Below are 230,686 nucleotides of genomic sequence, written 5' to 3' on the forward strand. Positions count from 1 at the left end.
GCGTCAGGCTTTTGAGGAACGTCTCAATACCATTTATCCTCTCTTGTGCCAAGTCCCTGGCTTTGAAGTAGTCAAACCGCAAGGAGCTTTCTACCTCTTCCCAAATGTTAAAAAAGCTATGGAGATGAAAGGCTATACAGATGTAACAGCATTTACAACTGCTATTCTTGAGGAAGTTGGTCTGGCCCTGATTACAGGAGCAGGATTTGGAGCACCAGAGAATGTCCGTCTCAGCTATGCGACAGACCTAGATACACTCAAAGAAGCTATTCGTCGCTTGCACCAATTTATGGAAAAATAAAAATAAGATCTTCGTCGTCTTGACGGAGATTTTTTTGGATAAAACCTGAGTTTTTTCTCTGATAGAATCTAGCTATCAGGTATTATTTGTGGTACAATAGTGGGTAATAATGTCTTTAGACAAGTTAAACAAAAAAGGAAGATAAAACATGACAAAACGTGTAACAATTATCGAAGTAAAAGACTACGTTGGTCAAGAAGTCACTATTGGTGCTTGGGTTGCTAACAAATCAGGAAAAGGGAAAATTGCCTTCTTGCAATTGCGTGACGGAACTGCCTTCTTCCAAGGCGTGGCTTTCAAACCAAACTTTATCGAGAAATTTGGTGAAGAAGTAGGTCTTGAAAAATTTGAAACTATCAAACACTTGAGCCAAGAAACGTCTGTCTTTGTAACTGGGATTGTCAAAGAAGATGAGCGCTCAAAATTTGGTTATGAGTTGGATATTACAGACATCGAAGTTATCGGTGAATCTCAAGATTACCCAATTACTCCAAAAGAACACGGAACAGACTTCTTGATGGATAACCGCCACTTGTGGTTGCGTTCACGCAAACAAGTAGCAGTGATGCAAATCCGTAACGCTATTATCTATGCAACTTATGAGTTCTTTGATAAGAATGGCTTCATGAAATTTGACAGCCCAATCCTTTCAGGAAATGCTGCAGAAGATTCTACAGAACTTTTCGAAACAGACTACTTTGGAACACCAGCTTACTTGAGTCAATCTGGTCAGCTTTATCTTGAAGCAGGTGCTATGGCTTTAGGTCGCGTCTTTGACTTTGGTCCAGTATTCCGTGCAGAGAAATCTAAGACTCGTCGTCACTTGACGGAGTTCTGGATGATGGATGCTGAGTACTCATACTTAACACACGATGAATCACTTGACTTGCAAGAAGCTTATGTTAAAGCGTTGCTTCAAGGTGTTCTTGACCGTGCTCCTCAAGCCTTGGAAACATTGGAACGTGATACAGAGCTCTTGAAACGCTACATTGCTGAGCCATTCAAACGCATTACTTACGATGAAGCCATTGATCTTTTGCAAGAGCATGAGAATGACGAAGATGCTGACTACGAACATCTTGAGCATGGAGATGATTTCGGTTCACCACACGAAACGTGGATTTCAAACCACTTTGGTGTACCAACCTTTGTGATCAACTATCCAGCAGACATCAAGGCTTTCTACATGAAACCAGTTCCTGGGAATCCAGATCGCGTGCTTTGTGCAGACTTGCTTGCACCAGAAGGTTACGGAGAAATCATCGGTGGCTCCATGCGTGAGGAAGACTACGATGCCCTTGTCGCTAAGATGGAATCACTTGGAATGGATCTTACAGAGTACGAATTCTACCTTGACCTTCGTAAATATGGTACAGTACCACACGGTGGATTTGGTATCGGTATCGAGCGTATGGTAACCTTCGCAGCAGGTACAAAACACATCCGTGAAGCTATTCCATTCCCACGTATGTTGCACCGTATCAAACCTTAATAACTATAAAAACGCCAGCTGGCGTTTTTACTTTAAATGAAAGAGGTGGAGAAAATGTAGGCAAATCTAAGTAAGTCTTTTAGAAATAATCATATTACATATTGAAAGAGAGAAAACAATGTTTAAAAGAACTTACAAACGCAATATTCCACTCCTAGCAGGTCTGGAATTTACATCTTATTTTGGAATTACCAGTTTTTGGATTCTATTTTTCATTCAGAATGGTCTTTCCTTACTTCAAATCGGTCTCTTAGAAAGTATCTTTCATGGGACAAGTCTCTTGTGTGAGATCCCTTCTGGTATGTTGGCTGATCGATTTAGCTACAAGACCAATCTCTATTTGGCTCGTTTGGCCAGTATTGTATCCTCTATCTTGATTTTGTTTGGTCAGGGGAATTTTTGGATTTATGCTCTTGCCATGATGGTCAGTGCTTGGTCCTATAATTTTGACTCGGGAACCAGCACCGCTTTCTTATATGATTCTGCGGTAGAAGCGGGTCAAAAGGACCGATATCTTCAGATTTCTAGCTTTTTGTCTGGTGTGGCAGAAGTCACCCGAACCTTAGGTACAGTTGTCGCAGGCTTCTTTATTCACGGAGCATTGGCTTGGACCTATCTAATTGCTATTGGGTTATCATTTCTTTCTATAATCCTGATTTATTTTATGAAAGAACCAATGGCTAAGAGAGAAAGAAATGAAGTCTTAACCTTTAAAAAGATTGTCCTGCAAGTCCGAAAGGAATGGCAGGAAAAACCAGTTTTGTTTTACTGGATGCTCACCTATCAGTTGGTAGGAACCATCATGTGCATGTTTTATTACTACTACCAACAGAAAATAAGTGACTTATCAGGCTGGCAGGTTTCACTGGTCATGCTGATTGGTAGTGGTTTAAATCTATTGGCAGTTTATGTGGCTAGCCAAATCGGTAAAAACTGGAATAGCAATCGAGTTTTTCCGACTCTTGTTGCACTAACGGGCTTGTCCCTACTATTGGTGTTTTCTGGAACACCCTTTGCTTTTCTTCTTGTATATCTTTTAACCAATACACTTTATGCAGTTTATCAGCCTATCTATTTCAATGACTTACAAGGTTATTTACCTTCCAGTGTAAGAGCAACTATGCTTAGTATCAATTCCATGCTCTTTAGTCTTTCCATGATTGTCATTTTCCCATTGATAGGTTGGTTGATTGATCGTTGGGGTCTTGTTGCTGTCTTTTTAGTTCTAGGCCTTATCTTACTTTTAATTTATCCTATATTAATAATCAGCCTAAAAAGGATGGGTAAGCTATTAAATCAGGACTTGAAAACTGAATAAAGCACGAAACCCTATTTGCTCAAAGTAGTATCCTGTGGTACAATAACAAGAAGAAAAGGAGAAGAGCATGATTGATGTAGAAGAAATTCTAAGCAAGATGAATCCCAATCAAAAGATCAACTATGACCGTGTCATGCAAAAGATGGTCCAAGTTTGGGAAAAAAATGAAGAAAGACCAACTATTCTCATGCACGTCTGTTGTGCTCCCTGCAGTACCTACACTTTAGAGTACTTGACTAAGTATGCCGATGTGACCATTTATTTTGCTAATTCCAATATCCATCCCAAGGCAGAATATCATAAGCGTGCTTATGTGACCCAAAAGTTTGTCAGTGATTTTAATGAGCGAACTGGCAATAACGTCCAATACCTAGAAGCACCATACGAACCCAATGAATACCGTAAACTGGTTCGAGGTTTGGAAGAAGAACCTGAAGGTGGCGATCGTTGCAAGGTCTGTTTTGACTATCGTTTGGATAAGACAGCGCAGGTGGCTATGGACTTGGGCTTTGACTACTTTGGCTCAGCCCTAACGATCAGTCCTCACAAAAATTCACAAACCATCAATAGTATCGGGATCGATGTGCAGAAAATCTATACCACCCATTATCTTCCGAGTGACTTTAAGAAAAATCAAGGTTACAAACGTTCTGTAGAGATGTGTGAAGAGTACGATATCTATCGTCAATGTTACTGTGGCTGTGTCTATGCTGCTCAAGCCCAGAATATCGACTTGGTGCAGGTCAAGAAGGATGCAACAGCCTTTATGGTAGATAAGGATATCGAGAAAGATTACTCCCATATCAAGTTCACTGTTACAAAATTAGACATTTAAACGAAAACCTGCCACATTAGGCAGGTTTTTTGCTAAAATGTACTGGGATAGAAATAGATGGATTAATTTTTAAATTTTTAGTCCGTGTCTTGCGAGAATTCAATAAATCAGTTGAGACTTAAGATTTGTGGATAAAAATGAAGTTTAGGTTAAAAGTGTTTTTTGGAGTCTAGAAGACCAAAAATAGTTCAATACTGTGGTAAAATTATTCCTTTTTGCATTTATACAACTTATTTTACACTACCTTTATTCTTGTGATATAATGTCAAATTATAGAGTGGAGGTCATTCAGAATGATTGATAAGGTAATTGAACAATATAAAAATCATGATAATCTTGATATTCGAGTAGAATTGCATAAGAAGTATTCAAAAAATAAACTGGGATTTAATAATTGGATATTTTCTAACTACCAAATCACTGATGAAGTAAAGGTTCTAGAATTAGGATGTGGTACAGGAGAACTGTGGAAAAGTAATAGTGATTCTATAGATAAAATGAAGCAGTTGGTTGTTACAGATTTTTCTAAAGATATGGTAAAAACAACGAAATTAGTGATTGGAAATAGAGACAATGTCAACTATGAAATAATGGATATTCAAAAGATTTCTTTTGAGAATGAAACCTTTGATATTGTTATTGCTAATATGCTTCTACATCATGTGAATGATATTCCTAAAGCTCTATCTGAGGTGAATAGAGTCTTAAAAACAGGAGGCATTTTTTACTGTGCTACATTTGGTGAAAATGGGGTTGTAGATTATTTGGCAAGTTTATTTAGAGATGAAGTTGATCAAGACTTAGAAAATAAAACGTTTACTTTACAAAATGGTAAAAGGTACCTGAGTAGGTATTTTAACTCTGTCGATACATTACTCTATGATGATGAGTTACAGGTAACTAGAATAGATGACCTAGTTAAATACATCCAATCGTTTAAAGGAATTTCAGAAATAGGTTCACTAGAAGAGGAAATAATACGTAAAAGATTGGAAAGTGAGTTTAATAATGGTATGTTGATCATTCCTAAAGAATATGGTATGTTTATCGCTCGAAAAGAAAGTTAAGGGAACGAAAGTGTGAAAAATTACGGAGAAGCTTTTCGATATTTTAGAAAATTAAACGGATATTCTTTAGAGTATGCTGCAGCTGATTCTATATCAAAATCTCAACTCTCTAGATTTGAAAGGGGAGAAAATGAAATTTCTCTCTCAACATTTTTTGAATTATTATCAAATATCAATGTTTCGATAGAGAATTTTTGTAATTACTTAGAACATTATAAAAGATCGGAGCTTGATGATTTTTTGGTTAATTTATCTCCAAACTTTTATAGTTTGAATACTAAAGGGTTGGAGGAAATAAAAAATGAGCAACAAAAACTTTTTGAAAAGAGTGGGGAGAAAACTCATAGAATAAATACAATTATGGTTCAGGGATTATTAAATCAGATAGATTGTAATCATATAGTTAGTAGAGACGATCTAAATTTAGTATATGACTATTTATTCCAGAAGGAACGATGGGAGTCCTATGAGATAACGCTGATTGGTAATTTATATCATCTTTTTGAAATAGATTATATTTACAGGGTCGGAAAAGAAATACTAGAGCGTACACATTATTATGAAAAAATCGGCAAGAATAGAAATTTAGTTGTGTCAGCTTGTTTAAATTTTTGGTTCTGTTGCCTTGAAAATTTACATCTAGTATATGCAGACTACTTTGAAATGAAATTAAAAAAATTATTAAAAGATGACACAAAAGTTTTTGAAAAATCTACATTCAAATTTATAGAAGGATATAAAATATACCTGACAGAATCTAAAGAATCTGGAATTAAGCAAATGCAAAATGTCATTAAATATTTTGAGTTTATTGAATCTAAAAATATTGCTTTATATTTTCAAAGACGATTAAATCAGTTAGTAGATTAAATAACATTTTCTTCGTTAAGTGATTTTTTCCAAAGATTGTTCTAAAGGATTGATGCTATGTAGAAAGACAATACTAAATATTTTGATACGAAGGTGATTTGTATTTTTTATACCGATTATCTTCGTATTTTTTGTAATAAACGATAGAAGATTGTTCTTAACTTACAAGGAACAAAGAAATTAAAAAATATCAGTATATCTATTTGTTTTGTATATCACGTGAATTCTGCATAAATCTCTTTCTAGTAATGTATTGCAACTCTACTATAGCGGTTTTATTCCTTTTTTGTGTTTACACAACATATTTTACACAACCAAAAAAACAAGGTCAGGATTTTGTTCCTGACCTTTGACAACTTTACCGATTCTTTAGTTCTACGTAGCGTTTGTACCAAATGTTGACATAGGCTTCTGAGAAGGGGCCTCGTTCATTGTTAATCCAATCAACAAGAATCTTGACATGCTCTTTCAAAATATAGTCTAAGTCAGAAGAATACTTCATTTTTCGCTTATGTCGTTCATATTCCTCAACGTCCAAGAGGCGTTTCTCACCATCTGTAAAAACTTTAACATCCAAATCATAGTCAATGTATTTTAAAGCTTCTTCGTCTAGATAGTAAGGACTTGCCATATTGCAGTAGTAGGAAATACCATTATCACGAATCATAGCGATAATATTAAACCAATATTTCTTGTGAAAGTAAACAATAGCCGGTTCTCTAGTCACCCAACGACGACCATCACTCTCGGTAACGAGTGTATGGTCATTGACGCCGATAATAGCGTTCTCTGTTGTTTTTAGTACCATGGTGTCTCGCCAAGTGCGGTGAAGACTCCCATCATGCTTATAACTTTGAATTGTAATAAAGTCGCCTTCTTTTGGAAGTTTCATAACTAACCAACTTTCTACAATTTATAAGTTTATCGTTTACTATTGTATCACATTTTTGTTTAAAGTTCTTAGTTTTTTTATGAAAAAATTAAAGATATTCTCTGAGAGCGCTGGCTATATCTGAAAAATCATAACCTTTTCGTGCTAAAACTTGGGTCAAACGCTGTTTGAGTTCGTATCCTTCATACTTACGCGAATATTTTCGATATTGCTTATCCAACTCTTTAAAGATTAGCTCCTGAACGGTTTCCTCTTCTATCTGGTTATCCAGTTGGTCAAAGGCTGTTTTAGCTTCCGAGTAGGAAAAACCTCTGTTGGTAAGATTTTGGATTATCTTATCTTGTAGAGCGCGAGCAGGCAATTTACCCTGATATTTTTTCAGTAGTTTTTCGGCTGTACGCTCTGCGACTTCCGTCATATCAAATTCTTGTAAGACGTCTTGGATAACAGCCTTAGCAACTCCTTTTTGAGAAATCTTTTGTATGAGCATGTAGCTTCCCTTGTCACCAGATAGCTGATTGGAATTGATGATAGCATAGGCATACTGACGGTCATTGATCCAGTTATCATCCTTGAGGGCTTGGATGACTTGTGGTATGATTTTCTCATCAATCTCATGTTTAACTAAATAGTCTCTGACTTCCTTTTCAGTACGAGCCTTGAAGGATAAGTGGTAGAGGGCCAGATTTTTTCCGTAGGAAAATTGTGCAAAGGTCTGAATTTCTGCAAACTCTTGAGGACTAATTTCCTTATCCTTGGTCAACATAAAACGAACAATGGTATCCTCGGTAATGTAGCAAGTTTTGTCACTATCAAGTTCTAGCAGATAGAGACGTTTTTTCTTTTCTAGTTTTGTGATTTTCATGGTTTTCCTTTTATCCAAACGCTTCAAAGGCAGCAACGAGTCGAAGTTTATTCACATCGACCTGTTCTCTCCCATAATAGTCAAGAAATAGTTCAGCGTATTTAGGGTCATGTAGGTTATAGTTGAGGGACCAAATTGCCCAAAAGAGATCGATATGTCGATCACTGAAATCAGCTAAGCCAAGGTCAATAAAGCAAGAGAAGTGGTCAGCATTCTTTAGAATAAAATTCGGTAGACAGGCATCCCCGTGAATAAAGGCATCTGTCTTTAAAAGGTGTCCTTCTTCTCGAATGAGCTGGAAGGCCTCTTCGCGGCTACTAATCCGGAATTGGGGTAGGAGCGCCTTGGCATAGAACTCCCCTTTTTCATACTTTTTAAAGGCTCTGTCTTTATAGGCCTGTATATGATTTTCTGATGGAAAATTTTGCGGATAAAAGCTGTGAAGTTTTTTAAGAGCTTCGGCCATGGTACGGCAAATTTTTTCTGGTTGATCTAAAAAAGCGAGAGCATCATGGCCAATAGCCTCTTTAGTCAGGAGGTAGTCTTTATCTGTAGATAGATAGTGGATGACTGGCGTTCCTATTTCCTCTTGTTCAAACCAACTCGCAATTCTAGCTTCTCGCTCTAATCTTCCCTTTTGATCTATTTTCAAGTAGTAACCTGAATCAAGATAGAGAACCCTTGCGCCTGAATGAGAAGAGCTGTCAGAAAGAGTTGCTCCCTCTATATAAGTTCGTAATTGCTCAGGAAAATCCAATGGGGAGAAATGAGATGTCTTTGTATTCATGGTTTTATTGTAACATATTCTTAACCATTGAGAAACTACGTGGTATAATAGACTTATGAGTCTTAAAGTCAAACAAAAAATTCCATTAAAAATTAAGCGTATGGGGATAAACGGGGAAGGTATCGGATTTTTCCAGAAAACCCTTGTTTTTGTTCCTGGAGCCCTCAAGGGAGAAGATATCTATTGTCAGGTGACTTCCGTTAAGCGTAACTACGTTGAGGCCAAACTGCTTGAGGTCAATAAAAAATCTAAGTTTCGAGTGGTACCAGACTGCACCATTTATAATGAGTGTGGAGGATGTCAAATCATGCATCTACATTATGATAAGCAGCTGGAGTTTAAAACGGACCTTCTCAATCAAGCTCTGAAGAAATTTGCACCCGCTGGTTACGAAAACTATGAAATCAGACCAACCATTGGCATGCAGGAACCCAAGTATTATCGAGCTAAACTACAATTCCAAACTCGAAAGTTTAAAGGCCAAGTTAAGGCGGGATTATATGCTCAAAATTCCCATTATTTGGTCGAGTTAAAAGACTGCCTAGTCCAAGACAAGGAAACGCAAGCTATTGCCAACCGCATTGCTGAGCTCTTGACCTATCATCAAATTCCGATTACAGATGAACGAAAAATCCTTGGAGTTCGAACCATCATGGTTCGTCGCGCACGGAAAACTGGGCAAGTTCAGATTATCATTGTGACCAATCGTCAATTAAATCTGACTCAATTTGTGAGAGATTTAGTCAAGGATTATCCTGAAGTAGTGACTGTCGCAGTCAATACCAATACTGCTAAAACTAGTGAGATTTATGGGGACAAGACTGAGATTATTTGGGGCCAAGATAGTATAGGCGAAGGTGTTCTTGATTATGAATTTTCTCTTTCACCTCGAGCTTTTTACCAACTCAATCCTGAACAGACAGAAATTCTCTATAGTGAAGCCGTTAAGGCCTTGGACGTAAATGAGAATGACCATCTGATTGATGCCTATTGTGGTGTTGGTACTATTGGCTTTGCCTTTGCTAGGAAGGTTAAGAGCCTGAGAGGGATGGATATTATCCCTGAAGCTATCGAGGATGCTAAGGCAAATGCCCAGCGTATGGGGTATAGTAATACCCACTATGAGGCAGGTACAGCAGAAGAGATTATCCCTAGATGGTACAAGGAAGGCTATCGTGCGGATGCCTTGATTGTGGACCCGCCACGTACTGGTTTAAATGACAAGCTATTGGATACCATCGTCAAATACGCTCCTGAAAAGATGGTCTATGTTTCCTGCAATGTATCTACCTTGGCACGTGATTTAGTCAGATTGATGGAGGTATATGACCTGCATTATATCCAGTCAGTTGATATGTTTCCACACACTGCGCGGACGGAAGCAGTGGTTAAATTGACCAAGCGCAAATCATCTTCTAAATAGAAATAAGAGCACGAAAATTTTTGAAAATCAGCTTTCTGGTTACAGAGTAAGATTTGCAAGCTCCCTATAATTATGATAAAATAAATAGAAAATATAATGAAAAACGAGGTAAGTGAAATGTCACGTAAACCATTTATCGCTGGTAACTGGAAAATGAACAAAAACCCAGAAGAAGCAAAAGCATTTGTTGAAGCAGTTGCATCAAAACTTCCTTCATCAGACCTTGTTGAAGCTGGTATCGCAGTTCCTGCACTTGACTTGACAACTGTATTAGCCGCAGCTAAAGGAACTAACCTTAAAGTTGCAGCTCAAAACTGCTACTTTGAAAACGCTGGTGCTTTCACTGGTGAAACTAGCCCACAAGTTTTGAAAGAAATCGGTACTGACTACGTTGTTATCGGTCACTCAGAGCGTCGTGACTACTTCCATGAAACTGACGAAGATATCAACAAAAAAGCAAAAGCAATTTTTGCAAACGGTATGCTTCCAATTATCTGTTGTGGTGAGTCTCTTGAAACTTACGAAGCAGGAAAAGCTGCTGAATTCGTAGGTGCTCAAGTATCTGCTGCATTGGCTGGATTGACTGCAGAACAAGTAGCTTCATCAGTTATCGCTTATGAGCCAATCTGGGCTATCGGTACTGGTAAATCAGCTTCACAAGATGATGCACAAAAAATGTGTAAAGTTGTTCGTGACGTTGTAGCAGCTGACTTTGGTCAAGAAGTAGCTGATAAAGTACGTGTTCAATACGGTGGTTCAGTTAAACCTGAAAACGTTGTAGAATACATGGCTTGTCCAGACGTTGACGGAGCTCTTGTTGGTGGTGCATCACTTGAGCCTGCAAGCTTCTTGGCATTGCTTGACTTTGTAAAATAAGCTTCAAATATCTGAGACAGACAGTTCCCTCCCTCGAGGTTAAGACTGCCTGTCTTCTTTTTAGTAAAAAGGCGTGCGTAAGCACGCTCTTTTCTGCATTTTGAATGAAAAAGAAAGGAGAATTATGCTTTATATTTGGTCTTATCTCAAACGTTATCCCAAGTGGTTGATTTTAGACTTTCTCGGAGCAGTTTTCTTTGTCATTGTCAATCTAGGTCTACCGACTGTTCTGGCTCGTATGATTGACCAGGGGATTAATCAAGGTAATGAAGAAAAGCTCTATTTTTGGGCTGTTATTATGTTGGTCATTATCGTCTTGGGGACATTTGGACGGATTGTCCTGTCCTATGCTGCTAGTAAATTGACTACCAACATGGTTAAAGACATGCGCAATGATGTATATGCTAAGCTACAAGAGTATTCTCATCACGAATATGAACAGATTGGTGTATCTTCACTGGTTACTCGTATTACTAGTGATGCCTTTGTTCTTATGCAGTTTGCGGAACAAACCCTTAAATTAGGTGTCATCACTCCCATGATGATGCTCTCTAGTGTTCTCATGATTTTCTTGACTAGTCCTTCACTAGCTTGGATTGTAGCTTTTTCAGTACCTTTCTTAGCAGTCGTTGTTGTCTATGTAGCTGTAAAAACTCGACCTCTATCAGAAAAACAACAGAAAACACTGGATAAGATTAATCAATATGTCCGAGAGAATTTGATGGGCTTACGAGTGATTCGAGCCTTTGCGCGAGAAGAATTCCAAGAAGAACGCTTCGCAGAGCAAAATGCAATCTATGCTGATAATTCGAGCCGCTTGTTTAAATTGACAGGCTTGACCGAACCTCTTTTTGTACAAATCATTATCGCTATGATTGTGGCAATCGTTTGGTTTGCTCTAGATCCTCTCCAACAAGGAAGTTTGCAAATTGGGGATTTGGTAGCCTTTATTGAGTACAGCTTCCATGCCCTCTTGTCCTTCTTATTCTTGTCTAGCCTCTTTACCATGTACCCACGTACTGCCGTATCCAGTGAACGCTTGAAGGAAATTATGGATATGCCCATTTCCATTGATCCAAATGAAAATGGTATTAGAGAGACAGAAACACATGGTTACCTAGAATTTGAAAATGTGACCTTTGCCTATCCTGGAGAGACAGAGAACCCGGTTCTACACAATATTTCCTTTACTGCTAAACCAGGAGAAACCATTGCCTTTATTGGTTCGACTGGTTCTGGGAAGTCTTCATTGGTTCAGTTGATTCCACGTTTTTATGATGTTACCTTAGGGAAAATCAAGGTTGATGGAGTTGATGTGCGGGAATACCGACTCAAGTCCCTTCGTCAAAAGATTGGTTTTATTCCTCAAAAAGCTTTGCTCTTTACTGGAACGATTGCTGAAAATCTGCGTTACGGGAAAGAGGATGCTAGTCGTGAAGAGTTGAATCAAGCAGCCGATGTTGCCCAAGCCAAAGATTTTATCGAAAGTCGTGAAGAAGGTTTTGGAACCCATCTAGCTGAAGGTGGAAGTAACCTGTCTGGTGGACAAAAGCAACGTTTATCGATTGCCAGAGCAGTTATCAAAGAGCCGGATATCTATATCTTTGACGATTCTTTCTCAGCCTTGGACTATCGTACGGATGCTATTTTACGTCGTCGTCTTAAGGAGGTCACTCAAAATGCAACGGTTTTAATTGTTGCCCAGCGGGTTGGAACCATTATGGATGCTGATCAGATTATCGTCCTTGATAAGGGAGAAATCGTTGGTCGTGGACGCCATGAGGAATTGATGGCAACCAATGACATCTATAGAGAAATTGCAGAGTCGCAACTAAAAAATGCGTCTCTAACAGAAGAATAGGAGGTAAAGGATGAAAAAACAATCTAGTTTAGCTCGTCTATGGAGTTATTTAAAAGCCTACCGTTTCTCTATTTTTCTCGCAGTATTTCTTAAGATTCTGAGTGCGGTTATGAGTGTTATTGAGCCTTTTGTCTTAGGACTTGCCATTACAGAATTAACCTCTAATCTCCTTGACATGGCTAAAGGAGTTGCAGGCGCTGGGCTTAATACTAGCTATATTGCAATCATTTTGGTCATCTACCTCTTACGAGGGGTCCTCTACGAATTAGGTTCATATTATTCTAATTATTTTATGACCAATGCTGTGCAGTCCATGATACAGGATTTGCGTAGAGAAATGAATAAAAAAATCAATCGTATTCCTGTATCTTACTTTGATAAGCATCAGTTTGGAGATTTACTGGGACGTTTTACCAGTGATGTAGAGACTGTGTCCAATGCTCTTCAGCAATCCTTCTTACAGATTGTCAATGCTGTATTTACGATCCTTCTAGTAATGGGAATGGTATTATACTTAAATCTTCAGTTAGCTATGATCGTTATTTTATCAATTCCAGTGACCTATTTTGGAGCTAAGACCATCATGAATCGTTCCCAGCCTTATTTTAAACAACAGGCGGCTATCTTGGGACGCATGAATGGTTTTGTGCAAGAAAACTTGACAGGTTTTAATGTTTTGAAGCTCTATGGACGTGAAGAAAATACGCAGCAGGAATTTGCAGATATTACCGATGAATTGCAACAGGTTGGCTTTAAGGCTAGCTTTATCTCAGGTTTGATGATGCCTGCTCTACATATCGTATCAGATTTGACTTATCTGATTGTTGCAGTTTTAGGAGGTATACAGGTTATTGCGGGGCGTTTGACGATTGGTAATATGCAGGCCTTTGTCCAATACGTCTGGCAAGTTAGCCAGCCTATCCAAAACATCACCCAGTTAGCAGGGCAAATGCAGAGCGCCAAGTCTTCCCTTGATCGTATTTTTGAAGTTTTGGATGAAACGGAGGAAGTTCAAGATCTTGAAGTGAAAGAACTACCACCTTTGACTGGGCAAGTTAGTTTTAAGAATGTTGATTTCCAATATGTAGAAAACAAACCGTTGATTCGCAATTTCAATCTGGATGTTGAACCAGGAGAGATGGTAGCCATTGTTGGTCCTACTGGAGCAGGAAAAACAACCTTGATTAACCTTCTCATGCGTTTTTATGATGTAACTGCTGGAGCTATTTTAGTGGACGGTCAAGATATTCGAGACTTATCTCGTCAGGACTATCGTCGCCAGTTTGGTATGGTCTTACAGGATGCTTGGCTCTATGAAGGTAGCATCAAGGAAAATCTTCGCTTTGGGAATCTTGAAGCAACAGATGAGGAAATCGTTGAAGCAGCTAAGGCTGCCAATGTAGACCACTTTATCCGCACTCTTCCTGGCGGTTATAACATGGAAATGAACCAAGAATCAAGTAATATTTCTCTTGGTCAGAAACAGCTTTTAACCATTGCGCGTGCCCTCTTGGCAGATCCAAAAATTCTAATCCTTGATGAAGCGACATCATCAGTTGACACCCGTTTAGAACTCTTGATTCAAAAAGCTATGAAGCGTTTGATGAAGGGAAGAACAAGCTTTGTCATTGCACATCGACTTTCTACGATACAAGAAGCTGATAAGATTTTGGTACTTAAAGATGGACAGATAATCGAACAGGGAAATCATGAAAGTCTTTTGGCTGCGAAAGGTTTCTATTATGATCTTTATCAAAGTCAATTTTCTAGTAAAAACAGAGAAAATAGCTAGGGTAAATAGCCACTCATTTTCTTAAATTATCAGTCAATTACAACTTTTTTAATATGGGTTAATTTTCTTGCTTTTGTCTACTAGGTGTAGTATACTGAGGTAGTAATCAATAAATATGGTTACAAAAATAAAATTATGAGGTGAGAAAAATGGTAGAATTGAAAAAAGATGCATTAAAAGACGTAACAACATTATCTAAGACAGCTCCTGAAACGCTAGTAAAAACGAAAGAAGTCTTGAATCAAGCCGTAGCAGACTTGTATGTAGCGCATATCGCTCTTCATCAAGTACACTGGTACATGCGTGGACGTGGTTTTATGGTATGGCATCCTAAGATGGATGAATACATGGATAGCCTTGATGGTTACCTTGATGAAATCAGCGAACGCTTGATTACTCTTGGTGGCAAACCATACTCTACTTTGACAGAATTCCTTCAACACAGTGAAATCGAAGAAGAAGTTGGAGAGTTCCGTAACGTAGAAGAAAGCTTGGAACGTGTCCTTGAAATTTATCGTTACTTCATCACTCTTTTCCAAAAAGCTTTGGATGTAACAGATGAAGAAGGTGATGATGTTACTAATGATATCTTCGTTGGTGCTAAGGCTGACCTTGAAAAAACAGTCTGGATGCTTGCAGCAGAATTAGGACAAGCACCTGGTTTGTAAAAAGCATTAGGTAAATAAAAAATCCGTAGATCATTTGCTACGGATTTTTTCTTTCTCTGAAGGCATTCCAAAACAGTCTTTTTTAGAGATTTTTGATAAAATAGAACTATCAATGAAAAGGATGAAAGCATGACAAAGAAAATCGTAGCGATTTGGGCCCAAGACCAAAAGGGCGTAATCGGAAAAGAAGATCGTCTACCATGGCATTTGCCCGCCGAGTTAAAGCATTTCAAAGAGACAACATTGAATCACGCTATTTTAATGGGGCGTGTAACTTTTGATGGAATGGGACGACGTTTATTACCAGGCCGTGAAACCCTAATTTTAACACGAAATACACAGGAGTCTATTGAGGGTGCTTTGGTTTTCCAAAATGTTGAGGATGTTTTAGACTGGTATCATCATCAGGCTAAGAATCTCTATATCATTGGTGGCAAGCAGATTTTTCAGCTTTTTGAATCTTATCTGGATGAGATTATTGTGACACAAGTTCATGCTCAAGTTGAAGGTGATACCTATTTCCCAGAGGATTTTGACTTGACTACATTTGAAACGGTTGCTAGTAAGAGATATGCTAAAGATGATAAGAATGATTATGATTTCACCATAGAATATAGAGAAAGAAAGGGAGTCTAATGGAGCGCAGTGTTTTTGGTTTTTTTACAGCTCTTTTGTGTGCTATCTGCCTTATAGCTGGGGGACAAGCTTTTCGTAAAAAGAGATTTGGGCTTGCTGTTCTGCTATGGCTAAATGCTTTTACCAACTTGGTAAATAGTATTCATGCTTTTTATATGACCTTATTTTAGAGAGAATGAATGATTAGGACGGAAGGAAATCATGCCGACAAATAGAAAAAATGATATGATGGTTTATTGCTCGTTTTGTGGCAAGAGCCAAGATGAAGTACAAAAAATTATAGCAGGTAATAATGCTTTTATCTGTAATGAATGTGTGGAGCTAGCTCAGGAGATTATCCGTGAAGAGTTGGCAGAGGAAGTTTTAACAGATCTTTCAGAAGTTCCAAAACCAATTGAACTTCTCAATATCTTAAATAATTATGTCATCGGTCAAGATCGTGCTAAACGTGCCTTGGCTGTTGCGGTTTATAACCACTATAAACGAATCAACTTCCACGACAATCGTGAAGAATCAGAAGACGTGGACCTACAAAAGTCTAATATTTTGATGATTGGCCCAACTGGTTCAGGAAAGACTTTCTTAGCTCAAACCTTAGCTAAAAGCTTGAATGTACCTTTTGCTATCGCTGATGCAACAGCTTTAACGGAAGCTGGCTATGTAGGTGAAGACGTAGAGAATATACTTCTCAAACTCTTGCAGGCAGCTGACTTCAACATCGAGCGAGCTGAGCGTGGAATTATCTACGTTGATGAAATAGACAAGATTGCTAAGAAAGGTGAGAATGTTTCCATCACACGTGATGTTTCTGGTGAAGGTGTTCAACAAGCCCTTCTTAAGATTATCGAAGGTACAGTAGCAAGTGTACCTCCTCAAGGTGGACGCAAGCATCCGCAACAAGAGATGATCCAAGTAGATACCAAAAATATTCTCTTCATTGTAGGTGGTGCCTTTGATGGGATCGAGGAAATTGTCAAACAGCGTTTGGGTGAAAAAGTCATTGGTTTCGGACAAAACAACAAGGCCATTGACGAAAATAGTTCTTATATGCAAGAAATCATTGCAGAAGATATTCAGAAATTCGGTATTATTCCTGAATTAATTGGACGCTTGCCTGTCTTTGCAGCCTTGGAGCAGTTGACAGTGGATGATTTGGTTCGTATCTTGAAAGAGCCGAAGAATGCCTTGGTTAAACAGTATCAAACCTTGCTTTCTTATGATGATGTTGAGCTTGAATTTGATGATGAAGCACTCCAAGAGATTGCTAACAAAGCTATTGAACGTAAGACAGGTGCCCGTGGTCTTCGTTCTATCATCGAAGAAACTATGTTAGACATCATGTTTGAAGTACCAAGTCAAGAAGATGTGAAAACAGTACGTATCACAAAAGAAGCAGTCGATGGAACGGATAAGCCGATCCTCGAAACAGCCTAGAGGTGATTATGGAAATCAATATACACAATGCAGAGATTTTACTGAGTGCGGCAAATAAGTCACACTATCCTCAAGATGAACTTCCAGAGATTGCCCTAGCAGGTCGTTCAAATGTTGGTAAGTCTAGTTTTATCAATACTATGCTGAACCGTAAGAATTTAGCTCGGACATCAGGGAAACCTGGTAAAACTCAGTTGCTTAACTTCTTTAATATTGACGACAAAATGCGATTTGTAGACGTTCCTGGCTATGGTTATGCACGAGTTTCTAAAAAAGAACGTGAAAAATGGGGTCGCATGATTGAGGAATACTTGACTACTCGAGAAAATCTTCGTGCGGTAGTTAGTCTAGTAGACCTCCGACACGATCCTTCTGCTGATGATGTACAAATGTACGAGTTTCTCAAATATTATGAGATTCCAGTTATCATTGTGGCTACCAAAGCTGATAAGATTCCACGTGGCAAGTGGAATAAGCACGAATCAGCTATTAAAAAGAAATTGAACTTTGATCCTAGTGATGACTTTATCCTATTCTCTTCTGTAAGTAAGGAAGGAATGGAAAAAGCTTGGGATGCTATTTTAGAGAAAATATGAGGAAAATGAATGGCTAGAACAATCCATACAGATAAGGCTCCAAAGGCTATCGGGCCGTATGTCCAAGGAAAAATTGTAGGTAATCTATTATTTGCAAGTGGTCAAGTTCCTCTCTCTCCTGAAACTGGGGAGATTGTAGGAGAAACGATTCAAGAACAAACAGAGCAGGTCTTGAAAAATATTGCTGCGATTTTGGCAGAAGCAGGAACTGATTTTGACCATGTTGTAAAAACAACCTGTTTCTTAAGTAATATGAATGACTTTGTCCCTTTTAATGAGGTCTACCAAACTGCTTTTAAAGAGGAGTTTCCGGCTCGCTCAGCTGTGGAAGTAGCGCGTCTGCCTCGCGATGTTAAGATTGAAATTGAAGTAATCGCAGAGATTGGATAAGCTATTTGAAGTTTGGTTCTTCCAAACTTCTTTTGATATAAGGAGATTATGATGACAAAGAAACAACTTCACCTTGTAATTGTGACAGGGATGAGTGGTGCAGGGAAAACTGTAGCTATTCAATCCTTTGAAGATTTAGGGTATTTTACAATTGATAATATGCCGCCTGCTCTCTTACCAAAATTTATTCAGTTGGTAGAGACAAAAAATGACGACCACAAGTTAGCTTTGGTAGTGGATATGAGAAGTCGTTCTTTCTTTTCAGAGATTCAGTTGGTTCTTGATGAGATAGAAAAACAAGAAGGTTTAGACTTTAAGATTCTCTTTTTAGATGCTGCTGATAAGGAATTGGTTGCACGCTATAAGGAAACAAGAAGAAGTCATCCTCTTGCGGCAGACGGTCGTATCTTAGATGGGATTAAGTTAGAGCGTGAATTATTGGCTCCACTAAAAAATATGAGCCAGAATGTTGTTGATACTACAGAATTGACTCCTCGTGAACTTCGTAAGACCATTGCGGAACAGTTTTCAGATCAGGAGCAAAGTCAGTCTTTTCGTATCGAGGTTATGTCCTTTGGATTTAAGTACGGAATTCCAATTGATGCCGATTTAGTATTTGATGTTCGCTTTTTACCAAATCCATACTATCTACCGGAACTCCGTAATCAAACAGGTGTAGATCAAGCTGTTTATGACTTTGTTATGAAACACGAAGAATCGAAATCCTTTTATAGCCACCTGTTAGCCCTGATTGAACCAATCCTACCAGGTTATAAAAAAGAAGGGAAGTCTGTTTTGACGATTGCTATTGGTTGTACTGGTGGTCAACACCGAAGTGTTGCCTTTACGAAACGATTAGCCAATGATTTAGCTAAAAAGTGGCCTGTAAACGAAAGCCATCGTGATAAAGATCGAAGAAAGGAAACGGTAAACCGTTCATGAGAAAACCAAAAATTACGGTGATTGGTGGGGGGACTGGTATTCCTGTTATCCTGAAAAGTTTACGGGAAAAAGATGTTGAGATCGCTGCAATTGTAACAGTAGCAGATGATGGAGGCTCTTCAGGGGAACTTAGAAAAAATATCCAACAATTGACACCTCCTGGAGATCTTCGCAATGTCCTCGTAGCCATGTCTGATATGCCTAAGTTTTATGAGAAAGTATTTCAGTATCGCTTTTCTGATGAAGCAGGTGCTTTTGCAGGTCACCCACTGGGGAACATTATTATTGCAGGCTTATCAGAGATGCAAGGTTCAACCTATAATGCTATGCAATTACTGAGTAAGTTTTTCCATACGACAGGAAAGATTTATCCCTCTAGTGACCATCCTTTGACACTTCATGCTGTCTTTAAAGATGGGACAGAAGTAGCTGGTGAAAGTCATATAGCAGATCATCCTGGAATGATTGACTATGTCTATGTGTCAAATACATTTGATGATGAAAAACCTCAAGCTAGTCGACGGGTAGTCAATACGATTCTTGAAAGTGATATGATTGTTTTAGGACCGGGATCGCTTTTTACATCCATCTTACCAAATATTGTTATTGAAGAAATTGGACAGGCTCTTCTAGAGACTAAGGCAGAGGTTGCCTATGTCTGCAATATTATGACTCAACGTGGAGAAACAGAACGTTTTACAGATAGTGACCACGTTGAGGTCTTGCAGAGACATCTTGGTAGACCTTTTATAGATACTGTCTTGGTTAATATTGAAAAAGTTCCAAGAGACTATATGGATACCAATCTTTTTGATGAATATTTAGTGCAGGTTGAACATGACTTTGCTGGTCTATGCAAGCAGGTGCCACGTGTGATTTCGTCTAATTTTCTTCGCTTAGAAAACGGTGGTGCTTTCCACGATGGTGACTTGATTGTAGACGAATTGATGCGAATTATACAGGTAAGAAAATGAGTTTTACAGTTGCAGTAAAAGAAGAAATTCTCCGTCGACACCATTTGAGTCGACACGAACTTTCAGCCATTATCAAGATGTCTGGGAGCATAGGTTTGTCTTCTTCAGGGTTAACTTTATCGGTTATAACAGAGAATCCTAAATTAGCTCGCCATCTCTATGAATCTTTTTTACACTTTTATGAAATTAAGTCGGAGATTCGTCACCATCAAAGAAATAATCTCCGTAAGAATCGTGTTTATACTGTTTATACAGATGAGCGAGTGCAAGAGATATTGAGTGATTTGCATTTAGCTGATTCTTTCTTTGGACTTGAAACAGGGATTGCACCTGAAATCCTAGCTGATGAGGAAGCAGGCCGTGCCTATCTCCGTGGTGCTTTTTTGGCAAACGGGAGTATTCGAGACCCAGAATCAGGAAAGTATCAGCTTGAAATTAGTTCTGTTTACTTAGATCATGCTCAAGGGATTGCTTCGCTACTCCAGCATTTTTTGCTAGATGCCAAGGTAATTGAACGAAAAAAAGGGGCAGTGACCTATCTTCAGCGTGCGGAGGATATTATGGACTTTCTCATAGTCATTGGAGCTATGGAAGCGCGTGATACTTTTGAAGGTGTCAAAATCTTACGAGAAACTCGGAATGACCTTAATCGTGCCAATAATGCAGAGACAGCAAATATTGCTCGAACTATATCCGCCAGCATGAAGACTATTAACAACATTAGTAAAATCATCGATAGGCTAGGCTTGGATAACATCCCAGCTGATTTGCAGGAAGTTGCACGTTTGCGTATTCAACATCCAGACTACTCTATCCAGCAGTTAGCAGATAGTCTAAGCAATCCAATGACTAAGAGTGGGGTCAATCATCGACTCAGAAAAATTAACAAGATTGCAGAGGAATTATGAATAGAGCACATAAGATAAGCGGATTTTAAGCTTCTATATGTGTTTACGGGTATGAATTTGATAAAGAAGGGTGTACTCATGCTTTGAATTCTAGGGATATGAAAATAGTTGTAAAAACTCTTAATTCTTGGTACAATAGAAATAAATAAGTAGGGTAGTAGTTTACGAGTGAAAACATGGTATAGCACCTTTGAAAGAAGATGGATTTAGCGAGGGTACACTGAGTTTAGTAGTATCTAGCTATTGAAGCTTGTGCTATTATCAAGACGACGGTTGAAATCCGTCCACCTATAATGATTAGCCTCAACTTAATGTTGGGGCTTTTGTCTTAATTCAGTCTTTTTTTCTACAATCAAAGTAGCCTTTATAATATTTCTAGAGGATTTACATGTTGAGAATAATATAATTCCATTATAAAACCACGAATCGTATGATCCGTGGTTTTTTTCTTATAAACTTGTTGAGTGTTTTGGTTGTACTTTTTGTTCTGGGTCGATGTAGTTAATGGCATTGTTAACAGCAGTTGGTGCTTCACCGAGACCTGTTGCAATCAAGTCAATCTTACCATCGTAGTAGCAGCAATCTCCAATTGCGTAAATTCCAGCTTGGCTTGACTCCTGCTTGCTATTGACGATAATCTTGTGACGGTTAAGGTCAAGTCCCCAGTTTTTAAGATTACCAACTGATGATTTGAAGCCATAGTTGACAAAGAGGTGGTCGAGTTCAATAGTTTCGGTCTCATCGGATTTGACTTTTGTGATTTCAAGCTTGTCAAGAGTTTTTCCATCTCCAAGAAGTTGACTTGGCACAAATGGTGTTTTGATACTAACAGATGATTCTTGAAGGGCTTGGACACTATGTTCGAGGGCCCGGAAGTTATCTCGACGGTGAACAAGTGTAGTTGGAGCAATCTTTTCAAAAGCTAAGGCCCAGTCCACAGCAGAGTCTCCTCCACCCAGAATGGTTACTTTCTTGCCAGCATATTGTTGAATATTAGACACATGGTAGTGGATGTTCTCACAATTTTCAACACCTTCTAATTCCAGTGGACGTGGCTTAAAGGCTCCTCCACCCATGGCGATAATGATAGTTTTTGTGAGGTGACTTCCTTTGTTGGTCTCGATGCTAAAATGGTCATCTTCTTTTTTGATATCCATAACAGTTTCGTTTAGATGAATAGCTGTTTCAAAGGTATTGAGCTGTTCAATCAAACGACGTGTCAATTCTTCTCCAGTTAGATTTGGAAAACCAGGAACATCGAGGATTTGTTTTTCAGGGTAGAGAATAGCAGGTTGGCCACCTAGTTGTGGAAGAGAGTCGATAATTTGGACTTTAGCTTGGCGTAGGTGAGCATAGAATGCGGCAAACAGGCCTACAGGACCACCTCCGACGATGGTAATGTCATAGAGTTGAGACATGGTTTCTCCTTTGTGTTTTCTATTTTCTTATTCTATCATATTTTGTGACAATGTAAAATAATGTAGGATGAAGAAAAATTTTACAGAAAATGATATAATGAAGAGAAGCTTTTTTAACGCGGAGGAGACCTTGGATGAATTTCCAGCAATTATCTAATTCCCAATACTGGTCTAGTTTATTTTCCAGTCCCTGGAGTATAGTAATCAATCTGATAGATATTCTGATTGTTACTTACATCTTATATCAATTTACAAAATCAATCGCAGGAACTAAAATCATGATTCTAGTTCGTGGGGTATTAGTCTTTATTTTAGCTCAAATATTAGCTAATTTTTTGGGTTTGACGACTATTTCTTGGTTGATTAACCAATTGATTACCTATGGGGTTATTGCAGCAGTTGTTATCTTTTCTCCTGAAATTCGAACTGGTCTGGAGCGATTGGGTCGTGCAACAGAATTCTTTTCTAGTACTCCAATTAGTTCAGAAGAACAAATGATCCGTGCTTTCGTTAAATCAGTTGAATATATGAGCCCTCGTAAAATAGGAGCCTTGGTAGCTGTTCAACGTGTCAGAACCTTACAAGAATATATTTCGACTGGGATTCCTTTAGATGCAAAAATTTCAGCAGAACTTTTGATCAATATTTTTATTCCTAATACTCCTTTGCATGATGGTGCAGTAATTGTTAAAGGGGAACGTATAGCTGTAACCTCGGCCTATCTTCCTTTGACCGAAAATATGGGAATTTCAAAGGAATTTGGTACTCGTCACCGTGCGGCGATTGGTTTATCAGAAGCTTCTGATGCTCTCACTTTTGTTGTTTCAGAAGAAACTGGTGGCATTTCTATTACTCATAACGGTGTCTTTAAACACGATCTGACCATTGAAGAGTTTGAAGCAGAATTGCGAAAAATTCTTGTCCCAGTAACCACACAAGAAGCAAGCCTGATAGAACGTGTACTAGGAGGTTGGAAACATGAAAAGGAATAGTCTTTACATTATCACTTCTTTCCTATTTGCATGTATTTTATTTGTATATGCGACATCTATCAATTATCAAAATAATAGTAATGCCAGAACTACGAAGACAGAAACTTATACAAATACAGTTTTAAATGTACCTATTGATATTCAATATGATAGTGATCAGTATTTTATCAGTGGCTTTAGTTCAGAGGTTACCGTCTTCTTAACAGGATCAAATCGTGTTACGTTGGCCAGTGAAATGAAAGAAAGCACTCGTAAATTTAAAGTAACAGCCGACTTGACTCAAGCGACAGAAGGAATTATTGAAGTTCCCTTAACTATTGAGAATCTTCCGAGTGGATTAACAGCAGTTGCAACTCCTCAGAAAATAACAGTCAAGATTGGGAAAAAAGTCACACGGGATAATGTCCCAGTCATTCCACAAATTGATTATAGTCAAATTGACGACAGCATCGTCGTTGATGGTGTCTTTATTTCAAATGAACGGGTTTCAGTAACAAGTGATGAAGATACCTTATCTAAAATCGATAAAATTGTTGCTATGTTACAGACCAGCGAGAGACTAACTGGGAACTATTCAGGTTCCGTTCCTTTGCAAGCTATAGATAAAAATGGGACAGTTCTCCCTGTTGTAATTACTCCGTATGAAACAACAATGAAAGTTGTAACAAGACCAGTTCGAAATACAAGTAGTTCGACCACTACAACAACTCATTCATCTACAACAAATTCGGATGCAAATACAGATGCTGCAAAAAAAGAACAATAAAAATTTCTTAGAAAAGGATAATAATCATGGGTAAATATTTTGGAACGGACGGTGTCCGTGGAGAAGCTAATGTAGAATTAACGCCAGAATTGGCTTTTAAACTAGGTCGCTTTGGAGGTTATGTCCTCAGTCAACACGCGACAGAGGCACCAAAAGTTTTTGTAGGGCGTGATACACGTATTTCAGGTGAAATGCTTGAATCAGCTTTAATTGCGGGTCTCCTCTCAGTAGGAATCCATGTATACAAACTTGGGGTTCTTGCAACTCCAGCAGTTGCCTACCTAGTTAAAACTGAAGGAGCTAGTGCAGGTGTTATGATTTCAGCCAGCCACAACCCAGCTCTTGATAACGGTATTAAATTCTTTGGTGGTGATGGCTTTAAGTTAGATGATGATAAGGAAACAGAAATCGAAGCTTTGTTGGATGCGAGTGAAGATACTCTTCCACGTCCAAGTGCAGAAGGTTTAGGTTCTGTTGTGGATTATCCAGAAGGACTACGCAAGTATGAAGGATATCTAGTTTCAACAGGAACTCCACTTGAAGGAATGAAAGTGGCCTTGGATACTGCTAATGGTGCAGCTTCAACTAGTGCTCGTCAGATTTTTGCAGATTTGGGAGCTCAATTGACTATTATTGGGGAAACTCCAGATGGTCTTAATATCAACTTGAATGTTGGTTCTACACATCCTGAGGCTTTGCAAGAGCTCGTGAAAGAAAGTCAGTCTGCTATTGGTTTAGCTTTTGATGGGGATAGTGATCGTCTCATTGCGGTTGATGAAAATGGAGAGATTGTCGATGGTGATAAAATTATGTATATCATCGGGAAGTATCTTTCTGAAAAAGGTCAGTTGGCCCAAAACACAATCGTGACAACAGTCATGTCTAACCTTGGTTTCCATAAGGCCTTGGATCGAGAAGGGATTAACAAAACTGTTACTGCAGTTGGAGATCGTTACGTAGTTGAAGAAATGAGAAAGTCTGGCTATAACCTTGGAGGTGAGCAGTCTGGTCACGTCATCCTGATGGATTATAACACAACGGGAGATGGTCAATTATCAGCTGTTCAATTAACTAAAATCATGAAGGAAACTGGTAAGAGCTTATCTCAATTGGCTTCAGAAGTGACTATCTATCCTCAAAAGCTAGTTAATATTCGTGTAGAGAATGCCATGAAGGAAAAAGCCATGGAAGTACCGGCTATCAAGGCTATTATCGATAAGATGGAAGAAGAAATGGCAGGAAATGGCCGTATTCTTGTACGTCCAAGTGGAACAGAGCCACTTTTACGTGTGATGGCAGAAGCACCTACAACTGAAGCTGTAGATTACTATGTGGACACTATAGCTGCGGTCGTTAAAGAAGAGATTGGAATTTAGATAATTCAGCAGAAAATTTGGAAATATGATACAATGTCAAAGTAAATTGTATCAATGGAGATAAATATGAATTTAAAACGTGAACAAGAATTTGTCAGTCAGTATCATTTTGATGCTCGTAATTTCGAATGGGAAAATGAAAATGGTGTCCCTGAAACCAAGGTTGATGTCAATTTCCAATTACTTCAACATGATCAAGAAAATCAAGTGACTTCTCTTATTGTTATTTTGAGCTTTATGATTGTTTTTGATAAATTGGTTATTAGTGGTACTATTTCTCAAGTTAACCATGTGGAAGATCGTATTGTGGATCAACCAAGTGACTTTAGTCAAGAAGAAGTTGAGATGCTTGCTCGTCCTTCTTTGGATATGCTAAACCGTTTGACTTATGAAGTAACGGAAATTGCACTAGATTTACCAGGAATTAATTTGGAGTTTTAAAAAAATGAAATTAGCGGTCATAACAGACTCATCTGCTTTTCTACAAGCGGAAACCTTGCGGAAAGAAGATTTATTTGTGCTTGACATTCCTGTCAATATCGACGGACAGGAGTATGTTGAAGGTGTAAATCTAACCGCTCAAGAATTTTATGAAAAAATGGCTCGTTCATCTGAACTACCTAAAACCAGTCAACCAAGTATTGCCAAATTGGATGAGATTTTAAGTTCCTTGAAAGAACAAGGTTACACTCATGCTTTAGGACTTTTCTTGTCGTCTGGTATTTCAGGCTTTCATCAAAATATCCAGTATATGAAGGATGAATTTGAAGGTTTAACAATTGCTTTTCCTGATACTCGCATTACAAGTGATCCCTTAGGATTTATGGTGGAAAGTGTTTTTCAATGGGTAGAAAATGGTGACGATTTTAATACTATCTTAGAGAAACTAGATAAACAAATCACTAAAACATCTGCTTTTATCATGGTTGACGATCTTGACCATCTGGTGAAGGGGGGAAGATTATCCAATGGAGCAGCTATTTTAGGAAATCTTCTTAGTATCAAGCCTATTCTTTACTTTAATGAACAAGGTGTCATTGAAGTTTATGAAAAAGTTCGTACGGAAAAGAAGGCAACTAAACGTTTGGTAGAAATTATCAAAGAGTTGACAAAAGATGGAGACTACCGTATTACGGTTATTCATGGAAATGCTCCTGAAAAAGCAGAGGAATTGCGTCAGCAGTTACTTGAAAGTGGAGTAACAAGTAATATTGAAATAGCGACCATCGGTAGTGTGATTGGAACCCACCTTGGTGAAGGTAGTATTGCTCTGAGCTACACTCCAATTGTATAGTGTCGTAATGTGGACAGATATCGCCCTTTGTATCTTAGAATTTGAACACGCCTGGAACTCTCTGTGAAAAATCGCTCTTCCAAGGGGGAGAAACTCCTTGATTAGAACTCTTAGTTTCACTTTGTATTCATACGGGCTTGATATCTTAGATAGGAGTTGAGATAGAAATGAGTATTCGTGTAATTATTGCAGGATTTAAGGGTAAGATGGGACAAGCTGCTTGTCAAATGGTGCTAGCAGATCCGGCCTTAGATTTAGTTGCAGTTATAGACCCTTCTGAGAAAGTAGATTCTTGGCAAGGTGTTCCTGTATACAATGATAAGGAAACCCTAATTGGTATTAGTGCTGATGTTTGGGTGGATTTTACAACTCCAGCAGTTGCTTATGAGAATACACGCTTTGCTCTTGAAAATGGCTTTGCTCCAGTAGTAGGAACGACAGGTTTCACCAGTCAAGAAATCGAAGAATTAAAAGAATTGTCTCGTTCCAAAGGCTTGGGTGGCTTGATTGCTCCTAACTTTGCCTTGGGTGCTGTCTTACTTATGCAATTTGCAGCACAGGCAGCTAAATACTTTCCAAATGTGGAGATTATTGAACTTCACCATGATAAGAAAAAAGATGCTCCGAGCGGGACAGCAATCAAAACAGCTGAGTTGATGGCTGAAGTTCGTGAGTCTATTCAACAAGGTGCTAGTGATGAGGAGGAACTCATTGCTGGAGCCCGTGGAGCCGACTTTGATGGTATGAGAATTCACTCAGTTCGCTTGCCAGGTCTTGTGGCCCATCAGGAAGTTATTTTTGGAAATCAGGGAGAAGGATTGACTCTGCGTCATGACTCCTATGATCGTAGCTCCTTCATGACAGGGGTGAATTTGGGAATCAAAGAAGTTGTCAAGCGTCATGAGCTTGTCTATGGATTAGAACACTTACTATGAAATTAACAAAAATGCCTTCTGAATTTCAGAAGGCTTTACCAGTATTAGAAAAAATTAAAGAAGCAGGATTTGAGGCTTATTTTGTGGGTGGCTCTGTTAGGGATGCCCTACTCAATCGTCCCATCCATGATGTGGATATTGCGACTTCATCTTATCCTGAAGAGACTAAGCAGATTTTTCCACGCACAGCTGATATCGGCATTGAGCATGGGACCGTTTTGGTTTTAGATGGAGATGAAGAGTACGAGGTCACCACTTTTCGGACGGAAGATGTCTATGTAGACTATCGGAGACCAAGTTCTGTTTCTTTTGTTCGTTCACTTGAAGAAGATCTCAAACGCCGAGATTTCACAGTCAATGCCTTTGCCTTGGATGAGACAGGGGAAATCGTCGATTTATTTGATGGTCTCAAAGATTTAGAAAATCAGGTCCTGCGTGCAGTTGGTGTAGCTAGTGAACGTTTCAATGAAGACGCGCTACGCATCATGCGTGGCTTTCGTTTCCAAGCTAGTCTTGGTTTTGAACTCGAGCAAGAAACGTTTGAAGCGATGAAGGCCTTAACGCCACTCTTAGATAGAATCTCTGTGGAACGCACCTTTGTCGAGTTTGATAAGCTTTTACTGGCTCCCTATTGGCGAGTAGGTTTATCTTCTATGATTGAGAGTCAAGCTTATGATTATCTTCCAGATATGGTAGGCAGTCAGGAGAAACTCCAGTCTTTGTTTGATTTAGAAAAAGATTTTACTTTTGAATCTTCTGAGCAAGCTTGGGCAGCACTTTTATGGGTTTTAGAAGTGGAAGATACTCAACAATTTTTGAAACATTGGAAGACTTCACGCCAATTTGCCAAGCAGGTACAGGATTTGCTATCTATTTTGGCTCTCCGAGAAGAAGGGGAACTAGGTAACCGTGATTGTTACCGTTTTGATTTGGACTTTCTTCTACAGGCTGAAAATCTTCGCAGAGCTCAAGGAAAGGAAGTCAACCCACAAGCAATCACAGAAACCTACGAGAGCTTGACTATTCATGATAAGAAAGAGATGCAAATTAATGGTGGCATTCTCATCAAGGAATATGGCTATCATCCAGGTCCAGAATTAGGAGATGTTTTAGAGGAAATTGAGTACGCTATTGTGGATGGTAATCTAGATAATGAAGTGGAAGCCATTCATGCATACTTAAGGGAGAGAAAATGAGTGATTTTATCGTTGAAAAACTAAGCAAATCAGTTGGTGATAAGACTGTTTTTAAGGATATTTCTTTTATCATCCACGACTTAGATCGCATAGGACTCATTGGTGTCAATGGAACAGGAAAGACAACCCTTCTAGATGTGCTTTCAGGTGTTTCAGGTTTTGATGGCGATATTAGCCCTTTTTCAGCAAAGAGTGATTACAAGATTGGTTATTTGACCCAGAATCCGGAATTTGATGATAGCAAGACTGTCTTGGATACTGTTTTATCCAGTAACCTCAAGGAAATCCAGTTGATTCGGGAGTATGAACTGCTTATGCTCAGCTACAGTGAGGACAAGCAGTCGCATCTAGAACGGGTCATGGCGGAGATGGATTCTCTCCAAGCATGGGAAATCGAAAGTCAGGTCAAGACTGTTCTCAGTAAACTAGGCATTCAAGAATTATCAACTCCTGTTGGAGCTTTGTCGGGTGGTCTTCGTAGACGGGTTCAATTGGCACAAGTGCTTTTGGGTAACCATGATCTCTTGCTTCTTGATGAGCCAACCAATCACTTGGATATTGCGACCATCGAGTGGCTGACACTTTTCTTGAAGAATTCCAAGAAGACCGTCCTCTTCATCACCCACGATCGTTATTTCCTAGATGCTCTATCTACGCGAATTTTTGAATTGGATAGAGGTGGATTAACAGAGTATCAGGGGAATTACCAAGATTATGTCCGTCTCAAGGCTGAACAGGATGAGCGTGATGCAGCTCTTCTTCACAAAAAGGAACAACTTTACAAACAAGAATTAGCTTGGATGAGACGGCAACCTCAAGCTCGTGCGACCAAGCAACAAGCTCGTATCAATCGATTCCATGACTTGAAAAAGGAAGTTTCAGATACTAGCCTTGAGACAGACTTGAGCATGAATTTTGAAACTAGCCGTATCGGTAAAAAAGTTATCGAGTTTAAGGATGTTTCCTTTGCCTATGACGATAAACCGATTCTGAAACATTTTAATCTTTTGGTCCAAGCCAAAGACCGTATCGGAATCGTCGGGGACAATGGTGTTGGGAAGTCAACCCTTCTTAACCTTATTGCAGGAAGACTTGAAGCGACTGAAGGACAAGTTATCATCGGTGAAACAGTACGCATTGCCTATTTCTCGCAACAAATCGAAGGATTGGATGAAAGCAAGCGAGTTATCAATTACTTGCAAGAAGTGGCAGAAGAAGTTAAGACGAGCGGTGGCCCTACGACATCCATTGCAGAATTACTAGAACAATTTCTTTTCCCTCGTTCAACGCACGGTACCTTGATTGAGAAGCTGTCAGGTGGAGAGAAGAAGCGTCTGTACCTCCTCAAATTACTCCTTGAAAAACCCAATGTGCTTCTCTTGGATGAACCAACAAATGACCTAGACATTTCGACCTTAACAGTTCTAGAAAATTTCTTAGAAGGTTTTGCAGGACCAGTCTTGACAGTTAGTCACGACCGCTATTTCCTTGATAAGGTAGCAACTAAGATTCTTGCTTTTGAAGACGGGACCATCCGTCCTTTCTTTGGCCATTATACAGATTATCTAGATGAAAAGGCTTTTGAAGCAGAAGCAAAAAGCCAAGTTCAAAAGGCTGAAAAGGAGAAAGTGGTCAAAGTCCGTGAAGAGAAGAAACGCATGACCTACCAGGAAAAGCAGGAGTGGGCAAGTATTGAAGGTGATATCGAAGCCTTAGAAAACCGCATCTCTTCTATAGAGAAAGAAATGCTAGCAAATGGTTCTGACTTTGGGAAACTAGCTACCCTTCAAAAAGAGTTAGACGAGAAAAATGAAGACTTGCTGGAAAAATATGAACGCTATGAATATTTAAGTGAGTTAGTATAATGGAAGAAACAATTATTAAATGGAGTAGTAAGAAAATCGTTTTGAGCCTTATTCTTTATCTACTAGAATTGGCTCTTCTACTTTGGATCTTTTCGTTTTTGCTGAGCTATCCCGAAGAAGCACCTGCGGGATTGGTGCCCTTAATCCTCTTTATTGGTTTCTTGATCCTCATCGTTGGCTTCATTTTGTATCAACATTTGCGACGGCTTTTTTCTGATAAAGAGTATTTGAAATGTACGGCTCAAGGATTTTCCTATAAACCATATCCAAAGAAAGACTGGCAGTTTTATTCCTGGGGACAGGTAGAAAAGTTTGCTCTCACGAGAATTAAGGGTAGTAGAAATGCAAGGGATTTTTATATGATTGAGGTTCAGTTTTATGACAAGGAAGTTTTAAAATCCAACTTTTTCTGGTATCGTCTTCGAAGTAGATTTACAAGTTCAAAACATTCTAACGTTTTGAAAATCCCAATCTATTTGCTGGATGTTGGCTTACCAAAGAGAGTATTTGAAGTCATGTCCTACTTTGAGCGAGAGTGGCGTATCCAACAGAATCGTCAACGGAATCAAACTTCTAAAAGCAAAAAGAAGTAAAGATTTCATTGATCGAGCGAATCTCCGAATTTTATGAAGGTCTGAGGGGCTTTGGAACGATATTCCAAGGCTTCTTTCTATTTCGCTTTTCTAGGAAATATGGTATAATAGGGAGTAAAAACTTTAAAAGAAAGAAACGCTATGAACTTAAAAGATTACATTGCAAGTATTGAAAATTATCCACAAGAAGGAATTACATTCCGTGATATCAGCCCTTTGATGGCAGATGGAAATGCCTACAGTTACGCTGTTCGCGAAATTGTTCAATATGCTACTGACAAAAAAATTGATATGATCGTAGGACCAGAAGCACGTGGATTTATTGTTGGATGTCCAGTTGCTTTTGAGTTGGGAATTGGTTTTGCACCTGTTCGTAAACCAGGGAAATTGCCACGCGAAGTCATTTCAGCTGACTACGAAAAAGAATATGGTGTTGATACTTTGACCATGCACGCAGATGCTATCAAACCAGGTCAACGTGTTCTTATTGTAGATGACCTCTTGGCAACAGGTGGTACTGTTAAAGCGACAATCGAAATGATTGAGAAATTAGGTGGTGTCGTAGCTGGTTGTGCCTTTTTGATTGAGCTCGATGAGCTAAAAGGTCGTGAGGCAATCGGAGATTACGATTATAAAGTTTTGATGCATTATTAATGAAAAACAGTCCTTGGGGCTGTTTTCTCGTCATTTGATATAAAATAAGGCTATATCTAGTTAGAGAAAAACTATAATTGAAAACTATACCTTCTTACAGTATAATAAAGGGAAAGAAAGTTGCCAATTGGAAAGTCTAATTGGTGATAACAGTTTAACACGTACCCAGTATTGATATTGTAAGGAGATTTCCATGCCGATTCGAATTGAAAAAAAATTACCAGCAGTCGATATTTTACGAACGGAAAATATTTTCGTCATGGATGACCAAAGGGCGGCTCACCAAGATATCCGACCCTTAAAAATTCTTATCTTAAATTTGATGCCCCAAAAAATTGTGACAGAGACACAACTTTTACGGCATTTGGCAAATACTCCACTCCAGTTGGATATTGACTTTTTATATATGGAGAGTCACCAATCAAAAACAACTCGCTCAGAGCATATGGAGACTTTTTATAAGACCTTCTCGGAAGTCAAAGACGATTATTTCGATGGCTTGATTATCACAGGAGCTCCAGTTGAGCACCTTCCATTTGAAGAGGTTGACTATTGGCAAGAGTTTACCCAAGTTATCGATTGGTCTAAGACTCATGTCTTTTCAACCTTGCATATTTGTTGGGGAGCACAGGCAGGTCTATACTATCGCTATGGTGTAGATAAATACCAGATGGACCAGAAGCTTTCTGGGATTTATCCTCAAGATGTTTTAAAAGAAGGTCATCTCCTATTGAGAGGTTTTGATGATTTATATGTCTCTCCGCATTCTAGACATACCGAGGTCTTAAAAGAAGATATTTTGAATCATACCAATTTAGAGATTTTAGCATCTGGTGATGAGGTTGGAGTGTCAATCCTCGCTAGTAGAGATTTAAGAGAAGTTTATAGTTTTGGACATTTAGAGTATGATCGTGATACTCTTGCTAAAGAATACTTTAGAGATTTAGATGCTGGTTTAAACCCCCATATACCGGAAAATTATTTTAAAAATGATGATATCCATACTCGTCCATGTATGCTGTGGAGTTCTTCAGCAGCTCTCTTTTTTAGTAATTGGGTGAATTACGCAGTATACCAGGAGACACCTTTTGACTGGAAGAGGGTGGAAGACGATGTTTCTCATTTTGGATATTTATAAGAGGAATTATGACATATTTAGATGCTTTTAAATCTGGAAATTTAGTTTTACCAAGTGCACTCTTATTGCACTATAATCAACTCTTTTCATCTAGCGAGGACTTTCTTGTTTGGCAATTCTTTTACCTACAGAATACAACGGCTTTAGGTGAATTGTCTCCAAGTCAGATTGCTGAAAAAATCGGCAAAAATGTCACTGAAGTCAATCAGGCTATTTCACGATTGACTGAGAAAGGATTGCTTCAATACCGAACCATTGAACTTAATGGCGAAATAGAAGTAATCTTCGATGCAACTCTTGCCTTGGAGCGCCTAGACCAACTTTTTGAAAAACAAGCTCCAAACCAGGTGCAATCTGCTCCAAATGATTTAAAGAGCTTGGTAGATATTTTCCAACAGGAACTAGGCCGTCTTTTGAGTCCTTTTGAAATTGAAGATTTAGAGAAAAGTTTAAAGGAAGATGGAACTAGTGCAGACTTGATAAAGGAAGCCTTGCGTGAAGCTGTTTTGAATGGGAAACCAAATTGGAAATACATCCAAGCAATTCTCCGCAACTGGCGTCATGAAGGGATTAAGAGTGTAGCTCAAGTAGAAGCTAAGCGCTTGGAAAGAGAAGCAAGCAATCCTCAAAATGTACAAGTCTCATCAGATTTCAAAAACGCTATGGATCTATGGAAAGACTAATAATGAATAATAAAAAAACTTGCCAATCAGGCAAGTTTTTTTGTTTTTAATTAGCAAGTCCCCAAACGCTGAGAGAACGTTCAACTACTGGGAAATCTCCGTACCCATCCGAATTGATAGTTACTTGATCAGAATGATTACCGAGTAAATCAACAAAGGTTTGGTCAGCCCATTCTTGGCCTACAAACATGGTTTTATCATTTTCTTGGGCATTAGAGATTAGAACAGCTAAAGGTGATTGATTGTCAGTTCCTGAACGGACCCAACCGATACAATTAGGGTCATCAAAGTAGTCCGTCTGCTCTCCATAAGCCAAATCTTTTCGGATAGCTAGCAGATGGTCAAGAACTTCTTTAAAATCTTGCTGAGCATATTGACCAGAGATACCGTAGTAGTCTCCGTAAAAGACACAAGGGAGACCCTGCTCGCGCAAAAGAATAAGAGCATAGGCTGCTGGTTTAAACCATTCTTCTACAGTAGATTCTAAAGCTTGTCCTCGTTGAGTATCATGATTTTCGACAAAGGTTACAGCCTTATCTGGTTTGACTTGAATCAGACTATCATTAAAGATGGTACGCAAATCGTAGTCTGCACCAGCTTGGCTTGCCTCAAAGAGATTCATATGGAGTCGGACATCGACAAGGTCAAAGCGTTCTTCAATCTTTTCAAGGTAGTCCAAGTTAGCTTCCTTGTCTGGATTCCAGAATTCTCCAAAGACATAGAAGTCTTGTCCATATTTCTCTTTGATGTCACGAATGAAATTACGCATAAAGAAGGAGTCGATATGTTTGACTGCATCTAAACGAAAACCAGCTACTCCAGTCGTTTCCATGAACCAATCAGCCCAATCGTAGATATTTTGTATGACTTCTGGATGCTTAAAATCTAAGTCCGCATACATGAGGTAGTCATAGTTACCATTTTCATTATCGACTAATTCTTCGTGGGCCCACCCCTTATTATCTCCCTGGATAAGGTAAATACCAGACTTCCGTCTTTTGGCATCATAGTCAGTTCCAGTGAAATGGTACCAGTGCCAGTGGAAATCATTGTAGGTGTTTTGTCTTCCATCAAAAGTAAAGTTTGTCCAACCATTGATGGTAAAAGGTTCTCCAAGTTCAATTGTGCGATCTCCTGGGTCGACTTCAATAACCTGGAAAGATTCCAAACGGTCTGCAGCTGCCTTGTGGTTTAAGACGACGTCAGCCATAGGTTGAATCCCATGTGATTTAAGTGTTTGAATGGCTTGAAGATAGTCTTCTTTGAAACCGTACTTGGTACGCACAGTTCCTTTTTGGTCAAATTCACCGAGGTCAAAAAGGTCATAGACACCATAACCGACATCTTTTTCGTTGGTAGCTTTAAAGGCAGGTGGCATCCAGACGTGGCTAATTCCTAGATTTGCAAGGTGCTCAGCATCATCGGTAAGTCGCGTCCAGTGTTGTCCATCGTGGGGAAGGTACCACTCAAAATATTGCATTAGGGTTTGATTTTTCATAGATAGTCCTCATACTTAACAATTTGAGAATCATTTTACCACAAAGCAAGCAAATGCGCAAACGTTTGCGCTACAAAAATAGACCTCAGGATGTGAATGTCTATTTTTACGGTAATAGAATGAAATTTCTCAACACAAATGACCCTTCTTATTTAGAAATCAATCAAGCAGAAACAAAAAGCTTGTATAGTTCCTATGACATCAATGGAGAAATCATTTTCTATTTTGTGAATTGTCACAAAATTTGGTATAATAGTATCTATGAAAAAATTGTTGGTCAGCCGAAGTGTTGAAAAAAAAATACAAAAGGGGCAGGTTGTTTTGGAGAAAGAAGATTTTCCAGAACTATCTGAAACGAATATAGAAGTTGAGCTGTATAACCAAGGAAAGCAATTTTTAGGAAAGGCTTATCTATCACCCCAAAATAAAGGAATTGGTTGGTTTGTAACAGATCAAAATATTTCCTTTGATCAATCTTTTTTTGAAACACTCTTTAAAAAAGCCAAAGATAAACGTGCATCTTATTATCAGAATGATTTGACGACTGCTTTTCGTTTATTTAACCAAGAAGGTGATGGCTTCGGTGGTTTGACATTGGATCTTTATGGGGATTACCTTGTTTTTTCATGGTATAACTCATATGTTTTTCAACTCCGTCAGCAGATAGTTGCTGCATTCTCTCAGGTTTTTCCAGAAGTTTTGGGTGCTTATGAGAAGATTCGATTTAAGGGATTAAACTATGAGTCGGATCATATTTATGGGAAAGAAGCACCGGAGAATTTTACAGTTCTTGAAAATGGAGTCCTTTACCAGGTCTTTATGAATGATGGATTGATGACAGGTATTTTCTTAGACCAACATGATGTTCGTGGAAGTTTGGTTGATGGTTTAGCTATGGGGAAATCCTTGCTCAATATGTTTTCCTATACAGCTGCTTTTTCAGTTGCTGCAGCCATGGGAGGCGCGAGTGAAACAACCTCGGTTGACCTAGCCAAACGGTCGAAAGAGTTGTCAGTAGCTCATTTTGAAGCTAATGGCATTAGTCTTGAAAACCATCATTTTATCGTTATGGATGTCTTTGAATATTTTAAATATGCTAAACGTAAAGGTTTGAGCTATGATGTGATCGTGCTAGACCCACCAAGCTTTGCTCGCAATAAAAAACAAACCTTTTCAGTAGTAAAGGATTATCACAAGTTGATTTCCCAAAGTCTCGATATTTTAAATCCGGGAGGCATCATCATTGCTAGTACCAATGCTGCCAATGTTTCCCGCAAGAAATTTACAGAACAAATTGATAAAGGATTTGTAGGAAGAACCTATCAGGTACTAAATAAATATGGACTTCCAGCAGACTTTGTTTTTAACAAAAAAGATGAAAGTAGTAATTACCTCAAGGTGATTAGTATGAAGGTAACTAAATGAAATTAGTCGTTTCTGTTATGCCAAAGAGTTTAGAAGAAGCGCAAGCAATTGATGCAAATCGTTATGTAGATGCAGATATCATCGAGTGGCGAGCTGATTTTCTACCAAAAGATGAAATCTTACAAGTTGCACCAGCAATTTTCGAGAAATTTGCTGGACGAGAATTACTTTTTACCTTGCGTACTCGTGCTGAGGGGGGTGAGATTGACTTGTCAGCTCAAGAGTATGTTCAAGTCATTAAGGATGTCACCCAACTCTATCAACCTGAATATGTGGATTTTGAGTATTTTGGGAATAAGGATGTTTTTGATCAGATGTTAGATTTTCCAAATTTAGTTTTGAGTTATCATAACTTTCAAGAAACACCTGAAAATATGATGGAAATTTTATCAGAACTAACTAGCCTGAATCCAAAAGTAGTGAAAGTATCAGTTATGGCCCATACCGAACAAGATGTATTAGACCTGATGAACTTTACTAGAGGTTTTAAAACCCTTAATCCTGAACAAGAATATGTGACTATCTCTATGGGGAAAGTAGGTAAAGTTTCTCGTATTACTTCTGATGTTACGGGTTCCAGCTGGTCATTTGCAAGCTTAGATGTAGCTAGTGCTCCAGGACAGATTTCTCTGTCAAATATGAAAAAAATTCGGGAGATTTTGAATGAAGATTGATGGCTACACGCGTCTAGCTGCTGTCGTTGCAAATCCTATCAAACATTCTATTTCTCCTTTCATTCATAATAGTGCTTTTCAGGCAACAGAGACCAACGGTGTCTATCTAGCATGGGAAGTTAAAGCGACTGATTTATCAGAAACAGTTGCCAATATTCGCCGCTACCGGATGTTTGGAATCAATCTGTCCATGCCCTACAAGGAGCAAGTGATTCCTTATTTGGATCAGTTGAGTGAGGAAGCCCGTCTGATTGGTGCTGTGAATACAGTAGTGAATCAAGAAGGAACTTTAATTGGATATAATACAGATGGCAAGGGATTCTTTAAGAGCTTGCCTTCTTTTGAAATTTCCGGAAAAAGAATGACCTTGTTGGGAGCTGGTGGAGCTGCTAAATCTATTTTAACTCAGGCAATTTTAGACGGTGCTGATCAAATTTCTGTTTTTGTTCGCTCGTCTTCTATGGAAAAAACAAGAATATATCTTGAAAAATTACGGGTGGAAACAGATTTTAAAGTTGACTTATATGATTTAGAAAATGTTCAAATCTTACAAGAAATAATCCACCAGTCTGACTTACTGGTGAATGCTACTAGTTTAGGAATGGACGGAAAATCATCACCAGTTCCTACAAACCTGAATTTGCCTCCACAAGTCTTGGTGGCAGATATTATTTATCAGCCTTTCGAAACAGTATTTCTACAATGGGCTAAAAGCCAAGGGAATGTAGCTGTTAACGGACTCGGTATGCTTTTATATCAAGCAGCAGAGGCTTTTAAACTATGGACAGGTAAGGATATGCCAACAGATGAAATTTGGCAGTCCTTAACAGAAAAATATCACTAAAGAAAAGGAGCCACTAGAATGAAAATCAGAATTGACATTCCGCATCACCCTTATGAAATTCAGATTGAAAAAGGATGCCTATCTCAAGCAGGAAAATGGTTGAGAGAACTTTGGCAACCACAAAAAGTTGTTATCGTAACGGATAACCGTGTGGCTTCTCTCTATGCAGAAAAAGTAAAACTCAGTATTGAGGCTGCTGGTTTTCAAGTGGCGATTTTTGACTTTTTAGAAGGTGAAGAAAGAAAGAACCTAACAACTGTTCAGAAAGTCTACGAATTTTTAGTTAAACAAGGCTTAACTCGTAGTGATGGTATCGTTGCCCTCGGTGGTGGAGTTGTTGGAGATTTAGCTGGCTTCGTAGCCTCCACCTATATGAGAGGGATTCATTTCGCTCAAATTCCGACTAGTTTAACAGCCCAGGTTGATTCTTCTATTGGTGGTAAGACAGGAGTTAACACTTCCTTTGCAAAAAATATGGTGGGGACATTTGCCCAGCCAGATGGAGTCTTGATTGATCCACTTGTCCTTGAGACTTTGGGGAAAAGAGAATTGATTGAGGGAATGGGTGAGGTCATCAAGTATGGCTTAATCGAGGATATAGAACTATGGAATCTTCTGATAGAAATGGATGGTTCTGTGGAAAGCATTTTGGAACATTCAGAGAGATTGATTGAGCATTCTTGCAAAGTGAAGCGCAAGATGGTAGTTGAAGATGAATTGGACAATGGCATTCGTCTCTATCTAAACTTTGGTCACACAATCGGCCATGCTATTGAGGCAACTGCTGGCTATGGACATGTCATGCACGGTGAGGCAGTAGCTATGGGAATGGTTCAGGTCTCTAAGGTAGCAGAAGAAAAAGGACTTATGCCAGCTGGAATAACTCAGTCTATCCGAGAAATGTGTCTGAAGTTTGGATTGCCGGTCGAGTACGAAAATTGGGAACTTGACAAGCTTTATCAGGCTTTGACTCATGACAAAAAAGCGCGTGGGAATACCATGAAGTTAGTCTTGGTACCTGAGCTTGGTTCAGCGACGATTCACCCAGTTTCTCTCGAAGAAATGAAAGAATACTTGGTAAAATAAGGAGAAGGTATGAGATATTTAACTGCAGGAGAATCACACGGACCGCGTCTGACAGCTATTATAGAAGGAGTTCCTGCTGGTCTTCCTTTGACTGCAGAGGACATCAATGAGGATCTTAAGCGACGTCAAGGTGGCTACGGCCGCGGTGGACGCATGAAGATTGAGAGTGATCAGGTTGTCTTTACTTCTGGAGTTCGCCATGGTAAGACGACAGGTGCTCCTATTACCATGGATGTCATTAATAAAGACCACCAAAAATGGCTGGATATCATGTCTGCTGAGGATATCGAAGACCGGCTTAAAAGCAAACGAAAAATCACTCATCCTCGCCCAGGTCACGCAGATTTGGTCGGGGGGATCAAATACCGTTTTGATGACCTGCGAAATTCTTTGGAACGCTCATCTGCCCGTGAAACGACTATGCGGGTAGCAGTTGGAGCAGTAGCCAAGCGGCTTTTAGCTGAGCTTGATATCGAAATTGCTAACCATGTTGTTATCTTTGGTGGTAAAGAAATTGATGTTCCAGAAAACTTAACAGTCGCAGAGATTAAGAAACTAGCTGCCCAGTCAGAAGTTTCTATCGTTAATCAAGAACGTGAGCAAGAAATCAAGGATTATATTGACCAAATCAAGCGTGATGGAGATACCATTGGTGGAGTTGTAGAAACAGTTGTTGGTGGTGTTCTGGTTGGTCTTGGTTCCTATGTTCAATGGGATCGAAAGCTAGATGCTAGACTAGCTCAAGCAGTTGTATCTATCAATGCCTTTAAAGGTGTGGAGTTTGGTCTTGGTTTTGAGGCTGGTTACCGTAAAGGAAGCCAAGTTATGGATGAAATTATCTGGTCTAAAGAAGATGGGTATACCCGTCGGACTAATAACCTTGGTGGTTTCGAAGGTGGTATGACCAATGGTCAGCCCATTGTCGTTCGAGGTGTCATGAAACCCATTCCAACCCTATATAAACCATTGATGAGTGTGGATATCGAAACCCACGAGCCTTATAAGGCAACCGTGGAGAGAAGTGATCCAACTGCTCTTCCTGCAGCTGGGGTAGTTATGGAAGCAGTAGTTGCAACTGTCTTAGCTCAGGAAATTCTAGAAAAATTCTCATCTGATAATCTAGAAGAGTTAAAAGAGGCAGTGGTTAAACACCGTGAATACACGAAGAACTTTTAAGGAGTTCCTATGTCAAAAACCATCTATATTGTAGGTCTTGGCTTGATAGGGGCCTCAATGGCTTTGGGAATTAAACGAGATCATCCCGATTATGAAATTTTAGGATACAATCGAAGCAAGCCTTCAAGAGATATTGCATTGGAGCGAGGAATGATTGACCGTGCGACTGATGACTTTGCCAGTTTCGCTCCCTTAGCGGATATCATCATTCTGACATTACCTATCAAACAAACCATTGCTTTTATCCAGGAGTTGGCAAGTTTGGGCTTGAAAGAAGGCGTTCTTATCTCGGACGCAGGCTCGACCAAGTCAGCTATTGTGAACGCAGCGGAGGAGAATTTTGTAGGGAAGTCTGTTCGATTTATAGGTGGGCATCCCATGGCAGGGAGCCATAAGACAGGTGCTGCCTCAGCCGATGTCAATCTCTTTGAAAATGCCTACTATATCTTTACTCCATCTAGTCTGACAACTTCAGATACGCTCGAAGAAATGAAGAGTCTGCTTTCAGGTCTACATGCTTGTTTTATCGAGATTGACGCTGAGGAGCATGACAAGGTAACCTCTCAAGTAAGCCATTTTCCTCACATATTGGCCTCTGGTTTAATGGAGCAGACGGCCCTTTATGCTCGAGAACATGAGCTGGCTGGACGTTTTGCTGCGGGTGGTTTTAGAGATATGACTCGAATTGCTGAGAGTGAACCAGGTATGTGGACCTCTATTCTTTTGTCCAATAGAGAGACAATAATAGAGCGGATAGAGGATTTTAAGGGACGTTTGGATGAGATAAGTCAGGCAATCAGAGACGAAGACGAGAGTCAGATTTGGAATTTTTTCAATCAAGCGCGTGAACAACGACAGGCTATGGAAATTCATAAACGTGGAGGAGTTGATAGTTCTTATGATCTTTTTGTAGATATTCCTGATGAGGAAGATGTGATTTTGCGCATCTTAGAATTACTTAGAGGAACTTCACTAGTTAATATCCACATCAATGAAGAAAATCGTGAAGATATTCATGGGATTCTACAAATTTCATTTAAAAATGCTCAGGACTTGGAAAGAGCTGAGCATGTGATTACAGAAAATACTGACTACACAGTAGTCATCAAATAAGGAGAAAATCATGTCAAATATTTATGATAGTGCAAACGAACTAAGTCGCGGATTGCGCGAATTACCTGAATACAAGGCTGTTAAGGAAGCAAAAGATGCTATCCAAGCAGATGCAGAAGCTAATAAAATTTTCGAGGATTATATTGCCTTCCAACAAGAAATTCAATTCATGGCACAAACTGGACAAATGCCAGATGCATCTTTCCAAGGGAAAATGGATTCTATTAGCAAGCAGATTGAAGGGAACGATCTAGTCTCAAGTTTCTTTAACAAACAACAACAACTGTCTATTTATCTATCAGATATTGAACGAATTGTTTTTGAACCGATTTCAGAATTGCTAAAATAACAAACTTATTTTGTTTATGATTTATCGGTATTTTCTCAATCGTATTTTTATTATCGATAACTACTGTATAAGCTAGAATTATTAGCCTGGTCTGTTTAATAATGACTGTGGGAATGATTGTCTTTACTAATAATCAAAATGCAAAACAAATTTGAAGGTTTCTAACTATAGAGCTGAGTTAATTGGAACAGAGAAAGATGCAAAGTTTGTCCCTGAAATCAATTTAACTGGTTAGTCTTGTGGGGGATCTCCTATGAAAAAGTTAATTTTACTCTTAATTATCCCTTTATTCTTTTTTATGCCGCTAGTGGCGGCTAATATGGTTATTCCCGATCGGCCTTTAAATGGTATATACGATCCTAATGGTTATTTAACCACTAGTGTTGCAGAAACGTTAGAGAGTATGAATGCTGGAAGTGAAACCCAAGTAGGTATTTACATTGTAGATACCCTAGACGGTTCCAGTATCGAAGAGGTAGCCAATGAGGTTGCACGCAAATGGAAAATTGGGAAACAAGATTCCAACAGTGGAATTTTAATCGCTATTGCTATAAAGGATAGGAAGTTTCGTATTGAAACATCCAACGAAGCAGCAATTTGGCTACCTGACTCGAAGGCCAGTTCTTTACTAAATGATTCGAAGCCTTACATGAAAGAAGGGAAATATACTGATGCTCTTAACAGAATTCTAGTAGGCATTTCTAAAGCAGAGTCTAGAAAAGCTGAAATCATAAACAAGAAGGAGAATAAGAATACTCGGCTTCCAAAAAGCTTAAAATACATAGCAATAATTTTGGGAATCCTTAAGATAGGCCTTAAGTACATGCCGTTAATTTTCTTGGTTTATGCACTTTTAGCAATTTGGTTCCATTACTTAAATAGATGCCGCTTTTCTAAGTATGAGTATGAGGGAAAGGGTAAGCTGTATCCAGATTTTCCTGACTTTGTACCTAACGATACGTGGACTGAAGAACGTAAATCTGACTATAAAAAAAATAAGCGTTTAATTAGGTCTCAGTATAACTACGCAGGATATAACAAACTATATCCAGACTCAAAAGGTTTTCTACCTAATGATACTTGGACTGCATTACTGATAGAAGCATACTACGCAGAAGTTGAAAGAAAGCAACTAGATAGGCTGAACCGCTCTCAATACTCTTATAATGGGAAGGGAAAACTCTATCCAAACGATAAAGATTTTGTGAAGAATGCTTCTTGGACTTCCGAGCTCAAAAAAAGCTACTATGCTTCACAAAGGGTACAGTCAAGTTCTTATGGTAGATTAGATTCTTCTACATCTAGATATGATACTGGTAGTTCTAGTTCATCTTGGTCTTCTGATGATTGGGATGGCGGAGGATTTGATGGTGGTGGATCTTCAGATAGCTGGTAAATTGAAAGTGAAAAAGAATTGCTATTAAAAAGCTTCAGGTTGAAATACATCAAAAAGGTAAAAGTGTATTGAAAAAATATTATTAACTATCATAAAGTCAGGAATTTTTAAGAAATTTCTGACTTTTTATGATAAAATAAAAAAAGTATTGTCAGTATGAGGTCTAGTATGAAGTTAAAAACAACTATTAGCCACTTGAACGGCTCTATTCGAGTACCAGGTGATAAGTCAATTAGTCATCGATCTATTATTTTTGGAAGTTTGGCTGAGGGTCAGACCAAGGTTTATGATATTTTGCGAGGAGAAGATGTCCTTTCGACCATTCAAGTTTTCCGTGACCTTGGTGTTGAGATTGAGGATAAAGATGGTGTCATTACCATTCAAGGTGTTGGAATGGAGGGATTAAAAGCTCCTAAAAATGCTTTAGATATGGGGAATTCTGGCACCTCTATTCGTCTGATTTCGGGTGTTCTTGCTGGTGCAGAATTTGAAGTGGAGATGTTTGGAGATGACAGTCTTTCAAAACGTCCTATGGACCGTGTGACCCTTCCCTTGAAAAAAATGGGAGTCAGCATTTCTGGTCAAACAGAGCGAGAATTGCCACCGTTGCAGTTGAAAGGAACGAAAAACTTAAGATCTATTCAATACAAATTGCCTATCGCCTCTGCTCAAGTCAAATCGGCCTTGATTTTTGCAGCTTTGCAGGCTCAAGGTCAATCAGTCATTCTTGAGAAAGAATGCACACGTAATCACACAGAAGATATGCTGCGTCAATTTGGTGGGGACTTGACTGTAGATGGCAAGAGAATAACAATCAATGGACCACAAAAATTGACAGGTCAAAATGTGATAGTTCCAGGAGATATTTCTAGTGCAGCCTTTTGGCTGGTCGCTGGTTTAATTGTACCAAATTCTCGAGTGGAACTTAAGAACGTTGGTATCAACGAAACACGCACAGGGATTCTTGATGTTATTCGAGCTATGGGTGGAAGGTTGGAGATTACTGAAATCGATCCAATAGCTAAATCAGCAACCCTATCTGTTGAAACTTCAGACCTAAGAGGAACAGAGATTGGTGGGTCATTGATTCCACGCCTGATAGATGAATTACCTATTATCGCCCTCCTTGCAACGCAAGCAGAGGGAGTGACGATTATCAAAGATGCTGAAGAACTCAAAGTCAAAGAGACAGACCGTATTCAGGTTGTTGCAGACGCCTTAAATAGCATGGGTGCTGACATCACTCCTACAGAGGATGGAATGATTATCAAGGGGCAGTCTACTCTTCACGGAGCTAGAGTCAATACCTTTGGTGACCATCGTATCGGGATGATGACGGCTATTGCAGCTCTTTTAGTCCCAGATGGAGAAGTAGAACTTGACCGCGCAGAAGCTATCAATACTAGCTACCCAGGCTTTTTCAATGATTTGGAGACTCTGATTCATGGCTAAAGTATTGCTAGGATTTATGGGAGCAGGGAAGTCAACCATTGCTAGAGGGCTAGATCCTGATTTTGTGGATATGGATGTTGTGATTGAGCAAGGTATTGGAATGCCCATAGCCGATTTTTTTAAAGTAAAAGGGGAAGCAGCCTTACGTAAGGTGGAGTCAGAAATTTTAGATGATTTGCTAAAAACAGATTTAGTCATTTCAACTGGTGGAGGAGTGGTTGTTTCTTCGAGAAATCGAGAATTGCTGAAGAAAAATGCCGATAATATCTACCTAAAAGCTGATTTTGAAACTCTTTATCAACGGATCGCGAGTGATAAGGAAAATCAACGCCCACTATTTTTAAATAATAGCAAGGAGGCTTTGGCTGCGATTTTTAAAGAAAGACAAGCTTGGTATGAAGAAGTGGCTAGTCAGGTTGTAGATGTAGCAACATTAAGTCCAGAAGAAATTATAGAGGAACTGAGATGAAAATTGCCTATCTAGGTCCCAAGGGATCTTTTTCGCACCATGTTGTGCAAACGGCTTTTCCCCACGAGGAACTAGAGCCATTTTCAAATATCACAGATGTCATCAAGGCTTACGAACAGGGCTTGGTTGATTATTCTGTTGTCCCAGTTGAAAATTCCATTGAAGGAAGTGTCCATGAGACCTTAGACTATCTCTATCATCAAGCGAAAATTCAGGCTGTTGCAGAGATAGTACAACCGATTCAACAACAGTTAATGGCTGTTTCTGGGCATTCAACCATCAAAAAAATATTTTCTCATCCGCAGGCACTTGCACAAGGAAAAAAATATATCGACCAGCACTTTCCAAATGCTGAATTAGAAGTAACAGCAAGTACAGCTTATGCAGCTAGATTTGTCTCAGAACATCCAGATCAACCTTTTGCAGCTATTGCTCCGAGAAATTCTGCTGATGAATATGGTTTAGAATTGATTGCTGAAGATATCCAAGAGATGGAAGCTAATTTTACTCGTTTTTGGGTCTTAGGTGCACAATTACCGGAGATAGCTTTGCAGTTCTCAACAGAAAAAATGAGTCTGGCAGTTACCTTACCAGACAATTTACCTGGCGCTCTTTATAAGGCGCTCTCTACCTTTGCTTGGCGAGGAATAGACTTGACAAAGATTGAGAGTCGCCCCCTTAAAACTGCTCTTGGTGAATACTTCTTTATTATTGATGTTGATTATAGAGATAAAGATTTAGTTCATTTTGCAAGAGAAGAATTAGAAACTATTGGAATCCAATATAAAATTTTGGGAGCTTACCCTATTTATACTATACAGGATAAAGGAAAGGAGAATCTATGACTAGAGAAAATCCTCTATCTCATCATGAAAATCTACGCTATGATTATCTCTTGAAAAATATTCATTATTTAAATGAAAAGGAACGGATAGAATTTGATTTTTTGCATAGTAAACTAGAAGGTCAGCAGAAAGTTTCTGAGATTAAACCCTACGAAGAGTTAGAGGAGCTACTTCAGCAAACCAATAATATTGGCCTTCCAAGTTATGGAAATCGTAGTCGTAGTTCTCGCCATAAAGTTCCCAAGCAAAAAATTAAGAAAGTAAAAGAAAAGAAAGAAAAAGTCAAGAAACCTAAGAAACAACGTCGTTTCTCTTTTAAGCGTTTGCTCGCTTGGATTTTTACAATTTTACTTTTTGTAGCAATAGGGATGACTCTTATGTTTTTAAAAGGTTTTCAGTCAAGGGAAGATAATAAGCTAAAAGATGCCAAAGCTGCTCAGGTTGAAGTCTTCAATGGACAAGATACGCGTGATGGGGTTAATATTCTGATTTTGGGTACGGATGGCCGAATTGGACAGAATAGTGCAGAAACACGGACAGACTCGATTATGGTTTTGAATGTCAGTGGTAAGGATAAAAAAATTAAACTTGTTAGTTTTATGCGAGATAACTTAGTCTATATCGATGGTTATAGCCAAGTTATTGATGGTCAGAGACAAGCCGATCATAAATTGAATCTGGCATATGAATTGGGAGAGCAGGAAGGAAAACAAGGAGCTGAGAGAGTACGTAAAGTTCTCAAGGATAATTTTGACTTGGATATCAAATATTACGCTCTTGTAGATTTCCAAGCCTTCGCTACTGCAATTGATACTCTTTTCCCAGATGGAGTTACCATCGATGCGCAATTCTCAACCTTAAATGGTGTCCCAGTCACAGAAGCTACTGTAGGTGATGATCTACATGCGACTGCAACTGAATCTCCAACCCAAACTATTCGAGCTGGTAAGCAACAAATGAATGGTTCTACATTACTTAACTATGCTCGTTTCCGTGATGATGATGAAGGTGATTACGGTAGAACACGGAGACAGCAACAGGTTATGTCAGCAATCTTGCAACAAATTAAGGACCCAACAAAACTATTCACTGGTTCAGAAGCTCTTGGGAAAGTATTTTCTATGACGTCAACAAACATTCCGTATACTTTCTTACTAACTAATGGCTTGTCTATTTTAGATGGAGCTCAAAATGGTATTGAGAGAGTAACAGTACCAGAACTTGGTGATTGGCAAGACGAATTTGATGTTTACGGTGGTCAAGCCCTTCGTGTAGATCAAAACGCTTATAAGAATAAGCTTGCCCAAATGGGATTGAGATAAAAAATATAGTAAAATCAAAGCTAATGCATCTATTATGATAGGTGATTGGGCTTTGATTTTTCTTATGAACGGATAAGATAATAGGCACTTTTTATGGTATAATAGAATGATACAATTCTACAGAAGAGGATATGAAATAGATGAGTGATTTAAAGGCAATTCAGGCTCGTAGTCTGGAAATGGCTGAATATTTTGTCGAATTTTGTAAAGAACATGATTTACTCTGCTATTTGTGTGGCGGAGGAGCCATTGGCGCCCTTCGTAATAAGGGCTTCATCCCTTGGGATGATGATTTAGATTTTTTTATGCCACGAAAGGACTATGAAAAACTAGCAGAGTTATGGCCTCAATATGCGGATGAGCGTTACTTCCTATTAAAGAGTTCTAAAGACTATGTAGACCGTAACCTCTTTATTACCATTCGCGATAAGGAGACGACTTGTATCAAGCCTTATCAACAAGATTTGGATCTTCCACACGGATTGGCTTTGGATGTTCTTCCCTTGGACTACTACCCTAAACATCCAGCAGAGCGCAAGAAACAGGTCCGCTGGGCCTTGATTTATTCTCTATTTTGTGCGCAAACTATTCCAGAAAAACACGGAGCAGTCATGAAATGGGGAAGTACAATTCTACTTGGTATGACACCCAAATCTCTACGATACCAAATCTGGAAAAAAGCTGAGAAAGAAATGACTAAGTATGGACTTTTTGAAAGTGATGGCATTACAGAATTATGTTCAGGCCCTGGTTATATGAAAAATAAATATCCAATTCAGGCTTTTGAAGACAACATTTTCCTACCATTCGAAGGAACAGAAATGCCTATTCCGGTTGGTTATGATGCTTATCTTAGCATTGCCTTTGGTGATTATATGACACCACCTCCGGCTGAAAAGCAAGTCCCTCATCACGATGCCGTCATAGCTGATATGGATAAGAGTTATAGAGAATATATGGGAGAATATGGTGGATAAGAAGAAAATTCTATTTTTTATGTGGTCTTTCTCTCTAGGTGGAGGTGCGGAAAAAATCTTATCAACGATTGTTTCAAACTTAGATCCGGAAAAGTATGATATTGATATCCTCGAAATAGAACATTTTGGCAAAGGATATGAACCTGTACCTGACAATGTGAGAATTTTAAAAGCCTTTCAAGATTATCGCCAACCAAGATGGTTAAGAGCGATTTTGTGGAGATTGAGAATTTATTTCCCAAGATTGACAAGACGATTACTTGTAAAAGATCAATATGATGTAGAAGTCTCCTTTACCATTATGAATCCTCCTCTTTTATTTTCTAAACGCCAAGAAGTGAAGAAGATTTCTTGGATTCATGGAAGTATTGAGGAATTTTTAAAAGATAGGTCGAAGCGAGATTCTCATAGACGACAATTGGATGCTGCTCATACTATAGTAGGAATTTCAAAGAAGACCAACAATTCTATTAAGGAAGTTTATCCAGATTACTCACAGAAATTAACAACAGTCTATAATGGTTACGATTTTGAAAGTATTGTCAAAAAATCAAAAGAGAAGCTAGCTATTGAGATTGCTCCTAAGAGTATCTGCACCATTGGGCGTATTGAAGAAAATAAGGGTTCTGATCGTGTTGTGGAAGTCATACGACTTTTGCACAAGCAAGGAAAGAAATACCACCTCTACTTTATAGGAGTCGGAGATATGGAAGTGGAACTGAAAAAAAGGATTCAAGAATACCAACTTGAAGACTATATTCACTTTTTGGGGTATCAAAAGAATCCGTACAAGTATCTTTCTAAGATGCAAGTTCTTTTATCCATGTCAAAACAGGAAGGTTTTCCTGGGGTCTATGTTGAAGCCTTGAGTCTTGGAGTTCCCTTTGTATCTACTGAAGTAGGCGGTGCAGAGGAATTATCTCAGGAAGGACGATTTGGTAAAATCATTGATAGCAATCAAGAAGCCGCTCAAGCGATTGATAACTACATGACAGCTGTATCAACCTTTGATGCCAATGAGGCCAACCAATTTATTCAGCAATTTACAATTGCTAAACAAATTGAACAAGTAGAAAAACTACTAGAGGAGTAGCATGGAAACTACATTAATTAGTGTCATTGTTCCTGTTTATAATGTGGCGCAATATCTTGAAAAATCAATAGCATCCATTCAGCAACAAACCTATCAAAATCTCGAAATCATTCTCGTTGATGATGGTTCTACAGATGAAAGCGGTCGCTTATGCGAACAAATTGCTGAGCAAGATGAAAGAGTTTTGGTCTATCACAAGGAAAACGAAGGTTTATCACAAGCTCGGAATGATGGATTGAAGCAAGCCCAAGGAGACTTTGTTATTTTTATAGACTCGGATGATTACATTCATCCTGAAATGATTACTAGCTTATATCAACAAATAGTGAAAGAAGATGCGGATGTTTCCAGTTGTGGTGTTATGAATGTATATGCCAATAGCGAGAGTCCACAGTCTGAAAACCAGGATGATTATTTTGTATGTGATACCGAAACATTCCTTAAAGAGTATTTAATTGGTGAGAAAATACCAGGAACTATTTGTAATAAACTTATCAAAAAGGAAATTGCGGCACAGTTAACTTTCCCAAAAGGCTTGATTTATGAAGATGCCTATTATCATTTTGATCTAGTTAAAGTAACTAAAAAGTATGTTGTTAATACTAAGCCATACTATTACTATTTCCATCGAGGAGATAGTATTACCACCAAACCATATGCGGAAAAAGACTTAGCTTACATTGATATTTATCAAAAATTTTATACTGAAGTTATTAAGGAATATCCAAACTTAACAGAAGTAGCTTTCTTTAGATTAGCATATGCTCATTTCTTCATACTTGATAAGATGCTTCTAGATGAGAATTTCAAAGAGTTTAAAGACTATCCAAGGATTTATAGATATTTGAAACAACATACCTTAGCTATTTTTAAGAATGACATTTTTAGAAAAGGGAGACGTATTAGTGCTTTAGCACTTTTTGTAAATGTAAGATTGTATAGAATATTGTTGCTAAAAAATATTGAGCAATCGAAAAAAATTAATTAGAAAAGGAGGGCAGAGATGATTGATGGCAAACGAATGTTGCTAACGGTTACGATTCTAAGCTATATCGTAACCATAATAAGCGGAATCAGTTATTTGTTCACCAGCAACAATGTAGGACTTTTGACAACTTTGCTTTTGCTCTTAATTAGCAGTCTGCTACTTTGCTGGAATAACATCAAATATTATTTGATTCACTTTATATTTTTTATCACGATTTTTATATTTTTGGTATCCAGACCCACCATCGATTATTTCAGAGATGGAGCACTTGATACTTACCAACCAATTGCTTATCAATTTGCTTTCCTAGTTGTTATTGTATCTATTTTAGGATTGACTTTAGGGGGATTGATAGCGAATTATTATCTTTCTCGAAAAAGCAAAGCTCCTGTAAGAGTGGAAAAACAATCGAATGTCAATTATGTAAAAAAACTACGCTTCGTTTCATTGAGTGTATTTCTACTCACCTATCCATTTTATTTCCTTAGACTATTTGAGCGCTTGCTATACCGTTTGCAAACTTCTTATTACAATTATTATGCAAATTTTGAAAGTCAATTGCCCTACTTTACCTATATCTTATCGACTTTCATGGTTTATGCCATGTGTGTTTACTTAGCAACCAAACCTAAAAAGTCACATGCGACAATGGTTTTAGTTGCCTATATCGCGGCTAACTTGATTCACTTAGTAATTGGTACCAGAAATCCCTTTATTCTAAGTTTGATTTTTGCCTTTGTTTACTACTTTATGCGTGAACAAACGGAGAAAGGTAAATGGATCGGTTTCAAAGAAAAAATGGCTATTTATCTTGGAACACCTATTCTCATGCTTGCGATGGGAGCATTAAACTATGTTCGTGATAACGCTCAAGTATCCCATAGTGGAGTTTTTGATTTATTACTCGATTTCATTTATAAACAAGGAACTAGTTTTGGAGTTTTAGCGAGAGGATTCTTGTACAATAGTAGTCTTCCTTATAGAGACTTCCGAAATTTCACTTTTGGTCCGATTGTTGACTATTTTGCAAGAGGAAGTATCGGAATCATATTTGGTGCCAAACCATTTGAACATACGACAAATAGTATTGAACTAGCGATTGACAGTAATAGTTATGCCCACAATCTGTCTTATCTTGTTCTAAATAAAGAATATTTAAGAGGCCATGGTATTGGAAGTAGTTATATCATGGAATTGTATACTGATTATGGTATGTTGGGACTATTTCTACTAAGTATCTTACTTGGTATGCTCTTTATAGCTATGTTGCAAGTGGCATATCGCTCAAGAACAATCTTATTTGCATTATCTTTGCTAATCTTGAATAATTTATTCTTTATGCCTAGAAGTAGTTTTTCAGAGAGTTTCTTTAATCTTTTTACAATGCAATTCTGGGGAATTGTTCTTATTATCATTTTCGTTGCAAAAATGCTTACAAAAGAAAATCATCACTTAATAAAAAAAGGGGAAATACATGTTTGAACATTATTCTGTAGCTGATTTGTTCGCAAATCTTTATAAAAAACGTAAAGTGAATTTGCTAGCTTTACTAGCCTTATTTGCTCTCATAGCTGTACCATTTACTTTAAAAGCTGTTAAAAATAAAAATACAGTCAAAGATTCTACTAGTTATTCTACTTATATCACCTATAAGATAACTGCTCCAGAAACATCATCAAAAACAATTTTGAATCATCAAGTTGGTGGCTATAGTGACTTCTATGCAAAACTAATTGATGGTAATCTCAATGGTGCCTTTCTTTTCAATGATGTTGATTCTGATAAGATGAAAGAAATTGCAAAAGATTTAGATACCACAGAAACAGCATTAAAAAATTCTTCAAGTGACTATTGGACAAAAAAATTAACAATCAACCCATTAATTGATGATGCAGGTGTAACTGTTAAAATTTTAACTCCAAGCAAGGAAGTAAATGATTTCCTCGAAAGTAAGTTCGATTCATTGATTGACAAATTCAAGTCCACCTATACAGACGTTAAAATCGAAAAACTTGAAACAGTTAACTCAAAAGAATTAACTCCAAATGAAGAAGTTGCTCTCGGTTTTAACTTGAAAAATCTAATTTTACGCTTAGTGATTATCGGCATTCTATGCGTCATCTTGGTTATCTTAGCAAATGTTCTAGTATATCTTTTCAATCCAACTATTAATCGTGCAGGTGATTTTTCAGCTTATCAAGTAGACTTCGTTTCAACTATTACCACTGTTGAAAATCTTTCTGAACTATTGAGTTACAAGTGTAAAGGTCAACCACTAGCAATCGTAAGTTCAGATAATCGTATTTTGAAAAAACTACAGGCAGACTACAATTTGGATATTGAAGGAGTCCAGTTTGTTGATTTGCAGAATATAAAAAGTATATTAGGGATAGATAATATCTTATTTGTAGAAGAATACGGTGTCACTCGTTATAAGAAATTTGAAGAAAGTATGCAAGAAGTGAGAAATCTAAATCGTTCTGTTTTGGGAGTTATAGCTTTTGCACTTTAATATTATATAAAGTCGATCCGATAATAAAAATAGGACTCAAAGAGTCCTCTTTTTATTTTATAATTATATAAGTTTTAGAAATGGTTTCCCCAGTCAAAAAGGCTTTTTAATGTAGTTTATGATATAATAAATCAACGAGGTAAATTGAATGAAAAGTATAAAATTAAATGCCCTGGCTTTTATGGGAATTCGTGTTTTAAATATTATTTTCCCAATTTTGACAGGTACATATGTTGCTCGTGTTTTGGATCGAACTGACTATGGTTATTTCAACTCTGTTGATACCATTCTTTCTTTTTTCTTGCCCTTTGCAACCTATGGAGTCTATAACTACGGACTTCGAGCTATTAGTAATGTAAAAGATAATAAGAAGGAATTAAATAAAGTCTTTTCAAGTCTTTTTTATTTATGTGTAGCTTGTACAATTATTACAAGTGTTGTCTATCTTTTATCGTATCCTTTATTCTTTAATAGTAATCCGGTTATTAAAAAAATATTTTTGGTAATGGGAGTTCAACTCATAGCTCAGATTTTCTCAATAGAATGGGTTAATGAAGCTCTTGAAAATTACAGTTTTTTATTTTATAAAACAGCCTTCATCCGCATTCTCATGCTAGTATCCATCTTTTTGTTTGTGAAAAATGAGCATGATATTGTTATCTATACACTGATTATGAGTCTTTCAACTCTAATCAATTATCTCATTAGTTATTTTTGGATTAAAAGGGATATCAAGTTCGTAAAGGTTTCATTGGAAGAATTTAAACCTCTCTTCTTACCTCTGACAGCCATGCTAATCTTTGCTAATGCCAATATGCTATTTACCTTTCTTGATCGTCTCTTTTTGGTAAAAACTGGAGTTGATGTAAATGTCAGTTATTATACGATGGCACAACGGATTGTAACGGTTATCGCAGGTGTTATTACCGGGGCAATTGGAGTTAGTGTTCCTCGCTTGAGTTATTACATCGGAATAGGAAAAAAAGAAGAATATATAAATTTAGTGAATCGTGGAAGTCGTATTTTCAATTTCTTTATCATTCCTCTTAGTTTTGGTTTAATGATTTTAGGACCTCAAGCTATACTTTTATATGGGAGTGAAAAGTATATTGGTGGGGCAAATCTAACCTCTATATTTGCAGTTCGTACGATTATTCTTGCCCTAGATACTATTTTAGGATCACAAATCCTTTTTACAAATGGATTTGAAAAAAGAATCACAGTTTATACAGTTTTTGCGGGTATTTTGAACCTAATTATGGATAGTTTACTTTATTTTAATAATATTATTACACCGGAGTATTATTTGATTACTACTATGTTATCGGAAAGCTTTCTACTAATACTTTATGCTATCTTTATTCATAAGAGACAACTAATTAGTTTAAGACACATCTTCAAATATACTGTACGTTATTCTCTTTTCGCATTGACCTTTGTTCCAATCTACTTTTTAGTTAATTTCATCTATCCGGTTAAAATGGTCATTAATCTACCTTTCTTAATCAATATGTTGATTATCATGGTCTTATCAGCTCTTAGTTATATTGGCCTGCTGGTGTGGACAAAAGATAGTATCTTTTATGAATTTTTAGGCCATTTTATTTCACTAAAGAGACGGATAAAAAAATCTTAGGAGGTATAAATGAGACTGCTTAGCATTGACGAAGCAAAACAGATTGAACTTGAGATTTTAGCTTTCATCGACTCGTTTTGTAAAAAAAATAATATTGACTACTTTATTAATTATGGAACATTGATTGGAGCTATTCGTCACAAAGGTTTTATTCCTTGGGACGATGATATAGATATCTCTATGACACGTGAAAACTACGAACGCTTTATTCAGTTATTTAAAAGAGAACAATCTAAATATAAGATTTTAACGTTGGAAACTGATGAGAGATACTATAATAACTTTATTAAGGTTGTAGATTCGACAACGAGAATAGTGGATAATCGAAATACAAAAACATATGATTCTGGAATTTTCATTGATATTTTTCCAATAGATTCTTTCAACGACACTAAAGTTATCGATGTTTGTTATAAGCTGGAAAGCTTTAAATTATTGTCCTTCAGTAAGCACAAGAATATTGTTTATGGAGATAGCAAGTTAAAAGACTTGATTCGTACTTTCTTCTGGTTTATGCTTCGTCCAATATCTCCACGTTATTTTGCAAATCAAATTGAAAAGCAAATTCAAAAGTATAGTGTGAAAGATGGTAAATATATTGCCTTTATTCCTTCCAAGTTTAAGGAAAAAGAAGTCTTTTCAAAAGAAGTTTTTGAAGATTTGTTTGAAGTTCCTTTTGAACATCTGACGCTTCCGGCACCGAAACAATACGACGCTGTTTTAAAACAGTATTATGGTGATTATATGACTCTTCCACCAAAAGAAAAACAGTTTTATAGTCACGAATTTGAAGCCTATAAATTGGAGGATTAAATGCAGTACTTAGAAAAAAATGAAATTAAAGAAATTCAACTAGGTATTTTGGACTATGTTGATGAAATTTGCAAAAAAAATAATATTTCTTATTTCCTCAGCTATGGAACTATGTTGGGAGCTGTTCGCCATAAAGGAATGATTCCTTGGGATGATGATATCGATATTTCGCTGTATAGAAAAGACTATGAGCGTCTATTAAAAGCAATTGAGGAAGACCAACATCCTGTTTATCGAGTCCTTTCCTACGATACCTCTTCATGGTACTTTCACAATTTTGCTGCTGTTCTAGATACATCAACAGTGATTGAAGACAACGTAAAGTATAAGCGCCATGATACTAGTTTGTTTATTGATGTCTTTCCAATCGATCAATTCTCAGATTTAAGTATCGTTGATAAGAGTTATAAATATGTTGCCTTGCGTCAACTTGCCTATATTAAAAAAGAGCGTGCTGTTCATGGAGATAGCAAATTAAAAGATTTTCTTCGCTTGTGTACCTGGTATCCTCTTAGACTTGTTAATCCGAGATATTTCTATAAGAAAATTGATCAATTGGTTAAAAAAAGTGTGACAGAAAATCCTGCTTATGAAGGAGCTATTGGAGTTGGAAAAGAAAAAATGAAAGAAGTCTTTCCGGCGGGAACTTTTAAAGAGCTAATTTTGACAGAGTTTGAAGGAAGGATGTTGCCAATTCCTAAAAACTTTGATGACTTTCTAACACAAATGTATGGTGATTACATGACTCCGCCATCAACAGAAATGCAGGAGTGGTATAGCCATAGTATAAAGGCTTATAGAAAATAATCGTTCAAACTTTTACAAATAGAAATTTTAACAGAATATTTAATTAAATAAAGGGAAGTATAATTTATATGAAAAATTTAAAGATAAAAAATCTAATATTATACAGTTCTCTTCTATATACCTTAGTGATACTATCTTTTTCAAAACCAGTTTTTGCTGATACTATTTCTACTGGTGGAGGTAATAAGATTCATTTTATTAATTTGAAATCAAAGTCAGGAAGTGATGCTATTCTCTTAGAAAGCAATGGACATTTTGGTTTAATTGATATGGGTGAAGACTATGATTTTCCAGATGGAAGTAATCCACTCTATCCAGATCGTTGGGGAATTAGTAGGGCGAATGAAGATACAATAGAGGACAGACTTTTCCGACATTTAAAACAAGTTGGTGTTAAAAAATTAGATTTTATTTTAGGAACCCATGTTCATAGCGATCATATTGGTACTGCAGATGAAGTTTTAAAACGTTACCCTGTTGACAGATTTTATCTCAAAAAATATTCAGACGAACGTATTACAACACAGTGGAGATTGTGGGATAATCTCTATAACTATGATAATGCAGTGAGAACAGCTCTAGAACGTGGTGTAACTCTTATTCAAGATATCTCTGATCAGGATAGTCATTTTAAATTGGGTAATATGGATATCCAACTATACAATTATAAAAATGAGTATGGTCCTGATGGGAAATTAAAAAGAGTCTATGATGATAACTCTAACTCAATTGTTGCAGTAGTGAATGTAGCTGGTAAGAAAATCTATCTAGGTGGAGACTTAGATAATGATCAGGGCGCTGAAGATAGATTAGGTCCTGTAATTGGTAAAGTAGATATGATGAAATGGAATCATCATTATGATGCCACAATTTCAAACACAGTTAACTTTATTGAAAATTTGTCACCTAGCATAGTTGTTCAAACAAGTGGGGCAGATATCAATCGTCAATCAACTACTAATTTGCTCCGAGAAAAAAATATACAAACTATTAAGGCTTATAGTAAAACCAAGGATGCGACTGTATTTGAAATCAGCGATAGTGGTTTTTCAAATGTATCAGACTCTTTCCCTGATATTCCTACAGTATCTGAAAAGTGGTATAAGGAAGATGGCTACTGGAAATATCGTCTATCTGATGATCAAATGGCTATCGGATGGAAAAAAATTAATGGAGTCTACTATTTCTTTAATGGACAAGGTCAAATGCAAGCTGATATGTGGCTTCATCTGAAAGATTCTAAAGAAAAAATAGATGGAAACTGGTACTACCTCAACAAAGATGGAAGTATGCAGGAATCAGGTTGGTTTAAACATGATGGGACTTGGTACTATATCACATGGTCTGGTGCAAGAACATACAATGAACTAGTTGAAATAGGCGGTAAAAAATACCTATTTGATAAAGATGGGAAAATGCTTACTGGCTCACAAGTCTTTTATGGTAAGAAAATGTTTTTTGCAAGTAGCGGAGCTTTAGAGACAGATGGGACAGGCTCTGGTTGGAAAAAGATTGAATCAAACTGGTACTACTTTGATGAAGAAGGAAAACAAATAGTTGGTAAAAAGGAAATCAATGGATTAACCTACTACTTTGATAATAAGGGAGTTATGCAAACAGGTTGGGCCTTGATTGAAGGGCATTGGAATTATTTTGCAAGTTCTGGTGCGATGAAAACAGGCTGGATCAAGGATAAAGATACTTGGTATTACTTAGATAAAGAAGGTATCATGCAAACCGGTCTAAAAGAAATCGAAGGTACTCGCTATTATCTAAATGCAAGTGGAGCTATGCAAATAGGCTGGGCTTTTATTGAAGGACACTGGAAGTATTTTGCAACTTCTGGCGCCATGCAAACAGGTTGGCTAAAAGAACAGGGTCTTTGGTACTATCTAGATAAAGAAGGTATCATGCAAACAGGCCCCCAAGAAATCGAAGGTACTCGCTATTATCTAAATGCAAGTGGAGTTATGCAAACGGGTTGGAAATGGTTTGATAATCATTATAGTTACTTCACAAGCAGTGGAGCGATGAAGACAGGTTGGCTTAAAGAAAATAGACTTTGGTACTACCTTGATACTGAAACTGGTCAGATGGTTACAGGAATCCATAAAGTAAATGATGAAACTTACTATTTTGATGCTAATGGGGCGATGCAGACTGACTGGAAACAACTTGACGGTAAATGGTATTACTTCCAAGCAGATGGTTCACTTCTAAGAAATGGCACAACACCTGATGGCTACAAGGTTAATGCAGAAGGAGTTTGGACAACAAGTAAATCTGATGAAACGACTAAAGAGACGAAACTTGAACACAAACAGGGCAAAGTCACTGAAACAACTCAGGTTGTTACAAAAGAGACCAATACCGAGACAAACTCTTCTGTCGTAATTGAAAAAAATCAGGCTCCAGAGCCAGTATTAGAAACAACTGAAGAAAAGAATTAGTTAATCCTTAGGTGTTATCTGATATTTAAAATAAAGAAAAACACCTCTAAAATATGGCTAGACCAGCTTAATTTTAAAGGTGTCTCTTTATTTTTTGAAAAAATCTTTAAAATCTAGTATAATAGATAGAACTGAAAGTATGAGGTTACTAGATATGAAAATGAAACAAATCAGTGATACCACACTAAAAATTACCATGTCTTTAGAAGATTTGATGGATAGGGGAATGGAAATTGCGGATTTTCTTGTTCCACAAGAAAAAACGGAAGAATTCTTTTATGCTATCTTGGATGAGTTAGAGATGCCAGACAGTTTCTTGGATACAGGGATGCTCAGTTTTCGAGTGACTCCTAAACCTGACAAAGTCGATGTCTTTGTGACCAAGTCTAAGATTGACCAAAATTTGGATTTTGAGGATTTGTCAGATCTTCCGGATATGGAAGAATTATCAAAAATGTCTCCAGATGAGTTTTTGAAAACTTTAGAAAAAACTTTAGCAGAGAAAACAAAAGATGACATTGAAGCTATTCAGTCTTTGGAACAGGTTGAAAAAGAAGAGGAAGAAAGCGAAGAAGATGTAGAGGAGGCTTCGGATATCCATGAAGAGTCTACTAAAGAACCCTACATCTACTATATCCTCCAATTTGACAATTTAACAAGCTTAGTCTCTTTCTCAAAGACAGTAAATTTTGAGATGGAAACATCAGAACTCTATAAGATGAATAATCAGTATTACTTAACGATCTTAGTAGATATTGAAAATCATCCTAAACCATACCCTGCCTGGCTATTAGCTCGAATGAGAGAGTATGCTGATGACAGTGATTTAAGTCGTTCAGTATTGCAGGAGTATGGCCAAGTCTTAATTAACCATGATGCCGTGCAAGGACTACAAAAAATATAATAAGAATAAAGAAGCAGAGAATGACTGATCTCTGCTTTTTAATTTTCTCATATATTTTAGATATAATTAGAGCTGAAAAGTTTTTAAGAATTAAGGTGAAATGAGATAAAAATTGTCGTCAAAATACGCATACATTATAGGCTTTAGAAAGTTATCTTATTTGCATCACATATCTTGCTATAATGCTGAAAAAACGGTATGATAGAATGATGTAAGTGAGGTGAACTATGGACCAAGTAAGGATACAAAGAGAGGTAGAGGAAATCCTTGAGGATGTACTAGCTAAAGCTTGTCTGCATGAAGGCTCTATCTTCGTTTTAGGACTTTCTTCTAGTGAAGTGTTAGGAGGACATATTGGAAAAGCCTCCAGTCAAGAAATTGGGGAACTAATTGTCGAAAAGATTTTAAACATCCTATCATCTAAAGGGATCCATCTAGCAGTTCAGGGATGTGAACATGTCAATCGAGCCTTGGTTGTGGAACGAGAGGTTGCTATCAAACACAATCTCGAAATTGTGAGTGTACTACCTACATTACATGCCGGAGGTTCTGGACAATTGGCGGCCTTTCGGTATATGAAAGATCCAGTTGAAGTCGAATTTATAAAAGCAGATGCGGGTCTAGATATTGGTGACACTTCTATAGGCATGCATGTCAAACATGTTCAGGTGCCTATTCGACCAATTTTGAAAGAGATTGGTCAAGCTCATGTAACTGCACTTGCTAGTCGTCCCAAGCTTATTGGAGGAGCGCGTGCTCAATACCCACAAGATTATATTAGGAAATTGTAAAATGGAAAAGAAACATATTGAAAAGGTTATAAAATATTCTATTAGAAAGTTCTCTGTTGGAGTCGGTTCTGCTGTCATCGGAGCCGTACTTTTCGGTGCTAACAACCTCTTGCTTGATCAAGTAGCAGCTAATGAAGTTTGTGAGCCAAATCAGGTACACTATCGTTATTTAGCAGAGCAAGAGCTGACAGAAGCTGAAAAAGGCCTTATTCATAAGGAACTTCCTTCTGATTTAAAACAAGATGATGTTGTTTATCTTGTCTATAGAAAAAAAGAAGTTCATACACAATATCTACCAAATACTGGAAGTAAAGAGCTAGGTCTCGTTGGTCTTGGCTTTGCAACAGCTTCATTAGCTGTACTAGTAATCTCTAAGAAGCGACCTAACAAGATAGCAGGTATTCTTTTTATTGGTGCACTTGGAGGTAGCTACTTCATTCCTCAGACTATTCAAGCCTTTGAAAATCAAATTCTTTTATCTTATAACCAAACAATCTCTGCTTGTAGTCAAGAAGATTTAGCCAACGGAGTTATTCAAATTGATGGATATGACTACATTGGTTACTTCAAAGAAGCTGATTTGAAGGTTTCAATGCCTGAAAATAATCAAGACAATAACTTGATTACAGATAAAGTGACACAAGAAGCTCGTGAAGGAGAATCACTTGTTCAACCAGAGCTTCCAACCTACAGAGAAGAGACTACAACTCCAGCAACACAGGGAGAAACTCAAGGAAGCGAATCTCTCGTTCAACCAGAACCACCTGTTCATACTAGTGAAGAAACAACAGAGAGCACCCAAGAAGAAGCTCCTATTGGTGAATCCCCTGTCAAACCCGAGTCTCCAGCCCAACCAGAGAATAGTACAGCCAAGGGTACTCAAGAAGAAGGTCATGTAGGCGAATCTCCAATCCAACCTGAACTCCCAGTCTATACAGGAGAAGTAACAGCCAAGGGTACTCAAGAAGAAGGCCATGTAGGGGAATCTCCAATCCAACCGGAATTACCAGCCTATACAGGAGAAGTAACAGCCAAGGGTACTCAAGAAGAAGGTCATGTAGGCGAATCTCCAATCCAACCTGAACTCCCAGCCTATACAGATGAAGTAACAGCTAAAGGTACTCAGGAAGAGGGACACGAAGGTGAGCCTCTCATTCAACCGAGCTTGCCAGAATACACTGTGACAGAGTCAACTGTGACAGAAACAGAAACTGTTACAATTCCATATTCTACAGAATACCTATCGGATTCTAATCACTATACAGACGAAGAAAGTGTTGTTCAAAAGGGTGAAGCTGGTAGTCAACTCATACATCGTGTCTATAAAACTGTAGATGGGGAGAAAGTTGGTGAAGCTATCACCACTAGTACGGAAGTTGTTAAGGCTCCTGTAGCTGAAAAAATCAGTCGTGGAACCAAACCAATTGAAGGCCAAACCGAAGAAGTTTCTGTTGAAGAAGTTCCTTTTAAAACGATAATGGAACAAGATTCTAGTCTACTCAAGGGAACTGAAACAGTTGCTCAGGTAGGTAAGAATGGTAAGAAGAAAATTACCAAAGTCTACAAAACTATCAAGGGTGTGAAAACTGCAGATGCACCTACTGTTTCAGAAGAAGTTCTTGAACAGGCACAAGACCACATTATCAAAAATGGTACTAAGGAATTAGAAAAACCTACTCTAACATTAACTAAAGTTGATACAGAAGAATTGAATCGAAGTGCAAAAGCAACTTATAGCCTTAAAAAACCAGATGGAGTGACTATCAAGTCTATTCAAGCAGTGTTGAAAAAAGGCGATCAAGTTATTAAGACATTTGCTATTTCAGAGTCTAATCTTGCAACAGCTTTAGCTGATCTAGATTATTACAAGGATTATACACTTGCGACGACTATGGTGTATGATCGTGGTAATGGTGACGAGGAAGAGGTTCTTAAGGAAGAACCATTGAGAATCGACCTTAAAAAAGTTGAAGTCAAAAATATTAAGGAAACAAGCTTAATCAGTGTGGATGATCAAGGTAATGAGACCGATAGTAGTCTCTTGTCCGAGAAACCATCGAATGTTAAGCCTTACTACTTAAAAGTTACGACTTACGATAACAAGGTTACGAAACTAGCTGTTGATAAAATCGAAGAAGTTACTGTAGATGGAAATAAACTATATAAAGTAACTGCTAAGGCACCTGATTTGATTCAACGTACTGCAGAAAATCGTTTCACTGAAGAGTATGTACACTATTTGCCTAAACCAAAAGCTCATGAAGGTGATGTGTACTACGACTTTAATGAACTTGTAAAAGCTATGCAAGCAAATCCTACTGGTACCTTTAAGCTTGGTAGCAATATGAATGCTAATAATGTACAACCGGCTGGCAAATCTTATGTAACCAATGCCTTTAAAGGTTCATTAGGAAGTACTGATGGTAATAAATTTGCTATTCATAATATCACTAGACCATTATTTGGAAACATTGAAGGTGGTTCTGTTAAGGATCTCTTACTGGAAAATGTCAATATTGATATGCCTGGAGTTGATCGAGTAGCTCCAATCGCTAATGTTATCAAAAACAATGCAACTATCGAAAATGTCAAAGTAACCGGAAGTGTTGTTGGTAACAATGATGTAGCTGGTATTATCAATAAAATTGATGGTAGTGGAAAAGTAAGTAATGTTGCCTTTATCGGTAAACTTCACGCTGCTGGCAATAGAGGAGGCTATTTAGCTGGTATTCTTGGTGAAAACTGGAAGGGTGTTGTTGAGAAAGCATACGTTGATGCTGAAATTACTGGTAATAAAGCAAAAGCTGCAGGACTAGTCTATTCATCTCAAAATGGTGCTAATAACAACACGGTCGGTAAAGAAGGAGTCCTAAGAAATTCAGTTGCTAAAGGTTCTATCGAACTGAAAGAAGCTGTTCAGTCTGGTGGATTGCTAGGAACCAACTGGGCTTTAGGTGCTATTGAAGACAACATCACCATGATGAAAGTCAAAACAGGTGAGATGGTGTTTGGTCACTCAGATATTGATGCTGACGACTACTTCACCTATTCAAGAACCAAACGTAATTATAGTGTTGATGATGTGAGTGAAGGTAAAAAATCCTTTAACAATTCACGTAAAATTCCAAGTATCTCACTGGCTGAAGCCGAGAAGAAAATTGAAGCAATGGGAATCACTGCTGATAAATTTACCAGCAGCAAACCTATTGAAGACAAGCTTAATAACAGTCTAAACAAAGACGATCAGTACAAAGCAATTGATAGTTATGATGCGACTCGTGAGCTAGCTTACCGTAATATTGCAAAACTTCAACCTTTCTATAATAAAGAGTGGATTGTAGACCAAGGTAATAAATTAGCTACAGGAAGTCCTCTCTTGACTAAAGAAGTATTGTCTGTAACTGCTATGAAAGGCAATACCTTTGTGACGGAATTGGCTGATGCTGATCATATTATGATCCACTATGCAGATAAGACAAAAGATATCTTTACCATTTCACCTAAAGATTCAAAAGTGAGACAAGTGAAAGAGTACGGTATTACTGAACTTGGTGAAGTTGTTTATACTCCGAATATGGTTGACAAGGACCGTAGTAATCTCATCAATGCTATTGTTGAAAAATTAAGTCCTGTGGAATTACAATCTGACCCAATCTACACGCACCTTGGTAGAACTGGTCCAAACAAAGTTAATGCTATTAAGAACCTTTATCTTGAAGAAACCTTTAAAGAAGTTAAGGATAATCTTACTAAATTTGTGAAACAGTTGGTTGAAAATGAGGATCATCAATTAAACACAGATGAGGCTGCTAAACGTGCTTTGATCAAGAAAATTGATGATAACAAGGTAGCGATTCTCCTTGGTCTATCTTACCTTAACCGTTATTACGGAGTAAAGTTTGATGATTTCAATATCAAGCAACTCATGTTGTTCAAGCCAGATTTCTATGGTAAGAATGTAAGTGTATTAGACCGTTTGATTGAAATTGGTTCAAAAGAAGATTATGTCAAAGGAACTCGTACACACGATGCCTTCCGTGAAGTAGTTGCTAAAAATACTCTTTCTGGTAACCTAAATGACTTCCTGAAATATAACATGGAACTCTTCACAAAAGATACAGACTTGAATGATTGGTTTATAAAAGCAACTAAAGATAATGTCTATATCGTGGAACCAAAAACAACAAATCCTGATTTTGCTGATAAGAAACATAGAGCTTACGAAGGCTTAAATAACGATATGCATGGCAAGATGATTTTACCACTCTTGAACTTAAAAGATGCCCATATGTTCTTGATTTCAACATATAATACCATGGCCTACAGTTCATTTGAAAAGTATGGTAAGAACACTGAAGCAGAGCGTAATGCCTTCAAAGCTGAAATTGATAAGGTTGCTAAAGGACAACAGAATTACCTAGATTTCTGGTCACGTCTATCTCTAGATAAAGTACGTAATCAGCTTTTGAAGAGCAATAATATGGTTCCAACACCTGTACTGGACAACCAGAATTATAAAGGCATTAGTACTGATCGTTATGGCCATACAAACAGTGGTAAAGATGTGGCGCCTATCCGTGAATTGTATGGACCTACAGACCGTTACCATGCGACTGATTGGCGTATGGGAGCTGTTGCTCGCGTTTATGCGAATCCATATAAGGATGATTCTGTCTTCTTTATGGTGACGGACATGATTAGTGATTTTGGGGTATCTGCCTTTACCCATGAAACAACTCACGTAAATGACCGAATGGTTTATCTAGGTGGCTCAAGACACCGTGAAGGAACAGATCTTGAAGCATTTGCTCAAGGAATGTTACAAACTCCGTCAGTATCAAATCCAAATGGTGAGTACAAAGCCCTAGGTCTCAACATGGCTTATGAACGTCCAAACGATGGAAATCAATGGTATAATACTAATCCAAATGACCTTAAATCACGTGACGAAATTGATCGTTACATGAAGGGCTATAATGACACTCTCATGCTTCTAGATTATCTTGAAGGAGAAGCTGTCCTCAATAAAGCAAATCAAGATTTAAACAATGCTTGGTTCAAGAAAGTAGACAAACAGTACCGCGGAAACAATACAAAGAATCAATTCGATAAAGTTCGACCTTTAAGTGATGATGAAAAGTCTATTCCTTTACATACAGTAAATGACCTCATTACCAACAACTTTATGACCAATCGTGGACCTGGAAATGGAGTCTATAATCCATCCGACTTTGGTTCAGCCTATGTTACTGTACCGATGATGACGGGTATCTATGGTGGAAATACCAGTGAAGGTGCTCCTGGAGCTATGTCATTCAAACATAATACTTTTAGAATCTGGGGTTACTATGGCTACGAAAAAGGCTTCCTAAACTATGCTTCTAACATGCTAAAAGCTGAATCTAAAAAAGCTGGTAAAGATACTCTAGGTGATGACTTCATCATTAAAAAGATTTCTGAAGGGAAATTCAACAATCTCGAAGATTGGAAGAAAGCTTACTTCGAAGAAATAGTGAATAACGCTAAAAAAGGAATTCAGTCTATTGAAATCGATGGTAAAACATACAATAGTTATGAAGACTTGAAACGAGCATTTGCTGAAGCAGTTGATAAAGATAAGGCTACTCTAAGTAACGGATCTGTCAAATTTGATAACACCGTATCACTTAAAGAAAAACTCTTTAAGAAACTTCTTCAACAAACAGGTAGCTTTAAAACTTCTATCTTTAAATAATCAATTGACTCTCACCTGCATAGCAGGTGGGAGTTTTTTGTGCAAGAAAAGATGCCTAATTTTCCAAGCAGATTTCAAGTATTTTTAGTCCGCTAGTTATATAATATAGATATAATACAATATCTATATTCATATGATGAACGAGAAAGGTGATGAAGATGAAAAAATGGCAAACATCTGTATTGGTCTGTGCTAGTTTGCTTTGTCTATCGGCTTGTAAAAATCAGTCAGCAAACCAGGCTGATAATCAGAGTGGAGACAAACAAGGGCAAGTTAGCTCTCAAACTGCAAAACAAGGAGAAGAAGTTCCAGACTTTGAGCTTATGGGAGTTGATGGTAAAACGTATCGCCTATCAGATTATAAAGGCAAAAAGGTCTATATAAAATTTTGGGCTTCTTGGTGTTCTGTCTGTCTAGCTAGTTTACCTGATACCGATGAACTTGCAAAGGAAGCTGGCGATGACTTTGTAATTTTGACAGTTGTTTCTCCTGGTCAAAAAGGAGAGCAAGCAGAAGAAGCCTTCAAAAAATGGTATCAGGGCTTGGACTATAAAAATCTCCCTGTCCTTTTAGACCCTTCGGGAAAACTCTTAGCAAGTTACGGAGTCCGTTCTTATCCGACTCAGGCCTTTATTGATAAAGAAGGAAAACTAGTCAAGACTCAACCAGGCTTTATGGATAAGGCAAGTATTGTAGAAACTCTGAAAAGCATAGATTAGAGGCTACTCATGAATGATAAATTAAAAACAATACTCTTAATTGGAGTGATCATTTGCATCATCATCGGAATTTTGTTTCTTTTGGAAAAAAGAAGCTCTAGCTACACCGATACCTCTCAAATTGAGAAGGCAGCAGTTAGCCAGGGTCAAGGTGCTAAGAAAAAAACGGAGCCAGATAAAAATGCTGACCTACATGAAATCTATCTAGCTGGAGGCTGTTTCTGGGGAGTCGAAGAATATTTTTCTCGAGTGGCAGGTGTGACAGATGCTGTTTCTGGCTATGCGAATGGTAGAGGAGAAACTACCCAGTATGAATTAATCGGCCAAACAGGGCATGCTGAGACTGTTCATGTGACCTACGATGCCAATCAAATTACTTTAAAAGAAATCTTGCTCCATTATTTCCGCATTATCAATCCAATCAGTAAGAATAAGCAAGGAAATGATGTGGGGACTCAGTACAGAACGGGAGTCTACTATAAGGACGAGCAGGACCTAGAAGTTATCAATCAAGTCTTTGAGCAAGTTGCTCAAAAGTATGACCAGCCTCTAGCGGTTGAAAAGGAAGCTTTATCTAATTTTATCGTGGCTGAGGACTACCACCAGGACTATCTCCAGAAAAATCCAAATGGATATTGCCATATCAATGTCAATCAAGCAGCCTATCCGGTCATTGATGCGAGTAAATATCCAAAACCGAGTGACGATGAATTGAAAAAACTCCTCTCTCCTGAAGAGTATGCAGTGACTCAAAATAGTCAAACAGAACGGGCCTTTTCAAATCGTTACTGGGATAAATTTGAAGCAGGTATTTATGTGGATGTAGCAACTGGTGAACCACTCTTTTCTTCGAAAGATAAATTTGAATCGGGTTGTGGTTGGCCAAGTTTTACCCAGCCTATCAGTCCAGATGTTGCGACCTACAAGGAAGACAAGTCTTATAATATGGTCAGAACAGAAGTCAGAAGCCGAACTGGTGATTCCCACTTAGGACATGTTTTTACAGATGGACCTAAGGACAAGGGAGGGCTTCGCTATTGTATTAACAGCCTGTCTATCCGTTTTATTCCAAAGGATCAAATGGAAGAAAAGGGTTATGGTTATTTGTTAGATTATGTTGAGTAAGTTTTCTCAACCATATTAGTTAAAAAGCCAGATCTCCTGTTTGGGGTCTGGCTTTTATGGTATACTTAGAATATGCATAGAAAAACAGTGATTGATTTTAGGGCTTTGGGCGAGAGATATACCTTTACCCAGCCTATTAAAGAGTTAAAAACCAGAGATTTAGCAGAAGTGACGGACTTGTTAGCACAAGTTGAAAGCTTTCAAGAGCAAGGCTATTATGTGGTAGGTTACGTTAGTTATGAAGCAGCACCTGCTTTTGAGGAGAAGTTAGCGGTTCACGAGGGTCCCTTGTTAGGTGAGTATTTGCTTTACTTCACTGTTCATAACAGTGTTGAAACATCCAGCATTCCTCTAGCTTATGAGGAGGTGGAGTTGCCATCAAACTGGCTGGAAGTAACATCTGCTGAGGACTATGAAAAGGCTATTACCCAAATTAACTATCATTTAAGACAAGGGGATACTTATCAGGTCAATTATACTGTCCAACTCAAGCAGGAGTTGTCTGCCAATCCTTTTGCTATCTATAATCGTATGGTGGTGGAACAGGAAGCGGGATATAATGCTTACGTAGAGCATGATGATATGGCAGTGATTTCCATGAGTCCAGAACTCTTTTTTGAACAAAATGATCGTGAATTGATGACTCGTCCTATGAAGGGCACAACTAAACGTGGTTTGAATAACGTTGACGACTTGAAAGAGGCAGCTTGGTTGGAACAGGATCCCAAAAATCGTTCAGAAAACATGATGATAGTGGACCTCTTGCGAAATGACATGAATCGTATTTCTGAGGTTGGTAGTGAGCATGTGGAGCGTTTATGCCAAGTGGAGCAGTATTCTACAGTGTGGCAGATGACTTCAACTATCAAGAGTCAGTTACGACCAGATGTTGACCTAGTTGAAATCTTCCGTTCGCTCTTTCCATGTGGTTCCATCACAGGAGCTCCCAAGATAGCGACCATGGAAATTATCAAGAACTTGGAACCACAAGCTAGAGGAGTTTACTGTGGAACTGTTGGCCTCCTACTTCCCAATGGACGACGGATTTTCAATGTGGCTATTCGAACTATTCAACTGCATGGAGGGCAAGCCATCTATGGTGTCGGAGGTGGCATCACTTGGGATAGTACTTGGGAGTCAGAATACAGTGAAGTCCAGCAAAAAGCAGCGGTTCTTTATCGAAAACAGCCTTGTTTTCAGCTGATTACGACAGGGAAAATCAGCCAGAAAAAATTGCTCTTTGAAAAGCAACATCTAGAAAGATTGCAAAAGGCTAGTCGTTATTTTGCCTTTCCATTTGACCAAGAAGTTTTGAGACAAAAAATAGAGAAGGAGTACCAGTCTTGTGACATCCGTCAAGATTATCGGATACGAATCAGTCTCAGCAAATCTGGAGAGATTGAAATTGAACGACAAGTATTGACACCACTTAGCTCTAGTTTTTGTCAGGCCAAGCTTTGTCTACAGGAAGCTGATTTGGAGCAGGTCTTTACTTACTTTAAGACGACACATCGACCACATTTTACAGTAGGAGAGCAGGAAATTATCTATCACACTGCTGATGGAAAATTGCTTGAAACCTCTATTGGGAATCTTGTCTTGAAAATGGATGGCAAGTTCTATACCCCACCTAGTACTCTTGGCATTTTACCAGGGATTTATCGCCAGTATTTACTTGAAAGCGGGCAGGTAGAAGAGAAGATCTTGACCGTAGAAGATTTGAAAGAATCAGAAGTTATTTATGGCTGTAATGCAGTTAGGGAATTGTATGAGTTGAGTTTGAGGAAGAAGTAAACGAAACTAATATTTTTACATGGATAAGCCTAATCTCAGTTCAATGAAAGCTATTCAAGAACTGATGCCAAATTCCCAGTTCCAGATTATCCCTGACGGCCCTCATATCTTGAATAGGGCAAAACCAAAAGAGTTTGCAGAAATGACTAGAAGTTTTCTTGAATTGCTGAAATAAGTTTGATAAAATAATATGGAAGTTGATATTATAATTTTAGGAGAAAATCATGAACAAACGTCATTTATTAAAACTAGGCCTAGCTTCTTTACCTGCTCTAGTTTTGTTTTTACATCCAGTTGTGGCAGATGAAAGTGTTCATTTTTCAAGCTGTAAGGAAGCTTGGGAGAATGGTTATGCAGATATTCATAAGGGAGAACCAGGGTATTCTGCTACTCTAGATAAGGATCATGATGGGATTGCCTGTGAATCTAAGAATGCGCCTAAGGGTGTTTTAAAAGAGAAAAAGTCGAGTACATCTCAAGCTAACACCAATGTAGCACCTGATAGTGTAGCAGCTGAAAGTGGCTGGGTTCGTCAGAATGGATCTTGGTACTATTTTTCTGAAAATGGGAAACCAGTAACAAATACTTGGCAGGGTGCATACTATCTCAAGTCAGATGGAAGAATGGCTGAGAACGAGTGGGTATACGATAACTATTACCAAGCCTGGTATTACCTCAAATCAGATGGTTCATATGCGCGCAATACTTGGCAAGGAAGTTACTATCTCAAATCAGATGGTAAGATGGCTCAGGGTGAATGGATTTATGATTCTTACTACAAAGCCTGGTATTACCTCAAATCAGATGGTTCATATGCGCATAATACTTGGCAAGGTGTATACTACCTTAAATCAAATGGTAAAATGGCTCAGAGTGAATGGGTTTATGACTATGCTTATCAATCTTGGTACTACTTAAAATCAGATGGTTCTTATGCTCGTAATGCTTGGCAAGGAAACTACTATCTCAAATCAGATGGTAAAATGGCAAAAAGTGAGCGAGTGGATGGCGGACGCTATTATGTAGATGCTTCTGGTTTGTGGAAACCATAGAACATAAAAAATTCTGGAAAGTCAATGCAAACCTTTGCACTGATTGGCAGTTTTTGTTATACTAGAACTGTAAGCATTTTCAATTAAAGATAAGGAGAAAAAAATGAGTCAAAAGATTATTGGGATTGACCTTGGTGGAACTTCTGTCAAGTTTGCAATTTTAACTCAAGAAGGAGAAATTCAAGAAAAATGGTCTATTAAGACTAACATTTTGGATGAAGGAAGCCATATCGTAGACGATATGATTGAATCTATTCAACATCGTTTTGAATTGCTTGGACTGTCTGCAGCAGATTTCCAAGGGATTGGTATGGGTTCACCTGGTGTGGTTGATCGTGAAAAGGGAACTGTTATCGGTGCCTATAACCTCAACTGGAAAACTCTTCAACCAATCAAAGAAAAGATGGAAAAAGCCTTGGGTATTCCATTCTTTATCGACAATGACGCTAACGTAGCTGCTCTTGGTGAGCGTTGGATGGGTGCTGGTGAAAACCAACCAGACGTTGTCTTTATGACTCTGGGTACAGGTGTTGGTGGCGGTATCGTGGCAGAAGGCAAATTGCTTCACGGTGTTGCAGGTGCTGCAGGTGAACTTGGACATATCACAGTTGACTTTGACCAACCAATCCCATGTACTTGTGGTAAAAAAGGCTGTCTTGAGACAGTGGCTTCTGCAACAGGGATTGTCAACTTGACTCGCCGTTACGCGGATGAATATGAAGGCGATGCGGCCTTGAAACGCTTGATCGACGACGGTGAAGAAGTAACTGCTAAAACTGTTTTTGATTTGGCAAAAGAAGGGGACGACCTCGCTTTGATCGTTTACCGTAACTTCTCACGCTACTTGGGTATTGCATGTGCTAACATTGGTTCCATCCTAAACCCATCAACGATTGTTATCGGTGGTGGTGTATCAGCTGCAGGAGACTTCCTTCTCCAAGGCGTGCAAAAAGTTTATGATGAAAATACCTTCCCACAAGTTCGCACAACAACTAAGCTGGCTCTTGCGACTCTAGGAAATGATGCTGGAGTTATCGGAGCAGCATCACTTGTATTGCAATAAGAAGCAAAAGAAGGAGAAAATCACTATCTTGAAGCGAGTGATTTTCCTCCTTTCTTTTTTTATGCTATACTAGTTAAGACAATAATTGAGGTGAGAGTAAATGACAAAAGCAGATAAGATTTTTAAAGAAAATATTGAGCGAATTCTCAATGAAGGAGTCTTTTCAGAACAAGCTCGTCCCAAGTATAAGGACGGAACAGTGGCTAACTCCAAGTACATCACAGGTGCTTTTGCGGAGTATGATTTGTCCAAGGGTGAATTTCCCATCACAACCCTACGTCCAATTGCTATCAAATCAGCTATCAAGGAAGTTCTTTGGATCTACCAAGACCAGTCCAATAGCCTAGAGGTTCTAAATGATAAGTACAATGTTCACTACTGGAATGACTGGGAAGTAGGAGATACAGGAACAATTGGTGAGCGTTACGGGGCTGTTGTTAAGAAGCATGACATCATTAACAAGATTCTCAAACAGTTGGAAACTAATCCTTGGAATCGTCGCAATATCATCTCTCTCTGGGATTACCAAGCTTTTGAGGAAACAGACGGCCTTCTTCCATGTGCCTTCCAGACCATGTTTGATGTCCGTCGAGTAGATGGGGAAATTTACCTGGATGCAACCTTGACCCAGCGTTCTAATGATATGCTGGTGGCCCACCATATCAATGCCATGCAGTATGTAGCTCTTCAAATGATGATTGCCAAACATTTTGGTTGGAAAGTTGGAAAATTCTTCTATTTTATCAATAACCTTCACATCTATGATAATCAATTTGAACAAGCTCAGGAATTGCTCCGTCGTCAACCTTCAAATTGCCAACCACGTTTAGTCTTGAATGTACCAGATAAGACAAACTTTTTTGATATTAAAGCAGAGGATTTTGAGTTGGTTGACTATGATCCTGTGAAACCGCAATTGAAGTTTGATTTGGCTATTTAATAACATAAAAAGAAGTTGGAATTTCCAACTTCTTTTTTATTAATTAGCGTGATACACGACGGCGAGCTGCTTTTTTACGATTTTCTTCGATGAAAGCTGCTTTTTGTTCTTCTGGTTCAATCACTTTCTTTTTAACTGCATAAACTGCACCTGCAACAGCAGCAACAGTTCCTGCGACACCTGTTACGAGACCTTTAGCAAAACCTTTAGCCATTAGTCTTCCTCCTTTAATTTATATATCAGGCAGAATTAGCTAGAAATATAGCATTTTTCTGACTGTGCTTTTTGTGATATAATAATAGTAACGAAAAAATGGGAATTTTTCAAGGAAAAACGATGAAAAGCAAAATAATTGTGATTGTTGGCCCAACAGCTGTTGGAAAGACTGCCCTAGCCATTGAAGTTGCTAAGCGTTTCAATGGTGAAGTAGTCAGTGGGGATAGCCAACAAGTATACCGAGGCCTGGATATTGGAACAGCTAAGGCAAGTCCGGAGGAGCAGGCAACTATTCCTCATCACTTGATTGATGTGAGAGATGTAACCGAGTCATACTCGGCTTTTGATTTTGTTTCAGAAGCAAAGGAAGCCATCGAGGATATTCAAAATCGTGGTAAGCTTGCTATTATCGCTGGTGGAACAGGACTTTATATTCAGAGCCTACTAGAGGGATATCATCTAGGTGGAGAGACACCACACGAGGATATTTTAGCCTACCGAGCTAGCTTAGAACCTGTTTCAGATGAGGAGTTAGCCCATCTGGTGGAACAAGCAGGTCTTGAAATTCCCCAGTTTAATCGTCGTCGTGCTATGCGTGCCTTGGAAATTGCCCATTTTGGTCAAGATTTGGAAAATCAAGAAAGTTTATATGATCCGCTGATTATTTGCTTGGATGATGAGCGTAGTCAGCTTTATGAGCGTATCAATCACAGAGTGGACCTGATGTTTGAAGCTGGACTTCTAGACGAAGCCAAGTGGTTGTTTGACCATTATCCAGATGTGCAGGCTGCTAAAGGGATAGGTTACAAGGAACTTTTCCCCTATTTTCGATTAGAGCAGAGTTTGGAGGAGGCTAGGGATAGTCTCAAGCAAGCGACTCGCCGATTTGCCAAGCGCCAGCTAACCTGGTTCCGCAATCGCATGCAGGTGACCTTTTATCAGATAGGAGAATCTGGTGTGAAAGAGCGTATTTTAAGCCAGATTGAGGAGTTTTTAAATGATTGAAACGGAGAAAAAAGAGGAGCGAGTCCTGCTCATTGGTGTTGAACTCCAGGGCATGGATAATTTTGACCTCTCTATGGAAGAGCTAGCTAGTCTGGCTAAGACAGCTGGAGCAGTTGTGGTAGATAGCTACAGACAAAAACGAGAAAAATACGACTCTAAGACCTTTGTCGGCTCTGGTAAGTTGGAAGAAATTGCTCAAATGGTGGACGCAGAAGAAATCACGACTGTCATCGTCAATAACCGTCTGACACCTCGACAAAATGTCAATTTAGAGGAAGTCTTAGGTGTCAAGGTCATTGACCGTATGCAGTTGATTTTGGATATCTTTGCCATGCGAGCTCGAAGCCATGAAGGCAAACTCCAAGTGCATCTAGCTCAGCTCAAATACCTCTTGCCTCGTTTGGTTGGTCAGGGTATTATGCTCAGTCGTCAGGCAGGGGGAATTGGTTCCCGTGGTCCAGGTGAAAGTCAGCTGGAGCTTAACCGTCGTAGTGTTCGCAACCAGATTACAGATATCGAACGTCAACTCAAGGTGGTTGAGAAAAACCGAGCGACAGTTCGGGAAAAACGTTTGGAGTCAAGTACCTTTAAGATTGGTTTGATTGGTTACACAAATGCTGGGAAGTCAACTATTATGAATACTTTGACCAGCAAGACCCAGTATGAAGCAGATGAGCTTTTTGCAACTCTAGATGCAACAACTAAAAGCATCCATCTGGGGGGCAATCTACAGGTAACTTTGACAGATACCGTTGGATTTATCCAAGACCTACCGACAGAGTTGGTGTTGAGTTTTAAATCAACCTTGGAAGAAAGCAAGCATGTAGATCTCCTGGTCCATGTCATCGATGCCAGCAATCCTTATCATGAGGAACATGAAAAAACAGTCCTCTCTATCATGAAAGACTTGGACATGGAGGATATTCCTCGCTTAACCCTTTATAATAAAGCAGATTTGGTGGAGAACTTTACGCCTACTCAAACGCCATATGCATTGATTTCTGCTAAGTCTAAGGATAGTCGCGAACAGTTGCAGGCTTTATTGCTGGATAAGATTAAGGAAATTTTTGGACCCTTTACTCTGCGCGTGCCGTTTTCTAAATCTTACAAGATTCATGATTTAGAAAGTGTTGCGATTCTAGAAGAACGTGACTACCAAGATGATGGAGAAGTCATCAGAGGCTACATTTCTGAGAAAAATAAATGGAGATTAGAAGAATTTTATGACTGATATCAAAACGTTAGCTCTCAAATATGGTGGCTATACAAGTCTAGACAAGGTATATCTGGACCAATTTTTAGCTGGTAGGTCTGAAGAGGAGCAACTAGCTCTCATTACACCTCCACCCAGCGTAGTGAATGCCTACTTTGCCGAGCTCTACCAAAAAAAGAGCCCAGAGGCTGCGACCGATTATTTTGCAGAAGTCAGCCAAGAACTAAATCTTTACAATGTTGAACCAAGTTTCACGGAAGAAAGCAAGCCCTTTATTCGCCTCAATCTATCTGGTAAATCCTTTGGATTTTGCTACGAAAAAGAAGGACTAGGTCGAATTTTCTCAGAGAACGAGGAAACAATTACGGATGAATTACTTTTTGAGATTGCGCAAATTTTTCCCCATCAGCTAGTTTTTGTGGAGTCTGGTAAGATTTACATGAAGGCGATTGGAGAAGAGGATGTTGTTAACGTGGAAAATCTCACAGCCTTGACAGATCTGGAAAGTTTGGCAGATGGTCGTAAGCGTCTCAAAGGTTATAGCCAAGAGGATTTACTGCAAGAAGCTAGAGCTTTTTCTGGCAAGTTTTATTATCGCTCAGAAAATCGCACTGCTATGTTATATATTGATTAATTAGAAAGTATCGAATGGATATTCAATTTTTAGGAACGGGGGCTGGTCAGCCCTCTAAAGCCCGCAACGTTTCAAGTCTCGCCCTGAAACTCTTGGACGAGATTAACGAAGTCTGGCTCTTTGACTGTGGAGAAGGGACGCAAAATCGCATTCTGGAAACCACGATTCGACCACGAAAGATCAGCAAAATCTTTATCACCCACTTACATGGAGACCATATCTTTGGATTGCCTGGTTTTCTCTCTAGTCGTGCCTTTCAAGCCAATGAAGAACAGACAGATTTGGAAATCTATGGTCCCCAAGGCATCAAATCTTTTGTCTTGACCAGTCTACGAGTGTCAGGTTCACGCCTGCCCTATAAGATTCATTTCCATGAATTTGACCAAGCTTCTCTAGGGAAAATTCTTGAAACCGATAAATTCACGGTGTATGCGGAAGAGTTGGATCACACTATTTTCTGTGTCGGCTACCGTGTCATGCAAAAGGACCTAGAAGGCACTCTGGATGCTCAAAAACTCAAGGCTGCCGGCGTACCATTTGGACCGCTTTTTGGTAAAATCAAAAACGGGCAGGATGTAGTCCTAGAAGACGGCACCGAGATTAAGGCAGCAGACTATATCTCAGCCCCACGCCCTGGTAAGATTATCACTATCTTAGGTGACACTCGAAAAACCAATGCCAGTGTGCGTCTGGCTGTTAATGCAGATGTCCTTGTCCATGAATCCACTTATGGTAAAGGTGATGAGAAAATTGCCCGCAATCATGGCCACTCAACCAATATGCAGGCTGCTCAAATTGCAGTAGAAGCGGGAGCTAAGCGACTCTTGCTTAACCATATTAGCGCCCGTTTCCTTTCAAAAGATATCAGCCAGCTTAAGAAAGATGCTGCAACGATTTTTGAAAATGTCCATGTGGTTAAAGACCTTGAAGAAGTGGAAATCTAGTTTCTAGAGAAAGGAGAATCATGCAAACCATTCTCATTACAGGTGCTAGCGGTGGTCTAGCCCAAGAAATGGTCAAACTCTTGCCAAATGACCAACTCATCTTACTCGGCAGAGATAAGGAAAAACTAGTTCAGCTATACGGAAATCATCCTCAGGCAGAATTGATTGAAATTAATATTACCGACGCTCAAGCCTTAGAAGAACTAGTTGCTGAACTCTATCAGCGTTATGGCAAGATTGATGTTTTAATTAACAACGCTGGTTACGGAATTTTTGAAGATTTTAACAAGATTTCTAATCAAGACATTCATCAAATGTTTGAGGTTAACACCTTTGCTCTTATGAATCTATCACGTTTGGTTGCTTCTCGTATGAAGGAGATTCGAAAAGGCCATATCATCAATATCGTTAGTATGGCAGGTTTGATTGCGACTGCTAAGTCTAGTCTATACTCTGCGACCAAGTTTGCGACCATTGGTTTTTCAAATGCTCTTCGCCTTGAGCTCATGCCCTATGGTGTCTATGTGACAACTGTTAATCCAGGACCTATCCGTACAGGATTTTTTGACCAGGCAGACCCAGATGGGACCTACCTCAAATCGGTCGACCGTTTTCTATTGGAACCAGATGCTGTCGCGCAAAAGATTGTTAAGACTATCGGAAAAAACAAACGCGATCTCAATCTCCCAGCCTTGCTAAATTTAGCTCATAAATTTTATACCCTCTTTCCCAAGTTAGCAGATAAGTTGGCAGGAGAAACTTTTAATTATAAGTAAAAAAGCTATTCCTTTAAGGAATAGCTTTTTGATTTAATTTCATGAAAGAAGAGTGTTTTAAAATTAAAAATCAAGCTTATTAGTGCCTATTCATAGCTTTTAGGGTATAATACAAATAAAAGAAATCAAGAAGATACTTAGAGTACAATCTAGGTACAAAAAGATAGAATGATGGATACAGGAGAAAAAATGGCAAAAAAGAAAAGAGTTACCTTACCCAAGGACTTTAATGAACTACTAACTGATGGCAATATTGACCAATTAAAGGCCGTATATGATAAGTGTGAGTTAACTGCCCATGATGGTAGATATAGCTTAAGTACGGCTCTCCATTTCGGTGGTGTACCTGATGAACTGGTTATTTGGCTTGTAGAAGAGGGCTTGGATATCAATATCCCTGATTATTATGGAGCGACTCCTTTGTATCGTCAGGCAACCATGGGAAGAGATACTGTAAAACTCTTGCTCGAATTGGGTGCAGACATTGAAAAAACCAATACTTATGGCAATACACCCTTGCATATGGCAGCAGAGTTTTTTCATCCTAAGACCGTTGCACTTCTCATAGAAAAGGAAGCAAATGTCAACCATAAAAATGATAGGGGACAGACCCCACTAGATTCTGTACTCACTGTCTGTCGAGGAATCTATATTGCCCAAACAGCTGAAATTGCCTCTATGTTGCTGGATGCAGGTGCTAAGAAAACATCTGCTATGAAAGAAAAGGTCGAAAATATCGGTAAAGATTTTGAATTTCATAGAGAAGGGATCAATCCCGACTATCTAGAAGCAGCAGATCAGGGTCTAGAAAAACTTTATGCTTTGTTTGATGTCAAGCCGGTAGCAAAACGAATAACCCACGATGGAGTTTCTCCGATTCTCGTAAAAGAAGGTAGCTGGGAGGAGCAATATGAGGAACTATGGTCTTTCTTGATTCCTTCAAGTGGAGCAGCCAAAACTGTTCAGGGAGAAGTTATCCGTATACCAGGTCGAGTTCGAGATGAACTGGATCGCAATGGTGGGGTCAACTGGGACAGGGACTATAGAAAAATGCTTCAGGCTCTCCCTCAATACTTGTCTCTAGGAATCCCTATTTCAGATCAAGAATTAGAAGAGACTAAAGAGCTTATTGCTCAGGTTCATGGTAAAGATTTTGATGACGAGCCTCGCCTAGACCGCCTGTGTCAGTTAGCTCTTGCTTGGATTAAGCAAAATCCTGAACCCCTTCTCCTAGAAAAAACAAGTTATAAGCGTTAAAAAGAATTGGAAGACAGATAAAATAAAGAAATCATGGTGGGATTATGCAACTAATTGACCAAGTTAAGAAATTAGAAACTTATATTTGTGAGTATTTTGAAGACTGGGATTTGGATGATCCTGTGGAAGAGGAATACCTAGATGATTATCAGAATATTTCTGGTGCTTCTGAGGAAGAGCTTCAAGGCTTTGAGGAAAGACTTGGTATTCATCTACCTAGTGACTTCAAAGAGCTTTATAGCTATAAAAATGGGAGTAAATTCCTCTCTATTTTACCTTGTGTGATTGACCAGAGAAATCTGACTTTTTCTCTCATGAGTCTGCAGGAAATTGAGACTTGTAAAAAGTACTTTCAAAATAGAGATGCTCTGTTAACCGAATTTCCCGACTATTTTTCTAGTCAAGACCTGGAAAATATGAGTGATAGTAGAATTAAGCCCTATCTTTTTAATAAAAAATGGCTTCCTTTTGCTCAGTATTGTGACTCTTGTTATCTTATGCTGGATTTTGATCCAGACCAGGAGGGGCAGGAAGGGCAGATTATTTGCTATATCCATGATCCTGACCAGGTGATCTATGCGGCTAAAAGCCTTACAAATCTGATTGAAGGGATAATGGATGAGATCGTATAAACGGACAAATGTACCAAGTTCAAAATATAACAGATAACATTTGTTTAATCTTCCTGTACGACAGAGGATTAAAAGAACTTGCCCTTTGTCAGATTGACTAGGCTGTGAGGCTGAATTTGGGAGCTTTTTATTGATAGGTGCTATTCTACAGTATCTATTTTGAGCTGTTTTCTTGTCAAATTTGACCAAGTATTGCAAATCGAATCTTAAAATAGTATACTAGTTCTATCGTTTATAAAAACGTTTGCGTTTTATTAATTTTAGGAGACAAATGATGGAATTAACAGCCATTTATCATAGACCAGAATCAGAGTATGCTTATCTTTACAAAGAAGGTCAGCTACATATCCGAATTAGAACGAAGAAAAATGATGTCCAGAAGGTTATCTTACACTATGGAGATCCCTTTATTTTCATTGAGGATAAGTATGAAGCCAAGAAAGAAATGACCAAAGTAACCTCAGATGCCCTATTTGACTATTGGCAGGTTACGGTATCGGTTGATTTTGCACGGATTCAGTATATCTTTGAGCTCCTTGATGAGGAAGGTCAGGGTGTTTTTTACGGTGATAAGGGTTGCGTAGAACATACTCAAGAAAACTTGGATGCTGATGGAAACGGCTTTAAACTTCCATACATTCACGAAATCGATGGTTGTCATGTTCCAAGTTGGGTTTCAAATACCGTTTGGTACCAGATTTTCCCAGAACGCTTCGCTAATGGAAATCCTAAATTGACTCCTGATGGAGCTCGAGAGTGGAATGCTGCCATTGCACCTAATAGGGATGATTTTTTTGGTGGAGATTTACAAGGGATTATCGACCATTTAGACTATCTTAAAGATTTGGGAATCACTGGACTTTATCTATGTCCGATTTTTGAAGCTACAACCAATCACAAGTATGATACGACGGATTATTTTGAAATTGACCGTCACTTTGGGGATAAGGAAGTTTTTGCTAATCTAGTCGAGGAAGCTCATAAACGTGGCATTAAGATTATGCTAGATGCTGTTTTCAATCATATCGGCTACCAGTCTGCCCAATGGCAGGATGTTCTAAAGAACGGAGAAAAGTCACCATATAAAGATTGGTTCCATATCCAAGAATTTCCAGTTACTGAGGATAAACTTCAGAATCCAAGACAACTCCCTTATCATACCTTTGCCTTTGCTAGCTATATGCCTAAGTTAAATACAGCTAATCCGGAGGTTAGGGACTATCTCCTCAGCGTTGCAACTTACTGGATTGAAAATTTTGATATTGATGCTTGGCGCTTGGACGTTGCCAATGAAATCGACCACCAGTTTTGGAGAGATTTTAGAAAGGCAGTTCTCGCTAAAAAGCCTGATTTGTATATCTTAGGTGAAATCTGGCATACCTCACAACCTTGGCTACAAGGGGACGAGTTCCATGCTGTCATGAATTACCCGCTCTCTGAAAGTATCAAGGATTATTTCTTGCGTCAGCGTAAAAAGACAGAGCAGTTTATTTCAGAAATTAATAGCCAGTCTATGTACTACAAGCAACAAATCTCAGAGGTAATATTTAACCTTTTAGATTCTCATGATACAGAGCGTATCCTCACGACTGCCAAAGGAAATGTGCAACATGTCAAGGCTGCTTTAACTTTCCTCTACCTTCAAAGAGGGACTACTTGTATCTATTACGGAACAGAGCTAGCACTAATTGGTGGACCAGATCCTGACTGCCGTCGTGTCATGCCTTGGGACCGTGTTTCTGAAGACAATGACATGCTGAATTTCATGAAGAAATTAATCAAGGTTCGTAAGGAAGTTGCAAACATTATTCAGCATGGAAATTATCGCTTGGAAGAATTGAAACCAGATGTCCTATCCTTGAAGTGGAACTACCAAGGAAAAGAAGTTCAAGCCATCTTCAATCAGTCTTCTGAGAAATATACTTTAGACAGAGATTCAGTTGACTTAGCGAGCCATTGCCAGTTTGAAGATGGTCAGCAAGTCATCTTGCCAGATGGTTTTGTAGTTTATATGATAGACTAGCATGGTTCATTGGGGTATTAGCCATATCAGTGAAAAATAATTTAGAAGGTTGTTTCTATAAAGGAGCGACCTTTTATTTTGTATATGATTTAGTAATTCTACATAATGCCTCAATACAGTTTTTTATATCCAATATTTTCTACTAATTTTAGTAATCATAGTCTGAAGTATGCTTTTTTCGAGAAACTATTGATGTATCTATTGTAATTGTATAAAATATGAATGAAGATGATGACTCATGAAAATAAAGAGCAAGGATGGGCGAACATATTGATTGATAATCGAGTAAGAGAATTCAACCAAAACTGGCATTTCAAGCTCAACGCCAATGCTAAAGATGCAGTCAAGCCAGATGCCGATGTTTCTAGTTGGAAGAAATTAGACCTTCCTCATGACTGGAGTATCTACAATGACTTTGACCATGACTCACCTGCCCAAAACGAAGGTGGGCAACTTAATGGTGGTGATGCTTGGTATCGTAAGACCTTTAAACTCGATGAAGAAGACCTCAATAAGAATGTTCGTATCACATTTGATGGGGTTTACATGGATTCTCAGGTTTATGTAAATGGACAGCTAGTTGGTCACTATCCAAATGGTTACAACCAATTCTCATATGACATCACTGACTATCTCCATAAAGACGGTCGCGAGAATGTCGTAGCAGTGCATGCAATCAACAAACAACCAAGTAGCCGTTGGTACTCAGGAAGCGGGATTTACCGTGATGTTACCCTTCAAGTCACAGATAAGGTTCATACTGAGAAAAATGGAACAACTATCTTAACACCAGACCTTGAAAAACAACAAAATGGCAAGGTTGATACTCATGTAACAAGTAAGATTGTCAATACTGATGATAAAGATCATGAAATTCTTGCTGAGTATCAAATCATTGAACGTAATGGTCAAGCTGTAACGGATCTAGTTCGTACAGCTAGTCAAGTCTTGAAAGCTCATCAATCAGCCAGCTTGAATGCTATTTTACAAGTTGATAAACCAAAACTTTGGACAGTTAATAGCGACAAGCCTGCCCTTTACGAATTGGTGACACGTGTTTATCGTGATGGTCAATTGGTCGATGCTAAGAAGGACTTGTTTGGTTACCGTTACTACAACTGGACACCAAATGAAGGCTTCTCTTTGAATGGTGAACGTATTAAATTCCATGGAGTTTCTCTTCACCATGACCATGGTGCTCTTGGAGCTGAAGAAAACTATAAGGCAGAATACCGTCGTCTGAAACAAATGAAGGATATGGGTGTAAACTCTATCCGTACAACTCACAACCCAGCTAGTGAGCAGACTTTGCAGATTGCTGCTGAGCTTGGTTTGTTGGTCCAAGAAGAAGCCTTCGATACTTGGTATGGTGGTAAGAAACCATATGACTACGGTCGCTTCTTTGATAAAGATGCCACTCACCCAGATGCTAAAAAAGGTGAAAAATGGTCTGATTTTGACCTTCGTACCATGGTTGAACGAGGAAAGAACAACCCTGCTATCGTTATGTGGTCTATCGGTAATGAAATCGGTGAAGCAGACGGAAAACCTCGTTCTTTAGCAACAGTTAAACGCTTGGTTCAAGTTATTAAGGCTGTTGATAAGACACGCTATGTCACTATGGGAGCAGATAAGTTCCGCTTTGGTGATGGTAGTGGTGACCATGAAAATATTGCCAATGAACTTGATGCCGTTGGTTTTAACTACTCAGAAGATAACTACAAGAAACTTCGTGCGGAACATCCAAATTGGTTGATTTACGGATCTGAAACTTCCTCAGCTACTCGTACACGTGGAAGTTATTTCCGCCCAGAACGTGAATTGGTCCACAGCAATCAGGCTTACCGTCATTACGAGCAATCAGACTACGGTAATGACCGTGTTGGTTGGGGTAAAACAGCTACAGCATCTTGGACTTTTGACCGTGACAATGCTGGTTATGCAGGTCAGTTCATCTGGACAGGTACGGACTATATCGGTGAACCGACTCCATGGCACAACCAAAACCACACACCGGTTAAAAGCTCTTACTTTGGTATCGTAGATACAGCTGGTATTCCAAAGAATGATTACTACTTGTACCAAAGCCAATGGGTTTCTGCTGAGAAGAAACCAATGGTTCACTTGCTTCCTCACTGGAACTGGGAAAATCCTACCCTAAAAGAGAATGTAGCTGATGCAGATGGTAAGATTCCTGTTCGTGCATTTTCAAATGCTGCAAGTGTGGAACTGTTCTTAAATGGTGAGTCACTAGGTAAGAAAAACTTTAACAAGAAACAAACAAGTGATGGACGCACTTACCAAGAAGGTGCCAACGCTAATGAACTTTACCTTGAATGGAAGGTCGCTTTTGAAGCAGGTACTTTAGAAGCAGTAGCTCGTGACGAAGCTGGTAATATCGTTGCTCGTGATAAGATTGTGACTGCTGGAGAACCTGCAGGGGTTCGTTTGGTCAAAGAAGAAAATGCTATCGCAGCTGACGGAAAAGACCTCACTTATATCTATTACGAAATTGTTGACAGTAAAGGTAACGTAGTTCCTACAGCCAATAATCTTGTTCGCTTCCAGTTGCATGGACAAGGTCAAATTGTCGGTGTGGATAACGGGGAACAAGCCAGCCGTGAACATTACAAAGAACAAGCAGATGGTTCATGGATTCGCAAAGCCTTTAATGGTAAGGGTGTTGTGATTGTTAAGTCAACTGAGCAAACAGGTAAATTCACCTTGACTGCTCACTCTGATTTCTTGAAATCTGGTCAAACAACTATCTTTACAGGTAAGAAAGACCAAGAGGAAAAAACTGTTTTTGGTACAGAGGTTCCTAAAGTTCGTACAGTAATCTGTCAAGCAGCGAAAATGCCTTCAAAAGTAGGATTTATCTACAGTGATGGCAGCCGTGCAAAACTTCCAGTAGAATGGTCCGCAGTTGATGTCAACCAACCTGGTATTTTTACTGTTAAAGGTGTGGCTGACGGAAGAGATGTGGAAGCGCGTGTTGAAGTCTTGGCACTCGAAGCAGAATTACCTGTAGTTAAGAGAATTGCACCAAGTACAGATCTGAGTACGGTTGATCCATCTGTTAGCTATGTATTGTCAGATGGTACTGTAGGAAGCTATGATGTTGATAAGTGGGAAGTTGCAGCTGAAGATCAAGCTAAATTAACTATTCCAGGCTCTCGTATCCAAGCCAAAGGAATTTCAGGTGATGATGAAATCGCTGCAACCTTTGTAGTTGCCGAAGGTCAAGCGGCTTCACCAGTAGTACCGACTGTAACTGTTGCAGACCAGCCTGTAGAAGGACTCTCAACTGATCAACAGGTTCTATACCATAAACTTGCTTATGGAGCTACTTTGCCTGAAGTCAAAGCTTTAGCTGAAAATGCGCAAGTTACTGTTATTCAAGCTAACGAAGCAAATGGTATGCGTGCTAGTATTTATGTTCAACCAAATGATGGTGGAGCACTTCAGACTTATGCTATCCAATTCTTACAAGAAGCTCCTCAGATTGAACGTTTAAGCCTAGAAGTTGAAAATGCAGACGCACTGAAAGAAGACCAAACAGTTGGTATCAAAATCTTGGCTCATTATCAAGATGGAACTCAGGCCGTATTAAAAGCTGACAAGGTAACCTTCTCAACATCAGGTGAAGGAGACGTAACTGTTCGTAAAGGTATGCTTGAATTGCATAAACCTGGTCAAGTAACTTTGAAAGCTCAATTTGAAGGAGCTGAAGGTCAGATTGACTTGAACATTCAGGCAAATACTGAAAATAAAGTTGTCCAGGCCATTCGTCCAGTAAGTGTCGTGACAGGTTTGAACCAAGAACCAAGTCTACCTGATACAGTAACTGTAGAGTACGATAAAGGTTTTCCAAAAGTTCACAAGGTAACTTGGCAAGCAGTTGCTAAGGAAGACCTTGCTAAATACAATAGCTTTGATGTTCTAGGTAAAGTAGAAGGAATTGAAAACGAAGCTCATGCTAAAGTTTCTGTAGAAGGTATCATTGCAGTCGAAGAAGTGACTACAACAACTCCAGTTTCAGAAGCTCCTCAATTACCAGAAAGTATTCGTACTTACCACTCAAACGGCCAAGTATCTTCAGCTAAAGTGACTTGGGATGCTATTGACCCAAGCCAATATGCAACTGAAGGTAGCTATACAGTGACAGGGCATGTCGAAGGTACTCAGTTACCAACGAAACTTCATGTGCGTGTTTCTGCTCAGACAGAAACTGGTGCTAACATTTCTGACCAGTGGACAGGTTCAGAGTTGCCACTTGCCTTTGCATCAGACTCAAATCCAAGTGACTCGGTAGCAAATGTTAATGATAAACTAATCTCATACAACAACCAACCAGCTAACCGTTGGACAAACTGGAACCGTACAAGTGAAGCATCGGTCGGAATCCTATTTGGTGACTCTGGAATTATGTCTAAACGTTCAGTTGACAATCTCAATGTTGCCTTCCACGAAGACCACGGTGTTGGTGCACCTAAGTCTTATGTCATCGAATACTATGTAGGAACAGATGTTCCAACAGTTCCTAAGAACCCAAGCTTTGTAGCTAGTGAAGACCACGTCTTTAACGATGACAATAACTGGAAACAAGTGACAAATCTTAAAGCTCCAGATCAAGTGAAAGCTGGAGAAATGACCCACTTTAGCTTTGATAAAGTCAACACATACGCGGTTCGCATCCGTATGGTTAGAGAAGATGGGAAAAAAGGTATCTCTATTACAGAAATTCAAATCTTTTCTAAACAAGTAGCTGCAGCTAAGAAAGCTTATGCTCAAATCCAAGTAGATGGAAAAGATTTGCCAGACTTTAACCCAGGCTTGACTGACTATTATATAGAAGCTAAAGAAGACCAAGCAGTAACTGTAATGGCAAGTGTATCAGATAATGGTATTGCAACAATTGTACCAAGCGTACGTGAAGGTGATCCAGTTCGTGTTGTTGTCAAGGCTGAGAATGGAGATATTCTAGGAAAATACCGTCTACACTTCTGTTGAGCACACACGTGGAAGTAATGAGAAAAACTGAAGCAGAGAGGACCAAAGTGTCCTCTCTTTTCTATCTTATATTTGCTTTAATTCTCACTGCAAAAGAGTTATAATATAGGTGAAAATAAGGGGAGAAAGGGGAGTGAAAAGATGGCTTATATTGAGATGAAAAACAGCTATAAGAGGTATCATACTGGTGATACAGAAATTGTAGCTAATCGGGATGTGAGTTTCGAGATTGAAAAGGGAGAACTAGTCATTATCCTTGGTTCGTCTGGAGCAGGAAAGTCAACCGTTTTAAATATTCTAGGTGGAATGGATACCAATGATGAAGGACAAGTCTGGATTGACGGAATCAATATCTCGGATTTTACTTCTCATCAGAGAACCAACTATCGTAGAAATGACGTTGGATTTGTCTTTCAATTTTACAACTTGGTTTCTAACTTGACTGCCAAAGAAAATGTCGAGTTGGCATCAGAAATTGTCTCAGATGCCTTAGATCCTGAGCAAGTTCTAAAGGACGTAGGTTTAGGCAATCGTCTCAATAATTTTCCAGCTCAGTTATCAGGTGGGGAACAACAAAGGGTATCTATTGCTCGAGCTGTGGCTAAAAATCCCAAAATTCTCCTCTGTGATGAGCCAACGGGAGCTTTGGACTACCAGACTGGTAAGCAGGTTTTAAAGATTCTTCAAGAAATGTCATGTAAGAAGGGCGCTACCGTTGTCATCGTGACCCATAACGCTTCCCTAGCTCCTATAGCTGATCGCGTGATTCAGATGCATGATGCTGGTGTCAAGAGTGTTGTTATCAATCCTCAACCACAGGATATTGATGATTTGGAGTACTGAGATGAAAAGAAAGACTTATTGGAAAGACCTGCTCCAGTCTTTCACAGGTTCAAAAGGGAGATTTCTATCCATTCTAACTTTAATGATGTTAGGTTCTTTGGCCCTAGTCGGTCTCAAGGTGGCCAGTCCCAATATGGAGCGAACAGCTTGGACTTTTCTGAAAAATACCAATGCAGCAGATACTATTGTTATAGCAGATTACGGTCTAGATCAGGCAGATCAGACAGAATTGCAAACTCTATCAGGAGTAGATGTCGAATTTGGTTATATGACGGATTTGACATTAGAGGATAGTGAAGATGCCATACGGATTTTTTCTAAAACCGAAAATATTTCAAAATTTGAGGTGATCCTAGGTAGATTGCCTGAAAAAGAAGATGAATTGGCTCTAGCTGATTTTTGGAAAGATCGCTATCAAATTGGGCAAGTCATTCATTTGAGTCCAAAAAATGGCAGTAATTCACAGTTGAAGCGAGATAGCTATACTATTACAGGCTTTATCCACTCTCCAGATATTTTTTCAAAATCAGATATGGGGAGTTCAGCCAGTGGTAATGGGAACTTATCAGCCTATGGAGTTGTAACAAAAGATAACTTTAAGAGCTCTGTTTACACGATTGCCCGCCTGCGTTTTAACAGTCTGACAGATGTCAATCCTTTTTCCGTTGATTATGAGAAAAAGCTGGAGGAAGAAGAAGCGACTCTCAAGGAACTAGTTGCTGATAATGGTCAAGCTCGACTTGAGAAAATGAAGAAAGAGGCTCAAAAATCACTTGACGACGGGAAGAAAAAACTGGATGAGGCGGAGAGTAACTTAACAGCTGGCAAGAAACGTTTACAAGAAATCGAAAGTAGGCTTAAAGGTCAAGATGCCCAGTTAAGCCAACTACCAGAACCCTACAAAAGTCAAATATCTAGTCAGGTAGAAGAAGCCAGGAAACAACTGAAACAAGAAAAGGAAAAACTAAGCCAAGCTGAAAAGGATTTTACTAAGGAAAAGGCTAAATGGCAGACCAGTCAGGATGAGGTAAATGCTCTTACAGAGCCAACCTATCATGTCTACAATCGAAAAAGCTCTCCTACCGGCCAAGGTTATCTCATGTATAGTAACTCAGCCATGAGTATTCGTGCCGTGGGAAATATCTTTCCAGTCGTTCTCTATGCCGTCGCAGCTATGGTTACCTTTACCACCATGACTCGATTTGTAGATGAGGAAAGAACAAATGCTGGGATTTTCAAAGCTCTAGGCTACCATAGCAAAGACATCATCGCTAAGTTTGTAATTTATGGTCTGTTTGCTGGCACTCTTGGAACTCTTCTAGGGATTCTGATTGGCCATTATGTCCTAGCACCCACAATCTCACATATCATCACCGAGCGAATGATTGTTGGTGAGAATCAACAGTATTTTTACTGGACCTATAGTTGCTTAGCTCTGGGGCTTAGCTTAGTAGCTAGTGTCCTACCTGCCTACCTTGTATTTCGCAGAGACTTGCATGAAGAAGCGGCTCAATTATTACTACCCAAACCACCAGTCAAGGGTTCTAAAATTCTCTTGGAGCGCATCACATTTATCTGGTCACATTTGAGCTTTACCCAAAAAGTTACAGCTCGCAACATTTTCCGTTATAAGCAACGGATGCTGATGACCATTTTTGGAGTTGCAGGTTCAGTAGCCCTCCTCTTTGCAGGACTTGGTATTCAATCCTCTGTTGTTGGTGTGGCAGATAGGCAGTTTAAGGACCTGCAACAATACCAGATGATTCTCTCTGTCAATACTAGGACCTCAGATTCTGATAAGTCTAAGCTAGAAGAAAAACTGAAGAGTAATGAAGTTGAAGACTACCGTTTGATTTCTTCCAAGCAAATTGAAGAAAAGTATTCCGGCAAGGCAGGTATTCAAACCGTGACTATCATGGTAACGGATAAGGATGACCTGGCTCCCTTTGTTCAATTAGAAAAAAATGGTGAAAAACTGGACTTATCAGATGGAGTTATCCTGACAGAAAAATTAGCTCAGTTGGCTGGAGTTTCTGTTGGTGACAACTTTACAATCGATGGGAAAACCTTTAAAGTTGGCGCTATTACCGAGCACTATGTAGGTCACTTTGTCTATATGAATCAAAAGACCTATGAAGCCATTTATGGGCAAGCAGCCAAGATGAATACTTATCTTGTCCAACTCAAGGATAAAAGTGAAGGGAATACCGAAAGAGTTGCGGGTGAATTTATGGAGCTAGCTACTGTCAGTGGTCTCGTTCAAAATGCTTCTACTATCCAACTCTTTGAAAGTTTTGCCGATTCCCTTAACCAAACAATGGCAATTTTGGTACTGGTATCGGTGCTTTTAGCTATTGTGATTCTCTATAATCTGACAAATATCAATGTTGCTGAACGAATTCGTGAACTTTCCACCATCAAGGTCCTTGGTTTTCACAATCAAGAAGTGACTCTTTATATTTATCGGGAAACTATCTTATTGTCACTAGTCGGAACGATTTTAGGCTTAGGATCAGGTTATTATCTCCATCAATTTTTAATCCAGATGATTGCTCCTGGCAGCTTCCGCTTTCAACCAAAAGTAGGTTGGGAAGTGTATCTAATCCCAGTTTTAGCAGTTAGTGTTATACTGACAATTCTTGGATTTTTTGTAAATCATTATCTGAGAAAGCTTGATATGCTAGAAGCCCTCAAGTCGGTAGAATAGGTTTTTCATCACAAAAAACAAATAAGAAAGCCCTTTGTGGCTTTTTTATTTTCATAAAAATGGTAAAATAGTAAGAGTAGAAATGGAGTTCTAGATATGAAACGAATTGATCAATTTGAGAATAAGAAAGTATTAGTCCTCGGCTTGGCTAAATCTGGTGAGTCAGCAGCTCGTCTCTTGGACAAGCTTGGTGCCATTGTAACGGTTAATGATGGAAAGCCTTTTGAGGAAAATCCAGCAGCACAAAGTCTCTTGGAAGATGGTATCAAGGTTGTAACTGGTGGTCATCCCTTGGAATTGTTGGATGAAGATTTTGCCCTCATGGTGAAAAATCCTGGTATTCCTTATAGCAATCCTATGATTGAAAAAGCTCTAGAAAAAGGTATCCCAGTTTTGACTGAGGTTGAGTTAGCCTACTTGATTTCTGATGCACCAATCGTCGGTATTACTGGTTCAAATGGTAAGACTACGACTACAACTATGATTGGGGAAGTTCTAACTGCTGCAGGACAAAATGGACTCTTATCAGGTAACATCGGTTATCCTGCTAGTCAGGTTGCTCAAACTGCGACAGATAAGGACACCCTTGTCATGGAACTTTCTTCTTTCCAATTAATGGGAATCCAGGAATTCCATCCTGAAATTGCTGTTATTACCAACCTGATGCCAACGCATATTGACTATCACGGTTCTTTTGAAGACTATGTGGCAGCCAAGTGGAATATCCAAAGCAATATGACAGCAGCTGATTACCTAGTATTGAACTTCAACCAGGAATTAGCTAAAGAACTTGCGACAAAGACAAATGCGACTGTAGTACCATTCTCAACCCTTGAAAAGGTTGACGGAGCCTATCTAGAAGATGGTCTTCTTTACTTCCGTGGTGAAAAGGTTATGGCAGCTGATGAGATTGGTGTGCCAGGTAGCCATAATGTGGAAAATGCCCTTGCAACCATTGCCGTTGCTAAACTTCGTGGAGTAGACAATGAAACTATCAAGGAAACCTTGTCAGCCTTTGGTGGTGTCAAGCACCGTCTCCAGTATGTTGATGAAATCAAGGATGTAAAATTCTACAACGATAGCAAGTCAACCAATATCTTGGCGACTCAAAAAGCCTTGTCTGGATTTGACAATAGCAAGGTTATCTTGATTGCGGGTGGTTTGGACCGTGGTAATGAGTTTGACGAGTTGGTTCCGGATATTACTGGCCTTAAGAAAATGGTCATCCTCGGTCAGTCTGCAAAGCGTGTCAAACGTGCAGCTGATAAGGCTGGTGTGGCTTATGTCGACGCGACAGATATTGCTGATGCAACCCGCAAGGCTTATGAACTTGCAGAAGCAGGAGATACAGTTCTACTAAGTCCTGCTAATGCAAGCTGGGATATGTATGCCAACTTTGAAGTTCGTGGGGATTTGTTCCTTGCTACAGTCGCGGAGTTAAAAGGATAATATGAAAAAAATAGTCTTTACAGGCGGGGGGACGGTAGGACATGTTACCCTCAACCTATTATTGATGCCCAAGTTCATCGAAGATGGCTGGGAAGTCCACTATATTGGCGATAAACATGGAATCGAACACCAAGAAATCCTCAAGTCAGGTCTTGATGTGACCTTTCACTCTATTGCGACTGGGAAATTACGTCGCTATTTCTCTTGGCAGAACATGTGGGATGTTTTTAAAGTTGCTTGGGGAATCGTCCAATCCTTCTTTATCATGCTTATGATTCGTCCCCAGGCCCTCTTTTCAAAGGGAGGATTTGTATCCGTACCTCCTGTTATTGCCGCCCGTTTATCTAGAGTTCCTGTCTTTATTCATGAGTCAGATTTATCAATGGGCTTGGCCAATAAAATAGCCTATAAGTTTGCAACCAAGATGTATTCTACTTTTGAACAACCTGCAAGTCTTACTAAGGTGGAACATGTAGGAGCAGTAACCAAGGTTTCTGGACCAGTTATAGAAGAGCCGGAGATTATGGTCGATATCCGAACTTGTTTTGACAGCAATCTACCAACACTTCTATTTGTGGGGGGGTCTGCTGGAGCACGTGTCTTTAATCAGTTGGTAACAGACCATAAAAATGAGCTGACTAGTCGCTATAATATTATTAACCTTACTGGAGATTCTAGCTTGAATGAACTGAGCAAAAATCTCTATCGAGTTGATTATGTCACTAAACTCTATCAACCACTCATGAATATGGCTGATGTTGTCATTACTCGTGGTGGTGCCAATACGATTTTTGAGCTGTTAGCTATGGCTAAATTGCATGTTATTGTGCCACTTGGTCGCGAAGCCAGTCGTGGCGACCAGATTGAAAATGCAGCTTACTTTGTGAAAAAAGGATATGCAGAAGAGTTACAAGAAAGTGACTTGAATTTATCTAACTTGGAAGAAAAAGTAACTCTACTTCTAAATAACAAAGAAATCTATCAAAATACGATGAGGGATTCTCATGAATTAAAATCTGTGGCGGATTTTTATGAGCTGCTTAAAAAAGATTTATCATAAGGAAAATTGATGTCAAAGGAAAAAAAGAAAAAACAAACTCCTGACAAGGAATTGTCAGAGTGGCAAAAACGAAATCAAGAGTATCTTCAAAAGAAAGCTGAAGAAGAGGCTAAACAAAAAGAAGTTGAAGCAAGCGCAGAGGAAAAAAAAGCGCCATCTTCTTCTGAGGAGAGCGATCAAGAATTATCAGAATGGCAAAAGCAACATCAAGAGTATCTTCAAAAAAAGGCTGAAGAGGAAGCAAAAAACGCTGAAAATACAGCTGACACAGATTCGGATGAAGAAGCCGATGTTGATTCTGGACCAGAAAGCGATACGGAATCTGAAAAGGAAGAAGCTTCTGATACCAGTGATGTTCAAGAAAAACAAGAGGAACAGACTGATACAGAAAAGACATCTTCAATAGATTCAAGTAGTAAAGATAAGGATAAAGAAAAAAGATCTAAAGTTAAGAAAGAAAAGAAGCCCAAAACTCCTAAACCTCCAATTCGGTCTGTTCATATTTGGCGTGCAGTTTCTATTTTAGTTCCGAGCTTTTTGATCTTGTTCTTATCAATTTACCTTCTGACTCCTTTTGCTACCCTTAAACAAATTGAGGTAACAGGTACAGTCCAAACGAATGCTGAACAGATAAAAGAGGCTTCAGGAATTCGTGACAGTGACTATACTATTAGTTTGATTCTAAATAAAGATAAGCATGCTGAAATGGTCAAATCAAATCACTGGATTGAATCTGCTAAGATAACTTATCAATTTCCAGTTCACTTCACCATTGAAGTGAAGGAATTTGAGATTGTAGCCTACTCTGTTTCTGGAGATAGCTATTACCCAATCTTATCTAGTGGAAGCATCGAATCAACTGCCGTTAGTTCTGACAACTTACCTGAGAAATATATATCTGTTTTATTTAACGATGAGGAACAGATTAAAACCTTAATTTCTCAGCTAAATGAAGTTAGTCCAGAAATTAAGCAAGAGATTGAGAAGATTGAACTTGCACCAAGTAAGGTAACAAGTGACCTTCTAAAGATTACCATGTATGATACAGACGAGATTTTGGTGCCATTATCAGAACTAGGGAAGAAATTACCTTACTATAGTAAGATAAAACCACAGTTGACAGTTCCTAGCGGTATTGACATGGAGGTCGGTATCTATAGCTATAGTCTAGTGGATAAGGCTCTGGATGACGAAAGAGTCAAAGCCAAAGAAGAGGAAAAGAAGAAGCAGGAAGAAGAGAAGAAAAAACAAGCTGAGCAAGGAAATCAAGATCAAACAACACAGACGACTCGAACAACACAGAGTCGCTAAGTTTCAGATGATTCGTTCAGTTACTGGTTTTTACTTGACAAGTACCGCTTTAAATAATAGAATAGTAAAAAACCTTTAAAGCAGTCCAGAGAGGCAGCTAAGGTTAGACGGTGAAAGGGTGGAGACTACCCAATTTTCGTGGAACCTTGCTGTAGGCAGGTTCCTTTTTTGTATTATTTACCAAAGGAATTAACTGGATTTGAAATAAAGCAAAAGGAGAAAGATATGCGAGAAAGTCGCCCAGTCATTGCTCTGGATTTTCCAACTTTTAAAGAAGTTAAAGATTTTTTGGAACTCTTTCCTAGTGAGGAAAAACTGTATTTGAAAGTTGGAATGGAACTTTACTACTCAGCTGGTCCTGAGGTTGTACGATATCTGAAGAAATTGGGGCATAGTGTCTTTTTAGATTTAAAACTTCATGATATTCCTAACACAGTAAAATCGGCTATGAGAGTTTTATCTGATTTAGGAGTTGATATGACCAATGTCCACGCAGCTGGTGGTGTTGAAATGATGAAGGCTGCGCGTGAAGGCCTTGGGAAAGAAGCCAAATTGATTGCTGTTACACAGTTGACTTCAACTTCTGAAGAGCAAATGAGAGACTTTCAAAATATCCAAACCAGTCTTCAAGAATCTGTCATTCATTATGCCAAAAAGACTGCTGAAGCAGGCTTGGATGGAGTTGTTTGTTCAGCTCAGGAAGTCAAACTCATCAAGGAAGCTACCAGTCAAGACTTTATCTGTTTGACACCTGGCATCCGTCCATCAGGAGCTGCTCTTGGGGACCAAAAACGAGTCATGACACCAGCAGATGCTTATCAAATAGGCAGTGACTATATCGTTGTCGGACGCCCAATCACTCAAACCGATGATCCAGTAGCAGCTTATCAAGCTATCAAGGATGAGTGGACACGAGACTGGAAATAAGAATAAAGTTTAAAATACAAAGGAGAAACCCATGACACTTGCAAAAGACATTGCTAGCCATCTATTGAAAATTCAAGCCGTATACCTCAAACCAGAAGAGCCCTTCACTTGGGCATCGGGCATTAAATCACCGATTTATACAGACAATCGTGTGACGCTTGCTTATCCAGAAACACGTACCTTGATTGAGAATGGTTTTGTGGAGGTCATCAAGGCAGAATTCCCTGAGGTAGAAGTGATTGCAGGAACAGCGACTGCAGGTATTCCTCATGGTGCCATTATAGCTGACAAGATGAACCTGCCATTTGCTTACATCCGTAGCAAACCAAAAGACCATGGAGCTGGAAACCAAATCGAAGGCCGTGTAGCCCAAGGCCAAAAAATGGTTGTTGTTGAAGATTTGATTTCAACTGGGGGCTCTGTGCTTGAAGCTGTTGCAGCTGCCAAACGCGAAGGAGCAGATGTTCTTGGTGTTGTTGCCATTTTCAGCTATCAATTACCAAAAGCAGATAAAAACTTTGCAGATGCTGGTGTCAAACTGGTGACACTTTCAAACTACAGTGAGCTTATCCACCTAGCCCAAGAAGAAGGTTACATCACACCAGAAGGACTTGACCTCCTAAAACGCTTTAAAGAAGACCAAGAAAATTGGCAAAATGTATAAATAGATAAACACTCAGGTATTCTTAGAACTACCTGAGTTTTTTATTTAATGGAAGGTTTATAACCATAGCCTCTGTTTAGGGTAGGATAGGGGAGTGAATCTGTATCATCTTTAACTTCTAGTTCTTAATCTGTTTACCTTTATGATGAAAAGTACAGACAAATTTTTTGAAAACATCATGAAAAAGTTTTAAACTATTCTAGTAAACAAAAGTAAACGTTTACGTTTAAGGAGGACTATTGATGTCATATAAAACAAGCAATGCAGAAGGACCTGTAGATTTTATAAATACCTATGATTTGGAGCCTATGGCCCAACAAGTTATTCCCAAAGCTTCTTTTGGGTATATTGCAAGTGGTGCAGAGGACACTTTTACTTTGAGAGAGAATATCCGAGCTTTTAACCACAAACTCATTGTTCCTCGGACTTTATGTGATGTGGAAAATCCAAGCACAGAGATTGAATTTGATGGTGAAAAACTATCTTCACCAATCATTATGGCACCTGTTGCAGCCCATAAACTAGCTAATGAGCAAGGAGAAGTTGCGACTGCGCGTGGAGTACACGAGTTCGGTTCACTCTATACAACTAGTTCCTACTCAACAGTTGACCTGCCAGAAATTTCTCAAGCCCTTCAAGGTACACCTCATTGGTTCCAATTCTACTTTAGTAAAGATAATGGCATTAACCGTCACATTATGGATCGCGTCAAGGCAGAAGGTTATAAGGCTATTGTCTTGACTGCCGATGCGACAGTAGGAGGTAACCGTGAGGTAGACAAACGCAACGGTTTTGTGTTCCCAGTTGGCATGCCTATCGTAGAAGAATACCTACCTCAAGGTGCTGGTAAGTCAATGGACTATGTCTATAAATCAGCCAAACAACGCCTATCTCCACGAGATGTAGAGTTTATCGTAGAATACTCAGGACTTCCTGTTTATGTCAAAGGTCCACAATGCCGAGAAGACGTTGAGCGCTCACTGGATGCAGGGGCTTCAGGTATTTGGGTAACCAACCACGGTGGTCGACAGATTGATGGTGGACCGGCTGCTTTTGACTCGCTACAAGAAGTGGCTGAAGCAGTAAATAAACGTGTGCCAATCGTTTTTGACTCTGGTATTCGTCGTGGTCAGCACGTCTTTAAAGCCTTGGCTTCTGGAGCTGACTTAGTAGCCATTGGACGACCTGTTATTTATGGTTTAGCCCTTGGTGGTAGTGTTGGTGTACGCCAAGTCTTTGAACATTTGAATGATGAATTGAAGACAGTTATGCAGTTATCTGGAACACAGACAATTGAAGATGTGAAACGATTCAAGCTTCGTCACAATCCCTATGATCCAAGTTTCCCAGCTGATTCACATGATTTAAAATTGTATTAGTAGTAAAACAAACCTCCACTTCAAGTGGAGGTTTTTGAGTACTGTCTTTGTAAACGTGAAAGAGAGTTTAAAAAGTGAACTTAACGAGTATATAAGAAAAAATTTTAATACATTTTAAACTATTTAAAAAATTTTTAGGAAATTTAGTTGACAAATGTAGATTTTGAGAGTATACTTATAATTGACAAATGTAGACTTTGGAGGGATAGCAATGCAGATTTCGGATGCAGAATGGCAGGTCATGAAGATTATCTGGATGCAGGGGGAGCAGACTAGTACTGATCTCATAAAAGTATTAGAGAAAAGGTTTAGCTGGTCTAAGTCCACGATTCAGACACTCTTAGCCCGCTTGGTGGAAAAAGAATGTTTGACTCGGGAAAAGCAGGGCAAGTCCTTTATCTATTCAGCCCTGTTGACACAGGAAGATAGCAAGAAGTTACTTGTCAAGGATATCAAAGACAAGGTTTGTTCCCGCAGGATGAAGCAGTTACTTGCTAATTTGATCAAAGAATGTGACTTTACCCTAGCTGACCTGGAAGGCTTGGAGGAAGTGATTTCAAAGAAAAAAGCAAGTGCTGTAACAGAAGTAAGATGTAATTGTATGTAAAGGAGACGCGATGTTAAATCTATTTGTATCTATTGTTATTTTAGGAATGATTGCTTTTATCCTCTTTTGGTTTTTCAAAAAACCGCAAGAAGATGCTAAAAAAGCTCAACAAAAGAATGGCTATCAAGAAATTCGAGTGGAAGTCATGGGGGGATACACTCCAGAAACTATTATCCTCAAAAAATCGCAACCAGCTCGTATTATTTTCGATAGAAAAGACCCTTCACCTTGCTTAGACCAAATCGTTTTCCCAGACTTTGGTGTGCATGCAGATCTGCCTATGGGAGACCAATATGTGGTTGAAATCACTCCTGAAGAAGCAGGAGAATATGGTTTCTCTTGTGGCATGAACATGATGCACGGTAAGATGATTGTAGAATAGGAGAATGATATGACAGAAATTGTGAAATCAAGTATTGAAAATGGTGTTCAAAAAATCCGTATCACAGCAGAAAAAGGCTACCATCCAGCCCATATTCAACTCCAAAAAGGAATTCCTGCTGAGATTACCTTTCATCGTGTGACACCATCAAACTGTTATAAAGAAATTCTTTTCGAAGAAGAAGGGATTTTAGAACCAATTGCTCAAGATGAGGAAAAAGTCATTCGCTTTACTCCTCAAGACTTGGGTGAGCATGAATTTTCATGTGGCATGAAGATGCAAAAGGGGACCTACATCGTTGTTGAAAAAACCAAAAAGTCTCTCAGTCTTTTACAACGTTTTTGGATTACCAGCATTTTTACCCTACCATTAGTCCTCCTCATGCTTGGTATGCTGACTGGCAGTATCAGTCACCCAGTCATGCACTGGGGAACCTTCTTAGCTACGACACCCATTATGCTGGTAGCTGGAGTTCCATATATCAGAAGCGCCTGGGCTAGCTTTAAAAAACATAATGCCAACATGGATACCTTGGTAGCTCTTGGAACCTTGGTAGCCTATGTCTACAGTCTATTCGCTCTCTTTGCAGGCCTACCAGTATATTTTGAAAGTGCTGGATTTATCCTCTTCTTCGTTCTTTTAGGTGCAGTTTTTGAAGAACGTATGCGTAAAAATGCTTCGCAAGCAGTCGAAAAATTATTAGACCTACAAGCAAAAACAGCAGAGGTTTTGCGTGATGATGTTTATGTTCAAATACCTCTAGAACAGGTCAAAGTTGGCGATTTAATTCGCGTTCGACCAGGTGAAAAAATTGCCGTTGATGGGACTGTGTTAGAAGGTGAAACGAGTATTGATGAATCAATGGTGACTGGGGAAAGTATTCCAGTCGATAAATCAGTTGGAGATGCTGTCATTGGTTCAACCATCAATAATAGTGGTACGATCATCTTTAGAGCTGAAAAAGTTGGTTCTGAGACTATGTTGGCTCAGATTGTGGACTTTGTGAAAAAAGCGCAAACGAGTCGTGCTCCTATTCAAGATTTGACCGACAAGATTTCTGGGATTTTTGTACCAGCAGTTGTCATTTTAGGGCTTCTTACTTTTTGGATCTGGTTTGTTTTCCTAGGAGAAAGCTTTGTGACGTCACTTCTCTACGGAGTTGCTGTTTTGATAATTGCCTGTCCTTGTGCACTAGGACTCGCGACACCGACAGCCCTCATGGTTGGAACAGGACGAAGTGCCAAGATGGGGATTCTTCTCAAAAATGGTACAGTTTTACAGGAAATCCAAAAAGTCCAAACGGTTGTTTTTGACAAGACAGGAACCTTGACCGAAGGAAAGCCAGTAGTGACAGATGTTATTGGTGATGAAAGAGAAGTGCTAAGTTTGGCTGCTTCACTGGAAGATGTATCTCAACACCCGCTAGCTCAAGCTATTGTTAATCGTGCATCTGAACTAGGAATTAGCCTTTACCCAGTGGAAAACTTTCAAGCCTTGCATGGAAAAGGTGTGACTGGGATTATAAATAGTAAACAAGTCTTGCTTGGGAATGCCAAACTCTTAGATGATCTTGCTATTCCACATGATTATCAAAAACGATTTGATTTGCTTGAGAAAGAAGCAAAAACAGTTGTCTTCTTATCCGTGGATGGTCAGTTAAAAGGCTTAATTGCCTTGCAGGATGTCCCTAAGGAAAATGCCAAAGAAGCTATTGCTAAATTGAAAAAACGTGACCTTAGAACGGTCATGCTTACCGGAGATAATGCTGGAGTAGCGCATGCGATTGCAGAGCAAATTGGAATCGAAGAAGTGATCGCAAATGTCTTGCCAGAGGAAAAGGCACATGAAATTCACAAACTTCAAAAGAATGGCAAATTGGCCTTTGTTGGAGATGGCATCAATGATGCGCCAGCCCTCAGTGTAGCGGATGTCGGAATTGCCATGGGCTCTGGTACAGATATTGCTATCGAATCAGCAGATCTTGTCCTTACAACCAACAATTTACTAGGATTGGCACGTGCTTTTGATATGAGTAAGAAGACCTTTAATCGAATTCTACTCAATCTTTTCTGGGCTTCTATCTATAACCTCATTGGTATTCCGATTGCAGCAGGAGTGTTTTCTGGTCTTGGTTTGGTACTCAATCCAGAACTTGCAGGATTGGCCATGGCCTTTAGTTCAGTCTCTGTTTTAATCAGCTCTCTTATGCTTAATTTTACTAAAGTCGATTAATACTCTTCGAAAATCAAATTCAAACCACGTCAGCTTCACCTTGCCGTACTCAAGTACAGCCTGCGGCTAGCTTCCTAGTTTGCTCTTTGATTTTCATTGAGTATAAAAAGGCGGTCTTAACCGCTTTTTTTGCTATTCTAAAACAGATTTTCAAAACGCTTTCAAACTGTACTGTAATAGAGAATGGAGTATTCTGAGCATATACTTAGAAATCTAAAATCAAATATGATAAATTAGGATTGTAAATTTACAGAATCGTTTTCAATTACTATATAAAAGCGTTTTTTGTAAATATATGAAATTATTTTGAAGGAGAGTTATCATTATGACTCAAGGGAAAATTACTGCATCTGCAGCAATGCTCAACGTATTGAAAACATGGGGCGTAGACACTATCTACGGTATCCCATCAGGAACACTCAGCTCATTGATGGACGCTTTGGCTGAAGACAAAGATATCCGTTTCTTGCAAGTTCGCCACGAAGAAACAGGTGCTCTTGCAGCGGTTATGCAGGCTAAATTTGGCGGATCTATCGGTGTTGCAGTTGGTTCAGGTGGACCTGGTGCAACTCACTTGATCAACGGTGTTTACGATGCAGCTATGGATAACACTCCATTCCTTGCTATCCTTGGATCACGTCCAGTTAACGAATTGAACATGGATGCCTTTCAAGAATTGAACCAAAATCCAATGTACAACGGTATCGCTGTTTACAACAAACGTGTAGCTTACGCAGAGCAATTGCCAAAAGTGATTGACGAAGCTTGCCGTGCTGCCGTTTCTAAAAAAGGTCCAGCTGTCGTTGAAATTCCAGTAAACTTTGGTTTCCAAGAAATCGACGAAAACTCATACTACGGTTCAGGTTCATACGAGCGTTCATTCATCGCTCCTGCTTTGAACGAAGTTGAAATCGACAAAGCTGTTGAAATTTTGAACAATGCTGAACGTCCAGTTATCTACGCTGGTTACGGTGGTGTTAAAGCTGGTGAAGTAATCACTGAATTGTCACGTAAAATCAAAGCCCCAATCATCACAACTGGTAAAAACTTCGAAGCTTTCGAATGGAACTACGAAGGTTTGACAGGTTCTGCTTACCGTGTTGGTTGGAAACCAGCCAACGAAGTGGTCTTTGAAGCAGACACAGTTCTTTTCCTTGGATCAAACTTCCCATTTGCTGAAGTTTACCAAGCATTCAAAAACACTGAAAAATTCATCCAAGTGGATATCGACCCATACAAACTTGGTAAACGTCACGCCCTTGACGCTTCAATCCTTGGTGATGCAGGTCAAGCAGCTAAAGCTATCCTTGATAAAGTAAACCCAGTTGAGTCTACTCCATGGTGGCGTGCAAACGTGAAGAACAACCAAAACTGGCGCGATTACATGAACAAACTTGAAGGTAAAACTGAGGGTGCGCTTCAATTTTACCAAGTTTACAACGCTATCAACAAATACGCTGATCAAGACGCTATCTACTCAATCGACGTCGGTGACTCTACTCAAACATCAACTCGTCACCTTCACATGACACCTAAGAACATGTGGCGTACATCTCCACTCTTTGCGACAATGGGTATCGCCCTTCCTGGTGGTATTGCTGCTAAGAAAGACAATCCAGATCGCCAAGTATGGAACATCATGGGTGATGGTGCATTCAACATGTGCTACCCAGACGTGATCACCAACGTTCAATACAACCTTCCAGTTATTAACGTGGTCTTCTCAAATGGTGAATATGCCTTCATCAAGGACAAATACCAAGACACAAACAAACACTTGTTTGGTTGTGACTTCCCTAATGCTGACTATGCGAAAATCGCTGAAGCGCAAGGTGCTGTAGGGTTCACTGTAAACCGTATCGAAGATATCGATGCAGTCGTTGCAGAAGCTGTTAAATTGAACAAAGAAGGTAAAACAGTTGTCATCGATGCCCGTATCACTCAACACCGTCCACTTCCAGTAGAAGTACTGGAGTTGGATCCAAAACAACACTCAGAAGAAGCAATCAAAGCCTTCAAAGAAAAATACGAAGCTGAAGAGCTTGTACCATTCCGCCTCTTCTTGGAAGAAGAAGGGTTGCAATCACGCGCAATTAAATAATTCCTCTCGTCGAAAATCAAAAGTAAACATTGTAGATTTTATGCATTGATTTTCATAGAGAGAAACTTAAAAGATCGGAGCAATCCGGTCTTTTTGTGGAGGACAGTAAATGAATTTAAATCAATTAGATATTATCGTGTCAGAAGTTCCCCAGGTCTGTGCTGAATTAGAGAGTATCTTGGATAAAAAGGCGGACTATGTTGATAACTGTTTTGCTCAGTTCACGATTGGCAGTCACTGTCTTATGTTATCCCAAAATCATTTGATTCCTTTGGAAAATTTTCAGTCAGGAATCATTCTACACATTGAGGTTGAGGATGTCGACCAGAACCAAAAGCGGTTAAAAGAGATTGGTGTCGAGATTTTACACGGTCCTTGTGAAACGGATTGGGGAACAGAGTCCTTATTAGTTAAAGGTCCTGCTGGTCTAGTAATTGATTTTTATAGAATGAAATAAGGGCGCTTAGTCATTTGAAGTTAACCTTAATGATTCTTAAAACAGAATGTGAGAATATGAACTATTAAAAGATCGGAGCAATCCGGTCTTTTTTTCCCCAATCTTTTCTGTTAAAATAGACTCATTAGAATATTTGAAGGAGAAAAATATGCCAATAAGTTTCTTTTTATTATTTGGTTTAATGGATTTAGGCTTTGCTGTCTTTACCTATTTTATGTTTGACTATTTTATCTTAAGTAATTATAGAAATGCCAAGAGATGCACCGAAAAAACGGAAGGAGTTATTATCCGATATTCCTATGCTCTTTATAACGGAATTAGCCTTCCAGTGGTTGAGTACACTGTTGATGGGAACCTATATAAGGTCGTCGGGCCAAAATTTCGATCTGCTATTTCAAATACAATCAGTACTCCCTTAGGTTCAATCGTATCTGATGTCAAAATGGACAATTTTGAAGATGGGGAAATTCCTCAGGTTTTAAGATATAAAATTTATAGGAACAGTTTCATATCTTTAACCAAATCACCTTTAGAAGAGTATTTTCCAGTGGGTAGTAAGGTTGCTGTTTATTATGACCCTAAAAAACCCAAATATTCCTACGTAGCAAGGCCTCTAAAACCAGGTCGTTTTACATGGTTGTTCAAATATTCTGTCTACCTGTTTGTATTTATGATGATTGCCATGGCTTTCTTTACGGTGTTTATTCTTCCAAATCTTATGAACTAAGAGTTTCTTGTAGATTTTTCAAAAGTATGAAAACCATATCGTTACTATTTTTATAAAATCTTCTCCCTACTTTATAAGATATGAAAAAGAGTTCAACTGGAACTCTTTTTTTGCTATAATGAAGGGAGAAAAATCAGACAGGAGATCAAGATGTCAGAACCGTTATTTTTAAATTCTGTAATGCAAGAAAAAATCTGGGGTGGGACTAAACTACGTGATGAGTTTGGTTACGACATTCCTAGTGAAAAAATCGGAGAATATTGGGCAATCTCAGCTCATCCAAATGGAGTGTCTAAGGTAGCCAATGGCCGCTATGAAGGAACAGATCTCTCTACTTTGTATGCAGAACACCGTGAGTTGTTTGGCAACCGTCCAGAACCAGTATTTCCACTCTTGACTAAAATCTTAGATGCCAATGATTGGCTCAGTGTTCAAGTTCACCCAGACGATGCTTATGGACTAGAGCACGAAGGCGAACTTGGAAAAACAGAATGTTGGTATATCATCGCTGCAGATGAAGGCTCAGAGATTATTTACGGTCACAATGCTAAGTCAAAAGAAGAACTCCGCCAGCAAATCGAAGACAAGAACTGGGATGCCTTGCTGACAAAGGTACCTGTTAAGGCCGGAGATTTCTTCTATGTACCAAGTGGAACTATGCACGCTATTGGGGCAGGCATCTTGATTCTTGAAACGCAACAGTCTAGTGATACAACTTACCGTGTCTATGACTTTGACCGCAAGGATGATAATGGCAACTTGCGTGAACTTCATCTTGAAAAATCAATCGACGTTTTGAATATTGGTGAGCCTGCAAATAGTCGTCCTGTGACTGTCAAAGCAGATGATTTGCGTTCAACTATACTTGTTTCTAATGATTTCTTTGCTGTTTACAAGTGGGGAATCACAGGAAAAGTTGAATTTGAGAAGACAGCTGATTACAGCTTGTTCAGCGTTTTGGCTGGTCAAGGGAAACTGACTGTGGACGGAAAAGATTATCCAATTCAAAAAGGTAGTCACTTTATCTTACCAAGTGATGTTGAAGCTTGGACCTTGGAAGGGCAAGGTCTAGAATTGATTGTAAGCCATCCATAAAAAGAAAAGACTTGAGAGATATTCTCAAGTCCTTTTTTGTATTTACATAAATTGGGCGATAAAGACCACGATGATCATAATTGGAATGATGAAACGAAGAAGGAAAAGCCAGACTTGGAAAAGTCCTTGTTTCCAAGGTGTTTCATCAAGATGAAGTTCCTCCATTGCCAGTGTTTTCTTGAAAATATAGCCTGTAAAAAGAGACAAGCAGAGAGCACCGAAAGGCATGAGGAGGTTGGAAACCAAGAAATCCATGGCGTCAAAGAAGGTCTTTCCGAAGATATGGACATCAGCCATAAGACCATAGGATAGGGCAGAAGGGATACCAAATACAAAAGTTAAAACACCTAAAATCATACTCCATTTGGCACGCTTACGATTGTCTTGGTTGGTGATGTTACCAACATTGATTTCAAGCATAACGACTGAGGAAGTTATCGTTGCAAAGAGGAAAAGCAAGAGAAAGAGAATATAGAAAATAGTACCAAAAGGCATATTGTCAAAGAGTTGCGGCAAAACAATAAAGAGGAGACTTGGTCCACCTTCAGATTGGATATTAAAGGCTGACATAGCAGGGAAAATCGCAAGTCCAGCCATGATCGATACAGAGATGTTCAAGGCTACGATGGAAATTCCTGATTGGACCAGCTTAGTCTTTTTGTCTAGGTAGGAAGCGTAGGTCAGCATGGCTGTAACTCCAAGGGATAGGGCAAAGAAAGATTGACCAAGTGCATAGAGAAGTCCAGCACTTGTTAGTTTTGAAAAGTCAGGTTTGAGGAAGTAAACGACGCCTTCCATAGCATTTGGCAAGCTAAGAGAACGCCCGATAATAATGACAAAGATGATAAAAAGTAGGGGCATCATAACCTTTGATGCTCTTTCAATACCTTTTTGAACGCCGTGTGAAACAATGAAAATGTTCAAGAAGATAAAGGCTGCTTGGGCTCCTAAAGCAATAACTGGATTAGAAATGATGGACGAGAATTGCTGGGCATAATCTCCATTTCCGATTAGGTGGAATAATCTTCCAATCTCGATACCAAAGTATACCAGAATCCAACCCCCAATGACACTATAAAATGAGAGAAGGATGAAAAGAGCAAAGGCACCAATCCAACCAATAAAGTTGTACTTTTGATTGTTTCCAAGCTTGCCAAAGGTTTTGATTGCTGACACGCCAGCGCTTCGACCAAGGGCAAACTCAGCCAGTAGAAGAGGGAAACCAATTAAAATTGTCGAGATAAGAAAGACCAGTAAAAATCCTCCCCCACCATTGGCAGCGGTCATATAAGGGAACTTCCAAACAGCTCCAAGACCAATAGCAGAACCAGCAGATGCAAGGATGAAGCCCAGTTTTGATCCCCATTGCGATTTTTCAGACATCGTTAAAACTCCAATCTATTTTTAAAATAAGAAAAGGCTACTTGAGTTGTCAAATAGCCCTCTCACAATTGCTCTTTAAGAGCCTTTTATTTGATTGATAGACTTGATTATCCTATCATGTTTTCTGAAGCCTGTCAAGAAAGCGATTTTCATGTTTTCATAAAAAATATGATAAAATACTTGACTCTACCCTAAGGTAAGGGGATATACTATTCATGTGAGGAGGAAATCATGTACCATATCAAAGAAGCTGCGCAACTTTCAGGTGTCTCCGTCAAGACCCTCTACCATTATGATAAGATAGGACTCTTGGTTCCGTTAAAATCAGAAAATGGCTATCGAACCTATAGTCAAGAGGATTTAGAACGACTTCAGGTTATCCTCTATTACAAGTATCTAGGCTTTTCTTTAGAAAAAATAGCAGAGCTATTGAAGGAAGAAAAGACGGACTTGTTACCACATTTGGCAAGACAGTTGGATTACCTAACTCGAGAAAGGCAACATCTAGATACCTTGATTTCTACCTTGCAAAAAACTATTCAAGATCAAAAAGGAGAAAGAAAAATGACCATTGAGGAAAAATTCACGGGATTTAGTTATCAAGACAATCAAAAATACCACCAAGAAGCGATAGAGAAATATGGGCAAGAAGTTATGGATCAAGCCCTCGAGCGACAAAAGGGTCGTGAAGACGAGGCCACAGCCGCCTTCAACCAAGTTTTTCAAGCCTTGGCACAAAACCTTCAAGCTGGTCTGCCTGCAACAGCAACCGAAAACCAAGAAGAAGCTGGCAAACTCTTGCAAGCTATTCGTACATATGGATTTGACTGCTCTATGGAAGTCTTCGGTTATATCGGCCAAGGCTATGTCTATAATCCAGAGTTCAAGGAAAACATTGACAAGTTTGGAAAGGGAACAGCTCAATACACTTCAGATGTGATTGCAGCTTACGTTCAGACAAATGGAGAATAAATAGGCTAGGAAATTCCTAGCCTATTTTTTACTTCAACTCATAAAGCCAGTCATCACCGTCCTTGTAGTAGAAGAACTCACTGAGGTCCTCTTCCAAAAAAATACGAAGCATGTCAGACATATCCTCAGTAGATAGTTTTAGATGAGGTAGATTTTCAAGATCCTCCCACCAGACTTTCCCTTCGTCTGAAGATTGGAGCTCACCAGTAAAGTGTTCTGTTTTGTAAAAGAGGATAACATAACGATAGTCCTCGTCATCATACCAATCTTTGATACCACAGAGTTGAGGCTTAGAAATGGTCAGACCAGTTTCTTCCTTCACTTCACGAATGACGGCATCGACAAAGGATTCGCCACGTTCAACATGACCACCAGGAAAAGTAATGCCAGGCCAGTCAGGACTAACTCGGTCTTGGACAAGAACCTTGTCTCCATTTTTAATCATGCACATGTTGACAAATTCGACTGATTCTCTCCTGTTCATAGGCTTCTCCTTCGTATTTCTTAATCATAATGTAGACTTCCCGCCACCCAGCCAGTACAGAGGGCAGAAGTGATGTTAAAGCCACCTGTGTGGGCATTGATATCTAGTACCTCGCCAGCAAAGTGAAGTCCAGGAACCAATTTGCTTTCCAGTGTTTTAGGATTGATTTCCTTGAGACTAACGCCACCTTTGGTGACAAAGGATTTAGCCAATGACATCTTTCCAGTCACAGGAATCTTGAGGGATTTGATAGAGTGGATAAGTTGGTCTCGTTCTTTTTCAGTTAGTTGTTTGACCTTTTCTGGGTAGCCTTGCACCAAGAATTCTGCCAAGCGTTCTGGCAACAAAGGTTTCAAGGCATTTTTTAAGGATTTTTCACGGTTTTCTTCTAGAAAATTTACTAAGTCGCCTTCAGAAAGTTGTGGCAAAACATCTAAAGACAGGATTTCACCACCCTTGACAAAACTAGACATACGAAGAGCAGCGGGACCTGATAAACCAAAGTGGGTAAAGAGCAGATCATGAGTAATGACGTGCTTGCCATAACTGAGGGTCACATCATCTAGGGAAATTCCCTGCAAGGCCTTATGAGGAAAATCTGTCAATAAGGGACTTTCAGCAGCCTCAAGTTCGGTAATGGTGTGCTTAAAATGACGAGCAATCTCGTGGCCAAAACCAGTCGAACCAGTAGAAGGATAGGATTTGCCACCAGTTGTGACGATGAGTTTATCACAAGTGAAGGTCTGGTCTGCGGACTTAAGGACAAACTGGTCGTCTATCTTTTTAACCGAAACAATCTCCGTTTGAGTAGCAATTTGCCCACCAAGTTCATTGATTTTCTTTTCCAAAGCTTCAATAATAGTCCGTGATTTGTCGCTGGCCGGAAAGACACGGCCGTGGTCTTCTACCTTAAGTTTGACTCCATTCTCCGTAAAAAAGTTAATAATATCATGGTTGTCAAACTGGGAGAAGACGCTATAAAGAAAGCGCCCATTGCCTGGGATTCCAGCTAGTAGATCGTCTAGAGTTCCGTTGTTAGTTACATTGCAACGACCACCGCCAGTTCCAGCTAATTTTTTTCCAAGTTTCCGATTTTTTTCAATGAGAAGGGTTTTCTGCCCGTAAAAGCTACTGGAAATCGTAGCCATCATACCAGCAGGGCCACCTCCGATGACAATAGTATCAAAATGTTTCATAAGAGTATTGTACCATAAAAAAACAAGAGATGATTAGACATCTCTTGTCAGATTTATTAGTTGATTTCGTATCCCATGAGGAGCCCACCTTCTTCCGCATAGAAACTGCAGAGTCCAGAAGTTGGGATGATTTTAATGTCAGCTTGTGGGTATTTTTCTCGTAAGAGCTCTGAGAGCTGTTCGCAGAATTTTTCATTGCTGCGGTGAGCCATGACGATACGCCCACCAGCGTAGCCAGCTTTGATAAGCTCTTCATAGGCAGCTTGAAGAGATTTTTTAGCACCACGAGCCTTTTGGAGGAGTTCTAAGGTTCCGGTTTCGCTTGCTTTCCCAACCATACGAATATTGAGGAGCCCGACAACTGTACCAATCAGCTTACTCAAGCGACCGTTTTTAACCAGGTTATCAACTTTAGCAAGAACGAACAACAACTTCGTTTTTTCTTGGTAAGTAGTAATAACTTCAACCACTTCTTCAAAAGAAAGTCCTTGGTTGATCAAATCATTGATTTTTTCAACGATTAGGTCAACTTCCCCACCAGCTGATAAGCTATCGATAACATGAATCTGAGTATCAGGGTGTTCTTCGAGATAGATATTCTTAGCTAATTGAGCACTATTGTGGCTACCAGAGAGAGTTCCAGTGATAGTCACTACAAAAATATGTTTGGCGCCTTCGAATGCTCGTAAGTAATCATCAGGACTAGGGCAGGCTGATTTTGAAGCTTCAGAAGTCGCATACATAGATTCCATCATCTTATCGATATCCAGATTGGCATCATCGACAAAGACTTGATCTGCTACCTGAATCTTTAAGGGAACACTGACAAATTCAGTATCAAAAGCAGTTTTTTCCAGTTGACGATAATCACAACCAGAGTCAGCTACAATCTTCCAAGTCATAGAAATTCTCCATCTTTATCACTTATACATTGACAAAGGTTCTGTCTTTTTTTACAATTATATCATGAAAGCTCTTGAAACAAAAGTAGTACATCTCTGTTGTCACAAGTAGAAAGAAATTGTTATGTCTGAACGTAAAATATCTGAAAAATCGCTTGAAAACCTAAGAAAATCAAATCAAGAATCTAATTTGCTAACCAGAGAAGCGATTGAAACAGCTCTTTTGCAACTCTTGGAGAAAAAAGAGTTGGCTAAGATTAGCATTTCTGAGTTAGTCAAGCGTGCTGGCGTTTCTCGTGCAGCTTTTTATCGAAACTATGATTCAAAAGAAGAGATTTTAGAAAGTGTCTTTAAACGTAGCGTCCATAACATCATGGAGCAATTGAGTCATTACGATGTTAAAACAGACCTTTATCTCGTATGGGTTCACCTCTTTAGAGAGGCCAAGAAAGAAGCCAAAATTATTCAGCTTGCCCTAGACTATCATTTAGAAAAAATCTTTGTGCAAGCTATGCAAGAATTTCTAGAAAAATACTATGGGAAGTCAAAAGGTGTCAGTTCTTACCTGCATTCATTTTGGAGTTCGGCCATCGTATCGGTCTTGTTTAAATGGATCAAGGATGGGATGAAGGTGCCTGCTGAAAAAATTGCAGATTTACGCCTACCATTTTTTAAAAAATAGACGATTAGGAGAGATATGATGTCAGATAAAAGACTTGCCTGGGACGAATATTTTGCAGCACAAGCCCTATTGATTGCCAATCGATCAACCTGTAAACGTGCAAAAGTTGGAGTTGTTCTTGTAAAGGATAACAAAGTGATTTCAACAGGCTACAATGGATCTGTTTCAGGGACTGAACACTGTATTGATCATGACTGTCTTGTAATAGAAGGGCATTGTGTTAGAACCCTACATGCTGAGGTGAATGCTATTTTACAAGGGGCTGAACGAGGTATTCCAAAGGGATTTACTGCCTATGTTACGCATTTTCCTTGTCTTAACTGTACAAAACAGCTACTTCAAGTAGGTTGTCAACGTGTTGTTTATATCAACCAATACCGTATGGATGATTATGCTCAATACCTTTATCAAGAAAAAAAGACGGAATTAACTCATCTACCACTTGAAACAGTTCAGTCAGCTATTAGGGAAGTAAATTTGATTTAGAATCAAAAAAAGAATGGTTTCAAAAGATTTTTGAACCATTTTTTGATATAATTAGAAGAATAAATTGAAAGAAGGAACTCACAAATGGGAAAACTTGAAGTTATTAATCATCCACTGATTCAACACAAATTATCAATCTTGCGTCGCACTGACACTTCTACAAAAGCTTTTCGTGAACTAGTAGACGAGATTGCAATGTTGATGGGATATGAAGTGCTTCGTGATCTTCCACTTGAAGATGTAGAAATCGAAACACCGATCACAAAAACAGTTCAAAAACAGTTGGCTGGTAAAAAATTGGCGATTGTCCCAATCTTGCGTGCAGGTATTGGTATGGTTGATGGACTATTGAGTTTGGTTCCAGCAGCAAAAGTTGGTCACATTGGTATGTACCGTGACGAAGAAACCCTTCAACCAGTAGAATACTTGGTAAAATTACCTGAAGATATTGACCAACGTCAAATTTTTGTAGTTGATCCTATGCTTGCAACAGGTGGATCAGCAATTTTGGCTGTTGACTCCCTCAAAAAACGTGGGGCTTCAAACATCAAGTTTGTCTGCCTTGTATCAGCTCCAGAAGGTGTGAAGGCACTTCAAGCAGCACACCCTGATGTAGAAATCTTTACAGCAGCTTTGGATGAACGCTTGAACGAACATGGTTACATCGTTCCAGGTCTTGGAGACGCTGGAGACCGCTTGTTCGGAACTAAGTAGGACACAAAAAGAGGATTATACACATCAAAAAATTGACCTTTTTTGACCAACGAGGTATAATAACCTCATTGTCAGTAGACAACTACTAAATTTAAAAGATCAAAAGGAGAAATGAATGATTCCTGTAGTTATTGAACAAACAAGTCGTGGAGAACGTTCGTATGATATTTACTCACGACTTCTTAAGGATCGCATTATCATGTTGACTGGACCAGTCGAAGACAATATGGCAAACTCAGTCATTGCTCAATTGCTCTTCTTGGATGCTCAAGATAGTACAAAAGATATTTACCTTTATGTGAACACTCCTGGAGGTTCTGTATCAGCTGGTTTAGCGATTGTTGACACCATGAACTTTATCAAGGCTGATGTCCAAACTATTGTCATGGGGATGGCGGCATCAATGGGAACTGTCATTGCATCTAGTGGTGCTAAAGGTAAACGTTTCATGCTTCCAAATGCAGAGTATATGATTCACCAGCCAATGGGTGGTACAGGTGGTGGTACTCAGCAGACTGATATGGCTATTGCAGCTGAACACTTGCTTAAAACCCGTAAAACTTTGGAGCAAATTCTTGCAGATAATTCTGGTAAATCTGTTGAACAAATTCATAGAGATGCTGAACGTGATTACTGGATGAGTGCTCAAGAAACTTTAGAATATGGTTTCATTGACGAGATTATGGCAAATAATTCTTTGAACTAATAATCCTTAAAAGCAAACTCGACTGAGTTTGCTTTTTTTGATATAATAAAAGGAAGATTTTTAAAAGGAAGTTATATTATGTTTGAAAAAGAGAATCGTTCTGGTTTGATTGTCTATCTTTATTATAATCGTGATGTAAAAAAACTCCAAAGTTTTGGAGATATCTGTTACCATTCTAAAAAGCGTCGTTATATACAGCTTTATGTACCAACAGAAGAAGTAGCTGAATTGGTAGAACGTTTAGAAAAAGAAAAATTTATTAAAAAAGTAAGAGTTTGTCACATTCAAGAACTAGAAACTCCTTTTGTTGGAAACCTTTATCGAAAGGAAGAAAACGTTATCATTTAAAAAATACAAAAAAAGTATTGACAATTTTCTGATAATTCGGTATATTCTTAACATGTCATAAAAAATGAACTTAAGAAGGAGACAAATTATGAAGAAAAAATTCGCATTATCGCTTGTTGCACTTGCAAGTGTAGCTGTTTTAACAGCTTGTGGTGAAGTGAAATCAGGAGCATCGAATGCAACTGGTAACCCAGTAGATGAAAAAGTTATTAAAATTGGTTTCAACTTTGAGGAGACTGGAGCAGTAGCTGCTTACGGTACATCTGAACAAAAGGGTGCTCAACTTGCAGTTGATCAAATCAATGCTGCTGGTGGTGTTGATGGAAAACAAATCGAAGTTGTAGATAAAGATAACAAATCTGAAACTGCTGAAGCGGCTTCTGTTTCTACAAACCTTGTTACTCAATCAAAAGTAGCAGCTATCGTAGGTCCTGCGACTTCTGGAGCAACTGCTGCTGCAGTGGCAAACGCTACTCAAGCTGCTGTGCCATTAATCTCGCCAAGTGCTACTCAAGATGGTTTGACAAAAGGACAAGACTTCCTATTTATTGGAACATTCCAAGATAGCTACCAAGGTAAAATCATCTCAAACTATGTAGCTAATAAATTGAGTGCTAAGAAAGTTGTTTTGTATACTGATAACTCAAGTGACTATGCTAAAGGTGTTGCAAAAGCTTTCCGTGAATCATTTAAAGGTGAAATCGTAGCTGATGAAACATTTGTATCAGGAGATACTGACTTCCAAGCAGCTCTTACAAAAATCAAAGATAAAGAATTTGATGCAATCGTATTACCAGGTTACTACACTGAAGCAGGTAAAATTGTAAACCAAGCTCGTGGTATGGGTATTGACAAACCAATCATTGGTGGTGATGGATTTAATGGTGAAGAGTTTGTTCAACAAGCAACAGCAGAAAGAGCATCAAACATTTACTTCATCTCTGGTTTCTCATCAACAGTAGATGTTTCTGATAAGGCAAAAGCCTTCCTAGAAGCTTACCGTGCTAAATACAATGAAGAGCCTTCAACTTTTGCAGCTCTTGCATATGACTCAGTTTACCTTGTAGCAAATGCAGCAAAAGGTGCTAAAACATCTGTAGAACTTAAAGATAATCTTGCTAAAACTAAAGACTTTGAGGGAGTAACAGGAAAAACAAGCTTCGATGCAGATCACAACACTGTTAAAACTGCATTCATGATGACTATGAATAATGGTAAAGTGGAAGCGGCAGAAGTCGTACAACCATAAATTAAAGATAACGAGAATGGGGAATGAGCTTTTTACTCACTCCCTGTTTCGGTATTTTAGAAGAAATTTATATCCTAAAAATTATTATTAGAAAGAGTGAACTATATGCTCCAACAACTTGTTAATGGTTTAATCCTGGGTAGTGTTTATGCATTATTAGCCCTTGGATATACCATGGTTTATGGAATTATCAAGCTCATCAACTTCGCCCACGGCGATATTTATATGATGGGGGCTTTTATGGGCTATTTCTTGATTAACTACCTACAATTGAATTTCTTTGTTGCCCTACTTCTATCTATGGTCGGTACAGCTATTCTGGGTGTTGTTATTGAGTTTCTAGCTTATAGACCTTTACGAAATTCAACTCGTATCTCAGTTCTGATTACAGCGATTGGGGTATCTTTCCTGCTTGAGTACGGGATGGTTTATTTCGTTGGTGCCAATACACGTGCCTTTCCCCAAGCCATTCAAACTGTCCGTTACGACTTGGGGCCAATTAGCTTGACAAATATTCAGTTAATGATATTAGGTGTGTCACTTGTATTGATGATTCTTTTGCAACTCATTGTACAAAAAACTAAGATGGGGAAAGCCATGCGTGCCGTTTCAGTAGATAGTGATGCAGCTCAGTTGATGGGAATCAACGTAAACCGTACAATCAGCTTTACATTTGCTTTGGGTTCAGCTCTAGCTGGTGCTGCTGGTGTCCTTATCGCCCTTTACTATAATTCATTGGAACCATTGATGGGGATGACTCCTGGTATTAAATCTTTCGTTGCTGCCGTTTTAGGTGGTATTGGAATCATTCCAGGTGCAGCTCTTGGAGGATTTGTAATCGGATTATTAGAGACTTTTGCAACAGCATTTGGAATGTCAGATTTCCGCGATGCTATTGTTTACGGTATCTTGCTCTTAATCTTGATTGTTCGTCCGGCAGGTATTCTTGGTAAGAATGTGAAAGAGAAGGTGTAAACAATGAAAGATAATTTAAAAATTAATATTCTATGGTTGCTCCTTTTGTTGGCAGGATATGGCTTGATTAGCGCACTTGTTTCAGCCGGAGTCCTAAATCTTTTTTACATTCAAATCCTACAACAAATTGGTATCAATATTATTCTAGCAGTGGGACTTAACCTGATTGTTGGTTTCTCTGGGCAATTTTCACTAGGTCATGCTGGATTTATGGCTATTGGTGCCTATGCAGCAGCTATTATCGGTTCTAAATCCCCAACCTATGGAGCCTTCTTTGGTGCTATGCTTCTTGGAGCACTTATCTCAGGATTAGTAGCTTTAGTCGTTGGGATTCCAACTCTTCGATTGAAGGGAGACTATCTAGCAGTTGCAACACTCGGTGTTGCTGAAATCATTCGTATCTTTATCGTCAACGGTGGAGATATTACTAATGGAGCAGCTGGTATTCTGGGTATTCCAAACTTTACAAATTGGCAAATGGTGTACTTCTTTGTGGTTATCACCACCATCGCAACTCTAAACTTCCTTCGAAGTCCGATTGGCCGTTCAACTCTAGCTGTTCGTGAAGATGAGATTGCAGCAGAATCAGTTGGAGTCAATACAACAAAAATCAAAATTATCGCTTTTGTTTTTGGTGCAATGACTGCAAGTATCGCGGGATCTCTTCAGGCCGGATTTATTGGTTCTGTTGTACCTAAGGATTACAGCTTTATTAACTCTATCAACGTCTTGATTATCGTTGTATTTGGTGGTTTGGGGTCTGTTACAGGTGCTATTGTTTCAGCTATTGTATTGGGAATTATTAATATGATTCTGCAGGATGTAGCAAGTATTCGTATGATTATCTATGCCTTAGCTTTGGTGCTTGTAATGATTTTCAGACCAGGTGGCCTTCTTGGAACATGGGAATTAAGTCTATCTCGTCTCTTTAAAAAAACTAAGAAGGAGGAACAAAACTAATGGCATTACTTGAAGTAAAACAGTTAACCAAGCATTTTGGTGGTCTAACAGCTGTTGGAGATGTGACTCTTGAATTAAATGAAGGTGAACTTGTCGGCTTGATTGGACCAAATGGAGCTGGGAAAACAACTCTTTTCAACTTGCTGACAGGTGTTTATGAGCCAAGTGAAGGAACAATTACATTAGATGGTCACTTATTAAATGGCAAGCAACCCTATAAAATTGCTTCTCTTGGTCTAGGTCGTACTTTCCAAAATATTCGACTTTTTAAAGATTTAACTGTCTTAGACAATGTTCTCATTGCTTTTAGCAATCATCATAAAAAACATGTTTTTGCTAGTTTCTTACGCTTGCCGGCATTTTATAAAAATGAAGAAGCATTAAAAGCCAAGGCTATCGATTTACTTAAAATCTTTGACTTGGATAGGGATGCTGATACCTTAGCTAAAAACTTAGCATATGGTCAACAACGCCGTTTAGAAATCGTTCGTGCCCTCGCTACAGAACCAAAAATCCTCTTTTTGGATGAGCCTGCAGCGGGTATGAATCCACAAGAAACAGCTGAATTGACAGACCTTATTCGTCGAATCAAAGAAGAATTCAAAATTACCATCATGCTTATCGAACATGATATGAACTTAGTAATGGACGTTACTGAACGTATCTATGTACTCGAGTATGGCCGCTTGATTGCTCATGGAACACCTAGTGAAATCAAGACGAATAAACGTGTTATCGAAGCTTATCTAGGAGGTGAGGTCTAATGTCTATGTTAAAAGTTGAAAATCTATCAGTGCATTATGGCATGATCCAAGCTGTTCGTGATGTGAGTTTTGAAGTAAACGAAGGAGAAGTAGTATCCCTTATCGGAGCAAATGGAGCTGGGAAAACAACCATTCTTCGTACCCTTTCAGGTTTAGTTCGTTCTAGCTCTGGTAGAATTGAGTTTTTAGGACAAGAAATTCAAAAGACACCAGCTCAGAAAATTGTTGCATCAGGTCTTTCTCAGGTTCCAGAAGGCCGTCATGTCTTTTCAGGTTTGACTGTTATGGAAAACCTAGAAATGGGAGCTTTTCTTAAGAAAAATCGTGAAGAGAACCAAGCTAATCTGAAAAAAGTCTTTTCACGTTTTCCACGTTTAGAAGAACGTAAAAACCAAGATGCGGCTACTCTATCTGGTGGTGAACAACAGATGCTTGCCATGGGACGTGCACTCATGTCAACGCCTAAACTTCTTTTATTAGATGAACCATCAATGGGGCTTGCGCCAATCTTTATCCAAGAAATTTTTGATATCATCCAAGATATTCAAAAACAAGGAACAACAGTTCTCTTGATTGAACAAAATGCCAATAAAGCACTAGCCATCGCTGACCGAGGATATGTTCTTGAAACAGGAAAGATTGTCCTATCAGGAACAGGAAAAGAACTCGCAGCATCAGATGAAGTCAGAAAAGCATATCTAGGTGGTTAAAACAATCCAGTGGATTGTTTTAGTCGGCGGATAAAGATTGCAAAGCAATCATACAATCTACATAAGTATAAGATTAAGGGCTCTAAGTTGAGCTCTTTTTCGTAAAGTCCTTCAGATTTTTCTGAATTTTGAAAAAGAAATGAAAGCGTTTGATAGCTTTCCGTAAAAAGTGTATAATAAAACTATAAACATAAAGGAGATTTCCTATGGCAGTTAAAGATTTTATGACACGCAAGGTCGTTTATATCAGTCCTGATACAACTGTTGCACACGCAGCAGATTTGATGCGCGAACAAGGCTTGCACCGTCTCCCTGTTATTGAGAATGATAAATTAGTAGGCTTGGTAACAGAAGGGACAATCGCTGAAGCTAGTCCTTCAAAAGCGACTAGTCTTTCTATCTATGAGATGAACTACCTACTTAACAAAACAAAGGTAAAAGATGTCATGATTCGTGATGTTATAACTGTTTCAGGTTACGCTAGTCTAGAAGATGCAACCTATCTCATGCTTAAAAATAAAATTGGTATTCTTCCAGTTATGGATAATGGTCAGCTCTATGGTGTCATTACAGATCGCGATGTTTTTAGAGCTTTTCTAGAGGTTTCAGGTTATGGAGAAGAAGGAATTCGAGTTCGTTTCATTACTGAAAATGAGGTAGGAGTTCTAGGAAAGATTGTTTCTTTGATTGTTGAAGAAAATCTTAATATTTCACATACTATTAACGTACCCCGAAAGGACGGTAAAATTATTATTGAGGTGCAAATCGATGGAATGGTTGATCTTCCATTACTAAAAGGAAAATTTGAAGCAGAAAATATTCAAGTAGAGGAAATAGCTCGAACTTCTGCTAAAAAGCTTTAAAAAATGAATTAGAAACACCTTTTTTACTTGCCAAAAAAAATTTTTTCTAGTATAATAGTTTATTGTGAGCAAACCTCACTTACCCCTTGCCAAGTCTTGGGGTCATTAGACCAAAAGGAGGAACATATCAATGGCTAAATACGAAATTCTTTATATCATTCGTCCAAACATTGAAGAAGAAGCGAAAAACGCTTTGGTAGCACGTTTTGACTCTATCTTGACTGACAACGGTGCAACTGTTGTTGAATCAAAAGCATGGGAAAAACGTCGTCTTGCATACGAAATCCAAGATTTCCGTGAAGGACTTTACCATATCGTTAACGTTGAAGCAAACGACGATGCAGCTCTTAAAGAGTTTGACCGTCTTTCAAAAATCAACGCTGACATTCTTCGTCACATGATCGTCAAACTTGACGCGTAAGAAGGTAAATTATGATTAACAATGTTGTACTTGTAGGGCGTATGACACGTGACGCTGAGTTACGTTATACCCCATCAAATGTAGCAGTTGCGACTTTTACTCTTGCAGTAAACCGTACATTCAAGAGTCAAAATGGCGAACGTGAGGCTGATTTTATCAATGTCGTAATGTGGCGCCAACAGGCTGAAAATCTTGCTAACTGGGCTAAAAAAGGCTCTCTTGTTGGGATTACAGGCCGTATTCAGACTCGTAGTTACGATAACCAGCAAGGACAACGTGTCTATGTGACAGAGGTCGTAGCTGAGAATTTCCAAATGTTGGAAAGCCGTAGTGCTCGTGAAGGACAGACAGGTGGAGCTTATTCTGCACCAACTGCTAGTCACGCAGCACCTACAAATTCAGTACCAGACTTTTCACGTAATGAGAATCCATTTGGAGCAACCAATCCTTTGGATATTTCAGATGATGATTTACCATTCTAATGGACAATTAATACTATAAAGGAGAAAAAACATGGCTCAACAACGTCGTGGCGGATTCAAACGCCGTAAAAAAGTTGATTACATCGCAGCAAACAAAATTGAATATGTTGATTACAAAGATACTGAGCTTCTTAGCCGTTTCGTTTCAGAACGTGGGAAAATCCTTCCTCGTCGTGTAACAGGAACTTCAGCTAAAAACCAACGTAAAGTAACAACAGCTATCAAACGCGCTCGCGTAATGGCTTTGATGCCTTTCGTAAACGAAGATTAAAGAAAAGACCCTTACGGGTCTTTTTTTCACGAGCATTGAAATGTGAGAGCGAGTCAAGACCCGGCTGGTTTTTTTCTTTCTCTAAAACGTGCTATAATGATAGTAGTAATTCTAAAGGAGTATCTTATGAAGGGAAACGCTATTATTAGAAAAATGATTGAATCGGATATCAAACACCTATCCCAAGGTTTAATCAATCAGGGTTGGCCTGGTAGAGAGGAAATTTTGGCTAGATATTTTCTGGAACAGGAAAGTAGGGAGAGAGAAGTCTTAGTTGCAGAGATTGATGGTGTTGTAGCGGGCTACGTTACCATTTTGCCCTCTGCTAAACATGGTCCTTTTGCAGAAGTCTATCCAGAGTTATCAGATTTTAATGTGTTTGAGCCTTTTCGAAATCAAGGGATTGGGAATCAACTGCTAGAAGAAGCAGAAAAACGAGTCAAGTTTGTTTCGAGTAAGGTCACTCTTGGTGTAGGTTTGCACTTAGGCTATGGCCCTGCCCAGAGATTATATATCAGACGGGGCTACATTCCAGATGGGACAGGTGTCTGGTATCAAAATCAACCCTTGGAAATGAATGCAACTAGCCAAAATAATGATGATTTGGTTTTGTATCTAGTAAAGGAATTAGGATAAGAGACAAGGATTTTATTGGGGATGTGGGATTTCTCTACTTTATGGTATAATGGAAAGAGTGAATTGAAGGAGGTATTATAATGGATGCCAAGTTAAGATACAAGGCTAAGAAAACTAAAATTATCTTTTTTGATATAGATGATACTTTACGAAATTCAAAGACAGGTTTTGTTCCTAGTATTATTCCAACGATTTTTAAACAATTACGCGAAAAAGGAATCTTGACAGGAATTGCGACTGGTCGAGGCATTTTTGGTGTCGTTCCAGAGATTCGTGATCTCAAGCCTGACTTCTTTGTAACCTTGAATGGGGCTTATATCGAAGATAAAAAAGGTCAGGTCATTTATCAGCATCAGATTGAGAAGTCAGATGTTGAGGAGTATATCTCTTGGACCAAAGAAGTTGGGATTGATTATGGTTTGGTGGGAAGTCATGCTGCTAAACTATCAAGGAGAACAGAGATGATTAGCCAGGCGATTGACCCGATTTATCCTGATTTAGAGGTGGACCCTGATTTTTACCAAAAAGAAGATATTTATCAGATGTGGACCTTTGAGGGTCAGGGAGATGATTTGATCTTGCCTGATACTTTGGCATCGATTTTACGTATGGTACGTTGGCATGAACATTCGTCAGATGTGGTGCCTATTTCTGCTTCTAAGGCAGCTGGAGTTGCCAAAGTGGTAGACAAATTAGGTTTAAAACCTGAAAACGTTATGGTTTTTGGGGACGGACTTAACGATTTAGAACTCTTTGATTATGCAGGCATTAGTGTCGCTATGGGTGTTTCTCATGACAAAATCAAAGAGAAAGCAGATTATATTACAAAAACATTAGAAGAGGATGGCATTTTTAATGCCTTAGAAGGATTCGGTATGGTAGAAAAAGAATTACATTTTCCACAAGTAGACATTGAAGCAGTAGAAGGTCCAATTGCGACTATTAAGACAAATCATGGGGATATGCGTATCAAACTTTTCCCTGATCACGCACCAAAAACAGTAGCTAACTTTATTGCTCTGTCAAAAGATGGTTACTATGACGGTGTGATTTTCCACCGTATTATTAAAGATTTTATGATTCAAGGTGGAGACCCAACTGGAACTGGTATGGGTGGCGAGTCAATCTACGGCGAATCATTTGAGGATGAATTCTCAGAAGAACTTTACAATATCCGTGGTGCCCTTTCTATGGCCAATGCTGGTCCAAATACCAACGGTAGCCAGTTCTTTATCGTACAGAACCAACACTTGCCATATTCTAAGAAAGAAATTGCTCGTGGTGGCTGGCCAGAACCAATTGCGGAGATTTATGCAGAACAAGGTGGAACTCCTCACCTAGACCGTCGTCATACTGTATTCGGTCAACTTGCAGATGAAGCATCTTATGAAGTATTAGATGCTATCGCGGGTGTAGAAACAGGTGCCATGGATAAGCCAGTTGAAGATGTCGTTATTCAAACGATTGAAATCGAGGATTAAGATGAAAATTGGTGATAAGCTAAAAGGGCGAATTACAGGAATTCAATCCTATGGTGCTTTTGTAGAATTAGAGAATGGTACTACAGGGTTAATTCATATATCTGAAATTCGAACTGGCTATATAGAAAACATTTATGATGTTTTAAAAATTGGTGATGAAGTCCAGGTACAGGTGGTAGATTTTGATGAATATACAGGGAAGGCTAGCCTTTCCATTCGTACCTTGGAAGAAGAAAAACACCAACTTCCTAGACGGAGACGTTTTTCAAGTGATCGAGTGAAATACGGATTTGCACCTTTAGCTCGTATGATGCCTATCTGGACTAGAGAAGCAATTTCTAATCTAAATAAAAAAGAGTCATAATGCACTTTTTATTCTCCTTACAATCTGCATATTATAGAAGAATTAATTTATATGGAAGAATTATTAAAACCAGGAGAGAGGATTAATCAACTCTTCTCAACAGATATAAAAATCATTCAAAATAGAGAGGTTTTTAGCTATTCAGTTGATAGTGTCCTCTTATCACGCTTCCCCCGAATTCCTAAAACAGGATTGGTGGTGGATTTTTGTGCAGGTAATGGTGCTGTAGGGCTCTTTGCCAGTAGCCGAACCAAGGCAAAAATTCTATCTGTAGAGATTCAGGAACGGCTTTCTGATATGGCGGAACGATCAGTACGTTTAAACGGCTTGGAAGAGCAGATACAGGTTATTTGTGATGATTTGAAAAATATGCCTAGCTATATTCAGGGGAGTAAGGTTGATTTAATATTATGCAATCCGCCTTATTTTAAAGTGGATCCAAATTCTAATCTGAACGAAAGTGAACATTATCTTTTAGCTCGGCATGAAATTACGACCAATCTTAAGGAAATCTGTCGTAGTGCTCAGAGTATTCTCAAATCAAATGGGCGTTTGGCTATGGTTCATCGTCCTGATCGATTATTAGATATCTTAGCTACTCTCCAACAGCATAATCTGGCTCCAAAACGTCTGCAATTTGTTTATCCTAAACGGGAAAAGGAAGCCAATATGCTTTTGATTGAAGCTATCAAGGACGGGTCCACTAGTGGCTTTAAGGTTTTACCACCACTCATTGTTCATAATAGTGATGGTACTTATACACCAGAAATTCAAGAGATTTACTATGGATCATAAGGCTTATATGTATGTGGTGGAGTGCCGTGATGGTTCCTACTATACAGGCTATACAACAGATGTCAAGAAACGGATTGCCGTTCACAATAGCGGTAAAGGAGCCAAATATACACGAGCTCGATTGCCAGTAAAACTCATATTTGCAGAAGGTTTTGACAGTAAGGAAGAGGCCATGTCTGCTGAAGCTCTTTTCAAGCGCAAGACACGTATGCAAAAAGAAAATTATTTCAAAGAGAATCAAAATAGAAATTTAGTCGATTCTTTTGACTTGTAATGAGGAGTCCTTTGACTCCTCTTACTTTTGTCAAAAAGCGAAAAAAATGCTACAATAAAGAGAATAAAGAAACGAGGTATTATCATGTCTAAGATTCTAGTATTTGGTCACCAAAATCCAGACTCAGATGCCATCGGGTCATCTGTAGCCTTTGCTTATCTTGCAAAAGAAGCATACGGCATGGATACAGAAGCAGTAGCTCTTGGGACTCCAAATGAAGAAACAGCCTATGTATTGAACTATTTTGGTGTTGAAGCACCGCGCGTGATCACTTCTGCTAAAGCAGAAGGGGCAGAACAAGTTATCTTAACAGACCATAATGAATTCCAACAATCTGTTTCAGATATCGCTGAAGTTGAAGTTTATGGTGTGGTGGATCATCACCGTGTGGCTAACTTTGAAACTGCAAGCCCACTTTACATGCGTTTAGAACCAGTTGGATCAGCATCATCTATCGTTTACCGCATGTTCAAAGAGCATGGCGTAGCTGTTCCAAAAGAAATTGCAGGTTTGATGCTATCAGGTTTAATTTCAGATACTCTTCTTTTGAAATCTCCAACCACTCACCCATCAGATAAAGTCATTGCTCTTGAATTGGCTGAATTGGCTGGTGTGAACTTGGAAGAATACGGTCTTGCCATGCTCAAGGCTGGTACAAACTTGGCAAGCAAGTCAGCAGAAGAATTGATTGATATTGATGCGAAGACATTTGAACTCAACGGAAACAATGTCCGTGTGGCTCAAGTGAATACAGTTGATATTACTGAAGTACTGGCACACCAAGCTGAAATCGAAGCAGCTATCCAAGCCGCAAATGCAGCTAACGGCTACTCTGACTTTGTCTTGATGATTACAGACATCGTCAACTCAAACTCAGAAATTTTGGCTCTTGGTGCTAATATGGACAAGGTAGAAGCAGCTTTCAACTTCAAACTTGAAAACAACCACGCTTTCCTTCCAGGTGCTGTTTCACGTAAGAAACAAGTTGTACCTCAACTTACAGAAAGCTTTAATGCTTAATTCTAAAATGAAAATGGGGATACCCATTGTAATAAAAAGGAGTTTCGACTCCTTTTTTGCTAGGAGAGAAGTATGTTGGAAAATGGCGACTTAATTTTTGTAAAAGATGATTCGGATATAGGACAGGCTATCCAGGCATCTACTGGAAACTATAGCCATGTAGCTATTTTTTTGGATGGCTTCGTCTATCATGCTAGTGGGGAAGTTGGCGTTATCTATCAAAAGCCAATAGACTTCTTCGAACCAGATTATCTGTATGATATTTATTGCTATCCAAAGATAGATATTCAAAAGGTAAAGAAAAGAGCAGACCAGCATCTGGGAGCTCCTTATAATTTTTCTTTTTATCCTGATGGGGAGGGTCTCTATTGTTCCCAATATATCGCAGACATTCTTCCTATTTTTGAGACCATTCCCATGAAGTTTGGGGATAATATACAGGAAATCAGTGATTTCTGGAGAGAATATTATCGAGAGTTGGGGCTTCCTGTACCTCTGAATCAGCCTGGCACTAACCCGAGTCAATTAGCAGCATCACTACTTTTAGTATGTAAAGAAAGGAATCTTCATGATTCAGATTATTAATCCATCACGATTGACACGGCAGCCATTCTTTAGGGACTTGGTGGACTATCTTGATCAGCATGATGAAGTTATTCTACGCGAAATTAAGGCTAAGTTTCCAGAGGTTCTAGTTGACAAGTATTTGGAGGAATATATTAAAGCGGGTTTGATTTTGAGAGAAAACAAACGCTATTATCTCAATCTCCCATTTCTAGAATCTACAGAATCTCTTGCACTAGACCAAGAAGTCTTTGTAAGAGATGATAGTCCCATCTATCAAGAAATCTTGGAGAAAGATTTTCAGACGGGATTACGCAATCAAACAAATGCAGCTATCCTAGAAGAGCACACCGATTTTGCAAGGGAAAAGATGACCTTGTCTAATTACTTTTGCAAGGTCAAGTTCCACTATCCACTGACGGAAGAACAGCAGAGATTGTATGAAATTTTAGGGGATGTCAATCCTGAGTATGCTCTCAAGTACATGACTACTTTTTTGCTCAAGTTCCTCAAAAAAGATCAACTCATGCAGAAACGACCTGATATCTTTGTTGATAGTCTAGTCTTATTAGGCTACATCGTTCAAAATGAAGATGGGAAATATGAGTTAGCTGTAGAATTTGATAAGGAAAGACTCATCTTTATAAAATAATAGAAGAAGACTAGGAAATTTCCTAGCCTTCTTTTAATTTACTATAGATAACGTTCTGCGACGGCTGCATCTCCAGGATAGTCCTCCTTTATCCCGTTGATGATTTGGTAGCAGTCAGCTCCTTTACCAGCGATAATGACAGCATCCAGTTCTTGACTTGTAACAGACATCGCAGCCTTGATGGCTTGCTCACGGTCAGCAATCTTTTCAACAGGATGATGGATAAAGCTACTGATTTCATCTGCAATGGCCATTGGATCTTCATAGTTTGGATCGTCAGCCGTTAGAAATACTTGAATTTCAGGATGTTGATCGAGGAGAAGTCCAAAGTCCTTACGACGGCTTTCTCCCTTGTTTCCTGTTGAACCAAGTACTAAAGCAATTTTTCCAGTCTGATGTGTTTCAACAACTGAGATTAGTTTTTTAAGACTGTCACCATTGTGGGCGTAGTCGATGAAAACTTTTGCTCCATTTTTCTGAGTGAGAACCTCCATGCGGCCAGGGACACGAGTAGTAGCAATCCCTTTTTTAATGTCTTCAAGACTAGCACCTAAACGAAGGCAGGCAAGTCCAGCAGCCACGGCATTTTCTTGGTTAAAATGTCCAATCAACTGGATGTCATAATCACCAACTAATTTACCAGTAGCTGAGAAGCTAAAGGCTTTGGAGTTTTCGATTTGGTTATCAGATTGGCTACCGTAGAAGTCATGTTCTTGATTTTCTACTTGTTCTTTTAGAACAGAGAAATAGTCCATATCGCTATTAATGACAACTGCTCGGCTATTTTTCATCAAGAGACGTTTATGGTAGAAGTAATCTTCAAAAGTTGGATGCTCAATAGGTCCAATATGGTCAGGACTGATATTGAGGAACACACCTACATCAAAAGTGAGGCCGTAGACTCGTTTCACCAAGTAAGCTTGACTGGAAACTTCCATAATAAGGTGGGTTCTTCCATTATCAACTGCTTGCGCCATCATATCAAAGAGGTCGATGCTTTCAGGTGTTGTCAGAGCAGACTTGAAGAAAGTTTTACCGTCCAAGGTCGTATTCATGGTCGATAACATAGCTGGATAATGTTTTTGATTTAGAATGTTGTAGGCGAAGTAAGCAGCTGTTGTTTTTCCTTTAGTACCAGTGAAAGCAAGGAGTTTTAGTTTTTCCTGTGGATTACCATAAAATTCCATGGCAATCAAACTCATAGCTTTCTTAATATCGTTAACGACAATAACAGGAATATCTACTTCATAGTCCTGCTCCGCTACATACCAACTGAGTCCATGTTCTATTGCCGAAAGAAGAAATTCCTTCTTGAAAGCAGCTCCTTTTACAAAAAAGAGGCTATTATCTTTCGCTTTCCGGCTATCGTAGCAGATGCTATCAAAAGTTACATCATTAAAATTATAGTGGTAATGTCCTTGGTCGATAATCTCACGGAAGAGATCGTCTTTCTTTAAAATATCTAATACGGTTTCAATCTTTATCATACTTTCTATTGTAAACTGAAAGTCTGAATTTTACAAGTAACAAGGAAAAGTTTATAATGGAAGATAAGGAACTTTTCCTAGTGATTAAAAATGAATGAGGAAGCTATGTCTAACGAAAATAATCATCAGCAAGCCCAGATGTTACGAGGCACTGCTTGGCTAACGGCTAGTAATTTTATCAGCCGCCTGCTCGGGGCTATTTACATTATTCCATGGTATATTTGGATGGGGACATATGCCGCTAAGGCAAATGGACTCTTCACCATGGGCTATAATATTTATGCATGGTTCTTATTGATCTCGACTGCGGGTATTCCTGTTGCAGTCGCAAAGCAAGTCGCTAAGTATAATACCATGCATGAGGAAGAGCATAGTTTTGCCTTAATTCGTAGTTTCTTAGGTTTCATGACAGGATTAGGTGTTTTCTTTGCCCTAATCTTATATTTCATGGCTCCGTGGTTAGCAGACCTTTCAGGTGTTGGAAGTGAGTTAATCCCAATTATGCAGAGCCTATCTTGGGCGGTCTTGATTTTCCCGTCCATGAGTGTCATCCGTGGCTTTTTCCAAGGAATGAATAATCTCAAACCATATGCTATGAGTCAGATTGCTGAACAGGTTATTCGTGTGATTTGGATGTTACTCGCTACCTTTATCATTATGAAACTTGGCTCAGGCGATTATCTGGCAGCTGTAACTCAGTCTACTTTTGCGGCCTTTATTGGGATGATTGCGAGTTTTGCAGTACTTCTATATTTCCTATTTAAGGAAGGAATGCTACAAAAAGTCTTTGAAACAAGAGATAAAATAAATAGCAAGCGTCTATTGATTGATACGATTAAGGAAGCTATTCCATTTATCCTAACAGGATCAGCAATTCAGCTCTTCCAAATTTTAGACCAGATGACCTTTATTAATACCATGACTTGGTTGACTAACTATAGCAATGAAGACTTGGTTGTTATGTTCTCTTATTTCTCTGCCAATCCTAACAAAATCACCATGATTCTCATATCGGTTGGGGTTTCGATTGGTAGTGTAGGCTTACCACTTCTGACAGAAAACTATGTCAAGGGTGATTTGCCAGCAGCTTCTCGTTTGGTTGAAGATAGTATCACCATGTTATTTCTCTTCCTACTTCCTGCTACAGTAGGAGTTGTCATGGTTGGTGACCCCCTTTATACAGTCTTTTACGGTAAACCAGATAGTCTGGCTATGGGCTTATTTGTCTTTGCAGTCTTACAGTCGACAATCTTAGGTTTGTACATGGTCTTGTCACCTATGCTTCAAGCAATGTTCCGAAATCGCAAAGCTGTTTTATACTTTTTCTATGGTTCGCTTGCAAAGCTGCTCTTACAATTTCCAGCCATTGCTCTATTCCACAGTTACGGTCCGCTAATTTCTACAACAATCGGATTGATTATTCCGAATGTATTAATGTACCGTGATATTTGCCAGGTGACGGGTGTCCGTCGAAATATTGTTCTAAAACGAACTATCTTAATTTCTATCCTAACCGTAGTGATGTTCCTGCTAGTTGCTTTCATACAATGGATAATAGGTTTTTTCTTCCAACCAACCGGACGTCTATGGAGCTTCGTTTATGTCGCTATCATTGGCCTTATGGGAGGAGGCGTCTATGGTATCCTGAGTCTACGTACGCGACTTTTGGATAAGGTCATTGGGCCAGCTAAAGCAGATCGCTTACGTGCACGCTTAAAATTATCATAACAGTTTATAAATAAAACGAACAATTTGAACTTTTTATGTGAAAAAGTCTAAATTGTTCTTTTTTTCTTAAAAAAATACAAAAAAATATAAAAAATGTAGAAAAAAATAAAATTTTAAGCATAATTACTTGACTAAAAAAAACATTAGCTGTATAATGATACAAATATTTAAATTTGGAGGTTCTGTTTATGAAAAAGTCTAAGGCAAAATACCTGACGTTAGCAGGCGTCGTCTTAAGTGCTGGTTTGCTTCTGGGAGCTTGTGGTAATTCGACTAGCTCTTCTAAAGTATACAACTATGTATACGCAAGCGATCCTTCTAGTTTGAACTATCTCTTAGAAAACCGTGCAACTACTGGTGATGTTGCTACAAACTTAGTGGATGGTTTGATGGAAAATGATCAGTATGGAAACTATATTCCTTCATTGGCAGAAGATTGGACTGTATCCCAAGATGGTTTGACATATACTTATAAACTTCGTAAGGATGCTAAATGGTATACATCTGAAGGTGAAGAGTATGCTCCAGTAACTGCTCAAGATTTTGTGACTGGTTTGAAATATGCTGCGGATAAAAAATCTGAAGCTTTGTACCTCGTACAAGATTCTGTAGCAGGTTTGGATGATTATATCAACGGAAAAACAACAGACTTTTCAACAGTTGGAGTTAAGGCTATTGATGACCAAACAGTTCAATATACCTTGACAAAACCAGAACCTTATTGGAACTCAAAAACAACTGCAACCATTCTATTCCCAGTTAATGCTGACTTCTTGAATTCTCAGGGGGATGATTTTGGTAAAGTGGATCCAGCAAATCTTTTGTACAACGGTCCATTTATTCTCAAATCTTTCACTTCTAAATCTGTCATGGAATACAAGAAAAATCCAAATTACTGGGACGCTAAAAATGTATTCGTAGATGAAGTTAAATTGACCTACTATGATGGTAGTGATCAAGATTCTCTAGTTCGTAGCTTTAGCGAGGGAGTTTATAGCTTTGCTCGTCTCTATCCAAATAGCTCAAGCTTCTCAGGTGTGAAAGAGAAGTATAAAGATAACATCATTTATAGCATGCAAAATGCAACTTCTTTCTATTTTAACTTTAACTTAGATAGAAAATCATATAACCACACTTCAAAAACAAGTGATGCTGAAAAAACAGCTCAGCAAGAAGCAGTTTTGAATAAATCATTCCGTCAAGCTATCAACTTTGCCTATGACCGTACTGCTTATGGTGCCCAATCTCAAGGGGAAGATGGAGCAACTAAAATTGTCAGAAACTTGCTCGTTCCACCAACATTTGTAACTCTTGAAGGAAAAGATTTTGGTGATGTAGTTGCTTCTAAGATGGTTAACTACGGTAAAGTATGGGAAAATATGAATTTTGATGATGCGCAAGATGCCTACTACAATGCTGATAAAGCTAAGGAAGTCTTTGCTCAAGCTAAGAAAGAATTGGAAGCCAAAGGTGTTCAATTCCCAATTCACTTGGATTTACCAGTTGACCAAACCTTTAAGAAGGGTGTCCAAGAGGCAAGCTCTTTCAAACAGTCTATTGAATCTGTCCTAGGTGCAGATAATGTCGTTATTGATATTCAAATGCTAACTACAGAAGAAATGGATAGTATAGGCTATCTAGCAAATACAGCAGCGCAAAAAGACTATGACCTCTATAACGGTGGTTGGGGACCTGACTATCAAGATCCATCAACCTACCTTGATACTCTAAGCTTAACAAGTGGTGGCTCATTGCAAAACTTTGGTCTAGAACCAGGAGAAGCAAATGCCAAAGCAACAGCTGTTGGTTTAGATATCTATACTAAGATGTTAGAAGAAGCTAATGCTGAACAAGATTTGAACAAACGTTATGATAAGTACGCTGAAGCGCAAGCTTGGTTAGTTGACAGTGCGCTTGCTCTTCCAAACGTTTCTCAAGGTGGAACTCCTGGATTGAGAAGAACTGTACCATTCTCTGCCGCCTTCTCTCAAGCAGGAAATAAAGGTGTTGAATCATACAAATACGTTAAATTGCAAGATAAGGTTGTCACAACGGCTGAGTATGAAGAAGCTAGACAAAAATGGCTGAAAGAAAAAGAAGAATCTAATAAAAAAGCCCAAGAAGAATTAGCTAAACACGTTAAATAATGACTCTAAATTTAAAAACGGTAACCTTTGATGAGGTTATCGTTTTTTATATAGTTTGAAACTATAACTAGCTCTTGAAAACAAGAAAACGAACGATCCAAAATAAGTGGTACAATAGTTACTATAGATTTGGAGGTATTGTATGAGTAAATCATTTCACATCAACACAATTTTAGCACAAGCAGGTATTAAGTCTGATAAGCCAACAGGTGCTTTGGTTACACCTATTCACTTTTCAACGACCTATCAACACCCAGAATTTGGTCAATCAACTGGATTTGACTATACACGCACCAAAAACCCAACTCGTAGCAAGGCAGAGGAAGTTTTGGCAGCTATTGAATCAGCCAAGTATGCTTTGGCGACTAGTTCAGGTATGTCTGCGATTGTGTTAGCCTTTAGCGTTTTTCCAGTAGGAAGCAAGGTTTTGGCTGTCCGTGACCTTTACGGTGGCTCTTTCCGCTGGTTCAATCAAGTGGAGCAGGAAGGACGTTTCCACTTTACCTATGCCAACACAGAAGAAGAGCTAATTGCCGAGCTAGAAAAGGATGTGGATGTACTTTATATCGAAACACCAACCAACCCTTTGATGTTGGAATTTGATATTGAAAAATTGTCAAAATTAGCTCATGCTAAGGGTGCTAAAGTTGTCGTCGACAATACCTTCTATAGCCCGATTTACCAACGTCCAATTGAAGATGGAGCAGATATTGTCCTTCATTCAGCGACAAAATACCTTGCAGGCCATAATGATGTTCTAGCCGGTGTAGTTGTGACAGATAATGCTGATTTGTACGAAAAACTCTTTTACAATCTCAACACGACAGGGGCTGTTTTGTCACCATTTGATAGTTATCAATTGATTCGTGGTCTTAAAACATTGTCACTTCGTATGGAGCGCTCAACAGCTAATGCTCAAGAAATCGTAGCCTTTTTGGAACAATCACCTGCAGTCAAAGAAGTTTTGTATACAGGTCGTGGGGGAATGATTTCCTTTAAAGTGGCGGATGAAAAAAGAATCCCTCATATCTTAAACACTTTGAAAGTATTCTCTTTTGCTGAAAGCCTGGGTGGTGTTGAAAGTCTAATTACATACCCAACCACTCAAACCCATGCAGACATTCCTGCAGAGGTTCGTCATTCTTATGGATTAACAGATGACCTTTTGCGCTTGTCTATTGGTATTGAGGATGCAAGGGACTTGATTGAAGATTTAAGACAGGCATTGGAAGGATAAGACTATGGGAAAATATGATTTTACGACTTTGCCCAATCGTTTTGGACATCATACCTATAAATGGAAAGAAGCAGAGACTGATCGTCAAGTATTGCCTGCCTGGATTGCTGATATGGACTTTGAAGTCTTACCTGAGATCCGTCAGACAGTTCATGATTATGCAGAGCAATTAGTCTATGGCTATACCTATGCTAGTGATGGATTGATTGAAGCAGTTCAAGACTGGGAAGAAAACCAACATGGTTACACTTTCGATAAGGAGGCTCTAGTCTTTATCGAGGGAGTGGTACCAGCCATTTCAATAGCCATTCAAGCCTATACCAAAGAAGGTGAAGCTGTTCTGATTAACACACCGGTATATCCGCCTTTTGCCCGGAGTATTAAGCTCAATAATCGAAAATTAATCACCAACTCTCTCCTTGTGAAGGATGGCCTTTTTGAGATTGACTTTGAGCAATTGGAGAAAGACTTGGTGGAGAATGGTGTCAAACTCTATCTACTTTGCAATCCCCACAATCCTGGTGGACGTGTTTGGGAAAAAGAAGTACTGGAGAAAATCGGACAGCTTTGCCAAAAACATGGAGTTTTGCTGGTAGCAGATGAAATTCATCAAGATTTAACTCTTTTTGGTCACAAGCACCATCCTTTCAATACTATTAATCCAGATTTTAAAGATTTCTCTATAATTCTAAGTAGCGCTACTAAGACCTTCAACATTGCTGGGACTAAAAATTCCTATGCCGTTATTGAGAATCCCAAGTTGAGACTTGCTTTCCAAAAACGCCAACTTGCTAATAACCATCATGAAATATCAGGATTAGGTTATTTAGCGACAGAAACGGCTTATCGTTATGGTAAGGATTGGTTAGGAGAACTCAAAGAAGTCATTGAAAATCACATCAATTATGTAGTGGATTTATTTGAGAAGGAAACTAAAATCAAGGTCATGAAACCTCAGGGAACCTATCTAGTGTGGCTTGATTTTTCAGCTTATGGCTTGTCAGAAGAGGATTTACATGGACTATTGAAACAAGAGGCCAAGGTCATCTTAAACCGAGGTTTAGACTTTGGTGAGGAAGGAGCCCAGCATGCTCGTCTCAATGTGGCCATGCCAATATCGGTTTTAGAAGAAGTTTGTCAACGAATTGTAACCACTTTTGCTAAAGTTTAAAATCCAGCCTTTTAGGACTAAAGTATCCTAGAAGGCTATTTTCATGGGGAGAAATATGGTATAATAAAGAGATAAAGTAAAGGGGAAAATATGGCTAAATTGATTCCAGGGAAGATCCGTACTGAAGGAATACATCTCTATGAAACTGGAAAGGTTCAAATCATCAAAGAGAAAAATACTCGCCTGTTTGCTCGAGTAGATGAGGAAGAAATCCGCTATAGTTTAGACGATGATTTGGTTTTCTGTGGCTGTGACTTTTTTCAAAAAAGAGGTTATTGTGTTCACTTAGCGGCCTTGGAGCATTATCTTAAAAATGATGACAAGGGCCGTAAAATTTTTATCAATTTAGAGACTGGACAGGAAAAACAAGAAGAAGTTGAGACTCAAGTGTCTTTTGGGAAACAGTTCTTGGATATGCTCCAAACTCCTGATTTGCCTAAAATATATCAAATATCTGTAGATGGGCAGGTAGAAGCAGGGACCAATCGTATTATTTGGACTTTAAGAATTGGGACTTCTCCATTTGAAAAATATTATGTCATACGTGACATTCCTTTATTTTTAAAGGTTATAGAGAATCATAAAGGATATATGATTGGTAAAACATATGAAACTGCCATAGAACTTTGTCAGTTTGACAATAGTAGCCAAAATCTCTTGGTTTTTCTACAGGGATTAATAGAAGACCAATCAGACACTAGTCTTTTCTTCAAAAATCAAGGTCGCCATCTTTATTTTCCATTAACTTTTTTTGAACAAGGTATAAACCTGTTAATGGAATTAGATGATTTTCAGTTTGAGCATCAGATTACAGCTTATCATCATGTCGTGTTTCAAGATTTTGATGGAGAAGCAGGTTTTATCTCCTTTAACATTATGGAAAATCCAAATTATTATGAGATGGATATTACTGAAGAAAAGCGAAGTAATTCGTTTTATAGAGGGCAAGTTCTGTTTCATAAAGGTACTTTTTATCTTTTGTCAAAAGAGCAAGCTAGTTTATTTGATAAAATCATAAGGTTACCTATGAATAATCAGGGTAGAAAAGTGCTTCAGTTTGATAAAAGTGATCGAGATTTATTTGCTGCTCAATTAGTTCAGCTTCGCAAAATAGGAAAAGTAGTAGCTCCAGAGAGTCTCCAAATTAGAACTTTTCAACCGTTCTTTTACTTTGATAGAGAAGAAGATGGTTTAATTCGATTGGATATGACATTTGACTATAAATCTTGTCTTGTAACATCTCGTAAGGAACTTGAAACCCTCCCCTTTGCAAGTGATATTCAATTCGCACAAAAGATTTTTCAACTAGCTCTATCTTCTGGTTTTGAGGCGGAATTTCAATCTTGGCGTCAAGGTCTCAAGTCTGAAGCTATCTATACTTTCTTTCATAAAGTTATCCCTGACTTTCAATCGCTTGGAGAAGTTTCTATTTCTGAAAAATTACAAGAACTTTATAAAGTTCGAAAACCTCAGATTCATGTATCTTCACAAGGAAATCTATTAGATATTCATTTTGATTTTCAAGAAATTTCTAAAGAAGATATCGACTTGGCTATGAAAGCTTTGGCAAGTCATCAAGATTTTTACATTAACTCATCTAATGAAGTGTTCTTTTTTGATGAGGAGACGAAAAAGGTTCGTCAGGAAATAGAAGGCCTGGGTATCGATGAGATTGGAGATGGTTCATTTAGAGCACGCAAGTCTCTAGCTTATACCATCTCTCAGCTGTTTAAAAATCAAGAGCATATCTCTTTATCAGATGAGTTTCGAGGTTTAGCGCGTGATTTGAAACATCCAGAGGAATTTCCCATCCAAAAAATGGACATTAAAGCTCAATTAAGAGACTATCAGAAAAAGGGAGTTCAATGGCTTCAGATGCTCCATCACTATGGTTTTGGGGGGATTTTGGCAGATGATATGGGTTTAGGGAAGACCTTGCAGAGTATCGCCTTTATTAGTAGCCAAATTAAGAAAGATAGTAGAATCTTAATTTTAGCTCCATCTGGTCTAATTTATAATTGGGCTGATGAATTCAAAAAATTTGCACCAGATTTAGATTTGGTCGTTGTTCACGGACTTAAACCGAATCGAGAATCACTTTTGGCAGAAAAACATCAGATATATGTTACTAGTTATGCAACTTTCCGTCAGGATAGTGACATATACAAGCAGATGTCTTTTGATTTTCTATTTTTAGATGAAGCGCAAGTGATGAAGAACGCGCAAACTAAGATTGCTAAAACCTTAAGACAGTTTGTCGTACCCTCAATCATTGCTCTTTCAGGAACCCCAATTGAAAACCATCTTGGAGAACTGTGGTCCATTTTCCAAATCGTCTTGCCAGGATTACTACCAGCAAAAAATGATTTTATGAAATTATCCGCAGAGCAGGTATCTCAATTTATTAAGCCTTTTGTTATGCGACGTAAGAAGGAAGAGGTTCTATCAGAGTTACCTGACTTGATAGAAGCAGTCTATAAAAATGAACTTGAAGATCAACAAAAAGCCATATATCTAGCTCAATTACAACAAATGAAGGAACGCTTGGTCCAAGTAACTGAGACAGAATTTCAAAAAAACCGCGTAGATATTTTAACGGGTATTATGCGTCTACGTCAGATTTGTGATACACCAGCCTTGTTTATGGATGATTATGAAGGAGCAAGTGGCAAGCTAGATAGTTTGCGTGATCTGCTAATACAGATTTCCGAAAGTGGTCACAGGGTTTTAATTTTTTCTCAATTTAGAGGTATGTTGGATCTTATCGAGAAAGAGCTGCCTAGTTTAGGTTTATCATCTTTTAAAATAACAGGTTCTACACCTTCTAAGGAACGTCAAGAGATGACTAAGGAATTTAATCAAGGTGAGAAGGATGTCTTCTTAATTTCACTTAAAGCTGGAGGAGTAGGGCTTAATCTAACAGGAGCTGATACAGTCATATTAGTCGATTTATGGTGGAATCCTGCAGTCGAATCTCAGGCTATTGGTAGAGCACACAGAATGGGCCAAGAAAAGATTGTTGAGGTTTATAGATTGGTAACACGTGGCACTATCGAGGAGAAGATTCAGGAGCTACAAGAACAGAAAAAGAATCTAGTCTCAGAGGTCTTGGATGGAACTGAGTCACGTGCAAGTCTGACTCTTGATGAAATCAGGGAGATTTTGGGAATATCGTAAGACAAGACTTGAAAAATCAGGACTTTACGCTATAATGGAGTATTGAAAGGAAATAAAAATGAATCAAAAACGGTTTCCAATAATATCAGATGATGAGATCATGCTATCAGAGATGCCAGCCATGAACTTATATGATGAATCAGACTTTATTAGTAATATCAAGGGAGACTACCAAGACAAGAATTACTTAGAGTGGTCACCAATTATTAAGGATAAACCTTCGAATCAGCAACATAATAGGCAAGTTTCTGAAAAAACAGAAAAAAGCTATGCTGAATTGGCTCGCGAAGAAGCAAGAGCAGATTTGAAGAAAAAACGTTCAGCTAGTTATTTGACACAGGATATTACGCATGTAAGACGCCATAAAAGTTCTAAAATTGCTAAACCATCGAAGCAGCCTACGGCTCCTTTCCAAAAGGAGAATCCAGGAGAATATACAAAATACAGTAAAAAATTGACTCAAAGTCATTACATTTTGGCAGAGAATAGGGTTCAGATACAAAAGTCTTCTGTAGAGGATAATCTAGGACCAAAGAAAAACAATTTTGATTTCTTGAAGAAAAGCCAAATATATAACAAAAAAGAAAATCAAACTGAAAAAGAACGAAAAGTTGCTCAAGAACTTAACTTGACAAATATAACAGAATAATAAAGGGGAATAAGATGGCAAAAACCTATCATTTTATCGGAATCAAAGGATCAGGTATGAGTGCTTTAGCCTTGATGTTACACCAAATGGGACATAAGGTTCAAGGGTCTGATGTTGATAAATACTATTTTACACAACGTGGATTGGAGCAAGCAGGGATTACCATTTTCCCTTTTGATGAGAAGAATTTGCAGGGAGATATAGAAATTATCGCGGGAAATGCTTTTCGTCCTGATAATAATGTTGAAATCGCTTATGCTGATCAAAATGGCCTAAGTTATAAACGTTACCATGAGTTTCTTGGAAGCTTTATGCGTGACTTTGTCAGCATGGGGGTAGCCGGAGCTCATGGTAAAACTTCTACGACAGGAATCCTGTCACATGTTTTATCACATATCACAGATACAAGTTATTTGATTGGAGATGGTACAGGTCGTGGATCTGAAAATGCCAAGTACTTTGTCTTTGAATCTGATGAATATGAGCGTCACTTCATGCCTTATCATCCAGAATACTCTATCATTACCAATATCGATTTTGATCACCCAGACTACTTTACTAGCCTAGAAGATGTATTCAATGCCTTTAATGATTATGCAAAACAAATTACTAAAGGCTTGTTTGTCTACGGTGAAGATGAAGAGTTACGTAAGATTACTGCCAATGCTCCGATTTATTACTATGGTTTTGAAGAGAAAAACAATGACTTTGTAGCAAGTGATTTACTTCGTTCAACGACGGGTTCTACTTTTACAGTCAATTTCCGTGGAGAAAATCTTGGTCAATTCCACATTCCAACTTTTGGTCGCCACAACATCATGAATGCTACAGCAGTGATCGGTTTACTTTACACAGCTGGATTTGATTTGGATTTGGTACGTGAGCATTTGAATACCTTTGGTGGGGTTAAGCGTCGTTTCACAGAGAAGGTTGTTAATGACACAGTAATTATTGATGACTTTGCCCACCATCCAACTGAAATTATTGCGACTTTGGATGCTGCTCGCCAGAAATATCCAAGCAAGGAAATCGTTGCTATTTTCCAACCGCATACTTTTACTCGTACAATTGCTTTGTTGGATGATTTTGCACAGGCCTTGAATCAGGCTGATGCAGTTTACTTAGCACAAATCTATGGGTCAGCTCGCGAAGTGGACCATGGTGATGTTAAGGTTGAGGATTTAGCAGCTAAGATTGATAAAAAACATCAAGTTATCACTGTTGAAAATGTGTCTCCACTCCTTGACCATGACAATGCTGTTTATGTCTTCATGGGAGCTGGTGATATTCAAACTTATGAATACTCATTTGAACGTCTCTTGTCTAATTTAACAAGCAATGTTCAATAAGGAACAACTATGGAATTTCCAATATCAATTCGGGAGGCTCAAGCATCTGATTTGGATCAAATCTACTTGATTATAGAAAAGAATGCTGACTCCTGCAGAAATATTAGTAAAGAAATGATAGAAAAACGTATCCGCAATCATGCGGGTACGTTTCTCTTAGCTAGCCTTGAGGAGCAGGTGATTGGTTTTATTATAGGAGCTGATTTAACTGAAACAAGTTCGAAGGATTCAGCTTTTGATATAGACTTTATTCATTCTATTAGTAGAGTGCCTATAATCATTTTAAGTTTGATGATTCATCCTGATTATCAAGGGCAAGGATTTGGGACACTTTTACTAGCAGCTATGAAAGAGAGTAGTCGTTTAACCAATAAATCCGGACTTTATCTTCCCTGTCCTGATGAAATGCTGTCTTATTTTGAGATGAATGCATTTATCGAACATGGCTTTGCTGAATCGGAAAACAGCAGTGATCCTTATTTTCATATGCATTGGGATAATCCGTATTATCAGGAGGAAATATGATAATCAGAAAAGCAAGACTTGCGGATCTTGATCGTATTCAAGAAATTGAGTTGGAAAACTTCTCTGTGGAAGAAGCGATTCCACGTACTGTTTTTGAAGCACATTTAAGAGAAATAAAGACAAGCTTTTTGGTTGCTGAAAAAGACGGCCATATTTTAGGCTATATTGAGGGACCTGTAGTGCCACATAGATATTTGCAAGATAAATCTTTTACAGAAGAAATTGAAGACCACAGTCAACATTCTGGTGGCTACATTTCAATTACTTGTCTGTCAATTGCTAAGGAAGCTCAATCTCTAGGTCTTGGCCAAAAATTATTGACAGCTTTAAAGAAAGTTGCTCTGGAGCACGAGCGCCAAGGTATCAATCTGACTTGCCATGATTATCTTATCAACTACTACGAAAAGCATGGATTTGTCAATGAAGGAAAATCTGAATCCAAGTTTGCAGGAGAAGAATGGTATAATATGGTCTGGCAAAATGAAAAAAAGTTTTAGACAGCCAACTATAGTTGCTTTTATTTGGTTTTTAAGATATAATATTATGGATTATCAACAAGGAGGTAATACCTTTGAGCGAAAATTCAAGAGAAGAAGAAAAGCTAAGTTTTAAAGAGCAAATTTTGCGAGATTTAGAACGACTAAAAAAAGAAGATAGGATTTCAGAACCTACAAGTGACCTATTTGAAACGTTAACAAATACTTATACATCAGAACAAGAAAAACCGGAAAGTAAAACAGCAGAAGAAGAATTAATTGCTAATTCTGTGTCTGCAGTGGATCAATTGATTGCTAATGCACCAGGCGTTCCACCTCGTTCGTTTGCTACCGAAGAAGACTCAGTTGAGTCTGTTGAATATAATCAACCAGATGTTGTGAAAGAGGAAATTCATTCAACACCTACTAGAGTTGCGGTGTCATACCAAACTCAGCTTGATTCACAACTTGAAAATGAAGAAGAAACTTTTGCGTCTAATATTGACGAAGAAACTCTTGTGATTCCAGTTCAAGAAGATTCAAGCTCAGAGGAAGCAGATATTCCTAGACGCAGTCGTAGAGAATCTGTGAAACCAACTAAGAAAAAGAAGAAGTTTCGTTTTGTACGATTTTTAGTAACTTTACTTATTCTACTCGCTCTTCTTGGAGTAGGTGGTTTTTATGGATACCGCTATGCTGAATCAGCATTGCAACCTGTAGATCCATCTTCTAAGCAATTTGTAAAAGTTTATATTCCAAATGGGGCTAATAGTCAAGAAATTGGCTCAATACTTGAGAAATCAGGTTTGGTTAAACATGGTTTACTTTTTACAGCATATGTAAAATATAAAAATTATTCGGATTTAAAATCTGGTTATTATAATTTGCAGAAAAGCATGAGTACTGAAGATTTGATTAAAGCATTACAAGTAGGAGGAACTCCAGAGCCTCAAGAAGTGATCTTTGCAAATCTAACTATTCCTGAAGGCTACACACTTGAACAGATTTCGCATGCTGTCGGTCAACTACAAGGTGACTTTAAAGAACCTTTGACTGCTGAAGCTTTTATGGCTAAAATTCAAGATGAAAACTTTATTGCTCAAGAGGTTGCAAAATATCCAAAACTTCTTGAAAGCTTACCTGCAAAAGATAGTGGTGTTCGTTATCGTTTAGAAGGTTATCTATTCCCAGCAACATATACAATTAAAGAGAGCACAACTATTGAAAGCTTGATTGATGAAATGCTTGCTACAATGGACAAAAACCTCTCTCCACATTATGCTACTATCAAGGAAAAGAACCTAACAGTAAATGAACTCTTGACTATTGCTTCACTTGTAGAGAAGGAAGGGGCAAAAACGGAAGATCGTAAGCTTATCGCTGGAGTCTTCTATAACCGTTTGAATCTCGGCATACCACTTCAAAGCAATATCGCTATTCTTTATGCAGAGGGTAAACTTGGTCAAAAAATCAGTCTTGCTGATGATGTAGCTATTGATACAGCTATTGACTCACCTTACAATGTTTATACGAATATTGGCCTAATGCCTGGTCCAGTTGATAGTCCAAGCTTGGATGCCATCGAATCAAGTATCAATCAAACTAAGAGTGATAATCTCTTCTTTGTTGCGAATGTTCAAGATGGGAAAGTCTACTTTGCAGCAACGAAAGAAGAACATGACAAAAACGTTGAAGAGCACATCAACAGTAAATTAAAACAATCAAATAATGCAAACTAAAATTATGTGGTTTTCCACATAATTTTGCTTTAACGAATAAAATATGATAGATAAGTAAAAGAAAGTTGAGAAAAATGGTAGAAAAAACATACCCAATGACGATTGAAGAAAAGGAAAAACTCGAAAAAGAATTAGAAGAGTTGAAACTTGTTCGTCGTCCAGAAGTTGTTGAACGTATTAAGATTGCACGTTCATATGGTGATTTGTCAGAGAACAGTGAGTACGAAGCAGCAAAAGATGAGCAAGCCTTTGTTGAAGGACAAATCTCTAGTTTGGAAACTAAAATCCGTTATGCTGAAATTGTCAACAGTGATGCTGTCGCTCAGGATGAGGTTGCTATTGGTCGAACTGTAACTATTCAAGAAATTGGCGAAGAAGATGAAGAAGTATACATTATCGTTGGTTCAGCTGGGGCAGATGCCTTTGCAGGTAAAGTTTCAAATGAAAGCCCAATTGGTCAAGCATTGATTGGTAAGAAAAAAGGTGATGTTGTTACGATCGAAACACCTGCTGGAAGCTATGATGTTAAAATCTTAAAGGTTGAAAAAACCGCTTAATGGGATAAAAAGAAGGAGTGGATTCAGGGAAAGCGTTTTCTATCACTCCTTTTCTTATTTTTAAAAACTTAAGGAGACTAGATGAATTCAGAAAAAAAGTACAAAAAGAAGAGTAAAATGGAGCGTGGCTTAACCAATCGCCATGTTCAGGTTATGGCTATTGCAGGAACGATTGGTACTGGATTATTTCTTGGGGCTGGTCGGTCTATCAGTTTAACTGGACCTTCGATTGTCTTGGTCTATATGATTACAGGTGGCTTCATGTATCTCATGATGCGTGCTATCGGGGAAATGTTGTACCAGGACCCAGAGCAACACACCTTTATTAATTTTATTACTCGCTATCTTGGAAAGGGCTGGGGATATTTCTCGGTTTGGTCTTATTGGTTATCAGTAGTCTTTATTGGTATGGCTGAGATTACAGCAATCGCTCACTATGTTCAGTTTTGGTTTCCGTCCTGGCCATCTTGGTTGATTCAGGTTGTCTTTTTAACAATTTTAGGATTGGTTAATCTGATTGCAGTTAAAATATTTGGTGAAGTGGAATTTTGGTTTGCCATGATTAAAATCGTTGCTATTCTTGCCATGATTGCGACGGGCATTTTTATGGTCTTGACTGGCTTTGAAACTCCTTATGGATCAGCAAGTCTCACTAATATTAGTGAGCAATTCTCCCTTTTCCCAAATGGAGGAATGAACTTTGTCATGGCCTTTCAAATGGTTTTCTTTGCTTACTTGATGATTGAATTTATCGGTGTAACCACATCTGAAACTAAGGATCCTCGGAAAGTATTGCCTAAGGCTGTTAAGGAAATTCCTTTGCGAATTATCTTTTTCTACGGTGGAGCTCTCTTAGCCATCATGTCTATTATTCCTTGGCATGAGCTTTCTGCGACGGATTCACCATTTGTAACGGTATTTGAACTTGTTGGTCTTAAGTGGGCGGCGGCCTTGATTAACTTTGTTGTCTTGACTTCAGCAGCGTCAGCCTTGAATTCAACTCTTTACTCAACAGGTCGTCACTTGTACCAAATTGCCCATGATTCACCAAATCGTTTCTTGAAAGCTATTAAGGCAGATACACTTTCACGCCACAACGTTCCTCAGAATGCTATCATTGCTTCTGCGGTATTGATTGGTTTTGCAGCCTTCATCAATGTACTTCCTGGCGTATCAGATGCCTTTGCTTTGATTACGGCTTCTTCATCAGGTGTTTATATCGCCATCTACATCTTGATCATGGTGGCCCATCTTAAGTATCGCAAGTCAAAAGACTTTATGGCAGATGGCTATCTCATGCCCCAATATCGCTTGCTAAATCCTCTGACTATGCTCTTCTTCATCTTTGTATTCGGAACTCTCTTTTTACAAGAATCAACTGTAATGGGAGCAAGAGGTTCAGCTATCTGGATTGTTGCTTTTGGTATTTATAGCCAATGGAAATTTAGAAAATAAGTTATAAGCTCATCAACTCAGGTTGATGAGTTTTCTAGTTTGACAGCTCTTGGTAATAAGACTATAATCAAGCTATAAGTGTTTTTAGGAGGTTTGTATGCAGGTAAGATTGGAAAATATAGAGTCTCAGAAATCGCAAATAATAGGAGATTTGATTCGCTCCTATAATCGTTCCAAAAGAGAAGTTGCTGAAAGTGAGCCACTAAACCTTTATGTCGAAGATGAACATGGTGAAATCATGGCTGGTTTAGTAGCAGAGACTTTCGGGAATTGGTTAGAAATTGAGTATTTGTTTGTGAAGGAGGACTTGCGAGGGCAAGGAATCGGCTCCCAACTATTGCAGCAGGCAGAAAGTGAAGCTAAAAAGAGAAACTGTCGCTTTGCTTTTGTGAATACTTATCAGTTTCAAGCGCCAGCCTTTTATCAAAAGCAGGGCTACAAGGAAGTCTTTACCTTAAAAGATTATCCCTACATTGGACAAAGGCACTATTATCAAAAAGATTTGTAAACATAGAACTCTCTATCATGTAAGTGGTAGAGTTTTTTTGTAAAAAAAATCTCACAAAATGACAGATATATATTGCATAATGTAAAATATATGATATAATAAAGTTGGAAAAAGAAGCGCGACTTTTAAAATTAAAGAGGAGGTAACAAGTGGTTAAGAATTTAAAATTAAAGTTAGCTCGAGTAGAGCTTGACATGACACAAGGTGATTTGGCAGAAGCTGTGGGTGTCACTAGGCAGACTATCGGCTTGATAGAAGCTGGAAAGTACAATCCTTCGCTTTCACTTTGCCAATCCATTTGCAGATGCTTAGGCAAAACTTTAGATCAATTATTTTGGGAGGAAGAAGATGAAAAATAGATTATTTTATTATCAATTACTTGATGAAAGAGAAGAACAACTGATGAATAAAGCAGGTGCAGAAACTTTTCACATTTCTATAGGATTATTATTCCTAACTTACTTAATTGCAGTATTTGCGCCAAGCCTTTTTAATCCGAGCATGATGCTCATCATTATCATTATTGGGACCTTTTACTTTTTCAACCGAGCTCGCAATCTCGGTGTGACCTACTATAGTCGGTTTCATTTTACGATTCAGGGATGTTTATTAGTGACACTACTCATCACAACTATTTTAATGCTACAAAACTATCAGTTCAATAAAGATATTTATCAGCATAATCCATTGAACTTCAAATACCTTTCTGCTTGGGGCTTTACCTATCTCTTTTATCTTCCTTGGGTCTTCATTGGAAATTTAGGCTTGAAAAGCTATGGTCAATGGGCCCAGAAAAAATATGAAGAAGATTTAGAACGGCTAGAAAGTGAGTAGACTTGAGTCAAACCTTATAAAATATGCTATAATGGTACTAATTTATAAAGAATCTGTTTCCTTTTTTAGAAACAGGAAAGAAGGACTCATATGTACAAAGATGATAGTTTAACTTTACACACGGATTTGTATCAGATTAACATGATGCAGGTCTACTTTGACCAAGGCATTCATAATAAGAAAGCTGTTTTTGAAGTTTATTTCCGCCAACAACCTTTTAATAACGGCTATGCTGTTTTTGCAGGGTTAGAGAGAATAGTAAAATACCTAGAAAACTTACGCTTCTCAGACAGTGATATTGATTATCTAGAATCACTTGGTTACCATGGTGCATTTTTAGACTATCTCCGTAATCTCAAATTGGAGTTGACGGTTCGTTCTGCTCAAGAAGGGGACTTAGTATTTGCTAATGAACCGATCGTTCAAGTGGAAGGACCTTTGGCGCAGTGTCAATTGGTTGAAACAGCCCTTTTGAATATCGTTAACTTTCAAACTTTGATAGCGACTAAGGCAGCACGCATTCGTTCTGTCATTGATGATGAACCTTTGATGGAGTTCGGAACACGTCGTGCGCAAGAAATGGATGCGGCTATCTGGGGAACACGTGCGGCTGTAATTGGTGGTGCTAATGGAACTAGTAATGTCCGTGCAGGGAAACTCTTTGGCATCCCTGTTTTAGGAACACATGCCCATTCCTTGGTACAGGTCTATGGGAATGACTATCAGGCTTTCAAAGCCTATGCATCGACCCACCGTGACTGTGTCTTTCTTGTCGACACTTATGATACCCTTCGTATCGGTGTACCTGCAGCTATTCAGGTTGCTCGTGAACTGGGAGATAAGATTAACTTTAAAGGTGTACGTATTGATTCAGGGGATATTGCCTACATTTCTAAGAAAGTTCGACATCAGTTGGATGAAGCTGGTTTCCCAGATGCCAAAATTTATGCATCCAATGACCTAGATGAAAATACTATCCTTAATCTTAAAATGCAAAAAGCTAAGATTGATGTTTGGGGTGTAGGGACTAAACTTATCACTGCCTATGACCAACCTGCTCTTGGTGCAGTTTATAAAATTGTGGCTATTGAAGATGAAAATGGTCAGATGTGCAACACCATCAAACTCTCTAGCAATGCTGAAAAAGTTTCAACTCCAGGTAAGAAACAAGTTTGGCGCATTACCAGTCGTGAAAAAGGAAAATCTGAAGGTGATTATATTACCTATGACGGTGTTGATGTGTCAAGTATGACTGAACTCAAGATGTTCCATCCAACCTATACTTACATTAAGAAAACTGTCCGCAATTTTGATGCAGTTCCTCTCTTGGTGGATATTTTCAAGAATGGAAAACTAATCTATGATTTACCGAGTCTACCTGAAATTCAAGCTTATGCTCGCAAGGAATTTGATAAGCTCTGGGATGAATACAAACGTGTTCTTAACCCACAACATTATCCAGTAGACTTAGCGCATGATATTTGGCAAGATAAGATGGACTTGATTGACAAGATGCGTAAGGCAGCTCTAGGTGAAGGAGAAGAAGAATGAGTTTGCAAGAGACCATTATCCAGCAATTAGGGGTTAAACCTGTCATTGATCCGCAAGAAGAAATCCGTCGTTCCATTGACTTTCTAAAAAGATATTTGAAGAAACATCCCTTCCTTAAAAGTTTTGTATTAGGAATTTCTGGTGGTCAAGACTCGACTTTAGCTGGTCGCCTTGCCCAACTAGCTATGGAAGAAATGCGAGCTGAAACGGGTGATGGTTCTTATAAATTTATAGCGGTTCGTCTACCTTATGGTATTCAAGCTGATGAGGATGATGCCCAAAAAGCCCTTGCTTTTATCCAGCCAGATGTGAGTTTGGTGATCAATATCAAGGATTCTGTAGATGCTATGGCTGCATCTGTTGAAGCTACTGGTAGTCCAATGTCAGACTTTAATAAAGGGAATATCAAGGCTAGAAGCCGGATGATTGCCCAATATGCGCTCGCTGGAGCTCATAGTGGTGCTGTTATCGGGACAGACCATGCTGCGGAAAATATCACAGGCTTTTTTACCAAGTTCGGTGACGGCGGTTCAGATATTCTTCCTCTCTATCGCCTCAATAAACGTCAAGGAAAACAACTATTGAAGGTGCTTGGAGCTGATCCTTCTCTCTATGAAAAAGTACCGATTGCCGATCTAGAAGAAGAGAAACCTGGCTTGGCAGATGAAGTTGCACTCGGTATAACCTACGAAGAGATTGATGACTACCTGGAAGGAAAACAAATCAGCCAAGAAGCACAAGCAACCATTGAAAAATGGTGGTACAAAGGCCAACACAAACGCCACCTACCAATCACAGTGTTTGATACGTTTTGGGAGTAAAAAGATCCGGGGGACCTTTTTACCTTCTTGCCTAGAAATGAGAAAGCGAAGAAGGTCCAGTGGACCTTTTTAGCTTAGGCATTCAAATAGAAAGCGAATTTGTATTATGAAATCCATAGGTACAAAGACATTACATACTGAACGGTTGATATTGCGACGCTTTTGTGAAACTGATGCTCAAGCCATGTTTGAGAATTGGGCTTCTCGTCTAGATAATCTAACCTATGTTACTTGGGATCCACACCAGAATGTCGAACAGACTCGAAACTCTATTGGCAATTGGGTAGCATCCTATGACAATCCTAACTATTACAAATGGGCCATTTGTCTCAAAGAAAATCCAGACTATGTCATTGGAGATATTAGTCTGGTCAGTGTGGATGAAGAAAACTCTAGCTGTGAGATCGGATATATCTTAGGGATGGACTATTGGGAACGAGGGATCATGACAGAAGCATTGAAGGCTGTTTTATCATACTGTTTGGATGAGATTAGATTTAAAGAGGTTAATGCTTGCTATGCAAGCTTAAATCCCGCCTCTGGTCGTGTGATGGAAAAGGCGGGTATGACTTTTTGGAAGACAATTCCAAATGCAGTTGAACGAAAAGGTTATATCGCTGATAAAATTTATTATCAAATCAAAAAATAAGATGGAAAAGAATAACTTTTCCATCTTATTTTTTATAATATACTTTTTAATCAAAATAAAGCAAGTCTTTGCTGGTACTTGTAAAGAGGTCGAAGCCATCCTTCGTAACAACACCGCAGTCCTCGATGCGGACACCGACTTTGCCAGGGATGTAGATACCAGGTTCAACTGAGAAGCACATGCCTTCTTCGATAACCATGTCGTTTCCTTCCATGATAGATGGGAATTCGTGGACATCCATACCGATACCATGACCGAGACGGTGGTTAAAGTATTCACCGAAGCCAGCTTTTTCGATCACTTCACGAGCTGCGCGGTCTACTTCATGAGCTGTCACACCAGGTTTGATAAAGTCAAGGGCAGCTTGTTGAGCTTCTAGAGTCAAGTTGTAAATATCTTTCTTGAATTGGTCAGGTTTACCAACAGCGACTGTACGAGTCATATCTGATGCATAACCATTGACCATCACACCGAGGTCAAAGAGGAGAAGAGCATTGTTTTCAACCTTGTTAGCTCCAGGGATACCATGCGGATTCGCAGCATTATCACCAGTCAAGACCATGGTATCAAAGCTCATTTCGTAGCCTTCACGTTTCATAGCAAAATCGATTTGCGCAATGATATCAGTTTCCGTATTATCAAGAGAGATATTGTCAAAACCAACTTTAACAGACTTGTCGGCGTAAATACCCGCTACCATCATCTTTTGCACTTCGTCTGCAGATTTGATCAAGCGCATGCGTTGGATCAATGGAGTTAAGTTGTCAAACTCAGCACTTTCAAAGACAGTTTTCAAACCGTGGTATTTGGTCAAGATGAGATTGTCAAACTCAACTGCTACACGTTTGAAGTCAAACTGTGGCAAGGCATTTTGAATTTTCTTCCAAGGGTTTTCAGAGTCCACATAGCCAACTACTGGGAATGATACGGTGCTAGTAGCACGCTCAACCTCAAGTGCTGGGACGAAGAGAAGCGGTTCCTGATCTGCAAGGACAAAAAGGAACATTTGACGTTCGTGTGGATCACTGTAAAAGCCAGTGAGGTAATTAATTGTGACGGGGTCAGATACGACAGCGACGTCTAGCTTTTCTGATTCAAGATAAGTTAAGATTTGTTGTAATTTAGACATATGCTACCTTCTTTCTACCCCTCTATTTTTGCAAAAATTAGTAGAAAATGCAAGGAAGAAGGAGAAAAGAACCAAAAAAAATTCCAACAGCTAATAGCATGTTGGAATCTAAATATTAATTGAAGTCTGCCTTGCTTTTAACATCGCTGTATTCTTCAGCAACTTCTTGGCTAAGGATATCCTCATAAGCTGGAAGGTCGATGTCCTGACCATATTTTTTCTTAAGAGCAGTAGTGACCAAGCGATAGGCTAGATTGGCATTACGAGAAAGGATTGGCCCGTGGAAATAAGAACCGAAAACATTTTTATAGTGAACACCTTCACCGACCTTTTCTTCGTTGTTGCCATTTCCATAGACAACCTGCCCCAATGGTTTTTGGTCATCTGAGAGGAAGGTGCGGCCTTGGTGATTTTCAAAACCATAGTAGGTTTCATCGAATTCTTCGTTATGAATTTTAATGTCACCAATAAAGCGGTTATTGGTTTGGTTGAGTGTATAGTGTCCCATGACACCTAGACCTTCGATGCGTCTTCCAGAAGCTTCAATATAGTATTGGCCTAATAGTTGGAAGCCACCACAGATAGCTAGAACGACACCATCATTTTGGATAAAGTTGTCAATACTATCTTTTTTATCGGGTAGATCACCAGCAATGATGCTTTGTTCAAAGTCTTGACCACCACCAAAGAAGGCAATATCATAGTAGTTCTCATCAAAATCATCATGGAGAGAAACGATGTCAACTGTAACATGGGCACCAAGCTTTTCAGCTACATACTTGAGCATGAGGATATTTCCATTATCTCCGTATGTATTCATAAGATTTCCATAGAGATGGGCTATATTTAGTTGGTATGGATAGTTGCCGTCTGTTGATGAAAGTGAAGTATAAACCATTAGTTCATCTCCTTTCTAACAATCTGACGATTAGCTAGTAATTCTCGAAATTCAAGCATAGCTGTATATGTCGCAAGGATATAAGCATGCTTGCAGTCTTGATTTTCAATCGTTTTAAGAACTTGTTCCAAGCTGCTTGTTTCAGTGATTTTATCAGCTGGATAGCCAGTAACACGAAGACGACGAGCGATTTCAGAATGGCGAACTCCTCCAGCGTTGATTTCTGGAATGTCCATATCAGTAATTTGTTCAAAGTCAGCATCCCAAATCCAACTGGTATCAATACCATCTGCATAGAACGCATTTAGAAGAACTGATAAACTAAACGGATATGGAGCCAGTTTAATCATCTCAATCGCTTGAGTAGCTCCTACAGGATTCTTGATAAGGACGAGTGTGCATTCCTTATCTCCGATTTGGAAAGTTTCTTGTCGTCCAAAGACAGCACGGCTCTTATCAAATCCTTGCTTGATAAGTTGTGGCTGAGCTCCAAGGAAGCGAGCAATAGCAACAGCGGCAAGGGCATTGTAGATATTGTAGAGTCCACCGATTTGAATACCGTATTCTTGGTCATCGATAACAAAGCGAGAGCGATTGTTGGTTAATTCAACCAGTTCTGTCACTCGATAGTTTAAATCAGGGCGTTTACATCCACAATTCTCGCAGATATAAGCTCCTAAGTTAGCATAAGTATTAAGTTCATACTTGAGAATGCTGTGGCAATTAGGACATAGGATACCTTCGGTATTGTAGTGTGCTAACTGAGCTGGCCCTTTTTCTAAGTCAAAGCCAAAATATTGAATAGGATTAGGAATAGCTGGCTTGTAGAAAAGTGGACTATCTCCATTAAGAAGAACCGTAGCAGTAGGAACCTTTCGGATAGCATCCAAAATCATCTTATAAGTTGTGTAAATCTCACCATAGCGGTCCATCTGGTCACGGAAAATATTAGTGATAACAAAGAGACTAGGTTGGATGTAGTCACAGATACGCGAGAGGCTGGCTTCGTCGATTTCTAGGACGGCTATATTTTTACCTGATTTAGAAGATTTTGCATTCAAAAAAGTAGTGGTGATTCCTGAAATCATGTTGGCGCCACTTGGATTGGTTAATACTTGGCCATAGACTTCTTTTAAAATCCCGACAGTAAGGGCTGTTGTCAAGGTTTTACCATTCGTACCAGTTACCACGACAATCTCATAGTTTTTTGCTAGATGCTGTAAAATATCTTTATCAAATTGAAGGGCAAGTTTTCCTGGGAGTGTACTTCCACGTCCAAGACGACTTAAAATAAAGTGAGAAGAACGTCCAACTAGGAGCCCAAAAGTAGTTTCAAGTTTCATGTTTCTATTATATCATAAAAGATGGAAAAGATAGATTTGAGATTTTGGATAAGAAAAAAACAACCCTAGGAGGGTTGTTTTTTTATAAGTATATCTTAGGTTAAATCGCAAATAAGTCATTCAAATTCTCAGCCAAGGTTGGGTGAGTGAAGATTTGTTTTGTGAAGTAAGTGTATGGGATTTTGTTGTCCATAGCTACAGTAATGATGTTGATGATTTCTTGAGATCCTTCTGAGAAGATAGTTGCACCTAGAATTTCTTTGGTTTCAGTGTTGACAACTGCTTTGAAGGCACCACGAAGGTCACCATTTACATGACCACGAGGCATAGCAGCAACAGGGATTTCCTTAACAGCGTATGAAAGTTTCAAATCAGCTGCTTGGCTTTCGGTCAAACCAACTTGTGAAAGTGCTGGTGTAATGAACATGGTGTTTGGAACATTGAGACGGTCTTCAAGTGTGTAGCTGCCATCACCAGCAAGGTAGCTGTAAACAACACGGAAGTCATCTAGTGAAATGTAGGTAAATTGAAGTCCACCGTTGACATCTCCAACTGCAAAGACTCCAGGAACGTTTGTTTGACAATGTTTGTCCACCTTGATAGCACCACGTTCAGTTAGTTCAATATCCGTATTTTCAAGATGAAGTGGCTCTACATTTGGTTTACGTCCTGTTGCGTAGAGAAGGGCATCGAAACGGTAGGTTTCATTCTCTGTCACGACAAGAACTTGGTCACCATCGTTTTTGATTTCAGTAGTATGGATATTTTGAAGCAGTTCAATGCCGTCTTCTTCCATGTATTGTTTAGCAAGAGCAGCAATAGAAGGTTCTGCGCGAGGTAGGAAAGTATCTAGAGCATCTAGGACTGTTACCTTGCTTCCAAGTTTATTGTAGAGACCAGCAAACTCAAGACCGATATTTCCACCACCAAGAATTCCGAGTTTTTCTGGTAATTGTTCCAAGTTTTGGATACCAGTTGAATCAAAGACATTCTTGCTAGTAGCTAGGCCTGGAATAGGTAGAACATTTGATACAGCACCAGTGTTGATGACGATTGTTTCAGCAGTTAGTTCTTTTTTTTCATCACCAGCTTGAATTTCGATGACTTTATTAGAAACAAAGTGGGCTTCAGCATCAATGATATCAACTCCAGTACCAGCGATAGTAGCATAGTTTTTACCGTTGAGGCGACTAGTGATAGTATTTTTGTTAGCAATGACTTCTTCAAAAGACAAGTCTTTCTCAGCAGCGACTAGCAAGGTTTTAGTTGGAATACAACCGATGTTGATACAAGTTCCACCGTACATAGCCTTGTTGCGCTCGATAAGAGCTACTTTTTTTCCAGCACTAGCCAGTTTGGCAGCAAGAGTTTTACCTGCCTTACCAAATCCAATGACAATTAAATCGTATGTTAACATTTTTAAATCCTCCTGTTTGATTTCATTCTAGCACAAGAAAAAAATTTTTTCACAATTCTGCTACGCTAAAATAAAGGGATTACATTTTTTTGAAAAAAAAATCGACGATGATTTTTAAGTACTTTTCAGTGAGGATAAGAAGAGTTTGGTTAAAAAATCGTTTACATGATTTAATCAGAGGGTTTGACTATCTTTTGCCTCCTTCTTGTGTTATACTAGATAAGTTGCAAAGAAAGCAGTACTTTTCTTTAGTGGAAAAGAAGCAACACGATCTTTCATATAAAGATATGAAAATACGTCATGAAAAGAAAAGTATAAACTAAGCGCTATAGGGTGGCTTCGCACCACCTTTAGAAAGAAGAAAAACGTGAAATTTAATGAATTTAACTTGTCTGCTGACCTTTTAGCAGAAGTTGATAAAGCAGGATTTGTAGAAGCAAGTCCTATCCAAGAGCAAACCATTCCTTTGGCTCTTGAGGGAAAAGATGTTATCGGTCAAGCACAGACTGGTACAGGGAAAACAGCGGCCTTTGGCTTGCCAACCCTTGAAAAAATTCGTACAGAAGAAGCAACTATCCAAGCTTTGGTGATTGCCCCAACTCGTGAACTTGCAGTTCAAAGCCAAGAAGAGCTTTTCCGCTTTGGTAGAAGCAAGGGTGTAAAAGTTCGTTCAGTCTATGGTGGCTCAAGCATTGAAAAACAAATCAAGGCTCTTAAATCAGGTGCTCATATCGTAGTAGGAACACCAGGACGACTTCTTGATCTCATTAAACGCAAGGCTTTGAAATTACATGATATTGAAACCTTGATTTTAGATGAAGCAGATGAAATGCTTAACATGGGATTCCTTGAAGATATTGAAGATATCATCTCTCGTGTACCGGAAAATCGTCAAACCTTGCTCTTTTCAGCGACTATGCCAGATGCCATCAAACGTATTGGTGTTCAGTTCATGAAAGAGCCTGAGCATGTCAAGATTGCTGCTAAAGAATTAACAACAGAATTAGTAGACCAGTACTATATCCGTGTTAAAGAACAAGAAAAATTCGACACCATGACTCGTCTTATGGATGTTGATCAACCTGAGTTATCAATTGTTTTTGGTCGTACCAAACGTCGTGTAGACGAGCTAACTCGTGGTCTTAAAATCCGTGGTTTCCGTGCAGAAGGTATCCATGGAGATTTGGATCAAAACAAACGTCTTCGTGTCCTTCGTGATTTTAAAAATGGCAACCTTGATGTCCTAGTTGCAACAGACGTGGCTGCTCGTGGTTTGGATATTTCAGGTGTGACTCATGTCTACAACTACGATATCCCACAAGACCCTGAGAGTTATGTTCACCGTATTGGTCGAACAGGACGTGCAGGTAAGTCAGGTCAGTCTATTACCTTCGTTTCACCTAATGAAATGGGTTATCTACAAATCATTGAGAACTTAACTAAGAAACGCATGAAAGGTCTCAAACCTGCAAGTGCAGAAGAAGCCTTCCAAGCTAAGAAACAAGTAGCTCTTAAGAAAATTGAACGTGATTTTGCGAATGAGGAGATTCGTAGCAACTTTGAGAAGTTTGGCAAGGATGCTCGTCAATTGGCTTCAGAATTCAGTCCGGAAGAATTGGCCATGTATATTCTCAGCTTAACTGTTCAAGATCCAGACAGTCTTCCTGAGGTTGAGATTGCACGTGAAAAACCATTACCATTTAAACCATCTGGTGGTGGCTTCGGTGGCAAAGGCAAGGGTGGTCGAGGAGGCCGTCGTGGTGACGACCGTAGAGACCGTGAACGCCGTGGTAATGGACGTCGTGATGAATATCGTAAAGGTGGACGTTCAAAGGATCGATTTGATAAAGAGAAGCGTTACCGTAAGGACAATAAAAAACCACGCAACACTTCAAGCGAGAAGAAAACAGGCTTTGTTATTCGTAACAAGGGTGATAAATAATAAAAAGCGATTCACTGGGTGAATCGCTTTTTATATATAAGGAGACCTAAATTAAAGTAGAAAAAGTAATACTTGAAATTGTATTTATATATTTATTATCTTGTGATATTATATTATCAAAAAAATAAATGGATGTCAATTATAATTGTTAAAAAAACAGCAAAAAATTGCGAATATAAAAGAATTGTGATGCAATAAGCAATTTTCAGATAATTATTGAAATAAAGAATTTTCTATGTTATAATGGAGGCGATTATATGCGAGGTAAAAAATGGCACATTTATTAGAAAAAACAAGAAAAATCACATCAATTTTGAAGCGTTCGGAGGAGCAATTACAAGATGAGCTTCCTTATAATGCCATTACACGTCAATTAGCAGATATTATTGACTGTAACGCTTGTATTGTGAATAGCAAGGGTCGTTTGTTGGGCTACTTTATGCGCTACAAAACTAATAATGACCGAGTAGAGCAATTCTTCCAATCAAAGACTTTCCCAGAAGATTATGTGCAAGGTGCAAACATGATCTACGATACGGAGGCCAATCTTCCAGTAGAGCATGATTTGACAATTTTCCCAACTGAGAGTCGTTCTGATTTCCCAGATGGTTTGACAACGATTGCTCCAATTCATGTCTCAGGGATTCGCTTAGGTTCATTGATTATATGGCGTAATGATAAAAAGTTCGAAGATGAAGATTTAATTCTTGTTGAAATTGCCAGTACAGTAGTAGGAATTCAACTCTTAAACTTTCAACGTGAAGAAGATGAGAAAAACATTCGTCGTCGTACGGCTGTAACTATGGCGGTCAATACACTTTCTTACTCTGAACTTAGAGCAGTATCGGCTATTCTAGCTGAATTAAATGGTAATGAAGGTCAATTAACAGCTTCAGTCATTGCAGACCGTATCGGTATCACTCGTTCTGTAATTGTTAATGCTCTTCGTAAACTCGAATCGGCAGGGATTATTGAGAGTCGTTCTCTTGGTATGAAAGGAACCTATCTCAAAGTTCTAATTCCAGATATTTTTGAAGAAGTGAAAAAGAGGGACTATTAATGAATAAGGCACTAATTTCCATTGATTATACAGAAGATTTTGTTGCTGATCATGGAAAATTAACTGCGGGAGCTCCAGCTCAAGCAATATCCGATGCTATTTATCGGGTGACCCAAAAGGTTTTTGAGCGTGGCGATTACATCTTTTTCACCATCGATGCTCATGAGGGAAATGATGTCTTTCATCCTGAAAGTAAACTATTCCCACCACATAATATTATTGGGACTAGTGGACGCAATCTGTATGGCAAGCTAGCCGAGTTTTATCAGGAACATGCTGATGATAGTCGTGTTTTCTGGATGGATAAACGTCACTATTCGGCTTTTTCTGGAACAGATTTGGATATCCGTCTCAGAGAGCGTAGAGTAGATACAGTCATTTTGACAGGAGTTCTTACAGATATCTGTGTCTTGCATACAGCCATTGATGCTTATAATCTTGGTTATCAGATAGAAGTTGTCAAACCAGCAGTTGCATCCATTTGGCCTGAAAATCATGCCTTTGCACTTGGACATTTCAAGAATACACTTGGTGCAAAATTGCTTGATGAAAATTTGCTTGAAATTACAGAATAATACATTTCAAGATGAAAAAATCTGAAAAAAGTGTTGACAATTTTTTTCAAAGTTGATATACTAGTAAAGTGATCGACGCGGGGATGGCGGAATTGGCAGACGCGCAGGACTAAGGATCCTGTGACCGCTTTAGGTCGTGAGGGTTCAAGTCCCTCTCTCCGCATAATAGTGAGCTAGCTTTGGCTAGCTTTTTATTTTTCATAAAAAAGAGCAAAAATATTTTTGCTCTTTTTTTGGTATTTCATAAACATTTCATATTTGAATATTATAATGGTTTTACAAATATGGAGGTGCTATATGAATCCCACTCAAAGAGCTTGGGCTTACGTCAGCAGAAAACGACTGAGAAGTCTCATATTATTCCTGATTCTATTTGTCTTATTGGCTGGAATATCGGCTTGTTTGACGCTCATGAAGTCCAACAAAATAGTAGAAAATAATCTCTATCGCTCATTGAACACGTCTTTTTCTATTAAAAGAATAGAAGCAGATCAGACATTTCAACTGTCTCAACTAGATAACCTTAAAAAGATAAAGGGTCTTGAGAAGATCTCACCTGAGCTAGAAACAATAGCTAAGTTAACTGACAAAGAAGTGGTAACTGGAGAACAAAGTATTCAACGGGATGATTTGACAGAGGCTGAAAAAAATCTTATCAGTTTAATTTCATTAGAAGACTCTTCCAAGGATGTTTCTTTTACAAGTTCCGCCTTTACCCTTAAAGAAGGAAGACATATCGAAAAAGGGGATCGTAAAAAAATCTTAGTTCATGAAGATTTGGCCAAGAAAAACAATCTAAAAGTAGGAGATAAGATCAACTTAAGTCCTGGACAAGTAGAAGCTAGTTCTGGACAAAATCTAGATTATGAAATCGTAGGTATTTTCTCAGGTCAAAAACAAGAGAAATTTACCGGTCTATCATCAGACTTTAGTGAAAATACGGTCTATACAGACTACGAAAGTAGCCAAACTCTTCTTGGAAATAAGGAAGCTCTAGTAACTGCCGCTCGTTTCTATTTAGAAAATCCAAAAGATATGGATAGTATCATTCAAGAGGTTGAAAAGTTATCCCTGGAAAACCAAGGGTTCCAAGTTGAAAAGGAAAATAAGGCTTTTGAACAAATCAAGGATTCAGTTTCGACCTTCCAAACTTTCCTACAGATTTTCCTCTATGGCATTATGATTGCTGGTGTAGGAGCGCTGATTTTGGTCTTGTCACTTTGGTTACGAGAACGAGTCTACGAGGTTGGTATTTTATTGGCACTAGGTAAAGGGAAAATAGCAATTTTTAGCCAATTCTGCCTGGAAGTCATCCTAGTTTCATTGGCATCTATTTTGCCGGCATTTGTAGCTGGCAATGCCATTACTTCCTATCTCTTGAAGACTGTATTAGTGAGTGGCGACCAAGCTGCCCTACAAGATACGCTAGCAAAAGCAACGAATCTTACAACAAGTCTTCTATCATTTGGAGAATCTTATATCTTCCTACTTATAATTAGCTGCTTGTCAGTTGCACTTTGTTTCCTATTTTTATTTAGAAAATCACCGAAAGAAATTTTATCATCCATCAGTTAATAAAGGAGAAATCATGACTTTACTACAATTACAAGATCTTACTTATCGTTATAAGAACACTGCAGAAGCAGTATTATATAAAATCAATTACGATTTTGAACCTGGCAAGTTTTATAGTATTATTGGAGAATCAGGAGCTGGGAAGTCAACACTCTTATCTCTATTAGCAGGACTCGATAGCCCAGTCGAAGGTGCTATCTTATTCGAAGGCAAGGATATTCGTGAACAAGGTTATTCTTATCATCGCATGCACCATATCTCGCTAGTTTTCCAAAACTATAACTTGATTGATTATCTTTCTCCATTGGAAAATATCCGCTTGGTTAATAAAAAAGCTAGCAAGGATACCCTTCTTGAACTTGGTTTAGATGAAAGTCAAATCAAGCGGAATGTTCTCCAATTATCAGGAGGGCAGCAACAACGTGTTGCCATTGCTCGTAGCCTTGTATCGGAAGCACCAGTGATTTTAGCAGATGAACCAACAGGAAACTTGGATCCTAAGACTGCTGGGGATATCATCGATTTGCTCAAATCTCTCGCTGAGAAAACAGGTAAGTGTGTGATCGTTGTGACCCACAGCAAGGAAGTAGCACAGGCGTCAGATATTACACTTGAATTGAAGGATAAGAAACTGACTGAAACAAGAAAAAATAGTAACTAAAACATTTACACATATTAAAAACTGAAGTAAATCTAGAAAGGAATCTTATGTTACACAACGCATTTGCCTATGTCACAAGAAAATTTTTCAAGTCTATTGTGATCTTTCTTATCATTCTCTTGATGGCTAGTTTGAGTTTGGTCGGCTTGTCTATCAAGGGTGCGACAGCCAAGGCTTCTCAAGAAACCTTTAAAAATATCACCAATAGTTTCTCCATGCAAATCAACCGTAGGGTCAATCAAGGTACTCCACGTGGTGCTGGGAATATCAAGGGTGAAGATATCAAAAAAATTACCGAGAATAAGGCCATTGAATCCTACATCAAACGGATTAATGCTATCGGTGATTTGACAGGCTATGAACTGATTGAAACGCCTGAAACCAAGAAAAATCTAACTGCAGATCGAGCTCAACGTTTTGGAAGTAGCTTGATGATAACAGGAGTTAATGATTCGGCTAAAGAAGACAAGTTTGTGTCAGGCTCTTACAAACTGGTCGAAGGAGAACATTTAACAAACGATGACAAATACCAGATTCTCATGCACAAAGACTTGGCTGCTAAACATGGCTGGAAGGTTGGAGACAAGGTCAAACTGAACTCCAATATCTACGATGCAGATAACGAAAAAGGAGCCAAGGAAACAGTAGAAGTAACGATTAAAGGACTTTTTGATGGACATAACAAATCTGCTGTGACCTATTCACAAGAACTTTATGAGAATACAGCTATCACAGATATTCACACAGCTGCCCAACTCTATGGTTATACAGAAGATACAGCTATTTATGGAGATGCTACCTTCTTTGTAGCTGGAGATAAGAATCTAGATACTGTCATGCAAGAATTAGGGTCTATCAACGGCGTCAACTGGAAAATGTATAGCTTGATTAAGAGTTCATCTAACTATCCTGCCCTTGAACAATCGATCTCAGGTATGTACAAGATGGCTAATCTTCTCTTCTGGGGTAGCTTGAGCTTCTCTGTTCTTCTACTTGCTCTCTTACTGACACTATGGATTAACGCCCGTCGTAAAGAGGTTGGAATTCTCCTTTCAATTGGTCTAAAACAAGCAAGTATTCTAGGACAATTTATCACAGAAGCAGTTATGATTGCAATTCCAGCACTAATTTCAGCTTACTTCTTAGCCAACTATACTGCTCGTACCATTGGAAATACTGTTCTTGCCAATGTCACATCAGATGTGGCTAAGCAGGCTAGTAAGGCAGCACAAGCCTCTAATCTTGGTGGTGGTGCAGAAGTTGATGGCTTTAGTAAGACACTTTCAAGTCTGGATATTTCAATTCAACCTTCTGACTTTGTTATCATCTTTGTACTTGGCTTAGTTCTTGTAGTATTAGTTATGGCACTTGCTTCAAGCAATCTCCTCTTTAAACAACCAAAAGAACTCTTATTGGATAGTGAATAAAAAACCTGCTACCTATTCTCACTAAAATGAGATATAATATAGGTAGCATTTTTGATAGAAAAGGATTTATATGAAAATTCTAATTGTAGAAGATGAAGACATGATTCGCGAGGGAATTAGTGATTATTTGACGGATTGTGGCTATGAAATCATTCAGGCAGCAGATGGCCTTGAGGCCTTAGAAAAATTTTCCAATCACCAAGTTGCCTTGGTTCTCTTAGATATCCAAATGCCGAAACTCAATGGTTTAGAGGTTTTGTCAGAAATCCGTAAAAGCAGCCAAGTTCCGGTCTTGATGTTGACAGCCTTTCAGGACGAGGAATATAAGATGAGTGCCTTTGCCTCTCTGGCAGATGGCTACCTGGAAAAGCCTTTTTCTCTATCTTTATTAAAGGTACGAGTGGATGCTATTTTTAAACGGTATTATGATACTGGTCATATCTTTACCTATAAGGATACCAAGGTAGACTTTGAAAGCTATAGTGCCATAGTAGCTGGACAAGAAGTTGCAGTGAATGCAAAAGAACTGGAAATTTTAGACTATCTGGTTAAAAATGAAGGTCGAGCCTTAACACGGTCGCAGATTATCGATGCTGTATGGAAGATGACAGATGAGGTTCCTTTTGACAGAGTGATCGATGTCTATATCAAGGAACTACGGAAAAAATTGGATTTAGACTGTATTCTTACTGTTCGCAATGTTGGTTATAAATTGGAGAGAAAATGAGACGTTCAGGTTTATTTAAAAAAATTTTTATCTATACCTTCTCGGTATTTTCTACCTTGGTCATTTGTTTGCATTTGGCCATCTATTTTCTCTTTCCTCCGATCTATCTCAGTCATCGTCAGGAGAGCATAGGGCAAAAGGCTACAGAAATTGCCCAGTCCCTCCAAGGTAAGGACAGTCAAGCTATTCAGGAAGTCCTTGAACTTTATTCTCAAAGCAGTGATATCAAGGGAGCTGTTAAGGGAGAGATGACTCAGGATAAGTTGGAGGTCAATGACAATCTTCCTCTGGATAGACAACGTCAAACAGCTTCTTTAGTTATTGAGGAAAGAGAAGTTCAAACTAAGGATGGTCAGACGATGACCTTACAGTTTTTAGCTTCTATGGATTTGCAGAAAGAAGCAGAAGACATCAGTCTGCAATTTTTGCCTTATACGCTATTAGCGTCTTTTATCATTTCGCTCCTCATCGCCTTTATCTATGCAAGAACCATTGTTGCTCCTATTTTGGAAATCAAACGAGTGACTCGACGGATGATGGATTTGGATGCAGAAGTGAGGTTGCGAGTAGATTCTAAGGATGAAATTGGCGATCTCAAAGAACAAATCAATAGCCTTTATCAGCATCTCTTGACGGTCATTGCAGACTTGCATGAAAAGAACGAGGCCATCCTCCAGCTGGAAAAGATGAAGGTTGAGTTTTTGCGAGGTGCTTCCCACGAACTAAAAACACCTCTAGCTAGTCTAAAGATTCTTCTGGAAAATATGAAAGCCAATATTGGACGCTATAAAGATCGTGACCATTATCTGGGTGTTTCTCTAGGTATTGTGGATGATTTGAGTCACCATGTTTTGCAAATCCTATCCCTTTCTTCAGTGCAGGAATTGAGAGATAAGAAGGAAAAAATCAACCTTCTTGAAATGACAGATTTTCTCTTAAAGGATTATGATTTATTAGCCAAAGAGAGGGAAATCTCAGTTGTGAATCAACTGACTGACCAACAAACTTATCTAAATCCTTCGGTACTCAAGCTAATTCTTTCCAATCTTATCAGTAATGCGGTGAAACACTCTGTCCAAGGTGGTTTCCTAAAAATTGGAGAAAAAGATGGTTGGATGTTTATTGAGAACACCTGTACACCTGAGGAGCAAGATAAATTTGAACAATCCTTCACATCCTCTAGTCGACAAAGCAAGGGAGCAGGCTTGGGACTCTTTGTAGTTAAAAGTTTATTGGAAAACGAAGAAATTGATTATCGATTCGAAAGATATGAAGATCACTTGGTATTTTATATGAATCTTCTTCAAAAGCCGGAATAAAGGGTTTTAGAAAGAGTTTACATATTTTAAAATAGAAGAAATTCAGACGAAACTACGGGAAAAACTAGCTTTTTTTATCAAAAAGTGATAAAATGAACAATGTAATGGGATGTCCCAAAAAATATATAGGAGGCCTGACAAATGGCAATCGTTTCAGCAGAAAAATTTGTCCAAGCAGCTCGTGACAACGGTTATGCAGTTGGTGGATTTAACACAAACAACCTTGAGTGGACTCAAGCTATCTTGCGCGCAGCAGAAGCTAAAAAAGCTCCAGTTTTGATCCAAACTTCAATGGGTGCTGCTAAATACATGGGTGGTTACAAAGTTGCTCGCAACTTGATCGCTAACCTTGTTGAATCAATGGGTATCACTGTACCAGTAGCTATCCACCTTGACCACGGTCACTACGAAGATGCACTTGAGTGTATCGAAGTTGGTTACACTTCAATCATGTTTGACGGTTCACACCTTCCAGTTGAAGAAAACCTTAAATTGGCTAAGGAAGTTGTTGAAAAAGCACACGCTAAAGGTATCTCAGTAGAAGCTGAAGTTGGTACTATCGGTGGTGAAGAAGATGGAATCATCGGTAAAGGTGAATTGGCTCCAATCGAAGACGCTAAAGCAATGGTTGCAACTGGTATTGACTTCTTGGCAGCTGGTATCGGTAACATCCACGGTCCTTACCCTGCAAACTGGGAAGGTCTTGACCTTGACCACTTGCAAAAATTGACAGAAGCTCTTCCAGGCTTCCCAATCGTATTGCACGGTGGATCAGGTATTCCTGATGACCAAATCCAAGCAGCTATCAAACTTGGTGTTGCTAAAGTTAACGTTAACACTGAATGCCAAATCGCATTCGCTAACGCAACTCGTAAATTTGCTCGTGACTACGAAGCAAACGAAGCAGAATACGACAAGAAGAAACTCTTCGACCCACGTAAATTCTTGGCTGACGGTGTAAAAGCTATCCAAGCATCAGTTGAAGAACGTATCGACGTATTCGGTTCAGAAGGTAAAGCTTAATCTAGCTGAACAATACAAAATGAAACCCGCCTGTAAAGGTGGGTTTTTTGTGTTGCTTTTATAGAGAATATACTTAAGACTACTATATACTAAGTTGCTAAAAGAGTCTAATTTTTGTACAATAATGCTATGAAAATACTGAAAAAATCAGCCCTTGTCTTTCTTAGTTTCCTTATCTTATTTTTAGTAGGGACATTTATCTTTCATCGTATCAGCTTAGAAAAGGAACAAGCCTCTCTAACTCCTATGGGTAAAACTGTTCTTGTCAATGGGCATCAAATGAATGTTTATGTTCAAGGTGAAGGATCTGAGACGATAGTGTTTCTTTCAGGTGCTGGTATTGTTTCACCTATATTAGACTTTAAGAATCTAACAGATTCCCTATCAAAGAATTATAAAATTGTCGTAGTCGAGAGAGCTGGCTATGGTTATAGCGAGGATAGTAATTATTCCAGAGATGTGATGGAAGTTTTGTCTGAGACACGTCAAGCTATATCACAAGCAAATATATCAGGACCTTTTATCATTCTGTCTCATTCAATGGCTAGTCTTGAAAGTCTGGCTTGGCAGGAAAAGTATCCTGATGAAGTGAAAGCCTTGGTTGGTCTGGATTGGGCATTACCAGCAAGTTATGAGGATTTAAAGGGAAATCAGGCCTTACTTACTGTGGCCTATTGGAGCAGTAAGATTGGCTTATTACGCTATTTCCCTGAGTCCTTCTATATAAAAAATCCAACTCTGACTGAAGCTGAACGACAACAATATAAATTACTAGCATATAAGCAGTTGATGTCACAAGCCATGCTTCATGAATCCCGTTTGGCAAAGGAAAATGCCAAGAAAGTTCCATCTAGTATTAATCTGAAAATTCCCACCTTATTACTGGTTTCTAACGGTGAAGGCACGACCTTTAGCCAATCAGAATGGCAGCATTATGCAGAGACATTTGCTAGTGGCCAGTCTAATGTTCAAGTCATCTATATGGATGTGCCTCACGAACTTTATCATTATCAAAGTCATGAAATAGTTTCTCAGACTGAAGATTTTTTAACAAAGTAACTGTTATTTAGAAAGATATTTTGAACTGATGCCAATAATTGAGAGGTGACATTTTATGAAGAACACTTTTATTTTACTTAGACATGCTCATTCAAGATTCTCGAGTGATGATTTTAATAGAACATTATCGGAAAAAGGATTTTCTTCTCTTGAACAGTTGGAGTTTTTAAATGCTTGTAAAATAGATTACTTTATTTCAAGCCCTTATAAGCGAGCTTTTGAGACAGTAAATAGTTCTCCCGTTCAATTTGATAAGATAGTACTTGATAATCGTTTACGTGAAAGAAAATTATCCTCAAGATTTATTGAAGATACTGAGTTTGAAAAAACAATTCAATATTTATGGCAAAACCCAGATAAATCTCTCATTGGAGGCGAGTCCAATCGAGAAGCATTAAATAGAATTTTAGATTTATTTGCGGACTTGGAAGAAAGGTATTCAGATAAAACCATTTTACTGAGTTCTCATGGAAATTTGCTAGGAATCTTAATCAATCATTTTGATTCAAGTTTTGATTATAAAAAATGGGAACAGATGACCTTTCCAGATTGCTTTCTAGTTGATAGAAATGGGATTGTGAAAAGAATTATGAAAGATTAGTTCTTTGATTAAATAGTAATTCATATTGATCAAAATAGTTTGCCTTTTTACAATTCGTAGCCTGCCCCTAATGGCAGGTTTTTTGGTGTCTTAAGGAAACTATTTAACAGAATTTTTGATTAAAAGCATTATTTTAAGAGAGAAATATCTAATTTCATAATCTATAAGCAAACGCTTGCATTCTTTTTTTTATTGGACTATAATAGGTTGGTATAAATCCTTCTGTAATAATATTGAGAAGGTGTAGAAAGTAAGGATTTAGAATATTTGTAGTCAAAAAGACAATGTTGTTTCTTACGATAAGGAGATAGATATGGCAATGATAGAAGTGCAACATCTTCAGAAAAATTTTGTGAAGACTGTTAAGGAACCGGGCTTGAAGGGAGCTTTGCGCTCCTTTATTCATCCTGAAAAGCAGACCTTTGAAGCGGTCAAGGATTTAACCTTTGAAGTTCCAAAAGGGCAGATTTTAGGATTTATCGGGGCAAATGGTGCTGGGAAGTCGACAACTATCAAAATGCTGACAGGAATTTTGAAGCCCACATCTGGCTATTGTCGGATTAACGGCAAGATTCCCCAGGACAATCGCCAAGATTATGTCAAGGATATTGGAGTCGTTTTCGGACAACGCACCCAGCTATGGTGGGATTTGGCACTGCAAGAGACCTACACGGTCTTGAAGGAAATTTACGATGTACCGGACTCGCTTTTCCATAAGCGCATGGACTTTTTGAATGAAGTTTTGGATTTGAAGGATTTTATCAAGGACCCCGTGCGAACTCTTTCACTTGGGCAACGGATGCGTGCGGATATTGCAGCTTCCTTGCTTCACAATCCCAAAGTTCTCTTTTTAGATGAGCCGACCATTGGTTTGGACGTTTCGGTCAAGGATAACATTCGTCGGGCAATTAGTCAGATCAATCAAGAGGAAAAGACAACTATTCTCTTGACTACTCATGATTTGGGTGATATTGAGCAACTCTGTGATCGGATTTTTATGATTGACAAGGGGCAAGAGATTTTTGATGGAACGGTTAGCCAGCTCAAGGAGACCTTTGGCAAGATGAAGACTCTTTCCTTTGAACTACTACCAGGTCAAAGTCATCTCCTTTCTCACTATGAAGGTTTTTCGGATATGTCCATTGATAGACAAGGAAACAACCTGTCTATTGAATTTGATAGTTCCCGCTACCAGTCAGCTGATATTATCAAGCAAACCTTATCTGATTTTGAAGTCCGTGATTTGAAGATGGTAGATACGGATATTGAAGATATTATCCGTCGCTTCTACCGAAAGGAGCTCTAAGATGGTCAAATTGTGGAGACGTTATAAACCCTTTATCAATGCGGGGATTCAGGAGTTGATTACCTATCGAGTCAACTTTATTCTCTATCGGATTGGTGATGTCATGGGGGCTTTTGTGGCCTTTTATCTCTGGAAGGCTGTCTTTGATTCTTCGCAAGAGTCTTTGATTCAGGGCTTCAGTATGGCAGATATCACTCTCTACATCATCATGAGTTTTGTGACCAATCTTTTGACAAGGTCTGATAGCTCCTTTATGATTGGGGAGGAGGTCAAGGATGGCTCCATTATCATGCGCTTGCTGAGACCAGTGCATTTTGCGGCCTCTTACCTTTTCACCGAGCTTGGGTCCAAGTGGTTGATTTTTATCTCTGTTGGATTGCCATTTTTAAGTGTTATTGTTTTGATGAAAATCTTATCTGGGCAAGGTATTGTAGAAGTGCTGGGATTAACTGTCCTTTATCTCTTTAGCTTAACTCTGGCTTATCTGATTAACTTTTTCTTTAATATCTGCTTTGGATTTTCAGCCTTTGTATTTAAAAATTTATGGGGTTCCAATCTACTCAAGACTTCAATAGTGGCCTTTATGTCTGGAAGTTTAATTCCCTTGGCTTTTTTTCCGAAAATCGTTTCAGATATTCTATCCTTCTTGCCTTTCTCATCCTTAATTTACACTCCGGTCATGATTATTGTTGGGAAATACGATGCCAGTCAGATTCTTCAAGCACTTTTGCTTCAGTTTTTCTGGCTTATAGTGATGGTGGGCTTGTCTCAGTTGATTTGGAAACGAGTCCAGTCATTTATCACCATTCAGGGAGGTTAGGATGAAAAAATATCAACGCATGCATCTGATTTTTATCAGACAGTACATCAAGCAAATCATGGAATACAAGGTGGATTTTGTGGTTGGTGTCTTGGGAGTCTTTCTGACTCAAGGCCTGAACCTCTTGTTTCTTAATGTACTCTTTCAACACATCCCCTCGCTAGAAGGTTGGACCTTTCAAGAGATTGCCTTTATCTATGGATTTTCCTTAATTCCAAAGGGATTAGATCATCTCTTTTTTGACAATCTCTGGGCTTTAGGTCAACGACTAGTTCGAAAAGGGGAGTTTGACAAGTATCTTACTCGACCCATCAATCCTCTCTTCCATATCCTCGTTGAGACCTTTCAGATTGATGCCTTGGGTGAACTTTTGGTCGGTGGAATTTTACTAGCGACAACGGCGACTAGCATTGCTTGGACTCTTCCAAAATTCCTGATTTTTCTAGTTTGTATTCCTTTTGCGACCTTGATTTATACTTCCTTGAAAATTGCAACAGCCAGCATCGCTTTTTGGACCAAGCAGTCAGGTGCCATGATTTACATTTTCTATATGTTTAATGATTTTGCTAAGTACCCGATTTCCATTTACAATTCGCTCCTTCGTTGGTTAATTAGCTTTATTGTGCCTTTCGCCTTTACGGCCTACTATCCTGCCAGCTATTTCTTGCAGGATAAGGATGTCTTATTTAATATTGGTGGTTTGATTCTGATTTCCCTTGTTTTCTTTGTTATTTCCCTCAAACTTTGGGACAGGGGGTTGGATGCCTACGAAAGTGCTGGTTCTTAAAAATAAATAAAGCCTTGTCTCAGGACAGGCTTCTTTTTTCCATTTTATAAAATCCTGACCACATAGTCTGCGATGTCTACCAGATAGGCAAAACCTATTGTTTGCGATTTTTATTTTTGTTATAGTAGTAATTGTCAAGGGGAGATTAAGCTTCCTAACAAAATAGAAAATGAGGTTATATCATGAAAAAAGTAGTAGGTATCGGATTTTTAGTCGTTGCAGCAGCAGTCTTGTATTTTGGATTAGTTGGATGGCCAAGTTTGGATGTTAACATCTGGGCACTTTTTCCAGTAGGTCTATTCTTATTCTTTACTCTTGAGAATTTGGTTAAAAAAGATTATAAGGCCAGTCTCATGAGCTTGATTATTGCCTTTATCATTGCAAATGCTATTTTTGACATCTTGCCACTTTCAAGTGGTTTAGTTATCGGTGCAGGGGTGCTGGCTTGCGTGGGAATTGGATTTCTATTTCAAGAAACTAACAATTAAAAGATTAAAAAAGCCTCGAGTTATCTCGGGGCTTTTTGCTTTATTTACCAGCATAGTATTGTTGAATACCTTTGACGATACCTTTAACTAGTTTATTTTGATAGGCATCATTGCGGATACGTTGATTCTCATCGAAGTTACTCATATATCCTAATTCAAGTAAGACAGCAGGTTTATTAGTTTCTCTAAGAACAGCAAAACTTCCATGCAGTAGTCCAGCATTTTTGGCACCTGTTTCAGCTAAAAGTGAAGAATGGATAGCTGCTGCTAATCGGTTGCTCTCACTAATGCGGTCTGGATGATTATGCCATTGAGAATTAATCTTTGTAGGGTAATCAGGGTTTTGTTCATAAGAATATGTTTGAATACCACTGACGTTCGAAGCAGAATTACTTGTAGCATTGAAGTGAATACTAATAAACATGTCAGCATTGGTCTTATTGACCATTTTCGAACGCTCAGTTACAAAATCAACATAAACATCGCTCTCACGAGAAGTTAGAACAGTGTATCCAAGTCCTTCCAGTTCTTTACGAAGTTTTTTGTAAACTTGCATGTTCAAGTCTTTTTCAGCAATGTTATAGTAAAATGCACCGGAGTCTCGACCACCATGACCTGGATCTATGAAAATAACTTTGGTATACTTACCTTTTTCAAATGCTGGAGTTCCTGAAAGTTCCGCAATCCATTTTCCGTTACTTTGGAATTGGTGGGTTTTTCCATTGATTTTATAATTTCCAGTGACATAGACACCATCATCTTTTAGGTAGTACCATGCTTTATAAGAAGAATCATAAATCCATTCGTTTTTGGCCATAAAACCACCAGATTTTAGATAATATGAACCAATCCATTCATTTGCTGCATATGTTCCACCAGCTTTTAAATAGAACCAGCTATTGTAAGTTTTGTCGAAAATCCACTCTTTATTAGCCATAGCTCCACTTGCTTTAAGGAAATAGTTTCCTTTCCATTGGTTGCTGGCCATAGCACCTTCAGAGTTAAAGAAGTACCAAGTATTTTCAATGTTTTCCCATTTTAGTTGGGTTGGTTTTCCAGATGCTTGAGCATAGTACCATTGTTCGTTAATCTTTACCCAAGAATTAGTGGCCATAGCACCACTATTTGAGAAAAGATAGCCATTAAAGATTGTGTTGCTCAACATAATCCCATTTTTGTCGAAGTAGTACCAAGAATTTCCGATTTTTTCCCATTTTTCTTGAGAAATCTTACCAGAAGAATTTGAGTAGTACCATTTGTCAGTTAACTTAATCCAACCTCCACTAGCCATAACACCATCATTGTCAAATGCATAGCCATCAAAGGTAGTGTTGCTAATACGGTTACCATCTTTGTCGAAGTAGTACCATTTACCTTGGATTTGTTTCCATTTGGTGACGGGCTTATTATTTTCATAGAAGCGCCACTGATTATCTTCTTGTATCCAACCATCCTTTTTTGTCTCAGATACTTTAGCTTCTTCTTTAGGTTTGCTGGCAGGAGGAGTGTTTGTAGTTGTTGTTTGTTCCTCACTCGATGGCAGTTCTATTTTTTCTTTAACTTCAGTTGCCTTATCCCTGATAGTAGTTTCTACTATTTTAGAATCTTCAGCAAAAACAGGACTAGTCAATCCTAAAACTGAAAGTGTGATGGCACTTGCCACAATTGTTTTTTTCACTAAATTATTCTCCTATTTAAATTTTTTATAATAATCTTTAACATACTAAGTATATCAGAAAAGCACTTGTAAAGTAAGTGCTTTGTTTCTATTTTTCAAAATGAAATACATGAAATGAAGGTTTATGGCATCAAAAAGATTTGAACTATCATGATGATATAAATAAGAAAAGTAACCAAAAAGCCGGCTCTCCAAAAGAATTTAATAAACTTCGGATAGTAAAAACTACGTTTTTTGATAAGAAAGAAAAAGACTAAAATAATTGCTAGTAAGGACAAAACTATCCCAAGTACAGGGAGGTAATTGTGGGTAAATGCCTTTGCAGTAATTAAATAATATTCAAAAATTAAAAATGGAAAGGCTAAATCAGCAAAATTAATACCTTTTGTCTTTAGTTTAAAAAATCTGCTAATAATAATAGCTAAAGCTATGGTTAAAACCAAAAGCAAAACGGAAGCAAGTTTTATTAAAATCATATCATTATTGTATCATAAAGTTTTGATAAAAGAAATCTTAGTCCTTTGATTAATTAACCTTTTAAATCCAGTCTTAAAATAGTAGTTAAAAATGCTATTTATGTTCTTACAAAACTAATGAATCTTATATCTCGGATCCTTAAGACTTAGCACACTGGCATTGATAACAGCCCCGAGGATGAGAATTTTGGCAATTAAAATAAACCAAAACATAATTACAACCACGATAATAGAGCTGAAAAAACGGACATCGACAAGATGATTAACATATGTGTTTATAGATGTTGAGAAGATATTCAAAAATAGCATAAGTGTCACTAGTACAAAGATGCTACCAGGTAGAATGTAACGAATACTAGTTACCTTTACATTTGGTAAGAAGTAATAGAGCATGACCAAGATGGCAAACAGAAGTATGTAGATGATAGGACCTGTAAAATCCTGTAAATAATCAAACAAAATGCTATCAGATTGCCAATAGTTCTTAAGAAAGTTTAAGAGCATTTGGCCAAAAATACTCAAGAACAATGCTAAAGCAAAGAGGATTTGTAATCCAAAACTAACGAGTAAGGACATAAGCTGATGACTGATAAGTCCTCGATTTTTTGCAACACCGTATGCCTTATTGAAAGCCTTTTGAAGGAAATCCATTGATTTTGAAAAAGTCCATAGAGCTGATAAAACTGAAAAACTAAGTAATCCCGTCGATGGTTGCGTAAGAACTTCACGAACAATTTTTTCAATCACTTCAAACATAGAATCGGGTAGAAATTCCTTAAGGGCAATTAAAAAATTGGAGATAGGGATTTGAAAATAGGGAAGGATGTTGACCGCTATCATGATTAGCGGAAAAATCGATATTAACCAGTAGTAAGCGACAGCTACACTAGTTAACTCACTATCTGACTCTTTATAAAAATATAAAAAAGCTTTTATTAAGGGTCTTTCAGTTAGGTGTATCCACAACTTTTTCATTTTATACTCTCCAAAGTGTTTTATTTTTTAAGAAAAATCCTAATTTCTTCTTACCAACTCCATCATATCATAAGGCAATGTATTAGCAGATTCTTTAAGAGAATAGCTTTCAAGATTGTTGACATTTTGCCTTAATTTTTTTGCATATTGTGCTGAGATGAGTTTTTGTTCCTCAAACTCAAAGATACATTTTCGTTCAAGATAGTAACCTCTAAGCATTTCATCAATATTGTTTGGCTTTATCTTATTGATAACTCGTTCAACAAAAGCACCACTAGTGATATTACCAGTTTCACGTAGCCTTGATTCTTGCATGAAACTAATCAAGGTACTCTTATAGATTCCCTTAAGATTTTCAAGACTTTCAATAATGATTTCCGTATTGGCTAGATAAAGATCAGCAATTTGATCATAATCAATGGCCTGAAGTATAGGGTTGTTCTTATCTTTCCATGAACGGAAGGTTTTACCAAATGTTAATATCTCATGAATGATAAAACGAATAATCCGCAATGATACTAGGAAATAGTAAGTAATTCTGGAAGCAATGTTTCGATTGATTCCTTTTTCCATATTTTTTAAATAACGTTGATAGACACGATAGCCTCTCTCACCAATCTTGCCATCTTCAAAAGCTTGTTCCAAACTATCACTCTCAATACTAAGGATAAGTAGTTTGAGAGCTTCCCAGTCTTCTTGAATTTCTTTGTTTTCTAAACTCAAAATAAGATTTTCTATTCGACCATGGTAGTTATCGATAGCGGCATAGAGTGGAACTTTATTTTTTGTTTTATTCAAATCCTTCTCTAACTCGACTGCAACTGCGTTTAAAATTGCGATATGCATAAGTTGGTCAGTTGATGTCTTTTGTTCTTCGGATAAATGTGGAAGTACAACTAAGCCTGTTAAAAAACTGAGTAAGGTTACACCAGCGACTAAAAAGAGAAGTAGCGGATGTTCTTGCTCTAAATTAGTAGGAATGAGCAAGATTGTTGCTATAGAAACTGTACCCTTTACACCAGAAAACGTCAACAGTAGCATATCTTTCATATACTTATGGAGACTTTTTTGGAGTCTTTTGATACGAAATACATAAAAACCGTAAATCATGAAAAAGCGGATAGCAAAAAGCAGGAAGGTCAAGAGAAAAACACTGAGCAAGAGAAGTACTTTGTTGTAGAAAGCACTCTTAAGAATTGGTTCCGCGATCATTTCCAGTTCCATTCCAAGAATGACAAAGACTGAACCGTTGAGCATAAAGGTTACAGTGCGCCAAACAGTCTCAGTAACTGTATCAACTTGCGCTTCAAGGAGATTTATTTTCTTGAAACGACTGGCTTTCAGAATCCCAGCAACAACAACGGCGATGATGCCAGAAACATGAATTTCTTCGGCTATGAAAAAAGTCAAGAGAGGTAAACTAAGTTCCAATAAGAGCTCACTTGCGATATCTGTTGCACGGACGCTGAGAAGAAAGGTATGAAGGAAGCGATTGATTAAGGCTGTTATAAAGCCGACTGCAAAACCTCCAACGATGGAAATGGCTAATGAAGTTCCGGCTTGGGTAAGGGAGAATGTTCCTGTTGTCCAAGCGATAAGAGCCATTCGAAAAGCTACTAATCCAGAAGCATCATTCAGAAGACCTTCCCCTTTTAGGATATTAGAGACCCGCTTTGGGAAGGAAAAGCGTTGAGAAAGGGATGCGAAGGCGACTAGGTCAGTAGGACCTAAAGCAGCACCAACTGCAACACAGGCAGCCAAAGGTAAGCTAACCCAAAGGACATGTATAAGTCCTCCTATACTCAGAGTTGAAATAAAGATAACTGGAAAAATCAAGTAGAGTACAATTCTCCAGTGTTTTAAGATAGAAGTTATATCTGATTCTTGAGCTTCACGAAAGAGGAGGGGGCCAATTACAAGAGCTAGGAATAACTCAGTGTCTAGGTGATACTGATTATTTGGTAAAAAAAGTCCTACCACAATACCCAGTAGAATCTGGATAAGTGGCATTGGTATAAAAGGAAATAGCTTATTGGTAGTACTCGATACGATGAGAACTAGCAAAAAAATGAGGAGATAAAATAGTAAGTCCATACTTGATCCTCCTATTTATGCTGTCGACAGGCTTCAAAAAGTTCCTTTTGTTCTTGGATTTTTTGATCGATTAGGGAGCAGTCTTTATGCTCGATTTTTTTTTGACATCGCTCCATTTCGAGTGAAATGAGTTTTTTCTTGATTTTAAGCATTTTCTTAGTCATTCGAGCTTCATCCAAAATCCCAATAGCTCGCTCATGCTCAGTTGATTCAACGAAGTTATGGCGCATGGCCTCTATTTTGTCTCGCAGGTATTGTTTATCCATGTCGATACCTTTCTAATTTTTCAATCATCACTAAAAACGGTGGATTATTAACTTGGTTGAGAGTTCGATAAATTGTAGCGGTATATTCTTGTTGGGGTAACTGACTAACATAATTCAGTACAGCATCTTTTTCAAGATCACCACCTTCATGACCATAATAAATCATGATGGCAATTCGTCCGCCCCTTACAAGCATGTGACAAAGTTTCTCGAGAGCCTCTATGGTAGTGTGAGGTCGTGTGATAATAGATTTGTCAGCAGAGGGAAGATAACCCAGATTGAAAATAGCAGCCTTAAGCTCTGACACAAACTGATCAACAGTTTCATGTCCCTGCAATATTAACTGCACATTGGTCAAGCCAGCTGCTTGCAAGCGTTGATTTGTTTTTTCTAATGCCTGTTCTTGAATGTCAAAGGCATAAACTTGTTTAGCTAATTTTGCTAGAAATAGTGTATCATGGCCATTCCCCATTGTTGCATCAACAACGATATCATCTTTTATGATAACTTGAGTTAGAAAATCATGTGCCATTTCAAGAGGTTTTTTCATTGTTAAACTCCTGCTTTATTGCTTTACAACCTTGAACACTTCCTCGACGTCTCATTTCAGTTTCGATACTATTTAAAACTTCCCATTTATTAAGACTCCACATGGGACCAATCAACATATGGCGAGGAGCATCTCCAGTGATCCGATGGATGACGATATGCTTGGGAATAATCTCTAACTGATCACAAATAACTTTAACATACTCTTCTTGGCTCATCAGTTGCAATCTACCCTCGTGATAATCACGCTGCATCCTAGTGTTGGTCATTAAGTGGAGTAGATGCAGTTTAATCCCTTGAATATCATTATCAGTTACACAACGGCAGACATTTTCCACCATCATTTCATGGGTTTCCCCAGGCAAGCCATTGATGAGATGGGCTACAATTTCAATTTTAGGGAATTTTCTCAATCGTTTGACCGTCTCTACATATAATTCATAAGAATGAGCACGATTGATTAAGTCAGAAGTTTCTTCAAAAGTAGTCTGTAAACCCAATTCAACAGTCACATGCATTCGTTCTGACAGTTCTGCCAAGTATTCGATAGTCTCATCAGGCAGGCAATCTGGTCGTGTACCAATATTGATTCCAACAACACCGGGTTCATTAATAGCTTGTTCATACCGTTCCCGAATAACTTCCAATTTTTCATGGGTATTGGTAAAGTTTTGGAAATAGACTAGATATTTTTTTACATCTGGCCATTTGCGGTGCATAAAGTCAATTTCTTTATAAAATTGCTCACGAATAGGAGCGTCAGGTGCAACGATAGCATCTCCAGATCCAGAAACAGTACAAAAAGTACAACCTCCATGAGCTACTGTACCATCACGATTGGGACAATCAAATCCAGCATCGATAGGAACTTTGAAAGTTTTTTCTCCGAATAAATTTCGATAATAATCATTCAAGGTATTATAGGATTTCATAGCTAATATTATATCAGAAATCACTTATAAACTCAAAAACAGCTAGTATATAAAAGTTTTGAAAATCTCTTTTTATAAAAAAATTCAATTTTTTTTATAAAAGCCTTTACAAAAAAATAAAAAGTGGTAAAATTAAAACATAAACACGCGCAAACGTTTTCGTAAAACGTTTGCCGAATAAATATAAAGGAGATTTGAATGATGAAAGATACATTCAAAAATGTCTTGTCTTTCGAGTTTTGGCAGAAATTCGGTAAGGCTCTAATGGTGGTTATCGCTGTTATGCCAGCGGCTGGATTGATGATTTCAATCGGTAAGTCGCTCGTGATGATTAACCCTAACTCTGCACCACTTGTTGTTACTGGTGGTGTACTAGAGCAAATCGGTTGGGGAGTTATCGTTAACCTTCACATCTTGTTCGCCCTCGCTATTGGAGGAAGCTGGGCTAAAGAACGTGCTGGTGGTGCTTTTGCTGCCGGTCTAGCATTTATCTTAATCAACCGTATCACTGGTACAATCTTTGGCGTATCAGGAGACATGCTGAAAGATCCAAATGCAATGGTTTCAACACTATTGGGTGGTTCAATCAAAGTTTCTGATTACTTTATCAGTGTTATGGAAGCTCCAGCACTTAACATGGGTGTTTTCGTAGGGATTATTTCTGGTTTTATAGGGGCAACTGCCTTTAATAAATACTACAACTTCCGTAAGCTTCCTGATGCACTTTCATTCTTTAACGGAAAACGTTTTGTACCATTCGTAGTTATTCTTCGTTCAGTAATTGCTGCAATTCTTCTTTCAATTTTCTGGCCACTTGTTCAAACAGGTATTAATAGCTTTGGTATCTGGATTGCTAACTCTCAAGAAACAGCTCCAGTTCTAGCACCATTTTTGTATGGTACTTTGGAACGCTTGCTCTTGCCATTTGGACTTCACCACATGTTGACTATCCCAATGAACTATACAGCTCTTGGTGGTACATATGATGTCTTAACTGGTGCAGCAAAAGGTAGCCAAGTATTTGGTCAAGATCCACTTTGGCTTGCATGGGTAACTGACCTTGTAAACCTTAAAGGTACTGACGCAGGTCAATACCAACACTTGTTAGATACAGTACATCCAGCTCGTTTCAAAGTTGGACAAATGATTGGTTCGTTCGGTATTTTGATGGGTGTGGCTGCTGCGATTTACCGTAATGTTGAAGCAGACAAGAAACACCAATACAAAGGAATGATGATTGCGACAGCTCTTGCAACTTTCTTGACTGGTGTTACTGAGCCGATTGAATATATGTTCATGTTCGTTGCAACACCTCTTTACCTTGTCTACTCACTAGTTCAAGGTGCTGCCTTTGCTATGGCTGACGTAGTAAATCTACGTATGCACTCATTCGGTTCTATCGAATTCTTGACTCGTACTCCACTGGCTGTTAACGCAGGTCTTGGAATGGATATCATTAACTTTGTTTGGGTAACTGTCCTCTTTGCAGTTATCATGTACTTCATTGCTAACTTCATGATTCAAAAATTCAACTATGCAACTCCAGGACGTAATGGAAATTACGAAACAGCTGAAGGTGCTACTGAAGAAGGATCTAACGGAGAAGGGCAAGTTGCTGCAGCTTCTCAAGCTGTAAATATTATCAATCTTCTTGGTGGACGTGCTAATATCGTCGATGTTGATGCTTGTATGACTCGTCTACGTGTTACAGTAAAAGATGCTGAAAAAGTTGGTTCTGAAGCACAATGGAAAGCAGAAGGAGCTATGGGGCTTGTCATGAAAGGACAAGGAGTTCAAGCTATCTACGGACCAAAAGCTGACGTTCTTAAATCAGATATCCAAGATATTCTTGATTCAGGTCAAGTCATTCCAGAAACACTTCCACACCAAATGACTGAAGTTCAAAAAGCTGAAGTAGAATTCAAGGGTGTGACAGAAGAAGTATACTCTGTTGCTGACGGTCAAGTAGTTGAATTAGAACAAGTTAAGGATCCTGTTTTCTCTCAAAAAATGATGGGTGACGGATTCGCAGTTGAACCATCTAATGGACATATCCTTTCTCCAGTAGCTGGTACTGTTTCAAGTGTTTTCCCAACTAAACACGCTCTTGGTATTACGACTAAATCTGGTCTTGAAGTTCTTGTTCACATCGGTCTTGATACTGTTAGCCTTGAAGGTAAACCATTCGAAGTAAAAGTTTCAGAAGGTCAAACAGTTGCTGCTGGAGACCTCTTGGTTGAAGCAGATCTAAATGCGATTCGTGAAGCTGGTCGTGAAACATCTACAATCGTTGTATTTACAAATGCAGATGCTATCAAGTCAGTTAAACTAGAACAAACAGGTTCACTTGCAGCTAAAACATTAGTTGCCAAAGTTGAATTGTAATATGACAGGGGTTGGAAATGTTTTTCCAACCTCTTGTTTATAGGAGAAAAGTATGAAATTTTTAACACTAAATACCCATAGTTGGATGGAAAAAGATCCCCAAGAAAAATTCCGACTTTTACTTCAAGACATTTTTGAACAAGACTACGATCTGATTTGTTTTCAAGAGATTAACCAAGAAATAAGTTCAATTCTTGTCGAAACAGATGAACTTTATCATCCCCTACCATCAGCTGAGCCAATTCATCAAGATCATTATATCTATCTTTTGGTCCAAGAGTTGAAGAAAGCTGGTAGAGAATACTATTGGACTTGGGCCTACAACCATATTGGCTATGATCGATATCATGAAGGTGTTGGAATACTTTCTAAAAACCAAATCCAAGCACGAGAAATTTTAGTTTCAGATGTCGATGATCCTACAGACTATCATACTCGCAGAGTAGCCTTAGTAGAAACAACGGTAGATGGGAAAGATCTTGCAGTTGCAAGTGTGCACCTATCATGGTGGGATAAAGGCTTTCAAGAGGAGTGGGCTCGATTTGAATCAGTCTTAACTGATTTAAATAAACCACTTTTACTAGCAGGTGATTTTAATAATCCAGCTGGGCAAGAAGGTTATCAGACCATTCTTGCAAGTTCCTTATCACTACAAGATGCCTATGAAGCTGCTCAAGAAAGAAGCGGTAGCTATACAGTCCCACCTGAAATCGATGGCTGGAAAGGAAATTCAGAACCTCTTCGAATTGACTATGTGTTTACGACAAAAGATTTACAAGTTAAATACTTACATGTAGTCTTTGATGGACAAAATAGTCCACAAGTCAGTGACCATTATGGTCTAAAAACAGAACTTATTTGGAAAGATTAAAGTCCAAAATATCCTAAAAATAGATTAACTCCCCTCATTTTTTTGAGGGGAGTTTGCTTGTTAATGTTATTAATATAGGTAAAGTTTTTGATTGTATAACTTGTAAAATAGAATAAAATCCTTTAAAATAAAAAGTGTTGGAGGAATTTATGAATGTAAATCAAACTGTGCGTATTATCCCAACGCTAAAAGTAAATAATCGAAATCTAAATGAAGTGTTTTATGTAAATACTTTAGGGATGAAACCTTTATTGGAAGAATCAGCTTTCCTATCGTTAGGGGACCAATCAGGTCTTGAAAAACTTGTTTTAGAAGAATCGCCAAGTATGAGAACCCGTAAGGTCGAAGGGACTAAGAAATTAGCTAAGTTAATCGTCAAAGTAAAAAATCCTTCAGAGATTGAAGCTCTACTCGCTCGTATGGAAACTTTACCTAAACTATTTAAAGGAAAAAAAGGCTATGCCTTTGAAATTCATTCACCTCAAGATTACCTTATCCTTCTTCATGCAGAAGATGATGTAAATGAATTAAAAAAGCTTGAAGAGGAAGTGAATTTTTCTAAAAATGATAGTATGATCTACTTGTCAGAATTTGAAATTTCAACAGAAATTCACTTGCCAAACCAAATTAAGAGTTTAGTTGAAGATGTAGAAACAGATAAGAAATTGATATTTAAACAAGGTCAGGGTGAGGATTTATTGGTTGAAAATTCTCTTACTTGGGATTTGTCTATGCTGAAGTTTCAAGTAGAAAAATTTGATATTCCAAGTCTTTGTCAGAAATTTGAGTCAGTAGGATACTTTGTTCCAAAGTCTGAGAAGTTCTTTTTGACAACAGACACTAACAATATTGAATTGTGGTTTGAGGAAGTATGAAACAAGAAATCATTCAAAAAATAGAGCAACAAATTGAGGCAGGGATTTATCCTGGTGCCTCTTTTGCGTATTATCGGGATGGTGAATGGTCTGATTGCTACCTCGGAGAAGCAAATCCAGAAATTGGAGAGCAGACTTGTCAAGGTTTAGTCTATGATTTGGCAAGTGTGAGCAAAGTCGTCGGAGTTGGAACTGTCTTAACCTTCTTGTGGAAGCAAGGCAAGATTGAGCTCGATCAATCCATAAAGACCTATCTTCCAGAGGCGGATTATCCAGACATCACCATTCGTCAACTCCTCACACATTTTACGGACTTGGACCCGTTTATTATCAATAGAGACCGGTTGAATGCAGAAGAATTGAAAGAAGCTATGTTTTATTTGAATCGACGAGAGAAGAGGGCTTTTCTATACTCGGATGTGCACTTTCTCTTACTCGGTTTTCTCATAGAGAACTACTTTGAAAAAGACTTAGATCAGATTTTACAAGAGCAAGTTTTCGATCCATGGAAGATGAAGGAAACTCAGTTTGGACCAGTTAGCAGTGCAGTTCCTACAGTTCGGGGACAGAAAGCAGGAGTGGTACATGATCCCAAAGCTCGTTTATTAGGTAGACATGCTGGGAGTGCAGGCTTGTTTTCTACCGTAAAAGATTTAAAAATCTTCCTTGAGCATTATTTACAGGATGATTTTGCTGACGGATTAAGCCAGAATTTTTCAGATTTGAGTGATAAGGAACGCTCTTTGGCCTGGAATCTTGAAGGCGATTGGCTAGACCATACAGGCTATACTGGAACCTTTATCATGTGGAATCGTAAGAAGCAGGAAGCTGCGATTTTCTTGTCCAATAGAACCTACGAAAAAGACGAGCGTGCGCAGTGGATCATGGACCGTAATCAGGTCATGGACCTAATTCGTGAAGCAGACTAGGGAGGAAGTATGTCAAAAGCTCTTAAAGGAACTCTTTTTACAGTAGTTGCTGGTATCGCTTGGGGCTTATCTGGGATCAGTGGTCAGTACCTGATGGCTCACGGAATATCAGCTCTAGTCCTAACTAATATCCGTTTAATAATCGCAGGTCTCCTCTTAGTTCTTTTATCGTATATTAAGTCCAAAGAGCAATTTTTAGCTTTTTTAAAAGATAAATCGAGTCTGTTTTCTCTCTTGCTATTTTCTTTATTTGGTCTCTTTCTAAATCAATTGGCTTATCTATCAGCCATTCAAGAGATAAATGCAGGTACAGCGACGGTTCTTCAGTATGTCTGTCCTGTTGGAATCTTGGCTTACACATGTATAAAGGATAAGGTAGCACCTACTATAGCAGAAATCCTTTCTATGTTTTTGGCTATAGGTGGAACCTTTTTAATTGCGACTCACGGTCAAATGGATCAGCTTTCTATGACACCAGCAGGTCTCTTTTGGGGTTTGTTCTCTGCTTTAACCTATGGTCTTTATATCATTTTACCCATTAAGCTCATTCAAAAATGGGGGAGTATTCTGGTTATTGGTGTCGGTATGACCATCTCTGGTTTTGTAGCAGTGCCATTTACTGGGATTATCGGTACTAGTCTACCTATGTCTTTTGATATCTTCTTAGCATTTACTGGAATTATTCTCATCGGTACTGTATTTGCTTACACGGCCTTTCTTAAGGGGGCAAGTATGGTTGGGCCAGTCAAATCTAGTCTCTTAGCCTCTATTGAGCCAATATCTGCTGTCTTCTTTGCTTTCATGATAATGGGAGATATTTTCTATCCTATTGATTTTATTGGAATGGCAATGATTTTATTAGCGGTAACTATTATTTCATTGAAAGATTTAATCCTAGAAAAGAGAAAGCAATCAGCGTAGAGGTTATGTTATCTTATCAAAAAATTAGTATTGAATATAAAAAATCCACTCTCTTGAGTGGATTTTATTTTTTTACATTAGTCTTTATTTTCGTATGGCAAAATCAAGTTCAAAATGATACCTGTCATTGCTGATAGGGCAGTACCTGAAAGGGTAACTGGACCAAGTTTAAGGATTGCTCCACCAAGTCCAAGCACGAGCATTGCACTTGCTATGATAAGGTTACGCATTTGACCAAAGTCTACACGTTCCTTGATCAAAACTTTCAAACCGTTGCTGGCGATAACCCCATAAAGAAGGATTGACATACCACCAAGTACGGCGCTAGGGATTGTAGAAATCAAAGAAGTGAATTTACCAAGGAAGCTGAGGGCAATTGCGATAAAGGCTGCGTTACGGATAACTGAGACAGAAGCGATACGAGTCATACCGATCACCCCTGTATTTTCACCGTAGGTAGTATTAGCAGGACCACCAAGGAAGGCAGATACAGATGTTGCGATACCGTCACCAAGAAGGGTACGGTGAAGACCTGGTTCTTTCAAGAATTGACGGCCACAGATTTGGCTCAAGACCGTGTGGTCTCCAATATGTTCTGAGATTGTTACGATCGCGATTGGTAAGATTGCGATTGTCTCTGGGCCGAAGTAAAGGTTATATTCTTTGAAGGCACCACCTGTGCTAAATGGTAGGTAGAAGCCTGGAATTTCGAACCAGTTAGCTTGAAGAACAGGTGTGAAGTCTACTAGACCAAGAAAGACTGCAAAGATATATCCACCGATAATGGCAAATAAGAAAGGAATGATACGAAGGAATCCTTTTCCTTTTGTATTGATAAAGGCAGCGATGAGGAAGGTAACAACTGCTACAAGAGCATTTTTCCAGTTGCCATCAGCAACAAGACCAGCATTTGTTACAGCTGAACCTGCAAGACCAAGACCAATTACGATAATCATAGGTCCGATAACGATTGGTGGTAAAAGTTTATCAATCCATTTTGTACCAGCAAAGCGGATGCTAGTTGAAACAAGAACGTAGATTAAACCAGTTAAGATAACCCCTGTTTGAGCAGCAGAAACATCGCCACCCATTTCCTTCATAGCAAGAGACATTGCAGTGATGAAGGCAAAAGAAGAACCGAGATAAACCGGAACTTTAAAGCCAGTACATACCATGTAAATCAGTGTTCCGACACCTGATGCAAACAGGGCAACAGATACAGGCATTCCCAAAATCAGTGGCACCAAGATGGTAGCACCAAACATTGCAAACACATGCTGGAAGCTAAGTAGAATTCCCTTACCAAAAGAAGGACGTTGGTCAACGTCGAGTAACAAATCAACTGTTGATTCTTGTTTCATAAATACCTCACTTTTTGGGCATCAAAAAAGAGCCCATTATTTTACAGCAATAGGCTCTCAGAGTAAGACATCTTTAAAACATGGTTATCCCAATATTTAAAAAATTTCATATATATCTGCGTCTTCGTCACCTCACGGGATGACATTAAAAACCTTTGCTTGTGATAGTATAGCAGAAAAAAATGATTTTGTAAATCATTTTTTCCCGAGCCAAGAAACAAAAAAGCGAGGCATGATTTTGTAAATCATTTTTCCCGAGTAAGGAAATAAAGACGCGAGGTATAATCTTGTGAGTATCTATTTAATGAAAATATCCTAAAGTGGGCGTTTATTTGGCAAACCAGCCTTACGTGGATATTTGTTTGGAGTTTCCTTTTTCTTTTCTACAATGGTGATGTAGCGAGGGTCTCCATTTGGAAGTGTATAGCGAAGGTTGTCTTCGACCTTGCTGAAGAGAAGATTGAGGGCATTCTTGGCTTCAGTCAATTCTTCTGGTGCATTACTTGCCTTAAGGGCCAAAAGTTTTCCACCAACTTTAAGGTAGGGAATAGTCAACTCAGAAAGAACCTGCATGCGGGCAACTGCACGAGCTGTCACTATGTCAAACTGGGCACGGAAATTCTTGTCTTGGGCAAAGTCTTCTGCGCGTCCATGGTAGAAGTAGACTCCTTCTAAGCCAAGCTCCTCAGACAAAAGCTGGAGGAAGTTAATGCGTTTGTTCAGAGAATCAATGATAGTGACTTCTAGCTGAGGAAAGAGAATTTTCATGGGAAGGCTAGGAAAACCTGCCCCAGCTCCAATATCCAAAAGTTTGATAGCTTGATTACTAATCAAGCCCTGTAGAATAGGAGCAATCGAGTCATAAAAATGTTTGAGATAAACTTCTTCTTTATCAGTGATGGCTGTCAGGTTGATTTTTTGGTTCCACTCGACTAAGAGTTCGAAATAGCGCTCAAATTGAAGTTTTTGCTGGTCAGTAAGAATAATATTTTGTTGGTCAAGTAATGTGTAAAATGTTTCTGGTTTCATAGTTCTGTCCTTCTTTTATGTCATCTTATTTTACCACAAAAATATGGAAATTTGATATACTGGTACTAATCTTAAATGAGAAAGGAATCCTACTATGTCTTGGATTATTTTTGGAATTTCTACTCTTCTTGTTTTCTTTGTGGTTATTAGTTATAACAGCCTAGTTAGAGGACGTATGCAAACAAAGGAAGCATGGAGTCAGATTGATGTTCAGTTGAAGCGTCGAAATGATCTTTTGCCTAACTTGATTGAAACGGTTAAAGGTTATACGAAATATGAAAGTTCCACACTTGAAAAAGTGACTCAACTTCGAACACAAGTAGCGACAGCAACTACACCTGCAGAAGCCATGAAAGCTAGTGATGCACTGACTCGTCAGATATCTGGTATCTTTGCGGTGGCTGAGAATTACCCTGACTTGAAAGCTAGTAGCAACTTTGCTAAATTACAAGAAGAATTGACTAACACAGAAAATAAAATATCTTACTCTCGTCAGCTTTATAACAGTGTCGTTAGCAACTACAATGTTAAATTAGAAACCTTCCCAAGTAATTTGGTTGCTCTGATTTTTGGGTTTAAAGCTTCTGACTTTCTTCAAACACCTGAAGAAGAAAAATCGGTCCCTAAGGTTGATTTTAGTAGTCTAGGTGAGTAATATGCTGTATCAACAAATTGCAAGTAATAAACGTAAAACAGTGGTTCTACTAACTGTTTTCTTCCTTCTATTGGCTTTATTAGGTTATGCAGTAGGCTATCTATTTATGAACTCCGGTTTTATGGGAATAATTTTAGCTATTCTTATCGGTCTTGTCTATGCAGTATCTATGATTTTCCAATCAACAGAGATTGTCATGAGCATGAATGGTGCGCGTGAAGTTGACAGGAATGAAGAACCAGTTCTCTATCATGTTGTTGAGGATATGGCTATGGTAGCCCAAATTCCTATGCCACGTGTTTATGTCATTGATGATGCTGGCTTAAATGCTTTTGCTACGGGTTCGAATCCTCAAAATGCTGCTGTAGCAGCAACTTCAGGACTGTTAGATATTATGAATCGTGAGGAGTTAGAAGCTGTAATCGGTCATGAAGTTAGTCACATACGTAATTACGATATTCGTATTTCAACCATTGCTGTTGCTCTGGCTAGTGCAATTACGCTATTATCAAGTATGGCTGGTCGTATGATGTGGTGGGGAGGTGCTGGTCGTAGTCGTAGAAGTAATGATCGAGATAGAGGGGGACTTGAAGTGATTATGTTAGTTATTTCTCTCCTAGCCATTGTTCTAGCACCTCTTGCAGCAACTTTAGTACAATTAGCTATTTCTCGCCAACGAGAATTTTTGGCGGATGCTTCAAGCGTAGAACTAACTCGTAATCCTCAAGGAATGATCAATGCTTTACAAAAATTAGACAATAGTCAACTCATGAGTCATCATGTGGATGATGCTAGTAGTGCACTTTATATCAATGATCCTCAAAAAAGAGGTTTCTTAAAAAAACTATTTTACACTCATCCGCCTATTTCAGAACGAATTGAGCGTTTGAAACATATGTAAAAAACATCCAGAGGTTTTCTCTGGATGTTTTATTTCCAAAAGTTAAATATCTTGTAAATCAACTACTTCCAAACCATGCTCTGTCAGACTATAGATACTCGTACAGACTTCTTTTAAAAAACGTCGATCATGCGAAACAGTGACAAGACCACCAGAATAATTGGCAAAGAGTTTTCTGATTTCTGGTTGAGAAGTTGGAGAAAAATTTCGTGTGGGTTCATCCAGAAGGAGAAAGTTTGGTTTTCGCAGAACTAAATTCAAAAGAAGGAGTTTACCTTGTTGACCTCCAGATAAAGAGTGGATTTGGTGGTGCATCTCTGGATAGCTGAAATTAAGACTGGCTAAGTAAGATTGGATTTTCTGTATTTCCTCTTTGTGTCCAGTTTGGCTGAGAAATTCTACTGGCGATAGATTCAATTGCAATGTTTCTTGGTAATCTTGTGGCATAAATCCAAGCGAAATCTCTCTTTTGCCGCTTAGTAGTCGATGTAACTTTACTAAAAGAGTGGATTTGCCAACGCCATTGGGACCGATAATGCCGATTTTTTCTTGACCTCGGATAGTTAATTGTAGCCCTTGAGACAGAATTCGTTGGCCAATGGATAAAGTCTCATTTTCTATTCGAACTAAGACTTTTGAAGCCGCTAATGGCTCTATATCTGAAAAGAAAAGTTGGATTTGTTCCTCTTCAAGTGGCTTTTGGGTCATGGACTGAGCTGCTTTTTCGTAGCGTTTTTCTTGAGAAAGAACATTTTTCATCTTTTTAGCCAATAGGCGCCCAGCAGTACTGTCTTTGGTAGCTCGAAGTGCAGTTTCTACATTTTGCTTAACTCGGCGATGCTTTTCCATGGTTTTTTCATAGATTCGTTGGTCGTTAGCAGCTTGCTGGCTTTGTCTGACAAAACTAGCCTTTCTCTGGTCACTATAGCTATCGTAGTCTAAATGTTCTACTAGGGTTTCAGCTTCCTTTCGATGCTTGACCAGTCGTAAATGGATAATGGTGTCTGCTGTTTGAGAGAGAAAGTCTTCATCATGAGAAATGAAAATAACTGTTTGCCTGGTTTTATGAATCTGTTTTTTTAGCCAATCAACCATCTCTATATCCAGGTCATTTGAAGGTTCATCTAAAAATAAAATCTCAAAGGGGTTGGCAAATTCATGGATGAGCTGAATTTTCAAAGCTTCACCACCCGATAGGCTACCAATCTCTTGATCACTAGCAAAACGACTGCTATCAAAATGCAATTCCTCAGCTAAACGATAGAGAATGCTGTAGTCCAAATCTGTAGACTCTAAAAAGAAGTAGTCCTGTAGAGACTTTTTCTTCAGTTCTTCAGGGAGATGTTGGGGAATGTAGGCCAGGGACTGAAGGTCAGACTGGATTTCTCCCCTGATAGAGAAATCAGCTAATCTTTCTCCCATTAAAGTTCGAAGTAAGGTTGATTTTCCATTTCCTTCTTCGCCTATAATAGCGACCTTTTCTCCGTCTTGGATGGTAATGTTTAAATCGGAAACAAGGTCTCTTAAATCTTTGTTTTGTGTGATGGTCAGATGATTGATTTTTATCATATTATTGCCCTTTCTAGAATGTCCATATTGCATAACAAAAAGCTCTACTTTACCTAGTAGAGCAAAACGTCCATGTCAAAAAAACTCTTTTAAAAGGGCTGAAAATCAAGCAAAAAAAGAGCACACAAAAAAGAGACAGAAACAAGATCTACTAAATAAAGGTTCTTTATTTGATAGACTTAGTTGTTCATGTCTCCCTTACCTCCAAATATTGTTGCAATCATCATACTCTTTTTGAGAAAATTTGTCAAGATTAAACCAGAAAATCCTCTATTTTTAAAGACCAAAAACAGGTCCATAGAGTGTCAAAACGTGCTTAACTTGATCGTAGTGGAATTTGTCATAGTTTCGCCAAGCAGTGCGAGTTTGCTCATTCAGCTTAAGTGTGCCAAGTCCAATCAAGAGACTGGTACGTTGGTAAAATTTTTCAAGATCAATTAAGATAGAGTTATCTAGTTTCTCAGCTTTTTTAAGTTGATTGAGAAGATGGTCAATAATTTGTTGCAAGCGCTGATCATCAGGTAAACCTTGTTTACAGCTCTGGTAGGCTTTATTTAACTCGGAAATGAGTTGATGTGCTTCTAAGATTAGTTCTTTGTCTTCCATATGAGCGTCCTCCTTTGCTCATGTATTGATGCCTATAGTATAGCACAAAAAATTAATTTATCATAATAAATATATCAAAAAACCACAGAGAGATGTTTTAAAAGTTTAGAGGCTTTACTTGACCTCCTTTCATGGTATAATCAAGGGAGTAAAACTTTATGGAGGAAGTATGAAATTAAATATTCAAGAAGTTCGTAAGCAGCCTGAGGGTTTGTATTTTGAGCAAACTCTAGACTTGTCAGCTGACTTACGTGAGCGTAACCCAGAAATTTTAGACGTAAAAGATATTGTCGCAGTTGGGAAAGCACAGTATGAAGACCGTATGTATTTCTTAGATTATCAACTATCTTACACTATAGTTCTTGCTTCTAGCCGTAGTATGGAACCTGTAGAATTGCATGAGTCTTATCCAGTGACAGAAGTCTTTATGGAAGGAGCTACTAATCAACTGGACCAAGAAGTTCTTGATGATGACTTGGTTTTACCTATCGAAAATGGTGAAATCGACCTGGCTGAGAGTGTTTCAGATAATATTTTGCTCAATATTCCAATCAAGGTCTTAACGACAGAAGAAGAAGCAGGTCAGGGATTTATTTCTGGAAATGACTGGCAAATCATGACTGAGGAAGAGTACCAAGCTCAACAAACAGTCAAGAAAGAAGAAAATAGTCCTTTTGCTGGCTTGCAAGGATTATTTGACGGAGATGAATAATGGTCTTGTCCAAAAAACGAGCACGCAAGGTGCTAGAAGAAATCATAGCTCTTTTTCCAGATGCAAAACCTAGTCTAGATTTTCGCGATCATTTTGAACTCTTAGTTGCAGTTATGTTGTCTGCTCAGACGACAGATGCGGCAGTAAACAAAGCGACTCCAGCTCTTTTTGAAGCCTTCCCTACGCCTCAAGCCATGGCGGACGCAAGTGAGAGTGAAATTGAAAAACATATTTCTCGTTTAGGTCTGTATCGAAATAAAGCAAAATTTCTTAAAAAATGTGCGCAACAGTTATTAGAAGATTTTGATGGTCAAGTTCCTCAGACTAGAGAAGAATTAGAAAGTTTGGCGGGAGTTGGGCGTAAAACAGCTAATGTAGTCATGAGTGTGGGCTTTGGAATTCCAGCTTTTGCGGTAGATACCCATGTGGAGCGCATTTGCAAACACCATGATATTGTTAAAAAATCAGCAACTCCACTTGAAGTAGAGAAGCGTGTGATGGATATTTTGCCTCCTGAAAAGTGGTTGCCAGCCCATCAGGCCATGATTTACTTTGGTCGTGCTATCTGTCATCCGAAAAATCCAGAATGCGAACACTATCCACAATTGTATGATTTTAGTTCATTATAAGGTCAAACATTGAATGTTTTTACTTGCTTTGAACTGGGCTTTGTGATATAGTAAGGACAATAAAATATTCCTTTAAACCTGTCCCGTGAGGCAGGCAAGGAGCTCGATAAAGTAGAAAGGTAAGTCTATGCTGTTTCCAGTATGGCTTGCTTAATGATACATTCTCAAGTCTCCTTGTCTAAGGAGACTTTTCTTTTTGGAGGTTTGTCATGAAGACAAAAGAAGTTGTTGACGAATTAACTGTTAAGCGTGCTATTACCCGCATTACTTACGAGATTATTGAACGGAATAAAGATTTAAATAAAATCGTTTTAGCAGGGATTAAAACTAGAGGTGTGTTTATTGCTCGCCGTATTCAAGAACGCTTGGAACAATTGGAAAATCTATCAGTTCCTGTTGTAGAATTAGATACTAAGCCCTACCGAGATGATGTTAAAAGCGGTGAAGATACTTCCTTAATTTCTGTAGATGTGACAGATCGAGAAGTTGTTTTGGTTGATGATGTTCTCTACACTGGTCGTACCATTCGTGCTGCTATTGATAATATTGTCAGCAAGGGTCGCCCTGCTCGTGTAAGTTTAGCTGTGCTGGTTGACCGTGGCCACCGAGAGCTACCAATCCGTCCAGACTATGTAGGGAAAAATATCCCAACCAGTCGTTCTGAAGAAATCATTGTTGAGATGACAGAACTCGATGGTCAAGACAGAGTTCTGATTGCCGAGGAAGCTTAAAAGCTGAAGGAGTAGCCATGTCGGAAAATCAACAAGCCTTGCAACATGTAGTGTCGATGGAAGAGTTGACGGTCGATCAAGTCATGAAACTCATTAAGAGAGGAATAGAGTTTAAAAATGGTGCTAGTAAGTCCTATACAGATAGACCTATAGTTGCCAATCTCTTTTTTGAGAGTTCAACTCGGACTCACAAATCTTTTGAAGTGGCAGAGATTAAACTTGGTTTAAATCTCTTGGATTTTGATGTGAAGACCAGTTCAGTTAACAAGGGTGAGACACTCTATGATACCATTTTGACACTGTCTGCCCTTGGTGTAGACGCCTGTGTTATTCGTCATCCAGAGGTAGACTATTACAGAGAATTAATCGCGAGTCAAACCATCAAGACTTCTATTATCAATGGTGGGGATGGTTCGGGTCAACATCCGAGTCAGAGTTTACTCGACCTAATGACGATATATGAAGAGTTTGGGAACTTTCAAGGACTTAAAGTTGCCATTGCTGGTGATTTAGATCATTCGCGAGTAGCTAAATCTAATATGCAAATTTTAAAACGTTTAGGTGCAGAACTATATTTTGCAGGCCCTGAAGAATGGCGAAGCCAAGAATTTGCTGATTATGGTAAGTTTGTAACCATTGACGAAATTATTGATCAAGTAGATGTGATGATGCTGTTACGTGTTCAGCACGAGCGCCATGAAAGTGGAGTAGTTTTTTCAAAAGAGAGCTATCATTCTCAGCATGGTTTAAATCAAGCCCGTTATGAACGATTGAAAGAAAAAGCTATTATTATGCACCCTGCTCCTGTTAATCGTGATGTAGAAATTGCTGACCATTTGGTTGAAGCACCAAAATCACGTATTGTTCAGCAGATGACCAACGGTGTATTTGTAAGAATGGCTATTTTAGAATCCGTATTGGCAAGTAGAAATATTAACTAACACAAGACGTTAAAAGACGCCTGAGAGCGTCCACGAGAGGTGAATTATGACAAAAAGACTTCTAGTATTAGAAGATGGAACAATCTTTGAAGGTAAAGGCTTTGGAGCAGATATCGATGTGACTGGTGAAATTGTCTTCAATACAGGGATGACAGGTTACCAAGAATCTATCACTGACCAGTCCTACAATGGACAGATTTTAACTTTCACTTATCCTTTGGTAGGAAATTATGGAATCAACCGTGATGATTATGAATCTATAAGTCCAACCTGTAAAGGAGTAGTGGTATTTGAAGAAGCTCGTAGAGCTAGTAACTGGCGCAACCAGATGACCCTTGACGAATTTTTGAAATCTAAAAAGATTCCTGGTATTTCTGGTATTGATACACGCGCCCTTACAAAAATTATTCGAAAGCATGGAACTATGAGAGCAACTATTACTCATGTCGGTGATAGTACTGATCATATTTCAGATCAACTTCAGGCAACGGTCTTACCAATTGATAATATTAAGCAGGTTTCTACTAAGACTGCTTATCCTGCACCAGGTGTTGGCTTAAGTGTTGTTCTTGTTGACTTTGGACTTAAGCATTCTATTTTAAGAGAACTATCTAAGAGAGATTGTAACGTAACGGTTGTACCTTACACAACAACAGCAGATGAAATTTTACATTTGAATCCAGATGGTGTGATGTTGTCAAATGGTCCAGGTAACCCTGAAGATGTTCCACAGGCACTTGACATGATACGTGGAATTCAAGGTAAAATTCCGATTTTTGGAATTTGTATGGGCCACCAACTCTTTGCCATGGCTAATGGCGCTAATACCTATAAGATGAAGTTTGGTCACCGTGGTTTCAACCATGCTGTTCGCGAGATTGCAACAGGGCGCGTGGACTTCACTAGTCAAAACCATGGTTATGCAGTTAGCCGTGAGGACTTGCCAGACGATTTAATTATTACCCACGAAGAAATTAATGACAAGTCTGTTGAAGGTGTTCGACATAGACACCAACCAGGTTTCTCTGTCCAATTCCACCCAGATGCAGCTCCTGGTCCACACGACGCAAGCTACCTATTTGACGAGTTTATCGAAATGATGGAAGCTTTTAAACAATCAAACTAAAGACGAGTGAGAAATCGTCGGAGAATTTATGGAATTGAACACGGACGGAAAGCTCGGAATTTAGATAAACCAACAAGGATAGAAAAAACTTCCTTGGTTTCCTAAAATTCAGTCACTTTCTTATCGTCCTTTGTATCTTATTTAATGTCGCTCTGTGAGGCGACAAATAGAAAGGAGAAGGGTAGTTCGTATTTGCTGAACTGAATACGGGCTACGGACGGTGCTAAAAAGATAGTTATTCCTAGAACTAACAGTTCTTCGTCATAAATCCTATTTTAGCTTTGTCCGCTTGACGCCCTTAATATCTTATAAATGCCTAAACGTACTGATATTCAAAAAATTATGGTGATTGGTTCTGGTCCGATTATTATTGGTCAGGCTGCTGAGTTTGACTATGCTGGAACCCAGGCCTGCTTGTCTTTGAAAGAAGAAGGGTATGAGGTTATCTTGGTAAACTCAAACCCTGCAACCATCATGACGGATAAAGAGATTGCAGACAAGGTCTACATCGAACCGATTACACTTGAGTTTGTGACTCGTATTCTCCGTAAGGAACGTCCAGATGCTTTGCTTCCAACTCTTGGAGGTCAAACGGGGCTTAATATGGCCATGGAATTGTCTAAAAATGGTATCCTAGATGAGCTCGGAGTAGAACTTCTCGGGACTAAACTGTCTGCCATCGACCAAGCGGAGGACCGAGATCTCTTTAAACAATTGATGGAAGAACTCAAGCAACCAATTCCAGAATCAGAAATTGTCAACACAGTTGAGGGAGCAGTTGCTTTTGCAGCAACTATTGGCTATCCAGTTATCGTCCGCCCAGCCTTTACTCTAGGTGGTACTGGTGGTGGTATGTGTGCCAATGAGGAAGAATTGCGTGAAATTGCTGAAAATGGTTTGAAGTTGTCACCTGTTACCCAGTGTTTGATTGAACGTTCCATTGCTGGTTTCAAGGAAATCGAGTACGAAGTCATGCGTGACTCAGCTGATAATGCCCTTGTTGTTTGTAACATGGAAAACTTTGACCCTGTCGGGATTCACACAGGGGACTCTATCGTATTTGCCCCTGCGCAAACCATGTCTGACTATGAAAACCAAATGCTTCGTGATGCTAGCTTAAGCATTATCCGCGCTCTCAAGATTGAAGGCGGATGTAACGTTCAGCTTGCGCTTGATCCACACAGCTTTAAGTACTATGTCATCGAAGTAAATCCTCGTGTATCTCGTTCTTCAGCCCTTGCTTCTAAAGCAACAGGTTACCCAATCGCCAAATTGGCGGCTAAGATTGCGGTAGGGTTGACCTTGGATGAAGTTATTAACCCAGTTACAGGTTCAACCTATGCTATGTTTGAACCAGCCCTTGACTATGTGGTGGCTAAGATTCCACGTTTCCCATTTGACAAGTTTGAAAAAGGGGAACGTCGTCTTGGTACCCAGATGAAGGCAACTGGAGAAGTTATGGCCATCGGTCGGAACATCGAGGAATCTCTCCTTAAAGCTTGTCGCTCTTTAGAAATTGGTGTCCATCATAATGAAATGCCTGAGCTTGCAGATGTTTCAGATGATGCCTTGATTGAAAAAGTTGTCAAGGCTCAAGATGACCGTCTCTTCTACGTATCAGAAGCTATTCGTCGTGGTTATACACCAGAAGAGATTGCTGACTTGACTAAGATTGATATTTTCTACCTTGATAAACTCTTGCATATCTTTGAAATTGAGCAAGAATTGGGCGCACATCCTCAGGATGTCGATGTCCTAAAAACAGCAAAACTCAATGGTTTCTCAGATCGTAAAATCGCAGAACTTTGGGAAACTACAGCTGATCAAGTTCGCCAACTTCGTTTAGAAAACAAGATTGTCCCAGTTTACAAGATGGTAGATACTTGTGCCGCAGAATTTGAATCAGAAACTCCATACTTCTACTCAACATATGGATGGGAAAATGAGTCTATCAAGTCTGATAAGGAATCTGTACTTGTCCTAGGTTCTGGTCCAATCCGTATCGGTCAAGGGGTTGAGTTTGACTACGCAACAGTTCACTCTGTTAAGGCAATTCAGGCTGCTGGCTACGAAGCCATCATTATGAACTCAAACCCAGAGACAGTTTCAACAGACTTCTCTGTCTCTGATAAACTCTACTTTGAACCATTAACGTTCGAAGATGTTATGAATGTTATCGACTTAGAGCAACCGAAAGGTGTTATTGTTCAGTTCGGTGGTCAAACGGCTATCAACCTTGCGGAGCCATTAGCAAAAGCTGGTGTGACTATCCTTGGTACTCAAGTTGCGGACTTGGACCGTGCGGAAGACCGTGATCTCTTCGAACAATCCCTCAAAGACTTGGATATTCCACAACCTCCTGGACAAACAGCAATCAATGAAGAAGAAGCAGTACTTGCTGCACGTAAAATTGGTTTCCCAGTTCTCGTTCGCCCTTCATATGTTTTGGGTGGACGTGCTATGGAAATCGTTGAAAATGAAGATGATCTTCGATCTTACATGCGAACTGCTGTTAAGGCTAGTCCAGACCACCCAGTTCTTGTCGACTCTTATATCGTCGGACAAGAGTGTGAAGTCGATGCCATTTCAGACGGACAAAATGTCCTCATCCCAGGTATCATGGAGCATATCGAACGCGCTGGTGTCCACTCAGGTGACTCCATGGCGGTTTATCCTCCTCAAACCTTGTCGCAAAAAGTGCAAGAAACGATTGCAGACTACACCAAACGTCTAGCAATCGGCCTCAACTGTCTTGGGATGATGAATATTCAGTTTGTTATCAAGGATGAGAAAGTCTACGTTATTGAAGTTAACCCTCGTGCTAGTCGGACTGTTCCATTCCTTTCTAAAGTAACCAATATCCCAATGGCTCAGGTAGCGACTAAGTTAATTCTCGGTCAAAGTCTCGATGAGCTTGGTTACCGAGATGGACTTTACCCAGAAAGCACACGCGTTCATATTAAGGCACCGGTCTTCTCCTTTACCAAGCTAGCTAAGGTAGACAGCCTTCTTGGCCCTGAAATGAAGTCAACAGGGGAAGTCATGGGTTCTGATACCACTCTTGAAAAAGCTCTCTACAAGGCCTTTGAAGCTTCTTATCTTCACTTACCAACCTTTGGTAATGTTGTCTTTACCATCGCAGATGATGCAAAAGAAGAAGCACTAGATTTGGCTCGTCGTTTCCAAAATATCGGCTACGGAATCCTTGCTACGGAAGGAACTGCAGAGTTCTTTGCAAGTCATGGATTGCAGGCTCAACTAGTTGGAAAGATTGGTGATGATGAACACGATATTCCAAGCTACGTCCGCAAAGGAAAAATTCAAGCAATCATCAATACAGTTGGTACCAAACGGACAGCTGATGAAGATGGTGAGCAAATCAGACGTTCAGCAATTGAACATGGAGTTTCTCTCTTTACAGCTCTAGACACAGCAGATGCCATGCTAAAAGTACTAGAAAGCAGAAGTTTTGTCACAGAGGCAATTTAATGAAAAAGGTTCTCTTTCGAGAACCTTTTTATTACAATAATATAAATTTAGTTATGAATATCACATTTATAAGTAAAAAAAAGAATTACAAATATAATTTAAAAATATAGTATAATTTTATTTCTAGATAATTAATAAATCCAATGAAATAAGTAGTGTATACTTAAAAACATATAAAAAAATAATATAAAAACTAAAATTGATAGAAAAGCAAAAAAGTAAACGTTTTCAGAAGCGCATAATTCTTTGAACTATTTAAATTCTTATGATAAGATGAAGATGCTAAAGAGGTTAGAAGAATTTTGTATTTAAAAACCAAAAATATTAAAACATCAAATTGTTTCTGACTAATAGTAAAAATATTAAAAAGGAGAACTTATCAATATGATAAGAAAAGAACAACAACGCTTCTCTTTGCGTAAATATAAGGTTGGTGTTGCATCAGTCTTTTTAGGAACAACTCTTAGCTTCATGATGGCTAATGGAGCCACAGCATTGGCGTCCGAGCTTCCGACACAGCCAGTTACCGAAGAAAAAACAGAGTTGGTAAATACGGGTGATTCTAGTGGGGGATCATCAAATAAGGATGTGGAAACTACTGAAGTAGTAGCTGAAGCTAAGGAAGAAGTCACTAAACCTCAACCGACGGAAACCACTAATGTAGCAGAAGGTCAAGCTGCGCCAGAGGTAAAAGAAGAAATAAAGCCAGAAACTACTGAAGTAAAGTCTGAAGCTGCAACTTCAGAAAAACCTGCTACAGAAACTATCAAAGCTTCTGAAACAAAGGAAGAAGTAAAGCCAGCTGTTTCAGAAGAAAATAAACCAAAAGTACGTAGTCGTCGTGCAGCTGATGACCATAATGTTACACCGATTGCGACAGAAACCTATCTAAAAGACGGTGAAAAAGCTACACCAGAAATGTCAAACCCAAATGGTGCAACTGTTAATTCCCAAGTAGTGCCAGCTGGCTATGAAAGAAAAGAAGGTGATGTTTATACTTATAGTATTGTAGAACTAACTGAGTTTAATAAACGTTACAATACAAACTACTACTCTCGTTCATACAAGAGATTTGATGATTCTACTGAAACAACTGTAGAATTAATTGATAAGAATACTGGAAATGTAGTTGAAACAAGAACTATTTCTGCTTCGAGTGGTATTCAAAGCTTTACAACTACTAAGACAGCTTCTAATGGAGAACTTACTTATCAGGTTGATTATAATAAAGGTGTAGCTGCTAGTAAGGCTGAAGCACCTCAACCCTTCCTTCAATATGGTTTTGAAGTAGGAGATAATATCAAAAATCTTGTGGCAAGTGGGCATCAACTGACTACAGAGGAACAAAAACTGTTCGATGCAGTTTATCAAGCTCGTACTTCAACAGATATTATTAACGTTGTAGAACCAGCTTATAATGGCCGTAGGATTACAGATACAAATAGTAAAATCCCTAGATTTGTTGAAAAAACAACTTACTATAAAGTCGTTGATAGAAGTAACCCAACATTCAATGCTAACAAAACAGATAAAACTGTCCAAGATTATAAAGAAGATGGTAATGAAGTAGATTTAGCTAAATACACAACTAAAGCTATGGAAGGCCAACATTTTACTGCTTCAGGTGAGCGCGAATTTGACGGTTATAAACTCTATCAAGCAGCAGATCCAGATACTACAACTGGCTTTGTAAGTCGTCCTTATAAAGTTGGGACAAAGTTTATGGATGCTGAACGTGCAGGAATTAAACGTATTAAAGAAATTGTTGGAGAAGATGGTTCAGTAGTTGTTCGTGTTTACTTATTAGATCCAAAACAACAGGACAAACGTTCTGATGGTACCTTGGAAACAGATGGTTACATGCTACTCGCAGAAACTAAACCAATCAAACCAGGTGATTATAACAAACAAGAACTAGCTGTTAAAAAGACACCTCTCACGACTATTCCACATAAAGTAACCGATCCAAGAACACAACAAGTTACAGACTACCCAAATGGTAAAGAAATTCCATTTGACTTCCAAAATGCAGCTGGATATATACCTAAGAAAACGGTATTTGTACCATTCTTAGGGGACAATATTGGACACCTTTCTCCAAATGCACAGTTGGAAAGAGCAAATTATGGTATTGGTACAAATGTTGACTTATTAAACTCTTTAACGCCTTATAAACAACCAATTTACTACTATGTGAAACGCGAACCGGCTAAAGTTACGCCTGAATTTGAAAAGGAACTTGACGGACGTGTATTAACAGATGGAGAGTTTAGATTCAAGTTAACAGAGGAAAAGAGTACCCCTGATAAACATGAAGAAACAGTCACAAACAAAAATGGCAAGGTTACATTTAGTGAATTATCATTTAGTAACCCTGGTACCTATAAATACAAGATTACAGAGTTAAAAGGTTCTGATACGAACGTTGATTACGATGCAATGACAGTTACAATGACTGTTACGGTAACTGAAAAAAATGCAGTAGGGGATCTTGAGGCTACCGTTAAGTATAGTTCTGAAGGTGGATTTAGTGCAGACGCTAATGACAAAACCTTTAACAACTATGTAGTTTCACCAGTAGTTACTAAGTTTGATTTCACGAAGAAACTCGCAGGCCGCCAACTTAAGGAAGGTGAATTTAGCTTTGTTCTGAAGAATGAAGCAGGTGAAGAAGTTGAAACTGTTAAGAATAAAGAAGACGGAACTGTTACTTTCTCAGAATTATCATTCGATAATACAAAAGTTGGTACCCATACTTATACAGTAGAAGAGGTTATCCCAGCTACTAAAGAGCTAGGAATGACTTATGACACCATGAAAGCAACGCTTACTGTGGAAGTTGCTAAAAATGGACATGCCTTAACAACTGTAACAAATGTAAGCTCAGCAGGTGGCGTAAAAGAGAATGGAGAATCTACAGATGGAACTGAAGATAAAGAGTTCAACAACAAGATTACTCCTCCAGAGACTCCTGAGTTCCAACCAGAAAAATTTGTTCTTGACAAAGAAAAATTTGATATCACTGGTACAAAACTCGTTGACGACGATGATGAGTTGACAAATGAGTACAGAGATACAAATGCTGACCCTTACGCTGATATAACAACGAACAACGAAGCAGAAAACATTAATACCAAGACTGTTGAACGTGGTTCAAAACTTGTTTATCAAGTTTGGTTGGATACAACTAAATTTACTGATAAAAACAATGTCCAATATGTAGGTGTTTCAGATAAATATGATGCTGACAAACTTAAAGTTGACTCTTCTTTAATTAAAGCTTACGATGGTAAAACTGGTGTTGATGTAACTGATAAATTTGATATTACAGTTGAAAATGGTACTATTAGTGCGACATCTAAGAAGAAATTTGTCAATGCTGATAATGTCATTAATACAACTGAATTTGAATTTGGAAGATACTACAAGTTTGATATCCCAGCTACAGTCAAAGAAAATGTTGCTGCAGGAGCTGATATCGAAAACACTGCCAACCAAATCGTTCACGTTTATAATCCAGTAAGTAAAACAGTTGAGAAACCAGAAAAACCTACTCAAAAACGTGTGAACAGTGTTCCTATCGAAGTAGAATTTAACTTCACTAAGAAACTAGAAGGACGTGAACTGCAAGCCAACGAATTTAGCTTTGTTCTGAAAGATTCAAAAGGTAAAGAAGTTGAAACTGTCAAGAACGATGCAGATGGTAAAGTAAAATTCAAAGCTCTTAAATTTGAAAAGAGCCAAGTTGGTGAACATAAATACACTGTTGAAGAAGTAGCAGGAGCAGATGCAACTATTACTTACGATACGATGAAGGCTGAAGTTAAAGTTACTGTTTCACATGATGGTACTGCAAAAGCTTTAATCGCAAATGTAACTGAACCAGCTGATAAAGAATTCAATAATACAGTTACACCACCAACTGAACCTAAGTTCCAACCAGAGAAGTACGTCTTGAATACTGAGAAATACTCTATTAAAGACAACAAATTGTTGGATGACGATAAAGAGTTGGAAGATAAGTATAAAGATACGAATACCAACCCATATGTTGATCAAACTACTAACAACGAAGCTGAAAATATCAATACCAAGACTGTTAAACGTGGTGATAAACTAGTCTACCAAGTTTGGTTGGATACTACAAAATTCACAACTGATAACAAGGAAAAGGTACAGTCAGTTGGAATTACAGATGATTTCGATGAAACTAAGGTTGATGTTGATGGTACTAAGATCAAAGCCTACGATTCAGTATCAGGGGATGATGTAACAAATAAATTTGATATTACAGTTGAAAATGGAGTAATGACAGCGACGCTTAAAGCTGGCAATACTAAGTCTCTTGGTGACACTGAAAACACTCAAATTATTGACACAACTAAATTTGAATTTGGACGTTACTATAAGTTCGATATCCCAGCAGTAGTCAAAAATGATGTTGATGGTGGAGTAGATATTGAAAATACTGCTACACAAGTAGTCAACTACTACAATCCAGTTACCAAGAAAGTTGAAAAACCATCTAGACCAACTGAAAAACGTGTGAACAGTGTACCAATTTCAGTAGAATTTAATTTCACTAAGAAACTAGAAGGTCGTGAACTGCAAGCCAACGAATTTAGTTTTGTTCTGAAAGATTCAAAAGGTAATGAAGTTGAAACAGTTAAGAACGACGCAACTGGAAATGTTAAATTCTCAGCCCTAGAATACAAGAGGGGTGAAGAAGGTGTATATAACTACACTGTTGAGGAAGTTGTAGGAACAGACGCGACTGTTACATATGATACTATGAAAGCAGAAGTGACCGTGACAGTATCACATGATGGTACAGCTAAAGCTCTCATTGCAACTGTGACTAATCCAACTGACAAAGAGTTCAACAACACTGTAACACCACCTGAAGAGCCTAAGTTCCAGCCAGAAAAATATGTTGTCGCTACAGAGAAATACGATATTACTGGTGACAAACTGCTTGATGACGATAAAGAATTAACAAACAAGTATACAGAAACAAATACTGATCCATATGTTGATAAAGATAACAACAATGAAGCAGAAAACTTAAATACTAAGACTGTTAAACGTGGTTCTAAATTGGTTTACCAAGTATGGTTAGATACAACTCAATTTGATGCTAATAACAGAGATAATATTCAAACAGTTGGAATTTCTGATAACTATGACGAAGATAAATTAACTCTGAATGAAGCTGATATCAAAGCCTACGATTCTGTAACAGGAGCTGAAGTAACAGATAAATTTGATATTGCAGTTAATAATGGAGTTATTACAGCAACACTCAAAGCTGGTAATACTAAGTCATTAGGTGATGCAGAAAATACTCAAATTATTGATACAACAAAATTTGAATTTGGACGTTACTACAAATTTGATATCCCAACAACAGTTAAGAATGATGTAGCTGCTGGTGCGGATATCGAAAATACTGCAGCTCAAGTAGTGAACTACTATAATCCGACTACTAAGAAAGTTGAGAAACCAGAAAAACCAACTCAAAAACGTGTGAACAATGTTCCAGTTCCACTTGATCTTAAATTTACTAAGAAACTGGAAGGTCGTGATTTAGCAGAAGGTGAATTCAGCTTTGTTCTTAAGAAAGACGGCGATATTGTCGAAACGGTTAAGAACGATGCGACTGGTAAGATTACCTTCAAGACTCTTGAGTTTGGTAAAGATGATCTAGGTAAGACATATAACTACACAGTTGAAGAGCTTACTGGAGCAGACACAACTGTGACTTATGATCCAATGGTTGCTACTGTAAAAGTTGTAGTATCACATGATGGCACAGCTAAAGCGATTGTTGCAAACGTAACAGATGCTGAGGATAAAGAGTTCAATAACACTGTAACACCACCAGAAGAACCTAAGTTCCAACCAGAAAAATATGTCGTTACAGAAGAAAAATTAGACATTACTGGCGATAAGCTTCTTGATGATGATAAAGAATTAACTGACAAAGTCGGCCAAACCAATGCCAACCCATATTCAGATGACACATCTAATAATGAAGCTGAAAACTTGAATACTAAGACTGTGAAACCTGGTGCTAAATTGGTTTACCAAGTATGGTTAGATACTACTAAGTTTGACTTAGCAAACAAGGATAATATTCAAACAGTTGGTATCTCAGATGACTTTGATGAAGCTAAATTAGATGTAGATAGTACTAAGATTAAAGCTTATGATTCAGCATCTGGAGCTGAAGTAACTGAGAAATTTGATATCAAGGTTGAAAACGGAGTAATCACTGCAACTCTTAAAGATGGCTTCACCAAGTCATTGGGTGATTCAGCTGATACTCAAGTTATCGACACAACTAAATTTGAATTTGGACGTTACTACAAGTTTGATATCCCAGCAAAAGTTAAAGCAGATGTTCCAGGTGGAGTAGATATTGAGAATACTGCTGCACAAGTTGTACATTACTACAATCCATCAACTAAGAAGGTTGAAAAACCATCTAAACCAACTGAAAAACGTGTCAATAGTGTTCCGATTTCTGTGGAATTCAACTTCACTAAGAAGCTTGAAGGACGTGAGTTGAAAGCTAATGAATTCAGCTTCACATTGACAGATCAAGATGGAAACCTTGTTGAAACAGTTAAGAATGATGTTTCTGGTAACGTTAAATTCTCAGCTATTGAGTACAAGAAAGGTCAAGAAGGAACTTACAAGTACACAATTGAGGAAGTCAAAGGATCTGACTCTACGGTTACTTACGATACTATGAAAGCTGAAGTAACTGTTGAAGTGAAGCACGATGGAACTGCTAAAGCACTTGTTAAGACAGTAACAGATGCTGAGGATAAAGAGTTCAACAACCGTGTGACACCTCCATCAACGCCAGAGTTTAACCCAGAGAAATACATTCTTAATGAAGAGAAATTCGATATCACTGGTAACAAACTTCTCGATGATGATAAAGAATTGGCAGATAAGGTTGCTGATACGAATGCAAATCCTTATGTTGATCAAGCTGATAACAACGAGGCTCAAAATATCAATACTAAGACACTTAAGAAAGGTGATAAGGTTGTTTACCAAGTATGGTTGGATACAACGAAATTCACTGAAGCTCATCATATTCAATCTGTAGGTGTAACGGATAAATATGACAGTGAAAACTTGGATGTTAATGTAGCTGATATTAAAGCATACGATTCAGTAACAGGTGAGGACGTAACAGCTAAATTTGATATTGCAATCGTAAATGGTGTTATTACTGCTACATCTAAAGCTGATTTAACGAAGTCACTTGGTGATGAGGAAGCTACTCAAGTAATTGACACTGCTAAGCTAGCATTTGGACGTTACTACAAGTTTGATATTCCAGCTCGTATCAAAGAGGCTGCCAAAGAAGGTGTAGATATTGAAAATACAGCTTCTCAAATCGTTCACCAATACGATCCAACTAAGAAAACAGTTGAAAAACCAGAGAAACCAACTGAAAAACGTGTTGTTAATATTCCGGTTAAAGTTGAGTTCAGTTTCACTAAGAAATTAGAAGGCCGTGAATTGAAGGCTGGTGAATTTACTTTTGTACTGAAAGATAAGGATGGAAAAACGATTGAAACTGTAAGCAATGATGCTGAAGGTAAAATCAAGTTCTCCGCCCTTGAATTCAAACGTGGTGAAGAAGGTACACACCTCTATCACGTAGAAGAAGTACAAGGCGCAGAAGCTGGAGTCGAGTATGACAAGATGGTTGCTACAGTTGGAGTTACTGTGACCAAGGACGGTAAAGTATTAACTCTTACTTCACAAATACCGGAAGATACTGAGTTCAACAACAAAGTAATTCCACCGAAACCACCAGTAACACCACCAACCCCACCGGTAACACCACCGACCCCACCGGTAACACCACCAACCCCGCCAGTAACACCACCGACCCCACCAGTAACGCCACCAACCCCACCGGTGACACCACCGACCCCGCCGGTAACACCACCAACCCCAGAAACACCTAAGGAAGGTGAATTACCAAATACTGGTGAAGAATCAACTACAGTTGTTGCGACTATTGGTGCAATTCTTGGACTATTTGGTCTTGGATTGGTTACCAAGCGTAAAGAAGACGAAGTTTAAACGAATTTCTTTTAAGATTATTTAAGTTTCTGATTCTTATTCAAGAAAATGGAGAGGGCATAACTGCTCTCTCTTTTTTGATTTATTCATTCTTTCTATTTCATTATGGATTCAAGTAAATATAATCTCTTCTAAAAAAAATAAACCGTTTTCACTTGACAAAAATTGGTCTATACCATATAATAAAAGAAAGCAAAACGGAGGAATTGATTATGAAAATTATTCAAGTGGATAATCCAATTGAAGGTGGGAAAGTTGCCTTTGATATTTTGAAAGAAAAATTAGAAAATGGTGCTAAAACACTAGGACTTGCGACAGGTAGCAGTCCGCTTGAGTTTTATGGAGAAATCGTTAAGAGTGACCTTGATTTTTCAAATCTTACTAGTGTTAACTTGGACGAATATGTAGGACTTGATGGAGAGAATCCTCAATCTTATCGTTACTTTATGCAAGAAAATCTATTTAATAAAAAGCCATTTAAGGAAAGCTTTTTACCTCGTGGTGTCAAAGATAATGCAGAAGAAGAAGTAGAACGTTACAATCAAATTCTTGCAGACCATCCTGTAGATTTGCAGATATTGGGAATTGGTCGCAATGGCCATATTGGATTTAATGAACCTGGCACACCATTTGACAGCCAGACACACCTAGTTGATTTAGATCAATCTACAATTGAAGCAAATGCTCGATTCTTTGATAAAATCGAAGATGTACCTACCCAAGCTATTTCAATGGGAATCAAAAACATCCTAGATGCCAAGTCTATTCTTCTCTTTGCCTACGGTGAGTCAAAAGCAGAAGCTATCGCTGGAACTGTTGAAGGCCCCGTTACTGAAAGCCTTCCAGCAAGTAGCCTTCAGAACCATGATGATGTTATTATTATCGCAGATGCTGAAGCACTTAGCTTATTAAAGTAATAAAAATTTATTGACTATATAATAGGAAGCTATTCAAAATTTTTTGAATAGCTTTTTAAATTCAGGATATCATAAATTTGATTTATCAAACTTTTTCATATATCATATTTTTATAAAAAATGTACGCTATAAAAGGAAAAAATCTAAAAACTTAAAAAAGATAAAATTATAGCAAAAATATATTAAATTATCGGCTTTTTGTTTTCGATTTCATTGACTTTTAAATCGAAATATAGTACTATTATCTTGGATTATTTAATAATTCAATATATTTAAAAAAATAGGGAAAGAAGGAAATATTTAATGGTGAAAAAGTTAAAGAAAAAGCCGTTTTTAATATTTTTTGTATCAGTTCTGACCTTCCTGAGTGCATTGTTCTTATCGACCAATGTCGCTTATGCGGATGGGAAAGAATTAACGGGTGTAGTAACTGATATAAGTGTCCTCAATATGTCGGATTCCAAATTGGAACCGAATAGTGACGGTACTTATCAGATTATTACCAATCGTTCAAATCAGTTCTTTGTTCAATTTGACCTCAAGAAATATGATGGAAAATTGACCAATGGCGATTACTTTGATGTAGATATTCCTACACCAGTAACTGTCTATAATGGAACAACTGAATTGTACGATAAGGAAACAAAAGTAAATATCGGTACAGTAGTTGTTACTGCCAATGGTGATAACCAAGGTGGTAAGGCACGTGTTACTTTGAAGAACCTTGATGAGTTCCAAGCTAAAACAGGTGGGGATATCGTTAAGGGCGTAAAAGGAAACTACGCTATTCAGTTCTTATTCAAGAGTGACCAAACAGCAACACCAATCACTTTCGAAAACAAAGGTGTTGGTAAAACAATCACACATAGCTTTACTTCTAAAACAGTTGACAGCAAGCAAGAAGGTTTCGAAAACTATGCTAAGGTTGGTAACGACGTAGTAAGTAAAGAATGGACTTCAGAAAAGTTAGCAGCTATCGGTTCAGTAGGTAAAGGAGACGTATACTCTCCATGGAGAATCCGTGTTAATACAGGAAAACAAGACTATGGTAAAAACCTAGTTCTTAATGACTTCCTTCCAAACTCAGCTGAGTTTGCTCCTATCCAGTATATCCCAGAGTCATTGGTAGTTTATTCTTCTGCCACATTGAACGATGGTACTTCTCAAGTTCCGGCTGATGCTAAGAAGATGGTAGAAGGTACTGACTATACTGTAGCTTGGAATGAGAACTATACTCAGTTCAACCTTATCTTTGCAGATGGATCTAAAGCATACTGGGTTGAGTACCATACAACTACACCTGGTGATGGTAGAAAAGTTCAAAACGTTATCCAGTTGACTAAAGCAGATGGAACTGCACTTACTCAACGTAGTAATCGTACAAACTTAGATTTTAAAGCTGAACGTGTATCTCTTGTAAAAGGACAAATCGAAGCTTCTACAGCTTTCAAGATTAAGATCAACAAGACAAATGCCTTCACATTGGTTCCAGTTGCAGGCGCTGTTTATACAGTGAAGTCAGAAGACGGAACTATCTCTACAGAATTGACTACAAATGAAAAAGGTGTGGCAATCTCTGATGAGTTTGATCAAAAATATGTCGGTAAGACATTCATCATCAAAGAGAAAACAGCTCCTGCTGGATATACTCTTGATGAAAAAGAATACAAGGTAGTTCTTGGAGCTGAAGGTTCTAAGATTAACCTTCAAGACGAACCAATCGCAGCAGATTTCTCAATTACTGCTAAGAAAGTAATTGCTGGAAATCGTCCAGTAGCCTTGAAAGATGGTGAGTTCAAGTTTGATTTGTACAATGCAAACAACTTGACTACTCCAATTGCTTCAACAACAAACAAAGCAGATGGAAGCATCACATTTGAAGGTTTGAAAGCTAAAGGTCCTGGTACCTACAACTATGTCATCAAAGAAAATACTGAAACAAAAGTTCCAGGTATCACATTTGATGAAAATTCATACGAAGTAACAGTCGTTGTTAAAGCTGAAGGTGGAACACTTAAAGCTGAGGTTACAACTCAAACACCTACTTTAACAAACACATATGAGCCATCACCAGCTCGTGCTACATTCAAAGCAACAAAAGAATTGGTTGGTAAAGAACTTGCTAACGAACAATTTGAGTTTGAATTGAGCGAAGGTGGTAACGTCATTGCAACGTCTTCAAATGGTAAGACAGTCAATGGTGTTGAAGCAGCAACAAATGAAGTAGTCTTCTCAGTTCTTTACACTGAAGCTGGAGACCACGAATATACAATTACAGAAAAAGCTGGTACAGCAGAAGGAGTTACATACTCTAAAGAAAGCTACACAGTTCATGTTAAAGTTGTAGATAACGGTGAAGGTAAACTCGTAGCTACTGTTACAGAAGCAGATGAAGCTCGTAAGTTTACAAACACTTACACTACAACAACAGAGGCTCCAACAACAACTGAAGCTCCAACAACAACTGAAGCTCCAACAACAACTGAAGCTCCAACAACAACTGAAGCTCCAACAACAACTGAAGCTCCAACAACAACTGAAGCTCCAACAACAACAGAGGCTCCAACAACAACTGAAGCTCCAACAACAACAGAGGCTCCAACAACAACTGAAGCTCCAACAACAACTGAAGCTCCAACAACAACTGAAGCTCCAACAACAACAGAGGCTCCAACAACAACTGAAGCTCCAACAACAACTGAAGCTCCAACAACAACTGAAGCTCCAACAACAACTGAAGCTCCAACAACAACTGAAGCTCCAACAACAACTGAGGCTCCAACAACAACAGAGGCTCCAACAACAACAGAGGCTCCAACAACAACAGAGGCTCCAACAACAACAGAGGCTCCAACAACAACAGAGGCTCCAACAACAACAGAGGCTCCAACAACGACTGAAGCCCCAACAACAACTGAAGCTCCAACAACAACTGAAGCTCCAACAACAACTGAAGCCCCAACAACAACTGAGGCTCCAACAACAACAGAGGCTCCAACAACAACTGAAGCTCCAACAACAACTGAAGCTCCAACAACAACTGAAGCGCCAACAACAACTGAAGCCCCAACAACAACTGAAGCTCCAACAACAACTGAAGCTCCAACAACAACTGAAGCCCCAACAACAACAGAGGCTCCAACAACAACTGTAGCTCCAAATAACCAAGGAGATGCTTCAGGCGAAACAACTACAACAACAGAGGCTCCAACAACAACTGAAGCCCCAACAACAACAGAGGCTCCAACAACAACTGAAGCTCCAACAACTGAAGCTCCAACAACTGAAGGACCTACAACAACACCAGAACGTCCTACAACAACACCAGAACGTACAACACCAGAACGTACAACAACTACAACAACAACTCCAGGTAACCCAGGAGGAGATGCAAGTGGTTCTCGTTCAACAACTACAACAGAAGAGGGATCAAGTCTTCCATTTACTGGTGAAGCTACTGGTGCCGTACTTGTATTGGCAGGTGTGGTAATCATGTCAGGAACTGTTGTTATGAAACGTAAATTTACTAAATAATAATTTTTAGAAAATCTACACAATCTTAAAGAGAGCCGAAAGGCTCTCTTTTCAATTTAATGAATGTGAAAGAATCTTCTTAATAGATAAACTGCTTTCTATTAAAACTAGTAAAAGCAAGTCTGAAATTAATAGTGAAAATTAATGGAATAAAGCATTTTAGTCTTGACAAATAACTCTTATCCATGTAAAATAGAATAGATCTTGAACTTGAAGGGAGTGAAAAAAATGTCTAAAACAGTAGTACGTAAGAATGAATCTCTTGACGATGCACTTCGTCGTTTCAAACGTGCGGTTACTAAAGCTGGTACTCTTCAAGAAACACGCAAACGTGAATTCTATGAAAAACCTTCTGTAAAACGTAAACGTAAATCAGAAGCAGCTCGTAAACGTAAAAAATTCTAATTGAAGTGAAAGGCTAGATTTATCTAGCCTTTTTTCAATTTTAAATAAATGGTGGAAAATCAGTTAAAATTAGAAACATCTGACTACAATCTGATATAATAGTAGGGAGAACTCGATTTAAGGAGGATGTTATGTCGGTTTTAGTAAGAGAAGTAATTGAAAAGCTCAGACTAGACATTGTCTACGGTGAAGGTGAAGTGCTTGAAAAAGAAATCATCACTGCAGACATTACGAGACCTGGTCTTGAAATGACAGGCTATTTTGATTACTATACTCCAGAACGAATTCAACTTTTGGGGATGAAGGAGTGGTCCTATCTGGTCACAATGCCCTCCAAGAACCGTTATCAAGTTTTGAAGAAGATGTTTCTATCAGAAACACCTGCTGTCATCGTTGCTCGTGGTTTGGTAGTTCCTGAAGAAATGTTAAAGGCTGCTAGAGAATGTGGAGTGGCAATTTTGACGAGTCGTACTTCAACCAGCCGTCTGTCAGGACAACTATCTAGTTATCTGGATTCTAGATTGGCTGAGAGAACTAGTGTACATGGAGTCTTAATGGATATCTATGGTATGGGAGTACTCATCCAAGGAGATAGTGGTATCGGTAAAAGTGAAACAGGTCTTGAATTGGTAAAGAGAGGCCATCGACTAGTTGCTGATGACCGTGTTGATATCTATGCTAAAGATGAAATGACACTATGGGGTGAGCCGGCTGAAGTCTTAAAACATTTGTTGGAAATCCGAGGAGTTGGTATTATCGATGTTATGAGCCTTTACGGTGCTAGTGCTGTTAAAGATTCTTCACAAGTTCAACTTGCTGTTTACCTTGAAAATTATGGTATAGATAAGGAATTTGACAGATTGGGAAATAATCCTGAAGAACTAGAGATTTCTGGTGTAACTGTACCACGTATTCGCATTCCTGTTAAAACAGGACGTAATATTTCAGTAGTAATAGAAGCGGCTGCAATGAATTATCGTGCTAAGGAAATGGGCTTTGATGCAACTCGTCTTTTTGAAGAACGTTTAACAAATCTAATTGCTCAAAATGAGGTGCGAAATGATTGATCCAATAGCTTTTCAAATTGGCCCCTTTGCTGTTCGCTGGTATGCTATCTGCATTGTATCTGGATTAATTCTAGCAGTTCTTCTTGCAATGAGAGAAGCACCCAAAAAGAAAATTTTATCTGATGATATTATTGACTTTATACTAGTAGCCTTTCCTCTGTCCATTATTGGTGCAAGACTCTACTATGTCATCTTTAAGTTTGACTATTATAGTCAACATATTGGAGAAATCTTTGCTATATGGAATGGTGGTCTCGCTATTTATGGTGGTTTAATTACAGGTGCTATTGTTCTATACATCTTTGCGGATCGAAAGCTGATTAATACATGGGACTTCCTAGATATTGCAGCACCAAGTGTCTTGATTGCCCAGAGTCTTGGACGTTGGGGAAATTTCTTTAACCAAGAAGCTTATGGCGCAGTTGTAGAGAGTCTTGACTACTTGCCTAGTTTCATTAAAAATCAAATGTATATTGATGGCTCATATCGACAACCAACCTTCCTGTACGAATCTATTTGGAACCTTATTGGTTTTAGTTTAATTGTTATTTTTAGACGCCGATTAAATGGTATTCGTCGTGGTCATATCACAGCTTTTTATCTGATTTGGTATGGATTTGGCCGTATGATTATTGAAGGAATGCGCACAGATAGTTTGATGTTCTTTGGACTTCGTGTTTCGCAATGGTTATCAGCTATCCTAATCGCATTAGGTATTTATATTATTTTCTATCAGAAACGAAAAAAAGCACCATTTTATAACATAAAAAAGGAGAATTAACATGTTAGAAACGTTTTATATTATTGTTGCTATTGTTTTGATTGTTTTCTTGGTTTACTTAACCTTAACTGTTCAAAAATTTGGGAGAGTTGCTGACCAGGCTGAAAAGACTTTGAACACTTTAACTTCTGATGTAGATGTTACTCTTCACCATACAAATGAACTACTTGCAAAGGTAAATGTCCTTGCAGATGATGTCAATGTCAAAATTGCCACTATTGATCCACTTTTTACTGCAGTAGCTGATTTATCAGTATCTGTATCAGATTTAAACCAACAGGCACGTGTCTTAAGTAAAAAAGCTTCATCAGCTGGTTCAAAAACTTTAAAGACTAGCGCTGGCCTATCAGCTATTCGTGTCGCAAGTAAGTTTTTCAAAAAATAATAAAGGAGTAAGCTCATGGGAAAATTATCATCAATCCTTTTAGGAACCGTTTCTGGTGTTGCAGTTGCCTTGTTCTTAACAAGTGACAAAGGTAAACAAGTTAAAAGCCAAGCGCAAGACTTTATTGACGATTTAAGAGAAGATCCAGAATATGCTAAGGAACAAGCTCTTGAAAAATTGACAGAAGTTAAAGAACAAACCAGAGATTTTGTTCTAAAGACAAAAGAACAAGTAGAATCAGGCGAAATTACTTTGGATTCAGTTCTTGAAAAATCTAAATCTTTAGCTCAACAAGCCACTGAAGTTTCAAAAGAGACCTTGAATAGTCTCAAGGAACAATTGGAAGAAAAAGTAGTTGTTGAAGCCCCAGAAGACGGTCAAGAAATCATTATTGAAATCGAAGAAGATTAAAATAGAAATCACCATTTTTGATTCCCTTAGAGTCGAAGATGGTGATTTTTTTCTTGAGGCAAGTCTTTGTGGTATAATAAATAATATGCAGAAGAAACCAACATCAGCTTATGTGCACATTCCATTTTGCACACAAATCTGTTATTATTGTGACTTTTCAAAGGTCTTTATTAAAAATCAACCGGTAGATAGCTATCTAGAACATCTACTGCAAGAATTTCATTCTTATGACATTCAGAAGTTGCGTACTCTCTATATTGGGGGAGGGACACCGACAGCCTTGTCTGCGCCACAGTTAGAGGTGCTTCTGGATGGATTGACTAAAAACTTAGATTTGTCAGTCTTAGAAGAATTAACCATTGAGGCTAATCCTGGTGATTTGGATGAGGATAAGATTGCAGTTTTAAAGAATTCGGCTGTCAATCGTGTTTCGTTGGGTGTGCAAACATTTGATGATAAAATGCTGAAGAAAATTGGTCGAAGTCACTTGGAGAAAGATATCTATGAAAACATTGATCGTCTAAAGTTAGCAGGGTTTGATAACATTTCCATTGACTTGATCTACGCTCTTCCAGGTCAAACCATGGAGCAAGTAAAAGACAATGTTGCCAAGGCCATCGCTTTGGACATTCCCCACATGAGTCTCTATAGCTTAATTTTGGAAAACCATACGGTCTTTATGAATCGTATGCGTCGTGGGAAATTACCACTTCCTAAAGAAGAAGTAGAAGCTGAAATGTTCGAATATATCATTGCTGAATTAGAGCGTGCTGGTTTTGAGCATTACGAAATTTCAAATTTTTCAAAACCAGGTTTTGAAAGTCGTCACAATCTTATGTACTGGGATAATGCTGAGTATTATGGTATAGGTGCAGGTGCGTCTGGCTATGTAAACGGTGTTCGATATAAAAACCATGGTCCAATCCGCCATTATTTGAAGGCAGTAGAAGAGGGAAATGCTCGCATCCATGAAGAACATCTAAGTCTAAGGGAACAAATGGAAGAAGAGATGTTTCTTGGACTTCGCAAGAAGACAGGAGTTTCAAAAGCAAGATTCGAAGAAAAATTTGGTACATCTTTTGAAAATATATATGGTCAAGTTGTAAGAGATTTGTGTCATCAAGGTCTTTTACAAATAGAAGATCAGCAAATACGAATGACAAAAAAGGGTCTCTTTTTAGGAGATACAGTAGCAGAAAGATTTATATTGGAGTAGAATTATGGGCTTAACTTATCAAATGAAAACCAAAATCCCTTTTGATATGTCAGATATCAATGGACATATCAAATTACCAGATATTATCTTGCTGTCTTTGCAAGTATCTGGAAGCCAGTCAGCTCAACTAGGTGTCAGTGATAAGGATATACTAGAGCGTTATAATTTGGTCTGGATTATTACGGAGTATGATATTGACGTTATTAGACTTCCTCGTTTTGCAGAGGAAATTACAATTGAGACAGAAGCCTTGAGTTTCAATAGACTCTTTTGCTACCGTCGTTTTACTATCTACGATGAATCTGGTCAAGCTATTATTCAAATGCTGGCTACTTTTGCTCTTATGGATCGAGATAGTCGAAAGGTACACAATGTGGAAGCGGAGATGGTTGCTCCATATCAATCTGAGTTTTCGAAAAAAATTATCCGTGGACCTAAATATCTTGATTTGGAAAATCCATCAAGTAAGGATTATCATGTTCGCTTTTATGATTTAGATATGAATGGGCATGTCAATAACAGTAAGTACTTGGACTGGATTTTTGAAGTGATGGGTTCTGAGTTTTTGATGGAACATATCCCTAAAAAAATCAATCTCAAATATGTCAAAGAGGTAAAACCAGGAGGAATGATCTCATCTAGTTATAGTCTGGATGGACTTACAAGTAATCACCAGGTGGTTAGTGATGGAGCAATAAACGCAAAAGCTATTATCGAATGGACTAAGAAGGGGTGAAAATGACTTATAAAGGTTATTTAATCGATTTAGACGGAACAATTTATAAGGGTAAAGACCGCATCCCTGAAGGAGAAGCTTTTGTTCATGAGTTGCAAAAGCGTGCTATTCCCTACCTTTTTGTTACTAACAATACAACTCGCACACCTGAAAGTGTTCAGGAAATGTTGGCCAAGCAGTTTGATATTGATACTCCAGTTTCAACTATTTATACTGCAACACTTGCAACAATTGATTATATGAATGATCTAGGACTTGAAAAGAGTGTTTATGTAATTGGTGAAGCGGGTTTAAAAGAAGCTATTCAAGTAGCAGGCTATCTTGAAGATAAAGAAAACCCTGCCTATGTGGTTGTAGGTTTGGACTGGCAAGTAGACTACGAAAAGTTAGCTACTGCAACACTTGCAATTCAAAAAGGTGCTCACTTTATTGGGACCAATCCTGATTTAAACATACCAACCGAGCGAGGACTATTACCTGGCGCTGGTTCATTCATTACTTTGTTAGAAGCGGCGACTCGAGTTAAGCCTGTTTATATTGGAAAACCAAATTCAATTATTATGGAAAAAGCAGTTGAGCGTTTAGGACTTGCACGTGAAGACTTGCTCATGGTAGGGGATAATTATCTGACAGATATCCGAGCTGGTATTGATAATGGAATTCCAACTTTGTTAGTAACTACTGGGTTTACAAAAGCTGAAGAAGTGCCAAATCTTCCTATTGCACCTACTCATGTTCTATCAAGCTTAGCGGAGTGGAATTTCGATGAGAACTAAACTAATTTTTGGAGCAAGCCTGCTTTTTCTACTGTCACTTGCTATCTTAGTAACCATTTATCTTGCTTGGATTTTATACCCTTTTGAGATTTCTTGGTTAAATCTAACAAATCGAGTTCATCTGAAATCAGACATTATTCAGTATAATTTTCATATCCTAATGGATTATTTAACCAATCCTTTCAATCCAGTATTGGAAATGCCAGATTTCCCTTCGTCTGAATCAGGTTTACATCATTTTGTGGTTGTAAAGGGACTCTTTCACCTAGCGCAAGGAGTAGCAATCGTAACTCTACCGATTTTCTACCTTTTTTGGAAGCAAGTCATTCAGAAGGGTTTTCTGTCTCTATATCGCAGAGGTCTCTTGATTATGCTGTCTTTACCTTTGGTTCTTGGTTTAGTTGGCGTCTTCATTGGTTTTGAACAATTCTTTACCTTGTTTCATCAGATTCTATTTGTAGGTGATGATACCTGGCTTTTTGATCCCGCTAAAGATCCAGTCATTCTCATCCTACCAGAGGATTTTTTCCTGCACTGTTTTATACTCTTTTTTGTTACTTATGAAATTTTATTTGGACTTTTTTACTTTAAAAGTAGGAGAAGGTTATAAATTAATATAAAAGTTTATGGTAAATGAAGATTTCTATTTGAAAAATGTATACGCTTAAATAAAGGAACAATCATAACTAGTATATATCTATAAAGAGTGTCTATTTTTAAATAAAAATAGGCTTTTTTTATGGAAATAACTAGTCAAGCGCTTAAATTTGTTGTATAATAAAATCAGAAAAGTATGCAAAGAAGAGAAAAGCATGATTACACTATTTTTATCACCGAGTTGTACATCATGCCGTAAGGCAAAGGCTTGGCTTCATAATCATAAGGTGCCTTTCCAAGAGCACAATATTATGACTAGTCCTTTAACAAGAAAAGAGTTACAACATATTCTTTCCTTGACCGAAAACGGTACTGATGACATTATTTCAACTCGTTCAAAGATTTTTCAAAAATTGAATATTGATGTGGATAGTATCTCAGTATCGGAATTGCTTCGTTTAATCGAGCAGTACCCGAGTCTTTTGCGTCGTCCAATTATCATAGATGACAAACGGATGCAAATCGGTTTTAATGAGGACGAAATCCGAGCTTTTCTTTCAAGAAGTTATCGAAAACAAGAACTGAAGGAAGCTACCTTGAGAGCTGGTATAAATTAGATGAATAAACAATATAGTTACCCACTAGATTTTTCGTGGAGCACTGAAGAACTTGCTTCAGTGCTTTCTTTTTTTAATGATGTTGAAGTTGCCTATGAAGGAAAGATAGAAGCAAAAAAATTATTAGATTCTTATAAAGAATTTAAGATAGTAGTTCCAAGTAAGAGTGAAGAAAAACGTTTGGGACGGGAATTTGAAACAGCCAGTGGCTATTCTTTCTATCGAGCAGTTCAAATGGCTAAAGAAAAAGGGGAAGGGATGATTTCACTTGGAAAATAAATTTGCCTTTGCTAAAGAAATTGTCAGAGAGGCTGCGAGCTATATCCGAAAACATATGAAAGACGACCTTCATATAGAGAGAAAATCTTCTCCGACAGATTTGGTGACCAAGTTGGATAATGAAGTACAGACTCTCCTGATTGATAAGATTCGCTCGCGCTATCCAAATGATTTGTTCTGTGCAGAAGAAGGAGACTTAAAAACTCCTGTTGATCAAGGTTCTGTTTGGGTCATTGATCCTATTGATGGAACCAATAATTTTGTTGCCCAAGCTGAAGATTTCGCTATCATGGTAGCTTATTTCGAAAATGGTCAAGGACAATTCGGTATTATTTACGATGTCATGAAAGATGTTTGTTACCATGGTGGAGGTGTATTTCCAGCTTATTGTAATAATGAACTCTTGCCTCCTTTTAAAACCAAACCTTTAAGTGATTTTCTAGTGGCCATTAATGCAGGGATGTTAGAAACGAATGCTTGGGGTGTGGCTGATTTAGGAAATGCCTCACTTGGAGTACGAGTTTATGGAAGTGCCGCTATCAGTTTCTCGAAAATTTTATCTGGTCAGTTGTTGACCTATATTACTTATCTGCAACCTTGGGATTACGCAGCTGCAAGTATCTTGGGTAAAAATCTCGGATATCAAGTTATTACTCTCTCTGGGGAAGAACCTGATTTTCAGACTTGCCAACCAGTCATGATGGTTCCAATAGAAATGTTATCAGAAATTCGATCCTATATTTACGAAAGGAAACCATAAATGAACTTTCCAGAAGGATTTGTAAAAAAATATGAAGAAATACTTGGAGATGAGGCAAGAGCTTTTCTTGCCTCTTTTGATGATGATGCAGTTTCCGCCTTTCGTATCAATCCCTTAAAAGAAGCTCAAGGCACTTTCTCTGCCCCTATTCCTAACACACCTTGGGGCTACTATGGAAAAGTATCTGGGAAATCTCCTGAACATGTGACAGGCTTGGTTTATTCTCAGGAGCCAGCTGCTCAAATGGTAGCTCAGGTAGCCCAGCCATGTCCTAGAATGAAAGTATTAGATCTGGCAGCAGCGCCGGGCGGCAAATCAACTCAATTAGCTGCTTACTTAGCAGGTGATGGTATTTTAGTTTCTAACGAAATTTCAAACAAGCGCGCCAAAATCTTAGTGGAAAATATGGAACGCTTTGGTGCAACTAATGTCGTTGTGACCAATGAATCTGCAGAACGTTTAGCCAAGGTCTTTAAAGGTTATTTTGACCTGATTGTTCTAGATGCACCTTGCTCAGGAGAAGGGATGTTTCGTAAACAACCTGACGCTATGGATTATTGGAGTGTCGATTATCCTAGTCAGTGCGCTAGTTTACAACGTGAGATTTTAGAAGATGCAGTTACAATGTTGGCTGAAGGAGGTCAACTTGTCTATTCTACTTGTACTTGGGCTCCAGAAGAAAACGAAGAAATCATTAACTGGCTCATAGGTAACTACGATTTTGAATTGATTCCAATCCAACACATCAATGGAATGACTCCTGGGATTGACTTACCTGAAACAGCTCGGATGTACCCTCATCTCTTTAAGGGAGAAGGTCAGTTTGTTGCTCATCTTCAGTTTAAGGGACAAAATAAGACTGGGAAGTTCAAGCCTTCGAAGACGAATCTCAGTCGTGAACAGTTGAGTTTGTGGCAAGATTTTGAGAAAAATCATTTAAAAGAAAAACTGACCGGTGTCCTACAAGTTTTTGGTGACCAACTATATATTTTGCCAAGCGAATTACCAGACTTGAGTAAGCTCAAAATCGCTCGTAATGGACTTCATCTAGGAACTTTCAAGAAGAAGCGCTTTGAACCTAGCTTTGCTCTTGGTTTAGCTTTAAAACCAAGTCAAGTTAAGCAGTCCGTTGTTATCAGTCAAGAAGACTTTGTCAAATATGTGGCTGGTGAAACGATTCAGCTAGGTGAAAGTCTACAAAATGGCTGGTATCAAGTCCTAGTTCAAGGAAATGGTTTAGGATTTGCTAAAGTAACTGGGAATACCCTGAAAAACTATTTCCCTAAGGGCTTGCGATTCAGGTAAAAAACTAGTCAAAGCTAGTATTCTATGTTATAGTGGAAGTAAGGATGATTTTGTAAAATACATGAAAATATTCAAATCTTCCAATCTATTCACCATTATTTTCAAGGAGACAAATAGTGAAAAAAAGAAAAAAGCTTGCCCTATCTCTTGCAACTCTTTTGCTTGCTGGGTCGCTAGCGGGATGCGCTAGTTGGATTGATCGTGGGGAGTCTATGACTGCTGTTGGGTCAACTGCCCTCCAACCTCTAGTTGAAGCTGCCGCAGATGAGTTTGGCTCAAGAAATATCGGAAAAACAGTCAATGTTCAAGGAGGTGGTTCTGGTACGGGTCTGTCTCAAGTTCAATCAGGAGCAGTAGATGTCGGAAACTCAGATGTATTTGCCGAGGAAAAAGACGGGATCGATGCCTCTGCCTTAGTTGACCACAAGGTAGCTGTTGCGGGTATAGCTGTTATCATCAACAAAGAAGTAGATGTTGATAATCTTACGACAGAACAACTTCGCAAAATTTTTACAGGTGAAATTACCAACTGGAAGGAAGTTGGTGGTAAGGATTTAGCTATTTCTATTATCAACCGTGCTGCTAGCTCAGGTTCTCGTGCTACCTTTGACAGCGTGATTATGGATGGAAAATCAGCAATACAAAGTCAGGAACAGGATTCAAACGGTATGGTTAAATCAATTGTTTCTCAAACACCGGGTGCTATTTCTTACCTAGCCTTCGCCTATGTTGATGACTCAGTAGCGACTATCAAACTCAATGGTTATGAGCCAATCTCAGAAAACGTTACAACCAACAATTGGCCCTTGTGGTCTTATGAACATATGTATACACTTGGTGAGCCAAATGAATTGGTTGCCGAATTCCTAAACTTTGTCCTTTCAGACGAAGCGCAGAATGGAATTGTTAAAGGAATGGGCTATATTTCTGTTAAGGAAATGAAGGTCGAAAAAGATGCTGTAGGTACTGTGACAGCGCTAGAAGGGAGCCAATAATGAATCAAGAAGAATTATCAAAAAAATTGCTCTCTCCTTCAAAAAATTCTCGTCTTGAGAAATTAGGAAAAGGACTAACCTTTGCCTGCCTATCTTTGATTGTTATCATTGTTGCAATGATTTTGATCTTTGTAGCCCAAAAAGGCTTGTCAACCTTCTTTGTTAATGGTGTGAATATCTTTGATTTTCTTTTTGGTGCAACTTGGAATCCGTCTGGTAAACAATTTGGTGCCCTTCCAATGATTTTAGGATCCTTTATTGTTACCATCCTGTCAGCTCTTATTGCAACACCATTTGCCATTGGTGCAGCAGTCTTTATGACAGAGGTGTCTCCAAAAGGAGCCAAGATTCTGCAACCGGCTATCGAACTCCTAGTTGGGATTCCTTCAGTAGTTTATGGATTTATCGGATTGCAGGTCGTCGTACCATTTGTACGTAGTGTCTTTGGTGGAACAGGGTTTGGAATCTTGTCAGGAATTTTTGTTCTTTTCGTTATGATCTTGCCAACTGTTACCTTCATGACTACAGATAGCCTACGTGCCGTGCCTCGTCACTATCGTGAAGCTAGTTTGGCTATGGGAGCAACTCGCTGGCAAACTATCTGGCGTGTAACCTTGAAGGCTGCTCGTTCAGGTATTTTTACGGCAGTAGTTTTCGGAATGGCTCGTGCCTTTGGTGAGGCCCTTGCGATTCAAATGGTTGTCGGTAACTCAGCAGTTATCCCAACTTCATTGACGACACCAGCAGCGACTCTGACATCCGTTTTGACCATGGGAATCGGAAATACTGTCATGGGAACAGTTGATAATAATGTTCTTTGGTCACTGGCCTTAGTATTGCTTTTGATGAGTCTGGCCTTTAACAGTGTTATTAAATTGATTACAAAAGAGAGAGGAACGAAAAACTATGCACGCTAAGAAATTAGATAAACTTGCAACAGCTGTCCTCTACACCATCGCAGGAATCATTGTGACCATTCTAGCTTCCTTGATTCTTTATATCTTGGTTCGAGGCTTACCTCATGTTTCTTGGTCATTCTTGACAGGAAAATCATCCTCATATCAAGCAGGTGGTGGTATTGGGATTCAGCTCTATAATTCCTTTTTCCTTTTGGTGATTACCTTATTTATCTCAGTACCTCTATCAATGGGAGCTGGAATTTTCCTAGCAGAGTATACTAAAAAAGGTCGGATTACAAATTTTGTCCGTACCTGTATTGAAATCTTGTCTTCGCTACCATCTGTCGTTGTAGGACTCTTTGGTTACCTCATCTTTGTAGTCCAGTTTGAGTATGGATTTTCGATTATTTCAGGCGCCTTGGCTTTGACCGTCTTTAACCTACCTCAGATGACTCGTAATGTTGAAGATAGTTTGAAACACGTTCACCATACGCAACGTGAAGCTGGTTTAGCACTTGGAATCTCTCGTTGGGAAACAGTCCTTCATGTCGTGATTCCTGAAGCTCTTCCCGGTATTGTAACGGGGATCGTGCTTGCATCAGGTCGTATCTTTGGTGAAGCTGCAGCCCTTATCTATACAGCAGGTCAATCTGCACCAGCTCTGGACTGGTCTAACTGGAATGTTCTCAGCGTAAGTAGTCCAATCTCAATCTTCCGTCAAGCAGAAACCTTGGCTGTTCATATCTGGAAAGTCAACAGTGAAGGAACTATTCCTGATGGAACTTTAGTTTCAGCAGGTTCTGCAGCGGTGCTCCTCATCTTTATCTTGATCTTTAACTTCGGAGCACGTAAACTCGGAAGCTATCTACATAAGAAATTAACCGCTGCCTAAAGGAGAAGCCATGTCAAAATATAATTGGGATGAAAGGCATATCATTACTTTTCCAGAAGAAAAAGTGGCCCTCTCTACTAAGGATTTACATGTTTACTACGGTAAGAATGAATCCATCAAGGGCGTGGATATGCAATTCGAAAAAAATAAAATTACAGCCTTGATCGGACCGTCAGGTTCTGGGAAATCAACCTACCTACGCAGTCTCAACCGTATGAATGATACCATTGATATTGCTAAGGTTACAGGCCAAATCCTCTATCAAGGAATTGACGTTAACCGTCCTGAAATCAATGTTTATGAAATGCGTAAACATATCGGAATGGTTTTCCAACGTCCAAATCCATTTGCTAAATCAATCTACCGCAACATCACCTTTGCACATGAACGTGCAGGAGTTAAGGACAAGAAAGTTCTTGATGAAATTGTAGAAACCTCACTTCGCCAGGCTGCCCTCTGGGATCAGGTCAAAGACGACCTTCATAAGTCAGCCTTGACGCTTTCAGGTGGTCAACAGCAACGTCTCTGTATCGCTCGAGCTATTTCTGTAAAACCAGACATCCTCTTAATGGATGAGCCGGCATCAGCCTTGGACCCTATTGCGACAGCCCAGCTTGAAGAAACCATGTTGGAGTTGAAGAAGGACTTTACCATCATCATCGTGACCCATAGCATGCAACAGGCTGCGCGTGCAAGTGACTATACTGGATTTTTCTACTTAGGTGATTTAATTGAGTACGATAAAACGTCAAACATTTTCCAAAATGCGAAGCTACAGTCTACCAATGACTATGTAACTGGACACTTTGGATAGAAAGGAAACAGTATGACAGAACCGATTTTACAGGTCAAAGACCTGTCTGTTTATTACAATAAAAAGAAGGCTTTGAATGGTGTTTCCTTATCTTTCCAACCCAAGGAAATTACAGCTCTTATAGGTCCATCAGGATCAGGAAAATCAACCCTGCTCAAGGCTATCAATCGTATGGGAGATTTAAATCCAGAGGTGACCACTACTGGTTCAGTGGTTTATAATGGTCACAATATTTATAGCCCACGTACCGATACGGTTGAATTACGTAAGGAAATCGGAATGGTTTTCCAACAACCTAATCCATTCCCAATGTCCATCTACGAAAATGTTGTTTATGGACTAAGGATTAATGGAGAGAAAGACAAGCAAGTCTTGGATGAAGCTGTAGAGAAAGCTTTGCAAGGTGCTTCTATCTGGGATGAGGTCAAGGACCGCTTGCATGATTCTGCAATTGGTCTGTCTGGTGGACAGCAGCAACGTGTCTGTGTCGCCCGTGTTTTGGCAACTAGTCCAAAGATTATTCTCTTGGATGAGCCAACCTCAGCTTTAGATCCTATCTCTGCTGGGAAAATCGAAGAAACCCTATATAGTCTCAAGGACAAGTACACCATGCTATTGGTTACTCGTTCCATGCAACAAGCATCTCGAATCTCTGATAAAACAGGCTTTTTCCTCAATGGAGATTTGATTGAATTTAACGATACCAAGGAAATGTTCCTCTACCCTCAACATAAGGAAACTGAGGACTATATTTCAGGTAAATTTGGATAAGGAGAGAAAAGATGTTACGATCTCAATTTGAAGAAGATTTAGAGAAATTGCACAACCAATTCTACGCTATGGGACAAGAAGTTCTTTCCCAAATCAATCGTACAGTACGTGCCTTTGTCACCCATGACCGTGACTTAGCAAAGGAAGTTATCGAAAAAGACGCAGATGTCAATGAATATGAATTGAAACTTGAAAAGAAATCATTTGAAATTATTGCCCTTCAACAGCCAGTTTCACAAGACCTGCGTACAGTTTTAACCGTTCTAAAAGCTGTTTCTGACTTGGAGCGTATGGGAGACCACGCTGTATCTATCGCTGAAGCAACTATTCGTATGAAGGGTGAAGAACGTATCCCAGAAGTAGAAGAAGAAATTAAAAACATGGGACGTGATGTGAAAGATTTTGTAGAAACAACACTTGAACTCTACCTTAACGGATCAGTTGATAAGGCCTATGAAGTTGCTTCATTAGATGAAAAAATTAACCAATACTTTGAGCACATCCGGGATCTTGCTACTTTAGAAATCAAGAAAAACCCAGAAGCTATCATTACAGGTCGTGAATACTTCCAAGTAATTTCTTACTTGGAGCGTATCGGAGACTATGCTAAAAATATCTGTGAATGGGTCGTTTACTTTGAAACAGGTAAGATTGTAGAATTGTAAAATATTTAGATGATAAAAATTATTGTGAAAGCTTACTTTTTAATATAGTAAGCTTTCATTGTATCGATAGTTTACTTTGTCAGAGGTGAATAATGAACTATATACAGAGTATAAGAAAAAAAGTTGGAAAAGATAAAATTATTTTAAATTTTACGTGTGGAATTTTAAGTCAATCAGGAAAAATATTATTACAAAAACGAGCAGACAAAGGAACTTGGGGTTTACCAGGTGGTGCTATTGAATTAGGTGAATCGGCTGTAGAAGCATTAGAGCGAGAGTTTTATGAAGAAACTGGAGTGAAAGTGACAGTGGAAAAAATCTTAAATGTTTATACAAAATATTCAGATAGTTATCCAAATGGTGATGAGGCACAAGTTATTACAATGTTGTATTTAGTTACATCTGAAACTTCGATCTCTACAAATGTTTTTACGAGTGACGAAACTTTAGAATTAGGGTTGTTTGATCACAGGGACATACAAAATATCACAATTGTAAACCAGCAACATCAAGATATGATAAATGATTTTTTTGAAAATAAGTACCCAATAGATAGATAAAATAAGCATTGAATTTCTTTATTTTGTAAATATATTTTATGAAAATGTAAGAAAAATATTGACAAGTATTTTCGGATAGATTATAATTATACAAAAATACGAGAAAAAGGTGTTTATTTATGTATAAGAAATGGTTTTTACTAATTTCGACTTTGATAGCAAGTTTCTTCTTAGTGGCTTGTCAATCTTCTAGTTCCAACTCCCAATCTGCTCTCCAAACTATAAAGCAAAAAGGAAAATTAGTAGTAGCAACTAGCCCTGACTATGCTCCCTTTGAGTTTCAAGCCCTGTTAGATGGAAGAAACCAAGTTGTTGGAGCAGATATTGATATGGCTCAAGCAATTGCGGATGAACTTGGTGTAAAACTAGTAATCTCGACTATGAGTTTTGATAATGTCTTGACCAGTCTTCATACTGGTAAGGCTGATTTGGCTATTGCAGGTATTAGCGCTACCGATGAAAGAAAGGAAGTCTTTGACTTTTCAATTCCTTACTACGAAAATAAGGCAAGTTTTCTTATTAGAAAAGGAGATTTAGATAAATACAAGGATCTGAATTCTTTAGCAAGTGCCAATATTGCTGCCCAAAAAGGAACTGTTCCTGAATCTATGGTCAAAGAACAACTCCCAGAGGCCAAATTGGTATCTTTAAGTAATATGGGTGAAGCAGTCAACGAACTCCAATCTGGAAAAGTCGATGCAGTTCACATGGATGAACCAGTAGCCCTTAGTTATGCAACAAAAAACTCAGACTTACAAGTAGCAAATGTGTCTTTAACCATGAATGAGGGGGAGGCCAATGCAGTAGCGATAAGGAAAGGGAATGAAGACTTAAAACAGGTTGTCGATAAGGTCATCCAAAAACTAAAAGATGAAGGAACCTATCAAACTTATCTTGAAAAAGCTGCTAAATTAACAGAAGTAGAACAATAAAATAACAGAGTTGGACACTAGTCCAGCTCTGTTTTTAAATATTTAAGAGTTGCTTGAATCAATTCAAGCGGTACTTTTACGAATTGATATGGACAAGTTCCCAAATAGGAGGACTCAAAGAAGTCAAGATCTAGAGGACTATGTTTGAGGCTGGCAATTTTAGAATACTGTCTCAAATCAAGTAAGAGTCCATCGTGGAGAGGATAGCTTGGAAGGTTGATAGGATAGCTATTTACAAGTTTTTGAATCTGAGCTTGATTCTTTTCTTGAAGGACTAGCCTAGCTAGTCTATTTTTTTCGAATAATTGACTATCAATATAGAGAGACAAGGCCTTTTGCATAATGAGATTATTATCATAGTCAAGGATATTTTTATAGGACACAAAGTCTTTTTTGATAGCATTTGGAAGAATGATGGCAGTTATGCGAAGAGCAGGAAAAAGGCTGGTAGAAAAGGATTTGATATAGATGACTAAACCATTCTGGTCAAGGTAATGAAAGGTTTGCCCCATTTTAGGATCTAGGTCTCCCAGGTAGTCATCTTCGACGATATAAATCTGATACTTGGCTGCTAAGTCAAGAATAGCTCGTTTTTCTTGTTCAGAATAGGAATGCCCTAAAGGATAGTGAAACCGTGGAATGGTGTAGAAAAATTTAATATTACCTGTTTTAAAATGCTGCTCTAGTTCATTTAAATCAATCCCGTCAATCCGTCGTTCAATGGTTTGATAGGGGAGATTTTGAGCAAGCAAAAGCTGATTCATTCGATGGTAGGTTGGTTGCTCAACCAGAATTTCCTGTGCCTGACTTGAGAAATCTATTTGGGAGAGGATAAAGAGAGCCTGTTGTGTTCCTGATGTAAGAACCAATTGGTCTGGTTTACTGTATATAGCTTGCTCAAAGAGTAGTTTTTGAACAGACTGGCGTAACTCTTCTAACCCTTCTTGGTGTTCATAATAGTTGTAGAGGTAGTTTTCACGACCGATTAAAGTTTCATTGACACAAAGACGAAAGTCGTCATAAGCACCCAAGTGCTCATCATTGACTAGTATTTCCAAATCTTCATGACTGCTTTGTTGTTCCAAGACATAATAGCCACTTTGTGGTTTTGAGTAGATGTACTTTTCGTATCTTAGTTCCAAAAGAGCTCTTTGGACAGTGTCTTTACTACAATGGAAGTCTTGACTGATTGAACGGATTGAGGGCAGGCGACTGCCTGTGGGAAACTTTCCTGATTCGATCCCATCTTTTAGATAGTCAACAACTTGTTCATACTTACTTAGTTTCTTCATCCATGACCTCTCTTGATTTTGTTACATTGTACCTTTTTTTAGAACGTTTGGCAATGTTGAGAAACAGTCACCCATTCAAATCTAAGAAAATTTATGATATACTTAGAAAGTAAAAACATTGGAAAGAATGGGATACTAAGGTGCGTGAACCAGTAAAATTATTTCAATACAATACTTTAGGAGCACTGATGGCTGGACTTTATGGAGGAAGTCTGACAGTAGGTGAATTACTTCAACATGGTGATTTAGGAATAGGTACTCTTGACTCTATAGATGGCGAGCTGATTGTCTTGGATGGAAAGGCTTATCAAGCCAAGGGGTCAGGGGAAAAACCAGAGATTGTTGAAGTCTCTCCTGATGCCTTGATTCCTTATGCGGCAGTTGTTCCCCATCAGGCTGAAGTTATTTTCCGCCAGCGCTTTGAAATGACTGACCAGGAATTAGAAGAAAGAATTGAGTCCTATTATGATGGGGAAAATCTATTTCGTTCCATCAAGATTCATGGGGATTTCAAGCATATGCATGTACGTATGATTCCCAAGTCAACATCTGAAAGAAAGTTTGCAGAGGTTGCGACTCATCAACCAGAGTATCGTCGTGAAAATGTGTCTGGAACTATTGTTGGCTTCTGGACCCCAGAAATTTTTCATGGGGTTAGTGTCGCAGGTTACCATTTGCACTTCATTTCCGATGACCTAACATTTGGTGGTCATGTGATGGACTTTGTCATCGAGGAAGGGATTGTAGAATTAGGAGCTGTTGATCAATTAGATCAACGTTTCCCAGTTCAAGATCGTAAGTATCTTTTTGCAAAGTTCGATGTAGATGAGATGAAAAGAGATATTGAACAGTCAGAGTAAAGGAAGAGGAAGAGAAATATGAATGGACATATTATAGCAACGATGATTGCTTTAATCATTTTTCTGATTGCAGCTATTTGGTTTGCGAGAAAGAAATATAAGATTAATCTATCAGTTTTAGGATTAGGAGCGATTGCCTTTTTCGTATCGGCACAGGTCTTGGAGAAGATTGTTCATCTTCTTGTTCTTCGCCCGCAAAGGGATGGAACAATTGCTCTAATGACAGAGCATCCGATTATCTATGTAATTTATGGAATTGCAATGGCTGCTCTATTTGAAGAAACAGCTCGCTTTATCTTCTTTAAATGGTTGGAGAAGAAAAGAAAATTAGAAGTTTCGGATGCCCTTGCCTATGGTCTTGGTCACGGTGGATTAGAATTACTTTATGTTGGAATTGCTAGCCTAATAAATCTCTTTATCCTATTTTCAGCTGTCCAATCTCAAAACCCTAAGGTTTTAGAACTCTTGACACAGAATATGCTGGAAACCATTCGGACCCTAGCTCCTTGGCAAGTTTACCTCTTGGGACTTGAGAGAATCCTCGCTATGATGATCCAAGTTTGTTTGACTGTTTGGGTTTATCAAGCTGTTCGTCAAAAGAAATGGATTTATCTACTAGCAGCCTACGCTTTACATGCTTTATTTGATTTGGCTCCTGCCCTATCGCAAGTTGGCTGGATTTCTAATCCACTTATTGTAGAAGGATTACTGGCAGTAGAAGTTGTGGGATTTATCTTCCTAACAAAATCAATATTTTGCAAAAAAGACTAATATCAAAGAGGCTTAGCCTCTTTTTTCTGTGAGCTTTTTAAAAAGATAAACTAATCATCGAAAAATGCTCCTAAAAATGGTATAATAGAATGTATTTTATAAAAGGATGAGAGATATGACAGTACTAGATAAATTAAAAGAAACCTTAGAAGGTATTGATATTCGTTTTAACGAACCACTCAAAACCTACACCTATACGAAAGTGGGAGGGAAGGCAGATTACTTAGCTTTTCCTAGCAATCATTATGAGATGGCCCGTGTGGTTAAGTTCGCTAATCAAGAAAATATCTCATGGATGGTTCTTGGAAATGCCAGTAATATTATCGTCCGAGAAGGCGGAATTCGTGGCTTTGTCATTATGTGTGACAAACTCAACAATGTTTCTGTAGATGGTTATACCATTGAAGCAGAAGCAGGTGCTAACCTGATTGAGACCACTCGTATAGCTCTTCGACATAGCTTGACTGGTTTTGAGTTTGCCTGTGGCATTCCCGGAAGCATCGGTGGTGCTGTATTTATGAATGCTGGCGCCTATGGTGGAGAGATTTCTAATATTTTGCAGTCTTGCAAAGTATTGACCAAAGATGGGGAAATTGAAACCTTATCAGCTAAGGATCTAGCCTTTGGTTATCGTCATTCAGCTATTCAAGATTCTGGAGCAGTAGTCTTATCAGCTAAATTTGCACTATCTCCAGGGAATTATGAGACTATTAATCAAGAAATGGAACGTTTGACCCACCTTCGAGAACTCAAACAACCTTTGGAATATCCATCATGTGGTTCTGTCTTTAAACGTCCAGTCGGGCATTTTGCAGGACAATTGATTTCAGAAGCTGGTTTGAAGGGCTACCGTATCGGTGGTGTCGAAGTCTCGGAAAAACATGCGGGCTTTATGATTAATGTAGCCGATGGGACAGCTCGAGATTATGAAGACTTAATTGAGACTGTCATTGAAAAAGTTAAAGAACATTCAGGTGTTACCTTAGAGCGAGAAGTTCGTATCTTGGGTGAACACGAATAACATTATTTTTACATAGCATTAAAAGATTGGGATTTTATCGCTAGATATGGTTTGGGTCAATTCCTTACAGTCATTGCTAGCATTTTACAAGGTCCCAATCTGTTAATTTACGAAGAAAAAGGAATTTAGAGGAATTGAAAAAACCAATTATCGAATTCAGAAACGTTACTAAAGTTTTTGAAGATAGTGACACTAAGGTTCTCAAGGATATTAACTTTGAGTTGGAAGAAGGAAAATTTTATACACTGCTAGGAGCTTCTGGTTCAGGAAAATCAACCATCCTAAATATCATTGCAGGTTTGCTAGACGCAACGACGGGTGATATTTTGCTAGACGGTGTTCGTATCAATGACATCCCGACCAATAAGCGCGATGTTCATACGGTCTTCCAATCTTACGCCTTGTTCCCGCACATGAATGTCTTTGAAAATGTTGCCTTTCCATTGCGATTGCGAAAGGTCGATAAAAAAGAAATTGAAAAACGTGTATTAGAAGTTCTCAAGATGGTACAGCTTGAAGGCTATGAAAAACGTTCTATCCGTAGGTTATCTGGAGGACAACGTCAGCGTGTAGCTATTGCGCGTGCGATTATCAACCAGCCTCGTGTGGTGCTCTTGGATGAGCCTTTGTCAGCACTTGACTTGAAGTTGCGGACAGACATGCAGTACGAACTCCGTGAACTGCAACAACGTTTGGGTATCACCTTTGTTTTTGTTACCCATGATCAGGAAGAAGCCTTGGCCATGAGCGACTGGATTTTTGTTATGAATGACGGTGAAATCGTTCAGTCTGGTACACCAGTTGATATCTATGATGAGCCCATTAACCACTTTGTTGCCACCTTTATCGGTGAATCAAATATCCTGCCAGGGACCATGATTGAGGACTACTTGGTCGAGTTCAATGGCAAACGATTTGAAGCGGTCGACGGTGGGATGAAGCCAAATGAACCAGTCGAAGTCGTCATTCGTCCAGAGGACTTGCGCATTACTCTGCCAGAAGAAGGAAAGCTCCAAGTGAAGGTCGATACTCAGCTCTTCCGTGGAGTTCACTATGAGATTATCGCTTATGATGAACTTGGTAACGAATGGATGATTCATTCGACTCGTAAGGCCATCGTTGGTGAGGAAATCGGTCTGGACTTTGAACCAGAAGACATCCACATCATGCGTCTCAATGAAACAGAAGAAGAGTTCGATGCTCGTATCGAAGAGTACGTAGAAATCGAAGAGCAAGAAGCAGGTTTGATAAACGCTATCGAGGAGGAAAGAGATGAAGAAAACAACCTCTAAACTCTTTGTAGTGCCCTACATGCTTTGGATTGCACTTTTTGTCCTCGCACCCTTGGTCTTGATTTTTGGACAATCATTTTTCAACATTGAAGGCCAGTTCAGTTTAGAAAACTATAAATCCTATTTTGCGTCACAAAATTTGACCTATCTCAAAATGAGCTTCAACTCTGTTCTCTATGCAGGGATTGTGACTTTAGTGACGCTTCTTATCAGTTATCCGACAGCTCTCTTTTTGACTCGTCTCAAACACCGTCAACTCTGGCTCATGCTGATTATCTTGCCAACCTGGATCAATCTTCTCCTTAAGGCCTATGCCTTTATCGGAATTTTTGGTCAAAATGGCTCTATCAACCAATTCCTAGAGTTTATCGGAATTGGTTCTCAGCAGTTGCTATTTACAGATTTCTCATTTATCTTTGTAGCAAGCTACATCGAGCTTCCATTTATGATTTTGCCCATCTTCAATGTCTTGGATGATATGGAAAACAATCTCATCAATGCCAGCTATGACCTTGGTGCAACCAAGTGGGAAACCTTCCGTCATGTCATCTTCCCTCTGTCTATGAACGGGGTGCGAAGCGGAGTTCAATCTGTCTTTATCCCAAGTTTGAGTCTCTTCATGTTGACCCGTTTGATTGGGGGGAACCGAGTGATTACCTTGGGGACTGCCATCGAGCAGAACTTCCTGACAAATGACAACTACGGTATGGGGTCAACTATCGGTGTTGTTCTTATCCTGACTATGTTTATCACTATGTGGATGACTAAGGAAAGGAGAGAACGATGAAAAAATTATCAAATCTTTACCTAGCCTTTGTCTTTATCGTCCTTTATTTGCCAATCTTTTACCTGATCGGATATGCCTTCAATGCCGGGGATGATATGAATAGCTTTACAGGTTTTAGCTGGACTCACTTTGAAACCATGTTTGGAGATGGAAGACTCATGCTCATCTTGGTTCAGACCTTTTTACTAGCCTTTCTTTCAGCCTTGATAGCAACAGTGATTGGGACTTTTGGGGCTATCTATATTTACCAATCACGTAAAAAATACCAAGAAGCCTTTCTATCTCTCAATAACATTTTGATGGTTGCACCCGACGTTATGATTGGTGCCAGTTTCTTGATTCTCTTTACCCAACTGAAGTTTTCACTTGGCTTTCTGACGGTACTTTCCAGTCATGTAGCATTCTCGATTCCAATCGTAGTGCTCATGGTCTTGCCACGATTGAAAGAGATGAATGGGGATATGATCCATGCGGCCTATGACCTTGGAGCTAGTCAGTTCCAGATGTTCAAGGAAATTATGCTTCCTTACTTAACGCCGTCTATCATCGCAGGCTACTTTATGGCTTTCACCTATTCACTAGATGACTTTGCCGTGACCTTCTTTGTAACAGGAAATGGTTTTTCAACCCTCTCAGTTGAGATTTACTCTCGAGCTCGTAAGGGTATTTCCTTAGAAATCAATGCTCTTTCAGCCTTGGTCTTTCTCTTTAGTATTATCCTGGTTGTAGGGTATTACTTCATTTCACGTGAGAAGGAGGAGCAAGTATGAAACGACTCTATTCATTTTTAGCAGGAATTTTAGCTATTATCCTTGTCTTGTGGGGAATTTCTTACCATCTTGATAGTAAAATCAATAGTCGTGACAGCCAAAAATTGGTCATCTACAACTGGGGAGATTATATCGACCCTGAACTTCTGGAGAAATTTACAGAAGAAACAGGGATTCAAGTCCAGTACGAAACCTTTGACTCTAACGAAGCCATGTACACGAAAATCAAGCAGGGTGGAACAACCTATGATGTTGCCATCCCAAGTGAGTACATGATTAACAAAATGAAGGATGAAGACCTTTTAGTTCCACTGGATTATAGTAAAATTGAGGGAATTGAGAATATTGGTCCAGAATTTATCAACCAGTCCTTTGACCCAAACAATGAATATTCTATCCCATACTTCTGGGGAACTTTGGGAATTGTCTACAATGAAACCATGGTGGAAGAAGCACCTGAACATTGGGACGACCTCTGGAAACCAGAATACAAGGATTCGATCATGCTCTTTGATGGGGCGCGTGAAGTACTTGGGTTAGGTCTTAACTCACTAGGCTATAGCCTTAACTCAAAAGATCCTCAACAACTGTCACAAACAGTTGATAAACTGTATGAGCTGACTCCTAATATCAAGGCAATTGTAGCCGATGAGATGAAGGGTTACATGATTCAGAACAATGCTGCTATCGGTGTGACCTTCTCAGGGGAAGCTAGCCAGATGTTGGAAAAGAATCCTAACCTCAAATATGTCGTGCCGACAGAAGCAAGTAACCTCTGGTTTGACAACATGGTTATTCCTAAAACTGTCAAGAACCAAGATGCAGCTTATGCCTTTATCAACTTTATGTTGAATCCTGAAAATGCTCTCAAGAATGCAGAGTATGTCGGCTATTCAACACCAAACAATGCTGCTAAGGAAATGCTCCCAGAGGAGACAAAAGAGGACAAGTCCTTCTATCCCGATGCAGATACAATGAAACATCTCGAAGTTTATGAAAAATTTGACCATAAATGGACAGGGATCTACAGTGACCTCTTCCTACAATTTAAGATGTATCGGAAGTAGGAGTATATAAAACAAAACGAATCAGTTAAACTGGTTCGTTTTTTGTTTGATTTCCCAGTTGACTCAATCATTAAAAAACAGTATAATAGGAATGTTGAGAATTGATTTTCAGTTGTCTTAGTCCAGAGAAATGGCGGTGCTGCGAGCCATCTAAGATAGAAAATCATGCTACTCAATCACATAATTGCATAAGAACAAGAGAATGACAAGTTCATTGAATGAAGGTGGTACCGCGGTTTTTCGCCCTTCGTGATATGGATTTGTCTTTTATTTTTGGAGGTGTTTATGAGAACATTTCTTGTCAAACAAAAATTTCGCCTAGGTGGTGAACGTTTTGATATCAAGGATGATAGGGGAGAAATCGCCTATCAGGTAGAGGGTTCTTTTTTTAAGATTCCCAAAACCTTTACTATCTATGATGCTGATAACCAAAAGGTCAGTGAGATTCGAAAAGAAGTCTTAACCTTCTTGCCTCGTTTTGAAATTCAACTGACTAACGGAGATAGCTTTTATATCCGAAAGAAATTTACTTTCTTTAGAGATAAATATGAATTTGATAATCTTGGTCTTCGTATCGAAGGGAATATC

211 protein-coding genes, 1 tRNA gene and 2 pseudogenes (2 of these 214 running past the window's edge) are annotated in these 230,686 nt (G+C 38.6%); 187 read left to right on the top strand and 27 right to left on the bottom strand.

The annotated features are described in order from the left end of the window. From BQ2679_RS04415 to BQ2679_RS04440, 6 genes are all read left to right on the top strand, one after another. On the top strand, nt 1-301 hold the 3' portion of the coding sequence (locus BQ2679_RS04415) for a pyridoxal phosphate-dependent aminotransferase (RefSeq protein WP_075566607.1). The gene continues 878 nt to the left of window position 1, outside the view; 301 of the gene's 1,179 nt are visible here — the last part of the coding sequence; its start codon lies off the left edge, out of view; it ends in the stop codon at nt 299-301. Between the two features lie 148 nt (nt 302-449). After that, on the top strand, nt 450-1,793 hold the full coding sequence (gene asnS, locus BQ2679_RS04420; protein WP_075566610.1) for an asparagine--tRNA ligase: 1,344 nt from the start codon (nt 450-452) through the stop codon (nt 1,791-1,793). Between the two features lie 118 nt (nt 1,794-1,911). Then, on the top strand, nt 1,912-3,111 hold the full coding sequence (locus BQ2679_RS04425) for an MFS transporter (protein ID WP_075566612.1): 1,200 nt from the start codon (nt 1,912-1,914) through the stop codon (nt 3,109-3,111). Nucleotides 3,112-3,178: 67 nt separating this feature from the next. After that, nucleotides 3,179-3,946 (top strand): epoxyqueuosine reductase QueH, encoded by a 768-nt coding sequence (locus tag BQ2679_RS04430; protein ID WP_004252154.1) that lies wholly within the window; start codon nt 3,179-3,181, stop codon nt 3,944-3,946. A 293-nt stretch (nt 3,947-4,239) separates the two neighbouring features. Continuing rightward, entirely contained in the window at nt 4,240-5,013 is a 774-nt protein-coding gene (locus BQ2679_RS04435) for a class I SAM-dependent methyltransferase (RefSeq protein WP_075566614.1), read from the top strand. A gap of 12 nt (nt 5,014-5,025) precedes the next feature. Further along, entirely contained in the window at nt 5,026-5,883 is an 858-nt protein-coding gene (locus BQ2679_RS04440) for an Rgg/GadR/MutR family transcriptional regulator (RefSeq protein WP_075566620.1), read from the top strand. Nucleotides 5,884-6,241: 358 nt separating this feature from the next. Here the strand turns inward: BQ2679_RS04440 and ntdP are convergent, their stop codons facing one another. The 3 genes from ntdP to BQ2679_RS04455 all read right to left on the bottom strand — a co-directional run bounded on the left by ntdP (nt 6,242) and on the right by BQ2679_RS04455 (nt 8,427). After that, nucleotides 6,242-6,775: a nucleoside tri-diphosphate phosphatase gene (gene ntdP / locus BQ2679_RS04445; protein ID WP_049504712.1), complete on the bottom strand. Its 534-nt coding sequence runs from the start codon at nt 6,773-6,775 to the stop codon at nt 6,242-6,244. Between the two features lie 88 nt (nt 6,776-6,863). After that, nucleotides 6,864-7,640 carry a recombination regulator RecX gene (gene recX, locus BQ2679_RS04450; protein ID WP_075566625.1) on the bottom strand — a complete coding sequence of 259 codons (777 nt, stop codon included), beginning with the start codon at nt 7,638-7,640 and terminating at the stop codon, nt 6,864-6,866. A 10-nt stretch (nt 7,641-7,650) separates the two neighbouring features. Continuing rightward, complete coding sequence (locus tag BQ2679_RS04455; RefSeq protein ID WP_075566643.1) at nt 7,651-8,427, bottom strand: aminoglycoside 3'-phosphotransferase; 777 nt, start codon at nt 8,425-8,427, stop codon at nt 7,651-7,653. A gap of 55 nt (nt 8,428-8,482) precedes the next feature. Between BQ2679_RS04455 and rlmD the strand changes: the two genes are divergently transcribed. The 12 genes from rlmD (at nt 8,483) to whiA (ending at nt 20,927) form a co-directional block, all read left to right on the top strand. Beyond that, the gene (gene rlmD / locus BQ2679_RS04460; RefSeq protein WP_075566645.1) at nt 8,483-9,850 is read left to right on the top strand and encodes a 23S rRNA (uracil(1939)-C(5))-methyltransferase RlmD; all 1,368 of its coding nucleotides are present in this window, start codon (nt 8,483-8,485) and stop codon (nt 9,848-9,850) included. Nucleotides 9,851-9,967: 117 nt separating this feature from the next. Further along, entirely contained in the window at nt 9,968-10,726 is a 759-nt protein-coding gene (gene tpiA, locus BQ2679_RS04465; RefSeq protein ID WP_075568052.1) for a triose-phosphate isomerase, read from the top strand. A gap of 124 nt (nt 10,727-10,850) precedes the next feature. Continuing rightward, nucleotides 10,851-12,587 (top strand): ABC transporter ATP-binding protein, encoded by a 1,737-nt coding sequence (locus BQ2679_RS04470; RefSeq protein WP_075566648.1) that lies wholly within the window; start codon nt 10,851-10,853, stop codon nt 12,585-12,587. A gap of 10 nt (nt 12,588-12,597) precedes the next feature. Continuing rightward, complete coding sequence (locus tag BQ2679_RS04475; protein WP_075566650.1) at nt 12,598-14,379, top strand: ABC transporter ATP-binding protein; 1,782 nt, start codon at nt 12,598-12,600, stop codon at nt 14,377-14,379. A gap of 149 nt (nt 14,380-14,528) precedes the next feature. After that, complete coding sequence (locus BQ2679_RS04480; protein WP_075566652.1) at nt 14,529-15,047, top strand: Dps family protein; 519 nt, start codon at nt 14,529-14,531, stop codon at nt 15,045-15,047. Between the two features lie 129 nt (nt 15,048-15,176). Beyond that, entirely contained in the window at nt 15,177-15,683 is a 507-nt protein-coding gene (locus BQ2679_RS04485; RefSeq protein ID WP_075566654.1) for a dihydrofolate reductase, read from the top strand. A gap of 201 nt (nt 15,684-15,884) precedes the next feature. Next, on the top strand, nt 15,885-17,117 hold the full coding sequence (clpX, locus tag BQ2679_RS04490) for an ATP-dependent Clp protease ATP-binding subunit ClpX (RefSeq protein ID WP_075566656.1): 1,233 nt from the start codon (nt 15,885-15,887) through the stop codon (nt 17,115-17,117). Nucleotides 17,118-17,125: 8 nt separating this feature from the next. Continuing rightward, on the top strand, nt 17,126-17,713 hold the full coding sequence (yihA, locus tag BQ2679_RS04495) for a ribosome biogenesis GTP-binding protein YihA/YsxC (RefSeq protein WP_075566658.1): 588 nt from the start codon (nt 17,126-17,128) through the stop codon (nt 17,711-17,713). Between the two features lie 9 nt (nt 17,714-17,722). Continuing rightward, entirely contained in the window at nt 17,723-18,103 is a 381-nt protein-coding gene (locus BQ2679_RS04500) for a RidA family protein (RefSeq protein WP_075566660.1), read from the top strand. Nucleotides 18,104-18,154: 51 nt separating this feature from the next. Further along, nucleotides 18,155-19,045 carry an RNase adapter RapZ gene (gene rapZ, locus BQ2679_RS04505; RefSeq protein ID WP_075566662.1) on the top strand — a complete coding sequence of 297 codons (891 nt, stop codon included), beginning with the start codon at nt 18,155-18,157 and terminating at the stop codon, nt 19,043-19,045. Further along, nucleotides 19,042-20,019, top strand: a complete 978-nt coding sequence (locus BQ2679_RS04510) for a YvcK family protein (RefSeq protein ID WP_075566670.1) — start codon at nt 19,042-19,044, stop codon at nt 20,017-20,019. Before rapZ ends, BQ2679_RS04510 begins: the two co-directional genes overlap by 4 nt. After that, nucleotides 20,016-20,927: a DNA-binding protein WhiA gene (gene whiA, locus BQ2679_RS04515; RefSeq protein ID WP_075566673.1), complete on the top strand. Its 912-nt coding sequence runs from the start codon at nt 20,016-20,018 to the stop codon at nt 20,925-20,927. The genes BQ2679_RS04510 and whiA overlap by 4 nt, the downstream gene beginning before the upstream one ends. A gap of 449 nt (nt 20,928-21,376) precedes the next feature. Here whiA and BQ2679_RS04520 read toward each other — a convergent pair whose 3' ends face one another. Beyond that, nucleotides 21,377-22,345 carry an NAD(P)/FAD-dependent oxidoreductase gene (locus tag BQ2679_RS04520; RefSeq protein ID WP_075566680.1) on the bottom strand — a complete coding sequence of 323 codons (969 nt, stop codon included), beginning with the start codon at nt 22,343-22,345 and terminating at the stop codon, nt 21,377-21,379. 134 nt (nt 22,346-22,479) lie between these two features. Here BQ2679_RS04520 and cdaA point away from each other — a divergent pair, with 134 nt between their 5' ends. The 12 genes from cdaA (at nt 22,480) to BQ2679_RS04580 (ending at nt 33,837) form a co-directional block, all read left to right on the top strand. After that, the gene (cdaA, locus tag BQ2679_RS04525; protein WP_075566682.1) at nt 22,480-23,337 is read left to right on the top strand and encodes a diadenylate cyclase CdaA; all 858 of its coding nucleotides are present in this window, start codon (nt 22,480-22,482) and stop codon (nt 23,335-23,337) included. Then, nucleotides 23,324-24,103 (top strand): CdaR family protein, encoded by a 780-nt coding sequence (locus BQ2679_RS04530; RefSeq protein ID WP_075566684.1) that lies wholly within the window; start codon nt 23,324-23,326, stop codon nt 24,101-24,103. The genes cdaA and BQ2679_RS04530 overlap by 14 nt, the downstream gene beginning before the upstream one ends. 26 nt (nt 24,104-24,129) lie before the next feature. After that, complete coding sequence (glmM, locus tag BQ2679_RS04535) at nt 24,130-25,479, top strand: phosphoglucosamine mutase (protein ID WP_075566690.1); 1,350 nt, start codon at nt 24,130-24,132, stop codon at nt 25,477-25,479. A 66-nt stretch (nt 25,480-25,545) separates the two neighbouring features. After that, nucleotides 25,546-25,920, top strand: a complete 375-nt coding sequence (locus BQ2679_RS04540) for a DUF1149 family protein (RefSeq protein ID WP_075566692.1) — start codon at nt 25,546-25,548, stop codon at nt 25,918-25,920. Nucleotides 25,921-25,924: 4 nt separating this feature from the next. Further along, nucleotides 25,925-26,773: a DegV family protein gene (locus tag BQ2679_RS04545; protein ID WP_075566697.1), complete on the top strand. Its 849-nt coding sequence runs from the start codon at nt 25,925-25,927 to the stop codon at nt 26,771-26,773. Nucleotides 26,774-26,940: 167 nt separating this feature from the next. After that, the gene (dapB, locus tag BQ2679_RS04550) at nt 26,941-27,708 is read left to right on the top strand and encodes a 4-hydroxy-tetrahydrodipicolinate reductase (protein WP_075566699.1); all 768 of its coding nucleotides are present in this window, start codon (nt 26,941-26,943) and stop codon (nt 27,706-27,708) included. After that, on the top strand, nt 27,705-28,904 hold the full coding sequence (locus BQ2679_RS04555) for a CCA tRNA nucleotidyltransferase (protein WP_075566701.1): 1,200 nt from the start codon (nt 27,705-27,707) through the stop codon (nt 28,902-28,904). Before dapB ends, BQ2679_RS04555 begins: the two co-directional genes overlap by 4 nt. Continuing rightward, complete coding sequence (locus BQ2679_RS04560) at nt 28,901-30,769, top strand: ABC-F family ATP-binding cassette domain-containing protein (RefSeq protein ID WP_075566703.1); 1,869 nt, start codon at nt 28,901-28,903, stop codon at nt 30,767-30,769. The genes BQ2679_RS04555 and BQ2679_RS04560 overlap by 4 nt, the downstream gene beginning before the upstream one ends. Beyond that, complete coding sequence (locus BQ2679_RS04565) at nt 30,769-31,362, top strand: hypothetical protein (protein WP_045614191.1); 594 nt, start codon at nt 30,769-30,771, stop codon at nt 31,360-31,362. Before BQ2679_RS04560 ends, BQ2679_RS04565 begins: the two co-directional genes overlap by 1 nt. Nucleotides 31,363-31,503: 141 nt before the next feature. Next, the gene (locus BQ2679_RS04570) at nt 31,504-32,016 is read left to right on the top strand and encodes an adenine phosphoribosyltransferase (RefSeq protein WP_006154681.1); all 513 of its coding nucleotides are present in this window, start codon (nt 31,504-31,506) and stop codon (nt 32,014-32,016) included. A 193-nt stretch (nt 32,017-32,209) separates the two neighbouring features. Continuing rightward, nucleotides 32,210-33,154, top strand: a complete 945-nt coding sequence (gene metA, locus BQ2679_RS04575) for a homoserine O-acetyltransferase MetA (protein WP_045614188.1) — start codon at nt 32,210-32,212, stop codon at nt 33,152-33,154. A gap of 8 nt (nt 33,155-33,162) precedes the next feature. Further along, nucleotides 33,163-33,837 (top strand): DnaD domain-containing protein, encoded by a 675-nt coding sequence (locus tag BQ2679_RS04580; RefSeq protein WP_075566705.1) that lies wholly within the window; start codon nt 33,163-33,165, stop codon nt 33,835-33,837. A 46-nt stretch (nt 33,838-33,883) separates the two neighbouring features. Here the strand turns inward: BQ2679_RS04580 and BQ2679_RS04585 are convergent, their stop codons facing one another. Next, nucleotides 33,884-35,335: an alpha-amylase gene (locus BQ2679_RS04585; RefSeq protein WP_075566707.1), complete on the bottom strand. Its 1,452-nt coding sequence runs from the start codon at nt 35,333-35,335 to the stop codon at nt 33,884-33,886. A 261-nt stretch (nt 35,336-35,596) separates the two neighbouring features. Between BQ2679_RS04585 and BQ2679_RS04595 the strand changes: the two genes are divergently transcribed. The 31 genes and pseudogenes from BQ2679_RS04595 to BQ2679_RS04745 all read left to right on the top strand — a co-directional run bounded on the left by BQ2679_RS04595 (nt 35,597) and on the right by BQ2679_RS04745 (nt 72,884). Beyond that, on the top strand, nt 35,597-36,760 hold the full coding sequence (locus tag BQ2679_RS04595) for a class I SAM-dependent rRNA methyltransferase (protein WP_075566711.1): 1,164 nt from the start codon (nt 35,597-35,599) through the stop codon (nt 36,758-36,760). After that, nucleotides 36,757-37,434, top strand: a complete 678-nt coding sequence (gene aroD / locus BQ2679_RS04600) for a type I 3-dehydroquinate dehydratase (RefSeq protein WP_075566713.1) — start codon at nt 36,757-36,759, stop codon at nt 37,432-37,434. The genes BQ2679_RS04595 and aroD overlap by 4 nt, the downstream gene beginning before the upstream one ends. Continuing rightward, a complete protein-coding gene (locus BQ2679_RS04605; protein ID WP_075566715.1) occupies nt 37,424-38,278 on the top strand; it encodes a shikimate dehydrogenase in 855 nt (284 codons plus the stop codon). Before aroD ends, BQ2679_RS04605 begins: the two co-directional genes overlap by 11 nt. An 18-nt stretch (nt 38,279-38,296) precedes the next feature. Then, a complete protein-coding gene (gene aroB, locus BQ2679_RS04610; RefSeq protein ID WP_075566717.1) occupies nt 38,297-39,364 on the top strand; it encodes a 3-dehydroquinate synthase in 1,068 nt (355 codons plus the stop codon). Between the two features lie 9 nt (nt 39,365-39,373). Continuing rightward, nucleotides 39,374-40,540 (top strand): chorismate synthase, encoded by a 1,167-nt coding sequence (aroC, locus tag BQ2679_RS04615; RefSeq protein ID WP_075566719.1) that lies wholly within the window; start codon nt 39,374-39,376, stop codon nt 40,538-40,540. A 9-nt stretch (nt 40,541-40,549) separates the two neighbouring features. Continuing rightward, nucleotides 40,550-41,653, top strand: a complete 1,104-nt coding sequence (locus BQ2679_RS04620) for a prephenate dehydrogenase (RefSeq protein WP_075566725.1) — start codon at nt 40,550-40,552, stop codon at nt 41,651-41,653. A 10-nt stretch (nt 41,654-41,663) separates the two neighbouring features. After that, a complete protein-coding gene (locus BQ2679_RS04625) occupies nt 41,664-42,002 on the top strand; it encodes a YlbF/YmcA family competence regulator (protein ID WP_075566727.1) in 339 nt (112 codons plus the stop codon). 253 nt (nt 42,003-42,255) lie between these two features. Next, entirely contained in the window at nt 42,256-43,398 is a 1,143-nt protein-coding gene (locus tag BQ2679_RS04630; protein WP_075566729.1) for a TPM domain-containing protein, read from the top strand. A gap of 168 nt (nt 43,399-43,566) precedes the next feature. Beyond that, complete coding sequence (aroA, locus tag BQ2679_RS04635; protein WP_075566731.1) at nt 43,567-44,850, top strand: 3-phosphoshikimate 1-carboxyvinyltransferase; 1,284 nt, start codon at nt 43,567-43,569, stop codon at nt 44,848-44,850. Next, nucleotides 44,843-45,319, top strand: coding sequence for a shikimate kinase (locus tag BQ2679_RS04640; protein WP_075566733.1), 477 nt, complete (start codon nt 44,843-44,845; stop codon nt 45,317-45,319). The genes aroA and BQ2679_RS04640 overlap by 8 nt, the downstream gene beginning before the upstream one ends. Continuing rightward, nucleotides 45,316-46,164 (top strand): prephenate dehydratase, encoded by an 849-nt coding sequence (gene pheA / locus BQ2679_RS04645; RefSeq protein ID WP_075566734.1) that lies wholly within the window; start codon nt 45,316-45,318, stop codon nt 46,162-46,164. Before BQ2679_RS04640 ends, pheA begins: the two co-directional genes overlap by 4 nt. Further along, on the top strand, nt 46,161-47,486 hold the full coding sequence (locus tag BQ2679_RS04650) for an LCP family protein (RefSeq protein ID WP_075566737.1): 1,326 nt from the start codon (nt 46,161-46,163) through the stop codon (nt 47,484-47,486). Before pheA ends, BQ2679_RS04650 begins: the two co-directional genes overlap by 4 nt. A 140-nt stretch (nt 47,487-47,626) precedes the next feature. Then, nucleotides 47,627-48,463, top strand: coding sequence for a LicD family protein (locus tag BQ2679_RS04655; protein WP_075566739.1), 837 nt, complete (start codon nt 47,627-47,629; stop codon nt 48,461-48,463). Next, a complete protein-coding gene (locus BQ2679_RS04660) occupies nt 48,453-49,556 on the top strand; it encodes a glycosyltransferase (protein ID WP_075566741.1) in 1,104 nt (367 codons plus the stop codon). The genes BQ2679_RS04655 and BQ2679_RS04660 overlap by 11 nt, the downstream gene beginning before the upstream one ends. 1 nt (nt 49,557) lies before the next feature. Continuing rightward, nucleotides 49,558-50,544 (top strand): glycosyltransferase family 2 protein, encoded by a 987-nt coding sequence (locus BQ2679_RS04665; protein ID WP_075566743.1) that lies wholly within the window; start codon nt 49,558-49,560, stop codon nt 50,542-50,544. Nucleotides 50,545-50,559: 15 nt separating this feature from the next. Continuing rightward, a complete protein-coding gene (locus BQ2679_RS04670) occupies nt 50,560-52,026 on the top strand; it encodes an O-antigen polysaccharide polymerase Wzy family protein (protein ID WP_075566744.1) in 1,467 nt (488 codons plus the stop codon). Further along, nucleotides 52,019-53,056: a teichoic acid biosynthesis protein TarQ gene (gene tarQ, locus BQ2679_RS04675; RefSeq protein WP_075566746.1), complete on the top strand. Its 1,038-nt coding sequence runs from the start codon at nt 52,019-52,021 to the stop codon at nt 53,054-53,056. Before BQ2679_RS04670 ends, tarQ begins: the two co-directional genes overlap by 8 nt. Before the next feature lie 148 nt (nt 53,057-53,204). Beyond that, complete coding sequence (locus tag BQ2679_RS04680) at nt 53,205-54,692, top strand: oligosaccharide flippase family protein (RefSeq protein WP_075566748.1); 1,488 nt, start codon at nt 53,205-53,207, stop codon at nt 54,690-54,692. 9 nt (nt 54,693-54,701) lie between these two features. Further along, nucleotides 54,702-55,505 carry a LicD family protein gene (locus BQ2679_RS04685; protein WP_075566751.1) on the top strand — a complete coding sequence of 268 codons (804 nt, stop codon included), beginning with the start codon at nt 54,702-54,704 and terminating at the stop codon, nt 55,503-55,505. Beyond that, nucleotides 55,506-56,312: a LicD family protein gene (locus BQ2679_RS04690; protein WP_075566753.1), complete on the top strand. Its 807-nt coding sequence runs from the start codon at nt 55,506-55,508 to the stop codon at nt 56,310-56,312. Nucleotides 56,313-56,380: 68 nt separating this feature from the next. Next, on the top strand, nt 56,381-58,762 hold the full coding sequence (locus tag BQ2679_RS04695) for an MBL fold metallo-hydrolase (protein ID WP_075566755.1): 2,382 nt from the start codon (nt 56,381-56,383) through the stop codon (nt 58,760-58,762). A gap of 154 nt (nt 58,763-58,916) precedes the next feature. Further along, entirely contained in the window at nt 58,917-59,666 is a 750-nt protein-coding gene (gene mecA, locus BQ2679_RS04700; protein WP_075566757.1) for an adaptor protein MecA, read from the top strand. Between the two features lie 227 nt (nt 59,667-59,893). Beyond that, a complete protein-coding gene (locus BQ2679_RS04705; protein ID WP_075566759.1) occupies nt 59,894-60,457 on the top strand; it encodes a TIGR01440 family protein in 564 nt (187 codons plus the stop codon). Nucleotide 60,458: 1 nt separating this feature from the next. After that, on the top strand, nt 60,459-66,191 hold the full coding sequence (locus tag BQ2679_RS04710) for a ZmpA/ZmpB/ZmpC family metallo-endopeptidase (RefSeq protein WP_075566761.1): 5,733 nt from the start codon (nt 60,459-60,461) through the stop codon (nt 66,189-66,191). 158 nt (nt 66,192-66,349) lie between these two features. Next, the gene (locus BQ2679_RS04715) at nt 66,350-66,910 is read left to right on the top strand and encodes a redoxin family protein (RefSeq protein WP_075566763.1); all 561 of its coding nucleotides are present in this window, start codon (nt 66,350-66,352) and stop codon (nt 66,908-66,910) included. Nucleotides 66,911-66,919: 9 nt separating this feature from the next. Beyond that, the gene (msrB, locus tag BQ2679_RS04720) at nt 66,920-68,035 is read left to right on the top strand and encodes a peptide-methionine (R)-S-oxide reductase MsrB (RefSeq protein ID WP_075566765.1); all 1,116 of its coding nucleotides are present in this window, start codon (nt 66,920-66,922) and stop codon (nt 68,033-68,035) included. Nucleotides 68,036-68,107: 72 nt separating this feature from the next. Continuing rightward, entirely contained in the window at nt 68,108-69,829 is a 1,722-nt protein-coding gene (gene pabB, locus BQ2679_RS04725; protein WP_075566768.1) for an aminodeoxychorismate synthase component I, read from the top strand. Between the two features lie 22 nt (nt 69,830-69,851). Continuing rightward, nucleotides 69,852-70,004, top strand: a pseudogene (locus BQ2679_RS10850) (alpha/beta fold hydrolase); the annotation flags it as partial. Nucleotides 70,005-70,053: 49 nt separating this feature from the next. Continuing rightward, nucleotides 70,054-70,881 (top strand): excalibur calcium-binding domain-containing protein, encoded by an 828-nt coding sequence (locus BQ2679_RS04735; protein ID WP_075566770.1) that lies wholly within the window; start codon nt 70,054-70,056, stop codon nt 70,879-70,881. A gap of 103 nt (nt 70,882-70,984) precedes the next feature. Beyond that, nucleotides 70,985-71,944, top strand: coding sequence for an ROK family glucokinase (locus BQ2679_RS04740; protein ID WP_075566772.1), 960 nt, complete (start codon nt 70,985-70,987; stop codon nt 71,942-71,944). A 100-nt stretch (nt 71,945-72,044) separates the two neighbouring features. After that, the gene (locus BQ2679_RS04745; RefSeq protein WP_075566774.1) at nt 72,045-72,884 is read left to right on the top strand and encodes a thymidylate synthase; all 840 of its coding nucleotides are present in this window, start codon (nt 72,045-72,047) and stop codon (nt 72,882-72,884) included. A gap of 43 nt (nt 72,885-72,927) precedes the next feature. Here the strand turns inward: BQ2679_RS04745 and BQ2679_RS04750 are convergent, their stop codons facing one another. Next, nucleotides 72,928-73,098 (bottom strand): DUF3042 family protein, encoded by a 171-nt coding sequence (locus tag BQ2679_RS04750; protein WP_060956055.1) that lies wholly within the window; start codon nt 73,096-73,098, stop codon nt 72,928-72,930. 122 nt (nt 73,099-73,220) lie between these two features. Between BQ2679_RS04750 and miaA the strand changes: the two genes are divergently transcribed. The 24 genes and pseudogenes from miaA to manA all read left to right on the top strand — a co-directional run bounded on the left by miaA (nt 73,221) and on the right by manA (nt 104,538). Continuing rightward, a complete protein-coding gene (gene miaA / locus BQ2679_RS04755) occupies nt 73,221-74,105 on the top strand; it encodes a tRNA (adenosine(37)-N6)-dimethylallyltransferase MiaA (RefSeq protein ID WP_075566776.1) in 885 nt (294 codons plus the stop codon). Beyond that, complete coding sequence (hflX, locus tag BQ2679_RS04760) at nt 74,098-75,336, top strand: GTPase HflX (protein WP_075566778.1); 1,239 nt, start codon at nt 74,098-74,100, stop codon at nt 75,334-75,336. The genes miaA and hflX overlap by 8 nt, the downstream gene beginning before the upstream one ends. Beyond that, the gene (locus BQ2679_RS04765; protein WP_075566780.1) at nt 75,329-75,952 is read left to right on the top strand and encodes a cystathionine beta-lyase; all 624 of its coding nucleotides are present in this window, start codon (nt 75,329-75,331) and stop codon (nt 75,950-75,952) included. Before hflX ends, BQ2679_RS04765 begins: the two co-directional genes overlap by 8 nt. A gap of 14 nt (nt 75,953-75,966) precedes the next feature. Further along, complete coding sequence (gene rnz / locus BQ2679_RS04770; protein WP_075566782.1) at nt 75,967-76,896, top strand: ribonuclease Z; 930 nt, start codon at nt 75,967-75,969, stop codon at nt 76,894-76,896. Between the two features lie 20 nt (nt 76,897-76,916). Next, nucleotides 76,917-77,672 (top strand): SDR family NAD(P)-dependent oxidoreductase, encoded by a 756-nt coding sequence (locus BQ2679_RS04775; RefSeq protein ID WP_075566787.1) that lies wholly within the window; start codon nt 76,917-76,919, stop codon nt 77,670-77,672. 189 nt (nt 77,673-77,861) lie between these two features. Beyond that, entirely contained in the window at nt 77,862-78,929 is a 1,068-nt protein-coding gene (locus BQ2679_RS04780) for an ankyrin repeat domain-containing protein (protein WP_075568053.1), read from the top strand. A gap of 44 nt (nt 78,930-78,973) precedes the next feature. Beyond that, nucleotides 78,974-79,561, top strand: a complete 588-nt coding sequence (locus tag BQ2679_RS04785; protein ID WP_075566794.1) for an SMI1/KNR4 family protein — start codon at nt 78,974-78,976, stop codon at nt 79,559-79,561. Between the two features lie 274 nt (nt 79,562-79,835). Next, nucleotides 79,836-81,584, top strand: coding sequence for a glycoside hydrolase family 13 protein (locus BQ2679_RS04790; protein WP_075566796.1), 1,749 nt, complete (start codon nt 79,836-79,838; stop codon nt 81,582-81,584). A gap of 288 nt (nt 81,585-81,872) precedes the next feature. Then, nucleotides 81,873-86,591 (top strand): annotated as a pseudogene (locus tag BQ2679_RS04795) (Ig-like domain-containing protein); the annotation flags it as partial. Between the two features lie 147 nt (nt 86,592-86,738). Next, nucleotides 86,739-87,440, top strand: a complete 702-nt coding sequence (locus BQ2679_RS04800; protein WP_075566798.1) for an ABC transporter ATP-binding protein — start codon at nt 86,739-86,741, stop codon at nt 87,438-87,440. A gap of 1 nt (nt 87,441) precedes the next feature. Beyond that, nucleotides 87,442-90,147 carry an ABC transporter permease gene (locus tag BQ2679_RS04805; protein WP_075566800.1) on the top strand — a complete coding sequence of 902 codons (2,706 nt, stop codon included), beginning with the start codon at nt 87,442-87,444 and terminating at the stop codon, nt 90,145-90,147. A gap of 96 nt (nt 90,148-90,243) precedes the next feature. Continuing rightward, complete coding sequence (gene murD, locus BQ2679_RS04810; protein WP_075566802.1) at nt 90,244-91,596, top strand: UDP-N-acetylmuramoyl-L-alanine--D-glutamate ligase; 1,353 nt, start codon at nt 90,244-90,246, stop codon at nt 91,594-91,596. Nucleotide 91,597: 1 nt separating this feature from the next. Next, nucleotides 91,598-92,656 carry a UDP-N-acetylglucosamine--N-acetylmuramyl-(pentapeptide) pyrophosphoryl-undecaprenol N-acetylglucosamine transferase gene (locus BQ2679_RS04815; protein WP_075566805.1) on the top strand — a complete coding sequence of 353 codons (1,059 nt, stop codon included), beginning with the start codon at nt 91,598-91,600 and terminating at the stop codon, nt 92,654-92,656. A gap of 9 nt (nt 92,657-92,665) precedes the next feature. Then, a complete protein-coding gene (locus tag BQ2679_RS04820) occupies nt 92,666-93,967 on the top strand; it encodes a cell division protein FtsQ/DivIB (protein WP_075566808.1) in 1,302 nt (433 codons plus the stop codon). A 225-nt stretch (nt 93,968-94,192) separates the two neighbouring features. Beyond that, nucleotides 94,193-94,894, top strand: a complete 702-nt coding sequence (gene pyrF, locus BQ2679_RS04825; protein WP_075566811.1) for an orotidine-5'-phosphate decarboxylase — start codon at nt 94,193-94,195, stop codon at nt 94,892-94,894. 31 nt (nt 94,895-94,925) lie between these two features. Next, nucleotides 94,926-95,558 carry an orotate phosphoribosyltransferase gene (gene pyrE / locus BQ2679_RS04830; protein WP_075566813.1) on the top strand — a complete coding sequence of 211 codons (633 nt, stop codon included), beginning with the start codon at nt 94,926-94,928 and terminating at the stop codon, nt 95,556-95,558. A 242-nt stretch (nt 95,559-95,800) separates the two neighbouring features. Beyond that, entirely contained in the window at nt 95,801-96,937 is a 1,137-nt protein-coding gene (gene lctO, locus BQ2679_RS04835) for an L-lactate oxidase (protein ID WP_075566815.1), read from the top strand. A gap of 211 nt (nt 96,938-97,148) precedes the next feature. Further along, nucleotides 97,149-97,544, top strand: a complete 396-nt coding sequence (locus tag BQ2679_RS04840) for a CopY/TcrY family copper transport repressor (RefSeq protein ID WP_075566819.1) — start codon at nt 97,149-97,151, stop codon at nt 97,542-97,544. Nucleotides 97,545-97,554: 10 nt separating this feature from the next. Beyond that, nucleotides 97,555-97,926 (top strand): cupredoxin domain-containing protein, encoded by a 372-nt coding sequence (locus BQ2679_RS04845; RefSeq protein ID WP_075566822.1) that lies wholly within the window; start codon nt 97,555-97,557, stop codon nt 97,924-97,926. Between the two features lie 9 nt (nt 97,927-97,935). Beyond that, nucleotides 97,936-100,158: a heavy metal translocating P-type ATPase gene (locus tag BQ2679_RS04850; RefSeq protein ID WP_075566824.1), complete on the top strand. Its 2,223-nt coding sequence runs from the start codon at nt 97,936-97,938 to the stop codon at nt 100,156-100,158. A 325-nt stretch (nt 100,159-100,483) separates the two neighbouring features. After that, nucleotides 100,484-102,259 carry a pyruvate oxidase gene (gene spxB, locus BQ2679_RS04860; protein WP_075566828.1) on the top strand — a complete coding sequence of 592 codons (1,776 nt, stop codon included), beginning with the start codon at nt 100,484-100,486 and terminating at the stop codon, nt 102,257-102,259. Nucleotides 102,260-102,368: 109 nt separating this feature from the next. Next, nucleotides 102,369-102,716 carry a VOC family protein gene (locus BQ2679_RS04865; protein WP_075566835.1) on the top strand — a complete coding sequence of 116 codons (348 nt, stop codon included), beginning with the start codon at nt 102,369-102,371 and terminating at the stop codon, nt 102,714-102,716. Between the two features lie 148 nt (nt 102,717-102,864). Continuing rightward, nucleotides 102,865-103,443, top strand: coding sequence for a DUF3592 domain-containing protein (locus BQ2679_RS04870; protein WP_075566837.1), 579 nt, complete (start codon nt 102,865-102,867; stop codon nt 103,441-103,443). A gap of 150 nt (nt 103,444-103,593) precedes the next feature. Next, nucleotides 103,594-104,538 carry a mannose-6-phosphate isomerase, class I gene (gene manA / locus BQ2679_RS04875; protein WP_075566838.1) on the top strand — a complete coding sequence of 315 codons (945 nt, stop codon included), beginning with the start codon at nt 103,594-103,596 and terminating at the stop codon, nt 104,536-104,538. Between the two features lie 42 nt (nt 104,539-104,580). Here the strand turns inward: manA and BQ2679_RS04880 are convergent, their stop codons facing one another. Further along, nucleotides 104,581-105,921, bottom strand: coding sequence for a sodium-dependent transporter (locus BQ2679_RS04880; RefSeq protein WP_075566839.1), 1,341 nt, complete (start codon nt 105,919-105,921; stop codon nt 104,581-104,583). A 231-nt stretch (nt 105,922-106,152) separates the two neighbouring features. Here BQ2679_RS04880 and BQ2679_RS04885 point away from each other — a divergent pair, with 231 nt between their 5' ends. Then, nucleotides 106,153-106,893 (top strand): MerR family transcriptional regulator, encoded by a 741-nt coding sequence (locus BQ2679_RS04885; protein WP_075566840.1) that lies wholly within the window; start codon nt 106,153-106,155, stop codon nt 106,891-106,893. Nucleotides 106,894-106,921: 28 nt separating this feature from the next. On the opposite strand, the gene BQ2679_RS04890 is transcribed toward BQ2679_RS04885, so the two are convergent. The 3 genes from BQ2679_RS04890 to BQ2679_RS04900 are packed head-to-tail and all read right to left on the bottom strand — an operon-like array spanning nt 106,922 to nt 109,475. After that, nucleotides 106,922-107,377, bottom strand: coding sequence for an 8-oxo-dGTP diphosphatase (locus BQ2679_RS04890; protein ID WP_075566841.1), 456 nt, complete (start codon nt 107,375-107,377; stop codon nt 106,922-106,924). Nucleotides 107,378-107,397: 20 nt separating this feature from the next. Next, the gene (gene aao, locus BQ2679_RS04895) at nt 107,398-108,573 is read right to left on the bottom strand and encodes an aminoacetone oxidase (RefSeq protein WP_075566842.1); all 1,176 of its coding nucleotides are present in this window, start codon (nt 108,571-108,573) and stop codon (nt 107,398-107,400) included. Nucleotides 108,574-108,629: 56 nt separating this feature from the next. Next, nucleotides 108,630-109,475 carry a DegV family protein gene (locus BQ2679_RS04900; protein WP_075566843.1) on the bottom strand — a complete coding sequence of 282 codons (846 nt, stop codon included), beginning with the start codon at nt 109,473-109,475 and terminating at the stop codon, nt 108,630-108,632. 124 nt (nt 109,476-109,599) lie between these two features. Between BQ2679_RS04900 and BQ2679_RS04905 the strand changes: the two genes are divergently transcribed. The 22 genes from BQ2679_RS04905 to BQ2679_RS05010 all read left to right on the top strand — a co-directional run bounded on the left by BQ2679_RS04905 (nt 109,600) and on the right by BQ2679_RS05010 (nt 124,892). Continuing rightward, complete coding sequence (locus BQ2679_RS04905) at nt 109,600-110,157, top strand: TetR/AcrR family transcriptional regulator (protein ID WP_075566845.1); 558 nt, start codon at nt 109,600-109,602, stop codon at nt 110,155-110,157. A gap of 18 nt (nt 110,158-110,175) precedes the next feature. Then, complete coding sequence (locus BQ2679_RS04910) at nt 110,176-110,643, top strand: deoxycytidylate deaminase (RefSeq protein WP_075566864.1); 468 nt, start codon at nt 110,176-110,178, stop codon at nt 110,641-110,643. 84 nt (nt 110,644-110,727) lie between these two features. Then, complete coding sequence (gene upp / locus BQ2679_RS04915) at nt 110,728-111,357, top strand: uracil phosphoribosyltransferase (protein WP_004252365.1); 630 nt, start codon at nt 110,728-110,730, stop codon at nt 111,355-111,357. Between the two features lie 115 nt (nt 111,358-111,472). After that, nucleotides 111,473-112,063: an ATP-dependent Clp protease proteolytic subunit ClpP gene (gene clpP / locus BQ2679_RS04920; RefSeq protein WP_075566866.1), complete on the top strand. Its 591-nt coding sequence runs from the start codon at nt 111,473-111,475 to the stop codon at nt 112,061-112,063. A gap of 78 nt (nt 112,064-112,141) precedes the next feature. Next, a complete protein-coding gene (locus BQ2679_RS04925) occupies nt 112,142-112,411 on the top strand; it encodes a YlbG family protein (RefSeq protein ID WP_075566868.1) in 270 nt (89 codons plus the stop codon). An 88-nt stretch (nt 112,412-112,499) separates the two neighbouring features. Beyond that, nucleotides 112,500-113,660 carry an ABC transporter substrate-binding protein gene (locus BQ2679_RS04930; protein WP_075566870.1) on the top strand — a complete coding sequence of 387 codons (1,161 nt, stop codon included), beginning with the start codon at nt 112,500-112,502 and terminating at the stop codon, nt 113,658-113,660. 105 nt (nt 113,661-113,765) lie between these two features. After that, nucleotides 113,766-114,635 (top strand): branched-chain amino acid ABC transporter permease, encoded by an 870-nt coding sequence (locus BQ2679_RS04935; protein ID WP_075566872.1) that lies wholly within the window; start codon nt 113,766-113,768, stop codon nt 114,633-114,635. 3 nt (nt 114,636-114,638) lie between these two features. Beyond that, nucleotides 114,639-115,595 (top strand): branched-chain amino acid ABC transporter permease, encoded by a 957-nt coding sequence (locus tag BQ2679_RS04940; protein WP_075566874.1) that lies wholly within the window; start codon nt 114,639-114,641, stop codon nt 115,593-115,595. Then, entirely contained in the window at nt 115,595-116,359 is a 765-nt protein-coding gene (locus tag BQ2679_RS04945) for an ABC transporter ATP-binding protein (protein ID WP_075566876.1), read from the top strand. Before BQ2679_RS04940 ends, BQ2679_RS04945 begins: the two co-directional genes overlap by 1 nt. Next, a complete protein-coding gene (locus BQ2679_RS04950) occupies nt 116,359-117,069 on the top strand; it encodes an ABC transporter ATP-binding protein (protein WP_075566878.1) in 711 nt (236 codons plus the stop codon). Before BQ2679_RS04945 ends, BQ2679_RS04950 begins: the two co-directional genes overlap by 1 nt. Before the next feature lie 206 nt (nt 117,070-117,275). Further along, nucleotides 117,276-117,932, top strand: coding sequence for a CBS domain-containing protein (locus tag BQ2679_RS04955; RefSeq protein ID WP_075566880.1), 657 nt, complete (start codon nt 117,276-117,278; stop codon nt 117,930-117,932). A 130-nt stretch (nt 117,933-118,062) separates the two neighbouring features. Further along, complete coding sequence (gene rpsF / locus BQ2679_RS04960) at nt 118,063-118,353, top strand: 30S ribosomal protein S6 (protein WP_075566882.1); 291 nt, start codon at nt 118,063-118,065, stop codon at nt 118,351-118,353. 11 nt (nt 118,354-118,364) lie between these two features. Beyond that, on the top strand, nt 118,365-118,835 hold the full coding sequence (ssbA, locus tag BQ2679_RS04965) for a single-stranded DNA-binding protein SsbA (protein WP_075566884.1): 471 nt from the start codon (nt 118,365-118,367) through the stop codon (nt 118,833-118,835). 31 nt (nt 118,836-118,866) lie between these two features. Next, entirely contained in the window at nt 118,867-119,106 is a 240-nt protein-coding gene (gene rpsR, locus BQ2679_RS04970; protein WP_000068664.1) for a 30S ribosomal protein S18, read from the top strand. Between the two features lie 126 nt (nt 119,107-119,232). After that, nucleotides 119,233-119,742, top strand: coding sequence for a GNAT family N-acetyltransferase (locus BQ2679_RS04975; RefSeq protein WP_075566886.1), 510 nt, complete (start codon nt 119,233-119,235; stop codon nt 119,740-119,742). Between the two features lie 80 nt (nt 119,743-119,822). Further along, nucleotides 119,823-121,223, top strand: a complete 1,401-nt coding sequence (locus BQ2679_RS04980) for a bifunctional Cof-type HAD-IIB family hydrolase/peptidylprolyl isomerase (RefSeq protein ID WP_075566888.1) — start codon at nt 119,823-119,825, stop codon at nt 121,221-121,223. Nucleotide 121,224: 1 nt separating this feature from the next. Further along, entirely contained in the window at nt 121,225-121,587 is a 363-nt protein-coding gene (locus tag BQ2679_RS04985) for a S1 RNA-binding domain-containing protein (RefSeq protein ID WP_075566890.1), read from the top strand. A 45-nt stretch (nt 121,588-121,632) separates the two neighbouring features. Further along, nucleotides 121,633-122,382 carry a tRNA1(Val) (adenine(37)-N6)-methyltransferase gene (locus BQ2679_RS04990; RefSeq protein WP_142324044.1) on the top strand — a complete coding sequence of 250 codons (750 nt, stop codon included), beginning with the start codon at nt 121,633-121,635 and terminating at the stop codon, nt 122,380-122,382. Next, complete coding sequence (locus tag BQ2679_RS04995; protein WP_006148132.1) at nt 122,372-122,656, top strand: GIY-YIG nuclease family protein; 285 nt, start codon at nt 122,372-122,374, stop codon at nt 122,654-122,656. The genes BQ2679_RS04990 and BQ2679_RS04995 overlap by 11 nt, the downstream gene beginning before the upstream one ends. Before the next feature lie 84 nt (nt 122,657-122,740). Then, nucleotides 122,741-123,676, top strand: a complete 936-nt coding sequence (locus BQ2679_RS05000; protein ID WP_075566894.1) for a manganese-dependent inorganic pyrophosphatase — start codon at nt 122,741-122,743, stop codon at nt 123,674-123,676. A 72-nt stretch (nt 123,677-123,748) separates the two neighbouring features. Further along, complete coding sequence (locus BQ2679_RS05005; RefSeq protein ID WP_075566896.1) at nt 123,749-124,261, top strand: YiiX/YebB-like N1pC/P60 family cysteine hydrolase; 513 nt, start codon at nt 123,749-123,751, stop codon at nt 124,259-124,261. Continuing rightward, nucleotides 124,245-124,892 carry a DUF1803 domain-containing protein gene (locus tag BQ2679_RS05010; RefSeq protein WP_075566898.1) on the top strand — a complete coding sequence of 216 codons (648 nt, stop codon included), beginning with the start codon at nt 124,245-124,247 and terminating at the stop codon, nt 124,890-124,892. The genes BQ2679_RS05005 and BQ2679_RS05010 overlap by 17 nt, the downstream gene beginning before the upstream one ends. Nucleotides 124,893-124,933: 41 nt before the next feature. On the opposite strand, the gene BQ2679_RS05015 is transcribed toward BQ2679_RS05010, so the two are convergent. Further along, complete coding sequence (locus tag BQ2679_RS05015; RefSeq protein ID WP_006148136.1) at nt 124,934-126,379, bottom strand: UDP-N-acetylmuramoyl-L-alanyl-D-glutamate--L-lysine ligase; 1,446 nt, start codon at nt 126,377-126,379, stop codon at nt 124,934-124,936. 105 nt (nt 126,380-126,484) lie between these two features. On the opposite strand from BQ2679_RS05015, the gene BQ2679_RS05020 reads away from it, so the two are divergent. From BQ2679_RS05020 to BQ2679_RS05105, 18 genes are all read left to right on the top strand, one after another. Further along, a complete protein-coding gene (locus BQ2679_RS05020; protein ID WP_075568054.1) occupies nt 126,485-128,107 on the top strand; it encodes a putative polysaccharide biosynthesis protein in 1,623 nt (540 codons plus the stop codon). A 188-nt stretch (nt 128,108-128,295) separates the two neighbouring features. Then, nucleotides 128,296-130,254 carry a peptide ABC transporter substrate-binding protein gene (locus BQ2679_RS05025; protein ID WP_075566900.1) on the top strand — a complete coding sequence of 653 codons (1,959 nt, stop codon included), beginning with the start codon at nt 128,296-128,298 and terminating at the stop codon, nt 130,252-130,254. Nucleotides 130,255-130,396: 142 nt separating this feature from the next. Then, on the top strand, nt 130,397-131,491 hold the full coding sequence (locus BQ2679_RS05030) for a cystathionine gamma-synthase (protein ID WP_075566902.1): 1,095 nt from the start codon (nt 130,397-130,399) through the stop codon (nt 131,489-131,491). Nucleotides 131,492-131,495: 4 nt separating this feature from the next. Further along, nucleotides 131,496-132,662 carry a MalY/PatB family protein gene (locus BQ2679_RS05035; protein WP_075566904.1) on the top strand — a complete coding sequence of 389 codons (1,167 nt, stop codon included), beginning with the start codon at nt 131,496-131,498 and terminating at the stop codon, nt 132,660-132,662. Between the two features lie 90 nt (nt 132,663-132,752). Then, nucleotides 132,753-135,839: a pilus expression-regulating Snf2 family helicase gene (locus tag BQ2679_RS05040; protein WP_075566906.1), complete on the top strand. Its 3,087-nt coding sequence runs from the start codon at nt 132,753-132,755 to the stop codon at nt 135,837-135,839. A 58-nt stretch (nt 135,840-135,897) separates the two neighbouring features. Further along, complete coding sequence (zapJ, locus tag BQ2679_RS05045) at nt 135,898-136,488, top strand: divisome accessory protein ZapJ (RefSeq protein WP_075566918.1); 591 nt, start codon at nt 135,898-135,900, stop codon at nt 136,486-136,488. A 14-nt stretch (nt 136,489-136,502) separates the two neighbouring features. Then, nucleotides 136,503-137,837: a UDP-N-acetylmuramate--L-alanine ligase gene (murC, locus tag BQ2679_RS05050; protein WP_075566920.1), complete on the top strand. Its 1,335-nt coding sequence runs from the start codon at nt 136,503-136,505 to the stop codon at nt 137,835-137,837. Nucleotides 137,838-137,846: 9 nt separating this feature from the next. Beyond that, nucleotides 137,847-138,362 (top strand): GNAT family N-acetyltransferase, encoded by a 516-nt coding sequence (locus tag BQ2679_RS05055; protein ID WP_075566922.1) that lies wholly within the window; start codon nt 137,847-137,849, stop codon nt 138,360-138,362. Next, nucleotides 138,359-138,859 carry a GNAT family N-acetyltransferase gene (locus BQ2679_RS05060; protein WP_075566924.1) on the top strand — a complete coding sequence of 167 codons (501 nt, stop codon included), beginning with the start codon at nt 138,359-138,361 and terminating at the stop codon, nt 138,857-138,859. The genes BQ2679_RS05055 and BQ2679_RS05060 overlap by 4 nt, the downstream gene beginning before the upstream one ends. A 74-nt stretch (nt 138,860-138,933) precedes the next feature. Beyond that, nucleotides 138,934-140,577 (top strand): endolytic transglycosylase MltG, encoded by a 1,644-nt coding sequence (mltG, locus tag BQ2679_RS05065; RefSeq protein ID WP_075566927.1) that lies wholly within the window; start codon nt 138,934-138,936, stop codon nt 140,575-140,577. Between the two features lie 74 nt (nt 140,578-140,651). Beyond that, on the top strand, nt 140,652-141,134 hold the full coding sequence (gene greA / locus BQ2679_RS05070) for a transcription elongation factor GreA (protein WP_075566929.1): 483 nt from the start codon (nt 140,652-140,654) through the stop codon (nt 141,132-141,134). A gap of 81 nt (nt 141,135-141,215) precedes the next feature. Then, nucleotides 141,216-142,589 (top strand): amino acid permease, encoded by a 1,374-nt coding sequence (locus BQ2679_RS05075; protein WP_075566942.1) that lies wholly within the window; start codon nt 141,216-141,218, stop codon nt 142,587-142,589. Nucleotides 142,590-142,686: 97 nt separating this feature from the next. Next, a complete protein-coding gene (locus BQ2679_RS05080; protein WP_075566944.1) occupies nt 142,687-143,097 on the top strand; it encodes a GNAT family N-acetyltransferase in 411 nt (136 codons plus the stop codon). Nucleotides 143,098-143,246: 149 nt separating this feature from the next. Further along, nucleotides 143,247-143,456: a helix-turn-helix transcriptional regulator gene (locus tag BQ2679_RS05085; protein ID WP_006151491.1), complete on the top strand. Its 210-nt coding sequence runs from the start codon at nt 143,247-143,249 to the stop codon at nt 143,454-143,456. Further along, on the top strand, nt 143,446-143,931 hold the full coding sequence (locus BQ2679_RS05090) for a DUF6773 family protein (RefSeq protein WP_075566946.1): 486 nt from the start codon (nt 143,446-143,448) through the stop codon (nt 143,929-143,931). The genes BQ2679_RS05085 and BQ2679_RS05090 overlap by 11 nt, the downstream gene beginning before the upstream one ends. A 90-nt stretch (nt 143,932-144,021) precedes the next feature. Then, nucleotides 144,022-145,482 (top strand): nicotinate phosphoribosyltransferase, encoded by a 1,461-nt coding sequence (locus BQ2679_RS05095; protein WP_075566958.1) that lies wholly within the window; start codon nt 144,022-144,024, stop codon nt 145,480-145,482. Beyond that, complete coding sequence (gene nadE / locus BQ2679_RS05100) at nt 145,479-146,303, top strand: ammonia-dependent NAD(+) synthetase (protein ID WP_075566960.1); 825 nt, start codon at nt 145,479-145,481, stop codon at nt 146,301-146,303. The genes BQ2679_RS05095 and nadE overlap by 4 nt, the downstream gene beginning before the upstream one ends. Before the next feature lie 106 nt (nt 146,304-146,409). Beyond that, the gene (locus BQ2679_RS05105; protein ID WP_075566963.1) at nt 146,410-146,952 is read left to right on the top strand and encodes a GNAT family N-acetyltransferase; all 543 of its coding nucleotides are present in this window, start codon (nt 146,410-146,412) and stop codon (nt 146,950-146,952) included. Nucleotides 146,953-146,998: 46 nt separating this feature from the next. Here the strand turns inward: BQ2679_RS05105 and BQ2679_RS05110 are convergent, their stop codons facing one another. The 4 genes from BQ2679_RS05110 to BQ2679_RS05125 form a co-directional block, all read right to left on the bottom strand. Beyond that, nucleotides 146,999-148,081, bottom strand: coding sequence for a M24 family metallopeptidase (locus tag BQ2679_RS05110; protein ID WP_075566968.1), 1,083 nt, complete (start codon nt 148,079-148,081; stop codon nt 146,999-147,001). Nucleotides 148,082-148,196: 115 nt separating this feature from the next. Beyond that, on the bottom strand, nt 148,197-148,979 hold the full coding sequence (gatD, locus tag BQ2679_RS05115) for a lipid II isoglutaminyl synthase subunit GatD (RefSeq protein ID WP_075566970.1): 783 nt from the start codon (nt 148,977-148,979) through the stop codon (nt 148,197-148,199). Continuing rightward, nucleotides 148,979-150,322: a lipid II isoglutaminyl synthase subunit MurT gene (murT, locus tag BQ2679_RS05120; protein WP_075566972.1), complete on the bottom strand. Its 1,344-nt coding sequence runs from the start codon at nt 150,320-150,322 to the stop codon at nt 148,979-148,981. The genes gatD and murT overlap by 1 nt, the downstream gene beginning before the upstream one ends. 100 nt (nt 150,323-150,422) lie before the next feature. Then, entirely contained in the window at nt 150,423-151,739 is a 1,317-nt protein-coding gene (locus BQ2679_RS05125) for an FAD-containing oxidoreductase (RefSeq protein ID WP_075566974.1), read from the bottom strand. A 367-nt stretch (nt 151,740-152,106) separates the two neighbouring features. Between BQ2679_RS05125 and cshA the strand changes: the two genes are divergently transcribed. The 16 genes from cshA (at nt 152,107) to BQ2679_RS05210 (ending at nt 167,109) form a co-directional block, all read left to right on the top strand. Beyond that, a complete protein-coding gene (gene cshA, locus BQ2679_RS05130) occupies nt 152,107-153,681 on the top strand; it encodes a degradosome RNA helicase CshA (protein WP_075566976.1) in 1,575 nt (524 codons plus the stop codon). A gap of 271 nt (nt 153,682-153,952) precedes the next feature. Further along, nucleotides 153,953-154,741 (top strand): GTP-sensing pleiotropic transcriptional regulator CodY, encoded by a 789-nt coding sequence (gene codY, locus BQ2679_RS05135; RefSeq protein WP_006150201.1) that lies wholly within the window; start codon nt 153,953-153,955, stop codon nt 154,739-154,741. After that, nucleotides 154,741-155,316, top strand: a complete 576-nt coding sequence (locus tag BQ2679_RS05140; RefSeq protein ID WP_075566978.1) for a cysteine hydrolase family protein — start codon at nt 154,741-154,743, stop codon at nt 155,314-155,316. The genes codY and BQ2679_RS05140 overlap by 1 nt, the downstream gene beginning before the upstream one ends. A 77-nt stretch (nt 155,317-155,393) precedes the next feature. Then, nucleotides 155,394-155,479 (top strand) — tRNA-Leu (locus BQ2679_RS05145). 134 nt (nt 155,480-155,613) lie between these two features. Then, complete coding sequence (locus tag BQ2679_RS05150; RefSeq protein ID WP_075566980.1) at nt 155,614-156,891, top strand: ABC transporter permease; 1,278 nt, start codon at nt 155,614-155,616, stop codon at nt 156,889-156,891. Nucleotides 156,892-156,904: 13 nt separating this feature from the next. Further along, nucleotides 156,905-157,552 carry an ABC transporter ATP-binding subunit Vex2 gene (gene vex2 / locus BQ2679_RS05155; RefSeq protein WP_004252438.1) on the top strand — a complete coding sequence of 216 codons (648 nt, stop codon included), beginning with the start codon at nt 156,905-156,907 and terminating at the stop codon, nt 157,550-157,552. A 47-nt stretch (nt 157,553-157,599) separates the two neighbouring features. Then, on the top strand, nt 157,600-158,979 hold the full coding sequence (vex3, locus tag BQ2679_RS05160; protein WP_075566982.1) for an ABC transporter permease subunit Vex3: 1,380 nt from the start codon (nt 157,600-157,602) through the stop codon (nt 158,977-158,979). A 70-nt stretch (nt 158,980-159,049) separates the two neighbouring features. Continuing rightward, complete coding sequence (gene vncR / locus BQ2679_RS05165; RefSeq protein ID WP_075566985.1) at nt 159,050-159,706, top strand: response regulator transcription factor VncR; 657 nt, start codon at nt 159,050-159,052, stop codon at nt 159,704-159,706. Next, nucleotides 159,703-161,025, top strand: coding sequence for a sensor histidine kinase VncS (gene vncS, locus BQ2679_RS05170; RefSeq protein ID WP_075566988.1), 1,323 nt, complete (start codon nt 159,703-159,705; stop codon nt 161,023-161,025). Before vncR ends, vncS begins: the two co-directional genes overlap by 4 nt. Before the next feature lie 141 nt (nt 161,026-161,166). Further along, entirely contained in the window at nt 161,167-162,048 is an 882-nt protein-coding gene (locus tag BQ2679_RS05175) for a class II fructose-bisphosphate aldolase (protein ID WP_075566991.1), read from the top strand. Nucleotides 162,049-162,177: 129 nt separating this feature from the next. Beyond that, nucleotides 162,178-163,107 (top strand): alpha/beta fold hydrolase, encoded by a 930-nt coding sequence (locus BQ2679_RS05180; RefSeq protein ID WP_075568055.1) that lies wholly within the window; start codon nt 162,178-162,180, stop codon nt 163,105-163,107. Between the two features lie 55 nt (nt 163,108-163,162). Further along, nucleotides 163,163-163,708, top strand: a complete 546-nt coding sequence (locus BQ2679_RS05185; protein WP_075566993.1) for a histidine phosphatase family protein — start codon at nt 163,163-163,165, stop codon at nt 163,706-163,708. A 313-nt stretch (nt 163,709-164,021) separates the two neighbouring features. Further along, nucleotides 164,022-165,014: an ABC transporter ATP-binding protein gene (locus BQ2679_RS05195; protein ID WP_075566995.1), complete on the top strand. Its 993-nt coding sequence runs from the start codon at nt 164,022-164,024 to the stop codon at nt 165,012-165,014. Between the two features lies 1 nt (nt 165,015). Then, complete coding sequence (locus BQ2679_RS05200) at nt 165,016-165,834, top strand: ABC transporter permease (protein ID WP_075566996.1); 819 nt, start codon at nt 165,016-165,018, stop codon at nt 165,832-165,834. Between the two features lies 1 nt (nt 165,835). Beyond that, complete coding sequence (locus BQ2679_RS05205; RefSeq protein WP_070677909.1) at nt 165,836-166,621, top strand: ABC transporter permease; 786 nt, start codon at nt 165,836-165,838, stop codon at nt 166,619-166,621. Nucleotides 166,622-166,803: 182 nt separating this feature from the next. After that, nucleotides 166,804-167,109, top strand: coding sequence for a hypothetical protein (locus BQ2679_RS05210; protein ID WP_075567000.1), 306 nt, complete (start codon nt 166,804-166,806; stop codon nt 167,107-167,109). 40 nt (nt 167,110-167,149) lie between these two features. Here the strand turns inward: BQ2679_RS05210 and BQ2679_RS05215 are convergent, their stop codons facing one another. The 7 genes from BQ2679_RS05215 to mnmL all read right to left on the bottom strand — a co-directional run bounded on the left by BQ2679_RS05215 (nt 167,150) and on the right by mnmL (nt 174,088). Beyond that, nucleotides 167,150-168,787, bottom strand: a complete 1,638-nt coding sequence (locus BQ2679_RS05215; RefSeq protein ID WP_075567003.1) for an N-acetylmuramoyl-L-alanine amidase — start codon at nt 168,785-168,787, stop codon at nt 167,150-167,152. Nucleotides 168,788-168,909: 122 nt separating this feature from the next. Further along, nucleotides 168,910-169,263 carry a DUF3397 domain-containing protein gene (locus tag BQ2679_RS05220; protein ID WP_075567005.1) on the bottom strand — a complete coding sequence of 118 codons (354 nt, stop codon included), beginning with the start codon at nt 169,261-169,263 and terminating at the stop codon, nt 168,910-168,912. A gap of 114 nt (nt 169,264-169,377) precedes the next feature. Then, nucleotides 169,378-170,238, bottom strand: coding sequence for a YihY/virulence factor BrkB family protein (locus tag BQ2679_RS05225; protein ID WP_075567007.1), 861 nt, complete (start codon nt 170,236-170,238; stop codon nt 169,378-169,380). A 39-nt stretch (nt 170,239-170,277) separates the two neighbouring features. Then, nucleotides 170,278-172,332 (bottom strand): cation:proton antiporter, encoded by a 2,055-nt coding sequence (locus BQ2679_RS05230; protein ID WP_075567009.1) that lies wholly within the window; start codon nt 172,330-172,332, stop codon nt 170,278-170,280. 11 nt (nt 172,333-172,343) lie between these two features. Next, nucleotides 172,344-172,598: a hypothetical protein gene (locus BQ2679_RS05235; RefSeq protein WP_075567011.1), complete on the bottom strand. Its 255-nt coding sequence runs from the start codon at nt 172,596-172,598 to the stop codon at nt 172,344-172,346. After that, nucleotides 172,591-173,148 carry a tRNA 5-(aminomethyl)-2-thiouridylate-methyltransferase MnmM gene (mnmM, locus tag BQ2679_RS05240; protein ID WP_075567013.1) on the bottom strand — a complete coding sequence of 186 codons (558 nt, stop codon included), beginning with the start codon at nt 173,146-173,148 and terminating at the stop codon, nt 172,591-172,593. The genes BQ2679_RS05235 and mnmM overlap by 8 nt, the downstream gene beginning before the upstream one ends. Beyond that, complete coding sequence (gene mnmL, locus BQ2679_RS05245; protein WP_142324075.1) at nt 173,132-174,088, bottom strand: tRNA modification radical SAM protein MnmL/YtqA; 957 nt, start codon at nt 174,086-174,088, stop codon at nt 173,132-173,134. The genes mnmM and mnmL overlap by 17 nt, the downstream gene beginning before the upstream one ends. Before the next feature lie 189 nt (nt 174,089-174,277). Between mnmL and BQ2679_RS05250 the strand changes: the two genes are divergently transcribed. From BQ2679_RS05250 to BQ2679_RS05270, 5 genes are all read left to right on the top strand, one after another. Next, nucleotides 174,278-176,464 (top strand): PTS transporter subunit IIBC, encoded by a 2,187-nt coding sequence (locus BQ2679_RS05250; RefSeq protein ID WP_142324047.1) that lies wholly within the window; start codon nt 174,278-174,280, stop codon nt 176,462-176,464. A 52-nt stretch (nt 176,465-176,516) separates the two neighbouring features. After that, nucleotides 176,517-177,335, top strand: coding sequence for an endonuclease/exonuclease/phosphatase family protein (locus tag BQ2679_RS05255; protein ID WP_075567018.1), 819 nt, complete (start codon nt 176,517-176,519; stop codon nt 177,333-177,335). A gap of 149 nt (nt 177,336-177,484) precedes the next feature. Beyond that, on the top strand, nt 177,485-178,210 hold the full coding sequence (locus BQ2679_RS05260) for a CppA N-terminal domain-containing protein (protein ID WP_075567021.1): 726 nt from the start codon (nt 177,485-177,487) through the stop codon (nt 178,208-178,210). Then, entirely contained in the window at nt 178,207-179,139 is a 933-nt protein-coding gene (locus BQ2679_RS05265) for a serine hydrolase domain-containing protein (RefSeq protein WP_075567023.1), read from the top strand. Before BQ2679_RS05260 ends, BQ2679_RS05265 begins: the two co-directional genes overlap by 4 nt. Before the next feature lie 9 nt (nt 179,140-179,148). Continuing rightward, entirely contained in the window at nt 179,149-180,060 is a 912-nt protein-coding gene (locus tag BQ2679_RS05270; RefSeq protein WP_075567025.1) for a DMT family transporter, read from the top strand. A gap of 77 nt (nt 180,061-180,137) precedes the next feature. Here the strand turns inward: BQ2679_RS05270 and BQ2679_RS05275 are convergent, their stop codons facing one another. Both BQ2679_RS05275 and rsmG read right to left on the bottom strand, forming a co-directional pair. Beyond that, nucleotides 180,138-181,421 (bottom strand): uracil-xanthine permease family protein, encoded by a 1,284-nt coding sequence (locus tag BQ2679_RS05275; RefSeq protein WP_075567026.1) that lies wholly within the window; start codon nt 181,419-181,421, stop codon nt 180,138-180,140. 315 nt (nt 181,422-181,736) lie between these two features. Beyond that, nucleotides 181,737-182,450 (bottom strand): 16S rRNA (guanine(527)-N(7))-methyltransferase RsmG, encoded by a 714-nt coding sequence (rsmG, locus tag BQ2679_RS05280; protein ID WP_075567028.1) that lies wholly within the window; start codon nt 182,448-182,450, stop codon nt 181,737-181,739. A gap of 94 nt (nt 182,451-182,544) precedes the next feature. Here rsmG and BQ2679_RS05285 point away from each other — a divergent pair, with 94 nt between their 5' ends. Both BQ2679_RS05285 and htpX read left to right on the top strand, forming a co-directional pair. Beyond that, nucleotides 182,545-183,105: a LemA family protein gene (locus tag BQ2679_RS05285; RefSeq protein ID WP_075567030.1), complete on the top strand. Its 561-nt coding sequence runs from the start codon at nt 182,545-182,547 to the stop codon at nt 183,103-183,105. Between the two features lies 1 nt (nt 183,106). After that, complete coding sequence (htpX, locus tag BQ2679_RS05290; RefSeq protein WP_075567032.1) at nt 183,107-184,006, top strand: zinc metalloprotease HtpX; 900 nt, start codon at nt 183,107-183,109, stop codon at nt 184,004-184,006. A 42-nt stretch (nt 184,007-184,048) separates the two neighbouring features. Here the strand turns inward: htpX and BQ2679_RS05295 are convergent, their stop codons facing one another. Then, nucleotides 184,049-185,608 carry an ATP-binding cassette domain-containing protein gene (locus BQ2679_RS05295; RefSeq protein WP_075567034.1) on the bottom strand — a complete coding sequence of 520 codons (1,560 nt, stop codon included), beginning with the start codon at nt 185,606-185,608 and terminating at the stop codon, nt 184,049-184,051. A gap of 243 nt (nt 185,609-185,851) precedes the next feature. After that, nucleotides 185,852-186,181 (bottom strand): helicase BlpT, encoded by a 330-nt coding sequence (locus BQ2679_RS05300; RefSeq protein ID WP_075567037.1) that lies wholly within the window; start codon nt 186,179-186,181, stop codon nt 185,852-185,854. A 169-nt stretch (nt 186,182-186,350) separates the two neighbouring features. Here BQ2679_RS05300 and BQ2679_RS05305 point away from each other — a divergent pair, with 169 nt between their 5' ends. The 30 genes from BQ2679_RS05305 (at nt 186,351) to BQ2679_RS05450 (ending at nt 222,238) form a co-directional block, all read left to right on the top strand. Beyond that, entirely contained in the window at nt 186,351-186,893 is a 543-nt protein-coding gene (locus tag BQ2679_RS05305; RefSeq protein ID WP_075567040.1) for a YceD family protein, read from the top strand. After that, nucleotides 186,893-187,522 (top strand): endonuclease III, encoded by a 630-nt coding sequence (gene nth, locus BQ2679_RS05310; protein ID WP_075567042.1) that lies wholly within the window; start codon nt 186,893-186,895, stop codon nt 187,520-187,522. The genes BQ2679_RS05305 and nth overlap by 1 nt, the downstream gene beginning before the upstream one ends. 209 nt (nt 187,523-187,731) lie before the next feature. Then, a complete protein-coding gene (gene pyrR, locus BQ2679_RS05315; RefSeq protein ID WP_075567044.1) occupies nt 187,732-188,253 on the top strand; it encodes a bifunctional pyr operon transcriptional regulator/uracil phosphoribosyltransferase PyrR in 522 nt (173 codons plus the stop codon). A 17-nt stretch (nt 188,254-188,270) separates the two neighbouring features. Beyond that, nucleotides 188,271-189,194, top strand: a complete 924-nt coding sequence (locus BQ2679_RS05320; RefSeq protein WP_075567046.1) for an aspartate carbamoyltransferase catalytic subunit — start codon at nt 188,271-188,273, stop codon at nt 189,192-189,194. A gap of 46 nt (nt 189,195-189,240) precedes the next feature. Further along, nucleotides 189,241-190,320 carry a carbamoyl phosphate synthase small subunit gene (locus tag BQ2679_RS05325; protein ID WP_075567048.1) on the top strand — a complete coding sequence of 360 codons (1,080 nt, stop codon included), beginning with the start codon at nt 189,241-189,243 and terminating at the stop codon, nt 190,318-190,320. Nucleotides 190,321-190,632: 312 nt separating this feature from the next. Beyond that, nucleotides 190,633-193,809 (top strand): carbamoyl-phosphate synthase large subunit, encoded by a 3,177-nt coding sequence (gene carB / locus BQ2679_RS05330; protein WP_075567053.1) that lies wholly within the window; start codon nt 190,633-190,635, stop codon nt 193,807-193,809. Nucleotides 193,810-194,193: 384 nt separating this feature from the next. Then, nucleotides 194,194-201,924 carry an SspB-related isopeptide-forming adhesin gene (locus BQ2679_RS05335; RefSeq protein WP_075567055.1) on the top strand — a complete coding sequence of 2,577 codons (7,731 nt, stop codon included), beginning with the start codon at nt 194,194-194,196 and terminating at the stop codon, nt 201,922-201,924. Between the two features lie 212 nt (nt 201,925-202,136). Then, nucleotides 202,137-202,841 (top strand): glucosamine-6-phosphate deaminase, encoded by a 705-nt coding sequence (locus tag BQ2679_RS05340; protein ID WP_075567057.1) that lies wholly within the window; start codon nt 202,137-202,139, stop codon nt 202,839-202,841. Between the two features lie 303 nt (nt 202,842-203,144). After that, a complete protein-coding gene (locus BQ2679_RS05345; protein ID WP_244491699.1) occupies nt 203,145-206,375 on the top strand; it encodes a Spy0128 family protein in 3,231 nt (1,076 codons plus the stop codon). Between the two features lie 228 nt (nt 206,376-206,603). After that, nucleotides 206,604-206,780: a 30S ribosomal protein S21 gene (rpsU, locus tag BQ2679_RS05350; RefSeq protein WP_000048054.1), complete on the top strand. Its 177-nt coding sequence runs from the start codon at nt 206,604-206,606 to the stop codon at nt 206,778-206,780. A gap of 131 nt (nt 206,781-206,911) precedes the next feature. Further along, nucleotides 206,912-207,847, top strand: coding sequence for an HPr(Ser) kinase/phosphatase (gene hprK, locus BQ2679_RS05355; protein WP_075567059.1), 936 nt, complete (start codon nt 206,912-206,914; stop codon nt 207,845-207,847). After that, nucleotides 207,840-208,628, top strand: a complete 789-nt coding sequence (gene lgt, locus BQ2679_RS05360; protein WP_075567061.1) for a prolipoprotein diacylglyceryl transferase — start codon at nt 207,840-207,842, stop codon at nt 208,626-208,628. Before hprK ends, lgt begins: the two co-directional genes overlap by 8 nt. 1 nt (nt 208,629) lies before the next feature. Beyond that, complete coding sequence (locus tag BQ2679_RS05365; RefSeq protein ID WP_075567063.1) at nt 208,630-209,013, top strand: DUF948 domain-containing protein; 384 nt, start codon at nt 208,630-208,632, stop codon at nt 209,011-209,013. A 15-nt stretch (nt 209,014-209,028) separates the two neighbouring features. Then, the gene (locus tag BQ2679_RS05370) at nt 209,029-209,424 is read left to right on the top strand and encodes a YtxH domain-containing protein (RefSeq protein WP_075567065.1); all 396 of its coding nucleotides are present in this window, start codon (nt 209,029-209,031) and stop codon (nt 209,422-209,424) included. An 85-nt stretch (nt 209,425-209,509) separates the two neighbouring features. Next, on the top strand, nt 209,510-210,640 hold the full coding sequence (gene hemW / locus BQ2679_RS05375) for a radical SAM family heme chaperone HemW (protein ID WP_075568057.1): 1,131 nt from the start codon (nt 209,510-209,512) through the stop codon (nt 210,638-210,640). Between the two features lie 4 nt (nt 210,641-210,644). Then, entirely contained in the window at nt 210,645-211,376 is a 732-nt protein-coding gene (locus tag BQ2679_RS05380) for an acyl-[acyl-carrier-protein] thioesterase (RefSeq protein WP_075567067.1), read from the top strand. A gap of 2 nt (nt 211,377-211,378) precedes the next feature. After that, complete coding sequence (locus tag BQ2679_RS05385; RefSeq protein ID WP_075567069.1) at nt 211,379-212,152, top strand: TIGR01457 family HAD-type hydrolase; 774 nt, start codon at nt 211,379-211,381, stop codon at nt 212,150-212,152. After that, a complete protein-coding gene (locus BQ2679_RS05390) occupies nt 212,142-212,762 on the top strand; it encodes a TIGR01906 family membrane protein (RefSeq protein WP_075567071.1) in 621 nt (206 codons plus the stop codon). Before BQ2679_RS05385 ends, BQ2679_RS05390 begins: the two co-directional genes overlap by 11 nt. A 202-nt stretch (nt 212,763-212,964) precedes the next feature. After that, nucleotides 212,965-213,366 (top strand): Spx/MgsR family RNA polymerase-binding regulatory protein, encoded by a 402-nt coding sequence (locus tag BQ2679_RS05395; protein WP_075567073.1) that lies wholly within the window; start codon nt 212,965-212,967, stop codon nt 213,364-213,366. After that, complete coding sequence (locus BQ2679_RS05400) at nt 213,367-213,645, top strand: UPF0223 family protein (protein WP_075567075.1); 279 nt, start codon at nt 213,367-213,369, stop codon at nt 213,643-213,645. Beyond that, nucleotides 213,635-214,405 carry an inositol monophosphatase family protein gene (locus tag BQ2679_RS05405; RefSeq protein WP_075567078.1) on the top strand — a complete coding sequence of 257 codons (771 nt, stop codon included), beginning with the start codon at nt 213,635-213,637 and terminating at the stop codon, nt 214,403-214,405. The genes BQ2679_RS05400 and BQ2679_RS05405 overlap by 11 nt, the downstream gene beginning before the upstream one ends. Continuing rightward, nucleotides 214,406-215,710 carry an RsmF rRNA methyltransferase first C-terminal domain-containing protein gene (locus BQ2679_RS05410; protein ID WP_075567080.1) on the top strand — a complete coding sequence of 435 codons (1,305 nt, stop codon included), beginning with the start codon at nt 214,406-214,408 and terminating at the stop codon, nt 215,708-215,710. Between the two features lie 116 nt (nt 215,711-215,826). Further along, nucleotides 215,827-216,705, top strand: a complete 879-nt coding sequence (locus tag BQ2679_RS05415) for a phosphate ABC transporter substrate-binding protein PstS (RefSeq protein WP_075567082.1) — start codon at nt 215,827-215,829, stop codon at nt 216,703-216,705. Further along, the gene (gene pstC / locus BQ2679_RS05420; RefSeq protein WP_075567085.1) at nt 216,705-217,622 is read left to right on the top strand and encodes a phosphate ABC transporter permease subunit PstC; all 918 of its coding nucleotides are present in this window, start codon (nt 216,705-216,707) and stop codon (nt 217,620-217,622) included. Before BQ2679_RS05415 ends, pstC begins: the two co-directional genes overlap by 1 nt. After that, nucleotides 217,612-218,496, top strand: coding sequence for a phosphate ABC transporter permease PstA (gene pstA / locus BQ2679_RS05425; protein WP_075567093.1), 885 nt, complete (start codon nt 217,612-217,614; stop codon nt 218,494-218,496). Before pstC ends, pstA begins: the two co-directional genes overlap by 11 nt. A 10-nt stretch (nt 218,497-218,506) precedes the next feature. Next, complete coding sequence (pstB, locus tag BQ2679_RS05430; RefSeq protein WP_049495489.1) at nt 218,507-219,310, top strand: phosphate ABC transporter ATP-binding protein PstB; 804 nt, start codon at nt 218,507-218,509, stop codon at nt 219,308-219,310. A gap of 12 nt (nt 219,311-219,322) precedes the next feature. Beyond that, nucleotides 219,323-220,081 (top strand): phosphate ABC transporter ATP-binding protein PstB, encoded by a 759-nt coding sequence (gene pstB / locus BQ2679_RS05435; RefSeq protein ID WP_075567095.1) that lies wholly within the window; start codon nt 219,323-219,325, stop codon nt 220,079-220,081. An 11-nt stretch (nt 220,082-220,092) separates the two neighbouring features. After that, nucleotides 220,093-220,746, top strand: a complete 654-nt coding sequence (phoU, locus tag BQ2679_RS05440) for a phosphate signaling complex protein PhoU (RefSeq protein ID WP_075567099.1) — start codon at nt 220,093-220,095, stop codon at nt 220,744-220,746. 92 nt (nt 220,747-220,838) lie between these two features. Then, complete coding sequence (locus BQ2679_RS05445; protein ID WP_075567102.1) at nt 220,839-221,306, top strand: NUDIX hydrolase; 468 nt, start codon at nt 220,839-220,841, stop codon at nt 221,304-221,306. 119 nt (nt 221,307-221,425) lie between these two features. After that, nucleotides 221,426-222,238 carry an ABC transporter substrate-binding protein gene (locus BQ2679_RS05450; protein WP_075567105.1) on the top strand — a complete coding sequence of 271 codons (813 nt, stop codon included), beginning with the start codon at nt 221,426-221,428 and terminating at the stop codon, nt 222,236-222,238. Nucleotides 222,239-222,255: 17 nt separating this feature from the next. Here the strand turns inward: BQ2679_RS05450 and BQ2679_RS05455 are convergent, their stop codons facing one another. After that, nucleotides 222,256-223,530: an aminotransferase-like domain-containing protein gene (locus tag BQ2679_RS05455; protein ID WP_075567107.1), complete on the bottom strand. Its 1,275-nt coding sequence runs from the start codon at nt 223,528-223,530 to the stop codon at nt 222,256-222,258. 140 nt (nt 223,531-223,670) lie between these two features. Here BQ2679_RS05455 and budA point away from each other — a divergent pair, with 140 nt between their 5' ends. The 8 genes from budA to BQ2679_RS05495 all read left to right on the top strand — a co-directional run. Further along, nucleotides 223,671-224,390 (top strand): acetolactate decarboxylase, encoded by a 720-nt coding sequence (gene budA / locus BQ2679_RS05460; protein WP_075567114.1) that lies wholly within the window; start codon nt 223,671-223,673, stop codon nt 224,388-224,390. Nucleotides 224,391-224,408: 18 nt separating this feature from the next. Continuing rightward, nucleotides 224,409-225,161: a YhfC family glutamic-type intramembrane protease gene (locus BQ2679_RS05465; RefSeq protein WP_075567117.1), complete on the top strand. Its 753-nt coding sequence runs from the start codon at nt 224,409-224,411 to the stop codon at nt 225,159-225,161. A gap of 115 nt (nt 225,162-225,276) precedes the next feature. Further along, nucleotides 225,277-226,182 carry a UDP-N-acetylmuramate dehydrogenase gene (gene murB, locus BQ2679_RS05470; RefSeq protein ID WP_075567121.1) on the top strand — a complete coding sequence of 302 codons (906 nt, stop codon included), beginning with the start codon at nt 225,277-225,279 and terminating at the stop codon, nt 226,180-226,182. A gap of 134 nt (nt 226,183-226,316) precedes the next feature. Next, nucleotides 226,317-227,474 (top strand): ABC transporter ATP-binding protein, encoded by a 1,158-nt coding sequence (locus BQ2679_RS05475; RefSeq protein ID WP_075567123.1) that lies wholly within the window; start codon nt 226,317-226,319, stop codon nt 227,472-227,474. Then, on the top strand, nt 227,455-228,261 hold the full coding sequence (locus BQ2679_RS05480) for an ABC transporter permease (RefSeq protein WP_075567125.1): 807 nt from the start codon (nt 227,455-227,457) through the stop codon (nt 228,259-228,261). The genes BQ2679_RS05475 and BQ2679_RS05480 overlap by 20 nt, the downstream gene beginning before the upstream one ends. Beyond that, nucleotides 228,258-229,031, top strand: a complete 774-nt coding sequence (locus BQ2679_RS05485) for an ABC transporter permease (protein ID WP_075567127.1) — start codon at nt 228,258-228,260, stop codon at nt 229,029-229,031. The genes BQ2679_RS05480 and BQ2679_RS05485 overlap by 4 nt, the downstream gene beginning before the upstream one ends. Continuing rightward, nucleotides 229,028-230,098, top strand: coding sequence for an ABC transporter substrate-binding protein (locus tag BQ2679_RS05490; protein ID WP_075567133.1), 1,071 nt, complete (start codon nt 229,028-229,030; stop codon nt 230,096-230,098). Before BQ2679_RS05485 ends, BQ2679_RS05490 begins: the two co-directional genes overlap by 4 nt. Before the next feature lie 285 nt (nt 230,099-230,383). Beyond that, a protein-coding gene (locus BQ2679_RS05495) for an LURP-one-related/scramblase family protein (RefSeq protein ID WP_075567135.1) crosses the window boundary here: on the top strand, nt 230,384-230,686 show its 5' portion. It continues 183 nt past the right edge of the window; only the first 303 of its 486 coding nucleotides appear in the window; the start codon lies at nt 230,384-230,386; its stop codon lies off the right edge, out of view.

This window comes from Streptococcus timonensis, from assembly GCF_900095845.1.
In the GTDB taxonomy this organism is placed as follows: Bacteria; Bacillota; Bacilli; order Lactobacillales; family Streptococcaceae; genus Streptococcus; species Streptococcus timonensis.

Bases quoted from the DNA above. Each gene is read 5' to 3' on its own strand.
- asnS (WP_075566610.1), top strand. From the start codon at position 450: ATGACAAAACGTGTAACAATTATCGAAGTAAAAGACTACGTTGGTCAA.
- BQ2679_RS04425 (WP_075566612.1), top strand. From the start codon at position 1,912: ATGTTTAAAAGAACTTACAAACGCAATATTCCACTCCTAGCAGGTCTG.
- BQ2679_RS04430 (WP_004252154.1), top strand. From the start codon at position 3,179: ATGATTGATGTAGAAGAAATTCTAAGCAAGATGAATCCCAATCAAAAG.
- BQ2679_RS04435 (WP_075566614.1), top strand. From the start codon at position 4,240: ATGATTGATAAGGTAATTGAACAATATAAAAATCATGATAATCTTGAT.
- ntdP (WP_049504712.1), bottom strand. From the start codon at position 6,775: ATGAAACTTCCAAAAGAAGGCGACTTTATTACAATTCAAAGTTATAAG.
- recX (WP_075566625.1), bottom strand. From the start codon at position 7,640: ATGAAAATCACAAAACTAGAAAAGAAAAAACGTCTCTATCTGCTAGAA.
- BQ2679_RS04455 (WP_075566643.1), bottom strand. From the start codon at position 8,427: ATGAATACAAAGACATCTCATTTCTCCCCATTGGATTTTCCTGAGCAA.
- rlmD (WP_075566645.1), top strand. From the start codon at position 8,483: ATGAGTCTTAAAGTCAAACAAAAAATTCCATTAAAAATTAAGCGTATG.
- tpiA (WP_075568052.1), top strand. From the start codon at position 9,968: ATGTCACGTAAACCATTTATCGCTGGTAACTGGAAAATGAACAAAAAC.
- BQ2679_RS04470 (WP_075566648.1), top strand. From the start codon at position 10,851: ATGCTTTATATTTGGTCTTATCTCAAACGTTATCCCAAGTGGTTGATT.
- BQ2679_RS04475 (WP_075566650.1), top strand. From the start codon at position 12,598: ATGAAAAAACAATCTAGTTTAGCTCGTCTATGGAGTTATTTAAAAGCC.
- BQ2679_RS04480 (WP_075566652.1), top strand. From the start codon at position 14,529: ATGGTAGAATTGAAAAAAGATGCATTAAAAGACGTAACAACATTATCT.
- BQ2679_RS04485 (WP_075566654.1), top strand. From the start codon at position 15,177: ATGACAAAGAAAATCGTAGCGATTTGGGCCCAAGACCAAAAGGGCGTA.
- clpX (WP_075566656.1), top strand. From the start codon at position 15,885: ATGCCGACAAATAGAAAAAATGATATGATGGTTTATTGCTCGTTTTGT.
- yihA (WP_075566658.1), top strand. From the start codon at position 17,126: ATGGAAATCAATATACACAATGCAGAGATTTTACTGAGTGCGGCAAAT.
- BQ2679_RS04500 (WP_075566660.1), top strand. From the start codon at position 17,723: ATGGCTAGAACAATCCATACAGATAAGGCTCCAAAGGCTATCGGGCCG.
- rapZ (WP_075566662.1), top strand. From the start codon at position 18,155: ATGACAAAGAAACAACTTCACCTTGTAATTGTGACAGGGATGAGTGGT.
- BQ2679_RS04510 (WP_075566670.1), top strand. From the start codon at position 19,042: ATGAGAAAACCAAAAATTACGGTGATTGGTGGGGGGACTGGTATTCCT.
- whiA (WP_075566673.1), top strand. From the start codon at position 20,016: ATGAGTTTTACAGTTGCAGTAAAAGAAGAAATTCTCCGTCGACACCAT.
- BQ2679_RS04520 (WP_075566680.1), bottom strand. From the start codon at position 22,345: ATGTCTCAACTCTATGACATTACCATCGTCGGAGGTGGTCCTGTAGGC.
- cdaA (WP_075566682.1), top strand. From the start codon at position 22,480: ATGAATTTCCAGCAATTATCTAATTCCCAATACTGGTCTAGTTTATTT.
- BQ2679_RS04530 (WP_075566684.1), top strand. From the start codon at position 23,324: ATGAAAAGGAATAGTCTTTACATTATCACTTCTTTCCTATTTGCATGT.
- glmM (WP_075566690.1), top strand. From the start codon at position 24,130: ATGGGTAAATATTTTGGAACGGACGGTGTCCGTGGAGAAGCTAATGTA.
- BQ2679_RS04540 (WP_075566692.1), top strand. From the start codon at position 25,546: ATGAATTTAAAACGTGAACAAGAATTTGTCAGTCAGTATCATTTTGAT.
- BQ2679_RS04545 (WP_075566697.1), top strand. From the start codon at position 25,925: ATGAAATTAGCGGTCATAACAGACTCATCTGCTTTTCTACAAGCGGAA.
- dapB (WP_075566699.1), top strand. From the start codon at position 26,941: ATGAGTATTCGTGTAATTATTGCAGGATTTAAGGGTAAGATGGGACAA.
- BQ2679_RS04555 (WP_075566701.1), top strand. From the start codon at position 27,705: ATGAAATTAACAAAAATGCCTTCTGAATTTCAGAAGGCTTTACCAGTA.
- BQ2679_RS04560 (WP_075566703.1), top strand. From the start codon at position 28,901: ATGAGTGATTTTATCGTTGAAAAACTAAGCAAATCAGTTGGTGATAAG.
- BQ2679_RS04565 (WP_045614191.1), top strand. From the start codon at position 30,769: ATGGAAGAAACAATTATTAAATGGAGTAGTAAGAAAATCGTTTTGAGC.
- BQ2679_RS04570 (WP_006154681.1), top strand. From the start codon at position 31,504: ATGAACTTAAAAGATTACATTGCAAGTATTGAAAATTATCCACAAGAA.
- metA (WP_045614188.1), top strand. From the start codon at position 32,210: ATGCCGATTCGAATTGAAAAAAAATTACCAGCAGTCGATATTTTACGA.
- BQ2679_RS04580 (WP_075566705.1), top strand. From the start codon at position 33,163: ATGACATATTTAGATGCTTTTAAATCTGGAAATTTAGTTTTACCAAGT.
- BQ2679_RS04585 (WP_075566707.1), bottom strand. From the start codon at position 35,335: ATGAAAAATCAAACCCTAATGCAATATTTTGAGTGGTACCTTCCCCAC.
- BQ2679_RS04595 (WP_075566711.1), top strand. From the start codon at position 35,597: ATGAAAAAATTGTTGGTCAGCCGAAGTGTTGAAAAAAAAATACAAAAG.
- aroD (WP_075566713.1), top strand. From the start codon at position 36,757: ATGAAATTAGTCGTTTCTGTTATGCCAAAGAGTTTAGAAGAAGCGCAA.
- BQ2679_RS04605 (WP_075566715.1), top strand. From the start codon at position 37,424: ATGAAGATTGATGGCTACACGCGTCTAGCTGCTGTCGTTGCAAATCCT.
- aroB (WP_075566717.1), top strand. From the start codon at position 38,297: ATGAAAATCAGAATTGACATTCCGCATCACCCTTATGAAATTCAGATT.
- aroC (WP_075566719.1), top strand. From the start codon at position 39,374: ATGAGATATTTAACTGCAGGAGAATCACACGGACCGCGTCTGACAGCT.
- BQ2679_RS04620 (WP_075566725.1), top strand. From the start codon at position 40,550: ATGTCAAAAACCATCTATATTGTAGGTCTTGGCTTGATAGGGGCCTCA.
- BQ2679_RS04625 (WP_075566727.1), top strand. From the start codon at position 41,664: ATGTCAAATATTTATGATAGTGCAAACGAACTAAGTCGCGGATTGCGC.
- BQ2679_RS04630 (WP_075566729.1), top strand. From the start codon at position 42,256: ATGAAAAAGTTAATTTTACTCTTAATTATCCCTTTATTCTTTTTTATG.
- aroA (WP_075566731.1), top strand. From the start codon at position 43,567: ATGAAGTTAAAAACAACTATTAGCCACTTGAACGGCTCTATTCGAGTA.
- BQ2679_RS04640 (WP_075566733.1), top strand. From the start codon at position 44,843: ATGGCTAAAGTATTGCTAGGATTTATGGGAGCAGGGAAGTCAACCATT.
- pheA (WP_075566734.1), top strand. From the start codon at position 45,316: ATGAAAATTGCCTATCTAGGTCCCAAGGGATCTTTTTCGCACCATGTT.
- BQ2679_RS04650 (WP_075566737.1), top strand. From the start codon at position 46,161: ATGACTAGAGAAAATCCTCTATCTCATCATGAAAATCTACGCTATGAT.
- BQ2679_RS04655 (WP_075566739.1), top strand. From the start codon at position 47,627: ATGAGTGATTTAAAGGCAATTCAGGCTCGTAGTCTGGAAATGGCTGAA.
- BQ2679_RS04660 (WP_075566741.1), top strand. From the start codon at position 48,453: ATGGTGGATAAGAAGAAAATTCTATTTTTTATGTGGTCTTTCTCTCTA.
- BQ2679_RS04665 (WP_075566743.1), top strand. From the start codon at position 49,558: ATGGAAACTACATTAATTAGTGTCATTGTTCCTGTTTATAATGTGGCG.
- BQ2679_RS04670 (WP_075566744.1), top strand. From the start codon at position 50,560: ATGATTGATGGCAAACGAATGTTGCTAACGGTTACGATTCTAAGCTAT.
- tarQ (WP_075566746.1), top strand. From the start codon at position 52,019: ATGTTTGAACATTATTCTGTAGCTGATTTGTTCGCAAATCTTTATAAA.
- BQ2679_RS04680 (WP_075566748.1), top strand. From the start codon at position 53,205: ATGAAAAGTATAAAATTAAATGCCCTGGCTTTTATGGGAATTCGTGTT.
- BQ2679_RS04685 (WP_075566751.1), top strand. From the start codon at position 54,702: ATGAGACTGCTTAGCATTGACGAAGCAAAACAGATTGAACTTGAGATT.
- BQ2679_RS04690 (WP_075566753.1), top strand. From the start codon at position 55,506: ATGCAGTACTTAGAAAAAAATGAAATTAAAGAAATTCAACTAGGTATT.
- BQ2679_RS04695 (WP_075566755.1), top strand. From the start codon at position 56,381: ATGAAAAATTTAAAGATAAAAAATCTAATATTATACAGTTCTCTTCTA.
- mecA (WP_075566757.1), top strand. From the start codon at position 58,917: ATGAAAATGAAACAAATCAGTGATACCACACTAAAAATTACCATGTCT.
- BQ2679_RS04705 (WP_075566759.1), top strand. From the start codon at position 59,894: ATGGACCAAGTAAGGATACAAAGAGAGGTAGAGGAAATCCTTGAGGAT.
- BQ2679_RS04710 (WP_075566761.1), top strand. From the start codon at position 60,459: ATGGAAAAGAAACATATTGAAAAGGTTATAAAATATTCTATTAGAAAG.
- BQ2679_RS04715 (WP_075566763.1), top strand. From the start codon at position 66,350: ATGAAAAAATGGCAAACATCTGTATTGGTCTGTGCTAGTTTGCTTTGT.
- msrB (WP_075566765.1), top strand. From the start codon at position 66,920: ATGAATGATAAATTAAAAACAATACTCTTAATTGGAGTGATCATTTGC.
- pabB (WP_075566768.1), top strand. From the start codon at position 68,108: ATGCATAGAAAAACAGTGATTGATTTTAGGGCTTTGGGCGAGAGATAT.
- BQ2679_RS04735 (WP_075566770.1), top strand. From the start codon at position 70,054: ATGAACAAACGTCATTTATTAAAACTAGGCCTAGCTTCTTTACCTGCT.
- BQ2679_RS04740 (WP_075566772.1), top strand. From the start codon at position 70,985: ATGAGTCAAAAGATTATTGGGATTGACCTTGGTGGAACTTCTGTCAAG.
- BQ2679_RS04745 (WP_075566774.1), top strand. From the start codon at position 72,045: ATGACAAAAGCAGATAAGATTTTTAAAGAAAATATTGAGCGAATTCTC.
- BQ2679_RS04750 (WP_060956055.1), bottom strand. From the start codon at position 73,098: ATGGCTAAAGGTTTTGCTAAAGGTCTCGTAACAGGTGTCGCAGGAACT.
- miaA (WP_075566776.1), top strand. From the start codon at position 73,221: ATGAAAAGCAAAATAATTGTGATTGTTGGCCCAACAGCTGTTGGAAAG.
- hflX (WP_075566778.1), top strand. From the start codon at position 74,098: ATGATTGAAACGGAGAAAAAAGAGGAGCGAGTCCTGCTCATTGGTGTT.
- BQ2679_RS04765 (WP_075566780.1), top strand. From the start codon at position 75,329: ATGACTGATATCAAAACGTTAGCTCTCAAATATGGTGGCTATACAAGT.
- rnz (WP_075566782.1), top strand. From the start codon at position 75,967: ATGGATATTCAATTTTTAGGAACGGGGGCTGGTCAGCCCTCTAAAGCC.
- BQ2679_RS04775 (WP_075566787.1), top strand. From the start codon at position 76,917: ATGCAAACCATTCTCATTACAGGTGCTAGCGGTGGTCTAGCCCAAGAA.
- BQ2679_RS04780 (WP_075568053.1), top strand. From the start codon at position 77,862: ATGGCAAAAAAGAAAAGAGTTACCTTACCCAAGGACTTTAATGAACTA.
- BQ2679_RS04785 (WP_075566794.1), top strand. From the start codon at position 78,974: ATGCAACTAATTGACCAAGTTAAGAAATTAGAAACTTATATTTGTGAG.
- BQ2679_RS04790 (WP_075566796.1), top strand. From the start codon at position 79,836: ATGGAATTAACAGCCATTTATCATAGACCAGAATCAGAGTATGCTTAT.
- BQ2679_RS04800 (WP_075566798.1), top strand. From the start codon at position 86,739: ATGGCTTATATTGAGATGAAAAACAGCTATAAGAGGTATCATACTGGT.
- BQ2679_RS04805 (WP_075566800.1), top strand. From the start codon at position 87,442: ATGAAAAGAAAGACTTATTGGAAAGACCTGCTCCAGTCTTTCACAGGT.
- murD (WP_075566802.1), top strand. From the start codon at position 90,244: ATGAAACGAATTGATCAATTTGAGAATAAGAAAGTATTAGTCCTCGGC.
- BQ2679_RS04815 (WP_075566805.1), top strand. From the start codon at position 91,598: ATGAAAAAAATAGTCTTTACAGGCGGGGGGACGGTAGGACATGTTACC.
- BQ2679_RS04820 (WP_075566808.1), top strand. From the start codon at position 92,666: ATGTCAAAGGAAAAAAAGAAAAAACAAACTCCTGACAAGGAATTGTCA.
- pyrF (WP_075566811.1), top strand. From the start codon at position 94,193: ATGCGAGAAAGTCGCCCAGTCATTGCTCTGGATTTTCCAACTTTTAAA.
- pyrE (WP_075566813.1), top strand. From the start codon at position 94,926: ATGACACTTGCAAAAGACATTGCTAGCCATCTATTGAAAATTCAAGCC.
- lctO (WP_075566815.1), top strand. From the start codon at position 95,801: ATGTCATATAAAACAAGCAATGCAGAAGGACCTGTAGATTTTATAAAT.
- BQ2679_RS04840 (WP_075566819.1), top strand. From the start codon at position 97,149: ATGCAGATTTCGGATGCAGAATGGCAGGTCATGAAGATTATCTGGATG.
- BQ2679_RS04845 (WP_075566822.1), top strand. From the start codon at position 97,555: ATGTTAAATCTATTTGTATCTATTGTTATTTTAGGAATGATTGCTTTT.
- BQ2679_RS04850 (WP_075566824.1), top strand. From the start codon at position 97,936: ATGACAGAAATTGTGAAATCAAGTATTGAAAATGGTGTTCAAAAAATC.
- spxB (WP_075566828.1), top strand. From the start codon at position 100,484: ATGACTCAAGGGAAAATTACTGCATCTGCAGCAATGCTCAACGTATTG.
- BQ2679_RS04865 (WP_075566835.1), top strand. From the start codon at position 102,369: ATGAATTTAAATCAATTAGATATTATCGTGTCAGAAGTTCCCCAGGTC.
- BQ2679_RS04870 (WP_075566837.1), top strand. From the start codon at position 102,865: ATGCCAATAAGTTTCTTTTTATTATTTGGTTTAATGGATTTAGGCTTT.
- manA (WP_075566838.1), top strand. From the start codon at position 103,594: ATGTCAGAACCGTTATTTTTAAATTCTGTAATGCAAGAAAAAATCTGG.
- BQ2679_RS04880 (WP_075566839.1), bottom strand. From the start codon at position 105,921: ATGTCTGAAAAATCGCAATGGGGATCAAAACTGGGCTTCATCCTTGCA.
- BQ2679_RS04885 (WP_075566840.1), top strand. From the start codon at position 106,153: ATGTACCATATCAAAGAAGCTGCGCAACTTTCAGGTGTCTCCGTCAAG.
- BQ2679_RS04890 (WP_075566841.1), bottom strand. From the start codon at position 107,377: ATGAACAGGAGAGAATCAGTCGAATTTGTCAACATGTGCATGATTAAA.
- aao (WP_075566842.1), bottom strand. From the start codon at position 108,573: ATGAAACATTTTGATACTATTGTCATCGGAGGTGGCCCTGCTGGTATG.
- BQ2679_RS04900 (WP_075566843.1), bottom strand. From the start codon at position 109,475: ATGACTTGGAAGATTGTAGCTGACTCTGGTTGTGATTATCGTCAACTG.
- BQ2679_RS04905 (WP_075566845.1), top strand. From the start codon at position 109,600: ATGTCTGAACGTAAAATATCTGAAAAATCGCTTGAAAACCTAAGAAAA.
- BQ2679_RS04910 (WP_075566864.1), top strand. From the start codon at position 110,176: ATGTCAGATAAAAGACTTGCCTGGGACGAATATTTTGCAGCACAAGCC.
- upp (WP_004252365.1), top strand. From the start codon at position 110,728: ATGGGAAAACTTGAAGTTATTAATCATCCACTGATTCAACACAAATTA.
- clpP (WP_075566866.1), top strand. From the start codon at position 111,473: ATGATTCCTGTAGTTATTGAACAAACAAGTCGTGGAGAACGTTCGTAT.
- BQ2679_RS04925 (WP_075566868.1), top strand. From the start codon at position 112,142: ATGTTTGAAAAAGAGAATCGTTCTGGTTTGATTGTCTATCTTTATTAT.
- BQ2679_RS04930 (WP_075566870.1), top strand. From the start codon at position 112,500: ATGAAGAAAAAATTCGCATTATCGCTTGTTGCACTTGCAAGTGTAGCT.
- BQ2679_RS04935 (WP_075566872.1), top strand. From the start codon at position 113,766: ATGCTCCAACAACTTGTTAATGGTTTAATCCTGGGTAGTGTTTATGCA.
- BQ2679_RS04940 (WP_075566874.1), top strand. From the start codon at position 114,639: ATGAAAGATAATTTAAAAATTAATATTCTATGGTTGCTCCTTTTGTTG.
- BQ2679_RS04945 (WP_075566876.1), top strand. From the start codon at position 115,595: ATGGCATTACTTGAAGTAAAACAGTTAACCAAGCATTTTGGTGGTCTA.
- BQ2679_RS04950 (WP_075566878.1), top strand. From the start codon at position 116,359: ATGTCTATGTTAAAAGTTGAAAATCTATCAGTGCATTATGGCATGATC.
- BQ2679_RS04955 (WP_075566880.1), top strand. From the start codon at position 117,276: ATGGCAGTTAAAGATTTTATGACACGCAAGGTCGTTTATATCAGTCCT.
- rpsF (WP_075566882.1), top strand. From the start codon at position 118,063: ATGGCTAAATACGAAATTCTTTATATCATTCGTCCAAACATTGAAGAA.
- ssbA (WP_075566884.1), top strand. From the start codon at position 118,365: ATGATTAACAATGTTGTACTTGTAGGGCGTATGACACGTGACGCTGAG.
- rpsR (WP_000068664.1), top strand. From the start codon at position 118,867: ATGGCTCAACAACGTCGTGGCGGATTCAAACGCCGTAAAAAAGTTGAT.
- BQ2679_RS04975 (WP_075566886.1), top strand. From the start codon at position 119,233: ATGAAGGGAAACGCTATTATTAGAAAAATGATTGAATCGGATATCAAA.
- BQ2679_RS04980 (WP_075566888.1), top strand. From the start codon at position 119,823: ATGGATGCCAAGTTAAGATACAAGGCTAAGAAAACTAAAATTATCTTT.
- BQ2679_RS04985 (WP_075566890.1), top strand. From the start codon at position 121,225: ATGAAAATTGGTGATAAGCTAAAAGGGCGAATTACAGGAATTCAATCC.
- BQ2679_RS04995 (WP_006148132.1), top strand. From the start codon at position 122,372: ATGGATCATAAGGCTTATATGTATGTGGTGGAGTGCCGTGATGGTTCC.
- BQ2679_RS05000 (WP_075566894.1), top strand. From the start codon at position 122,741: ATGTCTAAGATTCTAGTATTTGGTCACCAAAATCCAGACTCAGATGCC.
- BQ2679_RS05005 (WP_075566896.1), top strand. From the start codon at position 123,749: ATGTTGGAAAATGGCGACTTAATTTTTGTAAAAGATGATTCGGATATA.
- BQ2679_RS05010 (WP_075566898.1), top strand. From the start codon at position 124,245: ATGATTCAGATTATTAATCCATCACGATTGACACGGCAGCCATTCTTT.
- BQ2679_RS05015 (WP_006148136.1), bottom strand. From the start codon at position 126,379: ATGATAAAGATTGAAACCGTATTAGATATTTTAAAGAAAGACGATCTC.
- BQ2679_RS05020 (WP_075568054.1), top strand. From the start codon at position 126,485: ATGTCTAACGAAAATAATCATCAGCAAGCCCAGATGTTACGAGGCACT.
- BQ2679_RS05025 (WP_075566900.1), top strand. From the start codon at position 128,296: ATGAAAAAGTCTAAGGCAAAATACCTGACGTTAGCAGGCGTCGTCTTA.
- BQ2679_RS05030 (WP_075566902.1), top strand. From the start codon at position 130,397: ATGAGTAAATCATTTCACATCAACACAATTTTAGCACAAGCAGGTATT.
- BQ2679_RS05035 (WP_075566904.1), top strand. From the start codon at position 131,496: ATGGGAAAATATGATTTTACGACTTTGCCCAATCGTTTTGGACATCAT.
- BQ2679_RS05040 (WP_075566906.1), top strand. From the start codon at position 132,753: ATGGCTAAATTGATTCCAGGGAAGATCCGTACTGAAGGAATACATCTC.
- zapJ (WP_075566918.1), top strand. From the start codon at position 135,898: ATGAATCAAAAACGGTTTCCAATAATATCAGATGATGAGATCATGCTA.
- murC (WP_075566920.1), top strand. From the start codon at position 136,503: ATGGCAAAAACCTATCATTTTATCGGAATCAAAGGATCAGGTATGAGT.
- BQ2679_RS05055 (WP_075566922.1), top strand. From the start codon at position 137,847: ATGGAATTTCCAATATCAATTCGGGAGGCTCAAGCATCTGATTTGGAT.
- BQ2679_RS05060 (WP_075566924.1), top strand. From the start codon at position 138,359: ATGATAATCAGAAAAGCAAGACTTGCGGATCTTGATCGTATTCAAGAA.
- greA (WP_075566929.1), top strand. From the start codon at position 140,652: ATGGTAGAAAAAACATACCCAATGACGATTGAAGAAAAGGAAAAACTC.
- BQ2679_RS05075 (WP_075566942.1), top strand. From the start codon at position 141,216: ATGAATTCAGAAAAAAAGTACAAAAAGAAGAGTAAAATGGAGCGTGGC.
- BQ2679_RS05080 (WP_075566944.1), top strand. From the start codon at position 142,687: ATGCAGGTAAGATTGGAAAATATAGAGTCTCAGAAATCGCAAATAATA.
- BQ2679_RS05090 (WP_075566946.1), top strand. From the start codon at position 143,446: ATGAAAAATAGATTATTTTATTATCAATTACTTGATGAAAGAGAAGAA.
- BQ2679_RS05095 (WP_075566958.1), top strand. From the start codon at position 144,022: ATGTACAAAGATGATAGTTTAACTTTACACACGGATTTGTATCAGATT.
- nadE (WP_075566960.1), top strand. From the start codon at position 145,479: ATGAGTTTGCAAGAGACCATTATCCAGCAATTAGGGGTTAAACCTGTC.
- BQ2679_RS05105 (WP_075566963.1), top strand. From the start codon at position 146,410: ATGAAATCCATAGGTACAAAGACATTACATACTGAACGGTTGATATTG.
- BQ2679_RS05110 (WP_075566968.1), bottom strand. From the start codon at position 148,081: ATGTCTAAATTACAACAAATCTTAACTTATCTTGAATCAGAAAAGCTA.
- gatD (WP_075566970.1), bottom strand. From the start codon at position 148,979: ATGGTTTATACTTCACTTTCATCAACAGACGGCAACTATCCATACCAA.
- murT (WP_075566972.1), bottom strand. From the start codon at position 150,322: ATGAAACTTGAAACTACTTTTGGGCTCCTAGTTGGACGTTCTTCTCAC.
- BQ2679_RS05125 (WP_075566974.1), bottom strand. From the start codon at position 151,739: ATGTTAACATACGATTTAATTGTCATTGGATTTGGTAAGGCAGGTAAA.
- codY (WP_006150201.1), top strand. From the start codon at position 153,953: ATGGCACATTTATTAGAAAAAACAAGAAAAATCACATCAATTTTGAAG.
- BQ2679_RS05140 (WP_075566978.1), top strand. From the start codon at position 154,741: ATGAATAAGGCACTAATTTCCATTGATTATACAGAAGATTTTGTTGCT.
- BQ2679_RS05150 (WP_075566980.1), top strand. From the start codon at position 155,614: ATGAATCCCACTCAAAGAGCTTGGGCTTACGTCAGCAGAAAACGACTG.
- vex2 (WP_004252438.1), top strand. From the start codon at position 156,905: ATGACTTTACTACAATTACAAGATCTTACTTATCGTTATAAGAACACT.
- vex3 (WP_075566982.1), top strand. From the start codon at position 157,600: ATGTTACACAACGCATTTGCCTATGTCACAAGAAAATTTTTCAAGTCT.
- vncR (WP_075566985.1), top strand. From the start codon at position 159,050: ATGAAAATTCTAATTGTAGAAGATGAAGACATGATTCGCGAGGGAATT.
- vncS (WP_075566988.1), top strand. From the start codon at position 159,703: ATGAGACGTTCAGGTTTATTTAAAAAAATTTTTATCTATACCTTCTCG.
- BQ2679_RS05175 (WP_075566991.1), top strand. From the start codon at position 161,167: ATGGCAATCGTTTCAGCAGAAAAATTTGTCCAAGCAGCTCGTGACAAC.
- BQ2679_RS05180 (WP_075568055.1), top strand. From the start codon at position 162,178: ATGAAAATACTGAAAAAATCAGCCCTTGTCTTTCTTAGTTTCCTTATC.
- BQ2679_RS05185 (WP_075566993.1), top strand. From the start codon at position 163,163: ATGAAGAACACTTTTATTTTACTTAGACATGCTCATTCAAGATTCTCG.
- BQ2679_RS05195 (WP_075566995.1), top strand. From the start codon at position 164,022: ATGGCAATGATAGAAGTGCAACATCTTCAGAAAAATTTTGTGAAGACT.
- BQ2679_RS05200 (WP_075566996.1), top strand. From the start codon at position 165,016: ATGGTCAAATTGTGGAGACGTTATAAACCCTTTATCAATGCGGGGATT.
- BQ2679_RS05205 (WP_070677909.1), top strand. From the start codon at position 165,836: ATGAAAAAATATCAACGCATGCATCTGATTTTTATCAGACAGTACATC.
- BQ2679_RS05210 (WP_075567000.1), top strand. From the start codon at position 166,804: ATGAAAAAAGTAGTAGGTATCGGATTTTTAGTCGTTGCAGCAGCAGTC.
- BQ2679_RS05220 (WP_075567005.1), bottom strand. From the start codon at position 169,263: ATGATTTTAATAAAACTTGCTTCCGTTTTGCTTTTGGTTTTAACCATA.
- BQ2679_RS05225 (WP_075567007.1), bottom strand. From the start codon at position 170,238: ATGAAAAAGTTGTGGATACACCTAACTGAAAGACCCTTAATAAAAGCT.
- BQ2679_RS05230 (WP_075567009.1), bottom strand. From the start codon at position 172,332: ATGGACTTACTATTTTATCTCCTCATTTTTTTGCTAGTTCTCATCGTA.
- BQ2679_RS05235 (WP_075567011.1), bottom strand. From the start codon at position 172,598: ATGGATAAACAATACCTGCGAGACAAAATAGAGGCCATGCGCCATAAC.
- mnmM (WP_075567013.1), bottom strand. From the start codon at position 173,148: ATGAAAAAACCTCTTGAAATGGCACATGATTTTCTAACTCAAGTTATC.
- BQ2679_RS05250 (WP_142324047.1), top strand. From the start codon at position 174,278: ATGATGAAAGATACATTCAAAAATGTCTTGTCTTTCGAGTTTTGGCAG.
- BQ2679_RS05255 (WP_075567018.1), top strand. From the start codon at position 176,517: ATGAAATTTTTAACACTAAATACCCATAGTTGGATGGAAAAAGATCCC.
- BQ2679_RS05260 (WP_075567021.1), top strand. From the start codon at position 177,485: ATGAATGTAAATCAAACTGTGCGTATTATCCCAACGCTAAAAGTAAAT.
- BQ2679_RS05265 (WP_075567023.1), top strand. From the start codon at position 178,207: ATGAAACAAGAAATCATTCAAAAAATAGAGCAACAAATTGAGGCAGGG.
- BQ2679_RS05270 (WP_075567025.1), top strand. From the start codon at position 179,149: ATGTCAAAAGCTCTTAAAGGAACTCTTTTTACAGTAGTTGCTGGTATC.
- BQ2679_RS05275 (WP_075567026.1), bottom strand. From the start codon at position 181,421: ATGAAACAAGAATCAACAGTTGATTTGTTACTCGACGTTGACCAACGT.
- rsmG (WP_075567028.1), bottom strand. From the start codon at position 182,450: ATGAAACCAGAAACATTTTACACATTACTTGACCAACAAAATATTATT.
- BQ2679_RS05285 (WP_075567030.1), top strand. From the start codon at position 182,545: ATGTCTTGGATTATTTTTGGAATTTCTACTCTTCTTGTTTTCTTTGTG.
- htpX (WP_075567032.1), top strand. From the start codon at position 183,107: ATGCTGTATCAACAAATTGCAAGTAATAAACGTAAAACAGTGGTTCTA.
- BQ2679_RS05295 (WP_075567034.1), bottom strand. From the start codon at position 185,608: ATGCAATATGGACATTCTAGAAAGGGCAATAATATGATAAAAATCAAT.
- BQ2679_RS05300 (WP_075567037.1), bottom strand. From the start codon at position 186,181: ATGGAAGACAAAGAACTAATCTTAGAAGCACATCAACTCATTTCCGAG.
- BQ2679_RS05305 (WP_075567040.1), top strand. From the start codon at position 186,351: ATGAAATTAAATATTCAAGAAGTTCGTAAGCAGCCTGAGGGTTTGTAT.
- nth (WP_075567042.1), top strand. From the start codon at position 186,893: ATGGTCTTGTCCAAAAAACGAGCACGCAAGGTGCTAGAAGAAATCATA.
- pyrR (WP_075567044.1), top strand. From the start codon at position 187,732: ATGAAGACAAAAGAAGTTGTTGACGAATTAACTGTTAAGCGTGCTATT.
- BQ2679_RS05320 (WP_075567046.1), top strand. From the start codon at position 188,271: ATGTCGGAAAATCAACAAGCCTTGCAACATGTAGTGTCGATGGAAGAG.
- BQ2679_RS05325 (WP_075567048.1), top strand. From the start codon at position 189,241: ATGACAAAAAGACTTCTAGTATTAGAAGATGGAACAATCTTTGAAGGT.
- carB (WP_075567053.1), top strand. From the start codon at position 190,633: ATGCCTAAACGTACTGATATTCAAAAAATTATGGTGATTGGTTCTGGT.
- BQ2679_RS05335 (WP_075567055.1), top strand. From the start codon at position 194,194: ATGATAAGAAAAGAACAACAACGCTTCTCTTTGCGTAAATATAAGGTT.
- BQ2679_RS05340 (WP_075567057.1), top strand. From the start codon at position 202,137: ATGAAAATTATTCAAGTGGATAATCCAATTGAAGGTGGGAAAGTTGCC.
- BQ2679_RS05345 (WP_244491699.1), top strand. From the start codon at position 203,145: ATGGTGAAAAAGTTAAAGAAAAAGCCGTTTTTAATATTTTTTGTATCA.
- rpsU (WP_000048054.1), top strand. From the start codon at position 206,604: ATGTCTAAAACAGTAGTACGTAAGAATGAATCTCTTGACGATGCACTT.
- hprK (WP_075567059.1), top strand. From the start codon at position 206,912: ATGTCGGTTTTAGTAAGAGAAGTAATTGAAAAGCTCAGACTAGACATT.
- lgt (WP_075567061.1), top strand. From the start codon at position 207,840: ATGATTGATCCAATAGCTTTTCAAATTGGCCCCTTTGCTGTTCGCTGG.
- BQ2679_RS05365 (WP_075567063.1), top strand. From the start codon at position 208,630: ATGTTAGAAACGTTTTATATTATTGTTGCTATTGTTTTGATTGTTTTC.
- BQ2679_RS05370 (WP_075567065.1), top strand. From the start codon at position 209,029: ATGGGAAAATTATCATCAATCCTTTTAGGAACCGTTTCTGGTGTTGCA.
- hemW (WP_075568057.1), top strand. From the start codon at position 209,510: ATGCAGAAGAAACCAACATCAGCTTATGTGCACATTCCATTTTGCACA.
- BQ2679_RS05380 (WP_075567067.1), top strand. From the start codon at position 210,645: ATGGGCTTAACTTATCAAATGAAAACCAAAATCCCTTTTGATATGTCA.
- BQ2679_RS05385 (WP_075567069.1), top strand. From the start codon at position 211,379: ATGACTTATAAAGGTTATTTAATCGATTTAGACGGAACAATTTATAAG.
- BQ2679_RS05390 (WP_075567071.1), top strand. From the start codon at position 212,142: ATGAGAACTAAACTAATTTTTGGAGCAAGCCTGCTTTTTCTACTGTCA.
- BQ2679_RS05395 (WP_075567073.1), top strand. From the start codon at position 212,965: ATGATTACACTATTTTTATCACCGAGTTGTACATCATGCCGTAAGGCA.
- BQ2679_RS05400 (WP_075567075.1), top strand. From the start codon at position 213,367: ATGAATAAACAATATAGTTACCCACTAGATTTTTCGTGGAGCACTGAA.
- BQ2679_RS05410 (WP_075567080.1), top strand. From the start codon at position 214,406: ATGAACTTTCCAGAAGGATTTGTAAAAAAATATGAAGAAATACTTGGA.
- pstC (WP_075567085.1), top strand. From the start codon at position 216,705: ATGAATCAAGAAGAATTATCAAAAAAATTGCTCTCTCCTTCAAAAAAT.
- pstA (WP_075567093.1), top strand. From the start codon at position 217,612: ATGCACGCTAAGAAATTAGATAAACTTGCAACAGCTGTCCTCTACACC.
- pstB (WP_049495489.1), top strand. From the start codon at position 218,507: ATGTCAAAATATAATTGGGATGAAAGGCATATCATTACTTTTCCAGAA.
- pstB (WP_075567095.1), top strand. From the start codon at position 219,323: ATGACAGAACCGATTTTACAGGTCAAAGACCTGTCTGTTTATTACAAT.
- phoU (WP_075567099.1), top strand. From the start codon at position 220,093: ATGTTACGATCTCAATTTGAAGAAGATTTAGAGAAATTGCACAACCAA.
- BQ2679_RS05445 (WP_075567102.1), top strand. From the start codon at position 220,839: ATGAACTATATACAGAGTATAAGAAAAAAAGTTGGAAAAGATAAAATT.
- BQ2679_RS05450 (WP_075567105.1), top strand. From the start codon at position 221,426: ATGTATAAGAAATGGTTTTTACTAATTTCGACTTTGATAGCAAGTTTC.
- BQ2679_RS05455 (WP_075567107.1), bottom strand. From the start codon at position 223,530: ATGAAGAAACTAAGTAAGTATGAACAAGTTGTTGACTATCTAAAAGAT.
- BQ2679_RS05465 (WP_075567117.1), top strand. From the start codon at position 224,409: ATGAATGGACATATTATAGCAACGATGATTGCTTTAATCATTTTTCTG.
- murB (WP_075567121.1), top strand. From the start codon at position 225,277: ATGACAGTACTAGATAAATTAAAAGAAACCTTAGAAGGTATTGATATT.
- BQ2679_RS05480 (WP_075567125.1), top strand. From the start codon at position 227,455: ATGAAGAAAACAACCTCTAAACTCTTTGTAGTGCCCTACATGCTTTGG.
- BQ2679_RS05485 (WP_075567127.1), top strand. From the start codon at position 228,258: ATGAAAAAATTATCAAATCTTTACCTAGCCTTTGTCTTTATCGTCCTT.
- BQ2679_RS05490 (WP_075567133.1), top strand. From the start codon at position 229,028: ATGAAACGACTCTATTCATTTTTAGCAGGAATTTTAGCTATTATCCTT.